This is a genomic window from Pseudoalteromonas sp. NS-SX12, assembly GCF_057367955.1.
Genome location: NZ_CM170634.1, coordinates 2,151,441 through 2,382,126 on the forward strand (window position 1 = coordinate 2,151,441; position 230,686 = coordinate 2,382,126).

201 protein-coding genes, 12 tRNA genes and 1 riboswitch (2 of these 214 only partly in view) are annotated in these 230,686 nt (G+C 40.7%); of the genes, 148 read left to right on the forward strand and 65 right to left on the reverse strand.

Annotated features, from left to right (window positions below; genetic code table 11):
• Nucleotides 1-1,566: the end of an autotransporter assembly complex protein TamB gene (gene tamB / locus AC2IOM_RS09975; protein ID WP_486358258.1), read on the forward strand. Its footprint begins 2,136 nt before the window's first position; the window shows 1,566 of its 3,702 coding nt (coding positions 2,137-3,702); its start codon lies beyond the left edge, outside the window; the stop codon is at nt 1,564-1,566.
• A 2-nt stretch (nt 1,567-1,568) separates the two neighbouring features.
• The gene (locus tag AC2IOM_RS09980; protein ID WP_486358259.1) at nt 1,569-2,459 is read left to right on the forward strand and encodes a peptidylprolyl isomerase; all 891 of its coding nucleotides are present in this window, start codon (nt 1,569-1,571) and stop codon (nt 2,457-2,459) included.
• Between the two features lie 19 nt (nt 2,460-2,478).
• On the opposite strand, the gene queF is transcribed toward AC2IOM_RS09980, so the two are convergent.
• Complete coding sequence (gene queF / locus AC2IOM_RS09985) at nt 2,479-3,327, reverse strand: NADPH-dependent 7-cyano-7-deazaguanine reductase QueF (RefSeq protein WP_486358260.1); 849 nt, start codon at nt 3,325-3,327, stop codon at nt 2,479-2,481.
• Between the two features lie 61 nt (nt 3,328-3,388).
• Between queF and syd the strand changes: the two genes are divergently transcribed.
• On the forward strand, nt 3,389-3,937 hold the full coding sequence (syd, locus tag AC2IOM_RS09990) for a SecY-interacting protein (RefSeq protein ID WP_486358261.1): 549 nt from the start codon (nt 3,389-3,391) through the stop codon (nt 3,935-3,937).
• A gap of 168 nt (nt 3,938-4,105) precedes the next feature.
• Here syd and AC2IOM_RS09995 read toward each other — a convergent pair whose 3' ends face one another.
• From AC2IOM_RS09995 to AC2IOM_RS10005, 3 genes are read right to left on the reverse strand one after another with little or no spacing between them, the layout of a single operon-like run.
• A complete protein-coding gene (locus AC2IOM_RS09995; RefSeq protein ID WP_010559854.1) occupies nt 4,106-4,879 on the reverse strand; it encodes a Zn-ribbon-containing protein in 774 nt (257 codons plus the stop codon).
• Nucleotides 4,880-4,883: 4 nt separating this feature from the next.
• A complete protein-coding gene (locus AC2IOM_RS10000) occupies nt 4,884-5,156 on the reverse strand; it encodes a hypothetical protein (protein ID WP_100913620.1) in 273 nt (90 codons plus the stop codon).
• Between the two features lie 41 nt (nt 5,157-5,197).
• Nucleotides 5,198-5,425, reverse strand: coding sequence for a DUF2789 domain-containing protein (locus AC2IOM_RS10005; protein WP_105171210.1), 228 nt, complete (start codon nt 5,423-5,425; stop codon nt 5,198-5,200).
• A 110-nt stretch (nt 5,426-5,535) separates the two neighbouring features.
• On the opposite strand from AC2IOM_RS10005, the gene AC2IOM_RS10010 reads away from it, so the two are divergent.
• Nucleotides 5,536-6,189, forward strand: coding sequence for a GNAT family N-acetyltransferase (locus tag AC2IOM_RS10010; RefSeq protein WP_486358262.1), 654 nt, complete (start codon nt 5,536-5,538; stop codon nt 6,187-6,189).
• 606 nt (nt 6,190-6,795) lie between these two features.
• On the opposite strand, the gene AC2IOM_RS10015 is transcribed toward AC2IOM_RS10010, so the two are convergent.
• Both AC2IOM_RS10015 and AC2IOM_RS10020 read right to left on the reverse strand, forming a co-directional pair.
• Nucleotides 6,796-7,098: a DUF3301 domain-containing protein gene (locus AC2IOM_RS10015; protein ID WP_010559858.1), complete on the reverse strand. Its 303-nt coding sequence runs from the start codon at nt 7,096-7,098 to the stop codon at nt 6,796-6,798.
• A gap of 15 nt (nt 7,099-7,113) precedes the next feature.
• The gene (locus AC2IOM_RS10020; RefSeq protein WP_486358263.1) at nt 7,114-8,136 is read right to left on the reverse strand and encodes a DUF3549 family protein; all 1,023 of its coding nucleotides are present in this window, start codon (nt 8,134-8,136) and stop codon (nt 7,114-7,116) included.
• Between the two features lie 95 nt (nt 8,137-8,231).
• Between AC2IOM_RS10020 and AC2IOM_RS10025 the strand changes: the two genes are divergently transcribed.
• The 3 genes from AC2IOM_RS10025 to AC2IOM_RS10035 all read left to right on the forward strand — a co-directional run bounded on the left by AC2IOM_RS10025 (nt 8,232) and on the right by AC2IOM_RS10035 (nt 9,860).
• A complete protein-coding gene (locus tag AC2IOM_RS10025) occupies nt 8,232-8,522 on the forward strand; it encodes a YqcC family protein (protein ID WP_010559860.1) in 291 nt (96 codons plus the stop codon).
• Nucleotides 8,522-9,274, forward strand: coding sequence for a tRNA pseudouridine(65) synthase TruC (truC, locus tag AC2IOM_RS10030; protein WP_010559861.1), 753 nt, complete (start codon nt 8,522-8,524; stop codon nt 9,272-9,274). Before AC2IOM_RS10025 ends, truC begins: the two co-directional genes overlap by 1 nt.
• A gap of 136 nt (nt 9,275-9,410) precedes the next feature.
• Nucleotides 9,411-9,860, forward strand: coding sequence for a flavodoxin domain-containing protein (locus AC2IOM_RS10035; RefSeq protein WP_486358264.1), 450 nt, complete (start codon nt 9,411-9,413; stop codon nt 9,858-9,860).
• Between the two features lie 45 nt (nt 9,861-9,905).
• On the opposite strand, the gene AC2IOM_RS10040 is transcribed toward AC2IOM_RS10035, so the two are convergent.
• The 5 genes from AC2IOM_RS10040 to AC2IOM_RS10060 are packed head-to-tail and all read right to left on the reverse strand — an operon-like array spanning nt 9,906 to nt 13,402.
• A complete protein-coding gene (locus tag AC2IOM_RS10040; RefSeq protein WP_105171215.1) occupies nt 9,906-10,340 on the reverse strand; it encodes a DUF2069 domain-containing protein in 435 nt (144 codons plus the stop codon).
• Entirely contained in the window at nt 10,337-10,885 is a 549-nt protein-coding gene (locus tag AC2IOM_RS10045; RefSeq protein ID WP_105171216.1) for an NAD(P)H-dependent oxidoreductase, read from the reverse strand. The genes AC2IOM_RS10040 and AC2IOM_RS10045 overlap by 4 nt, the downstream gene beginning before the upstream one ends.
• Complete coding sequence (gene arsC, locus AC2IOM_RS10050; RefSeq protein ID WP_486358265.1) at nt 10,885-11,232, reverse strand: arsenate reductase (glutaredoxin); 348 nt, start codon at nt 11,230-11,232, stop codon at nt 10,885-10,887. Before arsC ends, AC2IOM_RS10045 begins: the two co-directional genes overlap by 1 nt.
• Nucleotides 11,233-11,283: 51 nt before the next feature.
• Entirely contained in the window at nt 11,284-12,732 is a 1,449-nt protein-coding gene (bepA, locus tag AC2IOM_RS10055; RefSeq protein WP_100913609.1) for a beta-barrel assembly-enhancing protease, read from the reverse strand.
• A gap of 1 nt (nt 12,733) precedes the next feature.
• Entirely contained in the window at nt 12,734-13,402 is a 669-nt protein-coding gene (locus AC2IOM_RS10060) for a hypothetical protein (RefSeq protein ID WP_105171218.1), read from the reverse strand.
• Nucleotides 13,403-13,785: 383 nt separating this feature from the next.
• Here AC2IOM_RS10060 and AC2IOM_RS10065 point away from each other — a divergent pair, with 383 nt between their 5' ends.
• Nucleotides 13,786-14,856 carry an AI-2E family transporter gene (locus AC2IOM_RS10065; RefSeq protein ID WP_486358266.1) on the forward strand — a complete coding sequence of 357 codons (1,071 nt, stop codon included), beginning with the start codon at nt 13,786-13,788 and terminating at the stop codon, nt 14,854-14,856.
• A 52-nt stretch (nt 14,857-14,908) separates the two neighbouring features.
• On the opposite strand, the gene AC2IOM_RS10070 is transcribed toward AC2IOM_RS10065, so the two are convergent.
• A complete protein-coding gene (locus AC2IOM_RS10070; protein ID WP_100913605.1) occupies nt 14,909-15,655 on the reverse strand; it encodes a YciK family oxidoreductase in 747 nt (248 codons plus the stop codon).
• Between the two features lie 206 nt (nt 15,656-15,861).
• Between AC2IOM_RS10070 and AC2IOM_RS10075 the strand changes: the two genes are divergently transcribed.
• Together AC2IOM_RS10075 and sohB are read left to right on the forward strand one after the other, a co-directional pair.
• Nucleotides 15,862-18,312, forward strand: a complete 2,451-nt coding sequence (locus tag AC2IOM_RS10075) for a VolA/Pla-1 family phospholipase (RefSeq protein WP_486358267.1) — start codon at nt 15,862-15,864, stop codon at nt 18,310-18,312.
• Between the two features lie 96 nt (nt 18,313-18,408).
• Nucleotides 18,409-19,419, forward strand: coding sequence for a protease SohB (gene sohB / locus AC2IOM_RS10080; protein WP_486358268.1), 1,011 nt, complete (start codon nt 18,409-18,411; stop codon nt 19,417-19,419).
• A 62-nt stretch (nt 19,420-19,481) separates the two neighbouring features.
• Here the strand turns inward: sohB and AC2IOM_RS10085 are convergent, their stop codons facing one another.
• The gene (locus tag AC2IOM_RS10085; RefSeq protein WP_486358269.1) at nt 19,482-20,813 is read right to left on the reverse strand and encodes a dicarboxylate/amino acid:cation symporter; all 1,332 of its coding nucleotides are present in this window, start codon (nt 20,811-20,813) and stop codon (nt 19,482-19,484) included.
• A gap of 209 nt (nt 20,814-21,022) precedes the next feature.
• On the opposite strand from AC2IOM_RS10085, the gene AC2IOM_RS10090 reads away from it, so the two are divergent.
• Nucleotides 21,023-24,433: an Ig-like domain-containing protein gene (locus tag AC2IOM_RS10090; RefSeq protein WP_486358270.1), complete on the forward strand. Its 3,411-nt coding sequence runs from the start codon at nt 21,023-21,025 to the stop codon at nt 24,431-24,433.
• 503 nt (nt 24,434-24,936) lie between these two features.
• On the forward strand, nt 24,937-27,591 hold the full coding sequence (gene topA / locus AC2IOM_RS10095; protein ID WP_100913601.1) for a type I DNA topoisomerase: 2,655 nt from the start codon (nt 24,937-24,939) through the stop codon (nt 27,589-27,591).
• A gap of 63 nt (nt 27,592-27,654) precedes the next feature.
• On the opposite strand, the gene AC2IOM_RS10100 is transcribed toward topA, so the two are convergent.
• From AC2IOM_RS10100 to AC2IOM_RS10115, 4 genes are all read right to left on the reverse strand, one after another.
• Nucleotides 27,655-28,053 (reverse strand): hypothetical protein, encoded by a 399-nt coding sequence (locus AC2IOM_RS10100; RefSeq protein ID WP_486358271.1) that lies wholly within the window; start codon nt 28,051-28,053, stop codon nt 27,655-27,657.
• Between the two features lies 1 nt (nt 28,054).
• Nucleotides 28,055-28,975 (reverse strand): zinc dependent phospholipase C family protein, encoded by a 921-nt coding sequence (locus AC2IOM_RS10105; protein ID WP_486358272.1) that lies wholly within the window; start codon nt 28,973-28,975, stop codon nt 28,055-28,057.
• Between the two features lie 206 nt (nt 28,976-29,181).
• A tRNA-Pro gene (locus tag AC2IOM_RS10110) sits at nt 29,182-29,258 on the reverse strand.
• A 368-nt stretch (nt 29,259-29,626) separates the two neighbouring features.
• A complete protein-coding gene (locus AC2IOM_RS10115) occupies nt 29,627-30,280 on the reverse strand; it encodes an arylesterase (protein WP_486358273.1) in 654 nt (217 codons plus the stop codon).
• A gap of 10 nt (nt 30,281-30,290) precedes the next feature.
• Between AC2IOM_RS10115 and AC2IOM_RS10120 the strand changes: the two genes are divergently transcribed.
• A complete protein-coding gene (locus AC2IOM_RS10120) occupies nt 30,291-31,004 on the forward strand; it encodes an ABC transporter ATP-binding protein (RefSeq protein WP_486358274.1) in 714 nt (237 codons plus the stop codon).
• Nucleotides 30,994-33,489, forward strand: coding sequence for an ABC transporter permease (locus AC2IOM_RS10125; RefSeq protein ID WP_486358275.1), 2,496 nt, complete (start codon nt 30,994-30,996; stop codon nt 33,487-33,489). Before AC2IOM_RS10120 ends, AC2IOM_RS10125 begins: the two co-directional genes overlap by 11 nt.
• An 11-nt stretch (nt 33,490-33,500) precedes the next feature.
• Here the strand turns inward: AC2IOM_RS10125 and AC2IOM_RS10130 are convergent, their stop codons facing one another.
• Nucleotides 33,501-34,397, reverse strand: coding sequence for a TIGR01777 family oxidoreductase (locus tag AC2IOM_RS10130; protein WP_486358276.1), 897 nt, complete (start codon nt 34,395-34,397; stop codon nt 33,501-33,503).
• 89 nt (nt 34,398-34,486) lie between these two features.
• Here AC2IOM_RS10130 and AC2IOM_RS10135 point away from each other — a divergent pair, with 89 nt between their 5' ends.
• On the forward strand, nt 34,487-35,536 hold the full coding sequence (locus AC2IOM_RS10135; protein ID WP_010559882.1) for an AI-2E family transporter: 1,050 nt from the start codon (nt 34,487-34,489) through the stop codon (nt 35,534-35,536).
• A gap of 34 nt (nt 35,537-35,570) precedes the next feature.
• Here the strand turns inward: AC2IOM_RS10135 and AC2IOM_RS10140 are convergent, their stop codons facing one another.
• On the reverse strand, nt 35,571-36,455 hold the full coding sequence (locus AC2IOM_RS10140) for a LysR family transcriptional regulator (RefSeq protein ID WP_010559883.1): 885 nt from the start codon (nt 36,453-36,455) through the stop codon (nt 35,571-35,573).
• A 304-nt stretch (nt 36,456-36,759) separates the two neighbouring features.
• Here AC2IOM_RS10140 and metE point away from each other — a divergent pair, with 304 nt between their 5' ends.
• On the forward strand, nt 36,760-39,030 hold the full coding sequence (gene metE, locus AC2IOM_RS10145) for a 5-methyltetrahydropteroyltriglutamate--homocysteine S-methyltransferase (RefSeq protein WP_486358277.1): 2,271 nt from the start codon (nt 36,760-36,762) through the stop codon (nt 39,028-39,030).
• Between the two features lie 34 nt (nt 39,031-39,064).
• Here metE and AC2IOM_RS10150 read toward each other — a convergent pair whose 3' ends face one another.
• Nucleotides 39,065-41,437, reverse strand: coding sequence for a GGDEF domain-containing protein (locus AC2IOM_RS10150; protein WP_010559885.1), 2,373 nt, complete (start codon nt 41,435-41,437; stop codon nt 39,065-39,067).
• 87 nt (nt 41,438-41,524) lie between these two features.
• Nucleotides 41,525-43,216 (reverse strand): collagenase, encoded by a 1,692-nt coding sequence (locus AC2IOM_RS10155; protein ID WP_486358278.1) that lies wholly within the window; start codon nt 43,214-43,216, stop codon nt 41,525-41,527.
• A 167-nt stretch (nt 43,217-43,383) separates the two neighbouring features.
• Between AC2IOM_RS10155 and pyrC the strand changes: the two genes are divergently transcribed.
• Nucleotides 43,384-44,421 carry a dihydroorotase gene (gene pyrC / locus AC2IOM_RS10160; protein WP_486358279.1) on the forward strand — a complete coding sequence of 346 codons (1,038 nt, stop codon included), beginning with the start codon at nt 43,384-43,386 and terminating at the stop codon, nt 44,419-44,421.
• An 82-nt stretch (nt 44,422-44,503) separates the two neighbouring features.
• Here pyrC and AC2IOM_RS10165 read toward each other — a convergent pair whose 3' ends face one another.
• Nucleotides 44,504-45,880, reverse strand: coding sequence for an MFS transporter (locus tag AC2IOM_RS10165; RefSeq protein ID WP_486358280.1), 1,377 nt, complete (start codon nt 45,878-45,880; stop codon nt 44,504-44,506).
• Between the two features lie 235 nt (nt 45,881-46,115).
• Here AC2IOM_RS10165 and AC2IOM_RS10170 point away from each other — a divergent pair, with 235 nt between their 5' ends.
• The 5 genes from AC2IOM_RS10170 (at nt 46,116) to AC2IOM_RS10190 (ending at nt 48,934) form a co-directional block, all read left to right on the forward strand.
• Nucleotides 46,116-46,478: a hypothetical protein gene (locus tag AC2IOM_RS10170; protein ID WP_486358281.1), complete on the forward strand. Its 363-nt coding sequence runs from the start codon at nt 46,116-46,118 to the stop codon at nt 46,476-46,478.
• Nucleotides 46,479-47,103: 625 nt separating this feature from the next.
• A complete protein-coding gene (locus AC2IOM_RS10175) occupies nt 47,104-47,382 on the forward strand; it encodes a hypothetical protein (protein ID WP_486358282.1) in 279 nt (92 codons plus the stop codon).
• A gap of 110 nt (nt 47,383-47,492) precedes the next feature.
• On the forward strand, nt 47,493-48,086 hold the full coding sequence (locus AC2IOM_RS10180; protein WP_486358283.1) for a hypothetical protein: 594 nt from the start codon (nt 47,493-47,495) through the stop codon (nt 48,084-48,086).
• 94 nt (nt 48,087-48,180) lie between these two features.
• Nucleotides 48,181-48,606, forward strand: a complete 426-nt coding sequence (locus AC2IOM_RS10185) for a DUF7832 domain-containing protein (RefSeq protein ID WP_486358284.1) — start codon at nt 48,181-48,183, stop codon at nt 48,604-48,606.
• A 37-nt stretch (nt 48,607-48,643) separates the two neighbouring features.
• Complete coding sequence (locus AC2IOM_RS10190) at nt 48,644-48,934, forward strand: putative quinol monooxygenase (protein ID WP_486358285.1); 291 nt, start codon at nt 48,644-48,646, stop codon at nt 48,932-48,934.
• Nucleotides 48,935-49,279: 345 nt separating this feature from the next.
• Here the strand turns inward: AC2IOM_RS10190 and AC2IOM_RS10195 are convergent, their stop codons facing one another.
• From AC2IOM_RS10195 to AC2IOM_RS10215, 5 genes are all read right to left on the reverse strand, one after another.
• A complete protein-coding gene (locus tag AC2IOM_RS10195) occupies nt 49,280-50,314 on the reverse strand; it encodes a phospholipase effector Tle1 domain-containing protein (protein ID WP_486358286.1) in 1,035 nt (344 codons plus the stop codon).
• Between the two features lie 48 nt (nt 50,315-50,362).
• Entirely contained in the window at nt 50,363-50,995 is a 633-nt protein-coding gene (locus AC2IOM_RS10200) for a lysoplasmalogenase (RefSeq protein WP_486358287.1), read from the reverse strand.
• 335 nt (nt 50,996-51,330) lie between these two features.
• Nucleotides 51,331-54,129 carry an ATPase gene (locus AC2IOM_RS10205; protein WP_486358288.1) on the reverse strand — a complete coding sequence of 933 codons (2,799 nt, stop codon included), beginning with the start codon at nt 54,127-54,129 and terminating at the stop codon, nt 51,331-51,333.
• The gene (locus AC2IOM_RS10210; RefSeq protein ID WP_486358289.1) at nt 54,129-54,680 is read right to left on the reverse strand and encodes a condensin complex protein MksE; all 552 of its coding nucleotides are present in this window, start codon (nt 54,678-54,680) and stop codon (nt 54,129-54,131) included. The genes AC2IOM_RS10205 and AC2IOM_RS10210 overlap by 1 nt, the downstream gene beginning before the upstream one ends.
• Nucleotides 54,681-54,685: 5 nt before the next feature.
• The gene (locus tag AC2IOM_RS10215; RefSeq protein WP_486358290.1) at nt 54,686-55,933 is read right to left on the reverse strand and encodes a hypothetical protein; all 1,248 of its coding nucleotides are present in this window, start codon (nt 55,931-55,933) and stop codon (nt 54,686-54,688) included.
• A gap of 194 nt (nt 55,934-56,127) precedes the next feature.
• Here AC2IOM_RS10215 and nhaD point away from each other — a divergent pair, with 194 nt between their 5' ends.
• Together nhaD and lysC are read left to right on the forward strand one after the other, a co-directional pair.
• The gene (gene nhaD, locus AC2IOM_RS10220) at nt 56,128-57,381 is read left to right on the forward strand and encodes a sodium:proton antiporter NhaD (protein WP_100913583.1); all 1,254 of its coding nucleotides are present in this window, start codon (nt 56,128-56,130) and stop codon (nt 57,379-57,381) included.
• A gap of 83 nt (nt 57,382-57,464) precedes the next feature.
• Nucleotides 57,465-57,638: riboswitch (Lysine riboswitch) on the forward strand.
• Nucleotides 57,639-57,768: 130 nt separating this feature from the next.
• Complete coding sequence (gene lysC, locus AC2IOM_RS10225) at nt 57,769-59,055, forward strand: lysine-sensitive aspartokinase 3 (protein WP_249363238.1); 1,287 nt, start codon at nt 57,769-57,771, stop codon at nt 59,053-59,055.
• On the opposite strand, the gene AC2IOM_RS10230 is transcribed toward lysC, so the two are convergent.
• Nucleotides 59,005-59,790: a 4'-phosphopantetheinyl transferase family protein gene (locus AC2IOM_RS10230; RefSeq protein WP_486358291.1), complete on the reverse strand. Its 786-nt coding sequence runs from the start codon at nt 59,788-59,790 to the stop codon at nt 59,005-59,007. The two genes, lysC and AC2IOM_RS10230, sit on opposite strands and share 51 nt — an antisense overlap.
• Before the next feature lie 106 nt (nt 59,791-59,896).
• Here AC2IOM_RS10230 and AC2IOM_RS10235 point away from each other — a divergent pair, with 106 nt between their 5' ends.
• Nucleotides 59,897-61,219 (forward strand): sodium-dependent transporter, encoded by a 1,323-nt coding sequence (locus AC2IOM_RS10235; protein WP_486358292.1) that lies wholly within the window; start codon nt 59,897-59,899, stop codon nt 61,217-61,219.
• Nucleotides 61,220-61,390: 171 nt separating this feature from the next.
• Nucleotides 61,391-61,738, forward strand: coding sequence for a hypothetical protein (locus AC2IOM_RS10240; protein WP_486358293.1), 348 nt, complete (start codon nt 61,391-61,393; stop codon nt 61,736-61,738).
• Between the two features lie 139 nt (nt 61,739-61,877).
• Here AC2IOM_RS10240 and AC2IOM_RS10245 read toward each other — a convergent pair whose 3' ends face one another.
• Together AC2IOM_RS10245 and AC2IOM_RS10250 are read right to left on the reverse strand one after the other, a co-directional pair.
• Nucleotides 61,878-62,486: a MarC family protein gene (locus AC2IOM_RS10245; RefSeq protein ID WP_010559901.1), complete on the reverse strand. Its 609-nt coding sequence runs from the start codon at nt 62,484-62,486 to the stop codon at nt 61,878-61,880.
• Between the two features lie 310 nt (nt 62,487-62,796).
• On the reverse strand, nt 62,797-63,786 hold the full coding sequence (locus tag AC2IOM_RS10250) for a 2-hydroxyacid dehydrogenase (protein ID WP_486358294.1): 990 nt from the start codon (nt 63,784-63,786) through the stop codon (nt 62,797-62,799).
• Between the two features lie 93 nt (nt 63,787-63,879).
• Between AC2IOM_RS10250 and AC2IOM_RS10255 the strand changes: the two genes are divergently transcribed.
• The gene (locus AC2IOM_RS10255; protein WP_486358295.1) at nt 63,880-64,764 is read left to right on the forward strand and encodes an NAD(P)-dependent oxidoreductase; all 885 of its coding nucleotides are present in this window, start codon (nt 63,880-63,882) and stop codon (nt 64,762-64,764) included.
• 59 nt (nt 64,765-64,823) lie between these two features.
• Here the strand turns inward: AC2IOM_RS10255 and AC2IOM_RS10260 are convergent, their stop codons facing one another.
• From AC2IOM_RS10260 to AC2IOM_RS10280, 5 genes are all read right to left on the reverse strand, one after another.
• Complete coding sequence (locus AC2IOM_RS10260; RefSeq protein WP_486358296.1) at nt 64,824-66,791, reverse strand: methyl-accepting chemotaxis protein; 1,968 nt, start codon at nt 66,789-66,791, stop codon at nt 64,824-64,826.
• Nucleotides 66,792-66,930: 139 nt separating this feature from the next.
• Nucleotides 66,931-67,191, reverse strand: a complete 261-nt coding sequence (locus AC2IOM_RS10265) for a Rho-binding antiterminator (protein WP_486358297.1) — start codon at nt 67,189-67,191, stop codon at nt 66,931-66,933.
• 8 nt (nt 67,192-67,199) lie between these two features.
• Nucleotides 67,200-68,648 (reverse strand): exodeoxyribonuclease I, encoded by a 1,449-nt coding sequence (sbcB, locus tag AC2IOM_RS10270; protein WP_486358298.1) that lies wholly within the window; start codon nt 68,646-68,648, stop codon nt 67,200-67,202.
• Between the two features lie 287 nt (nt 68,649-68,935).
• Complete coding sequence (locus tag AC2IOM_RS10275; RefSeq protein WP_486358299.1) at nt 68,936-69,778, reverse strand: HNH endonuclease; 843 nt, start codon at nt 69,776-69,778, stop codon at nt 68,936-68,938.
• A 9-nt stretch (nt 69,779-69,787) separates the two neighbouring features.
• On the reverse strand, nt 69,788-70,828 hold the full coding sequence (locus AC2IOM_RS10280) for a GTP pyrophosphokinase (protein WP_486358300.1): 1,041 nt from the start codon (nt 70,826-70,828) through the stop codon (nt 69,788-69,790).
• A gap of 1,025 nt (nt 70,829-71,853) precedes the next feature.
• On the opposite strand from AC2IOM_RS10280, the gene AC2IOM_RS10285 reads away from it, so the two are divergent.
• Nucleotides 71,854-72,693, forward strand: coding sequence for an isopenicillin N synthase family dioxygenase (locus AC2IOM_RS10285; RefSeq protein WP_010559908.1), 840 nt, complete (start codon nt 71,854-71,856; stop codon nt 72,691-72,693).
• Nucleotides 72,694-72,762: 69 nt separating this feature from the next.
• Here AC2IOM_RS10285 and AC2IOM_RS10290 read toward each other — a convergent pair whose 3' ends face one another.
• From AC2IOM_RS10290 to AC2IOM_RS10300, 3 genes are all read right to left on the reverse strand, one after another.
• Nucleotides 72,763-72,888 (reverse strand): hypothetical protein, encoded by a 126-nt coding sequence (locus tag AC2IOM_RS10290; protein WP_267890898.1) that lies wholly within the window; start codon nt 72,886-72,888, stop codon nt 72,763-72,765.
• Nucleotides 72,889-73,111: 223 nt separating this feature from the next.
• Entirely contained in the window at nt 73,112-73,477 is a 366-nt protein-coding gene (locus AC2IOM_RS10295) for a response regulator (protein ID WP_010559909.1), read from the reverse strand.
• A gap of 165 nt (nt 73,478-73,642) precedes the next feature.
• A complete protein-coding gene (locus AC2IOM_RS10300; protein WP_010559910.1) occupies nt 73,643-74,074 on the reverse strand; it encodes a CBS domain-containing protein in 432 nt (143 codons plus the stop codon).
• 609 nt (nt 74,075-74,683) lie between these two features.
• Between AC2IOM_RS10300 and nagK the strand changes: the two genes are divergently transcribed.
• The 11 genes from nagK (at nt 74,684) to AC2IOM_RS10355 (ending at nt 85,357) form a co-directional block, all read left to right on the forward strand.
• Nucleotides 74,684-75,577 carry an N-acetylglucosamine kinase gene (gene nagK, locus AC2IOM_RS10305; RefSeq protein WP_486358301.1) on the forward strand — a complete coding sequence of 298 codons (894 nt, stop codon included), beginning with the start codon at nt 74,684-74,686 and terminating at the stop codon, nt 75,575-75,577.
• 2 nt (nt 75,578-75,579) lie between these two features.
• Entirely contained in the window at nt 75,580-76,707 is a 1,128-nt protein-coding gene (gene nagA, locus AC2IOM_RS10310) for an N-acetylglucosamine-6-phosphate deacetylase (protein ID WP_138628794.1), read from the forward strand.
• Between the two features lie 335 nt (nt 76,708-77,042).
• On the forward strand, nt 77,043-78,182 hold the full coding sequence (gene nagX, locus AC2IOM_RS10315) for a transmembrane glucosamine N-acetyltransferase NagX (RefSeq protein ID WP_010559913.1): 1,140 nt from the start codon (nt 77,043-77,045) through the stop codon (nt 78,180-78,182).
• A gap of 245 nt (nt 78,183-78,427) precedes the next feature.
• Complete coding sequence (gene nagB / locus AC2IOM_RS10320; protein ID WP_010559914.1) at nt 78,428-79,228, forward strand: glucosamine-6-phosphate deaminase; 801 nt, start codon at nt 78,428-78,430, stop codon at nt 79,226-79,228.
• A 90-nt stretch (nt 79,229-79,318) separates the two neighbouring features.
• The gene (nudC, locus tag AC2IOM_RS10325) at nt 79,319-80,239 is read left to right on the forward strand and encodes an NAD(+) diphosphatase (protein WP_486358302.1); all 921 of its coding nucleotides are present in this window, start codon (nt 79,319-79,321) and stop codon (nt 80,237-80,239) included.
• 71 nt (nt 80,240-80,310) lie between these two features.
• Entirely contained in the window at nt 80,311-81,486 is a 1,176-nt protein-coding gene (locus AC2IOM_RS10330) for a cystathionine beta-lyase (protein ID WP_105171265.1), read from the forward strand.
• Nucleotides 81,487-81,499: 13 nt separating this feature from the next.
• Nucleotides 81,500-82,321: an ABC transporter permease subunit gene (locus AC2IOM_RS10335; protein WP_054980604.1), complete on the forward strand. Its 822-nt coding sequence runs from the start codon at nt 81,500-81,502 to the stop codon at nt 82,319-82,321.
• Nucleotides 82,322-82,323: 2 nt separating this feature from the next.
• Nucleotides 82,324-83,211: an ABC transporter ATP-binding protein gene (locus tag AC2IOM_RS10340; RefSeq protein ID WP_486358303.1), complete on the forward strand. Its 888-nt coding sequence runs from the start codon at nt 82,324-82,326 to the stop codon at nt 83,209-83,211.
• On the forward strand, nt 83,189-84,193 hold the full coding sequence (locus AC2IOM_RS10345) for an aminoglycoside phosphotransferase family protein (RefSeq protein WP_486358304.1): 1,005 nt from the start codon (nt 83,189-83,191) through the stop codon (nt 84,191-84,193). The genes AC2IOM_RS10340 and AC2IOM_RS10345 overlap by 23 nt, the downstream gene beginning before the upstream one ends.
• Nucleotides 84,194-84,210: 17 nt before the next feature.
• On the forward strand, nt 84,211-84,588 hold the full coding sequence (locus AC2IOM_RS10350) for a PH domain-containing protein (RefSeq protein WP_010559920.1): 378 nt from the start codon (nt 84,211-84,213) through the stop codon (nt 84,586-84,588).
• Between the two features lie 13 nt (nt 84,589-84,601).
• A complete protein-coding gene (locus AC2IOM_RS10355) occupies nt 84,602-85,357 on the forward strand; it encodes a putative porin (protein ID WP_486358305.1) in 756 nt (251 codons plus the stop codon).
• Between the two features lie 224 nt (nt 85,358-85,581).
• Here the strand turns inward: AC2IOM_RS10355 and AC2IOM_RS10360 are convergent, their stop codons facing one another.
• Nucleotides 85,582-87,414 carry a M2 family metallopeptidase gene (locus tag AC2IOM_RS10360; RefSeq protein ID WP_198521085.1) on the reverse strand — a complete coding sequence of 611 codons (1,833 nt, stop codon included), beginning with the start codon at nt 87,412-87,414 and terminating at the stop codon, nt 85,582-85,584.
• Nucleotides 87,415-87,557: 143 nt separating this feature from the next.
• On the opposite strand from AC2IOM_RS10360, the gene AC2IOM_RS10365 reads away from it, so the two are divergent.
• A complete protein-coding gene (locus AC2IOM_RS10365; RefSeq protein WP_486358306.1) occupies nt 87,558-89,813 on the forward strand; it encodes an acyl-CoA dehydrogenase in 2,256 nt (751 codons plus the stop codon).
• Between the two features lie 66 nt (nt 89,814-89,879).
• Here AC2IOM_RS10365 and AC2IOM_RS10370 read toward each other — a convergent pair whose 3' ends face one another.
• The 4 genes from AC2IOM_RS10370 to AC2IOM_RS10385 all read right to left on the reverse strand — a co-directional run bounded on the left by AC2IOM_RS10370 (nt 89,880) and on the right by AC2IOM_RS10385 (nt 95,243).
• On the reverse strand, nt 89,880-90,317 hold the full coding sequence (locus AC2IOM_RS10370) for a hypothetical protein (protein ID WP_486358307.1): 438 nt from the start codon (nt 90,315-90,317) through the stop codon (nt 89,880-89,882).
• A gap of 97 nt (nt 90,318-90,414) precedes the next feature.
• The gene (cysK, locus tag AC2IOM_RS10375; RefSeq protein ID WP_010559925.1) at nt 90,415-91,383 is read right to left on the reverse strand and encodes a cysteine synthase A; all 969 of its coding nucleotides are present in this window, start codon (nt 91,381-91,383) and stop codon (nt 90,415-90,417) included.
• 220 nt (nt 91,384-91,603) lie between these two features.
• Entirely contained in the window at nt 91,604-93,949 is a 2,346-nt protein-coding gene (locus tag AC2IOM_RS10380) for a carbohydrate binding family 9 domain-containing protein (RefSeq protein WP_486358308.1), read from the reverse strand.
• A gap of 136 nt (nt 93,950-94,085) precedes the next feature.
• Complete coding sequence (locus AC2IOM_RS10385) at nt 94,086-95,243, reverse strand: Na/Pi symporter (protein WP_100913499.1); 1,158 nt, start codon at nt 95,241-95,243, stop codon at nt 94,086-94,088.
• 355 nt (nt 95,244-95,598) lie between these two features.
• On the opposite strand from AC2IOM_RS10385, the gene uvrY reads away from it, so the two are divergent.
• From uvrY to ihfA, 16 genes are all read left to right on the forward strand, one after another.
• The gene (gene uvrY / locus AC2IOM_RS10390) at nt 95,599-96,246 is read left to right on the forward strand and encodes a UvrY/SirA/GacA family response regulator transcription factor (RefSeq protein ID WP_010559928.1); all 648 of its coding nucleotides are present in this window, start codon (nt 95,599-95,601) and stop codon (nt 96,244-96,246) included.
• 4 nt (nt 96,247-96,250) lie between these two features.
• The gene (gene uvrC / locus AC2IOM_RS10395) at nt 96,251-98,074 is read left to right on the forward strand and encodes an excinuclease ABC subunit UvrC (protein WP_486358309.1); all 1,824 of its coding nucleotides are present in this window, start codon (nt 96,251-96,253) and stop codon (nt 98,072-98,074) included.
• Nucleotides 98,075-98,087: 13 nt separating this feature from the next.
• The gene (gene pgsA / locus AC2IOM_RS10400; RefSeq protein ID WP_010559930.1) at nt 98,088-98,639 is read left to right on the forward strand and encodes a CDP-diacylglycerol--glycerol-3-phosphate 3-phosphatidyltransferase; all 552 of its coding nucleotides are present in this window, start codon (nt 98,088-98,090) and stop codon (nt 98,637-98,639) included.
• 250 nt (nt 98,640-98,889) lie between these two features.
• Nucleotides 98,890-98,965, forward strand: a tRNA-Gly gene (locus AC2IOM_RS10405).
• A 16-nt stretch (nt 98,966-98,981) separates the two neighbouring features.
• Nucleotides 98,982-99,055: transfer RNA gene (locus AC2IOM_RS10410), tRNA-Cys, on the forward strand.
• Nucleotides 99,056-99,088: 33 nt separating this feature from the next.
• Nucleotides 99,089-99,175 (forward strand) — tRNA-Leu (locus AC2IOM_RS10415).
• 22 nt (nt 99,176-99,197) lie between these two features.
• A tRNA-Gly gene (locus AC2IOM_RS10420) sits at nt 99,198-99,273 on the forward strand.
• A 32-nt stretch (nt 99,274-99,305) separates the two neighbouring features.
• Nucleotides 99,306-99,392, forward strand: a tRNA-Leu gene (locus AC2IOM_RS10425).
• A 102-nt stretch (nt 99,393-99,494) separates the two neighbouring features.
• Nucleotides 99,495-99,570 (forward strand) — tRNA-Gly (locus tag AC2IOM_RS10430).
• Between the two features lie 101 nt (nt 99,571-99,671).
• Nucleotides 99,672-99,745 (forward strand) — tRNA-Cys (locus AC2IOM_RS10435).
• Nucleotides 99,746-99,787: 42 nt separating this feature from the next.
• Nucleotides 99,788-99,874, forward strand: a tRNA-Leu gene (locus AC2IOM_RS10440).
• Nucleotides 99,875-99,969: 95 nt separating this feature from the next.
• On the forward strand, nt 99,970-101,025 hold the full coding sequence (locus AC2IOM_RS10445; protein ID WP_486358310.1) for a DUF2066 domain-containing protein: 1,056 nt from the start codon (nt 99,970-99,972) through the stop codon (nt 101,023-101,025).
• Nucleotides 101,025-101,732: a DnaA inactivator Hda gene (hda, locus tag AC2IOM_RS10450; RefSeq protein ID WP_486359559.1), complete on the forward strand. Its 708-nt coding sequence runs from the start codon at nt 101,025-101,027 to the stop codon at nt 101,730-101,732. Before AC2IOM_RS10445 ends, hda begins: the two co-directional genes overlap by 1 nt.
• Before the next feature lie 392 nt (nt 101,733-102,124).
• Nucleotides 102,125-103,105 (forward strand): phenylalanine--tRNA ligase subunit alpha, encoded by a 981-nt coding sequence (pheS, locus tag AC2IOM_RS10455; RefSeq protein ID WP_100913496.1) that lies wholly within the window; start codon nt 102,125-102,127, stop codon nt 103,103-103,105.
• A 13-nt stretch (nt 103,106-103,118) separates the two neighbouring features.
• Entirely contained in the window at nt 103,119-105,506 is a 2,388-nt protein-coding gene (gene pheT, locus AC2IOM_RS10460; protein WP_486358311.1) for a phenylalanine--tRNA ligase subunit beta, read from the forward strand.
• A 3-nt stretch (nt 105,507-105,509) separates the two neighbouring features.
• Nucleotides 105,510-105,806 carry an integration host factor subunit alpha gene (gene ihfA, locus AC2IOM_RS10465; RefSeq protein ID WP_010559935.1) on the forward strand — a complete coding sequence of 99 codons (297 nt, stop codon included), beginning with the start codon at nt 105,510-105,512 and terminating at the stop codon, nt 105,804-105,806.
• 413 nt (nt 105,807-106,219) lie between these two features.
• On the opposite strand, the gene AC2IOM_RS10470 is transcribed toward ihfA, so the two are convergent.
• Complete coding sequence (locus AC2IOM_RS10470) at nt 106,220-107,011, reverse strand: DUF2989 domain-containing protein (protein ID WP_054981054.1); 792 nt, start codon at nt 107,009-107,011, stop codon at nt 106,220-106,222.
• A 248-nt stretch (nt 107,012-107,259) separates the two neighbouring features.
• On the opposite strand from AC2IOM_RS10470, the gene AC2IOM_RS10475 reads away from it, so the two are divergent.
• The 6 genes from AC2IOM_RS10475 to AC2IOM_RS10500 all read left to right on the forward strand — a co-directional run bounded on the left by AC2IOM_RS10475 (nt 107,260) and on the right by AC2IOM_RS10500 (nt 115,140).
• Nucleotides 107,260-108,705 carry a glyceraldehyde-3-phosphate dehydrogenase gene (locus AC2IOM_RS10475; RefSeq protein ID WP_010559937.1) on the forward strand — a complete coding sequence of 482 codons (1,446 nt, stop codon included), beginning with the start codon at nt 107,260-107,262 and terminating at the stop codon, nt 108,703-108,705.
• A 123-nt stretch (nt 108,706-108,828) separates the two neighbouring features.
• Nucleotides 108,829-109,956 (forward strand): M14 family metallopeptidase, encoded by a 1,128-nt coding sequence (locus tag AC2IOM_RS10480; protein WP_100913494.1) that lies wholly within the window; start codon nt 108,829-108,831, stop codon nt 109,954-109,956.
• A gap of 167 nt (nt 109,957-110,123) precedes the next feature.
• The gene (locus tag AC2IOM_RS10485; RefSeq protein ID WP_010559939.1) at nt 110,124-111,800 is read left to right on the forward strand and encodes an alanine/glycine:cation symporter family protein; all 1,677 of its coding nucleotides are present in this window, start codon (nt 110,124-110,126) and stop codon (nt 111,798-111,800) included.
• Nucleotides 111,801-111,850: 50 nt separating this feature from the next.
• Entirely contained in the window at nt 111,851-112,174 is a 324-nt protein-coding gene (locus AC2IOM_RS10490) for a hypothetical protein (RefSeq protein ID WP_010559940.1), read from the forward strand.
• 1 nt (nt 112,175) lies between these two features.
• Nucleotides 112,176-112,457, forward strand: coding sequence for a YeaC family protein (locus AC2IOM_RS10495; protein ID WP_010559941.1), 282 nt, complete (start codon nt 112,176-112,178; stop codon nt 112,455-112,457).
• Nucleotides 112,447-115,140 (forward strand): DUF349 domain-containing protein, encoded by a 2,694-nt coding sequence (locus AC2IOM_RS10500; RefSeq protein WP_486358312.1) that lies wholly within the window; start codon nt 112,447-112,449, stop codon nt 115,138-115,140. The genes AC2IOM_RS10495 and AC2IOM_RS10500 overlap by 11 nt, the downstream gene beginning before the upstream one ends.
• A gap of 184 nt (nt 115,141-115,324) precedes the next feature.
• Here AC2IOM_RS10500 and AC2IOM_RS10505 read toward each other — a convergent pair whose 3' ends face one another.
• The 3 genes from AC2IOM_RS10505 to AC2IOM_RS10515 all read right to left on the reverse strand — a co-directional run bounded on the left by AC2IOM_RS10505 (nt 115,325) and on the right by AC2IOM_RS10515 (nt 117,531).
• Nucleotides 115,325-115,786, reverse strand: a complete 462-nt coding sequence (locus AC2IOM_RS10505) for a DUF4124 domain-containing protein (protein WP_105171279.1) — start codon at nt 115,784-115,786, stop codon at nt 115,325-115,327.
• A 61-nt stretch (nt 115,787-115,847) separates the two neighbouring features.
• Nucleotides 115,848-117,314, reverse strand: a complete 1,467-nt coding sequence (locus AC2IOM_RS10510) for a DUF3413 domain-containing protein (protein ID WP_486358313.1) — start codon at nt 117,312-117,314, stop codon at nt 115,848-115,850.
• Between the two features lie 4 nt (nt 117,315-117,318).
• Nucleotides 117,319-117,531, reverse strand: a complete 213-nt coding sequence (locus AC2IOM_RS10515; protein ID WP_010559945.1) for a YejL family protein — start codon at nt 117,529-117,531, stop codon at nt 117,319-117,321.
• 62 nt (nt 117,532-117,593) lie between these two features.
• Between AC2IOM_RS10515 and yejK the strand changes: the two genes are divergently transcribed.
• Nucleotides 117,594-118,604, forward strand: a complete 1,011-nt coding sequence (gene yejK / locus AC2IOM_RS10520) for a nucleoid-associated protein YejK (RefSeq protein WP_138634896.1) — start codon at nt 117,594-117,596, stop codon at nt 118,602-118,604.
• 223 nt (nt 118,605-118,827) lie between these two features.
• Here yejK and AC2IOM_RS10525 read toward each other — a convergent pair whose 3' ends face one another.
• On the reverse strand, nt 118,828-120,453 hold the full coding sequence (locus AC2IOM_RS10525) for a reverse transcriptase domain-containing protein (RefSeq protein WP_486358314.1): 1,626 nt from the start codon (nt 120,451-120,453) through the stop codon (nt 118,828-118,830).
• A gap of 510 nt (nt 120,454-120,963) precedes the next feature.
• Nucleotides 120,964-123,951, reverse strand: a complete 2,988-nt coding sequence (gene rne, locus AC2IOM_RS10530) for a ribonuclease E (RefSeq protein WP_486358315.1) — start codon at nt 123,949-123,951, stop codon at nt 120,964-120,966.
• Between the two features lie 522 nt (nt 123,952-124,473).
• Here rne and rluC point away from each other — a divergent pair.
• Nucleotides 124,474-125,433: a 23S rRNA pseudouridine(955/2504/2580) synthase RluC gene (rluC, locus tag AC2IOM_RS10535; RefSeq protein WP_010559949.1), complete on the forward strand. Its 960-nt coding sequence runs from the start codon at nt 124,474-124,476 to the stop codon at nt 125,431-125,433.
• Complete coding sequence (locus AC2IOM_RS10540; protein WP_486358316.1) at nt 125,434-126,072, forward strand: HAD-IIIA family hydrolase; 639 nt, start codon at nt 125,434-125,436, stop codon at nt 126,070-126,072. It begins immediately after the preceding gene.
• Here AC2IOM_RS10540 and AC2IOM_RS10545 read toward each other — a convergent pair.
• Nucleotides 126,064-126,669: a Maf family protein gene (locus AC2IOM_RS10545; protein ID WP_486358317.1), complete on the reverse strand. Its 606-nt coding sequence runs from the start codon at nt 126,667-126,669 to the stop codon at nt 126,064-126,066. The genes AC2IOM_RS10540 and AC2IOM_RS10545 overlap by 9 nt on opposite strands.
• A gap of 118 nt (nt 126,670-126,787) precedes the next feature.
• On the opposite strand from AC2IOM_RS10545, the gene yceD reads away from it, so the two are divergent.
• The 14 genes from yceD (at nt 126,788) to AC2IOM_RS10615 (ending at nt 138,472) form a co-directional block, all read left to right on the forward strand.
• A complete protein-coding gene (gene yceD / locus AC2IOM_RS10550; protein WP_040641640.1) occupies nt 126,788-127,312 on the forward strand; it encodes a 23S rRNA accumulation protein YceD in 525 nt (174 codons plus the stop codon).
• An 11-nt stretch (nt 127,313-127,323) separates the two neighbouring features.
• Nucleotides 127,324-127,491, forward strand: coding sequence for a 50S ribosomal protein L32 (gene rpmF, locus AC2IOM_RS10555; RefSeq protein WP_010559953.1), 168 nt, complete (start codon nt 127,324-127,326; stop codon nt 127,489-127,491).
• A gap of 10 nt (nt 127,492-127,501) precedes the next feature.
• Nucleotides 127,502-128,578 (forward strand): phosphate acyltransferase PlsX, encoded by a 1,077-nt coding sequence (gene plsX / locus AC2IOM_RS10560; protein ID WP_486358318.1) that lies wholly within the window; start codon nt 127,502-127,504, stop codon nt 128,576-128,578.
• A gap of 72 nt (nt 128,579-128,650) precedes the next feature.
• Nucleotides 128,651-129,583 (forward strand): ACP S-malonyltransferase, encoded by a 933-nt coding sequence (gene fabD / locus AC2IOM_RS10565; RefSeq protein ID WP_336435103.1) that lies wholly within the window; start codon nt 128,651-128,653, stop codon nt 129,581-129,583.
• 15 nt (nt 129,584-129,598) lie between these two features.
• The gene (gene fabG, locus AC2IOM_RS10570; RefSeq protein ID WP_054981042.1) at nt 129,599-130,345 is read left to right on the forward strand and encodes a 3-oxoacyl-ACP reductase FabG; all 747 of its coding nucleotides are present in this window, start codon (nt 129,599-129,601) and stop codon (nt 130,343-130,345) included.
• A gap of 209 nt (nt 130,346-130,554) precedes the next feature.
• Nucleotides 130,555-130,791 carry an acyl carrier protein gene (gene acpP, locus AC2IOM_RS10575; RefSeq protein ID WP_010559957.1) on the forward strand — a complete coding sequence of 79 codons (237 nt, stop codon included), beginning with the start codon at nt 130,555-130,557 and terminating at the stop codon, nt 130,789-130,791.
• Nucleotides 130,792-130,896: 105 nt separating this feature from the next.
• Nucleotides 130,897-132,135 (forward strand): beta-ketoacyl-ACP synthase II, encoded by a 1,239-nt coding sequence (gene fabF / locus AC2IOM_RS10580; protein WP_054981060.1) that lies wholly within the window; start codon nt 130,897-130,899, stop codon nt 132,133-132,135.
• Between the two features lie 60 nt (nt 132,136-132,195).
• On the forward strand, nt 132,196-132,987 hold the full coding sequence (gene pabC / locus AC2IOM_RS10585) for an aminodeoxychorismate lyase (protein ID WP_486358319.1): 792 nt from the start codon (nt 132,196-132,198) through the stop codon (nt 132,985-132,987).
• Nucleotides 132,984-133,970 carry an endolytic transglycosylase MltG gene (gene mltG, locus AC2IOM_RS10590; protein WP_486358320.1) on the forward strand — a complete coding sequence of 329 codons (987 nt, stop codon included), beginning with the start codon at nt 132,984-132,986 and terminating at the stop codon, nt 133,968-133,970. The genes pabC and mltG overlap by 4 nt, the downstream gene beginning before the upstream one ends.
• On the forward strand, nt 133,967-134,596 hold the full coding sequence (gene tmk / locus AC2IOM_RS10595) for a dTMP kinase (RefSeq protein ID WP_486358321.1): 630 nt from the start codon (nt 133,967-133,969) through the stop codon (nt 134,594-134,596). The genes mltG and tmk overlap by 4 nt, the downstream gene beginning before the upstream one ends.
• The gene (locus tag AC2IOM_RS10600; protein ID WP_486358322.1) at nt 134,593-135,483 is read left to right on the forward strand and encodes a hypothetical protein; all 891 of its coding nucleotides are present in this window, start codon (nt 134,593-134,595) and stop codon (nt 135,481-135,483) included. Before tmk ends, AC2IOM_RS10600 begins: the two co-directional genes overlap by 4 nt.
• A gap of 13 nt (nt 135,484-135,496) precedes the next feature.
• The gene (locus AC2IOM_RS10605; protein ID WP_010559963.1) at nt 135,497-135,823 is read left to right on the forward strand and encodes a PilZ domain-containing protein; all 327 of its coding nucleotides are present in this window, start codon (nt 135,497-135,499) and stop codon (nt 135,821-135,823) included.
• A 14-nt stretch (nt 135,824-135,837) separates the two neighbouring features.
• Nucleotides 135,838-136,611, forward strand: coding sequence for a TatD family hydrolase (locus tag AC2IOM_RS10610; RefSeq protein WP_486358323.1), 774 nt, complete (start codon nt 135,838-135,840; stop codon nt 136,609-136,611).
• A gap of 43 nt (nt 136,612-136,654) precedes the next feature.
• Nucleotides 136,655-138,472 (forward strand): metallophosphoesterase family protein, encoded by a 1,818-nt coding sequence (locus AC2IOM_RS10615; RefSeq protein ID WP_486359560.1) that lies wholly within the window; start codon nt 136,655-136,657, stop codon nt 138,470-138,472.
• Between the two features lie 318 nt (nt 138,473-138,790).
• On the opposite strand, the gene rsmF is transcribed toward AC2IOM_RS10615, so the two are convergent.
• Nucleotides 138,791-140,233 (reverse strand): 16S rRNA (cytosine(1407)-C(5))-methyltransferase RsmF, encoded by a 1,443-nt coding sequence (gene rsmF / locus AC2IOM_RS10620; RefSeq protein ID WP_486358324.1) that lies wholly within the window; start codon nt 140,231-140,233, stop codon nt 138,791-138,793.
• An 87-nt stretch (nt 140,234-140,320) separates the two neighbouring features.
• On the opposite strand from rsmF, the gene AC2IOM_RS10625 reads away from it, so the two are divergent.
• From AC2IOM_RS10625 to AC2IOM_RS10635, 3 genes are all read left to right on the forward strand, one after another.
• Nucleotides 140,321-141,547, forward strand: a complete 1,227-nt coding sequence (locus tag AC2IOM_RS10625) for a nucleoside recognition domain-containing protein (protein WP_486358325.1) — start codon at nt 140,321-140,323, stop codon at nt 141,545-141,547.
• A 103-nt stretch (nt 141,548-141,650) separates the two neighbouring features.
• Complete coding sequence (locus AC2IOM_RS10630) at nt 141,651-142,244, forward strand: Crp/Fnr family transcriptional regulator (protein WP_486358326.1); 594 nt, start codon at nt 141,651-141,653, stop codon at nt 142,242-142,244.
• A gap of 192 nt (nt 142,245-142,436) precedes the next feature.
• Entirely contained in the window at nt 142,437-142,868 is a 432-nt protein-coding gene (locus AC2IOM_RS10635) for a hydrogenase (RefSeq protein ID WP_486358327.1), read from the forward strand.
• A 223-nt stretch (nt 142,869-143,091) separates the two neighbouring features.
• Here the strand turns inward: AC2IOM_RS10635 and AC2IOM_RS10640 are convergent, their stop codons facing one another.
• A complete protein-coding gene (locus tag AC2IOM_RS10640; RefSeq protein ID WP_486358328.1) occupies nt 143,092-144,060 on the reverse strand; it encodes an integron integrase in 969 nt (322 codons plus the stop codon).
• 488 nt (nt 144,061-144,548) lie between these two features.
• On the opposite strand from AC2IOM_RS10640, the gene AC2IOM_RS10645 reads away from it, so the two are divergent.
• The 16 genes from AC2IOM_RS10645 (at nt 144,549) to AC2IOM_RS10720 (ending at nt 161,474) form a co-directional block, all read left to right on the forward strand.
• Nucleotides 144,549-145,259: a hypothetical protein gene (locus tag AC2IOM_RS10645; RefSeq protein WP_486358329.1), complete on the forward strand. Its 711-nt coding sequence runs from the start codon at nt 144,549-144,551 to the stop codon at nt 145,257-145,259.
• A 114-nt stretch (nt 145,260-145,373) separates the two neighbouring features.
• Nucleotides 145,374-146,402 (forward strand): YaaC family protein, encoded by a 1,029-nt coding sequence (locus AC2IOM_RS10650; protein ID WP_486358330.1) that lies wholly within the window; start codon nt 145,374-145,376, stop codon nt 146,400-146,402.
• A 102-nt stretch (nt 146,403-146,504) separates the two neighbouring features.
• Nucleotides 146,505-146,846 (forward strand): hypothetical protein, encoded by a 342-nt coding sequence (locus tag AC2IOM_RS10655; protein WP_486358331.1) that lies wholly within the window; start codon nt 146,505-146,507, stop codon nt 146,844-146,846.
• A 27-nt stretch (nt 146,847-146,873) separates the two neighbouring features.
• The gene (locus tag AC2IOM_RS10660) at nt 146,874-147,347 is read left to right on the forward strand and encodes a PD-(D/E)XK nuclease domain-containing protein (RefSeq protein WP_486358332.1); all 474 of its coding nucleotides are present in this window, start codon (nt 146,874-146,876) and stop codon (nt 147,345-147,347) included.
• A gap of 78 nt (nt 147,348-147,425) precedes the next feature.
• Nucleotides 147,426-147,818 carry a hypothetical protein gene (locus AC2IOM_RS10665; protein WP_486358333.1) on the forward strand — a complete coding sequence of 131 codons (393 nt, stop codon included), beginning with the start codon at nt 147,426-147,428 and terminating at the stop codon, nt 147,816-147,818.
• A 202-nt stretch (nt 147,819-148,020) separates the two neighbouring features.
• Nucleotides 148,021-148,485, forward strand: a complete 465-nt coding sequence (locus AC2IOM_RS10670; protein ID WP_010559975.1) for a hypothetical protein — start codon at nt 148,021-148,023, stop codon at nt 148,483-148,485.
• A 225-nt stretch (nt 148,486-148,710) separates the two neighbouring features.
• Nucleotides 148,711-150,099 (forward strand): serine hydrolase domain-containing protein, encoded by a 1,389-nt coding sequence (locus AC2IOM_RS10675; protein WP_486358334.1) that lies wholly within the window; start codon nt 148,711-148,713, stop codon nt 150,097-150,099.
• 340 nt (nt 150,100-150,439) lie between these two features.
• Entirely contained in the window at nt 150,440-151,093 is a 654-nt protein-coding gene (locus AC2IOM_RS10680; RefSeq protein WP_486358335.1) for a GntR family transcriptional regulator, read from the forward strand.
• Nucleotides 151,094-151,179: 86 nt separating this feature from the next.
• Nucleotides 151,180-152,052 carry a methylisocitrate lyase gene (prpB, locus tag AC2IOM_RS10685; RefSeq protein WP_421971864.1) on the forward strand — a complete coding sequence of 291 codons (873 nt, stop codon included), beginning with the start codon at nt 151,180-151,182 and terminating at the stop codon, nt 152,050-152,052.
• An 11-nt stretch (nt 152,053-152,063) separates the two neighbouring features.
• Nucleotides 152,064-153,188 carry a bifunctional 2-methylcitrate synthase/citrate synthase gene (prpC, locus tag AC2IOM_RS10690; protein WP_486358336.1) on the forward strand — a complete coding sequence of 375 codons (1,125 nt, stop codon included), beginning with the start codon at nt 152,064-152,066 and terminating at the stop codon, nt 153,186-153,188.
• Nucleotides 153,189-153,524: 336 nt separating this feature from the next.
• Nucleotides 153,525-156,119, forward strand: coding sequence for a Fe/S-dependent 2-methylisocitrate dehydratase AcnD (acnD, locus tag AC2IOM_RS10695; protein ID WP_486358337.1), 2,595 nt, complete (start codon nt 153,525-153,527; stop codon nt 156,117-156,119).
• 18 nt (nt 156,120-156,137) lie between these two features.
• The gene (gene prpF, locus AC2IOM_RS10700; protein WP_486358338.1) at nt 156,138-157,301 is read left to right on the forward strand and encodes a 2-methylaconitate cis-trans isomerase PrpF; all 1,164 of its coding nucleotides are present in this window, start codon (nt 156,138-156,140) and stop codon (nt 157,299-157,301) included.
• A 276-nt stretch (nt 157,302-157,577) separates the two neighbouring features.
• Nucleotides 157,578-158,369: a putative porin gene (locus AC2IOM_RS10705; RefSeq protein ID WP_486358339.1), complete on the forward strand. Its 792-nt coding sequence runs from the start codon at nt 157,578-157,580 to the stop codon at nt 158,367-158,369.
• 251 nt (nt 158,370-158,620) lie between these two features.
• Nucleotides 158,621-158,998 (forward strand): Crp/Fnr family transcriptional regulator, encoded by a 378-nt coding sequence (locus tag AC2IOM_RS10710; protein WP_010559983.1) that lies wholly within the window; start codon nt 158,621-158,623, stop codon nt 158,996-158,998.
• Nucleotides 158,999-159,075: 77 nt separating this feature from the next.
• Entirely contained in the window at nt 159,076-161,001 is a 1,926-nt protein-coding gene (locus tag AC2IOM_RS10715) for a CHASE2 domain-containing protein (protein ID WP_486358340.1), read from the forward strand.
• 206 nt (nt 161,002-161,207) lie between these two features.
• Complete coding sequence (locus tag AC2IOM_RS10720; RefSeq protein WP_486358341.1) at nt 161,208-161,474, forward strand: DUF1272 domain-containing protein; 267 nt, start codon at nt 161,208-161,210, stop codon at nt 161,472-161,474.
• Here the strand turns inward: AC2IOM_RS10720 and AC2IOM_RS10725 are convergent.
• Entirely contained in the window at nt 161,471-162,769 is a 1,299-nt protein-coding gene (locus AC2IOM_RS10725) for an anti-phage deoxyguanosine triphosphatase (protein ID WP_486358342.1), read from the reverse strand. The genes AC2IOM_RS10720 and AC2IOM_RS10725 overlap by 4 nt on opposite strands.
• 122 nt (nt 162,770-162,891) lie before the next feature.
• Here AC2IOM_RS10725 and AC2IOM_RS10730 point away from each other — a divergent pair, with 122 nt between their 5' ends.
• Genes AC2IOM_RS10730 through AC2IOM_RS10740 form a run of 3 tightly spaced genes read left to right on the forward strand, consistent with a single transcriptional unit; the run spans nt 162,892 to nt 164,976 of the window.
• Nucleotides 162,892-163,467 (forward strand): hypothetical protein, encoded by a 576-nt coding sequence (locus tag AC2IOM_RS10730; protein ID WP_486358343.1) that lies wholly within the window; start codon nt 162,892-162,894, stop codon nt 163,465-163,467.
• Nucleotides 163,468-163,526: 59 nt separating this feature from the next.
• The gene (locus tag AC2IOM_RS10735; RefSeq protein WP_010559988.1) at nt 163,527-164,330 is read left to right on the forward strand and encodes a glucosaminidase domain-containing protein; all 804 of its coding nucleotides are present in this window, start codon (nt 163,527-163,529) and stop codon (nt 164,328-164,330) included.
• Nucleotides 164,323-164,976: a DUF2987 domain-containing protein gene (locus AC2IOM_RS10740; RefSeq protein WP_486358344.1), complete on the forward strand. Its 654-nt coding sequence runs from the start codon at nt 164,323-164,325 to the stop codon at nt 164,974-164,976. Before AC2IOM_RS10735 ends, AC2IOM_RS10740 begins: the two co-directional genes overlap by 8 nt.
• Nucleotides 164,977-165,208: 232 nt before the next feature.
• On the opposite strand, the gene pyk is transcribed toward AC2IOM_RS10740, so the two are convergent.
• The gene (pyk, locus tag AC2IOM_RS10745; protein WP_010559990.1) at nt 165,209-166,645 is read right to left on the reverse strand and encodes a pyruvate kinase; all 1,437 of its coding nucleotides are present in this window, start codon (nt 166,643-166,645) and stop codon (nt 165,209-165,211) included.
• Nucleotides 166,646-167,112: 467 nt separating this feature from the next.
• Between pyk and gndA the strand changes: the two genes are divergently transcribed.
• Together gndA and msrB are read left to right on the forward strand one after the other, a co-directional pair.
• On the forward strand, nt 167,113-168,486 hold the full coding sequence (gene gndA, locus AC2IOM_RS10750; RefSeq protein WP_486358345.1) for an NADP-dependent phosphogluconate dehydrogenase: 1,374 nt from the start codon (nt 167,113-167,115) through the stop codon (nt 168,484-168,486).
• Nucleotides 168,486-168,857, forward strand: coding sequence for a peptide-methionine (R)-S-oxide reductase MsrB (gene msrB, locus AC2IOM_RS10755; RefSeq protein ID WP_100913455.1), 372 nt, complete (start codon nt 168,486-168,488; stop codon nt 168,855-168,857). The genes gndA and msrB overlap by 1 nt, the downstream gene beginning before the upstream one ends.
• Before the next feature lie 61 nt (nt 168,858-168,918).
• Here the strand turns inward: msrB and ansA are convergent, their stop codons facing one another.
• A complete protein-coding gene (ansA, locus tag AC2IOM_RS10760; protein WP_486358346.1) occupies nt 168,919-169,929 on the reverse strand; it encodes an asparaginase in 1,011 nt (336 codons plus the stop codon).
• A 61-nt stretch (nt 169,930-169,990) separates the two neighbouring features.
• The gene (gene sppA / locus AC2IOM_RS10765) at nt 169,991-171,856 is read right to left on the reverse strand and encodes a signal peptide peptidase SppA (protein WP_486358347.1); all 1,866 of its coding nucleotides are present in this window, start codon (nt 171,854-171,856) and stop codon (nt 169,991-169,993) included.
• Nucleotides 171,857-172,071: 215 nt separating this feature from the next.
• Here sppA and AC2IOM_RS10770 point away from each other — a divergent pair, with 215 nt between their 5' ends.
• The 9 genes from AC2IOM_RS10770 to bamJ all read left to right on the forward strand — a co-directional run bounded on the left by AC2IOM_RS10770 (nt 172,072) and on the right by bamJ (nt 179,537).
• On the forward strand, nt 172,072-174,045 hold the full coding sequence (locus AC2IOM_RS10770) for an FAD-dependent oxidoreductase (RefSeq protein WP_486358348.1): 1,974 nt from the start codon (nt 172,072-172,074) through the stop codon (nt 174,043-174,045).
• Nucleotides 174,046-174,103: 58 nt separating this feature from the next.
• Entirely contained in the window at nt 174,104-174,799 is a 696-nt protein-coding gene (locus AC2IOM_RS10775) for an HvfX family Cu-binding RiPP maturation protein (protein WP_486358349.1), read from the forward strand.
• A 73-nt stretch (nt 174,800-174,872) separates the two neighbouring features.
• The gene (locus tag AC2IOM_RS10780) at nt 174,873-175,421 is read left to right on the forward strand and encodes an NAD(P)H nitroreductase (RefSeq protein ID WP_486358350.1); all 549 of its coding nucleotides are present in this window, start codon (nt 174,873-174,875) and stop codon (nt 175,419-175,421) included.
• Between the two features lie 7 nt (nt 175,422-175,428).
• A complete protein-coding gene (gene nagZ / locus AC2IOM_RS10785) occupies nt 175,429-176,415 on the forward strand; it encodes a beta-N-acetylhexosaminidase (protein WP_486358351.1) in 987 nt (328 codons plus the stop codon).
• A 12-nt stretch (nt 176,416-176,427) separates the two neighbouring features.
• Nucleotides 176,428-177,804, forward strand: a complete 1,377-nt coding sequence (locus AC2IOM_RS10790; RefSeq protein ID WP_486358352.1) for an SLC13 family permease — start codon at nt 176,428-176,430, stop codon at nt 177,802-177,804.
• Nucleotides 177,805-177,897: 93 nt separating this feature from the next.
• Entirely contained in the window at nt 177,898-178,275 is a 378-nt protein-coding gene (locus AC2IOM_RS10795; RefSeq protein ID WP_010560000.1) for a hypothetical protein, read from the forward strand.
• Nucleotides 178,276-178,332: 57 nt separating this feature from the next.
• Nucleotides 178,333-178,423: transfer RNA gene (locus AC2IOM_RS10800), tRNA-Ser, on the forward strand.
• A gap of 52 nt (nt 178,424-178,475) precedes the next feature.
• Nucleotides 178,476-178,850: a hypothetical protein gene (locus AC2IOM_RS10805; RefSeq protein WP_010560001.1), complete on the forward strand. Its 375-nt coding sequence runs from the start codon at nt 178,476-178,478 to the stop codon at nt 178,848-178,850.
• 69 nt (nt 178,851-178,919) lie between these two features.
• Entirely contained in the window at nt 178,920-179,537 is a 618-nt protein-coding gene (gene bamJ / locus AC2IOM_RS10810; RefSeq protein ID WP_010560002.1) for a BamJ family beta-barrel-assembly machinery protein, read from the forward strand.
• Nucleotides 179,538-179,606: 69 nt separating this feature from the next.
• Here the strand turns inward: bamJ and tusE are convergent, their stop codons facing one another.
• The 5 genes from tusE to AC2IOM_RS10835 are packed head-to-tail and all read right to left on the reverse strand — an operon-like array spanning nt 179,607 to nt 181,631.
• Nucleotides 179,607-179,939, reverse strand: a complete 333-nt coding sequence (gene tusE, locus AC2IOM_RS10815; RefSeq protein WP_100913447.1) for a sulfurtransferase TusE — start codon at nt 179,937-179,939, stop codon at nt 179,607-179,609.
• A gap of 5 nt (nt 179,940-179,944) precedes the next feature.
• The gene (locus AC2IOM_RS10820; protein WP_486358353.1) at nt 179,945-180,202 is read right to left on the reverse strand and encodes a DsrH/TusB family sulfur relay protein; all 258 of its coding nucleotides are present in this window, start codon (nt 180,200-180,202) and stop codon (nt 179,945-179,947) included.
• Nucleotides 180,202-180,558, reverse strand: a complete 357-nt coding sequence (gene tusC / locus AC2IOM_RS10825; RefSeq protein ID WP_486358354.1) for a sulfurtransferase complex subunit TusC — start codon at nt 180,556-180,558, stop codon at nt 180,202-180,204. The genes AC2IOM_RS10820 and tusC overlap by 1 nt, the downstream gene beginning before the upstream one ends.
• Nucleotides 180,555-180,908, reverse strand: a complete 354-nt coding sequence (locus AC2IOM_RS10830; protein ID WP_486358355.1) for a DsrE family protein — start codon at nt 180,906-180,908, stop codon at nt 180,555-180,557. The genes tusC and AC2IOM_RS10830 overlap by 4 nt, the downstream gene beginning before the upstream one ends.
• A gap of 57 nt (nt 180,909-180,965) precedes the next feature.
• On the reverse strand, nt 180,966-181,631 hold the full coding sequence (locus tag AC2IOM_RS10835; protein ID WP_486358356.1) for a Bax inhibitor-1/YccA family protein: 666 nt from the start codon (nt 181,629-181,631) through the stop codon (nt 180,966-180,968).
• Nucleotides 181,632-181,875: 244 nt separating this feature from the next.
• Here AC2IOM_RS10835 and AC2IOM_RS10840 point away from each other — a divergent pair.
• From AC2IOM_RS10840 to AC2IOM_RS10955, 24 genes are all read left to right on the forward strand, one after another.
• A tRNA-Ser gene (locus AC2IOM_RS10840) sits at nt 181,876-181,966 on the forward strand.
• Nucleotides 181,967-181,980: 14 nt separating this feature from the next.
• Nucleotides 181,981-182,071: transfer RNA gene (locus AC2IOM_RS10845), tRNA-Ser, on the forward strand.
• Nucleotides 182,072-182,158: 87 nt separating this feature from the next.
• On the forward strand, nt 182,159-182,536 hold the full coding sequence (locus tag AC2IOM_RS10850; protein ID WP_100913444.1) for a hypothetical protein: 378 nt from the start codon (nt 182,159-182,161) through the stop codon (nt 182,534-182,536).
• Nucleotides 182,537-182,677: 141 nt separating this feature from the next.
• Nucleotides 182,678-183,133, forward strand: a complete 456-nt coding sequence (locus AC2IOM_RS10855; protein ID WP_486358357.1) for a GAF domain-containing protein — start codon at nt 182,678-182,680, stop codon at nt 183,131-183,133.
• 1 nt (nt 183,134) lies between these two features.
• Nucleotides 183,135-183,425, forward strand: coding sequence for a hypothetical protein (locus AC2IOM_RS10860; RefSeq protein WP_010560010.1), 291 nt, complete (start codon nt 183,135-183,137; stop codon nt 183,423-183,425).
• Nucleotides 183,426-183,442: 17 nt separating this feature from the next.
• Complete coding sequence (gene proQ / locus AC2IOM_RS10865) at nt 183,443-184,093, forward strand: RNA chaperone ProQ (RefSeq protein WP_010560011.1); 651 nt, start codon at nt 183,443-183,445, stop codon at nt 184,091-184,093.
• Nucleotides 184,094-184,104: 11 nt separating this feature from the next.
• Nucleotides 184,105-186,129, forward strand: coding sequence for a carboxy terminal-processing peptidase (gene prc, locus AC2IOM_RS10870; protein WP_100913442.1), 2,025 nt, complete (start codon nt 184,105-184,107; stop codon nt 186,127-186,129).
• A gap of 137 nt (nt 186,130-186,266) precedes the next feature.
• Nucleotides 186,267-187,727, forward strand: coding sequence for a Na+/H+ antiporter NhaC (gene nhaC, locus AC2IOM_RS10875; protein ID WP_486358358.1), 1,461 nt, complete (start codon nt 186,267-186,269; stop codon nt 187,725-187,727).
• 18 nt (nt 187,728-187,745) lie between these two features.
• On the forward strand, nt 187,746-190,349 hold the full coding sequence (pepN, locus tag AC2IOM_RS10880) for an aminopeptidase N (RefSeq protein ID WP_486358359.1): 2,604 nt from the start codon (nt 187,746-187,748) through the stop codon (nt 190,347-190,349).
• On the forward strand, nt 190,339-190,566 hold the full coding sequence (locus tag AC2IOM_RS10885) for a DUF2835 domain-containing protein (RefSeq protein WP_100913439.1): 228 nt from the start codon (nt 190,339-190,341) through the stop codon (nt 190,564-190,566). The genes pepN and AC2IOM_RS10885 overlap by 11 nt, the downstream gene beginning before the upstream one ends.
• A 277-nt stretch (nt 190,567-190,843) precedes the next feature.
• Nucleotides 190,844-192,937: a DUF1302 domain-containing protein gene (locus AC2IOM_RS10890; RefSeq protein WP_486358360.1), complete on the forward strand. Its 2,094-nt coding sequence runs from the start codon at nt 190,844-190,846 to the stop codon at nt 192,935-192,937.
• Nucleotides 192,938-192,947: 10 nt separating this feature from the next.
• Nucleotides 192,948-194,315: a DUF1329 domain-containing protein gene (locus AC2IOM_RS10895; protein WP_100914523.1), complete on the forward strand. Its 1,368-nt coding sequence runs from the start codon at nt 192,948-192,950 to the stop codon at nt 194,313-194,315.
• A 47-nt stretch (nt 194,316-194,362) separates the two neighbouring features.
• Nucleotides 194,363-195,349: a WD40/YVTN/BNR-like repeat-containing protein gene (locus AC2IOM_RS10900; RefSeq protein WP_486358361.1), complete on the forward strand. Its 987-nt coding sequence runs from the start codon at nt 194,363-194,365 to the stop codon at nt 195,347-195,349.
• A gap of 2 nt (nt 195,350-195,351) precedes the next feature.
• Entirely contained in the window at nt 195,352-197,676 is a 2,325-nt protein-coding gene (locus AC2IOM_RS10905; RefSeq protein WP_486358362.1) for an efflux RND transporter permease subunit, read from the forward strand.
• 203 nt (nt 197,677-197,879) lie between these two features.
• Nucleotides 197,880-202,718 carry an NAD-glutamate dehydrogenase gene (locus AC2IOM_RS10910; RefSeq protein WP_486358363.1) on the forward strand — a complete coding sequence of 1,613 codons (4,839 nt, stop codon included), beginning with the start codon at nt 197,880-197,882 and terminating at the stop codon, nt 202,716-202,718.
• A 66-nt stretch (nt 202,719-202,784) separates the two neighbouring features.
• Nucleotides 202,785-203,795: a quinone-dependent dihydroorotate dehydrogenase gene (gene pyrD, locus AC2IOM_RS10915; protein WP_138632485.1), complete on the forward strand. Its 1,011-nt coding sequence runs from the start codon at nt 202,785-202,787 to the stop codon at nt 203,793-203,795.
• Between the two features lie 114 nt (nt 203,796-203,909).
• Nucleotides 203,910-204,443, forward strand: a complete 534-nt coding sequence (locus tag AC2IOM_RS10920; RefSeq protein WP_486358364.1) for a cell division protein ZapC domain-containing protein — start codon at nt 203,910-203,912, stop codon at nt 204,441-204,443.
• A gap of 66 nt (nt 204,444-204,509) precedes the next feature.
• Complete coding sequence (gene rlmKL, locus AC2IOM_RS10925) at nt 204,510-206,642, forward strand: bifunctional 23S rRNA (guanine(2069)-N(7))-methyltransferase RlmK/23S rRNA (guanine(2445)-N(2))-methyltransferase RlmL (RefSeq protein WP_486358365.1); 2,133 nt, start codon at nt 204,510-204,512, stop codon at nt 206,640-206,642.
• Nucleotides 206,635-206,859, forward strand: a complete 225-nt coding sequence (locus tag AC2IOM_RS10930) for a glutaredoxin family protein (RefSeq protein ID WP_138632494.1) — start codon at nt 206,635-206,637, stop codon at nt 206,857-206,859. Before rlmKL ends, AC2IOM_RS10930 begins: the two co-directional genes overlap by 8 nt.
• A gap of 2 nt (nt 206,860-206,861) precedes the next feature.
• Nucleotides 206,862-208,772 carry an ATP-binding cassette ATPase Uup gene (uup, locus tag AC2IOM_RS10935; protein WP_486358366.1) on the forward strand — a complete coding sequence of 637 codons (1,911 nt, stop codon included), beginning with the start codon at nt 206,862-206,864 and terminating at the stop codon, nt 208,770-208,772.
• An 11-nt stretch (nt 208,773-208,783) separates the two neighbouring features.
• Nucleotides 208,784-210,535, forward strand: coding sequence for a DUF3466 family protein (locus tag AC2IOM_RS10940; protein ID WP_486358367.1), 1,752 nt, complete (start codon nt 208,784-208,786; stop codon nt 210,533-210,535).
• A gap of 195 nt (nt 210,536-210,730) precedes the next feature.
• Nucleotides 210,731-211,417 (forward strand): translesion DNA synthesis-associated protein ImuA, encoded by a 687-nt coding sequence (gene imuA, locus AC2IOM_RS10945; RefSeq protein ID WP_486358368.1) that lies wholly within the window; start codon nt 210,731-210,733, stop codon nt 211,415-211,417.
• Nucleotides 211,417-212,811 carry a Y-family DNA polymerase gene (locus AC2IOM_RS10950; protein WP_486358369.1) on the forward strand — a complete coding sequence of 465 codons (1,395 nt, stop codon included), beginning with the start codon at nt 211,417-211,419 and terminating at the stop codon, nt 212,809-212,811. Before imuA ends, AC2IOM_RS10950 begins: the two co-directional genes overlap by 1 nt.
• The gene (locus tag AC2IOM_RS10955; protein WP_486358370.1) at nt 212,811-215,894 is read left to right on the forward strand and encodes an error-prone DNA polymerase; all 3,084 of its coding nucleotides are present in this window, start codon (nt 212,811-212,813) and stop codon (nt 215,892-215,894) included. The genes AC2IOM_RS10950 and AC2IOM_RS10955 overlap by 1 nt, the downstream gene beginning before the upstream one ends.
• A gap of 53 nt (nt 215,895-215,947) precedes the next feature.
• On the opposite strand, the gene AC2IOM_RS10960 is transcribed toward AC2IOM_RS10955, so the two are convergent.
• Nucleotides 215,948-216,460, reverse strand: a complete 513-nt coding sequence (locus AC2IOM_RS10960) for a DUF2062 domain-containing protein (protein ID WP_010560030.1) — start codon at nt 216,458-216,460, stop codon at nt 215,948-215,950.
• On the opposite strand from AC2IOM_RS10960, the gene AC2IOM_RS10965 reads away from it, so the two are divergent.
• The 7 genes from AC2IOM_RS10965 to tcdA all read left to right on the forward strand — a co-directional run bounded on the left by AC2IOM_RS10965 (nt 216,440) and on the right by tcdA (nt 223,871).
• Nucleotides 216,440-218,683, forward strand: coding sequence for a DNA internalization-related competence protein ComEC/Rec2 (locus AC2IOM_RS10965; protein ID WP_486358371.1), 2,244 nt, complete (start codon nt 216,440-216,442; stop codon nt 218,681-218,683). The two genes, AC2IOM_RS10960 and AC2IOM_RS10965, sit on opposite strands and share 21 nt — an antisense overlap.
• 69 nt (nt 218,684-218,752) lie before the next feature.
• A complete protein-coding gene (gene msbA, locus AC2IOM_RS10970) occupies nt 218,753-220,486 on the forward strand; it encodes a lipid A export permease/ATP-binding protein MsbA (RefSeq protein WP_486358372.1) in 1,734 nt (577 codons plus the stop codon).
• Complete coding sequence (gene lpxK / locus AC2IOM_RS10975; protein WP_486358373.1) at nt 220,486-221,457, forward strand: tetraacyldisaccharide 4'-kinase; 972 nt, start codon at nt 220,486-220,488, stop codon at nt 221,455-221,457. Before msbA ends, lpxK begins: the two co-directional genes overlap by 1 nt.
• The gene (locus tag AC2IOM_RS10980; RefSeq protein WP_010560034.1) at nt 221,447-221,644 is read left to right on the forward strand and encodes a Trm112 family protein; all 198 of its coding nucleotides are present in this window, start codon (nt 221,447-221,449) and stop codon (nt 221,642-221,644) included. The genes lpxK and AC2IOM_RS10980 overlap by 11 nt, the downstream gene beginning before the upstream one ends.
• Nucleotides 221,632-222,387: a 3-deoxy-manno-octulosonate cytidylyltransferase gene (gene kdsB / locus AC2IOM_RS10985; protein WP_486358374.1), complete on the forward strand. Its 756-nt coding sequence runs from the start codon at nt 221,632-221,634 to the stop codon at nt 222,385-222,387. The genes AC2IOM_RS10980 and kdsB overlap by 13 nt, the downstream gene beginning before the upstream one ends.
• Nucleotides 222,388-222,391: 4 nt before the next feature.
• The gene (locus AC2IOM_RS10990) at nt 222,392-223,060 is read left to right on the forward strand and encodes a pseudouridine synthase (RefSeq protein ID WP_486358375.1); all 669 of its coding nucleotides are present in this window, start codon (nt 222,392-222,394) and stop codon (nt 223,058-223,060) included.
• A gap of 13 nt (nt 223,061-223,073) precedes the next feature.
• Nucleotides 223,074-223,871 carry a tRNA cyclic N6-threonylcarbamoyladenosine(37) synthase TcdA gene (tcdA, locus tag AC2IOM_RS10995; protein WP_486358376.1) on the forward strand — a complete coding sequence of 266 codons (798 nt, stop codon included), beginning with the start codon at nt 223,074-223,076 and terminating at the stop codon, nt 223,869-223,871.
• A gap of 68 nt (nt 223,872-223,939) precedes the next feature.
• Here the strand turns inward: tcdA and AC2IOM_RS11000 are convergent, their stop codons facing one another.
• The 3 genes from AC2IOM_RS11000 to AC2IOM_RS11010 form a co-directional block, all read right to left on the reverse strand.
• Nucleotides 223,940-224,356: a SufE family protein gene (locus AC2IOM_RS11000; protein ID WP_100913420.1), complete on the reverse strand. Its 417-nt coding sequence runs from the start codon at nt 224,354-224,356 to the stop codon at nt 223,940-223,942.
• Between the two features lie 2 nt (nt 224,357-224,358).
• Nucleotides 224,359-225,561, reverse strand: coding sequence for an aminotransferase class V-fold PLP-dependent enzyme (locus AC2IOM_RS11005; protein ID WP_486358377.1), 1,203 nt, complete (start codon nt 225,559-225,561; stop codon nt 224,359-224,361).
• Nucleotides 225,562-225,679: 118 nt separating this feature from the next.
• Nucleotides 225,680-226,966 (reverse strand): citrate synthase, encoded by a 1,287-nt coding sequence (locus AC2IOM_RS11010; protein ID WP_486358378.1) that lies wholly within the window; start codon nt 226,964-226,966, stop codon nt 225,680-225,682.
• A gap of 389 nt (nt 226,967-227,355) precedes the next feature.
• Here AC2IOM_RS11010 and sdhC point away from each other — a divergent pair, with 389 nt between their 5' ends.
• From sdhC to AC2IOM_RS11035, 5 genes are all read left to right on the forward strand, one after another.
• Nucleotides 227,356-227,730 (forward strand): succinate dehydrogenase, cytochrome b556 subunit, encoded by a 375-nt coding sequence (sdhC, locus tag AC2IOM_RS11015; RefSeq protein ID WP_138632531.1) that lies wholly within the window; start codon nt 227,356-227,358, stop codon nt 227,728-227,730.
• Nucleotides 227,724-228,071, forward strand: coding sequence for a succinate dehydrogenase, hydrophobic membrane anchor protein (gene sdhD, locus AC2IOM_RS11020; RefSeq protein ID WP_010560042.1), 348 nt, complete (start codon nt 227,724-227,726; stop codon nt 228,069-228,071). The genes sdhC and sdhD overlap by 7 nt, the downstream gene beginning before the upstream one ends.
• A complete protein-coding gene (gene sdhA, locus AC2IOM_RS11025; protein ID WP_010560043.1) occupies nt 228,072-229,844 on the forward strand; it encodes a succinate dehydrogenase flavoprotein subunit in 1,773 nt (590 codons plus the stop codon).
• Nucleotides 229,845-229,855: 11 nt separating this feature from the next.
• Nucleotides 229,856-230,566 carry a succinate dehydrogenase iron-sulfur subunit gene (locus AC2IOM_RS11030; protein WP_486358379.1) on the forward strand — a complete coding sequence of 237 codons (711 nt, stop codon included), beginning with the start codon at nt 229,856-229,858 and terminating at the stop codon, nt 230,564-230,566.
• Nucleotides 230,567-230,657: 91 nt separating this feature from the next.
• Nucleotides 230,658-230,686 carry the beginning of a 2-oxoglutarate dehydrogenase E1 component gene (locus tag AC2IOM_RS11035; protein WP_486358380.1) on the forward strand. It continues 2,785 nt past the right edge of the window, so only the first 29 of its 2,814 coding nucleotides appear in the window; its start codon is at nt 230,658-230,660; its stop codon lies beyond the right edge, outside the window.

A 230,686-nucleotide genomic window follows, 5' to 3' on the forward strand; every position in this document is an offset into this window, starting at 1 on the left:
TCTGTATTAACGTTAGCGCTTCCTAAAACCATAACGCCTACAGGCCAATTAGTCGGTCATTTAGATGCACGCTGGCAAAATGGCAAGTTATTGAGTTTAAATAGTGAGATAAAATCCAGCGATGTTAATTTTGCAATCAACGAAAGCTTTATTAAAACGCAAGTACCAATCGAACAGTTTTATTTGAACGCTAAGGCGGACCAAAAAAGCGTAATGCTAGACGCAAACTTAGCATCGTCCGTGCTCGGCAACATTATTAGTGATATCGATATTACTGATGTGACCGGAAAACGTGCGTTAACCGGCAAAATACAATTACAAGCGCTCTATTTTAGTAATTTAACCGGCTTTAGCCAGCAAATTGATAAGCTCGACGGTGAACTTAATGCCGATGTTACCTTATCAGGTAGCGCGTTTTCGCCACAAATAAACGGAAAACTAGCTCTGCAAGGGCTTGCGTTTCTCGCGCCATGGACACCATTGAGCATTGAACAAGGCAATATGGCTATAAACTTTAATGATCATAGTGCTAATCTCAACGGCGAATTATTTGATAGCAATAAAGGCAGCTTAGCGCTTGATGGCCAAGCAAATTGGCAAGGCGAACCGAGTGCGAGTGCCAATATTAAAGGCAATGGTTTTAAAATCGCCCTTGAGCCTAATTTGTGGTTTGCAATATCACCAAATATTAATATGACCTATGAACAGCAATTCGCCAATATCTCAGGGCAAGTACGTGTCGTTGATGGCCGCATTAAAGTAAAAGAACTACCTGAAGGTGCTGTAAGCGTTTCCGATGATGAAGTTATTGTCGATGCTGCTAAACAAACGAAGAAACCGTTACCAATTCGCTACGGTATCGACCTTTCAGTTGTCATTGATGACAATGTGCGTATTGATTCGTTTGGTTTACGTTCAAAGTTAAAGGGCGATGTGCTGTTTAAACAAGTGGGCGATACGCCGCTGATTGCAACGGGTGAAGTGGCGTTATTAGAAGGTTACTATCGCGGGTTAGGGCAGGAGCTACAAATCGAAAAAGGGCAAATCGCCTTTAATGGTGCGGTTGATAAACCGCTACTGAATGTAAGAGCCATTCGTAATCCTGACCTTACTGAAGACGGTGTTATCGCCGGCATAAAACTTACAGGTGGTGTTGAACAACCACGCCTTGAAGTATTTTCAGATCCCAAAATGGATCAAGCTATGGCGTTGTCTTATTTATTGTCAGGGCGTCCGCTTAGCGATTCTAATTCATCGAGTGATGGCATGTTAACCCAGCTTTTATTATCGCGCGGTCTTGCGCGTGGTGAGGGCAGTATTACAAAAATCGGTGAAGCAATCGGTATTGAAGATGTGTCGTTATCATCACGCGGCAGTGGTGAAGAAACCAAAGTAGAGATTTCAGGTTATGTCGCGCCCGGCATTCAAGTGCGATACAGTATTGGCATATTTGATTCGATGAGCGAAGTTGCAGTGCGTTATCAATTACTACCAAAACTGTATATTGAAGCGATTAGTGGCCTAAATGATTCGCTCGATATTTTATATAAATTTGATTGGGACTAATAATGATAAGAAAAACCCTAATATCGCTGGTTGTAGGCGCGTTGGCTGTTACCAGCACAGCAAGCCAAAGCAATGATAAACCATTATCACCTGCCAAAGTGATAGCACAATCAAGCCAAAGTGAATGGCGTGCGCTCGATTTAGAAAACACGTTAATACTATCGCTAAACACTGGCGATGTAGTAATTGAACTAAACCCGTTGCTCGCTCCTAATCACGTTGCTAACTTTAAAAAGTTAGTACGAGAAGGGTTTTATAAAGACTTAAATATTTATCGTTTTGTCGAGGGCTTTGTTGCGCAAGGTGGTGATATTTCAGAAAAGAAACAACCGAAAACAGCCAGCAAATCCATCGCCGCGGAATTTACAAAAACAACACAAAAGCCAATCGCGATTCAGCTTGTGGATCCACAAGATGGTTATGCTGATAAAACTGGATTTTTAAATGGTTTTGCTGTGGCGCAAAATGCGGCGAGCACCCAAACATGGCAAACCCACTGTATTGGCAATTTTGCCATGGCAAGAGGCAACGAGCTTGATAGTGGTGGTACAGAGTTTTACATGATTTTGGGCAATCACCGTTATTTAGATTTAAATATCACATCGTTTGGACGCGTTGTAACGGGTATTGAGCATATTCAACGACTAGATAGAAAAGCAAAAACGACGATTGAAGATGTTAGCTTTAATCCAATTCGCAATTTTGTTGTGGCAGCAGATTTAAGCGATTCGCCAGCACATAATATTGAAGTGATGAAAACCAATAGTGATAGTTTTAAGCGGTATATTGAATCACGACGCAATCGCCCGGAACCTTGGTTTCACCACCAAGCAAATTACATCGATGTCTGTGGCTTAAACGTGCCTAAACGCGCAAAAACCACAGAAAAATAAAGATAGTTTAAGTAACCGCTTATTGGCGGTTACTTTTTAACTTAAATTGTGTTGTCGTAAAATCGGTAGAGCGATACGGGTTGATATCTAAACCACCACGACGCGTATAGCGTGCAAATACTTCAAGTTGCGTCATCGAAAACTTATTCTGAATATCGCAAAACAAGCGCTCGACACATTGTTCGTGAAATTCGTTATGATTTCTAAATGAAATAAGGTACTTGAGTAAACTCTCATGGCATATTTTTTTGCCGGTATAGCGGATCACCACCGATGCCCAATCTGGCTGTGATGTGATCAAGCAGTTAGACTTTAATAAATGGCTATACAGTGTCTCAGTCACAATCTCATTGCTCGCATCGGCCTTGAGTAGCTCGGTATTGAGATCGTATTCACTTACTTCAATATCTAAATCATCTAAGCACGTGCCAGTAAATGGGGTTGGCATTAAGCAATCGAAATCGTCTGCATTGAAAAGTTTTACAACCACATCGCAATTTGCTGCTTTAGATAAATCGCTGGTTAGAATTTGCTGAACCTGCGCCATAGAATCAAATTTAGTTTGGTTAAAGCTGTTTAAATACAGTTTAAATGACTTTGATTCTATAATATGGCTGCTGGTGGCTGGGAAAATGAACTCAGCAACAGCTACGACTGGCTTACCTTTTTGATTTAACCAAGAAAGCTCATAGCCTGTCCATGTATCTTCGCCTTTAAATGGCAATGCACTTTCATCGATATTTAAATCGTCGCGATTAAGTTTTCGTGCAATGGGAAACAGTAACGATGCATCGTAACTGTCTTTATATTCGGTTTGTTGTCCGAGTAATGCACCTTTTAATTCAGGCGCGTCTTGGTAATGTGACATAATCAGATTAAAATCGGTAAAATAATTAACTATTGTAACGAATAAATTGGGCAAAGGCAGTATGTCAATTAGCGAAAACTTACAACGCGTGTACACGGAAATTACGCAATTAGCACAGCAAAAAACAGGGCAGGCACCACGCGTGTTTCACGATAGCGATTGGCCAAGTCCATGTGAAATACCAAATAGTGTCGAAAATGATTCGGTTGCTTGGCAGCAAGTGGCGCAAAACGGCAATATGCGAGGTTTAGAAAAAGCCCTTGAAACAAAATTTCCGGCGGCACTTCAGGCCTATTTTGGCAGCTTTTACAGCGATAATTTATTTGCCAGCTATCAAGAGCATAATCTTTGTTTATTGCAAGCTTGGAGCGAACAAGACTTTGATCGTTTACAGCAAAATATAACCGGCCATGTGCTTATGAAGCGTCGATTAAAACAAGCTGATACGGTGTTTTTTGCAACCTGTGAAGAAGATGATTTGCTACTTGTAATGAAATTAGAGGATGCAAGTATCTGGCTTGAATACCTTGGCAAAGAACCACATCATAAATTAGCAGACTCAATGGAAGCATTTTTAGCTGACTGCTCTGGTCTCTACTACGCACAATAACGTTTAATATCAAGGTGATTAACTATGTGGTCGTGCTTGCGAGCCAAAGCACCATCACCTACGATGAAAAATTGCCGTGACAGCAACAGCCAAACTTTTCATTCCGTTGCAGAATCGTTTTTTGTTTAAGTAATAAGGCGCGCTTTGCGCCTTATTACTGTTTTGAAGTTACTGAAAGTCCCATGAAATATTAGATACCAGCTCACAGGTATCACAGCGAAAATCGAACAAGCCAAACCATGGCTCCTCTAAGCGCCAATCACCGTCACATTTAGGACATTTACGCGACAACTCTTGCTCTTTTGATAACCCGCCCACTCGGTATAAATAGTAATACACCGGTTTTTTCGTAAGGAAGCGAATGCGCTTTGATAAATCCATACCGCGTCTAAAAAGGTCACTATCAATATCGGCTAATTCTTTAATTGCTGCAAATTCGCAGCGTGTTGCACCATTGATTTGAATTTGGTCGCAGGCTTGCCAATCTTCTTGCCACTTTAGCAGGGCTTTGAAGTCACCATTGGCAACAGCAGGCACTTTATATAGTGGTACGGGCATAAAGTCGTCACCACAGTATAGCGGGCTACAGGTATGCAAATAGGTAGTATATAAAATATAGCTCGATGGCGATGAGCAAGCGTCAGAGCCATTGGAATGAATATCTTGCCCAATTACTTTTACTTTTGGCTGTAATAAGCCAGCTTCATTGAGTTTCTCTAAGCTAAATTTTACAAACGGACTGTGATTTAACGGATGCAGTGCGTCTTCTTCTGGGCACATAACACGGGTAATAAAAAAGCCATCTTTTAGCGTTGTTGGAAATTCTTCCCCGATAATTTGGCCATTAAAGCGCAGTGCATTAACTAAACGCACTATGGCTTGTTCAGCCGCATCGAGTGTGGTGTCTTGATAGCAATCAAAGGTAAGGTCGACAATGTACATGGGATTATTTATTTTCTAGCAGGGATAACAATTTATCGAGCTTAGCTTCGATACGATCGAGTTGCGTTTGCGACGCACTTGAGGTTTGTTCTGGCTGTTGCACTTGCTTTAGTGTTTGACGTTCAAAATCGCTTGGGTTTTGTTTATAACGTGCAAGCACATCAATAATGATAGGCATTGGCACCGGTTGAGGTAAATTTGCTTTTACGAGTGCAACGTTGGGTTGCTTGTTGGCAGCTAACAGCTTACTGATAGTTGCGATGACGATATCTTGCATAAATGTGCCCTTTTTAAACCATTAGGCAATTTTACTGTAATCTAACGGAGCAGGCTATCGAGTTGATCGATAATTTCACACCAATCAGCGTCTTGCTCGATTGATTCTTTAATAAAGCTCGCTTGGCTTTGGCTCCAAAATGGCGCATCGGCAAGTATTAGGCTTGGTGAAATTTTATGGGTAGCGATAAATTGTTCAATCGCTTCATCTGTCGAATCGAGCCCAAGTTGTGAAAACAGATCATTCATTGCATGTGAACCTGATTCCATAATATTGCTCCTATGTTTGCTAAAGAAGGTTGTTTTAACGCTATAACTATAGAATAGCTCAAATAATGTGCTAACTTGAAGTGTGAACAATAATAATAAAGGAAGATATTATGGCCGACGAAACATTAGCAACCCCAGCGTTAGATACCGCATTAAAAGCCAGCTATTTAACCGCAGAAGACTGCAAAATCGCAGCAAGTGTATTGTATCAAGCGTATCACGATGATGAGTTATTTCAGCAAATCTTGGGATACGATAAAGCAAATAAAGGTGCTTACGAGAAAAAACTCCGCTTATTAATACGTGAAGAGCTAGCCAGCTTTTGGCAAAGCCATCAGCATATTATCGGCGTATTTGCCGGTGACAATTTGCTCGCGGTTAGCTGTGTGCAAAAAGCCAATGATGCTTTAGCTGCGGACAGAGTATGGCACTGGCGCTTAAAATTAATGCTTAACACCGGGGTATTATCTACCAATCAGCTTATCGAAAAAGAAAAAGCAATCCACCAAGCCGTCGCAAGCTTCTCTAACTGCTGCTTTATTAGCTTATTTGCAGTCGATCCTCATGTGCAACACCAAGGTATCGGCCGCTACTTATTAAGAGCAATTGATGACGTTGTTAAATCTGATGGGGCGCAAGCAAGTGCGGTGTTCATTACACGGGAACGTTTTCACGATTTATTTATAAGTGAAGGTTACCAAGGTGAAACTGAACTTACATTTACCAAAGTGTCTGGAAAACTGTTTGTTAAGCAAAAGGGCTAAGTCGCTTTCTGACAAATAGTGTGTAAGAAATATCTCACAATGATGTGAGTTTGTGATGCTTTAAGTGCTGTAAATAGCACTTATTTTCATTTAACTCTATGTAATAAAAGAAAAATTATAATATGTATAAAAGATTAATAAATTTAGAATCAATTTACCTCATTACATTAGTCACAAATTCTCACTATTATTAACATCAACAAGGAAGCAAACATACAGGAAGTATGTTTTATGCCAAGGAATGGAATTTAGGCATAGATACAGGGCGTATCAAGGGAGCAAAGGACAAGGATGCAGGGATGGCGGTGCACTAAATGAGTTAGTGTTTTGCAAAGATGCAAAAGGGATAAACGCAGGAGCGTTTAAAGGATGGTTTAGGAAAAACCAAAATACAGGGAAAGGCTAGGAGCAAAGAGGACACCTCAGGATGAGGGTAGGAATTGGGACAAGGATAGCCAGGGAAGCATGGATTGGTTTCCTTCAATGGATGAGAAATGGATGTGCGAAAGCATAAATGGTGATGGATAACCAGGGAAAAATGGATGTTTTTTCGAATTTGAGGCGCGGCATTATGTTGCGCCTTAGCTTTTTCTGACGTACTAAAAATTAGTTTATTTTATGTGGCGGCACATCAACACTAATTACTTTGTCATTTTCTAAATTAACGACGCCATTGTAACTGTCTTCGCCATTGCTCGAAAACTCCCAAACAAAAGTTGATTTAAGCCCTGGTTTTCCATTTTTTAAAATACCAATACGTTTTTTGGTACACGCAATACTAAGAAACTGTACATTCAGTTTTTCGCTATGGCGATTGGCATATTCTCTTGCACTTTCAGCAGCTTGTCGGTCAAGCCAAAATAAGTAGATCAGTGTAGCAACAGCCAGAATAAGCCAGATTGACGCCATAACGTTACCTAATAATTATTGTTGAAATAGTTTTCCAATTGCACGCGAAAGGGCTTCGCTTCTATTTTGCATTCGGATCATTGCTAACATATGAGGGCGTAAACTTGGAATTGCAACAAGATCAGCAAAAATGCCAGCAAAAACATCTTGGTCGTGTTCTGATGCAAGGTAATCCATAAGAGCGACAACATGATTTGCGAGCACATGCCAGCAGCGCCCTGTGAGCGTTAATACGGTATCAAGGTTAAGCAAGGTTGGTGTCGTTACTAACTTTGCGACAGCACGTTCTAAAATACCCGTGGCAGAAGTATTTGACATCATGCGTAAGTAGTTAATGATATTTTCACTGTTTTGTTGTTTAACAGCGTTTTCAAACTGAACGTACAACGCTTCCGTTAAAGCAACCGAAATTGCACTGTGTTCAAGGGTTGCAGCCAATGAATTAACAACGGGCTGTGGTAACTGATCTAATGCTTTTATTAAGTTGTCTTGATTGGTATCTGTTAAGCGCATTGCAAAATCAGCTATGCCTTGCAAGCCAAGTTGCTGCCATTCATTAAAACCAAGCTTACCGCTAAAATAAAGTTCTACATGTTCATAGTAGGCTGATGCGCTTTGTTTTAGTTCTTTTTTAATAATGGCATTAAACGCAGCGAGTTTATTTGCGTTTGGTGTAAATACATACGGGTTATTATCGAGCTGGCTTTGCGCTTCGTCATTGCCTGTAAGTTGATTTCCAAGTGCCTCGAGTACCATTGATGCAAAATGATTGCGGCTTGCTTGAACCAGTTTACTTTGTTCGTCGAGCGGCATTTTCAAAAACCAAATGTAGGGCGTTTCTGTCTCGTGGCTATTCCAAAATTGAATCGCTAAAAACGCATGTTGTTGCAATGGAAATGGATAGGGGATTTGATTATTTTCTATTTGCGAAAATGTTTGCTTATCAATTTTTTGAATGCGGCGACCCATGTCAAAAACGCGCCATGTGGTGCCTGCATTATCAAGAAGTTCGCCAAGGCTTGAGATAGTGTGTTGCATTAATAATTATCCATTCGAGCATTTTGCTCATTATACAATGAAAAGCAGCGAAGTTTTGATAAAATACGTGAATAGCTAAGTAATATAACACCGATATGATCATTCAACTGCTCGACGAATTAAGTGACACGTTAAAAGTACATCAACTGTGGTCAAACACACCACCAAATACTGCAGCATTCGCATCTACTGCGCCATTTTGTTATGACACAATGCGGTTTGAACAATGGTTACAATTTGTATTTATTATCAAAATGAAGCAACTCGTTGCCGCAAATCAACCGTTGCCAAAAGGTGCCAATATCACGCCGATGGCAGAGCAAATGTTAGGCGATTATCCAAAAGTGATTGATGTGATTAAAAAATTAGATAAGGCGCTTAATTAATGTTTGGTGAATTACCGATTTTATATCGTGATGAACACTTTATTGCGATTGATAAACCGTCGGGTTTATTAGTGCATCGCTCTTTTTTAGATAAACGTGAAACTCATTTTGCGATGCAGATGCTACGCGACCAAATTGATCAACATGTGTTTCCGCTTCATCGGTTAGACAGGCCTACTTCTGGCGTGTTGTTATTTGGTTTAAGTAGTGATGTAGCGCGTACCGCAAGTTCACTCTTTTCAGAGCATAAGATCAGCAAGCGGTACTTAGCGCTAACCCGTGGTTTTGCGCCAGAGTCGTTACATGTGGATCATGCACTCAAATACAAACACGATAAGATTGCCGATAAGTTTGCCGATAAAGAAAAACCAGCGCAAGAAGCACAAACCGACTTTAAGTGTTTACACCAAGCTGTGATCAATAAACCACTTGGTAAGTTTCCAACGGTGCGTTATTCACTGGTAGAGTGTTTACCAAAAACTGGCCGCAAGCACCAAATTAGGCGCCATTTAAACCATATTAATCACCCCATTTTGAATGATGCAAATTACGGTGATAACAAGCAGAATCATTTTTTCCAGCAAGAGTTTGGCTTAAATCGCTTGATGTTATTTGCTAAAGAACTCACTTTTGAGCATCCCTTTAGTAAGCAGACAATTCATATTGAGGCCTCAATAGGCGAGCCGGAGCTTGAATTATTTAAGCGCTTAGGCTGGCCAGGTGAAGAGAAAGATTATCGGTTGCTAAAATAACACCTGATTGCCTAAACTGTTTTAGTGCCAGCTTTATTGATTTGGGAGTAAGTTAACTACCTCATTTGCAAGGTTAAAGATGTGGGGCATTACCCATTAATAAAGTTGGTTTAGGGAACTAACACTAGGAGAAAAAATGGCAAATATTAAGTGTTTCATTGGTACCGTTTACGGTGGGGCAGAAGCCCTTGCTGAACAACTAGAGTCAATTGCACAGTCAAAAGGTCATGGATTTGAACTCTATAACCCAGGCAGTATCGCTGACTTTGTTTCAAGTGATGTGATTTTGGTAGTTACATCAACAACTGGGCAGGGGGATATTCCTTTTGAACTTGAATCTTTGTATTTGGCCCTTAAGTCGGAGTTTCCGTTAATTTCTAATAAGCCATTTGCTGTGATTGCAATGGGCGACAGTAGTTATGGAGAAACTTACTGTGGCGCTGGCAGAAAATTTAGAGAGTTACTCATTGAGTTGCAAGGAAATGAAGTGATAGAACTGTTAAAGGTCGATGCGAGTGAACACTTTGATCCTTTGCCTGTGGCGACACCTTGGTTTAACTCACTGCTTGAAACATTAGATAAGTAATTGTTAGTGAGAGATTTAAAAAAAGCGGCATATTTGCCGCTTTTTTTATTCTTTATCTTCAAAGGCTGCTTTTTCTTCAGCAAGCTCTTCTTTTAGCTTTCTAATTTTAAGCCCTAACTCTTGGCCACGATAGCGAGCGTAGTATGTACAACCAATAAACATACAACTGGCAAAAAGCAGCTCAAGCAAAACAAAAATCATCTCATTTTGCGCCACCCACAAGGAGGTAAAGCCATGCAAAAAATAGATAATGACAATAAAGTTAGCCCAAGCGTAGGTGTAGGGTTTATCTTGAATAATACCTTTGAGCGGCAGTAATAAAGGCACAATGTAAAGGCCAATAACGAACCCAGTGCTGTAACCTTCACGTGGTGATAACCCGAGTAACCAGGTTGGCATTAAAATTAATAACCCAATGTAACCGAATAGCGCAATTTTTTGATAGCGCTTTGTAATTGCTTGTTTCTCTATTTTACTCATTGTAATTGCTTAATTAGTTTAGCGAGTCGATTGCCAACACTTTGGCAAATGGCGATTTCGTCCTGACTTAAATTACTTGAATTTGTAAGCCCGGATACATGGCTTGCACCGTACGGGGTGCCACCAGTTTGTGTGGCTGATAACGCAGGCACATCATAGGGTACGCCGCATAACAGCATGCCGTGATGCAACAGAGGCAATGCCATTGACAGTAATGTTGATTCATTACCGCCATGTTGACTGCTTGATGACGTAAATACAGCAGCGGGCTTATCAATCAATTGACCGGCTAACCATAAATCACTAGTAGTTTCCCAAAACTGTTTTGCTGGTGAGGCCATCATGCCAAACCGTGTTGGACTACCAAAGGCAAGGCCCGCACAATTTTTTAATTCGTCAATGGTCACAACTAGGTCGTCAGAATCATCGCTGAAACAGCGAATTTTTACGTCGATGCCAGCGTGTTGTGCTGCGTCGCTGATCTCGTACGCCATATTTTTTACTGAATCGGTACGAGAATGATACAGCACTAATAAATAAGACATTAGATAATTGCAAGCACGCTTTCAGGTGGGCGGCCAATTGCTGCTTTGCCATTATTGATAACGATTGGGCGCTCAATTAATTTAGGATTAGCAACCATTGCATCAATTAATGCGTCTTCGCTTGTTTCATCTTTTAGATTAAGCTCTTTGTAAATTTTTTCTTTAGTGCGCATTAATTGACGCGCAGAATCAAAATTTAATAGGGATAAAAGTTGTTTAATATCTTGCGCGCTTGGCACATCTTTTAAATATTCAACAATCTCAGGAGAAACGGCATTCTTTTCAAGCAATGCAAGGGTTTCACGTGATTTTGAACAGCGAGGATTGTGAAAAATTTTAACAGTCATAGGATTCTCAAATCTATTTTTTGCGTGATTGTAATGTGCTTAAAGATGAAATTAAAGTTTCGCGAGCTCTTTTTGCATTAGGCGATATTCTTTTAATCGCGCTTTTAAGCGTTGCTGCTTAATTTCATCTTCCGTATCCACATGATTCAATGCTTTTTGTACTTCGTTTGAAGCTTGAGCATAGGCACCATAATCAGTGTAAATGCTGGCTCTTAATTCATGGTAAGACGCTTTGTCATCTTGCTCTTTATAAGTTTGTGCTAGCAGTTCTTTACCTAATACATGTTCTGGTTTTTCGAGCAAAAAGTACTTAAGTAATTGGTGTGCTAAATCGAGTTTGCCTGCTGTTATAGCGGCATTGGCATAATTGAGCGTGACCACCTGATTATTAGGTTGGCGCTGATACTCTTTTTTTAGCATGGCGAGTGCTTCGTCGTATTTTTTCTGACCGAGTAATAAATCGGTTTTTGAATCAAGAATAAATAAGCTACCAGGTACTTTTTTCTCTAAATTAGTGAGAAGGTCGTTTGCCTCATCATATTTCTCTTGGTCTATCAGTGTTAAGGCAAGGCCGTACTCTGCTGCTGTGGTAAGTGCAAAACGGTTAATGCGTAAATGTTTACGAAATTCTTGTTCTGCTTTCGCGCTTTCTTGCCCGTAGCGTGCAATTACGCGTGCTTTTGCTAACGAGAAATCTAACGACGAATCGATAAAGCGTTCAGGGTATTGCAGTGCGCGCATACGCACATCTGAAACACGAGAATCGGGTAATGGGTGAGTCAGTAAGAATGCTGGTGGTTTGGGCATATGACGCATTTGATCGGCAAGTTTTGCTAAAAATTCGCTTGATTCTCTTGGATCAAATCCGGCGCTATTTAGTGTTTGCATGCCAACGCGGTCTGCTTCTTGTTCTGCGCCTCGGCTGTGCGTTAACTGACTTAGTTGCGCTTGTGTTTGGCTTGCAGCCAAAATAGCCATACCTGCGTCGGGGGCAATCATGGTTGTTAAAATGCCGGCTATCATCCCTGCAATGGTGAGTCCTTGATTGTCTTTTGCTTGTTGTAAACGTCTTGCTAAGTGACGTTGTGTTACGTGAGCGATTTCGTGTCCAAGTACTGACGCCAGCTGGCTTTCGTTATCGGCGTTCATTATTAACCCTGTATGCACGCCAACATGACCGCCGTAGAAGGCAAACGCATTTATATCTTTGCTATTAATCCAGAAAAACTCAAACGGGAAGCGAATGTCATCAGCATGGGCAACAAGACGATTACCAATATTAGTAAGGTATTCATCGAGTGCGGGGTCTTGCATTACACGTGAGGTGCCACGCACTTGCATCATCATAACATCGCCGATGGCGCGTTCTTTTTCGATTGATAATACTTGTACTGCTGAGGTGCCGAGATCGGGTAACTTAAAATTATTTTGTGCCACAACGGGAAGCGAAAGTGCGAAACAAAAGCACGTTAGCTTTTTTAAAAGGCTGGGTTTTGGCATGTTATTCCTTTTTTTGTAGCATTTCATTTGCCATTAAATGAGCGAGTGCAAGTTCGTCCTGACAAGCGTCGGCTGAGCGTTCAGCTTTTTGGTAGTATTCTTTAATTGACACTCCCGAGACTTTTATAACGTTTAGTTCGCTCTTTAAAAATTCAATGGTCTTATGCACTATTTTATGTGAATGCAGAATTAACGCTTTGTCTGCTTCATCACCGCGTTGAAAATAAAACTGGATGTACTTATGGAGCTGATTAATTCGCAGCACATTGCGCATTGCATGGGGATCCCATACTTTAAATTCCATCAATTTATTTTCTTTTACGTACTGGTCGATTTCTTTGTCTTTGGCATAAGGAAAGGCAAAAAGTTCAAAGCCACGTTCAGTGAATACTTGATAAAGGGCAAGTCTTGGTGGGTTATCGCACTTAATTTCACCGTTTTCGAGTTCTTCGCCACCAAGGAGTGCTAAGTTCCAGTTGCGTTTATCGGTAATACGCTTAATCGCGTTATCAAAGCCATGACTAAATACACCTTCTGCTTCACCAACAGAAGCTGCCACCAAATGATAAAAAGGTGGGAGTTCACCCCAATTTAACTGTTTTTTAAACCAGTTAATGTCTTTTAACGTGGGGTTTTTCGGTAGTTCATTTTTTTTATTTTGTTTTGTCATAAACAGAAAGCTAATATGATCAAATTCGGCTTGTATACTGTGAATTTAGCATAATCATCAAAAACATGCTTGCGCTTTGTAAATTACTGAGTGGTAACTGCTTTATCAAGCTGTTTCACGATGCGTTTTGTGATAACGTTAATTGCGTAAAAGACATGTTTTTTATTCTGTATGAAAGATTTAACAGGGCTTAAATGTCCTCAATTATTTGTTCAATTTAAATATCTATTAAAACAAAACAATACGGCCAATTATGTGGTGTTTAAGTTTGCTCAAGATGCACAGCTCAACGATGTATTTCGCTATCTTGACAACCAACAGCGAACCTATACATTGCAATCTAATGTATTAACTGTAACTAACCCCATTGAGGAAGCGAATTAGTGTTACATATTTTTAAACAGTGGTACTCGCGCAAGTTTTCAGATCCAAATTCAATTACATTATTAATGCTGACGCTGGGTTTAGCTGCGGCATTTTATTTTTTTGGCACGTATATTATTCCGGTTATGGTGGCTTTAGTTATCGCATATCTATTAGATTGGCCGGTACAAAAACTAATGCATACGGGCGTGTCTCGCGTTATTTCTAGCACTCTGGTGATGTTGATATTCAGTGGGTTAGTTGTATCGATTGTGGTGGGTATCATACCGGTGTTATGGCACCAATTATCTAATTTTGTGCAAGATTTACCTTCCATGTTAGAGCAGGGGAAAGGCTACTTAATGACGCTTCCGAGTAGTTATCCTGAGTTGGTTAACCCTGAGCAAGTTAAATCGATATTATCGTCTGTGGAAGGGCACGCAGTGACGATTGGTCAAACGGTGCTATCTACTTCACTTAATTCATTGAAAGATGTGGTGGCTTGGTTAGTTTATTTAATTCTTGTGCCTCTTTTAGTGTTTTTTATGTTGAAAGATAAACATTTGCTACTTGCGGGTTTTGAAAAGTTTATTCCAAAAGAGAGAAAACTAATCAGTCAGGTTTGGCAGGAAATGAACCAGCAAATTATGAACTATATACGTGGCAAAATTTTTGAAATTTTAATTGTTGGGTCAACCACGTTTATTACTTTTACAATATTAGACTTACGCTATGCGGCGTTACTTGGCACGTTAGTTGGTTTCTCGGTGCTTATTCCGTTTGTAGGTGCGGCGCTGGTAACAATCCCCGTAGCGCTTGTGGCGTTATTTCAATTTGGTGTGGGTAGTGAGTTTTTGTATGTGATCATTGCTTATGGTGTTATTCAGGCGTTAGATGGAAACTTATTGGTGCCACTGCTGTTTTCTGAAGCGGTAGACTTACACCCGGTTTACATCATTGTTGCGGTATTGTTTTTTGGTGGCTTGTGGGGGTTTTGGGGCGTTTTCTTTGCAATTCCGTTAGCGTCGCTCGTGAGAGCGCTACTAAATGCGTGGTCAATGTCGAATCAACACGAGACAGTCAAAGCTTAAAGGCAAAAAAATAGCGCAGATTACTGCGCTATTTTTTTATGTGTTTTGCAATTTATACTTTAGGTTGCGCGTCAATCGATTGGCCATTCACACCAATTGAATCATCCGACATTAAGTACAGGTATGTTGGCATTAAATCGGCTGGTGTTTTTAACTTGTCTTTATCTTCACCAGGGAACGCAATTGCACGCATTGCTGTGCGTGTTGCACCTGGATTGATGCAGTTGATACGAATATTCGTTTTACCAACTTCTTTAGACCAAGTTTGCATCATGCCTTCTGTGGCAAACTTTGAAATTGCGTAAGCACCCCAGAACTCTCTTCCTTCGCGGCCAACACCACTTGATGTAAATATTATTGATGCGTTATCAGACTTTCTTAACAGCGGAAAAAGTGACTTAGTTAACACAGCTTGTGCGGTAACGTTCACTTTCATAATGTTTTCGAATGTTGATACGCAGAAATGCTCTAGTGGTCCTAATGAACCAATGATAGATGCGTTATTTAATAATCCGTCAAGGCGACCAAATTCATTTTCAATTGTGGCTGCTAAATCACGATAGTGTTGTTTTGTTGCGCCTTTCATATCGAGCGGTACAATTGCAGGTTGGGGCGCGCCTAATGCGATAATTTCATCGTATACGGCTTCAAGTTTTGCAACTGTTTTACCTAATAAAATTACCGTTGCGCCGTGTTTTGCAAATTCAATTGCGGCAACTTTACCGATGCCATCACCGGCACCCGTTACGAGAATGACTTTGTTGTTAAGCGCGTCATTACTTGCTTGATAATCATGCATATTAGTTTAGGTGTTCAAAATTTTTCGCCATCATACCATAGTCAAGTAAAATAGTTTCGTGATTTATTTAAATTTAGGTGGAGAAATTGCTTTGTTTAAGTTAACTTTAACTGGTCTAATGTCTTAATAATAACCACCGACAAATTAATTTTTGATGTTTAATATCAAATACACACAATAAAAAAGATCGGGTTTGGAGCAATAAAATGAAAAAAGTGCTACTCACAATGGCGATTGCTACAGCGTTATACGGCTGTGGTGAGAGCTTAGAAGATGTTAAAAATGAGTCAGAAGTAATCGCGCCTGCAAGGACTGCAGCTACTGTCGCATTTGATCCGTCAAACGGCGTCGTGTCAGTGCCAAATGATTTACTGTTTTTAGGAACAACTGACGGCACACTAAATATGCCAGGCGAAGCCGCCGAAGAAATTAACTATGCTGACCCACAAACGGCCTTAGGCGCCCTTGATGGTTGGTCAACGCAATCACCTTATCAAATCGCATTAGATGTACCTGCAGGTTTAGTGCTTGACACTAGCACTGTTAATGGTGATTCAGTGCGTTTGTTTGAAGTTGTAATGGGCGCAAGCATTACTGACACAGAATGTGCGCAAGTACAAGCGGGTTTAGCGTGTAAGTACGTTAAAGAGTTAACATTTGGTGTTGATTTTGTTGCACAAGCTAGCGGCAACAATATCGCGATTGTTCCGCTTAAACCATTTAATCAAGGCTCTGCATATATCAACGTTGTGACAAAAGCACTACGTGATACGAGCGGTGAGTCATTTGAACCTTCAGAAACTTACGGCTTAGTTAAACTCGACATTGAATCATTACCACTGGTAACTGATGAGCAAAAAGCGCTGCAAGGCGTAATTAATAGCTATGAAAATATTGTTACTCAATCAGGTTCTTTGACCAAAGACGATATTATCTATACTGGCGCAATGAGCATTCAATCAGCTGGCTCTGTAATGAGTATGGTTAAAAATATGTATGCTATGAGTGCCGCTACAAAACAAAACATGCCACAACTTATGATGGGGCCATCTACTGGTATGACTGTAGGTGACGTATTGTTCCGCTCTCAAGGCGCGCAGCCGCCTTCGCCTGTTTTTGATCAAATCAAGTACGAGCGTGGCTCGGTTGTATTACCGCATTACTTAAGAAAGCCACAAGGCACAGATGATTCTGCGTTAAACGATACATACTGGAAAGCGTTGTGTGATGGCGCGGCAACGCTTGCTGGTTTCGTAGCAAATGGAGGCTATATTCCGGAACAACCTGCAGAAGGTAAAGATACGATTTGCTTTAACGCATCGAACGGAAAACTGCGTGACCGAGGTATAGATGAGCAGCGCCACTTAACTAAATATAATCCACTTCCGTATCCTCAAACACCGGCAAATGTTCCAGTTCAAGTTACAACGCCAGCAGATGACTTAACGGTCATTAACGCGGTACGTGCGCAACTTGGTATGCCAGCACTCGCTATGCCTGCAACCGGTTGGCCGGTTGTTATCTTACAACACGGTATTACCAGTACAAAAGAAAGCATGCTAGCGCTTACTGGTGCGCTTACATTGCAAGGTTTTGTAACGGTTGCAATTGATCACCCATTACACGGTGAACGTGGCATCGACGCTGATAACAATGGCACAATAGACTTTATTGCTTCGGGTGAAAACGGTAACGTACTTCACTACATGAACTTATCGTCAAGCTTAGTGGCGCGAGATAATTTACGTCAATCAATGTCTGATTTACTTGGTTTACGCTTATCACTAGCGGCGACAAACCTACAAGGAATCAATCCGACAGACGTAAGCTTTGTTGGTCACTCTCTTGGTGCTGTGGTTGCGCCAGGTTTCTTAGCTGCTGCAAATGAGTCAGTTGCTTCTATAGTAAAGCCAGAAGATGCGGCTCTTATTGACCCGCTATTCAGGGTGCACACAGCAGCACTTGCAAGTGGTAGCGGCGGTTTAGCGGGCTTTTTACTTGAATCGAACGCGTTTGGTAACGTAATTAAAGGTTCTGTATTAGCGGGAGCGGGTACAGCTGAATCAGCAGAATTTGTTGCATTTATGAGTTCTGATGAGGTTAAGGCTGCATGTGCCGCCTATGAGGACTCACAAAGTGAACTTACGGGTTGTGCATTTGTTGCTTATACAACTATGCTTGCACAGGCTGAAGAAACAGCAAAATTAGCGAATATTTCAGGTACGATTAGTCAATTTGCTTTTGCTATTCAAACCGCAGTTGATGCAGCTGACTCTAATTCTTTAGCAAGTAAAGTTGCGTCACAGGGTACAGCTATCTATCAAAATGTCGTAATTGGTGACGGTGCGGGTAACCCAGCAGATACGGTTATTCCACCATATTCAACAATTAACCCGGTATCAGGCACTGTGCCATCGGGCATGCTAATGGGTCTTACGCCAGTTGCGACGTCACAAATGACTGAAACGCCTAATAGTTACCTAGTTAAGTTTACCAAAGGCCACCATGGCTCAGTACTAACGCCAGCGCCTGCATATGGTGTTACGGCAGCGGATGCTGCAGCTGCCAATGCTGAAATGCAAAGCCAGATCGCGTCATTCTTAGCGAGCAGAGGCTTAATGCTACAAGTTACAAATACAGCTGTTGTAACTGAATAATATTAAACACAATATCAAGCCGCACTCGTTAGTGCGGCTTTTTTTTTGCCTCGATTTTATTTAGAGTACGCAAAACATTAATTACGGAGTTAAAGTTTGGAATTTTTATACGAATATGGATTATTTCTCGCAAAAACAGTCACATTTGTAGTAGCGTTTGCCATTATTGTTGTATTGATTGTGGGGGCTTCAAGTAAACCTAAAGCAAGTAAAGGTGAATTAGCGATTGAAAGCTTAAGCGAAAAGTTAGATCAACAAAAGAAAGCGCTATTAAGCGTAACGCTTGATAAAAATGCCTTTAAAGATTTTGAGAAGAGCGAAAAAAAAGCATCTAAAAACACTGCTAACGAAAACCTAAATAAAGTATTTGTACTGTCTTTTAAGGGCGGCGTTGATGCGAAGGAAGTCGAGTCACTGCGAAATGAAGTGACGGCGATTATTCAGATAGCAAAGCCAAGCGATAAAGTGGTCCTTAAGCTTGAAAGCGGTGGTGGCGTAGTGCATGGTTATGGACTTGCAGCATCGCAATTGGCACGCCTTAAACAGGCAAAACTTGAGCTTATTGTTAGTGTAGACAAAATTGCAGCAAGTGGTGGTTATATGATGGCCTGCGTATCAGATAAATTTGTTTGTGCCCCGTTTGCTATGGTTGGCAGCATAGGTGTTATTGCGCAGTTACCAAATTTCAATAAATTGCTAAAGAAAAATCACGTAGAGTTCGAGCAAATCACTGCCGGTGAGTTTAAACGCACGCTAACAATGTTCGGTGAAAATAATGACATTGGCCGTGAAAAATTTAAGCAAGAACTAGAGCAAATTCACGTATTGTTTCGCGAACATGTTCAATCTGCTAGGCCAAACCTAAATGTAGAAAAAGTGGCGACAGGTGAAACTTGGTTTGGTACAGATGCACACAAGTTAGGATTAGTTGATGAGATCCAGACAAGTGACGATTTATTGCTAGCGTTAAATGAGCAATTCGAGTTGCTTGAGATAACCTATAAAACCAAAAAAGGCTTATCAGATAAACTCGGGTTAGGCGTAACAGGAATCATTGATAATGTAATCGCTAAATTATTATCAAAAAGCAAAGAGCTATATCATTAATAATTAAGCTCTTGCAACAAAAAAGCCGCTAAAATTAGCGGCTTTTTAATATACGCTAACGCTTAGCGTATATTTTCAAACTCTTTACCGGCATCGCTATCGTTAAATACCGCATCATCAAATTCGCCTTCAGACTTAGCAACGATACACGTAACCATGCAATCTCCTGTTACGTTAACAGCAGTGCGAGTCATATCTAACAGGCGATCTACACCTATAATAATGGCGATACCTTCAACTGGTAAGCCTACTTGGTTAAGAACCATTGCAAGCATAATCAATCCAACACCAGGAACGCCCGCAGTGCCAACAGAGGCAAGTGTTGCAGTTAAGATAACCATTAAGTAATCGGTAAAGCTTAAATCGACAGTAAATACCTGTGCGATGAATACAGTGGCAACACCTTGCATAATTGCGGTGCCGTCCATGTTAATGGTTGCACCTAAGGGGACTGTGAAAGAAGCGACTTTGTTATCGGCCCCTAGTTTTTTAGTGGCTGTTTCTAGCGTTACTGGCATAGTTGCGCTTGAGCTTGAAGTGCTAAACGCAAAAATAGACAACTCTTTTACTTTATTTAGAAATGTTTGTGGGTTTAACCCTGTAAATGTTTTAAGTAGTACTGGGTATACAATTAATGCATGAATAAATAGCGCAAGTAAAACAGTGCCGAAGTAAAAGATAAGCTTAACGATTAAGTCGCCTTCAATATAGCTAAATAGCTTCGCCATTAAAAAGAACACACCGTATGGTGCAATATTCATTAGAATAGTTACTAGCTTTAAAATAATTGTATTTAGATCTTCAAACACTGCCGTTAAGCGTTTTCCCGCGTCACCGCTAAGTGCCATTGCAATACCAAATAATAGTGCAAACACAATTACTTGTAGCATATTTCCGCTAGACATTGCGTTAATCGGGTTGGTTGGGAACATGTTAATAATGACATCAACAAGTGTCGGCGCTTGCTTCGCATCAAACGTAGATGAACTTGGCATATTAATGCCTTCACCTGGGGTGATTAGAAGCGCTAGGGTCATTGCAATAGTAATCGCAATGGCAGTCGTAAGAAGGTACAAACCAATTGATTTGCCACCTAAGCGACCTAATTTTTTAGGGTCGCTTAAGCTACACGTACCACACACAAGCGAGATAAATACTAAAGGTACGACTAACATCTTTAAACTGTTAACAAATATTTGACCGCCAATATGAAAAATACCGTCAACAAAAAAGCCTTTAAATGAAAACGTAAACTCACCCGCAGTTAGAGTGAAATCGCCCGATTCGCCCATTAGCGCTTTGAACAAAAAGCCGGTGATAATACCTAAAACCATACCGATGAGGATCTTGCCTGTTAACCCCAAACCTGTAGGTTGTGAAATAGTGGATGTCATAATTTAGTATGTATATTTATTGTGATTTTCTGCATAGCGTACCAGTGAACATAAAAATTTAAAGGAAATACGGTAAGTTTTTTTAAAAATGCTATGATTTTTGTTGGATTATTAGTTTAATATAGACTGAATAACTCTAATTATAATTTTTATGCAAGGGAGAAGTTATGCCTTCGATCCGATTACTCTTCGCTCTGCTGTGTAGCTTTATGCTAACAGCATGTGGTGGTGGTGGTAGCTTAGAGTCACCAGATGGTGGTGGTTCAGCAAACAGCTACGAACTTAAAGTTACTCTTCACTCAACAGATGGTGGGAATGGTATTTCTCAAGTATCTGCTGCTCAACCTGGTTTGTTAAAGGCTGTATTAAAGAAAAATGGTAAAGCTTTTTCAAACCAGTTAATTACGTTTACTTTAGCCGAATTTGATGGTGGTACAGTAGGGTCATTGGATCCAGAAGTTGGTACCGCACAAACAAATGCAGATGGCGTTGCTGAAATAGCACTAAGAGCAGGTTCGATAGCTGGTTCCGGTCAAGTTACAGCAGTTTTCAATCCAATTGATCGCGATGATGATCTAGAAGTTGCATTAGCGTTTTCGAGTACCGGCGATGAAGGCGATACAGGTTCGGTAGGTAATAAGCTTATTACGGTAAATGTATTTGATAAAAACAATAACAGCTTCACTGATGCAAACCCTATTACGAAAGATAACCTAGGTATAGTTACAGCAACGGTTACTCAAGAGGGCGAGCCTGTCACGAATGGCTTAATTATCTTCTCAACGCAATATACTGGTAGGCTTCTTTCTGAAACTGGAACCGCTTCTTTAAATTCTCAAGGTCAGGCTACAGTTCAGCTAAGTGCGGGTGATTTTAAAGGCGCAGGAAAGATTACAGCCACTCTCGATGGAGAGCAGCTGAGTCAATCAGCTTTCTTTTATTCTTCGGGGGATGACTCATCTGTCGAGCAAGCAGAAGCTGTGGTTGATGTAAAGCTTCTTACCGACTGTAATGAAAATTGGACTGAGAATAGAGATTTAGTAAAATTAGATCCGACGGAACCTACTTCAGGGTGTACAGTGGTAACTCGCGATATCTCTTCGGACAAACTAGGTACTGTCTTTGTATCGGCATCTAATGCCAGCACTGGGGACGGGTTCAATGGTATGCTTGTTGATGTTTCTACTACCGTAGGTAAATTATCACCTGAATCGGGCAAAGCGGTAACTGATAGTTTTGGTATAGCATTGTTAACTTTACAGCCAGGTACAAAAAACGAAGCGGGTATAATTACTGCAACAGCAAAATCAGTTGAGGCTAGCAAAGCCTTTAATGTTGGTGTAGCAGAATTTACACTTGATATTGATAACGGCCTTGATTTAAAACCTGGCAGCCAAAGTGAATATCAACCTTTAGCTTCAGGGGCGACAACAGTTATAACTGTAAGCTTAACTGACACCGACGGTTCACCATTGACGTTACCTCTAGATGTTGAGTTCTCGTCAAACTGTACTCAGGCTAGTGGTGCAGAACTAGACCCATCAGTCACAAGCATTGGTGGTAAAGCTCAAGCAACTTACCGCTCGTTGGGATGTAATGGTAATCCTGAAGATACAGTTACTGCTGTGGTAAATGGCAAATCTATCAGTACGTTTATTCCTCTTTCAAGCTCAGCAGTTGCGTCGATTGAATTCGTTGATTCAACTCAAAGCGTAATTGCTTTGAAAGGTACGGGTGGAAAAAACCGCACAGAATCAACTAATGTTTCGTTTAAACTTAAAGACGAATTAGGTCAGCCCGTGGCGAATAATCGTCTTGAATTCAAATTAAACTCTTATAATGGTGGTGTTTATTTAAATCGGAAATCGGTCGATACTAACAGTCAAGGGATAGCTGAGGTAACTGTTACTGCGGGTACTGTACCGATGCCAGTTCGAGTTCAAGCATGCTACGTACCAAACGATCAGATACCCGAAAACTTCCCTGTTGACGATGTTACTTGTTGGAAAGAAATTTATGATCGTTGTAAGGCTAATAAAGATGATTCTGTATGTCCTGACGGTAATTTGTCTTTAGTTTCATTAGATGCTCAGATTTCAGGGGTATCGGATTTATTGACGATTTCTTCGGGTCTACCTGATAACGATAGTTTTACACTATCTGCTGAGTCGTATAATGTTGAAGCATTGAATTACGTTAATGAAATAGTTGACCTTTCGGTTTACCTGGCTGACCATTTTAATAATTTTGTTCCAGACGGAACTACTGTTCATATCCGCTCAGAGGGTGGCGCTGTTGGTACAATTGATGGCGAAAAGTTCACTCCTTTGCAACAGTGTGAAACGGTTGACGGTGCTTGCACGGTTCAGTGGAGAAGTCAAAACCCTCAACCTTATACTGATCCTCTGTGGGGGAATGCGATTAATTCAATTAACCCTAATACAGGTGAAATAAACTGTGACACATATTTTGGTTCTCCTGCTCCTTGCGCTACGGGTTTAAAACGCGCAAATGGCAATACAGCTGATACCCCAGAAGCTGATAGAGGTGTTCCATTAGCTGCAAGGGTTACTGTTTTAGCTACTGCTGTAGGGGAAGAGAGCTATATAGATAGAAATGGAAACGGTGTTTTTGATAATGGAGAGTTTTACAGCCTTTATGATCTGCCCGAAGCGTTTTTAGATAATAATGAAAATGGGCAGTTTGATGGTAATGTTGATTGCAGTACTGGCGAGAAATGCACGCCTAAAACTACTAATGGCGGTGAGCTAGAAGAGTTCTTAGCTAGTTTTGATGATAGCAATGATGACGGTGTTTGGAATGAAGCTGATGGTATTTTTAATGGATTGGTTTGTACTGAGGAAGCTGAAGCTCTGGGAGCTTGTAATCGTAGCTTAATTCATTTACGCCGTAACGTTGAAATTATAATGTCAGGAAGCACAGCTTATGGAAGATTCGCTATTCGTGATGATGCGCTAAATTGGCAGCGTAATTTGAAATCTGAGTCAGGTGATTTGCTTGAAGGTTTTGATGGGATTACAGCACAGTGTGAGGACGTTTACTTACAAGCTCCCTCAGGGGCAGATGCTCAGTGGGTTTTTTATGGCGAAGGGCCAACTCGCCCAATATTATCGTTAGAGCGCTCGGATGATGAATTATCTTCGATCACAGGGTATGACGGAGTGTATTGCGATATTGCATCTGTTGATTTATCTTATTATCGTATCCATGTCGACGATGATAATAACCCTGATACGCCGCATGACTGTGATGGGCGAGGTGCAGTTTGGAATGAGGAAAATCAATTATGTGCTGAGCAAGATGTTACCATAGAAGTAGGTATACCATTAATTTCTCCATTATTTTATTTTACCGATATTTATGGTAATCCGATGCCAGCAGAGACGACCATTGAGCCAAATGCAACTAATGGCGCATATATTGGTTCAAGTCCTTTTTCAATGCCGAGTACAGGAACTGATAAGCCTACGTTTATCAATGTAGGAGTTGGGCGAGAAGGGGCTCCGAATAACAAACGATTTGGTAATTTATCTGTAAAATTCACAACTCCAAAAGGTAATGTAAGTCAAATTAGTATGGATGTGTTTGATGATGGATAATCTAACAACATAATTTTAATCCAATTGTAAAAACGCTCGATATGAATTATCGAGCGTTTTTTAATTATGTTAATTAGGGAAAATAAAATTAATGTAATGAATAACTTTATGAGAATTTAAATACTCAATACAGGATATCAATGTCTCCTTCGTGTTTGTTGAAATTATCAATATTTGACTATATTTAATATATTCTGGGGATTTAGGTGTAGGGCTAAAATTAATTTTGTAACAAACTAATTTGACCGTGTTTATGTTGTTTTTTAAATTTAGATTTTTAACTAAACCTTACTTGTAGTTTGCACCAGATAAATTTCAAAACTTCAATCTCGTCTACTCAAATTTTAATCAAGCCGTGTATTTTTAGCGCTAACACATATAAAAATAGCGAGTTTTTTAAAAATATGCTTGTCAGGCTGGCACTTTGTCGATATACCTTTAATAATAGCGCCCTAAATGGGTTAACAAATTAAATCGCACTGCGTAAGTAAAAATAGGCAAATATGGGTAAGTCGTTAGTTATTGTTGAGTCACCAGCCAAGGCGAAAACAATCAATAAATATTTGGGCAAGGATTTCGTCGTAAAATCCAGTGTTGGCCACATTCGTGATCTGCCAACATCTGGTAAAGCGAACAAAGCCGCTACTAAATCGCCAGCTGAAGTACGCAAAATGTCACCAGAAGAAAAGGCTAAATATCGCAAAGAGAAAGATTATGCGAATTTAGTTGCGCGTATGGGTATTGACCCTAATAAAGGGTGGCAACCACATTATGAAGTGCTTCCTGGTAAAGAAAAGGTTGTTGCTGAATTACAAAAACTCGCAAAAGACGCTGACTACGTTTATCTCGCAACCGATTTGGATAGAGAAGGGGAAGCAATTGCTTGGCACCTTGAGCAGGTTATTGGTGGCGATGAGTCAAAGTATAAACGCGTTGTATTTAATGAAATCACTAAAAACGCGATTCAGAATGCCTTTGCTGAACCAGGTCAATTAAATACCGACATGGTTAACGCGCAGCAAGCGCGTCGTTTTCTCGACCGTGTTGTTGGCTTTATGGTGTCACCGTTACTTTGGGCGAAAGTAGCACGCGGTTTGTCAGCAGGTCGAGTACAATCGGTAGCAGTACGTTTATTAGTTGAACGTGAACGTGAAATTAAAGCGTTCATTCCGGAAGAATTTTGGGATATTCACGCAGAGCTGAAATCTCATGAAGATCAAATTCGTTTTGCGGTAGCAAAATATTTAGGCAAGGCGTTTGAACCAAAGAATAAATCAGATGCAGATGAAGCCGTTGCCAAATTAAAAGCAGCAGAATACAAGGTTGCTGCAACTGAACAAAAACCAAGCAAAAGCAAACCATCAGCGCCATTTATTACCTCAACAATGCAGCAAGCAGCGAGTACGCGCTTAGGCTACGGTGTGAAAAAGACGATGATGCTCGCTCAGAGGCTCTATGAGGCTGGTTTTATTACGTATATGCGTACTGACTCTACAAATTTATCAAATGACGCTGTAGAGGCTTGTAGAGGCTATATCGAAAATGAGTTTGGTGATAAATATTTACCGGCATCGCCAATTCGTTATTCGTCAAAAGATGGTGCGCAAGAGGCGCACGAAGCAATTCGTCCATCTAATGTTGCTATTTTGTCGGGCCATTTAGACGGTGTAGAGGCTGACGCGAAGAAACTGTACGAGCTGATTTGGCGTCAGTTTGTGGCATGCCAAATGACACCAGCAGAGTATGACTTAACAACAATTACCCTTGCGGCTAATGACTATGAATTAAAAGCTAAGGGGCGAGTACTTAAGTTTGATGGTTGGACACGTGTTCAGCCGTCAGTTAAAAAGAAAAACCAAGAAGAACAAGCCTTGCCTGAGGTTAAAACGGGTGATGTATTAAAACTTGTTGAACTAGATCCTAAACAACACTTTACCAAGCCTCCTGCACGTTTTAGTGAAGCAAGCTTGGTACGTGAGCTTGAAAAACGTGGTATTGGTCGTCCATCTACGTATGCATCAATTATCTCTACTATTCAAGACCGTGGTTATGTGCGTGTAGAAAATCGTCGCTTCTTTGCAGAAAAAATGGGTGAAATTGTTAATGAACGCTTGGTTGAAAGCTTTAGCGATTTAATGAATTTCGATTTCACTGCGAAAATGGAAGAGCGTTTAGATGATATCGCTGAAGGCGAGCGTGAGTGGACACACGTTCTTGATAAGTTCTACCAAGAGTTCTCAGCAAACTTAGATAAAGCCAGTTCCGATGAGAATGAAGGTGGCATGCGCACTAACCAAGTGGTTGAAATCGATTTGTCGTGTCCTACATGTAGTCGCAATATGGGCATTCGCACCGCCTCAACAGGTGTTTTCTTAGGGTGTACTGGTTACGCATTGCCACCTAAAGAACGTTGTACGCAAACGATGAATTTGGTACCCGGTGAAGAAGCGGTAGCCGCAGATGTGGAAGACGAAGAAACAGAAGTGCTTCGTCAGATGAAACGCTGTCCTAAATGCGAAACAGCGATGGATTCATACCTCATTGACGAAACGCGAAAATTGCATGTGTGTGGTAATAACCCAGACTGTGACGGCTATTTAATTGAAAGCGGTAGCTTTAAAATTAAAGGGTACGACGGCCCTGTTATCGAATGTGACAAGTGTCAGTCTGAAATGCAATTAAAGTCGGGTCGTTTTGGCAAATACTTTGGTTGTACTAACGAGGAATGTAAAAACACCCGTAAACTGCTTAAAAATGGTGAAGCTGCGCCTCCGAAAGAAGATCCGGTTCACTTACCAGAGTTACCGTGTGAAAAGTCGGAAGCATACTTTGTGCTACGTGACGGCGCATCAGGTATCTTTATGGCTGCGTCAACGTTCCCGAAATCACGTGAAACGCGAGCGCCTAAAGTGTCTGAGTTAAAACGTTTTCGCGATCGTATTTCACCTAAGTTTTATTACTTAGCAGACGCGCCAGAGAAAGATCCAGATGGTAATGACGCGATTATCCGCTATAGCCGCAAAGCTAAATCACAATATGTAATGTCTGAAGTTGAAGGTAAAGCAACAGGTTGGACAGCACAATTTGTTGATGGCAAGTGGGTAGAAGAATCAAAAGCGAAAGCAAAACCAAAATCTAAAGCGAAAGCCAAAAACTAATTCGTAAATTAAAAAAACGCAGCCAATAGGCTGCGTTTTTTATATCTAGTATCTTTAGGGTTTTTAGTTACATATTTGGCTTAACGCTAAAGTTGCTTTGCACTCATTATTAGGCTGGCGCCAATGTTGCACATCTGATTGCGCCGTACAGCCAGCATCTTCAATTAGTAAGGTATTGTTATCACAAAGCAGTAAGGCTGCGTTGTTTTTGTCAATAATAACGTGAAGCTGGTATTGGTTAAACGGTGCTAACCGATTGGCATCATTATTAATTGTGTCTTGGAGCAACTGCTGTCCTTCAGTGTAATGTGTGTCGCTAAACTTCAATGTGCCGTCTAGTGCTGCTGCAATATCTTTTAATTGTGACGCTAGGTCCGCCATTCTTTCAGGCTCATAATCATTTGGCTTGTTGGCACAGGCGATGCAAAAGAGCATACCCATAATTAAAATAAGGTGTTTCATTTTAGTGCTCCCATACAGTTAACTTATTCGTTTCGTCTTTTCCAGTATCTAAATTCCAATTACAAATCGCGTCGCAAGGCATATCTTCAAACACACTGTTGGCGACAACACTAATATAGTGTTTGATATTTTCAATCGCTAAATCAAACACATCGTTGTAATGCATTTTGCCGTGAGGCGTATCAAGTTGTGTAATGAAATCTAAATCGACTTCTTCTAACATTGGATAGGTTAGACCAAGGTCAACACCCACATGTCGGGCCCAAGGAAAAAGCCGGTGGCTCTCTTCAGCATTATTAACCACGAACTGAAAGCCTGAATGCCATGCATCAAAATCAGGTGCTACATTTTTTGTATATTCAGGGTGAGTTTGCTCTAAACAAAAACGCCAAATTTGCTTTATATCGTCATCCAATTCGTTATTTGCATTAGTGCATGAGCCAATATTGAGCTCGACCCGATCAGCATAACCAATTTCGCCAAGATTAAGCCGTTGCCAAATAAAGGCATCTTGATTCATTTCACATACTCTATGTGCTTTTTTGTTTTGCTCGTACGGCCCCACCTTTAATTCAACGACAGGGTGAATAGTAATGTCTGCAGCAACGTGAGCCATATAGCCACACAGCCAAGCAAATGATTTTTCTTGCGCGCTTCCTTCCAGAGTTTTGCAATAGGCAATAGCGGCTTTAATGACGTCTCCTGTGTGCTCGTAATGCATAAGATCAGCCCATTTATTTTGTAGTTTTTTATCTAAACCCACCACCAAATAAGGGTAGTCAGGTGAAACACAGCCTAATTCCAGATATTTTTGTTTGTTACTTAAAATTAATTTGGCTTTTTTGGATATAGCTAATTGGTGTAGCGATTTATTTTCGGTCGCGAAATTAACCGCTGTAATGTGTGCAAACGCACCCGGCATGGTTTAGTCCTTTAAATAATCAACCCCGATAGTATAAATAACTTAAAGTAGTGGGCTAAATAGTCAAGGATTGTTGATTTGAAACAAGCGGTTTATGAAATTTTGTAGTGGTTAAAAGCAGAGCTGTTCAACTAAATTTGAAATAGATAGTTTGATATTCTTACTTATTTAAAAGTTCGAAGTATCTGATTAGGGTGAGAAAAGAATGGTCGGCATAGCAGGATTTGAACCTGCGACCCCTGACACCCCATGACAGTGCGCTACCAAGCTGCGCTATATGCCGACATTGTTGCTAGTGTATTCTCGGATTTATGTAAAAGCAACTAGTTAAAGTTTAACTGCGTGATAAATATACGATTTAATGAAAGTGTGAGTTGTTTTGTTTTGAATATAACTGGTCACGTACGATTGTTACTTTTTACCTAATACATCGAATATAGTAGTGCTTTCTTTTAAACAACGAGAGATATTTTTTCGAGGCTCACTGTTAAGACCTATTAATTTAACAGCTCAAAAAATAAACGTATTTAAAACAATCCAGCTAACTCACCTAAATGAGTATCCTTTTACTCAGCAGCCTGATTAAAATGGAACTTTTATTTTGTCAGTTAACGTTATTGTAAATATAAGCTGATTATTAGTAATTAGTAATTAGTAATTATTTAAAATTATATCTGCAAAATGTTGTTTCATTATCTCTACTAATAAAGGTTGTGCTTTTGCGTTAGGGTGAATGCCATCGGGTAGCATAAGCTCAGGCTTGGTCACCACCGATTCAATAAAAAATGGAATGGTTGGTACAGATTTTTCACTTGCGACTTGCTTATAGGCGTTTTGAAACATTGTTGCGTAGCGCTTACCAAGGTTAGGAGTAATAGCTACTTCCATTAAAATGACGTTTGCGTTCGCAGCTAAGCTTTTATCAATAATTTGACGTAAGTTATTCTTGAGTAATTTTACCGGATAACCGCGCAAACCGTCGTTACCGCCTATTTCTACTAATACCCAGTTTGGCGAATGTTCATCTAATAAAGCGGGAAGACGTTGCAATACACCACCACTGGTTTCACCGCTAATACTTGCATTTATCAATGTGATAGGGGATTTTTCTTGGTTGTACGCATTTTGTAACAACTGAGGCCACGCTTGTTCTTGTTTTAAACCATAGCCTGCGCTTAAGCTGTCACCTAAGATAAGTAATTTAGTTACTTGATTTTTGTCGCTTTTACCATCAGTGTGATCGGTGTTGGCGATTGCCGTGTAACTAATAACAAGTAAGATAACGAATAAACTACGTAACAACATTGAGAGTCCTATGAATAAGCTTTCGCAAATGAATGTGATTCAGGTCAAAGACCTTGAAAAAACTGTCGCAACACTTGATGGCGACCTAACTATCCTCTCTGGCATCAGTTTTAATGTCAAGCCGGGCGAGTCAATTGCGATTGTCGGAGCATCGGGCTCAGGTAAATCTACCTTGCTTGCGTTACTTGCGGGCCTTGATAGTGTCTCTCAAGGTGAAATATTTTTAGATGGCGAGCCATTACATCATTTAGATGAAGAGCAGCGTGCAGCGGTGCGTGCTAAGAGCGTCGGTTTTATTTTCCAATCGTTTATGTTGGTACAAAGCCTTACTGCTCTTGAAAACGTAATGCTACCGGCAGAGCTTGCAGGAGAAACAAACGCTGAAGAAAAAGCCAAAGAACTGCTTGAAAAAGTAGGGCTTTCACACCGTTTACATCATTTTCCATCGCAATTATCGGGCGGTGAGCAGCAACGCGTTGCGATTGCGCGCGCATATATTGGCGAACCTAAGGTACTGTTCGCAGATGAACCATCGGCTAACCTTGACAGCAAAAATGGCCGCATCATTGAAGAACTTTTATTTGATTTAAATAAAGTCGCCGGCACAACCTTAGTATTGGTTACGCACGATGAACACCTTGCTGAAAAGTGCCAACGCACACTTCATATTGATGCAGGCCAATTAATCGATGACCGTATCGGAGTACAGGCTGATGTGGGCTAAATTAGCGTTTAAATTATTTCGCCAAGAATTAAAACGAGGCGAACTCAATATTATTTTATTGGCGATTGCGCTCGCTGTGATGACGGTAATGACATTGTCTTCAATCACTGATCGCATCGGTCTTTCTATCAATCAAAAAAGCAGTGAATTTATTGCCGCTGACCGTGGTTTGCAAAGTAACCACAAACTACCACAAGAATTTCTCACAAAAGCGATTGATGATGGCCTGAAAACGGCCACTTGGTATGGTTTTGATAGCATGCTGTTTGCCAATGATGAAATGCAAATAGCGTACATTAAGGCAACCGACGAAGGCTACCCACTAAAAGGCCAATTAAAACTTAAAGACAGCTTTGAAGGGCCTGAGTATGTTACTGATGCGCACCCAGCGCCTGGCAATATATGGTTATCCGATACGGTTTTTTACAGCTTAAATATTGAAGTAGGGGACGTGGTTGAAATTGGTGAAGCCAATTTCATTGCAGAAAAAATCCTCGCTGAAGAGCCTGATGCACCATTTGCGATTTTTTCAAGTTCGCGTCGGGTACTAATGAATATCGCCGATGTTGAAAAAACACAAGTAATCCAACCGGGTAGCCGCGTTTCTTATCGTTATTTATATGCCGGCACCGAGCAGCAACTTAATGATTATTACGCTTGGCTCAAACCGCAATTGCTTGAAAACCAACGTTGGTATGGCGTAAAAGATCGCCAAGGTCCAGTATCTGATTCAGTAAACCGCGCTGAGCGCTTTTTATTACTGGCAGGCTTGCTCGGTATTATGCTTGCGGCGGTAGCAATTGCCGTTTCTGCAAGGCGCTACTGTGAGCGTCAGTACGACCCCGTTGCAATGATGAAAACACTGGGCGGTTCGCGCACGACTATTCGTAATATCTACATTGTGCATTTACTGTTAGTGACTGTGTTTTCAGTCATTATTGGTTTGTTGCTAGGTTTTATTTTACAAGTTATCGCAATCGATGTGCTGAGTGAAAAAATGGGTAAAGCACTGCCGCCAGCATCACTTTGGCCGCTTGGACTGGCCACCTTTACCGGCTTGATCTGCGCCGTTATGTTCTCTCTTAAACCGTTAATGGACTTATTTGATATTCCACCAATGCGCGTGTTGCGCCGTAATTTAGGGGATACCCTTAAAGTATCAAAACTGCATTTATTACTTGCAACACTTACCGTGTTTGGCTTGATGTGTTTATTTAGTCGCAGTGTTGTGATTGCGGGCATTATGTTTGTGTCGTGTGCGCTTTTAGCGGGTATGTTATTTGGTTTAAGCCGACTACTGTTTACCTCGTCACGTAAATTGGGATTAAAGCCAAGTAATAGCTGGTCTTTGGCAATTGCGTCACTACAAAAACGCGCAAACGCCAATGCGGTGCAAGTGATCAGCTTTGCGCTAGCAATTAAACTTATTTTATTTTTAGTGGTAATGAAGAACGATTTAATTGCCGATTGGCAATCGCAACTACCTGAAAACGCGCCAAATGGCTTTTTGGTAAATATTAGCGAATATGAACGCAGTGATATCGCCGATTTCTTAGCCGAAAACAATATTCAGCAAACCGATTTTTATGCTGTGGTGCGCGGTCGCGTAAATAGCATTAACGGTGAGCAAGTAGCACGTTCTGTATCGGCGCAAGAAAACGAAAAACGCGATGAAGAAGCGCGTTCGGGTGTTGGTCGCGAGCTTAACTTAACATGGCGTGATACGTTGCCGAAACACAATGAAATTGTTGAAGGTGAGTGGTTAAACCCAGATGCCAACGAGCTTTCCATGGAGCAATCTATGGCAGCACGTTTAGGTGTGAAAATTGGCGATGAGCTTGAGTTTTTAATTGGCTCACAGCGTTTTAGTGCCAAAATTACCAGCCTGCGTGAGGTGAACTGGTCTACCATGCAGCCCAACTTCTTTATTATTTTAAGTCCTAAAGTGCTGTCACAATTTCCGGCAACGTATATTTCTGCCATTAGCACACCGACCGAATCTAAACGTGCGTTGCAGCAACTGGTGCGCAATCACCCTAGTGTGAGCATTATTGATGTAGATTCAATGATAAAGCAGGTGCGTTCAACTATCGACCAAGTGGCAACGGCCATTAGTTTTGTACTGATTATTGTGGTGATTTGCGGTGCGTTAGTATTGGTGTCGCAAGTGCAGGCAAGTTTGCACGACCGTATGCAAGAAGTGGTGATATTGCGAACCCTTGGTGCTAAAGCCAAGCTTATTAAAAATGCGGTACTTTACGAATTTGTATTGCTGGGTTTATTTGCTGGCATTGCTGCAGCACTGTTTAGCGATATTGCATTGCTCGTTGTGCAGTACCGTATGTTTGAGCAAATTGGTAATTTGCATCCAACAATGTGGCTTTACGGGCCTGTAGTTGGTGCCTTATTTGTAGCTGTGCTTGGCTATAGTTTAGTGGCAAAAACGCTGCGAAAAAACACCCAAGGGCTTGTAAGGGCGCTATAAAAAAGTGGGCGTTATCGCCCACCTAATATATTTTCAAGGGCAGGTTTTAAATGTGGAAAATGAAATTTAAAATCTGCGTCTTGCAGCGCTTTTGGTTTAACTGCTTGACCAAATACTAGTAAATCAGCCATCTCACCAAATATTAATCGCAATACAAATTCAGGCATTCTAAAAAAGTTAGGTTTTTCTAACGTTTCACTCAGGCTTTCGGAGAATTGATTATTCGAAACCGGATTAGGCGCCGTTGCGTTAAACACACCGTTTAGCGATCTGTTTTCGATTAAAAACAGAATAATGTTTACCATGTCGTTAATGTGGATCCACGACATTTGCTGTGTACCATCTGCAATAGGGCCGCCTAGGCAAAACTGAAACGGCGGTACCATCTTTTTCAGTGCGCCACCGTGTTTTGCCAGCACCACACCGGTGCGCAAAATGCACACGCGGGTTTTATCCGATTGCGCTTTATTGGCAAGCGTTTCCCATTGTTTACAAAGATAATGACTGTATTCATCAAAAGGTTGGTTATGCTGTTCATCAACCGGCTCGGTTTGTCTGCCATAATAGCCTATGGCACTGCCCGAGATAAAAGTATGTGGTGGGTTATCTGCTGCGTTAATTTTGTCGGTGATTTGTTCAGTAATGTGCCAGCGGCTAGATTCAATTTTTTGTTTTTGCGCTTTGCTCCAGCGTTTATCGGCTATCGGTTCGCCGGCAAGATTAATCACAATATCTAGCTGGTTAAAGTCAATATCATCGAGGGTTTCAAACGCATTTACATGGTGTCCCAAAATGGTAAACGCTTTTTCTTTTTTGCGGGTAAGCACCATTAACTTATGATGGTTTGCTAAGTGCTTACACAAGTGTGAGCCAATTAGGCCTGTGGCCCCAGTGATTAAAATATTCATAGATAAATCAAATAGCTTCCTATTTGCCACGCTTATAATGTAGCATAGCGCTAATTAGAACAAAGTGATAATACGAACTAAGGATAGCTATGGTTCAGCCCAATTTTACTGGTGCCAGTAAAAGTTTATTGATTTTTGCGGCCTTAATCGTTGTTTTAGCCGGCTTGAAATTAGCAAGCGCAATTGTCGTTCCGTTTTTACTCTCCGTATTTATTGCCATTATTTGTAGTCCGTTGATTAATTTAATGGGACGTTATCGCGTACCAAAAGGCGCAGCAATTACACTGGTTATTTTACTAATTATGTTAATTGTGGTCAGTCTGGCAGGGCTTGTTGGTCAATCGGTTAATGGCTTTTCACAAAATGTTCCCGTGTATAAAGAGCAATTACAAACCGAGTTCTCAGGCTTATTAACCATGTTGGCTGAGTATAATATTTTGATCGATAAAGATCGCATTATGTCGTTTTTAGATCCCGGCAAACTTATCGACCTTGCTGCGAATACACTCGCGGGTGTTGGTGGCGTAATGGCTGACTTGTTTTTAATTATTTTAACCGTTGTATTTATGCTTGTTGAAGCGCCTTACATCGGTAAGAAAGTGCATTTAGCCCTTGATGATCCCGATATGAAGCAAAAACAAATCGACCTATTTTTAGACTCGGTTAATTCGTATCTCGCTATCAAAACACTGGTTAGTTTAGCGACCGGTGTTTTGGTTACGGTAATGCTTTGGGCATTTGGCATCGACTACTTTATTTTGTGGGGCGTGTTGGCGTTTTTCTTAAATTATATCCCTAATATTGGTTCTATCATTGCGGCAATTCCGGCGGTATTACTGGCTGTTGTACTGCAAGGACCTGGCGTTGCAGGTTTAATTGGCATTGGTTACATGGCAATTAACACCGTAATGGGCAATATGATTGAGCCGCGCTTTATGGGTAAAGGCTTAGGCTTATCACCACTTGTCGTGTTTTTATCATTATTGTTTTGGGGCTGGTTACTTGGCACGGTTGGCATGTTGCTGTCTGTACCGCTTACCATGGTTGTGAAAATTGCCCTTGAAAACAGTGAAGAAGGGCGCTGGCTTGCAATGTTATTAAGTGGCGAAGAGCAAATTAATGAAGAACTAGAAAGCTAATTTGTAGTTAAATGGATAAAAGGGTTAGCATGTGCTAACCCTTTTTTTGTTTACAGGTATTTAAAAAGTGGCGATAAACTGGGTTGTCGCTCATGGTTTTTTTCATTGCTAAATACATAGGGCGTGATAAACCAAGCGCACCTAATGGAATTGACTTAATTAATCCTTGGCTTTCATAAGGGGTTACTAACCAATCTGGTAAAGCGGCAACACCCATACCGGCGCTTACAAGCTGAAAAATAAGCAGGCCTTGATCGACAGTTTTTAAGGTGCCGTCGAAACGCGCATTTTGAATAAAGTGCTTAAAAATATCTTGTCTTTCTCGTGGGATCGGATACGAAATAATCGTTTCGTCTTTTAAATCAAGCGCGGTTACATACGCTTTTTTAGCGAGCGGATGATCTGGGCTGACAATTAGCTTTAACTTAAAATCAAATAAATGTGCGAACTCAAGGCGCTCTGTTTCACGAATATCCGATGTTAAAACTAAATCCAACTCATCGTTTAACAGCTCCGGAATGGCGTCGTAGCTAAAACCTCGCTCGTAATCCACCTTAATATCTGGCCAAAAGTTATTAAATTCTTTAATTGTTGGCAATAACCAATGAAAACATGCATGGCATTCAACGCTTAAACGCAATTGCGAGATAGGTTGGTTTAAGCTTTCTTTTAATCTGCATTTGGTTGCTTCCACTTTTGGCAGTACATCGTTAGCAAGCTCTAACAACAACATACCTTGTGGGGTAAAACGTACGGGGTGTGTTTTACGCTCAAACAACTGGCAATCGAGTTTGTTTTCTAAATCTTTGATTTGGTGAGATAAAGCAGATTGGGTTAGAAAAAGCTCTCGTGCGGTATTAACCAAAGACCCTGTCTCTTTAAGGGTTGCGATGGTTTTAAGGTGTTTTACATCAATCATCTTTAGGAATACTCATATTAAACTTGAACGACCGTGAGAGAGATTTGATACTAGCTGTTTATTTTTCATGTTTCAATGTTGATTTGTACATATCGCCGTCATTTTAATAATAAATTTCTATTTTATATATATGTATAGATTATGATAGCGCTGTCAATCTGTGTTTGGTTTATATGTGAAACTTTACTTTTCTATTTTGTATTAATTTATTTCAAGTTAAATTGGAAAAACTTGCGATTTTGTTGAATTAAATTTACCACTAATATTTAGCCATCTAAACGTCTTAAGTAAAAAGGATATCAAGATGGCAATTACAATTCACAACTTAGGTTTTCCACGTATCGGGAAAAAGCGCGAACTTAAAAAGGCGGTTGAGGCCTATTGGCGAAATGAGAGTTCACTCACAGAACTGCAAGAGCAAGGACAAGCAATTCGCAAAGACAATTGGCAACTACAACAAAGCCAAGGGGTTGAGTTGTTGCCTGTAGGGGATTTTGCATGGTACGACCATGTACTTAGTACCTCTTTGCTGTTCGGCGTGGTACCAACACGTCACCAAAATGAAACACAAACGGTAGATTTAGACACCTTATTTCGTATTGGGCGCGGAAGAGCTCCGTCTGGCTGTGCATGCGCTGCAAGTGAAATGACCAAGTGGTTTAACACCAACTATCACTACATCGTACCTGAACTGACTGAAAATCAAACATTTGAAATTAGCTTTACAGAGCTATTTGATCAGGTAAAAGAAGCGCAAGCGCTCGGTCATCAGGTGAAACCTGTATTGGTTGGTCCGGTAACTTATTTGCATTTGGCAAAAACTGTCGGCGAATTTGATAAGTTGGCCCTGCTGCCACGTCTACTGACAGCGTATCAACATGTATTGAGTAAATTAGCTGATTTAGGTGTTGAATGGGTGCAAATAGATGAGCCTATTTTAGCGTTAGAACTAACGCCAGAATACCTATATGCGCTTACAGCCAGTTTTAATAAACTGCAAGAACAAGGTGTAAAGCTGCTGCTGGCAACGTATTTTGGTTCAGTAGAAAATTACCTAGATGATATTGCAGCGTACCCAGTAGACGGCGTGCATTTTGATTTGGTTGCCGAAGCGCAAGATATAGAGAACATTAATGAGCGCATAGCTAAAGACAAAGTATTGTCTTTAGGTGTTGTCAACGGCCGTAATATTTGGAAAACGGATCTCGAAGCGGTTTACAACCAAATACAATCGCTCGTTTCATCACGTGAGCATGTTTGGTTAGCGCCTTCGTGTTCGTTGTTGCATACGCCTGTTGATTTAGCCTTAGAATCAACGCTTGATAGTGAAATTAAATCCTGGCTTGCATTTGCAAAACAAAAAGGGCACGAATTATGGTTATTGAAACAGGCCTTGCTGTCGGGGGATATAACTTCACTCATTGACTATTCAGCGCCAGTGAAAGCGCGTGCTAAATCGCTGCGTGTAAACGATGCCGCTGTGAAGTTACGCCTTGATAGCCTAACCAAGCAAGATGGTGAGCGTACGAGCCCTTTTGCTAAACGTCAGTTGGTTCAAAAGCAAGCGCTTGGTTTACCTATTTTACCAACGACTACTATCGGCTCTTTCCCACAAACAACGGCTATCCGTGAGGCGCGTCGCGATTTTAAAGCCGGTAATATTAGCGAAGCTGATTACACGGCTCAAATGCAAAATGAAATTTCTTATGCTGTTGCACAGCAAGAAGCTGTGGACCTTGATGTGTTAGTTCACGGCGAAGCAGAGCGTAATGATATGGTGGAGTATTTTGGCGAATTGCTCGAAGGCTTTGCGTTTACACAATTTGGCTGGGTGCAGTCTTATGGCTCACGTTGTGTTAAACCACCGATTATTTGGGGTGACATTAGTCGCAAATACCCAATGACGGTTAACTGGAGCGAATATGCACAATCACTCACTAATAAACAGATGAAAGGCATGTTAACAGGTCCTGTGACGATTTTGTTTTGGTCGTTTATCCGCGATGACCTCGCAAAACCAATCATCGCCAATCAAATAGCGTTGGCGCTGCGCGACGAAGTGGTTGATTTAGAAAAAGCGGGCATAAACATTATTCAAATTGATGAACCTGCATTTCGTGAAGGGTTGCCTTTAAAAGCATCAAAGTGGCAAAACTATTTAAATTGGGCGGCGTATGCGTTTCGCGTATCGGCATCTGGCGTAAGCGACAGCACGCAAATTCACACCCATATGTGTTATGCAGAATTTAACGATATTATTGCGGCGATTGCCGATATGGATGCAGATGTCATTACGATTGAAACGTCGCGTTCAAATATGGAATTACTTAACGCATTTGAAGATTTTGATTATCCAAATGAGATAGGGCCTGGCGTTTACGATATTCACAGCCCGAATATTCCAGAGGTAACGTGGATTAAACAGTTGATGAAAGAGGCAGCGAAAAAAGTACCGGTGGAACGTCTTTGGATAAACCCAGATTGCGGTTTAAAAACCCGTGGCTGGCAAGAAACCCAAGCAGCACTTAAAAACATGGTAACCGCAGCAAAAGAGCTCAGACAAGAACTCGCTTAAGTCACGTGTGATATGTAGGAAAACTGAGTTTGGATTAACTCAGTTTTCCTGTGGTTAAAAAGGTAAAAGCTTGTTTTGCAGGCATAGGTTTAGCTACCAAAAAGCCTTGGCCATATTGGCATTTAGTTTGTTTCAGTACATCGAGCTGGGTTTGTGTTTCAATTCCTTCAGCTACCACGTCAAATTCAAGGGCGCTGGCAAGCGTTAAAATAGCATCAACCAATGGGTGGTTTTCGCCACAGTTAAGGTTATCAATAAAGCTTTTATCAATTTTTAAAATATGAATAGGTAATTGATGCAAATAACCGAGTGCCGAATAACCGGTACCAAAGTCATCTAAACACAGTTTTACGCCACAGGTTTTCAGCTTTTCAATAATTTCTGTCGCAAGGGAAAGGTTTTCAATTAGCCCCGATTCAGTAATTTCAATGCATAAACTACCTAATGGCAATTTGTATTCAAAGTAAAGACGCTGAATAAAATCAGCAAACTCTAACGTTGAAAAATGCTTAGACGATACATTTACGGTTACTTTAAAGTCTTCGGGTAATGTGCCGTGCCAAAGGCGTAATTGTTTTGCCGCAAGTTCTAAAATATGTAAATCAAGGGCGAGGATTTGCCCGGTTTCTTCTGCTAGTGGAATAAAATCAGCAGGTGAAATAAACCCACGCTCAGGGTGATGCCAACGCACTAAGGCTTCAAAACCAATAATTTCGCCCGTTTGAATGGTAAAAATAGGCTGATAGAAAAGCGCAAACTCGTGTTTATTCATACCACTTTGAATATCGCTTTCTAATAGTGCTGCGCCTTTCAGTTTTTGTCGCATAGTGTCGTTAAAAAACTGTACTTTGCCACGGCCAAGTGATTTTGCTTGGTACATTGCGGCATCTGCTCGCTGCAAAATTTTATAGGCTTCGTCGGTGTCTTTGTTGGCAAAGGCAACACCAATGCTGGTTGATGCTTGCAGTAAATGGTCATCAATTAAAATAGGATCTTTCAGCGCTAGCTTTATGCGCTCAATTACAGGTGTAACGTCTTCAGCGCCAAAAATATCACACAGTAAAATAGCAAACTCGTCGCCACCTAAGCGTGCAAAGGTATCGGTTTCGCGAATACATTGACCAATAATGTTGCAGATCTTAACTAAAAATTTATCCCCGACTTGATGGCCTAAAGTATCGTTAATCATTTTAAAACGATCAAAGTCTAAATAGAGCAGGGCATGAATTTTAGGGTTATTACTGCGGCCAAGTGCGTTAATCGCAAGGGTTAAATGGTCAATTAACAACGCACGGTTGGCAATGCCCGTGAGTTCGTCATGCATTACTTTGTGTTGCAATGCTTGCTCTGCAAAAACGCGATTAATTACAAGGCGAATTTGTTGGCTAATATAAGTTAATAAGTCTTTATCATGCTCGGTGTAGCTAACGCTGTGGTTGTAACTTTGCACCACAATAATGCCCGATAGCTCGTCGTTTAATTCAAACGGTACACCAAGCCAAGAATTAGGTTGTGCACCAATTAAATCAAAGTCACCGTTATCAATATGGCGTTGGTATTCATCGCCATTGATCAGCACGGCTTGTTGCTTATTGATAGCATAAACCGATGCGGTTTTTTGTATTTGTGCATTGCTAAAGCGTTTTAACGTAATACGCTCGACGCCATGCTCAATAATGTAAGGAATTTCTAAGCCACGGGTTTGTTTATTGTAATAACCAATAAACAAATTTTCGGCAGGCAGTAAGGTTTTAACAATGTCGTGCAGGCCAGTATAAAAACTGTCCATAGTCTGCGAATCTGAACTTAAGTTAGCAATTTGCAACATGCCTTTTTCAAGCAGCTGTGCGTAGTTAAGTTGATTTATAGTATCGGTAAGATTGGCAACCGTTTTGCATTGATCAATTTTAGCGCTAAGCATGGACGCAACAGTTGTTAAAATACTTAAGTGATCGGCTGTGTAGTAGTCTTTTTCAGGGTGTTCGCAATCAATTACGCCAAGTACTTGGCCGTCGTAAACTAATGGTACACATATTTCAGATAGCACGTTGCCGCTAATATCTAAGTAACGTTTGTCTTGTGATACGTCGCTAATAATTTCGGCGCAGCCGGTTTCAAACACATGGCCACAAATACCTTCTGAAATCGAAATTGCGAGCTGTTCGTTTTCAATATCATTGTGTTTATGAATGGACGAAACTTGGTTGAGTATTTGCTTTTCTAAATCGGCGATAAAAATGGAACACTCATCAAAACCGAGGCGTTTAACTACTTGATGCGTCACATAGTCGTAGAGCTCGTCGAGATCAACAATACGAATGAGCGACGAGGCAAACTCGTTAATAATACTTAACTGATTAGCTCTGGTGGTAATTGCGTCTACATTGTCGCCCGATGAATACTGCATAAAAGCGCTTGCTAGCCGTGTGTTATTAGAAATTAACACAAATGTAACTCAGCAAGCACTTTTGCTCAATAAAAGTTTGTTTTGCCTTTATAAAATATGATTATGCTCGGCGTTAATTTTAAGCGTTTTAGGCATTAAATAATCTCGATATAAATAACGATATAGTCTATTTGGCTTTTCTTTTTGCGCCGCTTCTTGGTGTGGATTGGTTTGCTTATAGCTAGCTAAATAGTCTGCAAACTTATCGCTGTGTTTCGCCACTAAACTGTCAAGTAGTTCACTGTAGCCATCAAAGTAGTCAGTACGTAAAAAGTGCGCTAACTGACGATAATCATCTAAAGCATTTTCTGATAAATAACGGTGCGCTAAATACGACCATTGATAAACACGTTTTGAACCATCTTGGTAGGTAGTGTCAAAGACTTCACGCAAAGTAGGCCATTTTGCTTGCTCTGTTTCGTGCAATAATTTATTTACGCGGTCATTGCTTTTACCCTGTGCAATTAATTCAGCACCACCTTCGCTCCACCATACTAAGTGGCTAGGGAAGTGGCCAAAACCATCGTATTTATTAAAACGGCCATCTAAGTAGTGCACGTATTCGTGGTTTAGGTTCCAAACCGAAAAATCTTCTTTCCAAAATGCTTTAAAAGAATAAAAAGTAGCTTGGTTGCCTGGTTTGCTCGGCTTACCTTCAATGTACATACCGCCATTGTCGGTGCTGATATCAAAAATCATTTGGCCGTGCTGGTTGTAGCCTGTGTAGTTATCAAAAATAACAACACGCAGCGCTTCATTAAAATCGTTAGGCACAGGCTGGCGGTTGGTGGCGTATACGTCATGGAAATGTGATTCTTGCGAAATTAAACGCTCACAACTGATATTAAGCTGCTCGGTAGTCAAAGTTTGTGCGCGAATAAACAGCGAATCTGAACACTTATGGTTAATTGGCAGGGCATCATCCAGTGTTACTTCGCTGCAGCGGCCTTTAAACTCCTCATCACAAGCTGATTTACCGCGGAAGCTATTAACTAAATAACGCTGTGAAAAGATAAACTCTTTATTTGTGTTTGGGTTTTGCTCAAGTGCTGCCCACACTTTTTCATCAAGTGCTTTTTCAGCTGCTTCATCATCTAAAATATAATGGATGTAACCAAGTGCCCAAGCCGCGTGCGCTTGCTGCCAGCTGTTGTCGGTTTGAAGCAAGTCGAGTAATTCTTGCTGCCACTTAGTTTGTGCAAGTACCGCTTGTTTAATCTCATCCTTACTGCGTGCTTCAAATGCTAAAAAGCCGATAGCACGAAGTTGTTCCCACTTAGCATATTGTGCTGCAAGCGAGCTTGAGTTGTTTAGTGTTACATTTGGTAATAAAGGTAAGTGTTTAGCTAATTTATCTTTTAAATCATCAAAGTAGTAATAACGGTAAAGCGTTACCGCGTAGTTTTCGATGGCGCGATAGTCGTCTTTAGCGATGGTTTGCATACGGGCAAACAACGCGCTGTCTAGTGCTGTTAATTGCTCAGCTGTTAAATTCTTCGTATTGCCAAAATAGCTAAAACCGCGCAGGGCATAAAGGGTTTCATTAATGTCGGCGCCAGCGTTTAAATTGGTGACTAGGGCATCAAAGTCACTGCTGGTTAAACCTAATTGCCAATAAGCTTGTGTGTTAATTGTGATAGGGCTTTTTAAAAGCGTGGCTGTTGGCTCGTTGCTTGTCGATGCACAACCCGAAGCAAGTAACCCTGTTAATAACAGAGAAGTAGCGCGTGTTAGTTTCATTTTTGGTCTCTATTTTTATTAATGTGTGCGCTAACTTATCAAAAAGGGATATTGTATACAATTATTATCGATAAACCTCAACGCTAGCGCTTTACAGCAGCATCACAAGTCAATAAGATCAGCACAATCGGACGTTCGTCCGCTCACCGTCAATAAAAGGTAGGATCATGACAGACACAACTGCTAAATTAACCATTACTCGCCCAGACGATTGGCACATTCACTTACGTGATGGCGACCAGTTAAAAGACACCGTACGTGACGTAAGCCGTTACATGGGTCGCGCGATTATTATGCCTAACCTTGTACCACCAGCAACCTGTACTGATTCTGCCCTGAGCTACTTCGAGCGAATTCAAGCGCACAATAACAGCAACTTTGAACCGCTAATGGTGCTATATCTAACAGATAAAACAACGCCAGAAGAAATTAAAAAAGCGAAAGCGAGCGGTAAAATTGTTGCTGCTAAATTATACCCAGCAGGCGCAACTACTAATTCAGATTCAGGCGTAACTTCAATTGAAGGCATGTACCCGGTATTTGAGGCAATGGCTGAAGTAGGTATGTTGTTACTTATTCACGGTGAAGTAACTGATTCAAGCATTGATATTTTTGACCGCGAAAAAGTATTTATTGAAAACATTCTGTGCAAAATTGTGGATGATTTCCCAAATCTTAAGATTGTACTTGAGCACATTACGACGAAAGATGCAGCAGAGTTTGTCGCGGCAGCAGGTGATAATGTTGCAGCGACCATTACGGCGCACCACTTACTGTATAACCGTAACCACATGCTAGCAGGTGGCATTCGTCCACATTATTACTGTTTACCAATTTTAAAGCGCAATATTCACCAAGAAGCGTTAATTAAAGCGGCAACAAGCGGCAGCAAAAAGTTCTTCTTAGGTACGGATTCAGCGCCGCACCTTAAAGATAAAAAAGAAGCGTCATGTGGTTGTGCTGGTTCTTACACTGCGCACGCAGCACTTGAGCTATATGCAGAAGCATTTGAAGAAGTTGGTGCACTTGATAAGTTAGAAGCGTTTGCTAGCTTTAATGGCCCAGATTTCTACGGTTTACCACGCAATACCGACACAGTGACACTTGAAAAAGACACGTGGCAAGTGCCAGAGTCATACCCACTAGGCGATGACGTTGTTGTGCCAATTCGCGCAGGCGATGAAATCACGTGGAAAGTGAAGTAACAAATACATTTTCCAAATGTAAAAAAGCCCGCTAATTGCGGGCTTTTTTGTTTGTGTTATATAAATAAAGTTAGCTTAATGGCTACGTTTTTTCTTCATTCTTTTTTAAGGTTTGTTCTGAACTTGCATCAAAATCTGAGTGTTGCTGCTTAGTAAACTCTTGGTCATCAAATTCTTCATCGTCTAAATCTTCAGAGCTAAGATTTTCTTCTTCAACCACCAGCAATTGCTCGTGCGCAGTGGTTTCTTCAATACGCGGATCCATAGTTGCAGCCAGTGGCGATGCAGTAACATCGGATGTACCTACCACATAATCGCTTGGCTCGGGTTGCTCCGCTTTTTGCTTAGAGTTAATAAAGCTTAAGAGTGCAAACATCACCACAGTGAGCACCGCAGTTGAACCGTACAAAGCTTGGTGACCAAAAAACGCCATGATTTGGGCATTCACTGCCGAACCAAGCGCTGCCCCTGCGCCAAACATAATCAGTAAAGCTGACGATACACCAACGCGATCTTCATCTTCTACACGCGAGTTTGCCAGTGCAGATGACAGCGGATAGAGCGTAAATGCAAATAAGCCAAAGGCAAAAGTTAGGGCATAAGCGACATACTGAGTAAGCGGTAATAAAAACAAGGCCAAACTCACCACACCAATGGCAATCGCGTTACTGCGAATTAAAATACTGCGGCGAATTTTGTCGGAAATAACACCCATCGGCCACTGCGCCAGTAAACCTGCAAAAATGGTGATTGACATAAATAATGCAATTTCTTGGGCGCTAAAGCCCGAAAGGCTTGCAAACGTAGGTGCCAAACCATAAAAACTACCATTAATAATGCCTGCAAAATGCACTGCCGTAAGCGACTGTGGTACTTTTTTAAAATAGCCAAATAAACTCACTTGAATTGGTTTGAGCGGTTTAGGGTGAATACGCCGAGTAATAGAAATTGGAATAATACCAAGCGACAACGCCATACAGACTAAAAAGAGTGGGGCATAACCGAGCTCTGGAAAACGCGATAGCGCTAATTGACCAAGCACCATACCTAGGTATGAAGTGATCATATAAAACGAAAATACCCGGCCACGGGATTCGGGCGCTGCTTGCTCATTAAGCCAGCTTTCTAACACCATGTAATTACACATCATGCTAAGGCCAACAATTAAGCGAAGTGCCAGCCACAGGTAAATATTATCACTCAGCGCATGCGCTGCAACACAAGCGGTTACCGCGGCAGTGCTCGCCACAAAGGTGCGAATATGCCCTACAGATTTAATTAAGTGGTAACCTAATTTAGAGCCAAGTAACAAACCTAAATAATAAAAAGAAGTGAGTAAACCAATCCAGAATGTAGAGACATTATGCTGGCCTAAATAAAGCGCTAGGTAAGTGGTGAGTAAACCCGTTCCACCAATCAAAAATAAGTTTGTGAAATAAAGCGAAGGGAATGATTTCATTGAAATACTTTTTTGCACGGTTAGGAGTAATACTAGAGGATTGAGAGGGGATTTCCAAGGGGGAAGTTGGAGTTTTTGAGGTTGAATTTTGTTAGTAATTGAGAGTAACTTATTTTTATTCGAGTATTGTCTATAACATCTAACTGTGGCGGTCGGTCACATTATTTGATATTAATAAAAAGTCATTGTTTTTAAGGCTCTAGTGACAACTTAAAAATGAAATCAAGGAGGATTTATGAATCATATAATTAAAAACACTTTTGGTGGGATGAATACCCAACTATATGTACGTCATCTATTGTTTGGATCACTATTTGCTATTTTTCCACTTTATGTAATTTTTACTTCTGATCAATCAGTTAGAATTGATCAAATTGCTTATTTTGTTGTGAATACTGTACTGTATCCTTACTCAAGGTTTGCTTACGAAAGCCTGTTAGACGCAATACTTGGAAAAAATGTATTTTTTGTAAATGCATTGCTTATGTTGATAGTTAAGTTTGTCACAATGCTTCTATGCTGGGGCTTAGCAATTTTCATCGCACCTATTGGACTTGCGTATTTATATTATCTAAACACACGTAAACAATCGTTATAAAAATAAACCATATTTGTCGCGCTGGCGACGGCAGCCAAAAGGGGGCTAACGCCAGCCCCCCTTTGGATTCCCCCAGCGCCCCTAAAATCAAACTTAATCTTCAAACGTCTTTTAAATGTGAACATAAACGCCATGAAGCAACGTCCCTGTTGTACATGGCTTGCTCGACCGCTTCGCTCCCTGTCTCGCATTACTCATTTAAAATCCGTTTTCAGGTTTGATTAAAGGGGGAAGTTAATCTCAGCAAAAGACTTCAAGGTCACAAATGAGCGAGGAACGGTCATTGAACAAATTACTCAATGCACATATCAAACTCTTAGTTGTTAGAAGTAAAAATTATGCCTATTCCATTTCTTAATGATTATTTCCCCCTTAATAATATTAACAGGCAATTTGCCTGTTTTTTGCAACTGATAAAATGTCAATTTTCAAATAACTATTTGACTAGTAACAACTAATTATTAGTGTTATAAATTGCTTCAGTATGTAAACAGGCGATGTTGCGGTAGAAAAAGAGGCAACTTGCCTCTTAATAAACTGTTAGGCTTCTTTCATGTTTCCGAGAGTATGGATGCTAAAAAACTATCATTTAGTGCTTTGTTTTACATTCATTGTGATTCTATTCATGGCAATTTGGAATGCAAATGTAGCTGTGTTGCTTCCAAAAGAATACTTTAATTATTTAATTTTATTCGTGGGAACTAATTATGCTTTGCTCGGAGGCTATATTGAGCATAAGCCTCAAGGAAATAAAAGGCTTTATACTTATATTCTGGTAGTTTTGCTAGTTTGTATCGTAGCCGTGTTGGTTAGTTTATATAAAGACATAACAGGTATCATAGGCCTCGCTTTTTTTGTAGTTGGTTTTCTTGATTGCAATAGAAAATATAGGCACTTTAAGTAACAAAGCCTAACAAGCCACTAAAGCGTGACTCGTTACAGTTGGCTCGGTTTCGCTTCGCTGCACATTTTAGCCAACTATTACTCGCACCTTAGTGGGGCGTTAAGGTTGTTATGAGAAAGTTTCGAAATCTTCCCAAAAAAGAAAACAATCAGTTGTCTGAAAAGTTTTCTTTTCTTCTTAAGTACAATGAAGATTGCACAGAAGAAGATTTCTCATGGGCAGCTATAACAATTTTTGATCATTGGCTCTATGAAACCAACTCAATCAATATTATTGACGAAGCGACAAAGGAACAAAAACTAGAATGGGATCAACGTATAAAAACGTTTTTGTTCAAACTTTGCGACATAGAGCAACCTGTTAGATATAAATATGTCGGGCGTAATTCGAAACAGCGCATACAGTTCTCTCGTTATATCGAAAGTTCAAAAGTAGGTGAATATGTCTCAGATTTGTTTAATGACGTGTATTACCCAAACATAGTATTTTCTGACTTAGGTGTAGAGTTGTGGTTTGAAGACAACTGGACAATCCACTTTAAATATAAAAAACAAGAAGATTGTCAAAAAATGTTCAGCTTAGCGGCTGATATGAACTTATTTGTACTTCCGGCTTATTCTGCTGAACATTTAAATAAATACTCTGTTCTTTCAAAGTATTTGAGTGAACAGAACCTTAACAAGTTGCTCAAGCAGGACTCGTAACAGTTGGCTCGGTTCCGCTTCGCTTTACATTTTAGCCAACAATTACTCGCCTTTTAGCAAGGCGTTTTGTGTTCTAAATGGAGTTTGAAAAACTATGAAGTACGATGATGCATCATGGCATTATGGTGGTGACTACCCCGCAGGATTGCCAGAAAAAAATGCTTATACTCATACTGGAGTTTTCCTTGCGTGGGCTCTAATTCATGGCATGGTTGGTGAAGTACATAACTTTGAGCGGCCAGAAGATGTGCAAGCCGTAATAAGCAAACTTAAAACTGGCGGTCAATTTCTTGCTGATAATTGTGATGGTAAATTCACTGATGAAGATCTCAATTATATTGGCAATAAGTTTGCTTCGGAGTTCTACGAAAATGAGTATTTTTCCGTATATGTTGAGGCTGTTGACCCAGAAGAAAAATACGAAACTATTTATCATGTACCAGATACCTGGGAAACATATGATAAAGTGGCGTCAGTAATCTCTAAACATTTTGAAATGTGGTCTCAATCGAACACATAACAAACTGTTTAAAATGGACATTTTAGGGAAATCGAGCGTGTCGAAAATTATCTTACAAGGACATATCTTAGTTCCAGACCAAGAATTAGTGGTTGTTAAAAATGAGCTAGCTACCCACATTGAGTTGACTCGCCAAGAAACTGGTTGCATTAAATTTGAAGTTGTTCAAGATAAATTCCAGTTAAACAAATTCACGGTCTATGAAGAGTTCATGGATCAAAAATCATTCGACAAACACCAACTGAGGGTTAAAAGCTCTGCTTGGGGCAAGGTTAGTCGCAATGTTGAAAGGCATTATCAGATAACTGGCAGTGTCAAAAATGTATAACGAGAGACTATGGTACCGAACGTCCGAGTTTGGCACTGAACAGTCTTTAGAAGCAGGAATTTAGATTCACTCATTCACCCCTTAATCAAACCTGAAAAGAAAAATTGATGAGCAATTGCCAGCAAGGATGCTGGCAAAAGCATACCTGAGATAGGGATATCGATTGTATGCTGTTTGCGTTCATTTCAATTTTTATTTGAAGAATTAGTTTGATTTTGGGTCGGCTTTTTCTTGGTTCGTTCTTTTTGGCCGTTTAAAAAGAATGAACGAGGGCGTCATGGATGGCGCAAGATACCCCGCATGGAAGCAAAGCTGCACTTTAAACTCTGACGCTTGAATCAAAATCTATAAAACCGAATATTCCCTCATACCCTCTATCCCAAAAATCATCCCACTGCGTTCACCATTGGGTAATAGCAACTGAAATGGTTTATTGCGAAGGGCGATTGGGCGGTAATCGGCGATAGCTTGAAAACGTTCTACCACGCTGTAATGTACCAGCGGCATACAGTCTTCCAAGCAATCAACGCGCACTTGCCTTGGGTTTAAGGTTTTTGATGACATAAAACCAGTGCGGGCTTTTTGGTGCAGTGGGCCATCAATTTGCGGGAAAATGGCGATATCGTCAGAGCCGATGGATACCTCATTCTCACTAAGTTTTGAGTAATCGACTTGATGAAGTTCAAGCACTTGTAAACCAAAGTGTTTTGCCTCTTCAAGCATATAGCTTAGGCAAATGTCGGCAAGACCATCGTGCCAAAATCCGCCGCCAATATCTGCGTGCACACCGGCAAACCATACTTCTTTTACATTAGCGCCAGGTGCCATCAGCAAGGGTTGAAAAGCAATACGGCGTTCATCTATAGCAACTAAATGCACTGCCTGTTGAATTAGCGGGCTTACACTGTTGTTTTCAAAAACCACATCGCTCGCAGGCTGAGTGTGTGCGCTTAAATCAGGCATGCCGATAGACGCAACAGTGTCGTATACCCCTAAAAAAGTGATTTTTCGACCTTGCTCAGTGAGTTTGCTGGCAAAGCGCCTTGCAATTGCGGCGCCGCGGCTAAAACCAAAAATAAAAATGTGGTCATCACCGCGAAGGGTGAGGTAGTCATTGTAGGCTTGGTTGTAAATGCTTTCTAAATCAGCGTATTCAGGTGCAAACATGGTATTAAACACTTGGCTTAACCAATTGCCGTAGGTGCCAATACCTGCGTAATAAAAACTTTTTTGCTGCTCAAAGGCGTGGCTTGTATTGATTAAATCACCACCACAAAAAATATGGGTTTTTAAAATATTGCTGATGCTGCTGTTGTAAAATACATCATCCACATCGCTGGGTTCGTTGCAGGTGCCATCGAAGCAAAATACGGCATTCATTTAAAACAGTCCTTGTTAATACTCGTTATTCTATAAACCCATTCAAGGCTAATTGGTTAAGCTAAGCGCAATCATACTTTGCGCGATGTAGTAGGTCGCTAAAATAGCAGGTTGGCTCCACGCATATTCTTTAACAAAACGGCGATACGCTAAAATTGAGTCTGACACCATAAAAAACAGCGCGCCAACAAAAGCGTAAAGGCTCATGTAGTGCCACGATAGCTGGAAGAAGTTGTAGCTTGTAAGCACCATTAACGTCAGTGCCGTTGCATAGGCGTAAACCGGAATACGCAACTTACCTAAATGTTTATTTAAAACGGCAATGAGTATGCCTGCATAAGCTAATAAAAAGAGCAGTAACCACGCATTAAACTCAAAGCCTGTGGTGTCGGTAAAGGCAATCACATAGGCTACGTGAGCGATAAAAAATGCGATAAGTCCTTGCAAAAAGTAGTCTTTTTTCAACATTAAAAAAATGTCGCCAATAAGTGAAAAGACTAATCCGCCAAATACCCAATAGTGTACCGATGTGAAGGTAGTGGTTTGCAAATACGCAAGGCAAATGATCAAAATGGTAGTTAGTGGCTTAAAAATATAACAGAGTGCGTCTTTTTTTAAGCTATCAAAGTAAATGTGACTGTATGCCGAAATAAAAATAAAAGGCAGAAGTGTATTAAACATAATTAACGGTTTTACAACAAAATTGTGACCAAAATACGCAAGAACTGCGAAGAACTCAACAGTTTAAAACAAAAAGCGGCACTTATTTTGTGCCGCTTTTAATTAATTTGCGCTCTGGTTAAATTAGCTTGCAGCTAAATTACTTTCAGTGTCGCTTACTGCAATCCAGTCGTTTTCATCTACCCAGTTTTGTTTACCATCACTTACTGTGCGAATTGGCACGATGTATTCGCAGCTGACTTGCGGTTTAACCGAGGCGAATATAGGTAAAAGAGAACAAAACAAAAAGCGGCACTTATTTTGTGCCGCTTTTAAATAACGTGAGTTCTGGGTAATCAGCTTGCAACTAAATTACTTTCAGTATCGCTTACTTCAATCCAGTCGTTTTCATCCACCCAGTTTTGTTTACCATCGCTTACTGTACGAATAGGTACGATGTATTCGCAGCTGACCTGCGGCTTAACCGAGGCAAACAGCGGCACGAAACCAAAACTGTAAGCTGTTTCAATAATCGCTTGTTGGTTTTGCGGGTCGATATCTGCCGCTTCGTCAATGTAGATAGGAATACGGTATTTGCTTTGTTCTTTATCTGCCAATAAGTAGCGAATAAACAGCATGCCGCACAGTAGCTTAATGGTAATACGGGTACCGTTTGAACCAGCAGAATCGATTTTATCAAAAGTATCTTGCTCGCCCGCACGGTTGACCACGACAAAGCGAATATCAAATAAATCACTTAAGGTTAAACCACCATTACCTGTGGCAAGCTCAATTAAGTGATCCTTCGCGCGATTAATCTCTTTTTCATCAAACGCTTGTTGGCTAAGTAAGTCGAGCGTATCGCCGTTATCGAGCTTATTTGAGGTAGAGATAATGGTATCAATACTTTCAATAAGTTGTTTGCGCGGCAGTACTTCAATTTTAAAGCTCTTTAAGTTTGAAATACGGTGCTGGCTAATGCCGCTATTAAAGCTGTTCATTTCACGGCGCAGGCGATCTAAATCTTCGCGCAGCCCTTTAATGGTGGCAGCGACTTCAGTCAATGCCACACGCGCTTGGCGTTCCACCGCTTGTTGCTCGTTATCAAGGTTATGATATGCATTTATCACTTTTTGATACTTTAAGTATTCGTCCGTTTCGCCATCAAATTTTGTCAGGCCTGCGTTGTAAATATGCAGGTAGGTGTTTGATACATTAACCGCAAAATTTCTTAGCTCATGACAGTCTTTATTAAAGCCATGAATTAAATCGGCTAAGTTATCAAAATCAATGGTGATATCAATTGGATAGGGCGTTGATTTACCTGAGTAAAAATCAAGAGTATGGTCAATACGCTCAGATTTTACTTGCGCTAAACGGGCACTTTGGCGCGCCAGCATATCGCGGTTAGCTTTAATAATTGAACGTCTATCTGCAATGGTGGCAACGGCGTTTTGCACTTCGCCCAGTAGCCCTTCTACTTCGTCTTGCTCGCTTTCAAGTTGTGACAACAGTAACTCTTGCGCCTCAATTGAAGCAAGCATAGTGGTGTATTTAGCAAATTGACTCAGTGCGGCTTCGTGCGCCATTACCGTTTGGTACAGGGTTTCTTTTTCCTGCTTTTTGCCTTCTAAATCAACGGCAACTTCTTTTTGTGCCAGTAATTCTTTTAGCGATGTTTCAAACGCATTAATTTGCGCTTTAATGGTTTCTTTATCATCGCCCGATTGCATTTTAAGCGCGTTTAAACCCTTTAATGGAATATCAATGCCCGGCAATTTTGCGACATTGCCTTCAATTGAGCGGGAAATTAAATCAAGCAGTTCACTAAATGCGGTTTCATCATGAATGGTAATGTCGTTTTTACCCGACGTTGCCATGGTCATAATATCGTGGTTAAGCAGGCACGAAATATCTTCTACTTCTTTCAGTGATAAGTCTTCACGCATGCGAGTAAATAAGTTGTACTCAAGGTTTTTAAGCTGCTGTTTTAAGCTCTTAATTTGCTTGGTGGCATCTTTAATGCGGAAATCTAGGGTAACAAGTGATTGCCCCTCGGCGCTGGCAAGGGTATGCGAGAGCGCATCGTATTCTTTTTTAACTTGCGAAAGCTCTGCTTTTAACTGCGCTTCGTTAACCAGCTCAAATTCATTTTTAAGGGTAGAAAATTCACTAAACCAAGCATCAAGTTGGGTGCGTTTACGTTCTATTTCACGAAGTTGTCCGACATACAGGCTTTGGCGCTGTTCAAACTCGATTTTCTCGCTTTCAATGCCTTCAAGCTGTTCGGTGATTTCAATCAGTTTGTTGTCGTTAAAGTCGCTGTAATCAATTAAGGCTTTATCAATTTTTGGCGCAAAGGCCGCAAGTTTGCCTTTTAGTGCACTTTGATGCTCTAACATGCTTTCAAGCGCAGTGATGGCTTCGCCATTTTGTTCAAGCGCTTTTAACTCAATTTTTGCACGATTTACTTTTTCAAAGGCGCGTTGCCACACATCGTAAAAGTCCACCTTGGCGTTTGACATATGACGCTCAAACACTTTTAACATAAAGCGTTTTACATCTTGCGCGCCAAGCTTATGTAAGTTAAGAATTCGGCGGAAGATCTCTTTATAAATTGGTGCGTCATGGGCATGATTAAGCGGGATCATTTTAAGGTTAAGCACGCTATCAAATGGGGTTGCGCCGCCAGTTAGTAGGGCATTTAGCTCTTGTGCTTTAAGCTCATACGGGGCGTAACCTTTTTCACCTAACTCTTTAAATAGCTGAGTGTATTTTAAAATGCGTTTGTTTTGCGTGTAGTCGGCTAAATCCAATTTGCCGTGGTAGCAAAAATACTGGTAGCCATAACCTGCTACTTTACCAAGGCCAGCTACACCAATTACTACTGGGCCATGGGGGAGTTCTGCTTCAAGTAGAATATACGATTGATCAGACGCGAAATAGAATTTACGGGTTTCGTCAAGGTCGTGTCCGTCCCATTCGGTTAAACGTAAATCGTTAATCAACGGAAACTGTAAAGCGTTGATAACCGAGCTTTTACCTGTGTTATTAGGCGCACAAATAGAACTACTTTTATTGAGCGGGATCACACATTTTGCGTAACCTGCAGTATTTAATAGGGCAAGTTTGGTTAATCCATATAATTCAGTCATTACACTTGCTCCTCGTCCATGTGACTTTGAAAATTGCTAATGTCGTTTAGCGCATCTAAATAGCGGTGCGCTGAGGCAAGAATACGAAAACCCAGTTCAGTTTCGCGGGCAACACCAAGTCTTACCATACGTAAAAACACATCGCGGCGCATATCGCTTCCTGAAAAGATCTCTAGCTGATCAAACAAGTGCTTGTTGTTCTGCACTAAGGTCATCATCAGCTCAAGGTCGATATCGCTATCGAATAGGGCAACCAGCGGATCTTTACCGAGGTTGGCATAGTGCTCAATCAGTACATAAATGGTAAGGGCAAATGAGCGTGAGATTTTACCCATATTTGGGGTGCCCTCATCCGCTTGCAGGTAATAAAAGCCGCGGGCATCGTGAACAAGGGTTTGGCCAAGAGCAGCAAAAAGCGCTTCATAAGCATCAAACTCTTGATCAAGTTGTTGAAATAGTTGGCTGTCTTGCTCGCAAATATGGTAGCCAGACACCAGTTTTTTGTTGATTGCTTTAAGCTCTGAAAGCAATGATAAATCGATTTGAGACATAAAAATTAATCCGATGAAACTGAACGTGCGAGATACGGCTTGAGCGTAAGCTGTTTATTGCCACTTTGAATGGTTACTTGCTCGCCATGCGAAATAGCGAGCGTGTTATCGCTTGCTAGTTTTTGGTAAAGGTATAATAACTCGTCAGTTTCTAGTTCATCATAGGTGGTCGTTAAGAAATCCATAATAGACGCTTTTTTGCTGCGTTTAGCTTGCGTAAAGCGTTGTTTTACGTGATTGTAATCAGGAATATTAGGTGCAATGTATTGATTCACCGCACTCATATCCGGTAATTCGTACTCGTCGTGCTCAAACTCCGCAAGCTCAGCCATATACGCAGTGATTTGGTTGTTAGAACCAAGCGACAATCGCTGCGCCTCTGAGCTAAAGTACGGCATAAATTCGCCAAGGATTTTATCCACCCCTTGTTTACGAATAAGCGCAAGTACCTCTGAAGTTTGTTTGGTTAGCTGGGTATTTCGGCGCAGCTCTTCTCGCAGTGGCAATAATACATCGGCACTTTTGGTAAGAGATTGCTGACCAATTAAATACATATCTAAAATACGGCTACGCAATTGCTCAAGCTGGCGTTTTTCGTGTTTAAATTTGCCAAGGGTCGTGAAGTGAATAATCAAGTCACTCAGAGAGGCTTCAATTTGCTCAAAACAGAGCTTAAATTCGCCGCCAATATCGACCATATTGAGCATTGGTTCAATGTATTCATCAAATGCTTCAATGACTGCTTTATAGCGTTTTGCCAGCGTTAAATTAGAGTCGTTCGATTTAGCTTGTTCAACAAGGTTAAAAATAGCGTTTTGATTATGTTGGAATAATTTAACAATTTTACGCACGCGCTCATCCATAATGCGGGCGTTTCGTTTAATTTCCATTTCATCGTCGTTAAAGCCAGCGTTAGATAAACGTTGGTTTAAGCGCGCCAAATCGTCAACGAGTACGTGAATCTCGCCAACGAGGCCAAGGCTTTCTTCTTGCAATAAAAACTGCGAGAAATCGGCAATAGCACGGTTAATTTCGAGCTGTGACGATTTAGCTAAAGGTATGATGATCTCTAGCTGGATCAACTTGTTAATTTGCTTAAATACCGCCTCGGAAGAGAGTTTTGGTTCTAATTTTTTTAACAAGCTTTGGGCATCTTGGAAACTAAAATCGCCAAAATCAAAGCGTTTAATTAGGGCTTCAATCAGTGACCAATTGTCTACCAAGGTTGCTAGAATTCTTTTAGGTGGGATCATATTTATCCACGTTAACTTGATATCTATCCAAAAAGTAAATTTTTTATAAAAAAAATGTGTAATTAGACTAAAACCGTAGTGGTTTTAGGTAATCTTCAGTGCTACACTTCGCGCCGCTCAACAGGCTTCTTATCGACCGCAGGTTGGGTGTTCGTTCAAATTTTTAACTCAACTCTACAGGTTAAAATAACAAGATGGTGTCAGGTGTTATTCTCGCGCTGATAATAATCGCATTCGTGCTGATTGTTATAGAGGATATTATCCATGTAAACAAAGCCAAAACAACGCTATTTTTTGGAACTTTGTGCTGGATTATTCTCTTTATTTCCCCTTTACATGGGCAAAGTCCAGAATCTGTTCAAAAAGAACTCGATCATAATATTTTAGAAATTGCGACCTTGTGGTTGTTTTTGATGGCAGCGATGACCTTTGTTGCATATTTAAACTCCAAAGGGTTTATTCAAAGCTTGGTGCATAGGGTATTGCCTAATGAAATGAGCGAACGCAATTTGATGTATTTAATCGGTGCGTTTGCATTTTTCTTCTCGTCGATTTCTGACAACATCACGGCAACGCTGATATCGCTGGCGGTTGTGATGTCGTTAAAGCTTGATGCCAAAAAACTCATTAAGTATGCCACGCTTATTGTATTTGCGGTTAACTCGGGTGGGGTATCGCTTATCACCGGTGATGTAACGACTTTAATGATTTTCCTTGCTGATAAAGTCACCATTGCTAACTTATTGTTGCTTGTGGCTCCTGCAGCGTTATCGGTATTTATTTTAGCGGCGATGCTAAGTATGGGCATGAAAGGCACTATTACTTTTGAAAAAGTCGAACTGCGCCGTATTGAAAAAACCGATATCACCATTGCCTGTATCTTTGTTTCAACCATCGTAGCGACACTAATGTTTAGTGTGTGGTATCACATTCCGCCATTATTAACTTTCTTATTTGGTTTATCGCTAATGTTTTTAGTTGCGCAATTCTTAATGCGCAAAAAAGACGTGAATAAAAAGATTATCGATTACGTACGTGAAATTGAGTACGACACCTTATTATTCTTTGTAGGTGTGTTACTACTTGTAGGTGCGATGAAAGAGATTGGTGTGTTGAATCAATTTACCCACCTTTATGAAGTGCTTGCACCTGAATATGCAAACTACTTTATGGGTATTTTGTCAGCAGCGGTTGATAACGTACCGCTTACCGCAGCACTTTTAAAAGCAGATATCGTAATGGATACACGTCAGTGGTTAACCTTTACCTATGCAACCGGTGTAGGCGGTTCAATGCTGATTATCGGTTCAGCTGCGGGTATTATTGCGATGAGCAAAATTAAGGAGCTTACCTTTGTAAGTTACCTACGTATGTTTATGTATTTGATGATTGCCTACACTATTGGTTATTCATCATCGTATTTAGTTGGTTGTTTATTTCTTAATTAGTGATTGACAGCTAGACGGCTAAACGGTAAATTTCAAGAGCCTTCTTTTTAGAAGGCTTTTGTTTGTGTGCTTATTAAGTATTCAAACACAGAAGAGGTGCATTAACCAGGTAGTAGATTCGAGGGCACATTCCCGACGACGGTCTATCAGGGGGTTAACTGCCGAGGAGTGATCTGGATTTGTGGCCAGCTTGCTTCGGTTCTAGAAGTTGAATCTTCGGGACTGTCACCTGTAACAGGTGGAGAGCTTCTGGCAGAGACTATCCTGATGTAATCAATCACGTTCCTTGCCAAGTTCTCCTTATTAAGATTTAAAGGAGAGACCGTGTCTAATTCGAGTATTAATGTAGCAAAATTTGGTGGTACCAGTGTCGCAGACTATGACGCTATGGTGCGCTGCGCCGAAATTGTTATATCAAACCCAAGCACCCGTTTAGTTGCCGTAAGTGCAAGCTCTGGTGTTACCAATCATTTAGTAAGCCTTGCAAATGACGATTTGACGGACGCTGCGCGCCAAGAGCATATTGACGCCGTGGTAGCCATTCAGCACAAAATTACTGAAAAACTCACATTAGATGACGACATTACCGAAGGTTTTTTAGCAACACTTGAAGCGTTTAAAACCTTTGCATTACAAAACGAATTTGATGACAAAGCAAGCGACGAGCTATTAAGTTTTGGTGAGCGTTTATCATCGTATTTATTTACCCAAGTTTTACGCAGCTTAGGTGCACAATCGCTGCGCTTTGACGTACGCGAAGTGCTAGCGACCAATTCACATTTTGGTAAAGCAGAACCGAACGTTGAACGCACTCGTGAATTAGCACAAGCAAATTTATTGCCGTTATTAAGCGAAAACATTGTTGTTACCCAAGGTTTTATTGGTGCAAATAGCCAAGGTGACACAACCACGCTTGGCCGTGGTGGTTCTGATTACAGTGCAGCATTATTGGCTGAAGCGGTTGACGCAAAAGCTGTTTACATTTGGACAGACGTAGTGGGTATTTTTAGTACAGATCCTCGTTTATGTGTAAAAGCGGCACCGATTGCCAAGCTGAGCTTTGATGAGGCAGCAGAAATGGCAACCTTTGGCGCGAAAGTATTGCACCCAGCCACTATTTTACCAGCAAGTCGCAGTGGTATTAGTGTGTTTGTTGGTTCAAGTAAAGCGCCAGAACAAGGTGGTACTTGGATTGAGAAAGAAAAATCAGAACAAGCGGGTATTCGCGCGGTAACCCAGCGTAAAAACCAAATATTATTAACGGTTAAAAGCCCAGAAATGCTACTTGCTAGCGGCTTTTTAGCACGTGTTTTTACCATTTTAGCAAAGTACAATATTTCAGTAGATTTAGTTACTACCTCTGAAATCAGTGTCGCGTTAACGCTAGATAACGCGCCGAATGCATCGCGTCCGGAGTTGGAACAAGCTTGTCTTGACGAGTTAAGCGAGTTTTGTCATGTAACGGTTGAGAATAACTTAACGTTAGTTGCACTGATTGGCTCTGAAATTCAATTACGTCATGGCGAAATTAACTTAATGGGTGTACTCAGTGATTTTAATATTCGTTTAATTTGCCATGGTGCAAGTAAGCACAACCTGTGTTTCTTAGTTGAGCAAACTGAATCAGATAACGTGGTGCAAGCGATTCACAGCCGTTTGCTCGAAGCCTGTTAAATCGGGTTTAAGGGAAACTTCAATAAGCGCTGGTGGCTGTTTAACAGTCATTGGCGTTGCCAAACTAAAATCAAACCCATTAATTTGGCAGCTATAAGCTGCTAAATTATGTTTTGCATATCCATCATATACATTAGGTGAAAGCAGCTGGGCAATTGGCATGGCAACAGCTTTAGCAAGGGCCTCTTTTAATGTCCAAATACGAAAAAAAGTATCGGACATAGGGTTTGCCGCTTCAATTTCTCTAACTTCATCTTGATGATAAAAGTGTTTGGCTAGTTTTAAAAAAGGGCGCTTTTGCGACATAAACTCAAGGTCGATGCCCATACGCTCTGGCTCATGTGCTAAATATACCGCAACCCAGCCTTTGGAATGACTTATCACCAGTGAAAGTGGCAGGGTGTTGTTTTGATATTTAATTACCAAACGTGCAGTGTGTTCATCAAAAAAGGTGGTGAGTTCAGCTGCCTCATACGCCAAAAACTGTTGCGCTAATTGCTTAATTAAATAACGCGAGGCTAAGTATTCGCGTTTAGCGCTTTCTAACTTGCGCCTTTCTAAAATGCTAATTTCATGCGCAGATAATAAACTTGTGATGTTTATTTGGTCGAAATTAAGGGCTTGGCTATTGGCTATAACTAAATTAATTGGTGACTTAGGGCTTAGCACGCTAAAATGCGCGCGCTCAGGCGAGATGCCTGTGATTGGTGGTTTTTTGTTGTTAATCGTTTCCATACCCGATAGATTAGTCTTTTAGCCAAGCGCAGTTTTACAATTTGCTGCAGTATATCTTGCTTGGTTACGTAAGTCGTGGTGTAGATAATAAAAATAAGAGTTCAATATGGCACAAATTAGAGATGGCTTTCAAAGTCGCTTAGGTTTTGTATTAGCGGCGGCAGGCGCCGCGGTTGGCTTAGGTAATATTTGGGGCTTCCCAACACAAGCGGCAAACCACGGTGGTGGTGCATTTTTGTTGGTTTACTTTATTGTAATTTTTTTACTGGCGTTACCTGCGCTTTTTACTGAACTCTATATTGGCCATAGTGCACAAGCGAACCCCGTAAAGGCGTTGGCTGAAGCGTGCCAATCTACCAGCAAGAAAATGGGCGCGGCAGCAGGTTATATTGGCCTTGGCGGCGCCATTGTTATGCTCAGCTTTTACAGCATTGTTGCTGGCTGGATGCTGGCATTTGCACTTGAACCAATCGCCACATTCTTTGGCCTTACCGACATTGCAAACTTCTTAAAATCAGATTCAATATTGCGCAACTTTATTTTTACGCCGCTGATGCTGATATTAACCGCCAGTATTATTTTAAAAGGGGTTAAGTCGGGTATTGAGGTTTGGTCGCGCCGATTAATGCCGGTTTTATTGGTGTTACTGCTTACGTTAATTGCCTATATTGCGACGTTAGATGGCGCAAGCGAAGGGTTTAATGCTTATTTAGTGCCTGATTTTAGTAAAGTCACTGATCCTGATTTAATTATTGCAGCAATGGGGCAAGCGTTCTTCTCGTTATCGCTGGGTGTTGGTTGCATGATGATTTACGGCTCGTATCTAAAACGTGATGCAAACGTGGCAAAAATGTCGATTTCAGTTGCCATGCTTGATACCAGCGTTGCGTTTTTAGCGGGCTTGTTGATTATTCCTGCACTTTATGTAGCACAAGCGCAGGGTGTTGAGATTATGCAAGGTGGCAAGTTGATTGGTGAAGGGCAATTAATTTTCGCTGTGTTACCTCAGTTATTTGCTACCTTAGGTGCCTTTGGTTTAGTGGTGGCGTTTGTCTTTTTTGTATTAATGTCGATTGCATCGCTAACGTCAACAATTTCATCGACAGAAATTCCAGTATCGTTTTTAGTCGAAAACCATGGTTTTGATAGAAAACCAGCAACTTGGCTGGTAACGGTTATTGTGGGTATTTGTTCGAGTGTGATTATCGTTAATTTTGAATGGTTGTTTGGCTTAGTGATCACCGTATTTACCCAATATCAATTACCATTAATGGGGTTATTCTACTTTGTGGTTGTGGGGTGGCTTTGGAAGCGCGGTAACAAACTGCACGAATCAAACAAACTTGGTTATAAAGTGCTAGCAAATTATATTCGCTTTATTTGCCCAATCTTAATGTTAGCGGTGTTTGCTAACGTGGCATTAAAGTAGGAGATTAGGTCGCAGCTTGCGAAACATCTTGACATAACAGCTTCGGCAAGACTTTTATACCTTTAGTGTTATGATTTGTCCTAATTTAAGCGCCGTTAAACACAAAAGTGTTGATATTTTTGTGTTGCTAGATAAGTTATTACTAAGTTTAAGAAAAATAAGTATAAAATAATGAAAAGAACAGTTTTTTATGTGATCGTTGCCTTTTTTTTGACAGGCTGTAATAGTACATCAAATACAGATGATAGTACGCATTCACAAAGCCAAACACTAACAGACAGCGAGCTTCAAGCTTTGGCTAACAAAACTAAGTTTACTGCTGCTGAGTTAAAGGCTGCTGCTGATAAACTTGGATTTAGATGTTCACATAAACCTAAAACAGGTTCTAGAATTAAAAAGAAAGTGTGTACGAGTGAACAGCAGAGACTAGTTCGAGAGGAAGCTAGAAGAGAGTTTTACAATAAGAATAAATTAAAACTTTCAGAAAAAACCCCTTTTACAGTTGCTCCAAGAGGCTAAAGCTACATTTTATTAGTCATAAATATCATATGTTGCTTTTTATTTTATTTGCCCAATCTTAATGTTAGCGGTGTTTGCTAACGTGGCATTTAAGTAATAGGTTATTGGTACAAAAAAGCGCGTTTTAAACGCGCTTTTTTTATAAGTTAAAATAGCTTTTAAAGCCGGTGAGTACGTTAGTGATTGCAACCGCTGTTAAAATTAAACCCATTACTTTACTGATAACGATAGCGCCTGCATTACCAATGAGCTTTTGAATTTTGCCTGCCATTAGCATTAATAAAAATGCTAAGAACACTACAGCTATCATTACACCAGCAACTTGCGCTTGCTGCCACAAATCAACGCGGGCATTTTCGGTTGCAAGTACTGCCGCAAGCATAGCACCAGGGCCTGCAATAGAGGGCACGGCTAACGGGAAGATGGCGGTTTCATGATACTGCTTTACCAAGCGTACTTCTTCTTCAGGTTTACTTTCACCAAAAATCATTGAAAGCGCAAATAAGAACAGCACAATGCCGCCAGCGATTTGAAACGCCGATAAGGGTATTGCCATGGCGCTTAAAATGTACTCTCCGGCAATTACAAAAAATAGCAGGATCAGAGCGGAAACAAGTCCAGAAAGCATCGCAATTTTTCGTTTTGCTTTAGCGTCGAAACCGCGTGTCACAGCTATAAATACAGGTACTGTGCCAATGGGGTCGATAACCGCAAAAAACAAAATAAAGGTTGCTGCAAAGTCAATCATATAAAAATTTACCTATTAAGTTGACGTGTTCGGGATGAAAGCACTTATCTTGTTACATAGTGTGTAACTTAATATAGTGCTTTTTATGTGTGAAAGGCGATTGAAAAATCACACAAAGCTTTATTAATTAAACGACCATTGTCGCGAGCCAAACGTCTTATTAATGGTAGCGTTATTCGACCGTGAACTGTAACCACATTAATGAATGTAATTGGCATTATAAGCACGCAATTATAACGGGTAATAGTATTTAAAATTGTAATTATGTGTACTGCTATTACTCATTACTTTGCGTGTTTATTAACACGATTTAACTTACTTGATTCTCAAGTGGTTGCTGCAAACGAAACGCCGAAATATTGTCAAGTGTGGTCGCCACAATTTCGCTCATAGCTTCTTGTGTGAAAAAGCCTTGGTGGCCAGTGATCAGCACATTGGGAAAGGTGAGAAGACGCTGAAATACATCGTCATCGATAATTTCACAGCTCATATCTTTAAAAAATAGTTCTGATTCTTGCTCATATACATCAAGCGCTAAATAACCTAATTTGCGCGATTTAAGTGCGCGAATACACGCAGCAGTATCAATTAACGCGCCGCGACTAGTGTTGACAAGCATTACGCCCGGTTTCATTTGCTCAAGTGCTTCTTCATTGATGATATGCAGCGTATCGTTGGTAAGCGGGCAGTGCAGGGCAATAATATCTGATTGTTGGTAAAGGGTTTCTAGGCTAACTGGCTTAGCTAGCTCACTTTTGGCAAATGGATCAAAATAAATCACGTTTGCACCAAATCCATTTAAAATTTTAACAAAAGCGCTGCCAATTTTACCAAGGCCAATCACACCAACCGTTTTGTTATGCAGATTAAAACCAAGTAAGCCATTTAAATCAAAGTTGTTTTCTTTAACGCGGTTATAGGCTTTATGAGTTTTACGAGAAAGCGTAAGAATAAGTGCTAAGCAATGCTCAGCAACTGCTTCAGGGCTGTACGCAGGCACCCGTACTACGACCATTTTGCAATGATTTGCGGCTGGAATATCCACGTTATTAAAACCTGCGCAGCGCAGGGCAACGAGTTTTATGCCAATTTCGTTTAAGGCGTTAATCACTGTTTCATTGAGCGTATCATTTACAAAGCAACATACCGCATCAAACCCTTCGGCAAGTTTTACTGAAATTTCGTTAAGTGGCTGCGTAAAATATTCAGCTGTTATATCGTTTGGCAATTGGCTGTCAAATGCGCTGATATCGTACTTTTGCGCGCTAAAAAACGCGATGCGAAATGGTGCTGTAGTCATATAGATATCCTTGGCGAAATGTAGGCCTATAATTCAATGTGTTAAATGATTATACTCAATCGCAGTTTTGTAAAGATTAAAAGTGAGTAAGTTATGTCGTTAAAAGTTGCGTTTATTGGCCTAGGTGTAATGGGTTACCCAATGGCGGGTCATCTTAAAAATGCAGGCTATGAAACATGTGTTTATAACCGCACCACAGCAAAAGCGCAAAAGTGGGCTAATGAATATTTGGGTCGCTTTGCACAAACGCCAAAAGCAGCGTCTGAAAACGCAGACTTTGTGTTTATTTGCGTTGGCAACGACGATGACTTACGACAAGTGGTGAAAGGTGAAAATGGCATACTTGCTGGATTAAAACCGGGCGCTGTTATTGTGGACCACACTACAACCTCGGCTGAAGTTGCAAAGGAGCTAGCCGAACTTGCAAAAGCGCAAGGCAATGATTTTATAGATGCGCCTGTTTCAGGCGGACAAGCTGGCGCAGAAAATGGTGTATTAACCGTAATGTGTGGCGGTGATGATGCGGTGTTTGCAAAAGCGCAGCCGGTTATGGCGGCATTTTCACAGTTTAGCCAATTACTGGGGCCGGTTGGTTCAGGCCAACTTTGCAAAATGGTCAATCAAATTTGTATTGCGGGTGTGGTACAAGGACTTGCTGAAGGCATGCACTTTGCGATGAATGCGGGGCTTGATGGCGAAAAAGTGGTTGAGACCATTGCCAAAGGCGCTGCGGGTTCATGGCAAATGGAAAATCGTCATAAAACTATGCTTAAGGGCGAGTATGAGTTTGGTTTTGCCGTTGATTGGATGCGCAAAGATTTAGGAATTGCGCTAGATGAAGCACGTAAAAATGGTTCACAGTTGCCAGTAACAGCAATTGTTGACCAGTTTTACAGTGAAGTACAAAATCTTGGCGGTGGCCGCTATGATACATCTAGCTTATTAGCGCGTTTAGAAGCAAGTAAAGGTAAACACTAATCGCACATAAAACGCCGCTAATTGTTGCAAAGTAGTGGCGTTTTCAGTTAACTCACGGCTTAGGCTGTTTTATAGTGAGTAATTGAGCTTTTTAGTTGTTGATTTGATTGTGTAAGCCCTTCAATCAATTCATTTAATTGTTCCATATCGCTGGTAATGGAATTAGATTCTTCACTAATAACACTCACTTGTTGGGTAATATGAGATGCGGCTTCCGATTGCTCTTCAGTTGACACTGATACTGATTTTAAGCGTGCCTGAATATTACTGATTTGATTATAAAGTGTGTTTATATTTTCAAGTGAAGAGTTACTGTTAGTTGAGGTGAATTTGCTCGACTCGTGTATATTTTCCATTAAACTTTTTAATTCTTCTGCGTCATTTTTCACCAGTTCCAACACACCACTGATTTCGCTTGTGGCATCTTTAGAGCGAATAGCAAGTTGTCTGACTTCGTCGGCAACGACCGCAAAGCCTCGACCTTGTTCACCAGCGCGGGCTGCTTCAATTGCGGCATTAAGCGCTAATAAGTTAGTTTGCTCAGCAATACTATTAATACTTTCTAATATCGATACGATTGATTGACTTTTATGGTGCAAGCTTTCGGTGGAGTTAAATGCGTTTTCATTTAACTCGATTAGGGTATCGAGCGAGCCTTTTGATTGCTCTGTGATGGAGCGGGTATGCTTTGACACATCGTCAAGCTGTGAGGTGCTATCCATCGACTCGTTCATCTCATTTTTAATACCTAGCGTGGTTTGAAAAAGCTGCTCAGTTGAGCTGGCGATATTCTGCAGTGCGCCATCATTTTTAACAATCTGATCAATAACATGGCGACTGACATCAGATATTTTGTCAATGCTGCCACTCATAATATGCAGAGCGTTTGATAAGTGACCAACCAAATCCTTTTGTGAATTGAGCAACTTATCAATATCTCGACTAATGGAACCGAGTTCGTCATGAGATTGATCGTTTAATCGAATGGTCAAATCGCCAGAATCCGACACATACGATAAGGTTTCTTTAATATGGTTTATTTTTGACGTAAGGCCTTTTATTACGCGAATATTTGCCCATACGATGACACCGGCAATCACTAATAATGCCACAAGTTTGCCAGTTAAACCTTGGTAATAGCTGTTAATCGTTGCATGCTTTTGCGTATTTATCTCAGTGGTAAATTCAGTAGCGCGTTGTTTAATTTGATTAATATATTGGGTCGTTGTGGCAAACCATGCGCTTGCTTCTGGCCATGAACTTGTTGGTTTTTGATTTAAAAAGACATCATTAATGGTGTTATTAATATAGTCGTTATATTTGGCAATACTGGGATCTTTGAAAAAACGCGATTGCTCTGAGCTATCCGACAGCAGCGATTTAAAACGTCGAATATTGGCGATGTAACTTGATACCTCTTGCGCTTGTGTTGAATTGAATTTTTTTGCCGATAAAATTCCGTTGAGTTTGCCCCTTACTTGCCCTAAATGCTCTTTTAGGTGTGAATAAAAGTAAACCTGCATAAACTGCGCACGAGTTTGTGAATCATCAATTGAAACAGTAATGGCTTTTACTAAATCAAGAGCCATTAAATTAACTTCTGAGTAAAAATTAAAGGCCTCTTTACCGTTTCGGTTATCTACTTGTTGGCGAATAGCTGTGCGGTTAGCAATATAGTTTTCAAGCCGTGTTCTCAACAGTATTGCTTCACTAGAGAGGGTGTTCATATCGGCATTTTTTAGCGCTTGCAATGCGTTGTCGGCTTTTTTGCGTTGCGCTGTTACTTTCGTAAACTGACTTGCTGCGCCACCGGCAATAAAGCCCGCTGACAGGCCTCTTTCTACTGCGAAGTTATGCGCAACGTTGTCGGCTTTCAGAGCCAATTCAAGCAGTAATTGATCGCCTTTTGCACTGTCTATGTTGTCTATATCTTCCTGGATAGAAAAACCTATGAGTAAAAAAATAAACAAACATGAAACAACGGATATTGCGATAATGGCTTTTTTGAAAGAAAGGTTGTCTAACATGCGCACTTCCTTGTTGATAAACGATATGCAGGCATATTAAATTTAGAACAAGTTGTCTATTTTTCAAGCAGCTAACGGTTGTTTTTATTAGCAAGTTAAAGGCGTGATCGAAACCAAAAAAATAGCATGAAAGTAGCGACTATATTAATGAAACACTGAAGTTATGGTGTTCTATGGCGTTATTGCAGGCACTCAAGATGGCGACATCGGTGAGATTAATGTTTACTAGGGTTTGGTCGCTTTGCATAAGAGAGAGAAATTCAGTGCCATTTTCATGAATAAGTGCTTTCGCGATGCCACTGAATTGTTGTTTATTTTTTAGCGATATAACTACTTCGCTATTGCGCATACACACAATTTCAAAGTAGTCGTATAAGCTGCATGAAATACGCTTAGCCATTTGTTTTGCTACAAGCTTTGAGCGTAATGGTACAAGGCTTTTAATATTGCCATTTTTTTCTCATCGCTTTCATGTTCGTGCGCTAAATTCTCTAGGCTTAACATAAACTCATTGGCATCAATTGACGGGCTATCTTCGCCATGCATGAGTTTGCCTTGGCAGTATTTTCGCCACTTTTCAAGCTCTTGGTGACTTAAGCTTTCTGGCCAATTGCGGGCGCGATAGCGAAACAGTAATTCGTTGTATTTTGCATCGTCAAATTCCAGTTGCAAACCGGCGAGTTGGCTTGGCTCTGTGGTGCGGATAATATCAAATTTCGATTTGTCGCCACTTGATGCAAAACCCTGGTAAAGTGCGTAGTCCGGATTTGTGATAGGGGTTAAATGACTATCGTCGTTAAATACTTCAACTACTTTTTCACGTAATTCTGGGTGGGCGCGCAGCAACTTAAGGTTTGCCAAACACGCTTCTCTATCTATGCCTAATCGCTCTGCGTTTTCTGGTAACAGGGTTTTTGCCGGGGCGATAAATGGGCATTTATTAACGTGGACATGCTTTAACCCAATAGGAAGTTGCTCATCTGTGAGGTTTTCACGTTTTGTATAAAGACGCTCTCGAATTTCTTCAACACTCAATTCAATTAAGGGCGTTGGATCAAGTGCTAAATTAAAACAGATAACTGCATTTTTGTTTTGGTGATGAAACGCCATTGGTGCAATCCAGGTTGTGCATCCTTGGCTTGCTGGTATTTTTGAAGACACATGTACCAGTGGCGTCATATTAAATACATCTACTAAATCCTGCGCAGCTTTTTTAAAGCGCAAATTAAAATAGTAGTGGTACATTTTTGGCTGTTTGTCTTTGATGAGTTTTGCCAATGCGATGGTAGCAGTGACATCGCTTAATGCATCGTGGGCGTTGCCGTGATCAATACCGTTTGCTGCGGTTAAATCTTCGAGTTTAAAGCTCGGCGTACCATCTTCCTTTTCGGGCCAGTTAATGCCTTCGGGTCTTAGTGCATAGGTTGCTCGCACTAAGTCAATAATGTCCCAGCGGCTATTTCCGTTTTGCCATTCTCTTGCGTATGGGTCGTAAAAATTACGATAAAAAGTATAACGCGATACTTCATCATCAAAACGAATGCTGTTGTAGCCTGCAACACAGGTTTGCTCTTTAGCAAATTCCAAATGAATTTTGCTAATAAACTCTGCTTCACAGAGGCCGTGTTTCATTGCGTGCTGTGGTGTAATACCTGTCACTAGCGCCGCCATCGGGTGGGGCAGATAATCAGCTTGTGGTTTACAGTAAATGACCAGTGGTTCACCAATAATATTAAGATCAAAATCGGTTCGAATACCCGCAAATTGGCTTGGTCTATCTTTTTGTGGTGTTGCCCCCCAAGTTTCATAATCGTGCCAAAATATTGATGGTGTATTAGGTTCGTTTGTATAACTCATCTATAGGTAAGCTCTTGTATTTTATCGAATTTAAACCAATGTCTTTATGAATATATTGTGAGTTTCTTACCCAAAAGATATTTTGGTGTCTCTATTGTGTCGCTAAATTAAGAATATGTGTCGCTGTACGGAATAGTATCTAACAACCAGATTTATTCTAATTTAATTGTGTTTTAGGGTAAAGATATAAGGTAATTTGGCAAATTTAGGTGCTTAATTATTCGCCCGGTGTTTCATAGTCAAATTGATAAACTGCAATAAGAGTAAAAAAATCAATTTAAGTAAGTTTAATTATTACTAATTTCTTGTTGAGTAATGTTTGACTCGATTATTTTTGCTTTGTACATTAATTTACAATTAAATTCTTTTTTATCAATGGCATAATGTGCTCTTCGGTGACATGTCGGACATAAAGCGATAACATTTTCAGGACAATCAGCTCCGCCGTCTGATAAGCGAGTAAGGTGATGGACTTCTAGGTAAGGACCTGACTTTGTCTCGAAAGGAGCTTTATTTCCGCAACCTTCGCAATGACCTTCTGCTCGTTTTTTAGCGTATAGCTTAATTGCATCGCTGCGATATTTAACATGAATTAGTTTTTCTTTTCCGCTTGTTTGGTTAGGTGTAATACTTAATGCAATTTCACGTAATTGTTTTAATGATTTACTTTTAGTTGGCTTTGTAAGGAAAGTCCTTTTTGGTGATTCAACACCATAACTTTTTATTTCAGGAATAATATCTAAATGAAATATATAAGCTGATCTTTGTATCCTATTTTTGTCAGGTCTTTCTTCAACGTGGTGAGTTATATAATTGCATTTACCAACATAACTTACCATTCCCTGAGATACAGCTTCAAAAAGGAGAATCTCTTTATTATTTTTTTGGTGGTCACGAATGGCTAAATTACCTTTAGTCATTAACATATCGCCTTCTTGACCTTCGCCAGTATATCTAAATGTTCCATCGGAACTAAAACCATCCGAATAACCAAACTCTTCACCAGCTTTGCTGGTGAAAATAAATACATATGGGTGTTGTGATGGAGTCGATATACCACCATATTGCTGCCCTTTATAAACTCCATGTATGTCAGTTCTTCGGTTATATATTTTCCCAGCTTCGAACACTTTACTCTCCTAGTCTTCTTCTGCCCAATCATCATCATCATCTTCATATCCAAATGCATTGATAATGTCTTCATACTCCGGTTCGTCAAAAAACTTTCTAAGGAACTCATCAGGAGTCACAATCCAATCGATATCATTTTCTTCTAATAATTGTTTCCAATCATGAATAATTAGCCAATTTCTTATATGGCCCCAAATATTAGTGAAATATTTTGTTTCTTTGCACACTTGAGCATAGTTAGGAGGAATAATCGCATTTAACTCTGAGGCTTTCTTTATACCTAGTGAATTTAATTCTTTAATTAATTGCTTGATATCACCTTTGTGATTTACTGGCTCTAGCTCTAGCTCGTTAACATCAAACCAATTTTCCATAAATTGAGGAAGTGTAAGGGAGTCTAAGCTGTATTCTAGATTTCCATGAGCTGTATCTGTATGTACTTTTTCTATGTAAGAATCAATTTTTTGTGATATCTCGCTAAAGCCTTTATCTGCTATTTCTAACATGCCGGCATAAAGGAAGAGGTTACGTTCTATTTCGGGAGGTAATTTGCCAGAAAATTTGTAATTTCGATCATGAGCTAATTCCGCCCAAGCGTGCTGTAATACTGTACGAACTTGAATTTCAAATTTTAAAGATGATAAGTTGGCAAACTCTGGTAGCGCTGCTCTTGCTTGGCCAATATCACACACAAAATGAACAGATCTATACCCAATTTGATCAACGGAAAGTTTTTCATCTTGATTTAATGAATTATCAACATCTACATTAAATGCATCATTAATTAAATCTGAAATTTTACTGATATCAGACTCAAAATAAGCAACAACACGAATACCAGATAAGTCAGTTAGTTGTTTTGATGGATCTTTATATGACTTTCTATCTATCTTTTCTAAAACACTATCTTTTGTTTTAGTGCGGCCAGTAACAGTTAAATATTCAATTTCACTAGTTTTTAATAAGTTTTCTATTATCGAAATAACAGCATCAGTTAATCTTTCTTGTTTGGGGAGTATTTCATCTACCCATGATTCATATTTACTCATTTCTATCCATGATGGTTAACAGCTTTATTGAACCTTTCAAATTGCTCTACTTCAAAGCTAGGAAGTGAAATTTGTATTGGCAAAGCAAAAAAGCTTTATGAATTTATCGCGGATGATACATTAATAAATATAATCTTATATTTCAACGATATGCTGATTTATAAAAGCCTTGATGTATTTCTAATTTCTAAGGAGTGCCATACTAATTAATAAATGGGTGCCAAGTATTTTACAATTTAAGTTATATGAGACTGCTCGTATTAGATAACATAAAGTTTGTGTAGGTAGCAAACTTGGAGATGGACTAACTGAGTAGATGAAGATTCAGTAGGAATAATGAAATTACTTCTTAACTTAGCAATGGAGTGACCGCGCGTGTCTATTAATAGTGATATTCGTTCGGACTTAACACATTAGAAAACAGGCTTAGGAGTCTTTTCAAAATGTCTAAAAAATTAGAAAAAGAACCAAAGTACTAAAATTTAATGTTTTTTAAGCTTCTGATAATTAGAGATAAAATTTAAAGTCTGAAAAGTCTTTCTGTGTCTCCAGTGTGTCCCCAACCTTATAATTAAGCTTACAGCCCTTTATTTATTTGGGTGTATCTTAGTCGTGCCAGTAAATTGTGGGTTGGTCTTGGTTCTGCATAAATACTTAGTTCATTCTTAATGTATGTGGTGTTTGAGCGAGTAACTCTTAGCCATCTGTGTATTATTGTGCGCTAGCATATCATTTAACTGTATTTTTGTCTTACTCCACGCAGTTTAACGTAGTGGATTAATTTTGGTAATTCGAGACGAATAATCTTGGTAAAGTAACATTTGATGCATGTAACAACTTGATTGTGCCAACAATGTATTTTGATTTAAATCAAAAGATATTCTTGCGGCCTAATAGTGCGGACATTCGTCCTTATAATCTATAATCACTTTAGTAAGAATGTGTGGTGCAAACACATCCCTTGAAATTATTTGATAAGTGTATGAGCCATAACGGCTCTTCACTTTTTTATTTTGGTGAATTTTATGCAATTACCTACGGTTGATTATACCGCTGAAAATGCGGCTGAGCAGTTTGTTGAGTCGTTACGAAATACTGGCTTCGGTGTATTAAAAAACCACCCAATTTCGCAAGAATTAGTCGAATCTATTTATAAAAATTGGCAGGCATTCTTTAATTCGAATGAAAAACACGACTTTTTATTCAGTAAAGAAACGCAAGATGGTTATTTTCCGCCAGAGGTGTCTGAGGTAGCGAAAGGCTTCACTAAAAAAGATATCAAGGAATATTATCACGTTTATCCAAAAGGACGAGTACCTGCGCAGCTAGAAGCTGAGATCCGTGAGTACTATCGTTTAGCAAACGAGTTTGCATCGACATTACTTAGTTGGGTACAAGAATACGCACCAGCAGATGTGAAAGCGAAATTCTCAATCGATTTGAAAGACATGATTTCAAATTCCGAGCAAACATTATTACGTGTGTTACATTACCCGCCGATGACAGGTGATGAAGAACCAGGTGCTATTCGCGCTGCGGCACACGGAGATATTAACTTGCTAACTGTGTTACCGGCTGCAAATGAGCCAGGTTTACAAGTACAAGACAAAGATGGCGGTTGGTTAGACGTGCCGTGCGATTTTGGTAACTTAATCATTAATATTGGTGATATGTTGCAAGAAGCGTCGGGTGGTTATTTCCCATCAACAATTCACCGCGTAATTAACCCAACAGGTAAAGCGTCAGATAAATCACGTATTTCATTGCCGCTGTTCTTACACCCTCGTCCAGATGTCGTGCTTTCAGAGCGTTACACAGCTGATGAGTACTTAAACGAACGTTTAAGAGAATTGGGTGTAAAATAACCTGAGCGAACACAAAACCATATTGTGTTATTTAAGCAAAGAAAAGCCCGCAACTGCGGGCTTTTTTAGTTAGTTATAACCGCGTTCAAAACACTTTTCATCTTGAGTCGGTTGAAACGGCTTACTAGCATGTTTGTTATTAACCGGTTGTTGGCGGTTAGCGGGCGGGCATAAGCTGCCTGTTGAGTTTCCCATATTCTGCATTCCTGTTGTCATTGGTGATTGCGTTAGTGTCACGTTAAGTTATACAAAACTTATAAAAAGTGACCGAAAATTTACACTCAGTAATTTAACAACAGCAAATTGTAATTGTATTTATCTTAAACTGGTTGTACCTGCCTAAGTTGCTGCGTTTAACCAAGTTAGTGTAGTTGTAACAGGAAATTTGTATTTTGTATACACTATAAATTGAAAAAGTTTACTTTTTAAGCAGTTTTTCTACTGCGGTAAGTAAACGCGTGGGGTCAAATGGTTTTGTAAGCCAGCCACTGGCGCCGCTGTTTTTGGCTTTTTCTTTTTTATAACCGCTCGATTCGGTGGTCAGCATAAGAATTGGCACATATTGATGTTCAGGTAGTCGCCTAATTTTTGGGATTAAGCTCAAACCTGTCATATTGGGCATATTAATATCAGTGATCACCATATCAAACTGTTGTGCGCGCAGTTTGTCCATTGCATCAACACCATCAACTGCGGTTACTACGTCATAACCGGCACCGGTTAGTATTGCTTGGATCATTGAACGAATAGTTTGTTGGTCATCCACTGCTAATATATGCGCCATGAGTTTCTCCTTGTAACTCTTATTTCGTACTAAAAAACCTTAGTAAATTGGATGTATTCTTCCGTTATTTTTGTATTGTTTAGCGATTATTTATTAATTTTAAAGCGCAATACATTTTTAATGACTGCGCGATAATTTGTTTCGCTGAAAATTTTGACAGCGCTTTTAGACAAAACGTCTGTGGCCTTGTTCATAAATTGCATGATGGTGCTGATCGATTGCGCGAAGCACATCGCTGCGAGTGATCACCCCGACCAAGCGTTTGCTACTATCCACAACGGGATAGATTTTGGGTTTATTTGTTAACATGGTCTGTGCTAAATCTAGCACTGAGTGTTCTTCATCTATCGCCAGTACATCAGTACGCATAATATCAACCACTTTATAATGGCTTTCATTTTGATAGGTGTCTTCGAGCATACGCTCAAGGCAATCTTGCTCAGATAAAAAACCAACCACATGTTTGTGTTCATCAAGCACTGGTCCGCCAGTTTGATGTGAGATTAACAGTCGCTCAGACGCTTCGCTAACAGTCATATGAACTGAAAAGGATACGGCGCGATGCGTCATGTAATCTTTTACTTTAATTGAATTCATGGCACGGTCTCTTTTGGCTTTGTTTATCTTAAGCTTAGTTTGTAACTTTGTGATTTGCCAAAGAGATAGACGCTCGGTAAAACTAAAATATGACAATTAATTTTTACGAGCCGGAAATTGTAATGTTTGGCTTATTAATTTGACATATTAGGCACAAAGCGCGAATCTGAAATGGCAGCGTTAACCATGCATTACAAGAGTAGTTGGTATCTGCCATTGGGTTGAACCTGCCGAATAAATAGACAGTAAAGGTCAGCACACTCTAGTTCGCTAAGCTAACGATTGTAATTAAAAGTATACGATAGGCTTTTTTGTTGAATACAATCTAGACGACTAAAAGTAATCATTTGATCGTTGATAAGTGCGAAAGTCGGTTCGCTATTAGTCGTATAAGCCTAAATTAAATATTAAATAAAACATATGGTTATGCTGATATTAATTAATGATAAGCAAAAACTATAAAAATTTAATGACAACGCTGTCATTATTTGTGTAACATTAAATCAACACTTGGGTTGAGGAAATGCGTAAAAGTGGATAGTAAACACAATTAACAAATAGATGTGTTTAGTGCTTTTACGGAAAAATTATAAGAATTGAGGTTGTTTAATGGTTGCAAGTAGTGCAAATAAAGAGCAAATCTTTATTGGAATAGACGGTGGCGGTACGAAGTGTCGTGCAACCGTATTTTCGAGCCAAAATGGGGTATTAGGTACGGGCTTGGGCGGTCCTGCTAACCCGTTACATGGCCTAGATCGCACGCTTGAATCCATTATGGTTTCAACTCAGTTAGCAATTCAAGACGCAGGCTTAAACCTCGATAAAGTAAACGATGTGGTTGCAGGTCTTGGTCTTGCTGGCGTCAATCTGCCTGGTTTATATCAACAAATTCAAGATTGGCACCATCCATTTAAAAAGATGTTTCTGACAACTGATCTCCACACTGCATGTATTGGTGCGCACGAAGGGCAGGATGGGGCAGTGATTATTACCGGAACTGGCTCGTGTGGTTTTTCATTTGTGAATGGTCAAAGCACGATATTAGGCGGACATGGCTTTGCACAAGGCGACAAAGGTAGCGGTGCATGGCTTGGCTTAGAAGCAGTAAAATCAGCATTATTAAGCTTAGATGGTCTAGGACCAAAAACATCACTTGCCGATATACTGTTAGCGCATTTTAAAGTAACAGATGCAATGGGCATCGCCGAAGCAATGGCGGGCAAACCATCAAGCAGCTATGCGCAGTTGGCACGTCCAGTACTTGAAGAAGCAAAGAAAGGCGATGAGATTGCACTTGCAATCGTAAAAGATGGTGCACGTTACATCAGCGATTTAGCCAATAAGCTATTACAAAATAACCCACCGCGTTTATCAATGATTGGCGGATTAGCCGAGCCATTGCAAGAATGGTTAGATAAAGACGTGGTGGCAAATGTTAAACCTGCAATGCAGCCGCCAGAAATGGGCGCCGTTTATTTTGCGCAAAACTCAATTAAAGGGTAATTATGTCAGCTACGAAGTATTTTGCGACACGCTTATTTAGCGGTGAACAGTTTGTTCAAAATGTGACGTTTAGTGTTGAAGATGGCGTGATCACAGCGTTTGAGCAAGGTCAAAGTGACAATGCGATTGTACTTGAAGGCACCGTTGTTCCGGGCTTTATCGATGTACAAGTCAATGGCGGTGGTGGTGCATTTTTTAACGCCGAGCAAAGTGTAAATTGCGTTGATGCGATTGCAAAAGCGCATGGCCAATTTGGTACAACTGCATTATTACCAACACTTATCACAGACAGTGTTGAAGTAATGGAACGAGCAGCTGATGCCACAGCTCAGGCAATTAAAGATAAAGTGCCGGGTATTGTGGGCGTACATTTTGAAGGCCCACATTTATCAATGCCGAAAAAGGGCACACATAGCGAAAAGTTTATTCGCCCAATTACTGAAGCGGAATTTGCAGTATTTGAGCGCCAAGATTTAGGCATCAAGGTAGTTACCTTAGCACCAGAAAATGTATCTGCCAGCGACATTAAACGCCTCGTTGCAGCGGGTGTGAAAGTATCAATTGGTCACACTAATGCTGATTATCCAACGGTATTAGCTGCACTTGAAGCCGGTGCTGACGGTTTTACTCATTTATATAACGCGATGAGTGCATTCACTTCACGCGAACCCGGCGTAGTTGGGGCAGCATTAACAGACACCAACGCATGGTGCGGCTTAATTGTTGACGGTCATCATGTTCACCCAGTATCTGCAAAATTTGCTATCGATAGCAAAACCCGTGGCAAAATTATGCTAGTAACAGATGCGATGCCACCTGTGGGTACCGACGATATGGAGTTTGACTTCTTTGATGGTCGCAAAGTGATCCGCACTGGCGATAGATTAAATTCAACCACAGGTGAATTAGCAGGCAGTGTGTTAGACATGGCAGGAGCGGTGCGCAATACCATTAATACTCTTGATGTTAGTTATGCTGAAGCACTGAGAATGGCATCACTTTACCCAGCACAGTACCTAGGTTTAGGTAATCGAAAAGGGCGATTAGTGGTTGGCGCAGATGCTGACTTTGTGGTGATGGACAATGAATTTTATGCACGAGAAACCTATGTTGCTGGTGCAAAGCGATAATTGATTCCTGGGCAAAAACCCTGCTTTGAAGTAACAAGCGGGGCTTTTTTTTATCTAAAAGAAAGTAAAAAAACAGCGTGTATTTTTAGGGGAAGTACACACGTAATTAGACTTAAGTGATACCAACGGATTGTTTCACTCGGTATTATTGTACCAATTCGCTTAACGCGTTAATCACTTTAGCGAGCTAAATTTATTGCTTATTGCGTTCGAATTTATTTATGTAACATGTCTACATAAGAGAAATTCTACTTACTTGGCATATTATTTTTAAGCGCTAGAGCTGAGAGCACACGTAACAGCATTGGTATTACAAGTATAAAAACGAGGTTGTCGTGAGCGATACAAATAAGAAAACGAAGAAACGATTAGCATCACTTGATGCACTGCGTGGCTTTGACATGTTTTGGATTTTAGGCGGTGAGAAAATTTTTGCCGCCTTGTTTGTTTTAACTGGCTGGGCTGGATGGAAAGTTGCAGAGGCGCAAACATTACATAGTCAGTGGCACGGTTTTACCTTTTACGATTTGATTTTCCCTTTATTTATCTTTTTATCAGGCGTTGCGATGGGTTTGTCACCTAAACGTATCGACCATTTACCTTTTGTTGACCGTAAACCTATTTATATAAAAGCATTTAAGCGTTTATTATTGCTGTGCTTTTTTGGTGTACTTTACAACCATGGCTGGGGCACCGGGGTACCACTTAACCCAGAAGAAGTACGTTACGCAAGTGTACTTGGGCGTATTGCCGTCGCTTGGTTTGTTGCGGCGATGCTGGTATGGCATACCAGCTTTAGAACACAAATGTTTACCCTTGCAGGGATCTTGATTGGTTATTGGGTTTGGCTTTGTTTCATACCTGTTCCAGGTGGTGTTGCGGGTGATTTATCTGCGGGCGGTGCGGGTTCTTGGAACGCATGGTTCGACACAAACTTACTACCAGGCATTACTTATCAAAACAAGCCAATGGATCCAGAGGGTATTTTGTCGAGTATTCCTGCTATTGCTAACGCGTTATTTGGTGTTATTGCGGGCCGCTATATTAAACAAGCACAAGAGCGTGGCGAATGGAAAACTGCAGGTATTTTATTTGCTGCAGGTTTAGTTGCACTTGCTGTTGGTTGGCTGTGGAATATGGTATTTCCAGTTAATAAAGACCTATGGACGTCGTCATTTGTTATGGTAACGGTAGGTTGGAGCTTTATTTTACTGGCGGTGTTTTATGCTGTTGTTGATTTACTTAATCAACAACGTGCTGCATATCTATTCGTAATTATTGGCGCTAACTCAATTGTGATTTACCTCGCATCAAGCCTAGTTAACTGGGAATACATTTCACGCAGTGTGTTTGGTGGATTTATTGCTGCGGTACCGGCACCTTGGCAGCCATTAATAGGCGTGTTTGCCTTACTTGGCGTGCAATTGTTAGTGCTGCATTGGCTATATAAACGCAAGATTCTAATCAGCGTTTAACGCTTACTATTTTAAAAAGCAGGCACCGCCTGCTTTTTTATTTTCTTTATATTTTATAACGCTTTTATATTCACTTTTACTTTACAAATATGTAAATAGACGCAATAATGACAGCGTTGTCATAATGGTAAAGCCTAATATCGTTGTATCCCGATTAGGTTTTGTGATCTATGGATTATCTATACTTGCACGGACAGATATCCATAGATCCCATTTTTATTTAACCCCTTACTAGAGCCTTTCCTATGCAAATAGTTATTTTAAAAGATGCAGCTGCAGTGGCCGAATACGGTGCTCAGATTTTTATCGATCAAATTAATAGAAAACAAGATTCTGTATTAGGATTAGCAACGGGTTCGACACCTGTAGCGCTTTATCAAGAACTGATCAAAGCAAATCAAGCAAATAAAGTTAGCTTTAAGCAAGTAACAAGCTTCAACTTAGACGAATACTTAGGTTTAGACGGCGACCACCCGCAAAGCTACCGTTATTTTATGAACGAGCAGTTATTTAATCACGTTGATATCGACAAAAGTAACACGTTTGTTCCGCCGGGCGATGCACAAAACCCGATCACCGCGTGTAAAATGTACGAGAACAAGATCTCACAAAGCGGCGGTGTAGATGTTCAATTATTAGGTATTGGTCGTAACGGTCATATCGGTTTCAATGAGCCATCATCGAGCCTTGCATCGCGAACGCGTGTAAAAACGCTTACCAAAGAAACGGTAGAAGATAACGCCCGTTTTTTTGCAGAAGGTGAATTCCAGCCACACTTATCAATTACCATGGGTATTGGTACGATTTTAGAAGCGAAAAAAGTGGTATTGCTCGCAACTGGCGAAAATAAAGCTGATGCAGTGCGTGATATGTGCGAAGGTGCGGTTTCTGCAGTATGCCCAGCGTCTGCGCTACAATTCCATCAAGATGCAGTGATTGTTATTGACGAAGCAGCGGCAAGTAAACTTGTAAACGCTGAACTATACAAGCACATTGAAGGCGAAAATCAAAAGTTACAACAATATTTAGCTGAGCTAAAGCACTGATCATTTTGTAACATCATTTTTGTTTTAAAAAGCGCCATTGGCGCTTTTTTTATGTTTAAATGTAAGCATATTAAATTCAACAAATTAGCTATGCAAAATCTGCCTTTTAGTCAAATGCCACTGGCGCGTTGCTCGCGCGAACGCAGTAAACCTGAATTTATCACGCAACAACTTAATAGCGACAACGCCAAAGTACTGCTTTTTTATCAAGATATGATGTTATCGACTAGCCACCTTGATGATTTATTGTGGTTAAGTGTAAAGCAAGTCACAACAATTTTAGGGCGTGCGCCGCACCTCTTTTTAGGACTTAAGAATAATACCCCGTACTTTGCTATCGAAATAACCCAGCAAGAATTAGCGCTTGATGAATTAAGTTGTTATCAAACATTGCCATTTCGCAGCCAACTCGCCAGTTTCCCTGCTGCTAGTGTAGCGATCGCAGGCTATGCAAAAACCTTATTGCATTGGCACAAAACACACGTATTTTGTGGGCGCTGCGGCAGCCAAAATACCTCGTATGAAGGGGGATATTCCCGTCGCTGTGATAATAAAAAGTGTGGTCACATTACGTTTCCTCGTCATGATCCGGCGGTTATTATGATTGTTCGTAAAGTATTTGACGATGGTGTTGAGCGCTGCTTGCTTGGACGCCAAGCATCGTGGCCTGTAGGTAACTATTCAGCACTTGCCGGATTTGTGGATGCGGGTGAAACGCTCGAAGAAGCGGTTATTCGTGAAGTAAAAGAAGAGTCGGGCATTGATGTTTCTGAGGTCGAATACATCGCATCGCAGCCTTGGCCGTTCCCAAGTTCAGTGATGATTGGCTTTATTGCAACGGCAAGCAGCACAACAATTGATATTGGTGAAGATGAACTGGAAGACGCTAAGTGGTTTAGCCGAGACGAATTAGCGCAATTTGGTGAGTGGGGTGATGACTCATCAAGTTTTAAAAAGCCGCGTTATAGCTCGATTAGTCGCTTCCTGTTAGAGCATTGGATTAACTCATAACAAATTAGATTTGATTAGACGTCTAAAAGTCTATTTAATGTTTGTTACAGAACCAAGAGTAGAATCGATTTATGAAAGCAAATACCCAAATTATTCACGCAGGTCGCAAGTCAAAATACACCCAAGGGGTGGTTAATCCGGTTGTACAACGCGCATCTACCATTGTTTTTGACTCAGTAGCGCAGATGAAAGAAAACACCGCAAAGCGTGGTGAGCAAGCACTGTTTTATGGTCGCCGTGGTACGCATACCCACTTTGCTTTACAAGACGCAATTACTGAACTTGAGCAAGGTGCAGGTTGTGCCTTGTTTCCAAGTGGTGCGGCAGCGGTTAGTAACGCCATTTTATCGTTTGTAAAAACGGGCGATCATATTTTGATGGTCGATACCGCGTATGAACCGACACGTGATTTTTGTGAAAAAATTCTCGCAAATATGGGTGTGAGCACCACTTATTATGACCCACTTATTGGTGAAGGCATTGCCGATTTGATTCAAGACAACACGGTATTGCTTTTTTTAGAAGCGCCGGGCTCGATTACCATGGAAGTGCAAGACGTACCTTTACTCACTAAAATTGCGAAACAACATGATTTGCTGGTATTTATTGATAATACCTACGGTAATGGTTATTTCTTTAAGCCACTAACCCACGGTGTTGATGTGTCAATTCAAGCAGCGACTAAATACATTGTTGGTCACTCAGATGTGATGATGGGCGTAGCAATTGCAAACGAGGCATGTTGGGAGCAGTTACGTGAAAATGCCTACCTAATGGGGCAATGCACATCAGCAGATGATGCTTACCTTGCCATGCGAGGTTTACGTACATTGCCGGTACGCCTAAAGCAACACGAACAAGCAGCATTAGAAATTGCCAATTGGTTGGCTCAACATCCGTTAGTTGATCATGTACGTCACCCAATGCTCGACACATGCCCAGGTTCAGATGTATTTAAACGTGATTTTAGCGGCAGCACAGGCCTTTTTAGTTTTGTACTAAAAGAGGGTAATCAAGCTGCGATTACTGCACTTTTAGATGGTATGCAACATTTTAAAATGGGTTACTCGTGGGGTGGTTTTGAAAGCTTAATTACTGTAACAACCAGTTTTAATCGCATTCGCACGGTAACAAACTACGATTTTTCAGGGCCTTTGGTGCGCATTCATGTTGGACTTGAAGACGTAGATGATCTTAAACTGGACCTTGCCGAAGGACTTGAACGTTTTCAAGCACAATTAAAATAAATAAAGGATTTGTATGGGTTCAACTAGCTTTCATCGTGTTATTGCATTTGCGCAATTTGAATTTTCACGGTTTCTATTTTCAAAAAGAGGGCTAGTTGCCATTATTAGCTACCTTGCGATTTGGTCACTTATTTTGACCAACGTGGTAGCGAAAGGCGCTGCATTTTTTAAAGATCCCCAGTTTGAACGCTTTATGGCGCAATTACTTGGCGAAGTGGGGCTTGAAAACTTATCTACGTGGGCGGTTCCTGAATTAATCGTATTTTGGTTAGTCGCAGTGCTGACCTTTCCATTTTTTGCCATGTTTTCCGCAGCCGATCAGTTATGCAGTGATAAAGCGCGCGGCACGATTCGATTTTTACTGTTGCGCGCAAAACGTGAAGATTTATTGCTTGGCCGCTTTCTTGGTCAAGTATTGGTAGTTGCCGCGTTTATAGGTATTGCCTTATTGGCAAGTATTATGTTGATTGTTTGGAATGATGCGGGTCAACTTTCAGGGTCACTGCATTTAAGCAGCCAAATATTGGTTGATTTAATGTTTGTTGTATTACCGATGATTGCCTTTATGCTGCTGTTAAATGTTTATTCAACATCATCTAAACAAGCCATTGTTCATTGTTTACTGTTGCTTACATTAGGCAGCATTATTATTGGCTTATTGGCAGAGTATATTTGGCAGGGCTTTTCATTTTTAGGTTACTTACTGCCTAATGCTAGCTTGTTTGACACCTTAGCGTTAAGCGCCAGCGTGTCTGAACAATATTTGCTGCCACTTGCACAAACGCTCATCTACGGTGCGCTGACGTTTACGTTATTTAAGAAGCAAGGGGTGTAACCATGATTGAACTTAAAAATGTAAGCAAACACTTTGCTAGCAATCAAGTATTAACGAACGTTTCAATGACCATTGAAAGTGGCGAGCCTGTTGCGATTATTGGCCCTAATGGTGCGGGTAAAACCACGCTATTTAGTTTAATCTCGGGCTTTATTTCACCGAGTAGTGGTGAAGTACTGTTTGATGGCGACACAATTCCTCATGCAGCGCAGTTTGGTAAACTGGCGGTATTACCGCAAGATGCACAGCTTGATCCGCGCTTTAGTATTGAAAAACAACTTGCTTTTTTTGCTAAATTACAAGGTTTTGCAAAAGCGCCTGCGCTTAGTGAAGTGACACGTGTGTTATCGCAAGTAGGGTTAATTGAACACAAAACAAAAAAGCCACAAGAATTATCACACGGTATGCGAAAACGCGCCTGTATTGCTCAAGCGCTGATAGGCAATCCCTCATTTGTATTACTCGATGAAGCCACGGCAGGGCTCGACCCAATTCATGCCAAAGAGATAAGGGAATTAATTGCGGGTTTGAGCTCTGAGATTACGTTTATTTTGAGCTCACACGATTTAGCAGAGCTTGAGCGCCTGTGCCAGCGTGTATTTGTGTTTGAAGCTGGTAGTTTGAAACAATACTCAGGAGATATCGATACGCAAAACCATGCGTATTTGACCTTGCGATTAAAACAACATAGTGATGATTTTGATAAAACAATTTCAGGGCTCAATGGGCTAACACAAATAAAAACAACGCAATCGCGCGAATACTTAATTGAATATGATGCCAGTGTCACAAACTTTGATATTCAGTTGCTGCAACACTTGCATCAAAAGCAGATTGCATACCAACAAATTTACAACGGAAAAACGCTTGAAAACCAGTTATTTGATTAAAGATTTTGATGCTATGGCGCTGCCTCAAGCGCCAAGCTATGAATATGCTTGCGCTATTTGCGATTTTACCAATGAAACACATTGGCAGCCGCTGATTGAGCAAATATGTGAAAATAATGATTTAGCGCTTAGTGTAGTAGAGCGCGTTAGCTCAGGCGAAAATCCCACATTTCTATTGCACAGTGCTAGCAATCAAGCCTTTTACATTAAATTTATTGCGCCAAATTGGCTATTTCAGTATCACCATGAAAAAGAAGCGCTCAATTTATGCGACGCGGCAACACTACCGATTGCGACACCTAAATTGATTGCGAACGGTGAGCTCAATAACTGGGGTTACTTAATTACAAAAGGGCTTGAAGGGCAACTTCTGTCAGATATTTACAATGAACTGACAGACGATGAACAACAATCGATAGCCGCGCAATTAGGACGTTTTTGCCTGCAAATGCACAGTATTCCCATGCAAAAAACAAGCGTACTGTACAAAGATTGGCAAAAATTTATTGATGAGCAATACCACAATAGCTACGCCAGGAGAAAGCGCCAAGGCTTGCGTGCAGATTTTTTAGCGGATTTTATTCCCTATATTGCGCATACGCCTTATACCGCACCAGACACCACTAATCTGTATTTAGTACACAGTGATTTGCACCCGGGTAATTTATTAGTTAAACGTGGTGATGACGGCATTTCACTTTGTGGTGTGATTGACTTTGGTGATGCGTTAGTGTGCAACGAGCCACTATTTGAAGTCACAACAGTTGGCTTACTTGTAGCAAAAGGTAAAACTAAGGTTTTTCAGCAATTTTTAGAAAGCTACCTTTATCAAGTTGACGATAAACGAACGTTACTAAACAGTTTAATGACACTGACATTGTTACGCCACACGGGTAACTTAAATTATTTAATTGAATATGTACCCGGTGTAAAACAATGCAAAAATTGGCAAGATGCTGAACAGTATCTTTTTCCGATATAACAGCTAAGGAGACAACAATGGGACTTTTATCAGGCTTATTGGGTAATGCAAGTGAAGTAGACAGCGAGGAAGTTGAGCGTTTTATTGATTCAGCGCTGATTGACGGTGAGCAAGTTGAAAAGGCGTATAAAGTTATTCGCGACGTTTTAGTGTTTACCAATAAACGCCTAATTTTGGTTGATCGCCAAGGCGTACGCGGTAATAAAGCCGAAGTACTTTCAATTCCTTACAGCAAAATAACTAAATTTAGCAAAGAGTCAGCAGGCACATTTGATCTCGATGCTGAATTAAAAATCTGGTTAGGCTCTGAGCCAAATCCGCTAACAAAAGAGTTTAAGGCGGGAGACGATATCGATCAGGTTTACAAAATTTTAAGTCAATACACATTAGGATAGTGGCAAGTTTTATATGAAGAAATTTCTTTTATCAGGTTTATTAATGGCGGCGACTGGTGTAAATGCCGCGAGTTATCAGTCGTTTAACGAATTTAATTATGTTAATGCCGATAACTACGATGGTTTTGCGTTTAGCAGCCATTACTTTTTTAAACCGCAAGCAATGATTGGTGTGTTAGATGAGTTTGGCTATCTAAATACCGATACCAACCTGTACGGCTCAATTAATAACTTTTACGATGATAACTTCTACAATATTGGTGGCGAATATTTTTTACCAAATAATGTATTTATCACCGCAGACGTTGCCAAACAAGGTGATTATGATGCCTTTAGCGCTGGTGCTGGCTACCTGATTAACGATGATTTTAAAGTCAGTGCACGCTATAGCGATGCCGATGGTCAAGACGGCGAAGTATTTGCGCGTGCTGAATACAATCATCAAATTAACCGTATTGATTATCTTGCGTTTAGTTTTGATACTGAGGTAGACCTAGATAGCTGGGAACTGGCGTCTCGCTATTTTATGGCGCTAAACAGTGCGCAGCATTTAGCCGTTGATGCATCTGTGACTGAAACCGGGAATGATATCGTTACCCGTGTATTTGGTACTTATTATTTAAACCAAGCAATCTCTGCAGGCCTGGGTGTAAATGATGGCAAGTTTGAAGTAAAAGCGAAATATTATACCGACGCTAATTTTGCCTTTTCAATTGGCTATCAAGATATTGATGAAGCACTTGTTTTTGCCGTGTATGGCCAGTTTTAAACGTATTAAACAATAAAAAACCGCTGAATTTCAGCGGTTTTTTTGTTTAAGCTAAGTTATACCAATTCACTTAAATAGCTGATCATCCTAGCGGGCTAAATATCATGCTAACTGCGTTAAAATTTATCAATGTAGAACAACTACATAAGAAAAATTCCGCCTTGTTACCATTTCATTTATCCAGCGCTATCCCTGATCACATACTCAACAGAATTGGTATTAGATTACCAACCGCACTGGCGGCCTTTGTTTTGCTCATCTAAGTACTTTTGTAATGGTGCAAAGTAATCAAGAATTGCTGTTGCATCCATTTCTGGTTTACCTGTTACGCTTGCAAGCGCTTCTTGCCATGGACGGCTAGAACCCATTTTCAGCATCGCATCTAAACGCTCACCGGCTTCTTTTGAGTTATAAACGCTACAACGGTGAATTGACTCTTTGCTGCCTGCGATTTCACATAATGCGCGGTGGAATTCAAATTGTAGAATATGCGCTAAGAAATAACGTGTATAAGGTGTGTTACCTGGTACATGGTATTTCGCACCCGGATCAAAGTGTTCTTCAGTACGTGCTACTGGTGCTGCTACACCTTGGTACTTTTCACGCAGTTCCCACCATGCTTGGTTGTAGTTCTCAGGTGTTACTTCACCAGAGAATACTTTCCAGCGCCATTGGTCAACAAGTAGGCCAAATGGAATAAATGCAATTTTATCCATTGCCATTTTCATTAGAAGACCGATATCTTTTGATTCATCCGGTACTTCATCAAGTAAACCGATTTCTTTTAAGTAACCAGGTGTTACAGAAAGGGCGATAGTGTCACCAATTGCTTCGTGGAAGCCATCGTTAGCACTTTCTTGATAGTAAATTGGTTGTGTGTTGTAAGCGCGCTGGTAGAAGTTGTGGCCCAGTTCGTGGTGAATTACTGAGAATTCTTCGCCAGTACGTTGGATACACATCTTAATACGTAAATCGTCTTTGCTATCTAAGTTCCAAGCTGAAGCGTGACATTGCACGTCGCGATCTTGTGGTTTAGTAAACAGTGAACGTTCGTAGAATGTCTCAGGTAATGGTGCAAAGCCCATTGACGTAAAGAATTTCTCAGCACCACGCACCATTTTTAGTTCGTCGTAGTTGTGCTTAGCAAGCAATTCAGTTACATCATAACCTGGATCAGCATTCGCAGGTGCAACTACATCGTAGATATTGCCCCACGTTTGTGCCCACATGTTACCCAGTAAGTGTGCTGGAATTGGCTTATCTTGAGGTACTTTGTCTTCACCGTACTTTTCGCCTAGCTTTGCGCGAACGTGACAGTGTAGTGAATTATATAGTGGCTTAACCTGACCCCAAATACGGTCTAACTCTTTGGCAAAGTCATCGGCAGGCATATCATATTTACTGCGCCACATAGCGCCAGTATCTGCGTAGCCAAGCTCGTTTGCGCCTTGGTTTGTTAACTCAACCTGTTGCTCGTAAAGAGGACGCATTGGTTTAGCAACTTCGCGCCAACCAGTCCATATATCAAGTAGTTCGTCGTAATCACGGCTTGTTGCCATGGTTGCAGTCATATCGCCAAGGCTTAAGCACTTACCGTCTTCTTTACAGTATTTACCTTTACCGTAAAGGCCACCAAGTTCAGCAACGATTTTCGAAAGCTCAGCAGTTTTAGCTGGATCTTGTGGAGCAGGCAGGGTGAGTGCAAGCTTCAGTTTATCTAGTTTACGGCGGCTATCTTCGTCTAGGTCTAATTTATCAAACTTAGACGCTTCATTTGCTAAACGAACTACAGCAGCAGTCATCTTTTCGTTTGCTGCAGCAGATAGGCCTGACGTATCGTGCGTAATAAAGTTTGCGTAAATCCACTCAGCACGGCTAACTTCGTTATAAAGCGCCATTAATTCTGTTTCAGTATTTGCTAAAAACGCTTTTGCGTCTTGTGCTGTTACTTGTTGTGCCGATTGTGTTTCTTGTTGTTTGCTAGTTGCATTACAGCCAGTAATCGCGACCGCTGATGCGACGAGTAATGCGGGTAGTGAGAGTTTAAATGATGTCATTATTGTTTCCCTTAAAGTAATGGCCTAAAGCCAACAATGCATATTAGCAAGTCGTGGTTTTTGGGTAAATGCCAGTTAGACTTTTTCAGGGATTAAGTCATACTTGGGTAAGCGTTAAATAAATTCAAGGGATAGTTTTTACAATGTTGATTTTTATAATAATTGTTTTTGTTATTGCCGCGATTTTTGGCATTCGTGCCAATCGCTTAAGATTTGTAACAAAACCTGTTTTTAACTATTTCAAAAAGGCTTTGCCGCCTCTGTCAGATACAGAGCGCCAAGCAATGGAAGCGGGTGATATTTGGTGGGATGGCGAACTGTTTTCTGGCAGGCCAAATTGGCAAACATTTCGCGAATACCCCAACCCAAAACTGAGCACAGAAGAGCAGAGTTTTATTGATAATCAAGTATCCACATTACTGGATATGTTGGACGATCACCAAATTGTGACCGAACGCGATTTACCTAAAGCGGTGTGGAAGTACTTAAAAGAAGAGGGCTTCTTTGCCTTAATCGTACCGAAAAGTCACGGTGGTCACGGTTTTTCCGCGTACGCTAATTCAACCATTGTCAGTAAAATTGCCTGTTCGAGTTTATCAGCCGCGGTCACGGTGATGGTGCCAAACAGTTTAGGGCCTGCAGAATTACTTGCTCATTATGGTACTAAAGAGCAACAAGATTTTTGGCTACCTAAACTGGCAAATGGCGAGGAAGTGCCGTGTTTTGCTTTGACTGCCTTAGATGCGGGTTCTGATGCTGGGGCAATTCAAGACTACGGTGTGGTGTGTAAAAAACGCTATAAAAACAAAATGACACTGGGCATCAAGCTCAATTGGCGTAAGCGTTATATCACACTCGCGCCGATTGCATCGGTTATTGGCTTAGCATTTAAATTATATGACCCAGATGGATTATTGGGCGAACAAGAAGATTTAGGCATTTGCTGTGCACTTATTCCGGCAAAAACAAAAGGGGTTACAACCGGTAAACGTCACGACCCGATGGGCATGGCATTTATGAATGGCCCAACCGAAGGGGAAGATGTCTTTGTGCCACTTGATGCGCTAATTGGCGGTGAAGATTACATTGGTAAAGGCTGGCGCATGTTGGTTGAATGTTTGAGTGCGGGGCGAGGTATTTCGTTGCCTGCACTTGCGACTGCAACAGCTCACTTAACTACGCGCACAACCAGTGCGTATGCATTAATTCGTAAGCAATTTGGTTTGCCAATCGCACAGTTTGAAGGCGTAGGCGAAAGTTTAGCGCACATTGCTGCGATGAGTTACCTTACCGAATCGACACGACGTATGACAACAACGGCACTCGACCTTAATTTAAGCCCTGCGGTGATCACTGCCATTACTAAATACCACCTTACTGAAATTGGCCGAGATATCGTAAATCATGGTTTTGATATTCAAGCGGGTAAAGCGGTGCAAAATGGGCCAAGTAATAGTTTAGCGAGTGCCTACAAAGGCACGCCTGTATCTATTACGGTTGAAGGGGCAAATATTTTAACACGTTGTTTAATGATTTTTGGTCAAGGTGCGACGCGTTGTCATCCATTTATTTTGAAAGAAATGGAAGCGGTGGCAATGGATGACGAACAAAGTGGCTTACATCAATTTGATGAGTATCTTTGCAAACATATCGTACATACATTAGGTAATTTTGGCTTTAGCTTTTTCCATGGGTTAACCGCAAATTGGTTTGTGCCTAAAGCAAGCGCAGGACCTGTTGCACATTATTATCAAACGCTGACAAAACTCAGTGCGTCATTTGCATTTTGCGCCGATTACGCCATGTTACGTTTGGGCGGGGCATTGAAGCGTAAAGAAGCAACATCAGCACGTTTAGGTGATATTTTAAGTCAGCTTTATTTAGCCAGCAGCGTGTTAAAACGCTATGAAGACGACGGTAGGCAAGTCTCCGACTTACCTTTTGTTAATTACGCCATTGACCATTGTTTGTATGAAATAGGCCAAGCCTTTGATGCATTTTTTGCCAATATTTCATTTGGCGGTGTGATTCGTTTTGCGGTTTTCCCGTGGGGAAACCCGTATCACAAACCAAGTGATATGACATTAAATCAAGTGGTTAATAGTTTAAGTAACAACGCAGTAATGCGAGAGCGATTATGCAACTTGTGTCATATCAAAGCAGGTAGTGATATTGATAATATGGAGCGCTTATTAGTGATTTTGTCTGAGCACAAAACCTTAATATCGCGTTTTGAAAAAGCCATTAAACATGCGCGTTTTGATATTAAGTTTGACAGATTGAATGCGATAAACACATTGAGTGATGAGTTTAATCAAGAAGAATTAGCGCAACTCACTGAATATGAAACGCTGCGTCAAGCGGTAATAAAAGTAGATGAGTTTGAATCGTTTGATTAACTGAGGTTAAATTAAACCGCTCTTTGCAATGCACAGATTGCGCTGAGCGGTTTAATAAGCAAAGTATTAGCGCGCGTAAGGGTCGTCGAGTACTTTTTCGATATACCAAGTGCCTTTTACTTTAACAAGTTTAATCTGGCGCATATCGGCGATACGGTTACCGTTATGTTTACCGTGTAAAATAACGTTTAACACGGCTGAATCGCCAAAACGCTTACGCACACTGCGGCTGCCGTGGTCGATTTCAATTTCCACTTCGTCAAAACGCATATTTAGTACATTGCGCGCAAATTGCTTTGTTGAGCCGTATGATTTTATAATGCGGCCATATTTTGGCACCGATGCATTGACTGCTTTATTGATGTCGTCTTCAAGCAATACTGCGTAGAAAAATTCAGATGCTTTATATTCAGGTGAGTCGTTATCTGCTTTTATTTCAGGTGCAGTTTCACCGCACGCAGCAAGCAATATAAACAAAGATGAAAGAAGAATGTTACGTAACATATGCCTAATTGTCGTTATTTTTATTTAGGCTAAGTGTGGAATGATTTTGATAGGATGTAAAGTGCGAAGCGGTGCTTCGCACTTTTAAAGCAGTAAATTACTGCACTAACTCTTGATCTGTAAACTCTTCAGCAAACAGTGGGCTAGTTAGGTAACGCTCTGCAGAGCTTGGTAGAATAACAACAATTTTCTTATCTTTGTTTTCTGGCAGTTCAGCGATACGTTTTGCTGCAACAACCGCAGCACCAGAAGAAATACCCGCAAGAATACCTTCTTCTTTCATTAGGCGGTGCGCCATTGAGATTGCGTCGTCATTTGAAACTTGCTCAACACCGTCGATCATTTCAACGTCTAAGTTACCTGGGATGAAACCTGCACCAATACCTTGGATTTTGTGAGGACCTGGCTTTAATTCTTCGCCTGCAATTTTTTGGCTGATCACAGGTGAATCAACTGGCTCAACTGCGATTGATTTAACGTCTAGGCCTTTTTCTAATTTTAAGAAACGGCTAGTACCTGTGATAGTACCACCTGTACCAACACCGGCTACGAAGAAATCTATATCGCCATTAGTTGCGTCGAAAATCTCAGGGCCCGTTGTTTCGAAGTGAATTTTAGGGTTTGCTGGGTTTTCGAATTGCTGTAGTAAAATGTACTTTTCAGGTTCGCTTTGCTGAATTTCTTGTGCTTTTTCAATCGCACCTTTCATGCCTTTAGCGCCTTCAGTTAATACTAGGTTTGCACCTAACGCTTTTAATAGCTTACGACGCTCAAGGCTCATTGTGTTTGGCATCGTTAGCGTTAGCTTATAACCGCGTGATGCAGCAACAAACGCAAGTGCAATACCTGTGTTACCTGAAGTTGGTTCGATTAACTCTTTGTCTTTGGTTAATTCACCTGACTTTTCAGCTTCCCAAATCATTGATGCACCAATACGGCACTTAACGCTGAAGCTTGGGTTGCGCGCTTCAATTTTCGCGTATACGTTACCTGACGTTACACGGTTAAGTTTAACCAGTGGTGTATTACCAATGCTCAGTGAATTATCTTCAAAAATGTTACTCATTATGTGTATCCCTAAATGTTCGGATTCATTTACGCTAAGCATACTGACTAGTTGCAAAAACGAAAGGAAAGTTTGGCTATAATATATAGCCAAACTGCCTGAAATAGGCGTTTATGGCTAAATTAGCAGTGTTATTGGTAAAGAACGTGAAATAACACGTTAAAAAACGAAATCTCAGAAATAAAAAGGGAAGCCTTAGCTTCCCATAAACGTCTTTAACTTATAGCATCCAAGCGTATGACATTTTCATAAATACTGAACGGTCTGTCTTTTCTATTTTTGATAAGTCATCATCTTGATAACCGTTATCGGAATAGCCAGCAAAAAATACCGTTTGCGGATTCACTTTATAAGAGTAGAGCAGTTGAGTTGAAAACCCTTTGTAGTGCGCTGTTACATCATCAATGTAATTATTTGGATTGCGCTCAATATCACGATAAATTACGGCTAATCGTACAAAACTTCGATTGTTAAACTGATAACTTAATCGCGCATCGGTTAAGTTTGCAGTGAATAGATCGGCACCATCCACGTCCATCGATTCATATGTATGACGCAAGCGCAGTTCTATATGGCGGTTTAAGTTCATATTTAGTACAGGGCGAATACGGGTTTTATCGCCTAAACGATTGTTTGCTAAGTCGATATGATTACCTGTATTAGCGTAAAGTGAGGCAAACATGCCTGAGATTGGTTTAAATTCTAAATACACGCCAACGAGGTTTTCGTTAAACAGCGAGGTGTTACCATCTATATCTAACCGCGCTTTATTATGGCGAAGACCAACGCGGTCGCGCTGGAGCAATTCAATTTTACCGTAGCTTTGCAATGGGCCGTTAAATGATAAGTCTGCTTGAACTTCTTTTTCCAGCAGTTCGCCATTGGCGTTATGGCTAATATCCCAGTCACTGTAAAATTCGATACGATTATACCAATTAACACCTTGCTCACCGTACCAACGATAACGACCACCGCTCACAAACTTATTAAAATCAACTTGGTTCATAAAACCTAAATCGCCGCGGAAATCTTCACCAAGGTTGTCGTAGCGTGCAAATAGACTCCAATACTTTTCGTTGTGCTCATAACTAAGCTTATAGGCAATATCATCAATTGCTTCTTCAGCACTGACACGTAAATATTGTTCGCTTATTTCACAATCTTGCTCATTTTCACATTGAATGCGCGCTTGTTGTTTGCACGTTGAAAGGTTATCGGCGTCGCAAATGCGGTCTCTAAATTCATCGGAATACTTTGTTCGCGACATCGCAAGTTGTGCGATAAAGGTATCGTTTTCAGTTAAACGGTATTTGCTATCAAGTGACGAAACATAATTGTAGTAGTCATCAGCGCTTCGTGCGGTTGTCGTTGCGGCTATAGAGAAGTCATTGGTAAAGTCATAGCGATAACGTGCCGCAACATTGTTACTTTTACTTTCTAACGAGACAACAGTCGAGCCTAGGTTACCGGGAATAATCACATTGCTTTGGTTATCGTTAGCGATAAAGCTACCAAAGGTATGCGAGCCAACGCTTCCCGTAAGTTTTACACCGGCGTCAGGTTCTGCCACATTACGGGTATAAATAAGGTTCCAAGGTGTTGAAAAGTAATCGGTATTCTCTAAGAAAAAGGCACGTTTTTCTGGAAAAAACAAAGTGAAACTGTTGTTGATACCAAGCTGTGCAACATCGGCTTCGACTTGTGAAAAGTCAGGATTAATGGTTGCGGTAAGCGTAACTTCTGGCGTGATCCCCCATTTTAGGTCTAATCCCGGTTCTAAGGTGTTATCTGCTTGCCAATCTTCAATGGGTGCAACACTGACATCGCGGTTTTCGCTGCTGCCAGCTACAATGGTTGGCACTAGCGTTAGGTTATTGCCTTGTTCGGCTTGTTCAAAACCTGACACGGTTTGCATTTGACAAACCCAACAGCTGTTAGCGTGGTCGATTTTTATTGATGAAATACGCAGGCGTTCATTTCGTGGTAAAAAGCGAACAAATTCCATCGCCATTTTTTTACTGTTATTACCCTGTTCGAAATTTAATATACGAAACGGAATTGAAATCTCAACAACATAACCCGCTTCTGTTAATTGCCCCGAGCTATGCCAAATACCATCCCACGCATCGCTTTCTTGGCCTGTTAGCACGTTTTCAATGGAGTCCATTTGCACGCCAAGCGGATTAATAAAAAACTGATACGCCAGCTTTTCGTTATTGTATGAGTCAATTTTCAAACCCACTAAGTCATCGCTCCAGTTTTTATCACGGTCGCGATAAAACGCACGAATTGCATTTGGGTTTGAATCACTTACCACATAAGCAACATTGAGTGATTCACCATCTTCATAAACAAGTGCGTAGGCTTGCTCCTTGGCTGGCATATTTTCATAGGGCCAAGTGATATTGTTGATTTCGATGCGTTTTGCTTGCTGCCACACACTCTCATTTATATTGCCATCAATAACGACTGAATCTGATAAAAATGGGATTTCAAGTGTGGTGTCGGTTTTTGCTATTGCAGAGGTAGAGAGTAGAGCAGCACACAGTGCTAGCGGGTATTTCATTTTAATTGCACGAGTTTTTATTGTTTCGCAGTATTTTAGAGTGTTGCAGTTTTTCGAGCAATTTAGATAAGGTTAAGCAACAAAAAATAACGATAAAGTAACCACTTTATCGTTATTTTTACAAGGTAGGTAGTTTTTAGCGCGCCACTAACATCATTACTCCAGGCACAACGAAAAAGGCACCTAGCACATAACCTAACGCTAAAGACTTATTATTTGAACCCACTTCAGCCAGCTTACTTGCAGCACGAAGCGGTAATTCACGTAGGAATGGTGTGCCGTAAATAAGCGCAACAGCAAATACGTTAAACATTACATGAACAAGGGCAATTGTTAATGCCACTTCGGCAGCTGCGCCTGTAATTGATGTTGCAGCAAGTAGGGCAGTAATGGTGGTACCAATGTTTGCACCTAGCGTAAATGGGTAAATTTGTTTAGTCGAGAATACACCACTACCTGCAAGCGGGATCATTAAGCTTGTTGTTGTTGACGATGATTGCACCATAACCGTAACGACAGCACCCGATGTAATACCTGCAACAGGGCCTTTACCAATCGCACGGTGTAGCATTTCTTTGGCTGTGCCAACAAGCGCTTTTTGCAATAGTTTACCAAGTGTTGTTACTGCAAATAGAATCAGTGCAATACCCACAATTACCATAGCAATACCAAGAGTTTTGCCATCGAAAAATGCAAGGCCATCTTTAATTACGCCTACCGCAGGCTTAACAAGTGGTTTGATAAAGTTATAGCTTTTAAGTGATAGGTCAGCGTCGCCCACAAATAAATGCGCAAGGCTTTGAGATAGTTTTTGTAAAATGCCGAACGCTAATTCAAGCGGTAGGAAAATCGCAACAGCAATTAAGTTAAAGAAATCGTGTACTGTTGACGCTTCAAATGCACGTTTAAATTCTTCTTTTGAACGAATATGACCAATTGATACTAAGGTGTTTGTAATAGTTGTACCAATGTTCGCACCCATGATCATTGGAATTGCAATATGAATAGGTAATCCGCCAGCCACTAAGCCAACAATAACCGAGGTAACGGTTGATGATGATTGTACTAACGCAGTTGCGAGTGCACCGAGCAATAATGCAACAAATGGGTTGGTCGCGAATGCAAAAATTTCTTTCGCACCTTCACTGCCACCTGATGCTAGTTTAAAACCGCCACTTACGGTACTAACGGCAACTAAAACCAAATAAACTAAAAATGCGATAGCAGCCCAGTTTAATAACTTGGCCGTAACACTTTGTTGGCCGTTTATTGGATTTGACGTATTTTGACTCATTTCATTTCTCTTGTTTTCGACGACCTCGTTGGTCGTGTTATGTGACATTTACATGTCATTTTTGTGACGACGCGGATTAAAACAAAGAAATATGAAAGAAATATTACAGTGAGTGTAATATTTCAATGTTAACAACAATCGATGTGTTGTTATCGTCATTAAATTGCTGTTAGAACGTTAAAATTTCGTAATGTAATAGATTGTAAATGATGAAGTTTTTATAAATCGGTGAGTTAGTGAACAATCGGTCAAAATAGCCATGGAAATCCAATTTAAGTTGTTCGACTTTGATAACTAATGTGCTATGGTTAGGCCTCTTAAATCTGTCTTACATTGATAACCGTGAGGTAACTCCTTGATTAACGTATTGTTAGTTGATGACCATGAACTCGTTCGCACAGGTATAAAGCGTATACTTGATGACGTACGTGGCTTTAAAGTGGTTGGTGAAGCGAAAACTGGCGAAGAGGCGGTTCAGTTTTGCCGTCAAAATAACCCAGATATCGTACTCATGGATATGAATATGCCAGGTATTGGTGGGTTAGAAGCAACTAAAAAAATCTGTCGATTCTGCCCAGATGTAAAGGTCATTGTATTGACCATGCAATGTGAAGACCCATTCCCGAGCAAAGTAATGCAAATTGGTGCACACGGTTACCTGACCAAAAGTGCAGGTCCTGAAGAAGTGGTTAATGCTATTCGTGCAGTGAAAACAGGGCAACGTTATATTGCGCCAGAAATTGCGCAGCAGATCGCACTAGCGCAGTTTAGCGGACGCAATGATGAAAACCCGTTTGCAAGCCTATCAGACCGCGAATTACAGATTATGCTGATGATCACTAAAGGTGAGAAAGTACAAACTATTGCAGATCAGCTAAACTTAAGCTCAAAAACGGTCAATTCATACCGTTACCGTATGTTTGAAAAGCTTAATGTGGGTGGCGATGTAGAATTAACACACCTTGCTATCCGCCATAAAATGATTGAGATTGACGCCGAATAACACGATGTCGGCGTTTAACGCAAAAGCCTTTCTAAAAACCGTATCAAATGAACCCGGCGTTTATCGAATGTTAGACGTCAAAGGGCAAGTTATATACGTTGGTAAAGCAAAAAATTTAAAAAAGCGTCTTTCAAGCTATTTTCGCGACAACATTCCCGAAAACAAAACCCGAGCGTTAGTGGCGAATATTTGCGGTGTTGAAGTTACACTGACGAATACCGAAACCGAAGCGCTACTGCTTGAAAATAATTTAATAAAAAAATACATGCCGCGTTACAACATCTTGTTGCGCGACGACAAATCCTATCCTTATATTTTAGTAACTAACCATACGCATCCGCGTTTAGCATTTCACCGTGGCGCTAGAAAAATTAAAGGCGAGTATTTTGGCCCTTATCCAAGTGCCGGCGCCGTGTCTGAAAGTTTGCGCTTAATGCAAAAGATTTTCCCAGTGCGTCAATGTGAAGATGCGTATTATCGGGCACGCAGTCGCCCGTGTTTACAATATCAGTTAAAGCGTTGTTCAGCGCCATGTGTAGGTAAAATTTCCGATACGGATTACCAGCAAGAAGTAGATATGGTGAAAAAATTTCTGGCGGGGCGCTCGTCAGAAGTAATCGCAACATTGGTTGAAAAAATGGAAGCGGCGAGTATCTCGCTCGAATTTGAAAAAGCAGCGCAATTGCGTGACCAAATTTTATTGCTGCGCAAAATGCAAGAACAACAAGCGGTATCGGGCAATGTTGCAGAGCTCGATGTAATTGGTTTCTCGGCTAAAAACGGTTTGGTGGCGGTACATGTATTGATGATCCGCGACCATAAGATTTTGGGATCCAAAACGTATTTTCCAAAAACGCCAAAAGACAGTAGCAATGAAGAAGTCTTAGAATCGTTTTGTGCACAATATTATGTGCAATTATCCAATACCGGACGAATTCCAAAACAATTAGTTGTGCCGTTTGCATTTGCAGGCAGTGATACGTTAGCAGAAGGGTTATCGGCAATTTGCAGTAAGAAAATTGCATTTGTATTAGCGCTGCGTGGTGAAAAGGCTGACTATTTGGCACTTGCTAATAAAAATGCAGCAAATGCCTTAGAAGTAAAACAAAGTGCAAAAGACTCCATTGCGAAACGTTATGCTCAATTAAAAGAAGCGCTAAGTTTAGAAAGCATTAATCGTATGGAGTGTTTTGATATTAGTCATACCATGGGCGAAAACACAGTTGCGTCGTGTGTGGTATTTGACGACCAAGGTCCAGCCAATAAAGAATATCGCCGCTTTAATGTTGAAGGCATTACACCGGGTGATGATTATGCTGCTATGGCATTTGCACTTAGAAAGCGCTACAACAAACTGACTGACGAAAGTAAAATTCCCGACATTATTTTTATTGACGGTGGTAAAGGGCAGTTATCACAAGCTGAACATTATTTTGCTGATTGGTCACACAACAAATTACCGCTATTAATAGGTGTTGCCAAAGGCACATCACGAAAACCGGGTTTAGAGACGTTATTAATTGACGGCGGCAGGCGCACGGTGAATTTATCATCGGATGCGCCAGCGTTACATTTAATTCAACATATTCGTGACGAAAGTCACCGCTTTGCTATTGCAGGGCACCGTAATAAACGTCAAAAGCAGCGCAATACATCTGTGCTTGAAGAGATTTCAGGGGTTGGCGCGAAAAAACGTCAAGCCGTATTAAAATATTTAGGTGGCATTCAAGGGGTAAAAAGCGCTACTATTTCTGAATTGGAGCGAGTGCCGGGCATTAGTCGTAGCATCGCAGAACGAATCTATCATCATCTAAATGATGACAAATAAATAAAATACCAATATGTGGAACATTCCAAATACACTTACAGCTTTTCGCCTGATCTTAATTCCGATTTTTATTGTTTTCTTTTTTATTCCAGCTAAGTGGTCTTTTTTCTGGGCCGCGTTTATTTTTTGGCTTGCCTCAGTCACCGATATGTTAGATGGCTATCTAGCAAGAAAACTTGAACAATCAACACCATTTGGTGCGTTCCTTGACCCTGTTGCTGATAAAGTAATGGTGTCAGTTGCACTTATTGCATTAACCCAACATTACCAATCGCTCTATATTACGATTCCGACCATTATTATTATTGGTCGAGAAATTATCGTATCGGCATTGCGTGAATGGATGGCGGAAGTGGGTGAGCGCGCCAATGTGGCGGTATCGCAATTAGGTAAAATTAAAACCGCAGCACAAATGTTGGCGATTATTGGTTTGATTTGGCAGTACGATAGCCAAATGATCACCTTATCATTTGTATTATTTTATATTGCGACTATCTTAACCTTTATTTCGATGGTGCAATATTTGGTTGCTGGCTGGGGCGCGTTGTCTCAATCAAACAATTAAATTGGTGTTTGTGCATTGAAATAAGTGCATAAACGAGTGTTTTTAAATCATTTTAGATAAAAAATAATCAAACAACTTATTTCCGACATTTTTATGTTGACGCGTTTAATAATCTATGTAGAATGCGTCGGTGTTGAGAGGGGAGTGGTTAACTAACTGCCCAATTGGAAGTGCGAGTATAGCTAAGCTGCTCGAAGCAAGAATACGACAAGGTCGTGTTAGTGCTAAGTTAAAAAACGGTTTATGGAACGCGAGTATAGCTCAGCTGGTAGAGCGCGACCTTGCCAAGGTCGAGGTCACGAGTTCGAACCTCGTTACTCGCTCCAACTTCTTAAAGAAGTCGGCGGAATGGCAGAGTGGCCATGCAGCGGATTGCAAATCCGTCTACCTCGGTTCGACTCCGGGTTCCGCCTCCATTTTCAACACTCCACATGCGAAAGCAGCCCGATGCCCGGGTGGTGGAATTGGTAGACACAAGGGATTTAAAATCCCTCGTCAGTAATGACGTGCCGGTTCAAGTCCGGCCCCGGGCACCATTGATTTTAGAATCAATTTGATGCGAGTATAGCTCAGCTGGTAGAGCGCGACCTTGCCAAGGTCGAGGTCACGAGTTCGAACCTCGTTACTCGCTCCAAATTGGTTTTTGCTGCAACGTAGAAACCCGATGCCCGGGTGGTGGAATTGGTAGACACAAGGGATTTAAAATCCCTCGCTAGTAATAGCGTGCCGGTTCAAGTCCGGCCCCGGGCACCACTTATTTGAGTTAAGCCTCACAAAAAGCCATTGGCAGCGAGTATAGTTCAACTGCTCGAAGTAACGTTTGGTTACTAAGCTAAAAAACGGTTGAAATGGAATGCGAGTATAGCTCAGCTGGTAGAGCGCGACCTTGCCAAGGTCGAGGTCACGAGTTCGAACCTCGTTACTCGCTCCAATTTTTAGGAAAAATAATTAATAACTTGGTTTCACCAAGCCAGAACTTCTAACTTTAATAGTTCGAACCAATTATTTATCCAGCTTCATTATGAAGACATTGGCGGAATGGCAGAGTGGCCATGCAGCGGATTGCAAATCCGTCTACCTCGGTTCGACTCCGGGTTCCGCCTCCATTATCGAAAGATAATACTCTCCACATGCGAAAGCAGCCCGATGCCCGGGTGGTGGAATTGGTAGACACAAGGGATTTAAAATCCCTCGTCAGTAATGACGTGCCGGTTCAAGTCCGGCCCCGGGCACCACTTTATATCAAATTTAATTCCTTATAATTCTAAGCATATTTTTAGCTAAATTTACTTTGCTTTGCATCATCTGATGTTTTAGGATCAGACCCACGATGGAATACAAGTTTAACACTTTGAAAAACGCACTGATTTTTACTTTATTACTGGTTTTCAGTAAGGCTATTCTAGCCGTTGAAGTGACCGACCTTTATCAATATAAAGCGGTAGTTGATGATAAATCCCAAGCGCAACAACGCCGAGCAAACCGTGTTGGTTTTATTGGTGTGCTTGAAAAAGTATCCGGCCGCAGTATTGATAAATCACACCCAGCAATTGGTGATGCGTTTAAAAGCCTGTCTCGCTTTGTACTCAAATACGAGTATGAAGAGTCTTTATACCAAACGTATTTAAAAATTCGTTATCAGCCACAATTAATCGACGGCGTACTTAATGAGATGGAAATCCCGATTTGGGGTAACCGCAGACCGCTGACGTTAATTTGGCTTGCAATTGAAGAAGACGTGCAACGCTCATTAGTCACCAAAGAAGACTACCCACAAATTTTTCATTTACTCGATACCAATAGTAATAATGCGGGCTTACCGATTGTTATGCCGTTACTTGATCTCGAAGATCGCATGAATTTAACGGTTACAGATGTGTGGGCTAACTTTCCGCAGCAAATTTTAAATGCGTCACGTCGTTACGAACCTGAAGTCATTGTGTCGGCAAGGCTGTATCAACGCGAGAATGTATGGCATTTGGATTGGCAGTTTACCAACCAAGGCACATTCCAATTACACCAGCTTAAGGGTGACAAACTCACGATTATCGGAGAGCTTGTTAGTAGTATTTCAACGCAAATCGCCAACCAGTATGCATCACTTAGTGAAACTGAGGTTACCAGCAGTGTGACAGTACGCTTTTTTGGTGTAAAAGGTATTAAACAGCTTGAAGCGTTAAAAACTCGCTTACGTACGCTTACCCAAGTTGATGAATTAGATATAAGTTTCCGTCAAGGGGAACGTGTGGATTTAGTGCTATACCTTAATGCGCACGTAGATAGCTTGAAAAAAGCGCTACAATTGGATTCACAATTTGAGATTATTTTTGATCCATTTAGTCATCAAAGTACACAACAACTTGAGTATCAATGGCTAAGCCAGTAATGAGTGAATATCAACAAATGGCGTTGCCGGTAACATTGCCAGACGACGAAACATTTATGAGCTTCTTTGGCGGTGAAAATTCCCATGTTGTTAAACAACTTGAAGTGGGATTAACACAACTTCAAACAATGCCATTTAATTATGTGTATTTGTGTGGTTTTTCTGACTCAGGTAAATCACATTTACTGTATGCAACGTGTATTCGCGCACAGGAGCTCGGTTTATCGTGTTTTTTGTTATCCTGTAAAGATCTCGCTTGGCTTGACCCACATGTACTAGACGACTTAGAAAAGCTCGATGTTATTTGCATTGATGATATTCAGCAAGTTGCAGGCGACTCACTGTGGGAAAAAGCGCTATTTAATTTTTTCAATCGCTTCAATAGTGAAGGAAAAATGTTAGTAGTAGCAGGGGATTTACTGCCTAATATGCTTAATATTGCATTGCCAGATCTCGAATCGCGACTCAACTGGGGCACCACTTTTCAAATCCGCTCGATGAGTGATGATGATAAAGCCGAAGCGTTAGTAAAACGTGCGAAAATGCGTGGCCTAACACTCACTGAAGAAGCGACGCGTTTTTTATTGTCGCGCGTTAGTCGTGATATGCGTGCATTACTGGATATTTTAGATAAGCTTGATCATGCTTCAATCGTTGAACAGCGCAAGCTTACCATTCCGTTTATCAAGTCTATTTTAGATCTATAAAGCATGAGCACGTTTTGAAAAATCGTGCTTTTGTCTATTTTATTTGTAACACAGGCATCGATGCGAGCGAAATGAAGCAAAGACTGTGTTGAAAGTCAAAATATAAGCCCGCTATCTATTAAATCTTCAGCTTAGTTCTAAATTGTTTTTTATCGCAATATACGACCACTAAATTAGTGCAATCGAAATAAGCCTAAAAAAACCACCTAAAATTAACAATAACGTGCCTTTTTAACCATTATCACTCTAGTAAAAACAATTGTTTTTCGGGTATCATAATGGGCTAATTTTTATTAAAAAATGTTACGTTAATCGATAGTTAAACGTTACGAGAAATCAAGCCAACTCAATGTGATATTGAGCTGGTTGGCAAAAACGAGTGAAAAGCCCTTATGAATTTAGAAGCAATCTTGGCTGAAGCCCTTGAAGCTGTTGAGAAAGCCAGTGAAATCGCTCATTTAGAAGATGTGCGCGTAAATTACTTAGGTAAAAAAGGCGAAATTACTAGCCTATTAAAAAGCCTAGGTAAAATGGACCCAGAAGAACGTAAAACTGCAGGTCAGGTAATTAACCAGGCAAAGCAGCAAGTTCAAGAAAAAATCAATGCGAAGCGCGAAGCGCTACAAGAAAAAGCATTAGCAGAGAAGCTAGCAAAAGAAACTATTGATGTGACGCTACCGGGTCGTACTCAACCGACTGCGGGTCTACATCCTGTAACACGTACTATCGAACGAATTGAAAGCTTTTTTGGTGAGCTAGGTTTTGCTGTTAAATCTGGTCCGGAAGTGGAAGACGATTTCCATAACTTTGACGCGTTGAATATTCCTGAACATCACCCAGCACGTGCTGATCACGATACCTTCTATTTTAACCCTAAGCTGGTATTGCGTACGCAAACAAGTGGTGTACAAATCCGTACTATGGAAGCGGAACAACCACCACTGCGTATCATTTCACCGGGCCGTGTATACCGTAATGATTACGACCAAACGCATACGCCAATGTTCCACCAGGTAGAAGGCTTGATGGTTGATAAAAACGTAAGCTTCACAGAGCTTAAAGGGATTTTGCACGATTTCTTACGTAACTTTTTTGAAGAAGATATGGAAATCCGTTTCCGTCCTTCGTACTTCCCATTCACTGAGCCATCAGCAGAAGTGGACGTGAAAGGTAAAAACGGTAAATGGTTAGAAGTATTAGGCTGTGGCATGGTTCACCCAAATGTACTTCGCTCTGTTGGCATCGATCCTGAAGAATACACAGGTTTCGCATTTGGTATGGGCGTTGAGCGCTTAACCATGTTGCGTTACGGCGTAAATGACTTACGTGCATTTTTCGAAAACGACTTAAAATTCCTAAACCAATTCAAGTAAGAGTGAAGTAACAATGAAATTTAGTGAAAAGTGGCTAAGAGAATGGGTAAACCCAGCAATTGATACTGATGCACTTTCTGAGCAGCTGTCGATGGCAGGCCTTGAAGTGGATGGTTTAGACGCCGTTGCCGGTGATTTTACAGGCGTTGTTATTGGTCAAGTGGTTGAATGTGGCCAACACCCAGATGCAGACAAATTACGCGTAACTAAAGTAGATGTTGGCGAAGATGAACTACTTGATATCGTTTGTGGTGCTGCAAACTGTCGCCAAGGTCTAAAAGTAGCGGTTGCTAAAGTTGGTGCGGTATTACCGGGCGATTTTAAAATTAAGAAAGCAAAATTACGCGGTCAACCTTCTCACGGCATGTTATGTGCGTTCGAAGAGTTAGGCATGGCTGAAAGCTCAGACGGCATTTTAGAGTTACCTGAAGACGCAGTAATTGGCACAGATATTCGCGAATACTTCGGCTTAGATGATGTGACTATTGACGTTGATTTAACGGCAAACCGCAGTGACTGTCTTGGTATTAAAGGTCTTGCACGCGAAGTAGGCGTATTAAACAGCCTTGACGTTACTAACGTTGAAATTACGCCGGTTACACCGACAATTGATGACAAAATTGACATCGAATTAGTTAATCCTGAGTCATGTCCTCGTTATTTAGGTCGTGTAATTAAGGGCATTAACTTAAACGCTGAATCACCACTTTGGATGGTTGAGAAATTACGTCGTAGCGGTATTCGTTCAATTGATCCTGTTGTTGATGTAACAAACTACGTATTACTTGAACTTGGTCACCCAATGCACGCGTTTGACTTAAACGCAATTGAAGGTGGTATTAAAGTACGTAACGCAAATCCAGGTGAAGAGCTTGTATTACTTGACGGCAATACGGCAAAGCTAAAAGAGAACACGCTGTTAATTGCTGATGACCAAAAAGCACTTGCGATGGCTGGTATCTTCGGTGGTGAGAAATCAGGTGTTACCGAAACAACACACGATATCTTATTAGAAAGTGCTTTCTTCAGCCCGCTGGCAATTGCTGGACAAGCGCGTAGCTACGGTTTACATACGGATGCATCGCACCGTTATGAACGCGGCGTTGATTACAAACTTCAGCATGACGCAATGGAGCGTGCAACCCAACTATTACTTGATATTGTTGGCGGTGAAACAGGCCCTGTAGTTGAAGCTGTATCACAAGCACACCTACCAAAAGCAAAATCAGTGACATTACGTCGCGCACGTTTAGACCGTGTTATCGGCTACCACATTGATGATGCAACGGTAACAAATATTCTTACCCGTTTAGGTCTTACAGTTAGCTTTGAAAATGACACATGGCAAGCTGATGTACCAAGTTACCGTTTTGATATTTCAATTGAAGAAGACTTAATTGAAGAAGTAGCACGTGTATTTGGTTATAACAATATTCCAAACGTAGCACCAACAGCGAAATTGGCGATGACAGATCACCAAGAAGCCGTGCTGCCGCTGAAGCGTTTTCGCAATGAATTAGTAAGCCGTGGTTACCAAGAGGCAATCACCTACAGTTTTGTTGACCCTAAAGTACAAAGCTTGCTACACCCAAGTGCTGATGCGCTGGTATTACCGCACCCAATTTCAATTGAAATGTCGGCAATGCGCGTAAGCTTATTACCAGGCTTATTAGGCTCAGTGGTATATAACCAAAACCGTCAGCAATCACGTATTCGCCTATTTGAATCAGGCTTAAAGTTTGTTAAAAACGATGCCGCTGAAAATGGTGTTGAGCAAACGCAAATTATTGGTGGTGTGATTTACGGTAACACGCATAACGAACATTGGGGTGTCGCATCAACACCAGTCGACTTTTTTGATGTAAAAGGCGACGTTGAAGCACTATTAAACCTGACTGGTGATATGGCGAATATTTCGTTTGTTGCTGAGCAAAATGAAGGTTTACACCCAGGTCAATCAGCTTCGATTATAAGAAATGGTAAAAAAATTGGTTACTTAGGCTGTATTCACCCAGAAATACAGTCTAAACTAGGAATTAACAATCAAGTTTTTGCCTTTGAAATCGAGTTGTTAGGTTTAGAAAACCGTGTATTACCTGAAGCGGTTGAGGTTTCTAAGTTCCCATCTAACCGACGCGATATTGCGATTGTTGTTAAAGATTCGGTAAATGCTGGTGATATTTTAGAGTCAATTAAAAAAGTTGGCGGAAATCAACTAGTTGACCTAAACTTATTCGACGTGTATAAGGGCAAAGGAGTTGAGGCTGATCACAAGAGTTTAGCGATTGCATTAACACTGCAAAATTCAGAGCGAACCCTTGAAGAGAAAGACATCAACTCAATTGTAGACTTAGTGGTGGCCGAATTGGCTGAACAATTTAACGCATCGTTGAGGGACTAGATTATGGCGCTTACAAAAGCCGACATAGCTGAACACCTATTTGTAAAACTGGGTATTAACAAAAAAGACGCTAAAGACCTTGTCGAAAGCTTTTTTGAAGAGATTCGTACTGCACTAGAAGCAGGCGAGCAAATTAAGCTTTCTGGCTTTGGTAATTTTGATCTTAGAGATAAGAAAGAGCGTCCGGGGCGCAACCCTAAAACGGGTGAAGATATTCCAATTTCTGCACGCAGAGTTGTTACATTCCGCCCAGGTCAAAAACTGAAGACACGCGTAGAAGTTGGTACCAGTAAAGACTAACCAAGCGTATGTATGAAGCCAATTCGAAAAAGCCTGCTTAATGCAGGCTTTTTTATTTGCTCTTTACTAGGGTCTGTTGACCTTTCAAGTTCGTTTTTGCAGCAGTTTGATTGGGTTTTATACAAGGCAGAGGCTGCGTGACATAGTTATTCTATGTGAGTCAGCCGATAACACAGTAGAAAAGCCAATCAAGCGCTGCCGAATGGTTCTTTTGAGCGCCCTTTTCTCATTGTTGCCTATATGGATGTAGGTAAGGGGCGTGAGCAGGATGCGGAAGCTTTGCTCGATATTTGCTTAGATTACTAGGCCACACATCGAGCGCCGCGATAAAAGCACGCTCAAAAAGAACAAAAATAGAACAGCAAAGTTCAACAGACCCTACAAGCAATCGAATTTTACTTGATGTGAAAACCTTATCGTGGCGACGTGAAATTACCGTCTTCAATACGCGAGAGGGTATCTGCCGCAAGATTTGCGAGCTCACCTAATGATTTACCTTGATTGGTAAGTTCATATTCAAGCGGTGCTAAGTCAATATTTTGCACGCCAGCTTCTTTTGCTACTAATGCCCAAATATAAGAAAGCTTATGCTCTTCCATTTGATAAAACATATTTGTCAGTGCAGTGTAGATTTCTGGCTTGGCTTCGTTACCAGCAGGGTTTAACTCAAGCGCATGGTAAAGCTTATCTATTGCCAAATCGCTATCAAACTTAGTGTAGTAAGTAGCTAATTTGTATTGGAATTCAGACGTTTCTAACTCACGTTTTTCATCCATTGCAATCAGTGATTGAATGGCGCCTTCATCACCATTTCGTGACCAGTGATAGAATAGCAGGTGTGGATATTGTGAATTTCGTGTCTCTTTCGATAAACGGTTTATCTCTTTTAGTGCAGTGAGGTGACCATTTACGCGCGACGTGGTTTTTTCTTTTAGTTTAATGTGTTCAATGCTAGCTGCTAGCTCAACACATTTCGCATAATCGTGAAATGCGCTGAGTAGTTTGTATTTAGTTGCATCATCAGGCGTTTTTGATTCTGCATAACGCCCTAAAATAACGTCGGCACGCTCGGTATTACAATGGCTGTCGGTATTAAGATCGGCGCAAAACTGGCTATTTTCGTCACAAATTTCACGAATACTTTTGGCATTGTCGCAGCCAACGAGAAGAGAAAGCAAACAAAGTGCAGATAGTTTTTTTAACACAATTTAATGACATAACTACAATAGGATGTTCTAAGCTTAGCGAATCCTTTGCTTAAATGTAATAGTGCATTGGTCATAATTCGCATAAATTTGTTTTCGCTCAATGGGATTATCGGTACACGGCAAAAGTCTGATATTGAAATGGTGGAAAAAACAATGTTTTTCAATTAGAATGCACGCGTCTAAAGCACTTCTCACAATTAACGCTTTAGGCTATCCGTTCAAAATTTTACGTTTAGGTAGACAAAATGACCTCATCTCACGAGCAAGATTATCTGAATAGCTGGCAGGAACGCCAAGACTTCGCTGAAAGCATGCAACCAATTATTGGTAAGCTTTACCGTAACCGTGGCATCGAGATTGCCATCTACGGTCGTCCACTAATTAATGCAAGCACAATTGACGTTATTAAAGCACACAAAACTGTTGCACAATTTGAAGACAGCAAACTACGTCTTCGCGAAAGCTTCCCGTTTTTAGAAGCTATCGACAAAATGGAACTGACTTCAGCACGTATCGATTTAGGTAAACTAGCTTATGCTTATATCTATAAAAATGCGGGTGAAGGTCGTTCAATCGAAGAGTACCTAGCAGCAGAATTAGCTGAAATCCACAATAAAGAAGACAAAATTGAACCTCGCGACGTAGTACTTTACGGTTTTGGCCGTATCGGTCGTTTATTAGCACGTCTTCTAATCGAGAAAAGTGGTCCTCACACAGATTTACGTTTACGTGCAATTGTTGTACGTGGCGGTAAAAAAGGCGACCTTGAAAAGCGTGCAAGCTTATTACGCCGCGATTCAATTCATGGTCCTTTCAACGGTTCAATCACTGTTGATAACGAGCGTAATGCAATTAAAGCAAACGGTAGCTACATTCAAGTTATCTACGCTAACTCGCCAAGCGAAGTAGATTACACGCAATACGGCATTGAAAATGCACTTGTAGTTGATAACACAGGTATCTGGAAAGACGAAGATGGCCTTGGTCAGCATTTAGCGGCAAAAGGTGCGTCAAAAGTACTTCTTACAGCACCAGCTAAAGGCAATATCAAAAACGTTGTTTACGGCGTAAATAACAAAGATATCCTGTCTGAAGATACAATTATCTCAGCAGCAAGCTGTACAACAAATGCGATTACGCCAACGCTAAAAGCATTAAATGACAAGTTCGGTATTAAGAACGGTCACGTTGAAACAGTTCACTCGTACACGAACGACCAGAACTTAATTGATAACTATCACAGCGCTGAGCGCCGTGGCCGTGCTGCGGCACTTAACATGGTTATCACGTCAACGGGTGCTGCAAAAGCAGTATCTAAAGCATTACCTGAGCTTGAAGGTAAGCTTACAGGTAACGCTATTCGCGTACCGACACCAAATGTGTCAATGGCAATTCTTAACCTTAACCTTGAAACTGCAACATCAGTTGAAGAGTTAAACGAATTCTTACGTGAAACGGCTCTTTACTCAGATTTACGTGACCAAATCGATTACACAGCATCTACTGAAATCGTATCAACTGACTTAGTTGGTAGCCGTTATGCAGGTGTTGTTGATTCACAAGCAACGATTGTTGATGGTGATCGCGTAGTACTTTACGTTTGGTACGATAACGAGTTTGGTTATAGCTGTCAGGTTGTTCGCTGTATGCAAGATATGGCTGAAGTAACACACCCAAGCTTACCTCGTTAATCTAATTTTTTATCTAAAAGCCGGCCATTGTGCCGGCTTTTTTATTCAATTACTCGCATATTGTTTCAGCCCACTCGTTATTTTGATAGGCTTAAAGATATTGTGCGTTAGGGAACACAGTTTATGAGAATTACAAGCCAATTCGATAGCGGTAATATTGAGGTACTTAGCCTTGAAAACCGTGAAGATATTCAATTAAAAATTAAAAATGACAACCAGTCTGAATTTTTCCAGTGGTTTCACTTTAAATTAGAATCACAAATTGATTTATTACATCGTTTGACGATTGTTGATTTAGATAAATCAGCGTACCCAGAAGGGTGGGTTGATTACCAAGCAGTTGCATCGTATGACCGTCAAACATGGTTCCGAGTACCAACTAAGTTTGAAAATAACCAATTAGTTATCGAGTTTACACCAGAGTGCGAACAAGTATATTTCGCATACTTTGCTCCATACAGTTATGAGCGTCACCAAGACTTACTTTCTTGGGCGCAATCACACGAAAGCTGTACTATCGAAACATTAGGTGAAACACTTGATGGCCGCGATATTAGCGTATTACAAATCGGCGAACCTGCTGACGATAAGAAAACAATTTGGATGATCGCACGTCAGCACCCTGGTGAAACCATGGCAGAGTGGTTCATTGAAGGTGTGCTTCACAAACTATTGGATGACGAAGACGCACATGCCGCTGCACTATTAAATAAAGCGGTTTTCTATATTGTGCCTAATATGAACCCAGACGGTAGTGTACGTGGTCACCTTCGTACTAATGCGGCGGGCGTTAACCTAAACCGTGAATGGCAAACACCATCAATCGAAAAGAGTCCAGAAGTATATTTTGTACGCGAAAAAATGTTCGCTACCGGTGTTGATATGTGTCTTGATGTACACGGCGATGAAGCGATTCCGTTTAACTTCTTTGCGGGCAGTGAAGGCATTCCACGCTACGATGCGCGCTTAAAAGACCTAGAAGATAGCTTTAAAGCGGCGATGTTTGTTACTACACCAGAATTCCAAGATGAACATGGTTATCCAAAAGATGAACCAGGTCAGGCAAATCTTACTGTAGGTTCAAGCTGGGTTGGACAAGAGTTTAACTGCCTTTCATACACGATTGAAATGCCATTTAAAGATAATAATAATTTACCAGATGTTGATTACGGCTGGTCAGATCGCCGTTCGTATTCATTTGGACAAGACACACTTGCGGCAATCGTAAGTGTGGTAGATAAACTACGATAATAAAAATAGCGGAGCTTATACCAATTCACTTAAATTGTTGATCATTTTAGCGGGTTAAATATCATGCTAACTGCGTTTGAATTTCATTTCTCCAGCGCTACTTCTGATCACATACTTAACAGAATTGGTATTGCTCCCCAAAAAAATAATAACAAGAGGAACAAGTTGTGGAAGCATTTGGCAATTTTTTAGATATGCTAGATGGTATGTTAGGGAGTGCCTTTTGGTTTCCTTACGTGCTACTAGGGGTTGGTTTATTTTTTACCATTTACTTAAAATTTCCACAGGTGTTGTATTTTAAACACGCCTGGAAAATTGTAAGTGGTAAATACGATAAAAAAGAACACGAAGGTGATACAACGCACTTCCAAGCGTTAGCAACAGCACTTTCAGGTACCGTGGGTACGGGTAACATCGGTGGTGTTGCACTGGCAATATCAATTGGTGGTCCAGCGGCGCTTTTCTGGATGTGGATGACAGCGTTTTTCGGTATGACAACCAAATTTGTTGAGGTAACGTTATCTCATAAATACCGTGTTAAAACAGAAGACGGCACTATGGCGGGTGGCCCAATGTACTACATGGACCGTCGCTTAAATATGAAATGGCTTGCGGTACTGTTTGCAATCGCAACCGTAATTAGCTCATTTGGTACAGGTTCACTGCCACAAATCAATAATATCGCCCAAGGTATGGAAGCAAGCTTTGGTCTTGAACCGATGCTAACGGGTGGTGTTTTAGCAATTTTATTAGCATTGGTTATTTTAGGTGGTATTAAACGTATTGCGGCAATTACTTCACGCGTTGTGCCATTTATGGCAGCCGTTTATATCATTGGTGCGTTTGGCGTAATTTTTTATAACATCGAAAATATCGGCCCTGCATTTGCCTCTGTATTTACTAATGCCTTTACGGGTTCTGCAGCAGCAGGCGGCTTTATTGGTGCGTCATTTGCCTATGCGTTTAACCGTGGTGTAAACCGTGGTTTATTCTCAAACGAAGCAGGTCAAGGTTCTGCGCCAATTGCCCACGCCTCAGCGAAGGCGGATGAGCCAGTATCTGAAGGTATGGTGTCAATTCTTGAACCGTTTATCGATACAATTATTATTTGTACGTTAACGGGTCTTGTAATTTTATCATCAGGCGCGTGGACAGAAAAATTTGATACACGTTTTGAACGTACCAGCATGGAATTCATCGATGGTACATATCATGAGCGTGTTGATGCACAGCGCAACGAACTTTACGCGTATTTAAATGGCGGTGAGTCAAGCGTTAAGCCGTTTAATGGTACGCTAAATGTTGTTGAAGGTAAGGCTGTAAATCAAAACTTTACAGTGTTACACAATCGCTCAGTGGGTGAGAAAATTCGCTTCTTACTTGATGGCGATCACTTGCATACTGGTACAATTGTTATCAAAAAAGGTAAAATTGTTGATAAAAGCATCGTTGTTAAGGGTAAATCGCTTGTACACTCAGCAGAGCTAACAACGCTTGCATTCCAGCGTGGTTACTTTGGTGAAAACGGTCAATACATTGTATCGATCGGTTTATTACTATTTGCCTTCTCTACGGCAATTGCATGGTCTTACTATGGTGACCGCGCAATGACCTATTTACTAGGAACTCGTTCAGTAATGCCTTATCGCGTATTTTATGTCGCAGCGTTTTTCTGGGCATCATTTGCAGACACCACTTTAGTGTGGAAATTGGCTGCAGTTGCCATTGTTGTAATGACCTTACCTAACTTATTCGGCATTATGTTGCTGCGTAAAGAAATGAAACAGTCAGTAGATGACTATTGGGTGAAGTTTAAAAAAGACAACAGCCAAGAAAAAGAGTAAAATAGAAGGCGCCTTAAGGCGCCTTTTTTATTAGTTTAATGGAGCAGTAAATGGCGAGGATAAGTTGTCCAGCGTGTAGTAAACCGATTTCCGATAAACATAAAGTATGTCCACATTGTGATACTGCTGTAGCAGGGCTTGATGATCATGAAAGAGCTAGGCTCGCCAGTCGTCGTTACGTTAAGCGTAAGCAAGCGCTGCTCAATCAGTCATTTGTTGCATTGATTATTTTCTTAGGCGGCTTTTTGTACCTTTACTCACGAGAGCCAGCTGCAGATAGCATTGAACAAATGACAACCTATGGCGCCATTGCCGTGGGTTTTATCTGGTACCTTATTAACCGTATTCGCATCATTTTATTGAAAAAGTCTTAGCATGAACATTGAACACTTAGTTAACACCTTAACGCCAGAAATTTTCGAACGCCTTGAGTACGGCGCTGCAACTGGAAAGTGGCCAGATGGCACGCCACTGTCTGATGAGCAACGAGAGCAAACTGTTCAGCTAGTGATGTTGTACCAAGCAAAAGTAGCTAAAACCAATGAACAATTCACGATTGGTGAAGATGGCCAGATGGTGCAAAAGTCAAAAGCAGAATTAAAGAAAGAATTCAGTCCTAAAAATGAGATCGCAAGGTTCGCGCAAGATGATATTTAGTAGTTTATTCACGCCGAAATGGAAAAGTAAAAAAGCATCAGATCGTTTATTAGCAATTAGCCAACTTGATGCCAATAAAGTAAAAGATAATACAATCTTAAACCAGTTAGCTAATAATGATGATGACGACAAGGTTAAGATTGCAGCATTAAAACGCATTAATGACATTAGTTTATGGTGGCAAACATATAAACAAGAAAACAGCCAGCCAGTTGTTAGTGCAGCTGAAAAAGAAATTTTTAATCAGCTTGAACAAAAAAAGCCAACTAACGATGAACTTGAGTTACTGGTAAAACGTTGTGATAAAACCCAACAATTAGAAGCGTTACTGCCACTAGTAAACGATTTTAATGTGCAAGTTTCGTTACTAAAGCGAATCGGTAAAAAGCCGTTAATCACAGATTTCTTTGCTCACGCCAGCGATTCGCAACAACTGGAGTTAGTTCCAGTTATGCAACAATATCAATTAGATAAAGCATTGTTAAAGCATGCAAAACCAGCACTTGCTGAACAACTAAAACAACAAGAAGAAACACGCAAACGCGAAGCGCTTAAACCAATCGAGGTGAATAAGGCAAGTACATTAGTATTGGCTAAGCTAAACGCATTGCGCGATAAGTTTGATTTTGTAAAGTGCGATACCGAATACAAACAACTTGAAGCCCAGTGGCAGCAGCTTGAATTAGATTACTTAGACGATAAGCAAAGTGTGATTGCTAAATACCAAGATATTACGGCAAAAGCACAAAAGCATTTAGTTGGTTTAAAAGCTAAGTTTGATGAAGAACAAGCGGCTAAGTTAAGACAAGATAAAATTAAGTCAGTAAAGCAAACAAGCGTAAGCTTGAAAGAACGCGGTGAAAATGCGCTAGATGCGCTATTGCTTGAACCGACGGCTGATAACGTATCAGCACTAGAAACGGCATTATCAGCAATGAATGCGCATCAAGCAGAGCTAGATAGCTTATCACAAAGCGATAGTGACTTTACTAAGTTCACTCAGCGTTTAACAGCGCAATGTGCTGAAATAAAAGATGTTATTGAGTCATTGCCTGCGATTGCTGAGCAAGTTAATTTAGGTAAAGCATTAATTGTTGCAAGTGACTTACAAGGGCTTGATGAAGCGCAAGAAGCTAAGTCTCAGTGGTATAGCACCACGTCAGATATGTTAAAACAGTTACCAAAACCGTTATTGCAAAACTATCAAAAGCAAATGCGCGAAATGGATAAGCACTGGAAAGCGTCGCATCAAGACTTGCTTAAAGAAGTTAAATCGCTTCAGCAGGATGTAACGAAACAGCTTAAAGATATCAAACGTTTAATTGACGCGGGTCGCTACAAGGTGTGTTTTGGTATTTTTAAAGGTGTACAAGAAAATATTGAAAAGTTACCTAAGTCATCACAACAAAAGCTTGAAGCAGAATATCAGCTTGTTGATCAAGAATTAACGAAGGTAAACGAGTGGCAACGTGAAATTAGTTTGCCGAAACGCCATGAGTTAATTGAAGAAGTTAAGCAGAAAATTGCACAAAATGATGCAGATATAGCCGAGTTAAGCCAATGGATTAAGGTAGCACGTAAACGTTGGAACGAGCTTGGCTACATTGCAACGGATGAAGAAAAAACGCTAGATGAAACTTTTAATCAACAGTTAGAAATCGCGTTTACGCCGTGTCGAGAGCACTATGCTGCACTTGAAGCCGCTCGCGAACAAAATGTTGTGACACGTAAAAACCTGATTGTGCAATATCAAGCGTTAGCAGATAGCGTAAGTACGCTAACACTAAAAGAGGTAGAAAAGCAGTATAAGCAGCTTAAGCAAAATTGGCGCAATGCAGGCGAAGTCGATAACAAAAATTATAAACAGCTGCTTGCAGAGCTAAAACCGATTGATAACCAAATATTTGCGTTTATTAAAGCGGCGTATGCGGTTAATGCAGATACAAAAGCGAAACTCGTAAAAGAGGCTGAAGCCTGTTTAACAGACGATAATATTGAAAACGTGATTGAGCAATTAAAGTCATTGCAACAACGTTGGAAAGACATCGGCTTTGCCGGTAAAAAGCTTGAAAACCAGCTGTGGAATGAGTTTAGAGCAGTTAATGATCGTGCGTTTTCATTGCGCGACAGTGAGCGCCAAGCCAAGCGAGAGCAGCAAGACGAGAAACTCGTTTCACTGCAAAGCGAGTTCACGCGCATTACACAAGACGTTGAATTAGATAATGTAGATTCACTAACAAACGCAATTTCAGCGCTAGCGAATTTGCGTGATGAACTGAAGCAGGCCTATTTACTGAAATCTCAGTTATCAAATGAGGTAAGCAGTACATTGACAGAGTATGCAGCAAAGCAAGAAGTACTCAAAAACAGTAAAGATAAAGAAAAGTTAATTTCACTTTTTGAACAGCTTGAACAAGGTGTCATTCCTTCGTCTTGGCAACAAAAAGTACCTAGTGAGTTAACGCGCCAACAAATTACTATTCGTATTGAATTGTTAAACGAAATGGGTTCTCCAGAATCTGATGATGCGGTACGACTGAGTGAACAAGTAACATTGCTTCAAGAAAAAGTGAATGGTGCAGCGTTAGATAATGAAACCTTGTTAAAGCACTGGCTTAGTAAAGGTGAAATTGACAGTGAATCGTTAGCGCTGTTAGCACGCATTAAACCAGCGTTTGTATAATGGACTTTTAACTCTTAAAATTGAGTAAAGTCCGTTTTAAAAAGCCACATTGGTGGCTTTTTTTATTGCCATTCCACTGTAGATAACCATCAGCAGAACGGGGTTAGTACTTAGCTATTTAGACTTCGTTTATTCACATATTAGTTAAATAGTACGCAAGTTAAAAAACGTTAGAAAATGATAGTTATTTTCGACTGTTGCTGAGCTTTTTCTTTAGCCTTTTTAATTCGTCTTGTTGCAAGTCGATCAAATCCCTGTACTCTTCCTTGATTTGCTTGCGTTTGGTTTTAACCTCTCTTTTTAAGGCTGTTTTATCTTCTTTTGACATGTGCTTATCGAGCTGTGTTTTTAATTGTGCCAGCTCATTTAATCGCGCCTTTTTCAGTGCACTTATTTTATGCTCAACCCCTTTTATGTCGGATTTAATTTTCAGCACATGTTGTTTTTGGGTGTAGCGATCGATAGTGTCTTTTTTTGCGAAGGGCTTCGAGCTGGTGTTAACCGCTTTCAATGTCAGTGTTTGTTGTTGCTGTTTCGATTCACATGGAAATTGACTGAAAATAATGCCGTTTTCCGTTGTGCATTTATAGTAATCCAGCGCTGAACATGTGAATGGAATAAAGAGTAGGGTGGTGAGTAGTTTCATTGCGATTCCCTCATAATCTAGTGACATCCTGTCTCGTCACTAGATTATAGAAAGAGAATAGCTATTGCTCAAATTGCTTTAATTTCTTCAGGCTTTGCACTAAAAATGGCACTTCAAGGTGACTATCAATCGCGAAGCCTTGCTGTGCTGATACTGTTTCATGTTTACCGTCAGACGTAAGCAAGGTTAGTTTATCTTTTTTATAGATAAGTAAGGTATTGCCGCTAATATTCACACCTGTGTCGCTACCATTATACAGGTTGTTACCTAACGTCGTATTTTGCACGTTTTGGCAATTAAACGTGTTGGCAAGCACGGTTGTAATCACATCTTGTGGTGTGATAATGCCTGCAGGTGTAATGTGTGCAGCTGTATAAAGTGTTGATTTTGACCATGCATCTTCTTCGCTGTTTGCCAGAGAAAATGCAAAATCTACAACGCTATTTTTAATGGTTGCAAGTTCGTCTTGTGTTTTCACATAGTGAACCGTTAAGCTGGCGTTTTCATCTTCTGCTAAGCGCGGAAGATTAATAAACGATGCATTAACGCTATTGCTCCATGCTGGCAAAATCCCCTGTGCACGAATCACTTTTTGATAGTAACTTGGCAAGCCATAAACTAGGTTGAAAAGTGATTCACGCTTATTTACTGGCTGATAAAAGTTATCTGTGGCATTAAGCGCTTTGTCGCTTAAATACTGAGTTAATAAGGCCTGGTTATCAAAAACTAATATTTCTGCAGAAGCTGAATTTGTATTACAAGTTAGCGGCTGGTTTGGCGCAACATAAGTCACTTTTTCATTGGCAAAGCTAACATTTTGCGCTTCTTTGTATTCGTCTAAATCGACCAGTTGGTAACGTGCTAATAAACTTTTCGCTGTGGTTGGGTAAGAAAGCGGTAAAACATTATCTTGCTTGGTGATATCTAGCTTAACATTAGCATCAGCCCAAATATGAAGCAGGTGACTGGCGACAAAGGCAATAATAAATACCGGAGAGATATAACGGCGAAACGGTTTTTGTCTTAATTCTGTGAGGTGTCGCCACGTAAAGTTACTGGCAATGAGTTCAAAAAACAAAATTACAAAAATAATGCCACCCGCGATAAATAGCGAAAGGCTAGGATTAGTAGAAATAGTGTCACTGATCAAGGACACAATCTGTTCAAATACCTGCGGCGACAAATGATAGCCAAGTTGAAAATAAACATAGGCGTCTAATGCCAGAAGCGACATGGTGAAGGTTGCAATTACCGCAGCCATGCCCCGAATATGCCGCGGGTATGGAAAAATAAGACTGAGCGGAAAAATTGTCAGCACAAAGCATAAAAATGTCAAAAAGCTAATGTGGCCTAGCCAGTTTAACAACAAGAATATTTTGCCGCTAAACGTCATCGGCATTGGATCTGAAACTAAATAGAGGCTACTCACAATCAATGCAAATAAAATATTTGCAAAAGTGAACCAGTGGCCCCAGCTCAACAGTTTTGCCGCTTTAGACGAAAACGCTTGTTGTGATGACAAATTCATAGCGTTACTTTACTGAGTCTTTTAATGCTTGTGTAAAATTATCTATTAGGGCTTGTCGTTGTGCTGCAGGCACTTTTTCATTAATGATATGTGAAAGTGTATTGCCAAGACTCATTAGGCTTAAATCTAATGGCGCTTTGTGAGCTACAAGGGTTTTTAAAAGGTCATCAACAAGATTTTCTACTTGCTGGTCTGAATATTTTGATAAGATAGGCATCAATTAAGTTCTAATTTTATAAAATTACTCATATTTTAACATTTGAGGCGCGAAAAACAAAGATGACAGTGCAAGTAGAAAGACTCGTCGTTCACTATGTCGACAAAAAAGACGAAACAGTTGAAATTCATCTTCGTAATGATGAAATGCCAGTCAACGATAAGGTTAATGTGTTTATCGAGCAGTTACACCATGCCTACAACGGTAAGCCAGGAAAAGGCTTTTGCGGTTTTAGTCCAGAAAAAAACGGCGTGGTAAGTTCGAGTATTCAAAGTTATCGTCAAGGTGAAATGCATTTTTATCATTTAACTGAACAGGCTGCCGAGGTTTTAAAAGAAGAATTAAACAAATACGCGTTTAATGAAACGGGTTACCTTATTTTTTGTCACTACCGCTTTGTTGCCGACGACTATGTGATGATTGCATTAGTGAATGTAAAAGAGCATTACTCAATTAACCAAGAGCTCGATCTTACTTCGTCGCGTCATTTAGATATCGCGAAAATGCAGTTAGCGGCACGTATCGATCTTAACGGTATGGCAACAGCGCTTGAAGACAACCGTTATATTTCATTTATTAAAGGGCGAGCAGGGCGTAAAGTGGCCGATTTCTTCTTAGACTTTTTAGGCTGTGAAGAGGGGATTGATGCGCGTCAGCAATCGCAAGCGATGTTATCTGCGGTTGAAGACTACTTATCGGATAGACAATTTGATAAAACCGAAAAAGATGACTTACGCAAGCAAGTCTTTGATTATTGCTCAGACTGTGTTGCTACCGGCAGCGATGCTGACGTATCACAGTTATCAAGCACCATAAGTAAAGATGATGAAGTAAGCTTTGATAGCTTTTATAAAGAGCAAGCCTACGATTTAGAAGAGTCATTCCCAGTTGATAAAAAGACGGTAACGTCTATGGTGAAATTTTCTGGTCAAGGCAGTGGTGTAAGTGTGAGTTTTGAGCGCAAGCATTTAGGCGAACGTGTTTTATATGATAAGTACAGCGACACCTTAACCATTAAAGGAATTCCACCTAACTTGAAAGACCAATTAGAGCGTTTCTTTGAAGAAAACTAACGTGAATAAGTTTTAACTCGATCTGCCAGATTTGATTTACAGAGCTGAATCAAATCTGGCAGTGAATAGCCGATTTGTGCCAGAAGCTGGCGTTGGGAAAGGGTCAAATCAACGACTTTGACCTGACCCCATTGGTCTTAAGGCACTCTTTGCCCCGAAGGGAATAGCAAAAAGCGCCAAAGTTGTACGAATCCGTGTTGATGCGTTTGTTAACTGGCTTGTATTAGTAATCGTAGTTTAAAGAGTCAGGATTCATCACTTTTTCGATTCCCGATTCCAACAGACCTTTTTTCAATGCTTGATGTACTAGTAAAAAGCTTGGTATTTCAAGTAAATACTTACCGTTAACTTTAGTTTTCGCACACTTTTTTAACAACTGTTCTCGTGATTGGTTAAATGGAAAACTGTGAGAACGATTATATTTCCAACTAACACGGAGTAACCGCTCTCTGAGTTGAACTGCACGATAGATAACAGACAATAGCCATCCATCTAGTTCTGTCAGCTGTTTGGTATCATTAACAAGAGGATAGAAACTCATTACGCCCTTGAAATAGATTCGTTTAGTACGACCTGACAAATAGTCTTTGAGTTGCTTCTTGCTCAAACCACCGTACATGTAACGACGAATTTGCATCATAGCACTAAGAAAGTTCTTATCTCTGTCATTTGCAGGGATCTCTTGACCAGCTAAGGATGCTTGCTTCAACGGCTGTATTAGATTTCGGTATAGAATGTAAGAAATTTGTTTCTTAATTTTTAGTACGGACTTATCTTTAATAGAAACATTATCTACTGACAAGGTATATCCCAAAAAGTCCAAACTACTTTTGGCAGATATTTCTGAGGGAAAATCCTCTTTAGTAAGTAGTGAAATACCCTCAGATTTTGCTGCATTTATTTTTACACCCGCATCGTTTGAAAAACGATTAATCAAGCCAAATGCATTACATATTTTAGAGTAGTCTGGAGTCCATACTATTGTGTCGTCGGCGTATCGAGAAAACTTGACTCCCTCTTTTTCTAAATCAGAGTCATAGTTCCAACAAGTTAAGTTTGCCAAAAACAAGCTTATAGAAGTTCCTTGAGGAATACCTACATTGCGATCTTTTAGAAAAACTTTAATTATGTATCTTTCTTCTGGGCTAATGAAGAATCCATTTTGATCAAACTGTTTAACCAAATAATCGTGTGAGATAGAGCCAAAATAGTCAGAGAAGTCAAACTCGGCTAGAAAAGTACGTTCATTTCTTCGTAAATCAACGGATATGTCTTGAATAGCAAAATGGACATTTCTGTCATTTCTATAAGCATAAGAAAATGAGCTGAACCTGTGTTTATTTTTCGCTAACAAACGATTAAAGAAAAGCTTTGACACTGCCGCATCGGGAATTTGGAAAATAGATACTTTTCGTTCTCCACCCTCTGCCTTAGGAACAATTTTGATATGCGGTTCATTTGGAGCATAAGTACGTTGTTCAATTTTTCTCGCAATAGATTTAGCGATACTTTTATGCTTCTTGCGAACATAGAAAGGGTTAAATTTTTTATCAATAGACCAGTAGTCTGGTTGATGAACAATCTTTGGGGGTGCTGATACACCTAACCTTTTTTGATTTCTTTCATGTTCCAAATGCAAACGATTATGATACTCATGGTAACGCTGTATTAGCTTTTCCGCTTCCTCTTTAATTACGCTAGCTAAATGCTTCTCTAAACTCATATATTCCTCATACAAAAAAGCCCGAGCGTTAGCTCGAGCTTTTCCACGGTATAAACCCAAGTAAAAGTAAGTTACCACTTGGTTGATGAAAGTATGACGTTCCACCCCCGCCAGTGTGAATTTCACATCTGAAGACCAACCATTACTGATTGGTAGAAGGCAACACCGTTGTTTCCATAGGAAACTTATCGCTTAATATACACTAAACACCTGTCAAATCAATAGGTAATGCCCAGGAAGCCAGTTAACAATTTAATATCGACCCAATGGGTCGTTTTTCTACCATTGGTTGGGTCGTTTATCTGATTGAACCAGTTCTACCACATTAACTAACTTGTTGCCACAGATAAACTTTTAATCATTATAGCAATAATGAAAAGGGTAAAAACGACCAAATGGGTCGTTTTCCTGACTATGCAAGCAATATACTTTGACGAAATAGAAAAGTGATTTTGAAAGACCGCTATTCGCTCATGGCGGCTTGTCAGAAGAAGTTCAAACCTATTCATAGAAACTACAAGAACAAATATTAGCTGCTACAATTAACGCTAGCTGAAGAGCTACTATTTCAACTCGCTCTAAATTTCAGACAAAAAAAGAGCCGCATAATGCGGCTCTTTTAGTTACAACTTAAGATTAAACTGTTTTTGCCATTGGTGCGCTTGCTTTACCAACTGGGTTAATGCTACCCGGTTGCATACTGCTTGCACTTGGTACTTGGCGTTCACTATGTGGCATTGCTGATGGCATTTCAAAACCTTCAGTCATTGCGCCACCAGACGCTTTTGTCATTGGCGCACTTGCATGGCGATAAGCTACGCCGTTTGTCGCAGGTGCTGTGTTTGTATCAGCTTGAGTAGCAACCGCTGCAACACTTGGTGTTTCAACTGTTGTCGTTTCTGCTTGTTGCGTTTCAACAACAACGTCTTCAGCAGCTGGAGCGACAGCTTCAAGGTTTTCACCGTTAGCATCTTCAACCACTTCAGCTTGAACTTCAGGCTGCGTTTGTTCAACTTTTGGAGCTTCTTCAGCTTTAGTTGGTTCAACGACAACCTCAGCTGCTTCATTTTCTGCTACCTTTGTTTCAACAATCGGTGCTTCAACAGCTTCGGTTTTAGTCTCTTGCACTTCAGCTGTTGCAACTGAGTCAACTTCCACTTCTGCCATTGCTTGATCAGCAACTGGTACAAAGCCTGGTGACTCTGTTGTCTCAAGTTCAATATCAGACTTAGTTTCGCTTGGCTTTTTACGACGCTGACCGGCTGCACGTAAATGGCGCGGCGAACGGCGAGAGCGAGTACGCGTCTCTTTTTCGTCGTCGTTTTGTGATTCAGCGTTTTCAGTCGCGGCTTTTGGCTCACTAACTTGTTCTACAGGTTCATTGGCTACGTCGTTAGCAACAACCTGTTGCTCGGCAACTTCATGTGTTTTTTGCTCTGTAACCGGCGCGTCAGCGTTTGTTTCTGAAGCAGCTACAAGATCAGCGTTTTCTACTTCTTCAGTCACTTTTGCTGGCTTTTTCGCTTTTACAGGCTTAGAACGCTGTGGCTTTTGCTTTTCAACCGGAGCTGCATTTTCAACTACAGGCGCTTGCGTTTCTGTATTTGTCTCTAACGCTTCATTGGTTTTCTCAATGCGCACTTTTTTACGCATATTGCGACGTTGACGACGCTCTTTTACTTTAACCGGCTGTTGTTGATTTGCTTCCGCCTCAACAGGCTTTTGTTCTTTCTCAACCTTGTTAGCGTTTGAGCGGTTGTTACGGCGGCGGCGATTGTTGTTCTCTTTTGAGTTACGTTTTTCATCGCGCTGTTCGCGTTGCTCTTTTTGCTCACCAGCAGCTTGCTTGTTACGGTTATTCGGTTTGCGCTGATTGCGACGACGATTGTCGTTACCACGTTGGTTATTACGACGACCACCGCGTTTTTGTACTGGCTTTTCTGGCTCTTCAGAAGCAAACAGGCTACCAAACCACTTAGCAATCTTAGTGAATAAGCCTTCTTTTACTTCTTTTTTAACTGGTGCAGGCTCGCTTGGTACAACAACACCTTGGAGTACTGGTTGCTCTTTAACCGCTTTTTCAGCGTGAACAATGGCATCCGTTTTTACTTCTGGTGCTTGAACTTGGTCAAAGCTTACCGTTTCAATCGTTTCATCTTTCTTTAAACGTAATACTTCGTAGTGTGGTGTTTCCAAATGTGGATTTGGAATAATCACTACATGACAGCCGTGGCGTTTTTCAATACGGCGCACGCTCTTGCGTTTTTCGTTTAGTAAGTAAGTTGCTACTGGCACAGGTACTTGTGCATTTACTTGTGACGTATTGTCTTTAATCGCTTCTTCTTCTAGTAGACGAAGAATCGATAATGCAAGTGATTCGTTTGAACGTACAGTACCTTGGCCGTTACAACGAGGGCAGGTGCCTTGGCTTGCTTCACCCAGTGATGGACGAAGACGCTGACGCGACATTTCAAGTAAACCGAAACGTGAAATCTTACCAATTTGTACACGTGCGCGGTCTGGTTTTACTGCTTCTTTTAATTTGTTCTCAACAGCGCGTTGGTGACGAGGCGGTGTCATATCAATAAAGTCGATGACAACTAGGCCACCTAAATCACGTAAGCGAAGTTGGCGCGCAATTTCATCTGCTGCTTCTAAGTTAGTGTTTAGTGCCGTTTCTTCAATATCGCCGCCTTTTGTTGCTTTAGACGAGTTGATATCAATTGATGTTAACGCTTCAGTTGGGTCAATAACGATTGATCCACCTGACGGTAAACGTACTTCACGTTGGAATGCAGATTCAATTTGGCTTTCAATCTGATAATGGGTAAACAGTGGCGCATCACCTGTGTAAAGTTTTACACGGTTAATGAAGTCTGGGCGAAAACGTTCGATATGTGCTTTTGCTTCATCGAATACACGCTGTTTATCAATTAAAATCTCGCCAATATCACGACGTAAATAATCACGAATAGCGCGGAAAATTACATTGCTTTCTTGGTGGATTAAAAATGGTGCAGGGCCGCTTTCTGATGCTTTTTTGATAGCATCCCAATGCACAAGCAGGGCGCGTAAATCGTATTCAAGTTCTTCGAAAGATTTACCAACGCCGGCAGTACGTACAATTAAGCCCATGCCTTTTGGTAATTCTAAACGAGACAGTGCTTCTTTTAGCTCTGTACGCTCATCACCTTCTATACGACGAGAAATACCGCCAGCACGTGGGTTGTTTGGCATTAATACTAGGTAGCTACCAGCAACGCTAATAAAGGTAGTCAGTGCAGCGCCTTTTTGACCGCGCTCTTCTTTATCAACTTGTACAATTACTTCTTGGCCTTCTTTTACAACATCTTTGATGTTTGGGCGACCGTTGAAAGTGTAACCTTCTGGGAAGTAACTGCGGGCAATTTCTTTAAGAGGGAGGAAACCGTGACGCTCAGCGCCGTAGTCGACAAAAGCAGCTTCTAGAGATGGTTCTACGCGGGTAATTTTACCCTTATAGATATTTGCTTTTTTTTGTTCATGGCCAGGGCTTTCGATATCTAGATCATATAAGCGCTGTCCATCAACCAGTGCAACGCGCATTTCTTCTTGTTGCGTTGCATTGATCAGCATACGTTTCATATTGTTAAACTCTGTAATAGTAGTAAGAGATTAACAACCAGTGTTGTTCAGACACCCACGAGTTTGTGCAGTCTCACGACTGGGCTGTCTGGGGGGAGTATAACTCCGATTTTCTGTTAAATTGCCATTCTAGGCAGGTGCTCGGTATTTGTTTCTTACCCAGCACAAAAATTCATTTAATTTTATTCTGAACGACGTTTGGCCGTAAATCTCGTATTTTATCTTTTAAAATACGTTTATTAGCTGAGTTAGATGGGGCTTTTCTGAATTACAATCTAGTACACTCATTGGTTCAGGGGGCCGCTACATGCGCTTTAAGATCGTTAAAAGCTTTAGAAAGCTGTCATAGACCTGTATGATCTGCGTCTTAAAGCGTGTTTCATCGTTAGCTTTGGCTAATAAAACACCAAATTGACACGTGGAGCGTGAATTTTGCCCACAAAAGGTCAATTTCAAGCGCGATTATCCCATTAAATATGGACGCTTCGCAACTAAATTATTACTCAAATCAGTGATTAGGCAATGTCAGAACAGCAAAAAAATCAGGTCCAATTTGTTGACATCGATGAAGGCAACCATGGGCAACGAATTGATAACTTTTTAATTACCGCTTTAAAAGGGGTGCCAAAAAGTGCAATTTACCGAATTTTGCGTAAAGGCGAAGTGCGTGTAAATAAAAAACGCATTAAGCCAGTTTATAAGCTTCAAGCGGGTGATGTGGTACGTATTCCGCCAGTGAAAGTGGCTGAGAAGCAAGAGTTTGTACCTAAAAATTTAGATAAAATTGCAAAGCTTGAAGACGCAATTTTATTTGAAGATAAATACCTTATGGTACTAAATAAGCCATCTGGTATGGCTGTTCATGGTGGCAGTGGCTTAAGTTATGGCTTAATCGAAGCACTGCGCAGCATTCGCCCAGATGAACGTAATCTTGAACTGGTGCATCGACTAGACCGCGATACGTCAGGCTGTTTACTCGTTTCTAAAAAACGTTCGGTATTACGTGGGTTACATGAACAACTGCGTGAAAAAACCATGGAAAAAAATTACTGGGCACTGGTTACAGGTAGCTGGGCAAGCAAAATCAAGAATGTTACTGAGCCACTTCGTAAAAATACCTTGCAGTCGGGTGAGCGAGTAGTACGCGTAGACGAAGCTGAAGGTAAGCCGAGCCAAACACGTTTTCGTGTTTTAGAGCGTTTTGGTCAATTCGCGACGTTAGTGCAAGCGTCACCAGTAACGGGTAGAACCCATCAAATTCGTGTACATACGCAATGTAAAGGTCACCCAATTGCCTGCGATGATAAATATGGTGTCGCTGAGTTTGATAGCGAAATGAAGAAAAAAGGCTTAAATCGCCTATTTTTACACGCACATGACCTTACCTTTATTCACCCTAAAACAGAAGAGTCGATGCGAGTAGAAGCGCCATTGGATAATCAGTTAAAGAACTGCATCAAAACACTGCGTGAAGAAGCATAGATGACAGCGAAAGAACTTATCATTTTTGATTGGGACGGTACCATAATGGATACCGTGCCAAAAATTGTGAATACGGTAAAGCTTGTTGCAGATCGTCACCAGTTAACAAGGCCAAGTGACGATGCTATTCGTCAAATTATTGGTCTTAGCTTAGAGGTGGCAATTGAGAGGCTTTTTAATGAACCAAGTGCAACGTTTGAATTAGCGCAATCATATAAAGAGGTGTATGTGTCAGAAGACGATACGCCATCGACGTTATTTCCCCATGTTTTTGAATGTTTAACAACATTAAAAAACAAAGGTTATACATTGGCTGTAGCGACGGGCAAAAGTCGCAAAGGGCTTGATCGTTTAATGCACGAAACTCAGCTAAGTTCATTTTTTAAAGCGACACGTACCGCTTGTGAGTGCGCCTCTAAACCATCACCAGAAATGATTTTAGAAATTTGTAGCGAACTTAATATAGCTGCTAATAAGGCTGTAATGATAGGCGATACCAGCATGGACTTAGCAATGGCTCAAAATGCCAAGGTAGCCTCTATTGGTGTTAGCTTTGGCGCACATCCGGTTTCTCAATTAGAGCCTTATGCGCCACTTGCGATCATCGATCAGTTCGAGCAGCTAGTCGATTTATTTTAATTCCAGTGGGTCAATACCGATTTGTGCAAGCAGGTTGGTTAGCTTAATTAAAGGCAGACCCACAAGGGAATTGGGATCCTCACTTAAGATCTTATCAAATAACACAATACCTAACCCCTCCGATTTAAAGCTGCCCGCGCAATTCAGTGGCTGTTCTTTATCTATGTATTGTTCAATTTGAGCTTGGCGCAAGGTTTTAAAGTACACATCGGTGGTGTCGTGAGTTACTAAGGTATTGTTAGTTGCAATATCAAGCACGGCAAGTGAGGTGATAAAACGCACTTTATTACCTGAAAATAACGAAAGTTGCTTAATTGCGTTATCGCGCGTATGTGGTTTTCCGAGTATTTGTACTTTGGTATTTGGCGTTTCAAATACGGCAACTTGATCAGAACCAATCACCACACCTTGTTGATAAAATTGAACTGCTGTTTTGGCTTTTTCAAGCGCTAATCGCTCAACCAATTCAATCACACTTTCATTGGCTTTTAGCGATTCATCAATATTAGGTGAAAAGCTCTCAAATACCGGTAAAATTTTTTCTAAAATTGATTTTCGAAACGGCGAACTTGACGCTAAAATAAACGGGGTTTTCATGATAATTTTCATCGAATACTTACTTTTTGCGCAGAATAGGATTCAATTGCGCTAAATGCAAAGGAAAGTTGAATTTTATTTTGACTCTAAGTCTAACAATCTATATGATGCAGCCCCTATGCAAAAGGTGAAGATTCCGATCACGCTTGATCCTATACGAACCGCACAAAAACAGGTCACTTATGACGGTATTGTGTTGTTCGAGCAACTTCCTCGATTACTCGATGTAGTTGTACGGAACGAGGGTGAGGTCGAAGTTAAAATTCATTTCAGAAAAGACGAACAGGGAATTAGTGTTGTTGAAGGCCATGCCAACGCCAACATTACAACTATTTGTCAGCGCTGTAATGAAGAGTTAGGGTTGGATTTGGAACTAGACTTTGCTTATTCGCCAATAGGTATAGGTAAGTCATCTGAGCATCTACCGTCATGTTATGATGTGGTAGAGATGGATGAGGAAGGTGAAATTAATTTACATCAACTTGTTGAAGATGAATTAATGTTAGCCATCCCAATAGTACCGATGCATGAAGAGTCTCATTGCAGATTTTCAGAAAAGCCTTTGAGCTTTGGTGAAATAGAAGCAGAAGATGACAAACCAAATCCATTTGAAATTTTGAAACAACTTAAGAAAGATTCTTAGGAGATAAGGCAATGGCTGTACAAAAAAGCAAGAAGTCTCGCTCTAAGCGTGGTATGCGTCGTTCACACGATGCGATCAATGGTCCAACTCTAACAGTTGATCCAGTATCAGGTGAAACGCACCGTCGTCACCACGTAACTGCAGACGGTTACTACAAAGGCGAAAAAGTAGTTTCTTAATAGAGCTATTTTGATGTCTAATCTAACCATAGCGTTAGATATAATGGGGGGCGATTACGGCCCCCGTTCTTCGTTGCCTGCAGCAATTGAAGCTGTAAACTCGCACGATAATATCACCTTGATATTATGCGGTAACGAAACCCTCATTCGCACAGAGCTTGAAAAGCTCGACGCTTTGCAACACCCTAGATTACAGATTAAACATTGTAGCGAAGTCGTCAATAACGACGATAAACCATCCACTGCGTTACGCTGTAAAAAAGATTCCTCAATGCGAAAAGCCCTTGATTTAGTTAAATCAGGAGAAGCACAAGCATGTGTGTCTGCCGGTAATACTGGTGCACTGTTTGCAATGGCGTATTGCATCTTGAAAATGCTGCCGGGCATTAGTCGACCTGCATTAATCAGTTCGGTTCCAACTGAAAAACCTAAACCAGTTTATTTATTGGATTTAGGGGCTAATGTTACAGCGGATCCAGAAACATTGTTTGACTTTGCCGTAATGGGCAGTGTGGTTGCCGAACAATCGCAAGGCATTGAAAACCCGACTGTAGGGTTACTTAATATCGGCGCAGAAGATATTAAAGGGCATGAAGATATCAAACGCGCGTCGGAGTTGTTTGAACAATCAAATGCACTTAACTACATCGGTTATTGTGAAGGCACCGACATTTTTAAAGGCAAGGCCGATGTTATTGTATGTGACGGCTTTGTTGGCAATATTGCATTAAAAACCTGTGAGGGTATTGCCAAAATGATCATTCATAAACTCAATAAAACCCTCAAAAAAAGCATTTTTTACCGCGCCGCAGCACTTTTAATGTTTCCAGTGCTAAAAAAACTCTATAAAAAGATGAACCCCGACCAGTATAACGGTGCAAGTTTGGTAGGATTACGCGGTATTGTGGTTAAAAGTCACGGTAATGCAAAATCGCCGGCATTTTTGGCGGCGATAAATGAAGCCGTGCGGGAGGTTGAAAAGCAACTTCCTGAGAAAATAGCAGCACGATTTGCTGCGCTGAAAGGGCAACAACTCTCGTTGGACAATGAGGAAAATGATCCACTTTGTTCACCGTGCAATAAATAGCGGCACTTTCACCACCAAAAGAATTTTATAACCAGCAAATGCTGGTTTTGTTTTGTTATAGAAGAAGAAACTATGTCAAATAACACAGCGATTTTATTTCCAGGCCAAGGTTCACAAACTGTGGGCATGCTGGCTGAACTACTTGCAGAATCAGATGTTGTTAAAGCAACCTTTGCCGAGGCAAGTGACGCACTTGGTTACGATTTAGCAGCACTCGTGCTTGATGGTCCAGCAGAATCATTAAATGAAACGCACCGTACTCAACCTGCGTTATTAACGTCAAGTGTGGCTATTTATCGTCACTTTATTGAAGCAGGTGGCGAAAAGCCAAGTGCAATGGCGGGTCACAGCTTAGGTGAATACTCAGCCTTAGTGTGTGCTGGCGTTATTTCACTTTCAGAAGCAGTAAAGCTTGTTGAAAAACGTGGCCTTTATATGCAAGAAGCAGTACCAGCGGGTACTGGCGCAATGTACGCAATTATTGGACTAGCCGATGATGCAATTGCAAAAGCATGTGAAGATGCAGCGCAAGGCGAAGTAGTATCGCCAGTAAACTTTAACTCACCTGGTCAAGTTGTTATTGCGGGTCAAAAAGCAGCAGTAGAGCGTGCAGGGGAACTGTGTAAAGAAGCAGGTGCAAAACGTGCATTGCCGCTAGCTGTTAGCGTACCGTCACACTGTGCATTAATGAAGCCAGCAGCTGATAAGTTAGCGGCTGATTTAGAAGCGATTACATTTAATACACCTGAAATCTCAGTAATTAATAATGTTGACGTGGCTACTGAAACTGCAAGCGAAGCAATTAAAGATGCATTAGTACGTCAACTTTACAGCCCAGTTCGTTGGACTGAAACAGTACAAAAATTAGCGCAAGATGGCTTAACAACGACTTATGAGTTTGGTCCAGGTAAAGTATTAACGGGTCTTGCAAAACGTATTGATAAATCGGTAAGTTGCGCTGCAGTTAACGATTTAAACACTCTTTCTAGCGTTTTAGACGCATAATTTACGGAAAATTTTATGAGTAACTTATTCTCTTTAGAAGGCAAAGTAGTACTAGTAACTGGTGCAAGCCGTGGTATTGGTAAATCAATTGCTGAAACATTGGTATCGCTAGGTGCTAAAGTTGCAGGCACTGCAACAAGCGAAGGTGGTGCAGGTAAAATCAGTGATTACTTAGGTGAAAACGGCAAAGGTTATGCACTTAACGTAACAGACGCTGAGTCAATTGAAGCGACATTAGCGGCTGTAAAAGCTGACTTAGGCGATATTGATGTATTAGTAAATAATGCGGGTATTACTCGTGACAACCTACTTATGCGCATGAAAGACAGCGAGTGGGATGACATTATCGACACTAACTTATCATCAATCTTCCGTTTATCAAAAGCGGTATTACGTCCAATGATGAAAAAGAAAAATGGCCGTATTATCAATATTGGTTCAGTGGTTGGCACTATGGGTAATGCAGGTCAAGCTAACTATGCAGCAGCAAAAGCGGGCGTAATTGGTTTTTCGAAATCTATGGCGCGTGAAGTGGCTTCTCGTGGCATTACGGTTAACGTAGTAGCGCCTGGTTTTATCCAAACAGATATGACTGACGAGCTAACAGATGACCAAAAAGCAGCAACGCTTGCTAACGTGCCTGCGAACCGTTTAGGTCAACCGAACGAAATTGCAGCAGCAGTGGCTTATTTAGCATCTGACGCGGCTGCGTACGTAACCGGCGAAACATTACATGTAAACGGCGGTATGTACATGATCTAAGTCGTCACGCAATCGTAATTTCGGCGAAATAGTGAAATTTAGGGTTGAAATTGCGGTGAAAGTAGGCGATAAAAGGTTAGTTTTAGATTTATGAGGTTCGACCAGATAATAAAAATCGAAATGAATCTTGAATCATAAAATTTTGCAGCGTAAACTACGCCGCAATCTGAAAAATAACGCAAAAGCGTTTTTTAATTAAGGAAACAAGAATGAGCAACATCCAAGAACGTGTTCAAAAAATCATCGTAGAGCAACTAGGTGTTCAAGAAGAAGAAGTAAAAGCAGAAGCATCATTTGTTGATGATTTAGGCGCTGATTCACTAGACACTGTAGAACTAGTAATGGCTCTAGAAGAAGAGTTTGACACTGAGATCCCAGACGAAGAAGCTGAGAAGATCACTACAGTTCAAGCAGCTATCGATTACGTTACTGCTCACGCTGAGTAATTAAAGCATAGACATTAAAGGCAGCATTCCAGCTGCCTTTAGTTTTTCAAAAGCCCTCATTAGGGCTTTTGTATTATCTGCACCTAATATATTTTGGAGATGACTGTGGCTAAACGTCGAGTAGTGGTTACTGGCCTAGGTATGTTAACCCCACTAGGTAATGATGTTGATTCAACATGGCAAGGTTTATTAGCGGGTCAAAGTGGCATTGGTTTAATCGACCATTTTGATACGTCTGATTTTGGTACTAAATTCGCGGGTCTTGTAAAAGATTTTGACCCAACACTTTATATGGCGAAAAAAGATACCAAAAAAATGGATTTATTCATTCAATACGGTATTGCTGCTGGTGTACAAGCATTTAAGGATTCAGGTTTAGAAGTAACTGAAGAAAATGCTGAGCGCATTGGTGTCGCTGTGGGTTCAGGTATTGGTGGTCTAACACTTATCGAAGAAAACCATGTTAAATTACTTAACAGTGGCCCTCGCAAATTATCACCGTTTTACGTGCCTTCAACCATTATCAATATGATTTCAGGTCATTTATCGATTATGCACGGCCTAAAAGGTCCAAATATTTCGATTGTTACGGCATGTACGACAGGTCTTCACAATATTGGTCATGCAGCACGTATGATCGCCTACGGTGATGCAGATGCAATGGTTGCAGGTGGTGCAGAAAAAGCATCAACACCAATCGGTATGGGCGGTTTTAGCTCAGCACGCGCGCTTTCAACACGCAACGATGATCCACAAGCGGCATCGCGTCCGTGGGATAAAGACCGTGACGGTTTCGTACTTGCAGACGGTGCAGGTGTAATCGTACTAGAAGAATACGAACACGCAAAAGCGCGTGGCGCAAAAATTTATGCTGAGCTTGTAGGCTTTGGTATGAGTGGCGATGCGTATCACATGACGTCTCCACCAGAAGACGGCGCAGGCGCGGCGTTAGCGATGAAAAACGCACTAAATGACGCAGGCCTCAATGCTGAGCAAGTGGGTTACATCAACGCACACGGAACATCAACGCCGGCAGGTGATATTGCTGAAACCAACGCGGTTAAGTCTATTTATGGCGCCGCAGCAAGTGATGTGCTAGTTAGCTCAACTAAATCAATGATGGGTCACCTACTTGGTGCTGCAGGTTCTGTTGAATCAATCGTAACGATCTTATCGCTGCGTGATCAAAAAGTAACACCAACAATCAACCTTGATAACCCAAGTGAAGGTTGTGATTTAGATTACGTTGCGCACACTGCGCGCGATGCGAAATTGGATTACGCGCTGTGTAATTCATTTGGCTTCGGTGGAACTAATGGCTCTTTATTATTTAAGAAGATATAATCGTTAGCAGAAATCGAATTGCGAATAAAAGCCTAGGATTTCCTAGGCTTTTTTGTGTGTATGGATATAACAATAATAAAAAATAGCCAAACTCAAACTGTCGCCTCTAACGACCGAGCATTGCAATATGGCGATGGCTTTTTCACTACCATTAAAGTAGAAAATGGCAAACCATGTTTGTTAGAACTGCATTTAGCACGGCTAGCGCGCTGTGTGGCGCGTTTGTATTTTGATAATGTTGATTTATCAGCTATTGAAAACCAAATAAATGCGCTTGCAAGCGGCCATTCTCTGGCCGTTATCAAAGTCATTGTCAGTCGTGGTCAAGGTGGTCGGGGCTATCAACTACCTACCGTGCAAGCGCCGCAGGTTTATATTTACACTGCTGATTTTCCAGAGAATTATTTAACGCTCAAACAACAGGGCATCGCCCTCGATACCTTATCAACGCAATTGGCAATTAACCCCTTACTCGCAGGATTAAAAACCCTTAACCGTTTGGAGCAGGTGTTAGCAAAGCAAGAATTACAACAAAAAGGTGTTAGCGAAGGGCTTTTACTTAACTGTAATCATGAAGTCATTGAAACTACAGTTGCTAATATTTTGCTCTTAAAAAATGGCCAGTTAATTACCCCAAAACTCGACAAATCGGGTGTGTTTGGTGTTTATTTAGCGCATTTAGCGAAGCATATCGATATTAAATTTGATACTGTGTCTTTAAGCGACTGCTACAGCGCAGATAATTTATTTTGTTGTAATAGCTTAATGGGGATCGTACCAATTACACGCCTTGACACACATTACTACAGCCTTGAAAACGCACTTCAATTTTTAAACGAGCAAGCATTATGATACGAGCGTTTGCGTTTTTATTTACGACCTTAATTGCAGCGGTTGCCTTTGTGGGTATTCAGCTTAAGCAGTTACAAGCGACACAAATTAGCATTTCTGAATCAACACTTTATCAAGTAAAGGCAGGTACGGGCGTTAACGCAATGTGCCGCACATTTAAAGCAAATGGTTGGATAAACGACTGCTTTTGGCTCAAGGTATACGCCAAAATAAACCCTCAGTTAGTGGAATTAAAACAAGGCATGTACTTAATTGATTCGCAGCCTTTTCTATCATTAATTTCAAAGATGAATAAAGGGCGCGATCATCAATTTGCGTTTACCATTGTTGAAGGCTCAACCTTTAAACAGGTGTTAGCCAGTTTTAAAGACGCACCGTATTTAGAACTGGTGTCAGAGCAATCGTTGCGAACTACACTAAGCATGTGGGGCATTAATCAAACTAATCCTGAAGGGTGGTTCTACCCAGATACATATCATTATTCTGCTGGCGATAGCCAGTTAGATATTTTAAACCGCGCCTATGAAAAAATGGCTAATACCTTAGATATCGCATGGCAAACTCGTGATACCTCAGTACCACTTAAATCAAAATACGATGCACTTATTCTGGCATCGATCATTGAGAAAGAATCAGGCCACAATGCAGAGCGTGATTTAATTGCCTCGGTATTTGTAAATCGTCTTCATAAAGGCATGCGCTTACAAACCGATCCGACCGTGATTTACGGGTTAGGAGATGAATATCAAGGTGATATCAAAAAAGAGCATTTAAAACGCTACACCGATTATAATACGTATCGTATAAATGGATTGCCGCCAACACCCATTGCCATGCCATCAGAGCAGGCTATTTACGCGACTTTAAATCCACGATACTCTGATTTTTATTATTTTGTTGCATCAGGAGATGGTAAACACCATTTCTCTAAAACATTAGCTGAGCATAATGCAGCAGTTAGGAAATATATTTTAAAAAAATGAACGGTAAATTTGTTGTTATTGAAGGCCTAGAAGGGGCTGGTAAATCGTCTGCAATTGCAGTGTGTCAGCGCGTATTAAATGACGCGCAGGTTAAATTTGTTAATACCCGAGAGCCCGGTGGGACACCGCTTGCTGAATCGCTGCGCAGTTTAGTGAAAGCAACGCACGACGAAAAAGTAAGTGATGCAACTGAATTACTGTTAATGTACGCAGCACGCTCGCAATTGGTTGAAAATGTTATCAATCCTGCGCTTAATCGCGGCGACTGGGTATTAGGCGACAGACATGATTTATCATCGCAAGCATACCAAGGTGGTGGCCGTGAAATCGATAAACACAAACTTGAAGCCTTAGCTGATATTGTTTTGGGCGAGCTTAAGCCAGATTTAACCTTATACCTTGATATCGACCCAAAGATTGGATTAGCGCGCGCTGCGAATCGTGGTGAGTTAGACCGTATTGAACTTGAACAATTAAGCTTTTTTGAACGTACTCGCGAAGTGTATTTAAACGCCGCAAAAAACGATAGTTCAATTGTTACCATTGATGCCAGCTTACCAATGGAAACTGTTCACAAGCACATTGAAAAAGCACTTAAGCAGTTTATTGACGGAGCGAATGCGTGATCCCAAGCTGGCTTCAACATAATTACCAACAGCTTCAGCAATTAGGCGCTACGGGGCAGCTGCACCACGGCCTATTGCTACTTGGAAAAGAGGGCGTTGGTAGTTTCGATTTAGCATATCAGCTGACGTTAGATTTATTGTGTATGTCTAACGGCACTCAGGCATGTGGAGTTTGTAAAGCATGTACCTTAAATAAAAGCCAAACAAACCCAGATTTTATGTTGGTCAGTGCTGAAAAAGATAGCATTAGCGTTGAACAAGTGCGTGCGATCAGCGACTTTTTTGTCAGTACAGCAAGCTTCCAAGGTAATAAAGTGGTTATCGTAAAAGATGCCCATGCTTTAACCTTATCAGCAAGTAATGCACTGTTAAAAACTTTAGAAGAGCCCAACGCTAATCGCTACTTGGTACTGTTAAGTGATCCCAATACGCCACTACCAGCAACAATTTTAAGCCGGTGCTTCAAAATTACGTTAACGGTAGACGCCAATCACGCAAAACAGTTTATTAGTGATTTAGGCATTGATGCCACACAACCTTGGGTTAATGCGTTTTTACATAGGCCGTTATGTTTAAAGCAATGGCAAGAAGACGGGCAACTAAGTGCTGTTGAATCTTTGTATCAGTTATCTCAGCAGCAAACGCTACAATCATGTCATAAGCAATTGCTTGAACTTTTTAACCAAAACACTGATTATATAGATATATTTGCGCAATTTTGCGCACAAAAATTGCAAACTGAGCTACTCAGTAATACGCTTGATGTAAAACGCTATCAAGAAAAAAATCAAGCATTGCTCAGTTTTGCGCATAAGTTTAAAGAAGTTAAAGGACTTAATTTATCGTTGCAGTTAAACCAACTGTTAAAACAATTAAGTTATTTATAAATAGGACATTATTTTGCAAGAATTACTAGTCGATTTTGAAGATACACGTGAATTGTACAAGAGCTACATGCCTTATTTAAAAACAGGTGGCTTATTTGTACGCACCAATATGCAATTTGAAATGTCTCAACCATTAGCATTGCGCATTAGCTTGCCAGATGCACTTGAAGAAGATGTTATTACCGGTGAAGTAGTGTGGATCACACCACAAGGTAGCCAAAACTCAAACCCACCGGGTGTTGGTGTGAGCTTTATTGACGATAAGAGCCAAGTGCGCGATAAAATCGAAAAAATGCTAGGCGGTATGTTAAACTCTAGCGATCCCACTTATACCATGTAGTTTATGGATTTTTTGTGATTGTAGATTCTCACTGTCATTTAGACAGACTTAATTTTGATGAGCTTGGTCTTTCTCTTGACCAAGTATTAGAAAACGCCCGCGCTAAAAGCGTAGAGCACTTTTTATGTGTCTCGGTAACCTTAGATCAATTTCCAAGTATGTTGGAAAAGGTTAAAGCGTATCCCGATGTATCAGTTAGTTGTGGTGTGCACCCGCTAGACCAAAACGATGTACTTGATAAAGCACGTTTAGTTGAGCTTGCAACGCACGATAAAGTAGTGGCGATTGGTGAAACAGGTCTTGATTACTACTACAGTAAAGACACTCACCAAGTACAACAAGATTCATTTGCAGGGCATATTGATGTTGCCAATGAATTAAACAAGCCGTTAATCATTCATACCCGCGATGCAAAGCAAGATACCCTTGATATTATGCGCGCCCACAACGCACAAAACTGTGGTGGCGTATTGCATTGCTTTACTGAAGATTGGGAAATGGCAAAACAAGCGCTAGATTTAGGTTTTTATATTTCTATTTCGGGCATTGTAACCTTTAGAAATGCCGCAGCGCTTCGCGAAGTAGTAGAAAAAATTCCGCTTGACCGTCTGTTAATTGAAACGGACTCGCCTTATTTAGCGCCAGTACCGCATCGTGGTAAAACTAATCAACCTGCATATGTTGAAGATGTTGCGTACTTTATTGCGGATCTTAAAAAGTTATCGTTTAAAGAGCTTGCAAAGGCAACTACAGATAACTTTTACGACCTCTTTAAACTAGCCAAGTAAACAGGATAACTGCGTGACACTGCCTATTCTGTTAACAGGACCTATGATCCGGCGAGCAGAACCGAGACAGGTCACGTTATTTATTGTTAGTTCCCAGCAAGCGCCGTTTAAAGTGAATGCACAGGCGCTTGGTGACTTTGAACAAACTCAACAAATTTTGGCACTTGGCGAACACTGTTTTTGCCACTTTTACTTTCTAAATAGCACATCGACTACAGGGTTTGTAGTTGATACGCTAATTTCATATCAATTAGAGCACAACAATGCGCCCGTTGACTTGTCGGCGTTTTATCTTGATGGCCAATCATCGTGCAGCTTTGTTATTGCTAAACAGCTTAGTAGCATTTTGCATGGCTCGTGTCGTAATCCACATCATGAATCAAAAGATGCGCTTATAACCGCAAGCCATTTCTTGGCAAGTAAACGCAAAAATAATGAGCCAGAACCAAGTTTACTGGTGATGTCGGGCGATCAGATATACGCCGATGATGTTGCGGGTCCTATGTTATTAGCGATTGAACAGTTAATCCACCAGCTAAAGCTGTTAAAAGAGCCTAGTCTGATTGAAGAACTTCAGGCTGATGCTAAACATACGCTTTATACGCGTGATACCGTTTTACCGATAACGAAATGGCATGAGCGCTCTAAACTCGAGTTTGGCTATTGGCTGCGCCAAGATTTAGAGCACTTTACCAGTTTAAAATCGCATAACCACTTGGTACATCTTGAAGAGTTTTTTGCGCTTTATTTATTAACAACGAGTGCAGCGTGTTGGCAGTTGGTTGGGTTAGATGATTTAACATTCGAATCGAATAATCAAAAACACAGCAGTACATTTTTACAAGAAAAACAAAACTTAATCGACTTTGTTGATGGTTTACCGGAAGTTGAAAAGCTATTTGCTAATATTTCTCATATCACCATGTTTGACGATCACGATGTCACCGATGATTGGAATTTAACAGCGGGGTGGGAGCAGGCAGTTTATTCAAATCCGATAAGCAAACGCATTATTGCTAACGGCCTGATAAGTTACTTAGTATTTCAAGGTGTGGGTAACGATGGCGGCGAATATACCAAAGCGCTGTTAAATGCATTAGATGAGCAAATAACCACCCAGTATCGTCATTTAAAGCAATTTGATAATCAAATATTGGCATTTGATAGATGGCATTACACCCTTGATACTCACCCTAAAATTATTGCGCTCGATACCCGGACACACCGCTGGCGTAATGAAACCGATTTTAACGAACCGTCAGGTTTATTAGATTGGGAACAATTGGTCGAGCTTGACGATAATATGACAGGACTTGAGGAGGTTATTTTAATCTCACCAGCGCCGGTGTTTGGTGTTAAATCAATTGAAGCGATTCAAGCGATTTTTAACTTTTGTGGTCAGCCATTATTAGTTGATGTGGAAAACTGGATGGCCCATGAAGGGGCGGCGCGAAAATTAATGCAAATATTCAAACGCGCAGACACGCCAATTGAAACGCTTATTTTGTCAGGTGATGTGCATTATTCGTTTTGTTTTTCGGTGCAAAGCCGTTTTTCAAATCGTGATAACCGTATTTGGCAATTGACTGCCAGCGGCATTAAAAATGAATTTCCCAAATCTTTGCTCAGCAAATTAAACACCTTAGATAGCATTTTGTACCATCCAAGTAGCCCGCTTAATTTCTTTACCAAACGTTGGCAAATGAAGGTGCATAAACACCGCCATAAACAATCAACAAAGCATTTAGTGAGTGATTCGGCAATTAGTTTAGTGTGTTTAGACAACGAACGGCTGACCCACTACCAGCTATTACATGGTGATGGAAACATTACAGAATTTGATCTAAAAGAGAAAAGTTAAATTAAGCCCCGATTTTAACCTTCAATACAGCTCAAAAGTTGCAAAATACGGGGCTTAAGCCAAGTTTGTTGCGCTTTTACAAACGCCCAATAAAAATCGCCCAGGACCAATCCACATTGTCCTGGGCTTAGGGGAATGGCTCATTTAATGAGCCGTGCGCTAACTTACAAACTTGATCATTTCATAGGGAGAAGTGAAAAAGTATTAATAATTGTAGTTAAATTAATCAAAAAAAGGAAATTTTTGCTCAAAAAATAAACTTATAAAAAACAATTGGTTATAAATTGTTTAAGAAATTGTTAACAAGTTTTCATTGAGTTATTCCCAAGTTATCAACCGACTATCCCGAACTAACTCACGTGGTAAGCCATTTTTGATTTTGTTCTTTTGCCATTTGCCTAAGCCAACGCAAGTATCGTTTAACAAAAGTAATACCTCGTCTTTCGCGCTAGTAACTTGTGCTAATTTAATATCTTTTCCTTGAAAGTAGTCACAAGCCTCTGAAACTGACAGTTTATGGGTGTTTTTAAGGCCTTTAGCGCCAAAGCAAGTTGCAAATTCATGATGTAATCGAATGCCATTTTTATGCACCTTACCAAGCAAAATTCCAATGCGACTGTATTTAATTTTGTCTATTACCGAGTCTATATTGCTAGGGAACAACCAAAGCTCTTGCTCGCGTTGCCAAAGCTCGCCTGCAAGCGGTTTCATACCAAATTGCTTTTTGATTATTTGGTTAAATTGCTCGGTTGTTTTTTTATCGGCAGCAGTAAATGGAAAAGCGCCTTTTTTAACTTTAGGCTCAGGCTGAGGTACATGGGACTTTTTAACAAACTTGGCAACAAAAAAACCTTCGGTATCGTAAATTTGCGGCCAAATATGTAAATAACCTTCTTCGGTTGCCGAGTCTTTCGCACTTTCAAATAGGTGAGTTAGCGGCACTACCTCAATATGGTCGGCAAATGTGGTGAGTAAATATTGGCATACCGCTTGGTTTTCAAGTGGCGTTAAGGTGCAGGTGGAATACACCAAAGTACCACCGGTTTTTAACGCATAAAATGCACTTTCAATTAGGCGCTTTTGTACATCAGCAATTTCAATATTAGATTCAATAGACCAATTTTTTAATGCATTCTCGTCTTTACGGATAGTGCCTTCGCCTGAGCATGGTGCATCAAGCAGAATATGGTCAAAGCTCTGTTCCATATATTGACCAAAAATACTGGCGTCAAAATGCGAAAGGGCGCAGTTGCTAATACCTAAACGCTGCATATTGGCACTTAACGACTTAATACGCGAACTCGAATACTCATTGGCAACCAATACACCTTCGCTTGAAAGGGCCTCAGCAATTTGAGTTGATTTACTACCGGGAGCTGCTGCCATATCAAGTACACAACAGCTATTACTTAAGTCGTTACCATCTAATAGGGCGGTAACAGGCATCATGGAGCTTGCTTCTTGCACGTAAATGCAACCAGATAAGTGAATATCGGTATTACCCAGTGAAAGTGATTGTTGGTTTTCAGGGCGTTCTAGCCAAAAGCCATTTTCACACCATGGCACTTGCGTTATTTGCCAGTCGTTTTGTTGCGCGTACTGTTTAAAACTGTCAACTGACATTTTTTTGGTATTTACGCGAACGGCCGTTCTAAGTGGCTTCTTACATGAGGCGAGGTAATCATCTATTGAGAGGTGATTTGGAATATAGCTTTCAACATCATCAATAAACGTTTGTGGAATATAAATATTAGAATGCACTTTTTATCTGCCATGTAAGGGTAATTGCGACAATAATACAGGAAATGTGGCACACTAAGCAGCATTCAAAATAATAATAATCTGATTATGCTTAATAAAATTTGGCTCTCATTTTTCATTATCGCGTTTGTGTCTGCATTAGCTACTTGGATGGGTGGTGACGGCTTAGTATTTGAAAGGTTGGTACAAGCTGTATTTAGTATGGCCAAAGTATCCGTTGAAATTGCTATAGGCTTAATTGGCGCGCTGTGCTTTTGGTTAGGGGTAATGAAAATTGCCGAGCGCGGCGGCATGGTAGATGTGCTTGCCAAAGGCTTATCGCCACTATTTACCCGCTTAATGCCCGGCGTGCCAAAAGGCCACCCAGCGTTTGGCTCAATTACTATGAATTTAAGCGCTAATTTACTTGGTCTTGATAATGCAGCAACGCCAATGGGCATTAAAGCCATGCATGACTTGCAATCACTTAACAAAACGCCCGATACCGCAACCAATGCGCAAATTCTCTTTTTAGTATTAAACACCAGCTCAGTGACGCTATTTCCGATTGCGGTATTTGTTTATCGCGCGCAGCAAGGCGCTGCCAGCCCAACAGATGTATTTATTCCAATCCTATTAGCAACCTTTGCTTCAACCTTTGTTGGTTTGCTTGTTACCTGTGCTATTCAACGAATTAAACTGTTTAATACTGTTGTGCTGCTATACCTCGGTGGGTTAGTAGCGGTTGTAATGGCACTTATTTTGTATTTTATGAACCTCACCACAGAACTGATGCAAACGCACTCCGCGATTTTCAGTAACTTTTTAATATTCGCGTTTATTATTGTGTGTTTATGTTGGGCAAGTATTAAAAAAATAGATGTATACGACAGCTTTATTACTGGTGCTAAACAAGGGTTCGAGCTGTCTATTTCTCTCATCCCATATTTATTGGCTATGTTGTGTGCCATTGGCGTGTTTAGAGCGAGCGGGGCGCTTGATTATGTATTGGATTGGCTACGTACTGTAGTGATTACGCTTGGCGGTGATACACAATTTGTAGATGCCATGCCCACCGCTTTTATGAAGCCACTTTCAGGCTCTGGCGCGCGGGCAATGATGTTAGAAACCATGAATACTCATGGTGCAGACTCATTCGCAGGGCGTTTAGCATCCACCATTCAAGGTTCAACCGAAACTACTTTTTATGTTTTAGCTGTGTATTTCGGCGCGGTAGGCATTAAATATACTCGTCATGCAGTGGGCTGTGGCTTAGCTGCAGATTTTGCCGGTATTCTAACTGCCATTGGCGTGTGCTATTGGTTTTTTGGTTAGATAGCTATCGTTAGGGAAGTCGAAATTGTTCGTTAAGTTCCATAACACACAAATTTAGTAAAATAACTTGGCTTGGCATTATAAAACCGATTACTGTAGCCCTATGAAATATTTTAGAAAAATGATTGAACATTATATTCCTGTCGATGATGCTGAGTGGGCACATGCGTGTGCAATGTTTGATGTAAAACATGTTAAAAAAGGCACAAGGGTACATTGCGCAGGTGAAGTTTTCGGTGAAATCTGGTTTATAAAAAGTGGGTTAGCGAGGTCTTACCTTACTGATGTAAATGGCAAAGATCATACGTGGCAGCTCTATTTTCGAGGCAAGAGCAAACATGGCTTAAATCACTTTATGGATGACAGTGTCAGTTTTTATGAAAAAACAGGTTCAATGCTTAACTTTGAGGTTCTTGAAGATTCGGTTTTTTATGTAACGTCTCTTGAAACCCTTGATAAGTTTATTGCGCAACAAAAAAAGTGGGAGACATTAGCGAGAATCTGGCTACATAACACATATTATTCATCAACATATAAGCGAGTACTATCACTTATGTCAGAAACCGCTGCTGAAAGGTACACTCGCTTACTAGACGAATACCCGTTAATATTAAAACAAGTTAAATCCTATCATATTGCCTCATATCTAGGCGTTGCTCCCCAAACATTAAGCAAGTTAAAAAATGAATCTAGGTGAATGAATTACAGTATTTTGTTGTTTAACATTCCATTTTTATTAATGGACTTAAGCAATGAAGACACAAAAACAATTTAATCTCCATATACAAACAAAAAATTGGCAGTTGTTGTTACGCAAATTTGATCTTGTTTTTTCTCTCTTAAGCCTCCCGGACGACGCAGTTCGCGCTGTTAATACATGGAGGTCTTTATGATTGAACTTACTAAAATCGGGGGGCACCTAATATTTATTGGAATTGTGTTTTTTCTTATTGGTTTAATACAAGGTGCGGTAATACCTAGAGCAAAAAACTCCCGAATGGCGCTTTCAGGTCATTTAACAGCTGTTCAGTGCGGCATGGCTCTGGCAATCTTTGGCGTGATTTGGTCGCTGGTAGAGTTGCCGTTATTTATAGAGGTGGTGGTGGCTTATGGTTCTGCCCTTGGGTTTATACTTATTTGGCTTGGAATAACGATAGCCTCCGTTACAGGTGCAAGTAAAGCGCTTCCAATCGCTGGAGTAGGCTTTTCAGCAACCATTACTTTTGAATTGGTGGTTAAGATTATGGTACGTACAGGCTCATTACTATCATTAATCGCCTCTACAATATTAGCTTTTGCATTAATGCCACTAATTTACTAACTGAAATATATACATGTAAAAACCATCAACCTTTTAGCTTGTTATAAAGATTACGCATAACAATATGTTTAGGAATGGCGGATTCTGACGCCAGGCAGTGATGTTAGAAACTATGAATACTCGTCATGCACTGGGTTGTGGTTTAGCTGCAGATTTTGCTGTTTTTTCACAGCCATTGGCGTGTGCTAATGGTTTTTTGGTTAGTTGCCAAAAAGCAAAATGTTTACAAATGCGACAAGGGACTAATCACACCGTTCGCTCCTTGTTGCAAAACATGCGTATAAATTTGTGTGGTGCGCACATCACTGTGCCCCAATTGTGCTTGAACAGTACGAATATCTGCACCACTTTGCAGTAGGTGAGTCGCGAAGGAGTGCCGTAATGTGTGTGGTGTTACAAGCTTTATAAAGCCAGATTGTTTAGCAGCTTGTTTTATTGCTTTACGAATACAACTTACATCAAAATGATGACGCCTTATTTCGCCTGTTTCTGGGTCAGCACTTAACTTATAAGAAGGAAACAAAAACTGCCACGCGAGTGACTTATTGGCTGTAGGGTATTTTTTAGCAAGGGCAGTTTGCATCCATACCCCTGCAAATAGTTTGTTGTTTAAATCGCGTTTTAAATACTCATTGACTTGAATTATCTGATTCCTTAATAAAGGAATAAGCTCTCTAGCAAGAGTGACTATGCGGTGCTTGTTTCCTTTACCGTTCCAAATACGCACACAGAGATAATCAAAATCAATGTCCTGAATTCTCAAGTTAACCACTTCTCTACTTCTTAAGCCACTGCCATACATTAAACTCGCAACTAAATAATTCCGCTTAGTTAAATTTGAAAGTAACAAGCGAACTTCTTCACGACTTAAAATGGTCGGAAGCTTTTGTAGGCGATTACTCTTAATAAAATTTAATTTTATCGAAAGCGACTGTTTAATAATGTGCCGATACATAAAGACAATAGCATTTAGAGCAAGTGCTTGTGTATTTGCTGCAAGATTTCGCTGTACTGTTAAGTAGTTTAAAAACGTTTCAACTTCGGTATCTCCCATTGAAGCTGGATGACGTTTATTGTGAAAATTAATATAGGCAGCTATCCAATGAATATATGATTCGATTGTTTGTTTTGCATATCTTTTAGAATGCATTTCCTCAATGACTAAATTTAAAAATGGAGAACGTGTTTTCATAAGAACTGACTTTTATTTTACTGTAATTATATACAGCATTGCAGTTTTCCTCCTTAATCAAATCAACAGGCAATTTGCCCCTTTTTACCAATTAACTATGAAGAGTTATTCAGCTAAGTTAATGACTAGTAAATGTTTATAACAAATGTTATAAATTGGCTTGAAGATAAACAGGCGATGTTGCGGTAGAAAGAGAGGCAACTTGCTTCTTATTAAACTGTTATGTGTTTCTGAGGTATTGAGTGTCGAAAAAGTTAGAAGTAATATCAAAATCTGACTTGGAAAAGATGCACACAGGCACTTTGATGAGTCGAAGAAATGCATTGTTAAAATGCGAAGAGTCGTTTGAGATGTCAGATCAATATCAAGCGGACAAAATTCAGTTGGCTGATTTCGCTCCGCTTCATATTATAGCCAACCAAATTTTGCCTTTTAACTGAGGCGTTAGCTAGTTTACATATCAACTTATATCTCAAGGAACTTTAATATTGAGTACAAAATTTAAACATGAGAAGTCAGTTGAAAATATATTCAAAGACAACTTTGAAGAAGCTGCTCGTGAAAAAGGTTATATATACACATCCGCCTCATTAGATGGGCAGGATAGATTGGTCGGAGCTGACTATCTATTCACGAATCACGCTTCATTTTCAATAGTAGAATTCAAGTACAGAGAAGGTGACTTACTGTCAGAAGTTAAGAAGGAAAAGAGGCTTCAACTATGCAAGGCCTTGCACGAGAACACTAAAATACGTCCCTTGCATAATAAATGTCATTTTGCTGCATGGAGCGAAAACAAAGAAGAAATAACGATCGAAGCTAATATTTACTACAACGAAGTGTGTAATAGGAAGTTTTGGGGTAATAGCTTCAGCCATATTGAATCGCCAACTATAAACACTCGCCAAAGTGAAAATGACTTCATAGACTCCTTCCTCGCAGGGAAAGAAGGAGCGAGCTTCAGGGTCTTTAATGAGTATATGCAATGGTTGCTGAATTTAGGCGATGAAACCAATACCAATGGATATCTAGAGCTGTTAGTTTCTAACCCGTTTAACCGAAGAGCCGCAGGAGTGCCATTTACTAGCGTAGAAAAGATGCAAAAATGGGTTGCTGAAAACGCGAAAAAATTAGCGCAAGAAAATACTCGCCGAAGAGGAAGAAGTGGCCCAGGCGGTTCGGGTGGTCGGTTTAGCTAACAAAGCCAGCCAGAGGGATCAAAAAACCGCCGCTTCGCTCTGGTTTTTCGGCCCCTGCTGGCAGCGTTATGCGCCGAAAGCGTTGCACAGCAGTTGTTTTATTGAGACGTATTCATGGTAGAAGTTGAAGAAAAATATGGATTTCCTTTGTTTGCTAGACAGTCATCTGTAGTAAATTTGGGGAAAAATGAGAAGCTGGTAATTTCTGATATCTGGTCTTTTTGGGACTATGTCATCAAAAAAGCATCATCGGATAGAAAGGGAGAAGAATTTCTCAGATCTTTGCTTGAGCAAGCAAAACACTTCTATCAAAGTGCGGAAGGAAGCCCAGCAAAAAGTCAGCCGTTACTCTATTACTACTCGTTTCTAAACCTTTCTAAAATCATGATCAACATTCGAGGCACATTTGGGCCTTCGAAAATGTATATGCATGGAATGAAAGAAGATCATAAACACAAGTTCATAAACTCCGAGATAGTTAAGCAAAAGCAGAAGCAGCAAATAGTGCAGGTAGCACATGAGTTGGTTTCACTTTTTGACCCAGGAATAACCACTGGTGATTTGACTCTTAACACTAAAAACATCCTAAACCATTGTGTCGGCGTTCACCGCGCATATAGTGAGATCTACAATCAGCCAGAAATCTTCGTTCGAATAAAAAAATATACTCTCTATAAGCATGGCAAGACGCTTATTTTTAAAGCTATTCTCCAATGCAGTTCTTCACAATCAACGGAGCTACTTGCTAGAGGATATAATATATCTACAGATGAAGATGGAAATTCCGTATATACGGAGTCAATAACAATGACTAGCTATCAGCCAAAAAGGGCTGATTATGCGGCTTTATCAACACAGATAAAAAGCAAGGGAATCTGGTATTTCATAGGAAACAGTGGCTATACGATGTACCTATCAACCTGTCCGGATAATAGATATAGCCAAGAGTCGATAATTTACATGATGATGTTTTATTTGGGGTCTATCACTCGTTACCATCCATATATGTTCGACAAGATCTTCTCTGATAAAGAGCAGTGGTTAATGAGTGAATTTTTAGGCACTCAACCGAAGCAATTTTTATATTTGGCGACCGCAAACGTACTTGGACAGAGCGTTTTGAAAGCCTATGCCAGTTTCTAAGCGCATAACAAGTCAATCAACTTCGCGGCTACGGCGCCGGACGCAGCAAAGCTGCGCCGGTTATTGAGGCGTTATGCATGCAGTTGAAATAGAGATATACATATGGAACTAGCTATAAAAAACTTATTAGATGATATCGGGGAACAGATATCAGATGGTTGGAAAAGTGTTAATAAGCTTCAGAGTCTTAGTTGGTATTTGACTAGTGAAAGAGACTACTATGATGAAGAACATGACATGGAGAACTTATCTTTTGAGTCTCAGATAGAAAGACTGCATATTTCAATGTGCGCTCTATTAGAGGCACTTCAAATGAAATCATTACTAGAACAATACAACAGTGATTTTCAAAAATTTCAGGGAAAACTTACCGACCTTGATATGCTACCCTATATTGGGGAATTTCATAGTCAGCCGCTCGGATTATTCTGGAAATATCATTAAACGATTTCTTCATTAATTGATCATGATGTGACTGGAGAAAAGGAGTTGGCGCTAAGATCTAAGCTGGAAGGTATTTTTATAAACACTCCAAAAATAGTAAAAGATCGCGGTGTTGAACCTAGTAACGAAGCAGAAGTGAGAAAATGTGTATATGACGTTCTGATTCACGTTTTTCCTGACACGGTTCGAGAAATCCCCATCTCTCAAGAAACAAAGACATATAAGCCCGATCTAGGAGTAAAGTCACTTAAGACAGCAGCAGAGTATAAATTTGCTGACAGTGAAGAAGAAGTAAAGAAGGCTGTAGGAGGTCTTTACGAAGATATGCGTGGATATAGTGGTAGCGAAGACTGGAAGTACTTTTACGCAGTTATCTACATGACCGATGCATTTTTTACTGTCGAGCAAATTATGTCGGAGTTTAATCATACAAATGCAGATGAAAACTGGAAACCGATACTCGTTTATGGAAAAGGCAGCAGAAAAAAGAGAAATGCATAACAAGTTGCTGCACTCGGAAAAATTACTCGCTGCGCTCCAAATTTGCCCGTGCTGCGGGCGTTGGTACAAGGAGTCCCTGTGAGTATTAAACATATCTTTTTAATTTTTGTAGCCTTTACGTGCTCAGCCTGTACAACGTCAGGGCAACTTTATTATGTTGATACTAAGGGTAATAAAAAACTTGGTTGTGATGTTGAGTTTATTGGAATGCCAAGTGTAGATAAATTTGCGGTTGAGTATGCTTTAAGCCTTTGTGCCAAAAGTATTGTAAAAAAAGGTGGCGTTGTTCAAGAACAAGATATCTATCTTCTAAAGGTTGATACCGCTATTCCTGCGGCACCTTGTGGTAAAGCTTGGAATCATGATTTAGCTAAGCAACAGTTTCAATCTAAAGAATTATCTAAAAAAGAGTATGGTTATATTATTGCCAATATTGATTTAGAGTTAGCAGAAATCAACAAGTGTACATAACAAGCCAATTAGATTGATATCCTTATCGCACGCTTGAATTCATTAACCACAATATTTTCACATCTTTTTTTAACTTCAACTCTCACATTTACTACGTCTATAGATTACTTTTAATAACAAAGCGTCATAGCTAACCTGTTGTTTAATAATACGCGATATGTTGAGATGTATTGGTATTTATATCAATGTTGCTGGAGAGTTTATGAGTAATGACCTGTTTCAAAAAGTCCGTTTTGTAATTGCTAAAATCTTTGTGTTTATATTTTTAGGCATGGCGTTAGCCTTGTTATACTCACTTGGAAAATCGACATTAAGCGGCATTTTGGCAGGTGAAGACGTTACCCAAATCTTCTTAAACGGCATTAATACAGGCATTATTGCGTTGGCAGTGTTTGAGCTAGCCTTAGTGATCCATAAAGAATACTCGGTGGCCGAAGAAAGTAACAATGCCATTGAGAGTTTGCGTGGCACAATTCCGCGTTTTATTGGTACTGTGAGTATCGCGCTTTCGTTAGAGGGGCTGATTATGGTTATTAAATACAGCCAACTTGAACTAGCAGGTAACTTGTATTATCCCGTAGCCATTATTATAAGCACCGCGTTTTTACTAGCATCTTTAGGTGTGTTTTTATATTTAACGCGGGATACAACAAATAACAAAACGTAGAAATTTGTGATAGCCCAAACATTTAAATAGTTGGGCTATTTTTTTGCAATAAGCTTATTACTTAGCGATAGAAAGCCAGCGAATTTTGCCTTCAAATTTTGAGCCTAAAGGGTAACACGCACTAATAACCCATTAATATTTTTAAACAATTTTGATTTGCTGAGTGTAATTAAGCAGTAGATACTAAACACCATCTAACGCTATGCAAAAACAGGGAACTTAATTGTGTTCACAGCAAAAATCGCGTCTGCGACCATTGGGCTTGTTTTATCTTTTAGCCTTTGTGCTAAAGAGCAGCCCACAACACAAACAACAAAAAGCGCTATCGAAAGCGTGGTTAATAGTTACTTTTCACATGGTGCATTTGAAGGTGTGTTACTGGTTTCTCAATCGGGCGAAAAAATATTTGAGCGGGCGTATGGCTTTGCCAATTATGACAATCGTACACCACTTAGCGTAAACAGTTCGTTTCAAATTGCATCGCTTAGTAAACCCATTACAGCCACGTTAGTGCTTAAACTTAAAGAGCAAGGTAAACTAAAGCTTGAAAGTACATTAGCCGACTACTTTACTGAATTTGATAATGATATTGGCCGACAAATCACATTACATCATTTATTGAATCATACATCGGGTATACCTAATCACTTTACGCTCAATAACTGGTTTAATCGTGACTTTCACAAAGTAACCACTGAGCAGGCATTTGTTGATGTTATAGCAAATATGCCGTTAAGCGCTGAGCCTGGTGAAGAGCACAATTATTCAAACCCTGCGTATTTTCTGTTAGGTAAAATCATTGAAAAAGTCACAGGGCAATCATTTGCACAGAGTCTAAAAACCAACATTTTAGCACCACTTAATATGACGCATTCTGGTGTTGCCCCTGGTAATACACAAAGTGATCGCGTGATTAAAGCGCACCAATGGCAAGATGCTGGTGGCTATAAACGTGAATCAGACAACAACTACAAATTATTTGGTGCAGGTGCCGCCATTTATAGTAGCGCCGATGATTTATATCGATTTGATTTAGCGCTTTATGGCACAGAACTCATTAATGAACAAAGCAAGCGCCAATTGTTTAACCCTGATTTACCTTACAGTTGGCGAGTAGGCAAATTGCCAATTACAGAGTCACGTAATGTGAATGTCCATATGTATGATGGCAAAATAAAAGGCTACAGCAGCATGGTGCTGCGTCTTATAGATGATAAACACAGCGTTATTCTACTTAGCAATAATGGTATGAGTTATCAGTTGAAACGCCAACTAGTAGGGGATATTGCCAAGGTGCTTTATGGCGAGAAGGCACCTAACCGTGAAAATGATGTTGCGCTTGCATTAACACAAGCGATTACCACTGGCACCTTTGAAAAGGTATTAACCGATATTAAAGCCAACAAATACACATTAGATGAAGGCATGATGACATCGTTTGCCTATGAATTACTTTGGTCAAACCTAGCGAGTAAATCGTTACAGTTATTTGCTGTGATCGGTAACCAATTTAAGCAATCTGAAGATGCGAAACATCATTTTGCAAAGGCGTGTAATCACAGATTAGTTAAGAACTTAGAAGAACGAAACGCTATTTGCGGTGCAACACTTTAAAGGCCTTTATTAGTTTAATGGCAGTATGTGAACAAATTTAAGTGTAGGTGGCGTGTTTAGCGATGGCCTACATTTTTTCGGCGTTGAACGTGAATTATAAGGGCTTTTGAATCAAGCGGTTTAATGAAGTGATTTACTGCACAACGTCTAGTTAATGGTCGTTATACGTTAATAGCGGAACGCTTACAGAAGTGTTTTTTGTTCTCTATTGTCGACAATTTATACCGCTTTAGTCTAATTTAATAAAATTCATTGCTAAAATTGTCGACAATCTGTTGATCTCTTCGTAAATCACTCCTATATTACCCCTAGTTATTGTCGACAATAGTTAGGTTTTAAATTGGAAAATGAAGTAAAAACAGCGTCAGATAAAGTTTTTGTCGACATTCGCCAAGCCATTGTGGAAGGTGAAATAGCGCAAGGCTCAAAAATCTCTGAGCCAGAACTCTCCAAAAAGCATCAAGTTAGTCGCGCAACCTTGCGTGAGGCGCTTAATCGGCTAGAAAGCTGTCATTTAATCGAGCGCAAAGCCAATGTGGGCTGCCGTGTAATTTCGCTTACCCCTGAAAAGTTAGATGAAATTTATCAAGTACGTAGCGCCCTTGAGGGCTTAGCGTGCCGTTTAGCAGCAAGCAATATGACAGACGATGAAATCAATCAGGTAAAAGCGTTACTTGATGAGCATTTGTCGACACAACGGGTGCGCCAAGGGGAGTCTTACTACCAAGAAGAAGGTGACTTAGATTTTCACTACCGCATTATTAAAGGCAGTAAAAACAGCCATTTAATTAATCTATTATGCAACGAATTATACCAATTAGTGCGAATGTACCGAGTGCAAATGGGCATGAATGGCCCACGTGTTAGCAAAGCATTTGATGAGCACTTGGCTATTATTAATGCCATTGCAGCGCGCGATGGCGAACTAGCCGAATTATTAATGAAAAGACATATCGCGGCGTCAGGCAGCAATATTGAACGTAAGTTTCAGTAATGTGTGATGCCAATAAAAGTGTAAACAAATTTAGTTAGTGTAACGCTAGCGTACAAATATAAAAATACCGTTCAAAGGAGACATACATGTCAGCAGGTTTGAAGTTTCGCCAAGCATTAGCAGAGAACCAACCACTTCAAGTGGTCGGCACTATCAATGCCTATACTGCAATGATGGCAGAGAAGGTAGGGCATAAAGCCATTTACTTATCGGGCGCAGGGGTTGCCAATGCAAGTTACGGTTTACCTGATTTGGGCATGACCAGCTTAGATAATGTGCTTGAAGATATTCGCCGTATTACCAGTGCATCTGATTTACCACTACTAGTAGATGCAGATACAGGCTGGGGCGGCGCATTTAATATTGCTCGTACCGTAAAAGAAATGACAAAAGCAGGTGCAGCGGGTTTTCATATTGAAGATCAAGTCGCGCAAAAGCGTTGTGGCCACCGTCCAAACAAAGAAATCGTAAGTCAGCAAGAAATGGTTGACCGCATTAAAGCGGCGGTTGATGCAAAAACGGATGAGCATTTTTATATTATGGCGCGTACTGATGCGTTTCAAAAAGAAGGATTAAATGCCGCAATCGACCGCGCAGCTGCATGTATTGAAGCAGGTGCCGATGCAATCTTTGCAGAAGCCGTGCACGACCTTGCCGACTATAAAGCATTTAGCGATGCGCTTAATGTACCAATTCTTGCCAATATTACTGAATTTGGCCAAACACCAATTTATTCAAAAACCCAATTAGAAGAAGTGGGTGTAGGTATGGTGCTTTACCCGCTAAGTGCGTTTAGAGCTATGAATAAAGCGGCGCTTAATGTGTACAACACTATTTTAAGTGAAGGCTCGCAAGCAAGCGCAATTGATTCAATGCAAACTCGCGCCGAGTTGTATGACTTTTTAGATTACCACTCGTTTGAAAACACACTTGATAAACTTTTTCAGAATAATAAATAAGGGGCAGGAAAATGGTAGATAAAGCATTAGGCGGAGCAGGATTACGTGGTCAAGTTGCTGGTGAAACAGCGTTATGTACAGTAGGTAAATCAGGCAGTGGTTTAACGTATTGTGGTTATGATATTTCAGAACTTGCAGATAAAGTTGAATTTGAAGAAGTATCGTACCTTTTAAGCCGTGGCGAATTACCAAATCAATCACAACTTGATGAGTACAAGGCAAAACTAAAATCACTACGTGGTTTACCTGCGGCACTTAAAACCGTTCTAGAATCGATTCCTAAAACAGCGCACCCAATGGATGTAATGCGTACCGGTTGTTCTATGCTCGGCAACCTTGAAATGGAAACCAACTTTAACGATGTGAATGATCATATCGACCGTATGGTTGCGGTATTCCCAAGTATTATTTGTTATTGGTACCGTTTCTCGCACGACGGTGTACGTGTAGATGTTGAAACTAATGACGATTCAATTGGCGCGCACTTCTTACATTTATTACACGACAAAGCACCAAGCGAGCTATTTGCTAAGGTGATGAATGTATCGCTAATTTTATATGCAGAGCATGAATTTAACGCATCTACCTTCACAGCGCGCGTGTGTGCATCAACACTGTCTGATGTACATTCATGTGTAACCGGTGCAATTGGCTCACTGCGTGGCCCACTGCACGGTGGTGCAAACGAAGCGGCAATGGATATGATTGAGAACTTCACAAGTGCTGATCAAGCCGAAGAAGCACTGATGGGTATGCTTGAGCGTAAAGAAAAAATCATGGGCTTTGGTCACGCAATTTACCGCGAGTCTGACCCGCGTAATGTGATCATTAAAAAGTGGTCTGAATTACTTGCAAAAGAAGTAGGCGATGACGTGCTTTACCCAGTGTCTGTGCGCTGTGAAGAAGTAATGTGGCGTGAGAAAAAGCTATTTTGTAATGCTGATTTCTTCCATGCATCGGCTTATCACTTTATGGGTATTCCAACAGCGTTATTTACGCCAATTTTTGTAATGAGCCGTGTAACAGGCTGGACAGCACACGTGAAAGAGCAACGTGCTAATAACCGTATTATTCGTCCAAGTGCAGATTACACAGGCCCAGAAGCACGCGAAGTACCACCTATTTCAGCGCGTTAATTTCTAGGGTCTGTTGAACTTTTAAGTTCGTTTTTGCAGCAGTTTGATTGGGTTTTATACAAGACAGAGGCTGCGTGGCATAGTTATTCTATGTGAGCCAGCCGATAACACAGTAGAAAACTCGATCAAGCGCTGCCGAACGGTTCTTTTGAGCGCACTTTTCTCATTGTTGCTCGATATTCGCTTAGATTGCTAGGCCACACATCGAGCGCCGCGATAAAAGCACGCTCAAAGAGAACAAAAACAGAACAGTAAAGCTCAACAGACCCTATGTAATTCGCATTATATCAAGGCATGCCTAGCATGCCTTTACTCCGAGTTTGTTGTGGAGCCCATATGAATACCCAATACCGTCAAAAGCTAGGCAATACCGGCCTAGATTATTTTAATGTTGAAGCTGCGGTGAATGCCATTTCACCGGGTAGCTATCAACAATTACCTTATACCTCAAAAGTGCTTGCTGAGAACCTCGTTCGCCGCTGCGAGCCTTCAATGCTATCTGATTCGTTAAAACAATTGATTGAACGCAAGCGTGACCTTGATTTTCCGTGGTTTCCAGCACGTGTTGTTTGTCACGATATTTTAGGCCAAACCGCACTGGTTGATTTAGCAGGCCTTCGTGATGCAATCGCAGAGCAAGGCGGCGACCCATCACTAGTTAACCCTGTTGTACCAACACAGCTGATTGTTGACCACTCTCTAGCGGTAGAGCACGGTGGTTACGATAAAGACGCATTTGAAAAAAATCGTGCGATTGAAGATCGTCGTAATGAAGACCGCTTTCATTTTATTAATTGGACTAAAACGGCATTTAAAAATATTGATGTTATCCCACCAGGTAACGGTATTTTGCACCAAATTAACCTTGAGAAAATGTCGCCAGTAGTTCAAGCGCGTGATGGTGTTGCCTTCCCAGATACGCTAGTAGGCACAGACAGCCATACACCCCATGTAGATGCATTAGGCGTTATCGCCATTGGTGTGGGTGGCCTTGAAGCGGAAAGCGTAATGTTAGGCCGAGCTTCGTATATGCGTTTACCTGACATTGTCGGTGTTGAAATTGTAGGTGAGCGTAAGCCTGGCATTACAGCAACCGATATTGTGTTAGCAATTACCGAGTTTTTACGTAACGAAAAAGTGGTGTCTACTTATCTTGAATTCTTCGGCGAAGGTACGCAGCACTTAAATTTAGGTGATCGTGCAACCATTTCAAATATGACGCCAGAATACGGCGCAACTGCGGCCATGTTCTACATTGATGAAAAGACCATTGATTACTTAAAGCTAACAGGCCGTGAAGACAGTCAAATTAAGCTAGTAGAAGAATACGCAAAAACCACAGGCCTTTGGGCCTCTGAAATGACTGAGGCGAAATACGAGCGCGTATTAACCTTTGATTTAAGTGCCGTTGGCCGTAATATCGCAGGGCCTTCAAACCCGCATCGCCGTGTCGCAACGAGTGAACTTAAAAACACCGACTTACTGGGTGATTACTCGCATACAGATACACAAATGCCAGATGGTGCGGTAATTGTGGCGGCTATCACTAGCTGTACCAATACATCAAACCCACGCAACATGATTGCCGCAGGTTTAATTGCACGTAATGCAAATAAACTCGGTTTAACTCGTAAGCCTTGGGTTAAATCTTCGCTTGCGCCGGGTTCTAAAGTGGTTAAAAGCTACTTGGAAGAAGCAAACTTATTACCAGAGCTTGAAAGCTTAGGTTTTGGTGTGGTGGGTTTTGCCTGTACATCGTGTAATGGTATGAGTGGCGCACTAGACCCAGTTATTCAACAAGAAATTATTGAGCGCGATTTATATACTACAGCAGTACTTTCGGGTAACCGCAACTTTGACGGCCGTATTCACCCACATGCTAATCAAGCGTTTTTAGCGTCGCCACCACTGGTTATTGCCTATGCAATTGCAGGGAGTATTCGTTTTGATATTGAAAACGATGTACTGGGTGTGTCAGCTGAGGGTAAAGAAATTCGCTTAAATGATATTTGGCCAAGCGATGAAGAAATTGATGCGGTAATTGCAAAAAGCGTTAAGCCAGAGCAATTTAATGCGGTTTATACGCCAATGTTCGATTTAACCGTGGATTACGGCGAAGACAATAACCCACTGTATGATTGGCGTGAAATGAGTACCTATATTCGCCGTCCGCCATATTGGGAAGGCGCACTTGCAAAACCTCGTACTATGACAGGCATGCGTCCGCTTGCTGTACTTGGCGATAACATTACGACGGATCATTTATCACCGTCTAATGCTATTCAAGCAAGCAGTGCCGCAGGGGAATACCTTGCCAAAATGGGGTTACCAGAAGAAGACTTTAACTCGTATGCAACGCACCGAGGCGATCACTTAACAGCGCAGCGAGCTACTTTTGCCAACCCTAAACTGTTTAATGAAATGGTGATTGAGAACGGTGAAGTAAAACAAGGATCACTTGCGCGTATTGAGCCAGAAGGCAAAGTAACGCGTATGTGGGAAGCAATTGAAACCTATATGGAACGTAAACAACCGCTAATTATTATTGCCGGTGCTGATTACGGCCAAGGTTCATCTCGTGACTGGGCGGCAAAAGGTGTGCGCTTAGCAGGGGTTGAAGCCATTGTGGCAGAGGGCTTTGAGCGTATTCACCGTACTAACTTAATTGGTATGGGTGTTATGCCACTTGAATTTAAAACTGGCACAACGCGTAAAACGCTTTCAATTGATGGTACAGAAACCTTTGATGTAAAAGGGGAACCTGCGCCAGGGTGTGATTTAACGCTGATTATCAATCGCGCAAATGGTGAAGTAGTAGAGGTGCAGGTAACCTGTCGTTTAGATACAGCGGAAGAAGTCTCTATATACAGTGCCGGTGGTGTTTTACAGCGCTTTGCACAAGACTTTTTAGCGGAGACAGCAGCGAGTTAATCGCTGCTATATCTCACTATGACAACAAAATATAAAGTTCCAGCAACTTATATGCGTGGCGGCACCAGTAAAGGGGTGTTTTTTAAGCTCAGTGATTTACCGCTTGAAGCACAAGCGCCTGGCGAATTTCGCGATAAGTTACTAATGCGTGTGATTGGCAGCCCAGATCCTTACGAGAAGCAAATCGATGGTATGGGCGGTGCAACGTCCAGCACCAGTAAAACAGTGATTGTCGCTAAAAGCGATAAAGCGGACCACGATGTTGATTACTTATTTGGCCAAGTTGCAATCGATAAACCAAGTGTTGATTGGAGTGGGAACTGCGGTAACTTAACGGCAGCTGTTGGCGCATTTGCCATTAACAATGGCTTAGTGGATGCGTCACGTATTCCTCAAAATGGCGATGTTGAAGTACGTATTTGGCAAAAAAACATCGAAAAAACGCTGGTGGTGCAAGTACCCGTCAAAGACGGCGAAGTTAATGAATTTGGTGACTTCAAACTTGATGGTGTCGCATTTGCAAGCAGCGAAATTAAAGTGCAATTCCTTGCGCCATCCCCAGTGGGCGAAAACATGTTCCCAACAGGGAATTTGGTCGATACGTTAACGGTTGAGGGATTAGGGGATATTCCAGCTACTATGATTAATGCGGGTATTCCCACTATTTTTGTTAATAGTCATGATATTAATTACAGTGGTGTGGAGCTGCAAGAAGACATCAATGATGATAGTGACAAGCTGGCCTTTTTTGAGAAGCTAAGAATCGCAGGGGCGCTTAAAATGGGGCTAATTAGCGATGCGAGTGAAGCGAAAACGCGCCAGCACACGCCAAAAATTGCGTTTGTTTCACCTTCGCAAGACTACATCAGCTCAAGCGGTGATATGGTTAAAAGTGCAAACATTGATTTAAATGTGCGAGCGCTTTCTATGGGTAAACTGCATCATGCGATGATGGGTACAGCAGCAGTTGCGATTGCCTGCGCTGCTGTGACAAAAGGCACATTAGTAAATTTAGCTGCTGGTGGCGGTGATATTGCTGATGTGAACTTTGGTCATCCATCAGGCACCATGAAAGTCGGCGCCAAAACAGTTGAAACTGACACTGGCTGGCAAGCAGAATTTGCCAGTATGAGCCGAAGTGCAAGAGTCATAATGGAAGGTGTGTTACACGTACCTTTGTGAATACGCTGTAAATCATTAATTTTAAAGGGAGCTGTGGCTTCCTTTTTTCGTTCTATAAGCGGGTGTTTTGTCTTAAAGTCGTGTAAGAGATCTCTATAGTGCGATATAATAAATAAACGCCATTGTAAACCCGGTGTTAAATCTGATTAAAAAGCATTAAGTCTATGAATAGAAAAGGATATTATTGATTTAATGTAAATGGCGCTATGGTTGTCCGTGATTCAATGCTTTCTATAATACCCACCGTCGAGAAAATCACTACACAAGGAAAGTAGCATGAAAAAAACACTATTAGCGAGTTTAGTTACGCTTACATCATTTGCAGCCTGTGCAAATGAGTATCAATCAATTAGTCACGCCGCTTATGCGGATGTTGAAGAAGACAACCTGTTCCATATCGAAACTTTATATTACTTTGATGCACGTAAAGCACTTGGCCCATACAATGAATTTTCTTACATCAATACCAAGTCGAACATTGGTGCGTTTTATAACGACAATGATGATGTTGATACAATTGGTGTGCACGGTGAATATTTCTTCAATAACTTTGTAGCTGGTGGTAGCTACAGAAATTCAGATTCAAGTTGGGGTGATGTAGATTATTATGAGGCGTCATTTGGTTATTTATTTACACCTGATTTAATTGCACGTATTCACTACCGTGATTCTGATGCGCGAGGTATAGATGGCAGCTTTTATGCAACTGCACAGTATAATTTAAGTTTAAACACAACGGATTATGTTGGCTTTACGGCATCTGTTGACGACGAGTTTGATTACTTAAGCCTAGATACAAAATATTATGCAGAGCTTGGGCAAGGCCGTTATCTAACTGTAAACCTTGATATTAATGCAGGTGATTTCGATCATTGGTTATTAGGCTCAAACTATTATTTCAATGAAGGTTTATCAGTATTTGCATCAGTTAATAAATCTGATGATATTCAAGTTGGTGGGCGTTATTACTTTAATACCAACTGGGCTTTATCGGGTAGTTATGGCACAAATCTAGATAGCGATTATGATTACGATATGTATCAAATTAACCTAACAGCGCAGTTCTAAAAGAACCGTTGATTGTAATCTTATAAAAGGGAAGCATTGGCTTCCTTTTTTAATGTTAAAAGATTTTAGTTAACCTGAATGTGGGTTGAGAAACTAGCTAAGCATCTGAAATATAATAACCATTTTGTTTTATTCCTTCTGGAAAGCAGTTTGTTATCCCTAGCTCAGGTTAATTAGTCATTAAGTCGTAGACATCACCTTGATTAATCGCGATAATTTAGCCTTAAGTCAATTTATAAGTAAGGAATACTATGACCCGCGAATTAACCCTATTAGAAGGTCAAACCTTGTTTCAACAAGGCGACAAAGCAGAGCGTATGTATGTGATCCGCTCAGGTAAAATTAAGCTGGTCAAATCAAAAATGGGACAATCCGTGGTATTAAGTTACTTAGGCGAGGGTGAGTTTTTAGGTGAGATGGCGATTATCACAAATTCATTGCGTAGTTGTTGTGCCATTGCAACAGAAGATACCGTATTGCAAGTATACGAGCGCGAACGCTTTGAAGAAATGTTAGCGAATAACGCGGGTATTGCCGCACGCATAATAGAAGGCTTGGCGGTACGTTTAGAAAAAACCACAGAACGTTTAATGGAGCCTGTCACCTTGTTAGAAGCGGAAGGCGAATAAACGTTCAGTAAAGTCAAACTTTGCGTAAAATAGACTAGCACAACGCGTGAACCCATATTTCAAGGTTAATTACTTGTATGTTTAATCAGGTTAGCAAAAAGTGGTTGTTGTATAGCCTGTTATCGTCGTTAATAAGTGCGTGTTGTGTGTACGTTTTGTCACAAAGTGATGCTTGGCAGCAACTTGAAAACGCGGCATTTGATGCACAATCCAGTATTATTCCCGCCAAAGTCAGTAAAACTGACATTGTAATTGTCGCAATCGACGAGCAAAGTTTTGCCCACTATCAATCTAGTTGGCCTTGGCCTGCAGGTTATTACACTAATTTACTAAAACGGTTAAATCAGGCAGGCGCCCAAGCGGTTGTATTAAACCTAACTATAGATGCTTTACCTAATGCAAATGAGAAAGAAGCTTCTAGTTTTGCACGCAGTATAACAGCTAGCAAATTGCCTGTTTATTTTGCAAAGAGTCAAAGCGGGCAGGACGATTCTTTATTAAATTATTATCGAGATGCGGGTGCAAAAATTAAGTCTTTTGAATTGTCATCTGATCTTGATGGTGTGATAAGACGTTTACCGCGTGGCAGCAATAGTATAAGTTACGCGTTTAGCGCACAAAACCCCACAAATAATACCCAAATTCACTTTATTGGCGATACAAACAGCTTTGTAACGATACCTTTCGTCAAGGCTGCAAGTGCAAATCTGTTACCCGATCATATTTTCAAAGATAAAATTGTATTAGTAGGCATCGATATTCTTGCCAATACCCGCTTTGGTGATACGGCCATTGACCGCTATCGTACGCCGTTTACCTGGTTATTTGGCAATACAATGTCGGGTGTTGAGGTGCATGCTAACGCGATTGTTAATGTACAAAACGGGTTAAGTATTTCAACGTTAACTGTATTGCAAACCGCGTTTTTAGCTTTGTTAGTTGCATTGTTTGCAAGTTATCTATTTACTGCAGCGTCGTTGAAAAAATCACTACTAGGTTTGGCTAAGTTACTTGGTTTCATTGTGATTATTTCAACTTTTACGTTTTATCATAGTGTTTCGCTGCCGCTAGTAAGTTTGTGTGCGATAGCAATTAGTAGTTATTTATTTTACTTTGTCCTTGGCTTTCAAAAACAGCAAAGACAGCAGCAGTTTATTACCAATGCGTTTTCACGCTATGTATCCGATCAGGTATTACATGAGCTTAAAGACAACCCTACAACGTTAGAGCTTGGCGGTGAGCGTAAATTTTTAGCGATTTTATTTGCTGATTTAGCTGGGTTTACCAAGCTCGCTGAGCAAACTCAGGCTGAACAGGTTGCGGATATTTTGCATCAGGTGCTGACAGCGCATAGTCGCATTATCGTAAAACACGGGGGCACGCTTGATAAATATTTAGGCGATGCGGTAATGGCATTTTGGGGTGCACCGGTAGCCTGTGAAAACTCGGTTGAAAAAGCGGTTGCTGCGGCAATTGAAATGAACGCAACTTGCATAAAACTCAATGAAGAATTCAAACGCCAGGGGCTTCCTGAACTGAAACTGCGTATAGGTGTAAATTATGGCGAAGTTATCGTTGGTCATCTTGGCTCAGATATTTTATTCGATTACACCTGCATTGGCGATGCAGTAAACCAAGCGGCGCGCCTGGAAAGCGTCAATAGATTGTACGGCAGTGATGTGTTGATTGGACAAGCTGTTTATGAGCAACTCAACGACAAATCCCATTTTACCTTAATTGACAAAGTGGTATTAAAAGGTAAATCGCAGGCCATCAATATCTATTGTTATTTTGAAAGCTCATTGCACCAACAGACATTAACACAAGCATTTTTAGCGTATTGCGATAGAGATTGGCAAAAAGCGCACACCAACTACCAATCACTTTATTCTCAACCAGAGTTAATGGTTTTATGTAGATTGTTTCTTGAGCGCATCGAGGAATATAAACGCCAAGCACTCCCAGCATCATGGGGTGGTGAGTCATATTTAGATAACAAATGACAGGCTATAATGCATTTATGCTAGCGCACCTGAGTACGAGGAAAGATTAGTGCGCTTCGTCACATTTATGGATTAATAAATATGGCGCTATTGTGACAATTAAAATGCACTAATTAGCACTTTTTACTGGTTTTAGTAATTGTTCATTAAATAAGCTTGTCAAACAGGGTTGCTTTCTTTATGTTCAAACAAAAAGGAGGATCGTAATGTCAAATATGGCAGAACACGCATTGTTCCATTGTCAAAAAAGCGAACAAGCACAAAGTGAAACGGATGTGAGTTGCTTTGAGTGCACCAACTGTTTTCATCTGAGTAGCGAATGTTTAATTGATGTATGTCCCCATTGTGGCGAAGCATTAAAAGAACGTAGTTTACGACCCAGTGAATTACTTGAAACACAAGAAAGTCACTGTAGTCGTAATGTATCAAAAGACGATGGTACAGTATTTTACGACGACTCAAAAATAGCTTAGTACTCAGTAGTAAATAAGCGACCGTGTACTTTTATGGCGTATTCATCGGTCATTGATGAGATGTAATCGCAAAGTTGACGGTAGCCGGTTTCGCCGTTTTCAAGTGCCGCTTGGTAAATTGTTTGACGGGTATGAGGTAACAACCTTAGCGGATCGCTGGCAAACGCGGCAAATAAATCGGAAATAATTTTTTGTCCTTTAAATTCAATTTGCTGCATTTCTGGGTGGCGAATTACGTTACGAAACACAAATTGCTTTAACCCTTCAAGTAAAATAAATAACTCTTTCTCTAAATATACCGAATGATCGAGTAACGGGCTGTCAAATACGCCAAGCTTTTTCACTTTAGCCTGCGTAATAAATAAATTAACTAGTTCGCCAATTACTTCTTTTAAATCGGCTTCATCGCGTGAGAATAGTTGGGCAGAAATACGTGGTAAATTGGTTTTAAGCCAACCGTCTTCTAACTCACTCAAATGATTTGCGACAAATTCATGCCATTGATGCTGATTTACCATGCCTGTGGCAATCGCATCTTCTAAATCATGCACACCGTACGCAATATCATCGGCTAGTTCCATAATGGCACAGTCGAGGGATTTATATTGGGTGCGAGCAATGCCATTTGCATTTTCGGCAAATGATGTAAATATGGTTTTGTCTGTATCTGAAAGCGGTGCTAATACCCAATCAAACACCGTGCTTTCTTCGCAATAAAGCCCTTTTGCGGGAAGCCAACGAGTAGAGTTGATAAATTTATCTGTGCCATCATCATGTGGAATATTCCATAACGATTTGATCAGCTGCGGGTATTTTATAAACCCTAATAAAGTGCGGCGTGTTAGGTTCATACCGTAGCCTTTACTGTAAGGCTCTAGTTTAGCCACAATTCTAAGTGTTTGGGCGTTGCCCTCAAATCCACCGTGCGCACGCATCATGTAATTTAGAGCCGTTTCACCGCCGTGACCAAAAGGCGGGTGACCAATGTCGTGTGCTAGTGATAACGTTTCGATAAGACTGCGACAAGGTAAGCATGCTGAAAATGATGCATTGCTCGGATTTGCTCTTAGTTGACCTAAAATACCACTGGCAATTTGTGCTACTTCGAGTGAATGGGTTAATCGGGTGCGATAAAAGTCATTTACGCCAATGCCCATAATTTGGGTTTTTGCTTGTAAACGCCTAAAAGCGGCTGCGTGAATAATGCGAGAGCGGTCTTTTTGATACGGGGAACGTTTATCGTCGGGACGATGTTTGTTTTCTTGATAACGTCTAGCAAGCCATTCTTCAGTCATAAATCCGATTTAATCTACTTCTATCATAGTGTTATTTTAGACATAAATTGCAACAACTTAAAACACTATTAAGGTATAAGCTGTGCCATAGTTAAAGCTAGGGTGATATTTGGAGTGAGATTATGCCATTACCAATTTTGCTCGGCGTTTCAGCGGCCGCAGTGTTAGCAAATTCGTTTTATCGTAGTGAGATAGAAAAGCAAGATAAACAACGTAAGCTAGGTCTAAAGGCACGCAGTGCGGTCGGTCGCTATCCGTGCGACCATCTACCGAGTGAATTTCAAATAACGCCGGAAATTGGCAGTATAGTGTGCTGTGGTGTGTACAACGGGTTTATCCACACAGGCTTAGTAATTGACGATGATCTTGTGTTAGAGCTACACGGTTCTGGGTTATCGCGCGCCATTAGTTTTAAGCGCTTTTTACAAGACCGCAGTGGTCAGCATATTTTTGTTGCAACAGACACGCTTGCCAAGCCAATCATATTTGATTTTGACCAAGAACACGTTGCTCGTCAGGTGTTTGCTTATCACGATTATCATGTGAGTAAACGCAATTGTTATTCACATTCTTGGTACTGCTTAACGGGTAAAATGACGCCGTTTGCGAGTTTCGAATTATTTAATAAAGCACTTAGTTCATTAGTGGGTCACAGTATTTATTGGGATAGGGCAAAGATTAAAAAGCTTACGTCCTAGTATGCATTAGTGTAGAATTGTTCCTTTTTTTAGACATTTCTAAACTACTTAAATTTTATATGAAGTTATTATTAAAACTAATTATAGTGTGTTTGTTTGGTTACATGTTGGTCGCTCCTTGGCTCACTGACTCTGACAAACAAGCCGAATCTAAAGATAAAACAACACAAGTAAAAAAAGTGGTTGTTGAAAAGCCGTTGCATAATGTCAAATTGCCTGATTTTGCGAAAATTCGTGATGTGAAAGCGCGCAAAAAAGCATTTTTTGATTTGTTGAAGCCACATGTAATCGCGGAAAACAAACGCATACTAAAGCAACGGGAAAAAATTGATTTAGCCTTAACCGAGCTAGAACTCGGCTTTGCCATTCCCGATGCACAAATCAAACCGTTAAAGAAAATTCTTGTTGAATATAAGCTCGACGACACTGTTAACGAAGAAAACTTAACCCGTGCATTACGCCGTGTTGATATGATTCCACGTGCCATGGTGTTAACACAGGCGGCTAACGAATCAGGCTGGGGTACCTCGCGTTTTGCACGTATTGGCTTAAACTTCTTTGGTTTATGGTGCTTTAAAGAAGGCTGCGGCATGGTACCTAATAAGCGTAATGAGGGGCGAAGCCATGAAGTTGCGGCATTTAAAACACTTGAGCAAAGTGTGCGGGCCTATTTCAGAAATATTAATACGCACCCGGCATATCAACAACTTCGTGATCTAAGGCAAAGCAATCGCTACGACGAGCAGATTATACTAGCCGAGAAGTTATTGAATGGTCTTGGCAGCTACTCAGAACGTGGTCAAGCCTATATTGATGAACTAAATCACATGTTAATGACGAATCAAAGGTATTTCGGTGAATAAGATTTTAGTGGCGGCAGGCATTTTTGCATCAACACTTTCGTTAGCAGAAAATGCGTCTGAATTTGTTGTCTCGTATGATGGCTTTTATGACCGTTTAAAAGTGATGTCGAAAGGGGATTACGCAAGCGCAGATGTTGGTTTTTATTTAATTAACCAAAACGCCAATCCCTGTACGATTGAAAGCGGCAGTATTATTACTAAAACCAATGAGTATCCGCTTAATTATACGAAAACCAGCAAATTGCTGTTACCGTTTGACGAAACGCTCGATAAAGACAAAGCCCTTATCGTGGTACAGCCAAAAGCGGGTGAGCAATGTCAGTTAAAATTGCAGATGGAATCAAGCCAAGATTACGGTGACAGTGTGTCGTTAAGACAAATGGCAAAGCTGCAAACTGAGTTTGATGATTTAATTGGCCGTTTGTCTGGCTTTTTAATGCGTACGTTGTTCTCGTTTATGATGCCAGAAGTTAAGGGTGTCACCTTAGTGTTTGACAACACAGTAGCTGCACCAATGGGCGCGGGCGATGAAATTAAGTGTAAAGACAATCGCTGTACAATTGAATCGCTTGATGTGGAAGGGGAAGACAAGCGTTTAACGTTTTCACAACCAATTAAACAAGTGATCCCATATATCGCAAAATAATACCAATTCACTTACGTAGCTGATCATCCTAGCGGACTAAATATCATGTTAACTGCGTTAGAATTTATCAATGTAGAACAACTACATAAGAAAAATTCCGCCTTGTTACCATTTCATTTATCCAGCGCTATTCTTAATCACATACTTAACAGAATTGATATAAGCGATTTATTCATTGTTAAAAACAAAAAAACCAGTTCATTTGAACTGGTTTTTTTATATTAATTTCGGCTTAATCTACCGTAACTAACTTAAGTGTATTTGTTGCACCAACAGTTTCCATCGCATCACCATGGGTCAAAATTACTTTATCACCAGATTGTAAATAGCCTTTGTTTACTAATGTCGCTAATGCTTGTTTTACCAATGAACCTGAATCGTATTCTGTTGAATCGAAATACACCGGATAAACACCACGATAAAGTGCTGTTTGACCAAGAGTGCGGTTATGGCGAGATAGCGAGTAAATTGGTAAACCAGAGCTAATACGCGACATTAATTTTGCCGTGCTACCCGATTCAGTTAATGCAACAAGTGCTTTTACAGAATCTAAGTGGTTTGCTGCGTACATTGCTGATAGTGCGATTGTTTCAGATGTGTTTTCAAACATTGAATCTAAGCGGTGCTTAGAAATAGCAGTTTGTGGCTGAGACTCTGCACCTAAACAAACACGCGCCATAGTTTCAACTGTGATAGCAGGGTAGTCACCCGCTGCAGTTTCTGCTGATAGCATTACCGCATCAGTGCCATCAAGTACGGCGTTTGCAACGTCCATTACTTCTGCACGAGTTGGCATTGGGTTATCAATCATTGATTCCATCATCTGCGTTGCAGTGATAACTGTGCGGTTTAGTGTACGTGCACGGCTGATAATTGCTTTTTGCTTACCAACAAGCGCCGCATCACCAATTTCAACACCTAAGTCACCACGGGCAACCATAACGGCGTCAGATGCTAATACGATATCATCAATGGCTTCTTCCGTTTCAACGGCTTCTGCACGTTCAATTTTTGCAAGTAATTGCGCTTTTGAACCCGCAGCTTCTGCCAGTGAACGTACATAACGCATATCATCGCCAGAACGAGGGAAAGAAACCGCAATGTAGTCAACGTCGATTTCAGTTGCAGTGATTAAATCTTCTTTGTCTTTATCTGTAAACGCTGGCGCGGTTAAACCACCGCCTAAACGGTTGATACCTTTGTTGTTTGATAACACGCCACCAACAGTGACTGTGGTGTGCACTTTTTTACCAACAACTTCATCAACAGTTAATTGAATTAAGCCATCATTTAATAGCAATAAGTCACCCGATGACACATCTTGTGGTAACTCTTTATAATCAATACCTACACCATCGATGTCGCCTTGACCTTTTTCCATTTCAGCATCAAGAATAAACTTTGCGCCTACTGCTAAGTCAACTTTACCTTCTTTAAACGTTGAAACGCGGATTTTAGGGCCTTGTAAATCGGCAAGAATAGCGATGTGTGTATCTAATTTTTTAGCAATTTCACGTACTTTTGCTGCACGATCTTTATGATCTTGTGCGACGCCATGAGAGAAGTTTAGGCGTACTACATTGGCACCTGCTTTTATTACTTTTTCTAAATTATCGTCTCTATCTGTAGCAGGACCGAGTGTGGCAACGATTTTGGTACGTCTTGGCATTTAGTAGCTCCCGTTGGCTATTTCTATATATTCTTTGTATTACACAACAACTAAGCTAAAGAGGCTAGCTTAATATACTTGCTTTTTGTGTGGTTAGTAGATTATGACACCGGTGTCATGTTGGCGTCAACTGATTGCACACTAGATTTAGTATGAATAATATTTATGTAAATTTTATTATACGCCTTTTAAATTATCTTAATAGCCCTCAAAAAGGACATAAGTCCGCTGAAATCGGTCGTTAGACGATTGATATTCGGTAGAGAATTGAACAAATCGAGTAAAATTAAGGCCTAGCAAAGAAATTATATTCTATAATTTTTTTAATAATAAAATTGCATGCTGGTCGAAAAGCCATATAATGCGCGCCATTACCGCTTAACTAATCTAAAAATCCAGTGTAAACATCGCACTGACTAAAATTTAGATTAGCAATGAATTCACACCTAACAGTTAGGAGATTTTATATGCAAGTCGCATTAGTTGGCTTAGGCGTTATGGGTAAGAACCTTGCCTTAAATTTAATTGAGAAAGGTTTAAATCTCGTCGCTTATGACAAAAACCCAGATGCAGGCGAAGATTTACTGAGCTTAGCGAAAAAAGAAGGGTTTGCCGAACGACTGCATATTGTAAGCGACTTATCCGATATGGTTCGTCGTCTTGAAACACCGCGTTCAATTTTACTTTTAGTACCAGCAGGCGAGTTGGTAGATAAAGTGTGTTCAGAATTAATTGAAGCGGGCGTTGATATTAACGATATTATTGTCGATTGCGGTAACAGTAATTATAAAGACGGTATTGCCCGTAAACTGAAATATCAAAATAAGTTTGAATTTGCCACTATGGGTATTTCGGGTGGTGCTGAAGGAGCGCGTCATGGTCCGGCAATGATGGCATCGGGCTCTGAAGGCGGTTGGGAACGCATTATTCCTTTCTTTGAAAAAGTAGCGGCAAGTCATAATGGCGAATCGTGCTTTGCTCGTGTTGGTCAATCGGCATCAGGTCATTTTGTAAAAATGGTTCACAACGGCATTGAATATGCGTTAATGCAGTTAATTGCTGAAGTGTATCATTTACTGCGTTTAGGCTGCGGTAAATCAAATGATGAAATTGCAGCGCTTTTTGATACTTGGTCTGAAGGTGAACTAAACAGTTACCTACTGTCAATTTCAAGCCATATTTTAAAGCTTAATTCGAGCGACAATACACCGATTGTTGATTTAATCGATAACAAAGTTGGTGCAAAAGGCACAGGCCTTTGGACTGCACAAAATGCCCTTGAATTAGGTATTGCGGTACCGTCGTTAGTCGCAGCGGTTCAAGCTCGCCACTTAACCAATACGCAAGATACCCACGCAGCGTTAGAAATGACGTACGCAGCAAAGCAACCTGCGAAAGTAGACATTGATCTAGAAGAATTACGCAAAGCATTCCACTTAGCGAGCCTTTTATGTTACCGCCAAGGTTTAGCCTTGATTAAAGGTGCATCACGCTCACATCAGTGGAAGGTGGATTTAGCTAAAACGTTACAAACATGGCGTGCAGGCTGTATTATTCGTGCAGATTACTTAGATCAAATCGCAGAAGGTAACGGCTTTATTGATGGTTTAAATGATGAAGTGATCGCACTTCGCAACATTGCCGCTGACGCAGTAAGATCAGGCCTTGCGTTCCCAGTACTTGCAGCTACGCAAACTTACTATGCAACGCTTACAACACCAAGCAATGGTCATTTAGTGCAAGCACAACGCGATTACTTTGGTGAGCATGGTATTAAAACGCACGAAGGCGAAACTTGTCATTTAACTGACTTAACTCATATAGAAGCAAAAGTACGATAATGGATAAAAAATGGCAAACACACCTTACCGACGCACAAAAACATGTGTGCGTAGATGGGGGCACTGAATACCCATTTACGGGAGAATATAACGACTTCTTTGAGTCGGGTGATTATTACTGTGTTTGCTGTAATGCTTTGTTGTTTAAATCGGAAGATAAATTTCAATCTGGTTGTGGTTGGCCGGCTTTTAGTTTCAGTGAAAAAGAAAGTATTCGTTACTTACGTGATAGCTCACATGGCATGGAACGCATCGAAGTGCGTTGTAAGCAGTGTGATGCGCATCTTGGCCACGTATTTAATGATGGTCCGCCGCCTACGGGTACACGCTATTGTATTAACTCAGTGTGTTTAGATTTTAAAGCAAAGTAATTACAAGTTAGTTAAAAAAAAGCGCCGTAGGGCGCTTTTTTATTGGCATATTACATCTGCTCTAGCGAGAGAGCTCACCTTTTAGGTTGTCTTGCATTAAATGACGTACCGTTTCAACTTCTAAGTTTTGACTAAGTAAGTAATGTAGTTTTGTAAGACAGGCTTCTAATGTCATATCGTAACCGCTAATTACGCCCGCATTTAATAGTGCGTTACCGGTTGCATAACCACCCATATTAACACTGCCTTGAATACATTGAGTAAGGTTGATAATTACTAACCCTGCTTGTGTTGCGCTACTAAATAATTCAAGCATTTCAGGGTTTTGAGGTGCATTACCTACACCGAAACTCAATAGTACAAGTGCTTTTAAAGAGTCTGTCATCATACTTTTAATCAGGTCGACAGAAATGCCTGGATACAAGTGCAATACGGCAATTTGCTGAGGCGTAATTTTAGTGACGTCCAGTTTATTGTTTAAACTTGGGCTTAATTGACCGGCAACTAACTCAATATTAATGCCTACCTTAGCAAGCGGCGACATGTTAGGTGAACCAAAGGCAGCAAAACCATCGGCATGCATTTTGGTTGCACGGTTACCGCGGTAAAGTTGATTATTGAAATATAAACTTACTTCACCGATAGGGTAATTAGCCGCTAGATACATTGCGTTGAGTAAGTTAACTTGACCGTCTGAGCGCAATTGCGATAGTGGTATTTGCGACCCAGTAACAATCACCGGTTTGGTTAAATTTTCCAACATAAAGGAGAGGGCAGATGCGGTATAGGCCATGGTATCGGTACCGTGTAGTACGACAAAACCGTCGTAATCTGCGTATTTTGCTTTAATATCATCAGCGATTTGCTGCCAATGCATCGGGCTCATATCAGAAGAGTCAATTAACGGGCAATACTCGTGAATATCAAATAATGGCATTTCTTCACGATTAAATTCAGCGCTGGCTTTAACTGTTTGAGTAAGAAATCCTTCAGCTGGAATATAGCCTTTGCTTGATTTCTTCATACCTATGGTACCGCCTGTGTAGGCGATATATATTTTCTTTCTTTTCATAAAAATAGCCCGGTAGTTGTACCGGGCTATTATAGTGTAAAAGTTAGGGTATAAGTAGCGTTTAGTAGCTAACTGTACACACTAAACACTTAGCATAAACGCCATTTGGATCGTTAAACTGCTCTAAGCTTGATACCTGCTGTTTAAGACCATGTGCTGTTTGCATTATGCTGTTTTTAACTGGCGCGTAATCGTCTTTGCTAATGTACGCTTTAACAAATGCAGCCGCTTGAGATTCGCCAAAAATCTTTTGCACTAGCATTTCTTGCTCAGTTAATTGATGCTCAATAGTGATAACATCGTACATCGATAAGCTAGCAAGCTCAGCTGCGCGTTTAATTGCATCTTGCTTATTACCAAGAGCATCTACAAGACCAAGCTCTTTTGCTTTTGTACCAATCCAAACGCGACCTTGTGCTACTTTATCAACTTCCGCTTTATCCATACCGCGCGCTTCAGATACAACCGTTAAGAAGCGGTCATACGCACTTTCTACAGACATTTGAATAACGTCAGCTAGCTTTGGCTCAAGTGGGCGCAGCATAGAAAACGATGCCATATCGGTTGTTGCTACACCATCTGAATAAACACCTAACTTAGCGAGGGTCTTTTCAAATGTCATCATAGTACCGAATACACCGATTGAACCAGTGATAGTACTTGGCGCCGCCCAAATTTCATTAGCGTTTGCTGCAATCCAATAGCCGCCTGATGCAGCAACAGAGCCCATTGAGGCAATAACAGGCTTACCTGCGTCTTTTAACGCTAACACTTCTGCACGAATAATTTCAGATGCGAACATACTACCGCCACCTGAATCAATACGCAGTACAACGGCTTTTACTTTGTCGTTTAAGCGAGCGCGACGCAGTAGTTTAGCTGTTGAATCACCACCGATTTCACCTGCTTTACGTTCGCCATCTACAATGTTCCCTTTTGCAACAACCACAGCAACTTTGTCCGTAATTGGGTTTTCAATTGGGAACGGAGGTTTTAACGTTTTTAAATATTTGTTAAATGAAATCTGTTTAAATGATTTACCTGATTCATTGCTGCCTACTTCTGCAATTAGCTTTTGGCGTAATGCCTCTTTGCTAACTAACTGGTCTACCCACTTATATTGCAATGCGAATTGACCTGAATGACCATTAACCTTGGCAAACTTTTCTTTGTACGTTTCCATATCTTCGTCAAAGTTTGTTATTTCAAAACCACGGTGTGCTGCAACGTCTGTTTTATATTCAAGCCAAAGCGCGTCTAACCATGCTTTGTTTGCTTCTTTTGCAGCTTCTGACATGTTGCTGCGGATCAGTGGCTCCACAGCTGACTTAAACGTACCAACGCGGAAGATATGTTGTGAGATTTCTAACTTATCAATCGCCTCTTTAAAATAAAGCGGGTAAGTTGCATAACCTGAAATATCAACAGCGCCATATGGGTGCATTAAAATTTCATCGGCTTTACTGGCAATGTAATACTGCGCTTGCGAATAATAATCACCGTATGCATATACTTTTTTGCCAGTTTCTTTGAACTTATCAAGCTGTGCTGCAATAGCCTTTAATTTATTAAGATGCGCGCCCTGCATTTTTTGTAGGTCGAGTAATAACAGCTTTATTTTTTTATCTTTTGCTGCGTACTTAATCGTCATCAAAATATCGTCAAGCAATACTTCAGGCGGCTCATCATTTGAACCCATAGAGTCATTAAGTGCTGCTTCTACAGGGTCAATGTATGTTTTCTCTTCAACAATATTGCCAGATAATGACAGTACTAGCGCAGAGTCTTGTTCAACAATAATTTCGTCTTCTGAACTCATAATTGATACAAACAGTGCAATTAGAATAAAGAAGAACAGAATGTTTAATACGAGGCGTCTTGAAAAATTTAAAATATTCCAAAAGCCTACAAATGCCTTTTTAACCAAAATCCTATCCTATATATAGATTTATCATCTATTACCATCTTAACTTACTTTTTAGGCAAACTTAAATGAAAAACGTAACTAAGTGTTTAGCAAAAAAGTTTAGATAAAACATTATAGTTAGTGAGTAAGTTAAGAGATCACTTTGGACAAGCTTGAGTTAACTGGTTAAACCAGTTAAAGTGCTTGAGGTATGACCAGTAGAGTAAGTAGCAAGTATGTTAGAACAAGAATTAAAACTGAAAAACAATTCACTGCGAAATCGCCTTGTAATGGGCTCAATGCACACCGGTTTAGAAGAAGGTGTTTGGAACATAAAGCGCTTAAAAGCGTTTTATGAGGCACGCGCAAAAGGCGGTGTTGGTTTAATTATTACAGGGGGCTTCAGCCCAAACTTGGTTGGTAAATTAACCCCAATCTCGTCGTCATTTAATACGTTCTTTGATGTGTTAAAGCATCGCCCAGTAACCAAAGCGGTGCACGAACACGGTGGTAAAATTTGCTTGCAACTGCTTCATGCAGGGCGATATGCCTATCACCCATTTAATCAAGCGCCAAGCGCAATTAAGGCGCCAATCAACCCATATAAACCAAAAGAAATGTCGCTTAGCAATATTCAAAGCACGGTTAAGTCATTTGCTAAATCGGCTCGACTTGCAGAGCGTGCAGGCTATGATGGCGTCGAAATCATGGGTTCAGAAGGTTATTTAATTAATGAATTTATGGCTCCGCGTACCAACAAACGTACCGATAAATACGGTGGTTCAAACGAAAACCGTATGCGTCTTGCAAAAGAAATTGTTGAAGCTGTACGCCGTGAAGTAAGCGATAAGTTTATTATTGTATTCCGAATTTCGGTAATGGATTTAGTGGAAGAAGGTTCAACCCAAGATGAAGTGATTGAACAAGCAAAAGTGTTAGAACAAGCGGGTGTTGATATTTTTAACACCGGTATTGGCTGGCATGAAGCGCGTGTTCCAACCATTGCCAGTATGGTACCGCAAGGTGCGTTTGTTGAAGCAACCGAAATGCTAAAACAGCATGTATCTATTCCATGTGTTGCGGTAAACCGTATCAACACGCCAGACCTTGCTAATTTAATCTTAACTAATAAATCTGCCGATTTAATCTCAATGGCAAGACCGTTACTGGCAGACCCAGATTTTTTTAATAAATACGTTGAAAACAAAAGCGACAACATTAATGTGTGTATCGCGTGTAACCAAGGTTGTTTAGATAACGTATTTAAAGGTAAACGCGCCACATGTCTTGTCAATCCGCGAGCAGGTTTTGAACTAGATTATTCATTAGAACCAACAACTAATCCTAAAAATGTACTGGTTGTCGGTGGTGGGCCAGCAGGCTTAGCGGCAAGTTGCTATTTAGCTGAGAAAGGGCACAAAGTGACGTTAATTGAGCGCTCAAAGTACTTGGGTGGTCAGTTTAATTTAGCGATGCGTGTGCCGGGTAAAGAAGACTTTAACTATACCCTTGATTACTTTAAATCAGAACTAGCTAAGTTAAAGGTAAATGTTCAGCTTGAAACTGCGTTTGAAGATAGCATGTACGAACAATACGACAATCTGGTATTTGCTACCGGTGTTCGCCCGCGTGAAGCGTCATTTGCGTTAAAAGATGGCAGAACCTTGCTAGCGTATGATGAAGTGATCCGTGGCGAAGTAGAAATTGGCAAAGATGTCGTTATTTTAGGTGCCGGCGGTATTGGTTTTGATATGGTTGCGTTTTTAGCTGAAAAAGCGAATAAGTCAGTTGACGAATTCAAGCAGCAATGGGCAATTAATGTCGAAGGGCATCAACATCACATTCCACACAATATTACTATGTTAAAGCGTAGTCCAGGCCGTTTTGGTAGCGACCTAGGTAAAACGACTGGTTGGATCCATCGTGCGGTAGCGAAGCAACAAAATGTACAACAGATCAGTGGTTGTAATTATGTTGAATTGAATAAAGACGGCCTTGTTATCGAGGTAGATGGTAAACAACAAACCATTCCATGTGATTCGGTGATCACCTGTATTGGCCAAGTGTCTAATACCAATACCTTTGAATCACAACTCGAAAATGGAAAATATGCGTCTAAAATTGATGTGATCGGTGGTGCAAAATTGGCCTCAGCAATCGATGCAAAACGCGCAATTTTCGAAGCGCTGCAAGTTGCTCGAAAAATTTAGTGAATAAATAACTGTGTTTTACCGGTCTTTAATTTAGTTATAAAAATTAGAGGTCGGTATGACACTGCTTAATCACTATCAAACATTAATTCAAAAAAGCCAGATCTTCTCTGGTATTCCATTTTTACTGTTCCGCTTAATTCTCGCACCTGTAATGATCATTGCAGGTTACAGTAAGCTCGGTATGAGCGAAAACCCTGCTAGTTTTTTCGAAGCCATTACAGCGTTACCTAGCGTTGTTTCATGGTTTGGTAATAGCGAATGGGGATTAGGCTTACCAATGCCGGGGTTATTGGCATTTTTAGCTGGGTGGACAGAGTTTCTGGGTGGGTGGTTGATTCTAATTGGCTTATTTACCCGCGCCGTTGCGATTCCATTAGCGTTTACTATGGTTGTCGCGATTACCACGGTGCATTGGCACAACGGTTGGTTTTCAATTACCCCAACAAATAGTGAAACCAGTGCCGCAAAAGTATTGGATTGGCTAGCTATTCCTGGTGCAAAGGCCAGTTTAGAAAATTCAAAAGCAGCACAAGAGCGATTGAACAAGATGCGCGAGATCCTTGATGAACATGGATTTACAGAATACTTGTATGAAACCGGTAAACCCGTTGTGTTAAATAACGGTATTGAGTTTGGTTTTATTTATTTTGCCATGTTGTTGAGCTTATTTTTTAATGGCGGCGGAAGATACGTCAGCCTCGATTATTGGTTTGCGCGCAAGTTTTTGCCAAACACCCAGCAAGATAGCTAGACCATCGTGCGTTAAACTCTTTTCTTTTCAGTGCAGTTTGTTAAGCTTGGCAAAAAACTAACTTGTCAGCTTAATGAACGCATTAGAACTCTTATTAGAACGTCAATCAGACAGTAAACTTACTACACCAGGGCCAACAACTGAGCAGTTGGACATTATTAAACAAGCAGCGCTTCGCGTGCCAGATCATGCAGCGCTTAAGCCATGGCAGTTTATTCTTGTTGAAGGTGATGCCCGTGAGAAACTTGGCGAAATCTATTATCAAGCCGCATTGAACAACAACGCCGATGACACCGTGTTAGCGCGTGCCAAAGAGCTGCCTTTGCGTGCACCGCTTATTATTATTTGTATTGCTAAGTATAAGCCTCATGACAAGGTGCCAAGAATCGAGCAGGTACAATCAGCAGGGTGTGCGGTAATGGCTATGCAACAAGCGGCATTTGCGCAAGGGCTTGCCGGTGTATGGCGCACGGGTAGTTATGCACAAGACGACTATGTAAAACAAGCGCTTAATCTTGCTCCAGAAGATGAATTAGTTGGCTTTTTGTATCTTGGCAGCAAAGTAAACGATTTTAAAAAGTCGCGAAATATCGACGTTAATGATTTTTTCACAAGCTTGTAGGGGCAACATGCTAGGACCGATTACCACAGGCATTGATGATAAAACATTATCTCAAGAAGAGCTTGAACTATTAGCGCACCCATTAGTGGGCGGTGTTATTTTGTTTTCCCGTAACTTTGAAAATATCGAGCAACTGTGTGCGTTAACAAAACACATTAAAACCATCAATCCATCACTTTTAATTTCAGTTGACCATGAAGGCGGTCGAGTACAGCGTTTTCGTGACGGGTTTACTGAATTGCCAAGTATGTCGGATGCATTTATGTTTGCTAATAGCGGCTTAAATGACATTGGCTGGACACTGGCTGCAGAGTTACTTGCCTGTCAAATTGATTTCTCGTACGCCCCTTGTGTTGATGTGAATGGTATTTCACAAGTGATTGGCAATCGTGCTTTTTCGGCTGAACCCACGGATGTAATAAATGGCGCGAAAGCACTGATTGGTGGTTTACACAGTGCGGGTATGAAATCGGTTATTAAGCATTTTCCGGGTCACGGCTCGGTTGGTCCAGATTCGCACATTGCGATGCCGAAAGATGATCGTAGCTTTAGAGAGATAAGTCAGTTTGATTTACTGCCGTTTAAAGCGTTAATTGATTTAGGCATTGCGGATGCAGTGATGCCTGCGCACGTGATCTACTCTGAAGTTGATGAAAATCCAGCGTGTTTTTCGCCATTTTGGTTGCAAAAGGTGTTACGACAGCAGCTTGGTTTCAACGGCCCTGTGATATCTGACGATATGGGAATGCAAGGCGCAGTGCAAGTGGGGGATTATGTCACCCGAGTGACAAAAGCCTTGCAAGCCGGGTGCGATAACGTACTACTGTGCAATGAAAAAGAAGGACTTTACCAAGTACTTGATGGGCTTTCGATAGCTGATTTTCAAGAACATGGTTCACGTATTAAGGTGTTTCATCAAAAGCGTTATCCAAGTTGGGATGATGTGAAACGTGATGCACGATGGCAAAATTGCCAAAAACTGATAAAAAGTTAACCTACAAATAATATGAATAACAATAATAAACATATTTTGATTGGGGTTGTTTTGTGCCTGGTTGCTTATTTAGCATCACGATATTTATGGCTGCAACCCGATACCATTTCCTTTACCTTAGCAATTACCGTTATTACCGCCTATTTTTGGGTGACTGAGGCACTGCCAATACCGCTTACATCTGTGATACCAATTGGTTTGTTTCCATTTGTTGGCGTATTAACGCACCAGCAAGCCGCATCATCGCTAGGCTCACACGTTATTGTATTGTTGATGGGCGCGTTTATGTTAGCAGTGGGAATTGAAAAATCAGGCGTTCATCGACGCATTGCATTTGCCATATTGAAGGTCATTGGCGGCGACAGCGCACTTCGCATTATTTTTGCCATTATGGCAACTAGCAGCATTTTGTCTATGTGGATTTCAAACACCGCGACAGTCGTTGCGTTGCTCCCTGTGGTGCTCGCGATTTGCGCATCAACCGATGATAATCGATTTAAAATCGCCTTATTACTGGGACTTGCATATTCGGCATCGTTGGGTGGGGTAGGAACACTGATTGGTACGCCACCAAATGTGATTTTTGCGTCGGTTTATGAAGAGTTTGCTGGAGAGGAATACGGTTTTATTCGCTGGATGAAAGTAACCGTGCCGATTATTGTGATTTCAATTCCATTAATGGCGCTATGGCTTGCCCGCGGAATTCGTTTGTCGTCGGCTATTCATCTGCCTAAGTGCGATGGTTGGAGCATTGCAGAAAAGCGCGTGTTAATGATTTTTGCTTTGGTTGCGCTACTTTGGGTATTTCGTAAAGAGCCGCTTGGCGGCTGGTCACAGATGCTTGATATTAATACCGTAGGGGATTCGTCGGTTGCCTTACTAGGCGTACTTGCGATGGCAATAACCAGTAATGGCAAAGGGGGTCGTATTCTCGAATGGCAGGATGCGAAAGAAATCCCTTGGGGCATGCTGCTGTTATTTGCCGGTGGTATTTGTATTGCTAAAGCGTTTGTTTCAAGCGGGTTAAGTGAGTTACTTGGTCAGTTTTTTGTGGCACTGGGTACGTTACCTGTACTACTTAGTTTGTTTGCATTGGCGATAGGGGTCTCGTTCTTAACCGAAATTACCTCTAATACGGCAACAGCGACGCTTATGATGCCAATTATCGCAAGTGCTGCCATTGCACTTAATTTACCAATTGAACTTTTAATGATCCCTGTGGTGATTAGTTGCTCGTGCGCATTTTGTTTACCGGTTGCAACGGCACCTAATTCAATTGTTTTTGCCAGTGGCGAAGTGTCAATTAAAGATATGGCAAAACAAGGCGTTGCACTCAATGTTTTAGTTGCGTCAATCGTTGCGTTAGTGAGTTTTTATTTCTTGACATAAAGCCAAAATGGGCTATTTAAAAACTGTTCGTTTTTTGTTAAGGTGATGTATTAACAACCAATTTAATCCATCAAAATAATAAAAGGCGCAGTTATGAATAACTTGTTTTTGCGCGAAAAAGAAAGTTGGTCAATATGGCTTATGTGGGGAGTCGTTTCAGCGATTGCTGTGTATATAACAGCAACGCAAACAAATGATTTTAGTCATATTGTCTTTATTAAGCTTGGCGTTTTTTCGCTACTGACTTGGTATATGACGTATTTGAAACGGTTTTCGTTTTGGCGTGCGATGAAGATTTCGCTTGTGGTGTTTTCGATTGCAATAACACCGGTATTATTTTTTAATTTTGAAGCGGTTAGCTTATTAAAAAATGCAGATATTGCGATAAAAGTGGGGCTTTTATCACTGGTAACGGTTATTTTTAGCTTAGTTTGTTCGTTAATTGCGCGTCAGCCAAAAGAATATTACTAAATATTAAATTTTTACTTTACAACGTGATACGAACTCATTATTATGCGCCCCAACAACGGAGAGATGGCTGAGTGGTTGAAAGCACCGGTCTTGAAAACCGGCATAGGTTAATAGCCTATCTAGGGTTCAAATCCCTATCTCTCCGCCACCTCATTCCCAAAACCGCCTTTAGGCGGTTTTTTTCGTTTTGGAGTTTGATTATGAATAATAAAGCGAAGTCGATTTTTCTGGTGTTAGCATTTGCGGTTATTTATGCAGTAGTGCTGCAACAAGGCATTTTGTTGCTTACCGATTATTTGCAAGTTGGGGCGGACGCCTTGGTTAGCAAGTGGCAAACAGCATTGGGCTTATTTGTATTTAACTTGCTTGTCGCACAAACCACACGTAAGTACTTTAAAACGCATCAGCGTTTACTTTTCTCTTTAACAGTTGGATTTGCATCGGCACTTTTACCGACACTATTTGCTTATCAATTGGCGTTGATTTGGCCTTTGTTACTGGCTAATGTCGTGATTTCAATTTTGGCATTGTTAGCACAAAGTAAGTTAGAGTTGTTACACAGTAAAAGTCAGTAATTGCGGTAACAAGTGGGTGTTATCTATGTTAGACTGGCATTTTTATAACTTAAATAAAGTATAGAGATTATGTCAGATAAATTTAATTCAAATGCTGAAAAAGCAAGCTACGGTATCGGTCTACAAATGGGTGAGCAACTTAAGTCGAACCCATTTGAAGGTTTAAACTTAAACTCAGTATTTGAAGGCATGAAAGATGCTTACACTGGTGCTGACTTCCAAGTTGAGATCCCAGCTATTCAAGCAGCGTTTGAAGAAATTAATGCTGAAATCACAAAGCGTCGTGAAGAAGAAGCAAAAGTACTTGCAGCTGAAGGCGAATCTTTCCTTGCTGAAAACGCTAAGCGTGCTGAAGTAACTGTAACTGCATCAGGTCTACAGTATGAAGTACTAACAACAGGTGAAGGCGACAAGCCAACAGCTGAGTCAACAGTACGTACTCATTACCACGGTACATTAATCAATGGCGACGTGTTCGATAGTAGCTACGATCGCGGCCAGCCAGCTGAGTTCCCAGTAGGCGGTGTTATCAAAGGTTGGACTGAAGCATTACAAATGATGCCAGTTGGTTCAAAATGGCGTTTATACGTACCACACGACCTAGCTTATGGCGAGCGTGGTGCTGGTGCATCAATCGCACCTTTCTCAACACTTATCTTCGATGTTGAGTTATTAGATATCCTATAAGCATTTGCTTATTACTAAAAAAGCCAGCGTTAATGCTGGCTTTTTTATTTGTGTAAATTATCCGACAGGTTAAATGCAGCGCGCTGGTTTCGGTAGCCCTGCAATTTTTGTAGCTTGTTTCGCCGGTCCCTTAGGAAACAATTTATATAAATACTTGCTGTTTCCTTTGTCTTCACCAAGTTTTTTTGCCATGGCTTTTACTAACATACGTATTGCTGGACTGGTATTGAATTCAAGATAAAAATCTCGCACAAAATGCACAACTTCCCAGTGATTATCACTGAGCGAGATGTTTTCCTGCTCAGCAATGATAGGGGCGAGCGCTTCGCTCCACTGGGTAAAATCCTTCAGATAACCCTCTTTATCAGTATCGATAGTTTTATCGTTTATGCAATAGCTCATGTTAATTACCAAGTAATATGTTGTTCGCTGTCAACAATGAGCTCTACCCACTGTTGATCAGAAATTGTGATGATCTTTTCGTTTGAGACAGTGCGTGCCTTCATATCCACATCAAGTGCGTATAGGGTGTTTTGACAAAATGCATCAATATAGCAATTAACGCTGTAGCAGGCGTCGGATAACAGTAAAAGCTTATCGTTGGGGGCAATAATAAGTTGTTGCTTTTGGTAATGCGATAAGGGCTTATTAAATATATGCAGCATTATATTGTTACCACCTGATGCTGTTGTTGAAGTAATGCATGTTTTTCAGAGGTATCGAGCGTAATGATGTCGTATGCAAACTGCGTAATATCTAATCCGCGTTGCTTCATTGAGTGTTCGCACACATAAATGTGCTCAATATCGTAAAGGCTCAGGGTACCAAAGGCTTTCAAGTAATTTTTAATCTCGAGTGACTCAATTGATTGGCCTTGAAGTAGGGCATAAAGTGCATCGCCTTGTAAAAGCAAACTAACTTGCTGATCAATAGCGGCAAAAATTAGCGCCATATCAAGACTTTCTTTGAGACTACCGTCATTAAAAGGAGAAGCATTACATACAATTAGGTAGTTTTTCATTTAATCTGCACCCATTTATCAGCTTTGCTAGCATCCATCGCAAACTCGGCAAGACCAGCAACTTCAAAGGGTTCACAGCGTGTAATATCGAGCCCACGTTTTTCGGCTGCAGTAACGCAAAGTGTCAGTTTAATACCTAAATCGGCCAGCGATTGCCAACTATCAGTTACTTGTAACTCATCTGACGGCAGTGAAAAATGACTACTGGCGTGAAACACCGCATCTTGATAGAGAAAAATCCCAGATACAGTGTTTCCTAGCGCGAGTGCGCTTTTAGTGAAACGTAACAAATGTTGCAAACTGTCGTGTGCGGTAACACTTGCATGATAACTAATAATAATATTGGCCAAAATTTACCCATAAAAAAGCCCCGAAGAACGGGGCTTATTTTATTAAACTTTTAACGTTTAGTCATTATTTGCACCAAGTAGATGCAGGATAGACGTAAATAAGTTGTATACGTTTAAGTATAGGCTAACAGTTGCACGGATATAATTTGTTTCACCGCCGTTAATAATGCGGCTAGTGTCGAACAAAATTAAACCAGACATAATAAACACGATGGCAGCGTTCATCGCCATAAATACGATTGAGCTACCTACGAATAGGTTTACTAGGCTTACTAGTACAACAACAATTAAACCTACGAATAAAAAACCACCTAGGAAAGAGAAGTCTTTCTTAGTAGTCATTGCATAGGCTGATAAACCGAAAAATACCAGTGCTGTAGAACCCAGTGCTTGCATGATAAGCATCGGACCGTTTGGCATTGCAGCATAGTAATTTAACATTGGACCGAGTGCCGCACCCATAAGACCTGTAAAAACAAATACCCATGGTAAGCCAGATGCACTGTCTGCTTTCTTATTAACTACAAATAAGGTGACAAGACCGCCGATACTAAATACAAGACCCATTAAGTAAGGTAATTGCATTGCCATTGAAATGCCGGCTGTAACAGCACTAAATAACAATGTCATACCTAAAAGCATATAGGTGTTGCGTAGTACTTTATTTGTTTCAAGTACCGACTGCGCCGATTTTGGCGAAGAGTACGTGTGATTAAAGCTCATAAATAACTCCTTAAATTGAAACGCATTCCTGTTAGGTTTCAGAACTGCGAACAGCATATCAATTAACATGTTAGGTAGCAATTCTATTCCTTTATTAGAACGGTGAAGTAGGGCGTTTAGTTCAATTTAATTTTAAAACTTGATTGCATAATGTACGGGTTGCATGTTTATTGCGCGGTTGACAAATAAATTGAAAAAAAAGCTTCACAAGTGAAATAGAATCCCCTAATATTCGCCCCGCTGCGGAGAGATGGCTGAGTGGTTGAAAGCACCGGTCTTGAAAACCGGCATAGGTTAATAGCCTATCTAGGGTTCAAATCCCTATCTCTCCGCCACTTTCTTTTTATGCGGAGAGATGGCTGAGTGGTTGAAAGCACCGGTCTTGAAAACCGGCATAGGTTAATAGCCTATCTAGGGTTCAAATCCCTATCTCTCCGCCACTTATTCCTTTCTATATACTTAAGTCTACTGTTAATTATTTATCTATTTGCCATGCTTATCGTGTGTTTAACGCATTTGGCGCGATTATGGATAAAAAAATTGTACTCAAGGGTGTTGCCTACTCGTTGTTTTCTCCCTTTCTGATTGGTTGTTTAATCGGTATTTATTATGTTGCAGTATTAGATGGCGCGACAACTAAACTATTTTTGTCGATTGTATTAAGTGCGGTTGCAAATGCACATATAGTAGGGTTAACCATGGCGATATGTGTTGTACCTGTTTACATGTATTTGCAAAAGCGAAATAAATCAAATAACACTGCAATGATAATGGCAGCGATATTTGGTGGTGCGTTATTTAGTTTTATGTTTAATGTCGCGTCAGGGCAAGTATTTGTTGTAAATACGTTAATGGCAACGCTCGCAGCAGGCATATTTATTTTTACATTAAAACAGCAAAAATAAATTTTAGAGTCGAATAATTAGTAAACAATTAAGTGAATATTTAGCGATATTCACTTTTTTTAGCTTAAAAAGGTTTCATTTGTTGTTATGAAAGAGTACCTTTAAGCTTTGTGAATATTGAATTGTTAACTTTTCTACGTAATGAATAAAGAAAGCTTATATCAAAGTCTGAACAACCAAGTAGTTGCTTTGATTGAAGACGAAACCAACCTGATAGCGAACCTTGCAAATGTAAGTGCTTTGTTAAATCTTTCACTTGAAGATATTAACTGGGTGGGGTTTTATTTACTGGAAAACGACACATTAGTTTTGGGACCGTTTCAAGGTAATCCAGCGTGTGTTCGTATCCCTGTTGGTAAAGGCGTATGTGGTACAGCATTTGCCGAAAAACAAACACAGCGCATTGACAATGTTCACGACTTTGAAGGGCACATTGCATGTGATGCCGCATCAAATTCAGAAATCGTTATTCCACTTATTAAAGACGGCAATTTTATTGGCGTGCTTGATATTGATAGCCCAAGCCTAAGTCGTTTTGATAGTGATGATCAAACTGGCCTAGAGCGAATTATGGCGTCATTGGCAGAGCATCTTTAATATGAAGGACTGGCTTAGCGTACAAGACTATTTGTTTGGTATAGATCAGGTAGGTGATTGGGAAGGACAAGAAGAAACCGTTGCGGAAAACTTGAATGAACTGATTCATGTTGCATGGCAACAATTGCCTGACGAAACAGACGCAGATACGATTGACAAAATTATTGAAGGTATTTGGCAACATTTACGCGGTGATACTGCAATTTTGGAAGCTGAACACGAAGAATTAATCGATTGGGTGTTACATTACGTGACAAACCAATTGGAAAACAACTTAGACGAAGAGATTTAAAACTTAAGGTTAAACACATGGACTCTACTAACAAGCTAAAAGACATCAAAGAGGTATTAAATTACCTTTTCACAGAGTTTCCAGCCTGCTTCAAAGAGAAAGACGGCATCAAGCCGTTGAAGGTTGGTATCTTTAAAGATATTGCTGAGCGCATCGAAAACGATGAGCGCGTAAGCAAAACACAGGTTCGCCAAGCGCTTCGCAAATATACGTCTAACTGGCGTTATTTGGAATCTGTTACAAAACACGAGTTCCGTATTGACCTTGATGGTAACGATGCAGAAAAAGTTGAGCAAGAACACGTTGAGCATGCAAATAAAGCACTAGAAGAAAGCCGTGCTAAACTTGCTAAACGTAAGAAACCTGCACCGCGTAACGCTGGTGAAAAGAAATCTTACAAAAAGAAAGGCAATTTTGCTGATAAAAATGCTGCAAAAGGAACTAAATTTAGTTCTAGCAACACTAATAAAGACAAACCTGCGCGTCGTTCTAATAAAGTAGAAGCGCTACCTTCAGGTGATATTAAAGTGGATGCTGAGGTAAAAGTTAAACTTGGCCAAGCTTTAGTAAAAGGTACCATCACCGAAGTGAACAAGGAAGACATTCATGTAGTGCTTGTAACAGGCATGCAGGTGAAAACGAAAGCAGAGAGTCTATTTATCGTATAAGGAGACAGTGTATGAGTGAGAAGTTTAGGCTTATTCCACTGGCGGCAGCGCTATTTTCAGCAAATTTATTTGCTTCTGCCGATAATATTAGCATCGAAAACTTACCTGAGTTAAAACAGGAAATTCAGCATATTGCTGCAACCAAGCGAATAACCAATTTATTTACTCGCTCGCACTACAAACTTATTCGATTAGACGATGACTTATCGAGCCAAATCTACGACCGATTTATTGAGTCGATTGATAGTAACAAAAGCTTGTTCATGCAATCAGATTTGGCTAAATTCGACCATTTCAAGTATGAAATTGATAATGCATTAATTAAAGGCGATATGTCTTTTGCGTTTGAAATTTTTAACTTGAATATGCGTCGTCGTTTTGAACGCTTTGAATACTCACTTTCTTTACTTGATAAAGAAATGAAATTTGACGTTGAAGACAATTACTTTTTTGATCGCGAAGATGCAAAAATTCCAACCACGATGGCGGAATTGCATGAAATCTGGCGCCAACGCGTCAAGTACGACGCGCTTCGCTTAAAGCTTACAGGCAAAGAATGGCCTGAAATCCAAGAAATTCTGAAAAAGCGTTACCGTTACACGTTAAAACGTATTTCACAAACAAATAGCGAAGATGCATACCAAATTGCAATGAACTCATTTGCAAGAAGCATCGAAGCACACACTTCTTATCTATCGCCACGCCGCGCTGAACAGTTTAAGCAAGACATGCAGCTTGAATTAGAAGGTATTGGCGCAGTGTTAGGTGTTGATGAAGATTACACTGTGATCCGCTCACTTGTCCCAGGTGGTCCAGCATCTAAAACCGAAAAACTAAAATCTGATGATCGCATTATTGCCGTTGCACAAGGTCAAGAAAGCTTTGTTGATGTAATCGGTTGGCGCTTAGATGACGTAGTTGATCTAATCAAAGGACCGAAGGGCACCAAAGTAAGGTTACAGTATCTAAAGGGCTCTGATTCGCACGGTACGCCGCATGAAGTGGAAATTATCCGTGATAAAATTCGCCTTGAAGATAAAGCAGCTAAATCAAGTGTATTTGAACCAGTTTACTCAGAACTTGATACCAAAATCGGTGTCATTGAGATCCCAGGTTTTTATAACAACTTGTCTAAAGACGTTAAAAAAGAGCTAGCTAAATTACAAGAACAGAACGTAGACGGTATTGTTATCGACCTGCGTGGTAATGGTGGTGGTTCGTTATATGAGGCGACACAATTATCTGGTTTGTTCTTCGACAAAGGCCCAGTTGTACAAATACACAACATTAACGGCAAAGTTGAAAAACAAAAAGATCGCGACGGCGTTACCTATTACGACGGTCCGTTAACCGTATTAGTGGACCGTTACAGCGCATCAGCGTCAGAAATTTTTGCTGCGGCAATGCAAGACTATGGTCGCGCGGTTATTATTGGTGAGCAAACCTTTGGTAAAGGTACAGTGCAACAGCACCGTAGCTTAACAAAAGCATTTGATTTATTTGAAAATCCGCTTGGCAGCGTGCAGTACACAATTGCTAAGTTCTACCGTATTAATGGTGGCAGTACGCAGCATAAAGGCGTGATCCCAGATATCACATACCCATCGCCAATCGATCCCGCTGAGTGGGGTGAAAGCCAAGAAGACAACGCATTACCTTGGGATCACATTCGTAAAGCGAATTATTCAAAACTTGACGATCTAACGCCAGCGATTACGTTTTTGACTGATAAACATAAAGAGCGTATTGCAGGCGAGCCTGAGTTTATCTATCTCAATGATGACATTGCCTTGTATCAAAAAGAGAAAGACCGTGCATCAGTGACGCTTGTTAAGGCGAAACGTGAGAAGCAACGTGAAGAAGACAAGCAAAAATCACTGGCTCGAGCGAATGAAAGGTTAAAACGTCTAGGGCTTGACCCAATTGCATCACTTGACGATGCACCAGACGTACTTGATGAAATCGACCCGGGACTTGAAGAAGCGGTTCATATAACATCAGATTTTATTAAGTATGGCCGTTACGCAAAACATTAATTTATAACTAATGTAGTAAGCGCCGATTTTTACAAAGTCGGCGCTTTTTTATGTAAAACTAAAAATAATAAAACTCAACGCTTCGTGCTTAGACAGAAGTCAGTTGATAAATAATGACAACAATTTGAGGTATCTTTGTGAAGCAAGTAAAACAAGCGACCTTTTTAGACGCGTTAATTCCAATTAGCGTTTTAGTGCTACTGCTTGGCACATCCGTTTATCTATACAGCGACGATTCGTCGTATGGCCCAAACCAAATAGCGTTACTATTTTCAGCTGCAATAGCAGTGATCATTGGTCTTAAAAATGGTTTTAAATGGGCCGAACTAGAAGAGGCGATGATTAAAGGTATCACCATTTCTCTTGGCGCGGTATTAATCTTACTTATGGTAGGGGCATTAATAGGTACTTGGTTATTATCGGGCACAGTACCTTCGCTAATTTATTTTGGCTTGCAGCTGATAAACCCGCATTGGTTCTATGCCGCAAGTTGTATATTGTGCGCTATTGTTGCTTTGAGTATTGGTAGCTCATGGACGACAGCTGCAACAATCGGTGTTGCCTTGCTCGGCGTATCAACGGGTCTTGGCCTTGATCAAGTTGTCACTGCGGGCGCGGTTATTTCGGGTGCTTACTTTGGTGATAAATTGAGCCCATTGTCGGAAACGACAAACTTAGCACCGGCGGTGGCTGGCAGTAATTTATTTGACCATATCCATCATATGCTTTGGACTACAGTGCCGAGCTTTGTTATCGCGCTGATTATCTTCTTAGTGATGGGTTTTAATGCTGAAGGCGTACCAAACGAAGGACGCATAGAAGAGATCTCTAATATTCTACTGCAGAATTTCAATATTGGTATTGAGATGTTAGTGCCTTTAGTTGTGTTACTGACATTAGCAATTAAAAAAATGCCCGCATTCCCAGCGGTTGCCATTGGTGCGCTATTTGGTGCGGTTTGGGCGATTATTTTTCAACAAGACTTAATTGCAGGGCAGGTTGAGTCGGGTGTATCTCACTTTGTTGGTACGTTTAAATTGGTATGGGCCGCACTATTTGACGGTTTTAGCATTACAACTGGTGATGCAAAAATGGATAGCTTATTAAGTGGTGGCGGTATGTCGGGCATGCTTAATACGACTTGGTTAATTATATGTGCGTTAATGTTTGGTGCTGTAATGGAAAAAGTGGGCCTACTAAAAGTCTTCGTTTCTAGCATTTTAAAAATCGCAAAAAGTACCGGCTCATTAATTGCGTCGACCATTGCTACTTGTATTGGCACTAACCTAATCGCGGCAGATCAATATATGGCAATCGTAATGCCTGGGCGCATGTATAAAGAAGAGTATGAAAAACGCGGGCTTGCTAACGTTAACTTGTCACGAACATTAGAAGACGGCGGTACTATCACAAGTCCTCTTATCCCATGGAATACCTGTGGTGCGTATATGCAAAGCGTACTACTCATTAACCCGCTTGATTATGCGATGTATGCATTCTTTAATTTAATTAATCCATTATTGGCAATTATTTACGCCTACTTAGGCATTAAAATTTTAAAAATTACGCCAAAGCATTTACAGACAAGCGATGAATAATTTTGTGGAGCAAACGTTATGACAACACAAGAAAAATCAACTAACCAAGCTAAGTTCAGAACTGATTATAAAGCACCGGATTACACGGTTTCGTCACTGTATTTAGAATTTGACTTAAAAGCGACGCAAACCCGTGTATTGCAAAAAGCGCAGTATCAGCGTGTCGGCGCGAATAATGAGTTATGGCTAGATGGCGTTAATCAAACACTATTGTGCATTAACGTAAATGGCTTACCGTTTAGCGATTATGAAATGTCTGAGCTAGGTTTGACGCTGAAAAACTTGCCAGCAGAGTTCGAACTACATATCGAAACTGAAATTGACCCACAAAACAATACATCACTTGAAGGGTTATATTTATCCGATGGTGCTTACTGTACACAATGTGAAGCTGAAGGGTTTCGCAAGATCACTTATTTTCAAGACCGTCCCGACGTATTAACCAAATATACAGTAAAGGTCATTGCAGATCAGGCGTTTACCCATTTATTGTCTAATGGTAACAAAATTGAGTCTGGCGAGTTGGCTGATGGGCGTCACTTTAGCACTTGGCAAGACCCTTACAACAAACCGAGCTATTTGTTTGCATTAGTGGCAGGTGATTTCGATGTATTACATGATAACTTTAAAACACGCTCTGGCCGCGATGTAAAACTCGAGCTATTTGTTGATAAAGGTAATCTTGATAAAGCTGATCACGCAATGGTTTCGTTAAAGCGTGCAATGAAGTGGGATGAAGAGCGTTTTAACCTTGAATACGATCTTGATATATACATGATTGTTGCGGTTGATTTCTTCAATATGGGGGCAATGGAAAACAAAGGGTTAAATGTATTTAACTCAAAATGTGTATTAGCAAACCAAGCTACCGCGACCGACCGAGATTATCACACCATTGAAAGCATTGTGGGTCATGAATATTTTCACAATTGGACAGGTAACCGAGTAACGTGTCAGGATTGGTTCCAATTATCGTTAAAAGAAGGTTTAACGGTATTTCGCGACCAAGAATTTAGCTCAGACATTGGCTCACGTGCATTAAATAGAATTGATGCAGTAAAAGTGATGCGTGGACCGCAGTTTAGTGAAGATGCAGGCCCGATGGCACACCCAATCCGCCCTGAAAAAGTTATCGAAATGAATAACTTTTATACTGTTACTGTATATGACAAGGGTTCAGAAGTGATCCGCATGATGCATACAATTTTGGGCGAAGAAAACTTCCAAAAAGGCATGCAATTGTATATTGAACGCCATGATGGCACAGCGGCGACATGCGATGACTTTGTTAAAAGTATGCAAGACGCATCTAACATTGATCTTTCGCTTTTCTCGAAATGGTATAGTCAGTCAGGTACACCAGAACTTGCGGTAGAGCGAGAATTTAATGAAGCCGACAATACACTAACCCTGACTGTGTCGCAGTTTACACCAGCCACGCAAGATCAAAGCGATAAATCGCCATTGCATATTCCAATCGCACTAGAACTTATTTCACCTGAAGGCAAATCACAACCTTTAGTTATTGACGGCACTAAGGTTGAACGCGTCATCAACCTAACAGATGCACGTCAGCAATTTATATTTGAAAATATTGCAAAAGACACTGCGGTCGTCTTTTTGGAAGATTTCTCATCGCCATGTAAAGTGAAGTTTGAACAATCTCTTGCTGAATTAATCACGATTGTTAAATATGCGCGCAGCGATTTTTCGAAGTGGGATGCGATGCAGCGTATAATGGTTGACGCGCTAAAAGCCGGCATCGATAACGGCACGCAACTTGATGAAGAAATAGTGGCGTTGTTTCGCTATTTACTTACCTCAAACGTTAAGGACCTCGCGTTATTAAGCGAGCTTTTAACACTGCCGAGTTTTGATACGGTTGCAAGTGATTATCACCCAATTCCTGTCGATGCCATTACTGAACAATTGCATGCAGTAAAATCATTTTTAGCGACTACATTGTTAAGTGATATCGCGGCGCGTTATCAAACACTAAGCGAAAACGGTGATTTAGATGCAACTAGTATTGCAACGCGTGCATTAAAAGGTCGCTTACTAGATTATCTTGCAGCGGCAGATTGGCAGGATGTAGAGAGTGAGCTTGAGACGCAGTTTATCAGCGATAACATGACAAATAGCTTAAACGCACTGTCAGCATCATGTGAAAATAAACGAACCAGCCACGAAAGCTTACTCGAACGCTTCAAAGATAAATGGCGTCACGATGTACTGGTATTGGATAAATGGCTTGCGCTGAAAGGTCGATTGAAAGGTGACAATACAACAAATGTGATCCGCGCCATGTTTGAAAGTGGTGAAGTTGATATTACTAACCCAAATCGCGTGCGTGCTTTGCTAATGAGTTATTGTATGTTTAACCCGCAATCATTCCATGCGCGAAATGGTGAAGGGTATCGTTTGCTGACGGATTTATTGATTAAACTCGATAAAATTAATCCACAAAACGCAGCACGTTTAATTACGCCGCTGTTAAGCTTTAAGCGTCATACCGATGAACGTCAATTGCACGTTAAAGCGCAATTACAACGTCTTGCTGATTTACCAGGCCTAAGCCCTGATTTGTTTGAAAAGGTGAGTAACGCGTTAAATGGAGCGTAAAACCTACTACTTTTCAATTAATTTAAACTATCAAGAGTGTATGGCCTACTATAAAGGCCACTACACCAGCATTCAGGTACTAAGTGATTGTGGTAAAACAATTCGCTTCGCCGCAGAAAAATTACGACCTTTTATGTCATCAATTGGCATAAAAGGGCGTTTTCGCATCCATTTAACCACCGAAAATAAATTTATTTCAATAGAAAAAATCAATTAAAATCATGTGTTTGCGTGTTGTTTTTGAGGTGTTCTTAGAACTTTTTCAAGTTCTTTTCATTAAGCACTTTTCATTTCGATTGTTTAACTGGTAAGATGTCTTACCTATGTGATTAGAAAGTAGAATATCAAATAACAAGAGCGAATATGTAATCGAATTAATAGATTACGCTATATCTCATGTTTTACTTGTAATTTTATGAATTGCTTTCTATCGTTACAAGCATACTAAAAACAATAACTTGATAACAAAACAGCCCGCCATAGGGGGAATATATATGATAAAAAGTCCTCTTTTTGTCAAAAATAAACTGGCTTTAGGTGTTACAGCCGCGTGTATGGCACTTGCAAGCCAAAGTGCTTCAGCTGCATCATTTGAAGTTGGTGGTTTTGAAGTACAATTTGACTCTACTTTTTCTTACGGTACGAGCTACCGTGTAGAAGACCGTGATTTCGATTCTCAAATCGGTAAATCTAATCACCCTCAATTTGATTGGACTGGTTATCACCCAGCACTTAACCCAATCTACACATCAGACCAAATCTGGGCAGAACAAGGTATTTACTCAAATAATGGTGATGCCGGTAACCTTAACTTTGATAGCGGTGAAGCATTTTCACAGTTATTAAAAGGCACCCATGAATTAGAAATACGCAAAGACAACTTCGGTTTCTTTACGCGTTTTATGTATTTCTATGATTTTGCTCTTAATGATAAAGACTTAGCATACAAAAACCCGACATCAGGTCAGGGTGTTGATCCATGCGCTAGCAAAGAGTCAGAAGAGCTTGTGTGTAAAGATCTTCGTTTACTTGACGCGTTTGTGTATGCAGATTTTGATCTGAATGATGGCTACAACCCATTATCAGTTCGTTTAGGTCAGCAAGTAATTAACTGGGGTGAAAGTGCTTTAATTTCACATGGTATTAATATTAACCCAGTTGATATTGACCGTTTAAAAGCACCAGGTGCGGAAGTTAAAGAAGCCTTTATTCCTGTAGGTATGCTTTGGGCATCATTAGGTATTACAGAAAATGTTTCTGCGGAAATGTTTTATCAATACCAGTGGCACGAAACACGTCTTCCAGTTGCCGGTACGTACTTATCTACAAATGATTTTGCGGCAGTAAACGGTAACGCGAACAATGTTCAACTAGGTTTTACGTCGAACCCAGACATTGATTTAGCATACTTAACAAACTCGCTAAACAGCATGTATGGTCAGTGGGGCCAAGTTGTTGCTGCGCAAGGTATGGATCCATCAAGCGCTGAAGCGCAATCGCTACTTGCTAGCATGTATTTAGCTCACCCAACTAAAGTTGCGATTAAAGCTAATGGTGAAAAGGCGATGAAAGAGCCTAAAGATTCAGGCCAATATGGTTTGAAACTGGGTTGGTTCGTGCCTGAGCTAAACGAGACGGAATTTGGTTTATACTATGTAAACTATCACAGCCGTCGTCCGCTTATCTCTGGTAAAGCATCAAACTTTACGGCTGCCGCAATTGGTCACGATTTAGGGTATATCGCGAATAACACAATTAACGCTGATAATATCACCGATCTAAAAGCATTCACCGAAGCACAACTTGAATATCCAGAAGATATCAAGATGTATGCATTAAGCTGGAACACCGCTATTGGCGAAACAGCGTTTGCGGGTGAAGTGACGTATCGTCAAGACGAACCGTTACAAATTGATGACGTAGAATTGTTATATGCCGGTATGGCTGAGCAGTTGGCAAACCCAGGTGTACCAGATGCGGTACGTCAGGACATGTTTGCAGGCATCTCACAAGTAGAAACGGTATCGCCTGGTCAAGTTGCACAAGGTTATATCTTACGCGATACAGCACAACTTCAATTTAGCTTAACTCACTTATTTGGCCCGTCTTTAGGTGCCGATAGTTGGGCGGTATTAGGTGAAGTAGGTGGTGTACATGTTCTTGATATGCCAGCGTATGATGAACTTCGTTTGAATGCGCCAGGTACAGGCCGTAGTGGTATTATGCAAGGCCCAGCTGATGATTACACAGCACTTCACTTGCTATTATCTAACGGTCCTGAAACGGAGCAGTTTGCATCAGCAACATCATGGGGTTACCGCCTAGTTGCTAAGGGTGAATACAACAATCTATTCGCAGGTGTGAACTTCTCACCTCGAGTTGTGTTCTCACATGATGTGAATGGTACTACACCGGATCCAATGTTCTTATTTGTTGAAGACCGTATGTCTGCGTCTGTAAACCTTAACTTTAACTATCAAAACCAGTGGTCATTTGACTTTGGTTACAATAGTTTCTGGGGTGGCGGTACAGCCAATGGCTTAGCAGACCGCGATTATGTTTCATTTAATATTAAGTATTCTATTTAAGGGTAACAATATGATTAAAAAACCTACCCTAGTGGCTCTAGCATTGTGTAGCGTATTTAGCGCTTCACAAGCTTTAGCTAAAATTTCACCAGAACAAGTTGCTCGTTTAGGTCAAGATTTAACACCACTTGGTGCTGAAAAAGCGGGTAATGCGGATGGCTCAATTCCATCATGGGAAGGTGGTATTACAAAAGCACCTGACAACTATAAAGTAGGTGATCACCACCCAGATCCATTTGCTGACGATAAAGTATTATTCACTATCGATAAGTCGAATGTTGAACAGTATAAAGAGATGCTTTCTCCGGGTCAGGTAGCGATGTTTGAAGCTTATCCAGATAGCTTCAAAATGAATATTTACCAAACGCGTCGTAGTGCGTCATACCCACAGTTCATCTATGATGCAACGAAAAAGTATGCAACAACAGCAGAGCTTGTTGAAGAGGGTAATGGTATTAAAAATACTGCAATTGGTATTCCGTTCCCAATTCCTGAAACCGGTCTAGAAGCAATTTGGAACCATATTTTACGTTACCGTGGTCTTTCAATTAAGCGTTACGGTGGTCAAGCGGCTCCAACGGCAAGTGGTTCATACAATATTGTTGGCTTTGATGAAAAACTACTGGTTAAGTATTCAGAGCAAGATGCAACGCCTGAGTCTCTGCAAAAGTCGAATATCTTGTTTAAGTTTAAGCAAGAAGTAACTGAACCAGCGCGTTTAGCAGGTACAGCACTACTTGTTCACGAAACAATGGACCAAGTATTAACACCACGTCAGGCTTGGACTTATAACACCGGTCAACGCCGCGTTCGTCGTGCACCAAACGTTGCATATGATGCACCGGGAACGGCGTCGGATAGCTTACGTACAACTGATGACTTCGATATGTTTAACGGTTCACCAAACCGTTACGACTGGAAGTTATTAGGCAAAAAAGAAATGTACATTCCATATAACAGTTACAAGCTACATAGCAATGAGCTGAAATATGATGACATTTTGAAGCCAGGTCATATCAACCCAGAACACGTACGTTATGAAAAGCACCGTGTTTGGGTAGTAGAAGCGAATCTTAAAGATGGTACGCGTCATATTTATAAGAAGCGTGTATTCTTTATTGACGAAGATAGCTGGCAAATTCATGTTGCAGATCTTTATGATAACCGCGACCAGTTATACCGTGTAGCAATGGCTCATGGTGTGAACTACTACGAAGTGCCAACTCATTGGAGTACTTTGGATGTTTATCACGATCTTAACTCACGTCGTTACTTAGCAATTGGCTTAGATAACGAAGAGAAGATGTATGACTTCCAAGAAATGTTCAAAGACACCGAGTTTACTTCAAACGCATTACGTCGCTCTGGTCGACGCTAAATAATAATACGGCCCGCGAGGGCCGTTTTTCTCACAACGCTACCTATATGAAAAAATATCTATTTTTAATCGGCTCTCTATTGACGACTAGCGCAATTGCGCAAGTTACACCACAGGCGGCAATTCCAGCTAAACTTGCGGCTAAAAATCTATTAACCGATATTACCCGTGTCGGCAGCCAAACTTTGGCAGTTGGTAAGTGGGGAAACATTGTTTATAGCAATGACAACCAAGAATGGCTACAAGCAAACTCTCCAGTACAAAGCTTGCTAACGGGTGTTTATTTTATAAATGCAAATGTTGGTTGGGCGGTAGGCCACGACGCAACGATTTTGCATACTAAAGACGGCGGAAAAAATTGGACAATTCAGCAGTTTTTACCCGAATTAGATAAGCCGTTACTTGATATTCTGTTTTTTGATGCCAACCACGGATTAGCAATTGGCGCGTATGGCTTAAGTTATCGCACAACTGATGGTGGTAAAACATGGCAAAAAGAATTTTATGATTCGCTGTTGTATGAAGAAGATCGTGCATATCTGAATGACCTAAAAGAATCCGATCCAGAAGGGTACAAAATAGAAACCCAAGCGATTCTACCGCATTTTAATAAAATATTTTTAGATGGCGAAAAACTGTGGCTAGTGGGTGAGCTAGGTTTAATGGCAACCAGTAGCGATATGGGTAAAACATGGCAACGCTTAGATGAAATCTATGCCGGTTCATTTTTCTCATTCAATAAATTAGATAATCAATACCTAGTCGGTGGCTTGCGCGGTACTGCGTTTTCTAGCACTGATGGTGTTGAGTGGACACAATTAGAAACTGACACCTCTGCATCAATAAATAATATTGAAATTGTCGGTAATAAAGCGGTGCTTTTGGCAAATAGTGGTGTTTGGTTTACCTACAGTGATAACCAGTTAGTTAAATTTGTTACAAAAGACGGCAAATCACTTTTGGCGGGTGCGAAGAATAATAATGAATTAATCGTCGCATCAGAAGCGGGAATACATAAACTTAGCGTGCAGTAATTATGAATTCATTATTAACAAAAATAGAAACAAGTCTTTTTAGACACCGCTTAGCAGTATTGTTTATCTTTATTGCGGCCACTGTATTTTTAGGTTTCCAAGCTACTCAAATTAAACTCGATGCGTCGTTTAATAAGAATATTCCGTTAAACCACGAGTACATGAAAACCTACCTTAAGCACGAAAAGCAATTTGGCGGTGCTAATGGTATTTTAATTTCAGTGTGTGATACGCGTGGTGACATTTTTAATGAAGAGTTCTTTACCCAGCTTAAAAATGTGCACGATCAGTTATTCTTTATTCCAGGTGTTAATCGACCGCTTGTAAGTTCGATATTTGCACCGAGCGCGCGCTTTGTTGAAGTAGTTGAAGACGGCTTCGCCGGTGGACCAATTATTCCAGCAGATTTCAAAGCCGATGCGCGCGGTCTTGCAACTGTTAAATCAAACATTGAAAAAGCAAAAGTTGTTGGCCGTATGGTAGCGAACGATTATTCGTGCGCTATGGTAACAGCTCAGTTAATGGAAACGGATCCAAAGACGCAAGAAAAACTGGATACCTTAGTATTTGCTGAAAAGCTTGAATCGGAAATTCGCAATAAATTTACCACCGATAACGTATCTATTCACATTATTGGGTTCGCTAAAATGGCAGGTGATGTTGCCGATGGCGCAAAAGATGTTGTGTTGTTTTTCTTAATTGCAATTTTAATCACAACTGTGATGGTTTGGCTTTTCTGTAAGAGTATGAAGCTAACCGTGTTACCAATTGTGTGCTCACTTATTGCGGTAATTTGGCAGCTTGGTCTATTAAATCTGGTTGGCTTTGGTCTTGATCCAATGTCAATTTTAGTACCATTTTTGGTATTTGCTATCGGTGTAAGTCATGGCGTGCAGATGATCAACAGTATTGGTCAGAAAGTGGCGAAGGGCTTGTCTAATAAGGTTGCAGCGCAATCTAGTTTTGCTGCATTGCTTGTTCCTGGTGGTATTGCATTATTGTCTGACACTGTTGGTTTTATCACATTATTATCAATCGACATTGGTATTATTCGTGAGCTCGCGATAACTGCGAGCCTTGGTGTAGCGGTAATTATCTTTACCAACCTTGTATTACTACCCGTGATTGCCTCTTACCTTGATTACACCAAAATGAAGCGTGTTGATGATGGTAATGGCGAGACGCACGATGCATTTGCAGGTATTCGTGAAATGCTTGTTAAAGCCACTGAGCCAAAAGCGAGCAAGGTGATTTTATTTATTGCCGCTGCTCTTTTTGTATTTGGATTTATCAAATCAAACGAAATGCAAATTGGTGACTTACATGCAGGTGCGCCGTCGCTTCATGAAGATGCCCGTTATAACCAAGATACTTTCCTTATCACCGACAAATATTCGATCTCGGTTGATATTTTAAAAGTGATTGTTGAGGCAGAGCCTGAAGCGTGTACTTTCCACGACACCATGGAGCGAATTGACCGTTTCCAGTGGAAATTACAAAACGTTGACGGTGTGCAATCGGCTGTTTCTCTTAGCAGTATCGCACAGCAGGTTAACGCTGGTTACAACGAAGGTAATTTAAAGTGGCAAACCCTGCCGCGCAACACGGCGTCACTTGTTCAAGCGTCTAGCCGCGTAGAAACAAGCTCAGGCTTATTAAACAGCGATTGCTCTGTGATGCCAATTGTTGCCTTTATTGAAGACCATAAAGCGAAAACGATTAATCACGTTGTCGATGCGGTTAAGCAATTCGCACAAGAAGAGGGCACAGAGACACTTAAATTTAAGTTAGCGTCGGGTCCAGTTGGTGTTATGGCTGCGACAAACGAGTCAGTAAGTGAAGCGCAATTGCCGATGATGATTTACGTTTACGGTGCGGTAATTTTACTTTGCTTAATCAGTTTCCGTTCGTTACGTGCCACCATTGCTGTAGTGTTACCGCTTTATGTGGTATCAACACTTGCACAAGCACTGATGGTGTCGTTAGAAATTGGTTTAACAGTAAGTACATTACCGGTAATTGCACTGGGTGTTGGTATTGGTGTTGACTATGGTATTTACATTCTGTCGTCAATGAGTGGGTTATTGCGCCAAGGCGTACCATTAACAGAAGCATATCGCCGTGCGTTGATTGAGCGTGGTAGTGCGGTACTGTTTACCGGTATTACCTTAGCTGTTGGTGTAAGCACTTGGGTATTTTCTGCACTTAAGTTCCAAATGGACATGGGAATTCTGCTAACCTTTATGTTTTTGGTCAACATGTTAGGTGCTGTACTCCTCCTACCAGCGCTAGGTACACTACTGTGGCGCAAAAAAACTTCTGAATAAATGTGTACTGAAATGGCCAGAAATGGCCATTTCTATCTATATTTTGTGAATAGTAAGCCAACTGGTTGAAATATGTACTGGTTTGCTACAAAAAATGCTATTTATATCTATGCTAAAAGAGTTAGAATTCACCTGACTCCATTGCAGTTTGTTAGACTGCAAATAGTTACCGTTCACAGGTAGGTATAGATAAGGAACACATAATGACTCAACAAGAAGGCCAAACCTCAGTTTTACTTGAAAACGTATCGTCTTTGATCCGTAGTAAGGTAAAAGCCACAAATGTGTCGCTTGTCGAAAAGTTTGCTAAAACACTCTACAGTAATATGTCGACTGAAGACTTAGCAAGCCGTAATGACAGTGACTTATATGGCGCAGCGCTTAGCTTATGGAATAGCTTGGAAAAACACACTGATGATACAGCGCTTATCCGTGTATTTAATCCAGAACTCGCTAATAATGGTTGGCAATCCTCTCACACAATCGTAGAAATAATCGCAAAAGACATGCCGTTTTTAGTGGACTCTGTTCGCATGGCTTTGGCGCGTGAAAATATTGTTTCACACTTATTACTTCACTCTCCGTTAAAAATTAAGCGCGACAAAGATGGTTTAATCTCTGCATTGTCTGGTATGAAGACAGAGCAAGAGTCTGACTCAAACAAAACCGTGTTCTTTATTGAAATCGACCGTCAGTCTGATAAGTCGGTTATTGCATCTATTAAAAAAGAGTTAGAGTCAGTGTTGGCAGATGTTTCGGTAGCCGTTGAAGACTGGTTAGCGATTAAAGATAAACTTGTGTCTATCAGCAAAGCGCTGCCAAAACGTAAAGGCATTAAAAATAAAACTGAAGTTAAAGAAACAGTTGAGTTCTTAGATTGGTTAGCAAAAGATAACTTCACACTTATGGGTTATCGCCAATACGACTTATCACCGATTAAAGGTGACTATCAGTTAACAGGTGTGGCTGATACAAGCTTAGGTATGATGAAGTTATCAGATGAGACTAAATCTCGTCGCCTTTCTGATTTACCAGAAGTTGCACGTAAAGAAGCACACAGCGATAACTTGCTTATCCTTACCAAAACAAACTCACTTTCACGCGTTCATCGTCCAGCTTATATTGATTACATCGGCATTAAACGTTTCGATGACGAAGGCAATGTAATTGGTGAAGATCGCTTTATTGGTTTGTTCTCTTCAAGCTTCTATAACAACAGTGCAGCAGACGTACCGGTACTAAAAAGTAAGATCAAGCGCGTACTTGATATGACAGACTTTGCGCCGGGCACGCATGCATACAAAGCGGTACTTAATATTTTAGAAACGTACCCACGTGATGAGTTATTACAAGCACGCGAAAAAGAATTATTAGAAGTTGCTCTTGGCGTTCACCATATGCAAGAACGTGATATGTCACGTGTATTTGTACGCCAAGATACCTATGGTCGTTTCTTCTCGTGCATGGTCTATGTACCAAGAGAGCGCTATAACACGGCATTACGTCGTGAAACGCAAAACATTCTTGCGAATGCGTTCGGCTCAAACGAAAAAGTTGAGTTTACCACCTTCTTCTCAGAATCAATGCTAGCACGTACGCATTATACGGTACGTGGTTGCGACCAAAATGTTGAATATACAGTGAAACAAATCGAAAGAAACCTAATTGAAGCGGCCCGTACATGGGAAGATAAACTTCACAGTGCATTACTAGAGCGTGCAGGCGAGTCGCGCGGCAATGAACTTGCTCGTAAGTATTCTAAAGCCTTTGCTAGTGCCTACCGTGAACAAGTACTGCCAAGTGCTGCTGTTGTTGATATTGAAAAGCTAGAAAGCTTGTCAGACGAAAACAAGCTTGCAATGCTGTTTTACCGTCCACAAGAAAGTGCCAATACAAATCAGGTACGTTTAAGTCTATATCACAAAAACGAACCAATTCACTTATCAGATGTAATGCCAATTATTGAGAATTTTGGTCTTCGTGTTATTGGTGAAACACCGTATTCAGTGAAGACCGAAGATGGTCAAGTAAACTGGATTATGGATTTCAGCATGCTAATGAGCAACGATGACCTTGACGATTTCTCGAAGGTGTCGGAGCGTTTCCAACTTGCATTGCTTAATGTATGGAACAACAAGCTTGAAGATGATGGTTTCAACAAACTTGTTCTTGCGGCAAGCCTAAAAGGACGCGAAGCGTCGATCATTCGTGCCTACGCAAAATACATGCGTCAAATTGGTGTGACGTTCTCACAAAGCTACATCGAAAGCACATTTGAGAACTACCCACATATTGCACAGTTACTTGTAAAATTATTCGATAAGAAGTTCTCACCTAAGTCTAAGTTTACTGAAAAAGGCTATGAGAAAATCGTTAACGATATTATTGCTGAACTTGATAACGTTGCGAACTTAGATGATGACCGAATTATTCGACTTTACGTTGATATGATTGGTGCAACACTGCGTACTAACTTCTATCAAAAAGATAAAGACGGCATCAACAAGTCTTACATTTCATTTAAGGTTCAACCAAGCCTAATTCCTGATATGCCATTACCACTGCCTGCGTTTGAGATTTTTGTTTACTCGCCGCGTGTTGAAGGTGTTCACTTACGTGGTGGCAAGGTTGCTCGTGGTGGTTTACGTTGGTCAGACCGCCGTGAAGATTTCCGTACAGAAGTACTAGGTCTTGTTAAAGCGCAGCAAGTTAAAAACACCGTAATTGTACCTGTAGGTTCAAAAGGTGGTTTTGTTTGTAAACAGCTGCCAACTGATCGCGAAGCCTTCTTTAAAGAAGGTCAAGAGTGTTACAAACTATTCATCCGTGGTTTATTAGATATCACAGATAACATTCACCACGGTGAAATTGTACCGCCTGTGGATGTTGTACGTCATGACGAAGACGACCCATACCTAGTAGTTGCAGCCGATAAAGGCACCGCGACTTTCTCGGATATTGCAAATGGCATTTCTGAAGAATACGGTTTCTGGTTAGGTGATGCATTTGCATCAGGCGGTTCAATTGGTTACGACCACAAAGCCATGGGTATCACAGCGAAAGGTGCGTGGGAATCAGTTAAACGTCATTTCCGCGAAATCGGCATTGATTGTCAGACGACTGACTTTACCTGTGTTGCCATTGGTGACATGGCTGGTGACGTATTCGGAAACGGTATGCTGTTATCTAAGCATATTCGTCTGCAAGCTGCATTTAACCACATGCATATCTTCATCGACCCGAATCCAGATGCAGCGTCTTCTTACCTAGAGCGCAAGCGTATGTTTGAATTACCACGCTCATCGTGGGAAGACTATAACAAAGATCTAATTTCTCAAGGCGGTGGTATTTTCTCACGTAGTGCGAAATCAATTACACTGACGCCTGAAATTAAGAAAATGCTAGGTACTAAGAAAGCAACAATGACACCAAATGAGTTGTTACGTGCAATCTTAATGATGCAGGTAGACCTAATTTGGAACGGTGGTATTGGTACTTACATTAAAGCGAAATCTGAAACGCATGCTGATGTGGGCGACCGTGCAAACGACGCGCTACGTGTTAATGGTGAAGAGCTGAACGCGAAGATCTTCGGTGAAGGCGGCAACTTAGGTGCAACGCAATTAGGTCGTATCGAATTCACTGCTAACGGTGGTCGCATGAACACAGACTTCATCGATAACGTGGGTGGTGTTGCGTGTTCAGATAACGAAGTAAACATTAAGATTTTATTAAATGGTCTGGTTTCTGAAGGTGATTTAACTAAGAAACAGCGTGACGAATTACTTTATTCAATGACGGATGAAGTATCAGAGATGGTATTAAAAGACTGTTACCGTCAAACGCACACAATTTCTGTAACACAGTTAAAAGGCCCACAAACGCTAAAAGAGCAAATTCGCTTTATTCACGCGCTTGAAAAAGATGGCAAACTTAACCGTGATATCGAATTCTTACCTTCTGATGAAGAGTTAGCAGAACGTCAAGCAGCAGGTAAGGGCTTAACGCGTCCAGAACTTTCTGTACTTGTTTCATACGCTAAAATGGTGCTTAAAGAGCAGCTTGTAATCGAAGAAATCACTGATAATCCGTATTACCGAAGCTTGTTAGTTGATGCATTCCCAGCACCGCTGCGCGAACGTTTCAACAATGCGATGGATAACCACCCACTGCGCGGTGAAATCATTGCAACTAAACTAGCGAACCAAATCGTTAATGATATGGGTCTGAACTTTATCGTTCGCATGAGCGAAGAGACAGGTGCACCAGTAAGCGAAATTGTACTTTGTTACTCAATGGCTAAAGCGGTATTTGAATTGGGTAATGCATGGCAAGATATCTCTGCACTTGATAACCAGATCCCGTCAATTGTACAAACAGAAATGTTGTATCAATTACGCCGTACTGTACGTCGCGCGACACGTTGGTTCTTACGTCACCGCAACAAAGCACTCAACATTGAACAAACAATCGAGTTCTTTGCACCAGCGTTTAATGACTTAAGTGAAAACATCACGTCGTATATGGTTGACGAAGAAGCTGAAAAACTGAATACAGAAATTAACTTATTGGCAAAAGAAGGTGTACCAAGTGCACTGGCTAAGCGCATTGCACAACTTTCAAGCTTGTTCTCAGTGATGGACTTAGCGCAAGTAGCAGATGCATCAAGTAAACCAATTTCACAAGTTTCTGAAACTTACTTCAAGCTTGGTGCGGGCATGGGTCTACACTGGTTCTTAGATCAAATTACTAAGCAACCGGTTGCCAACCACTGGCAAGCACTTGCACGTGCATCGTACCGTGAAGAGCTAGATTGGCAGCAGCGTTCTCTTTCACAAGTTGTGCTTAATAATTGTGAAACAGCGGGTTGTGATGTTGATACCATCATTGAAAGCTGGATGAACGAGCACCAAGTACTGCTCGAGCGTTGGCAGCATATGTTGGCTGAGTTTAAAACGTCGCAAACACACGACTTTGCAAAATTCTCGGTGGCATTACGCGAATTAATGCTACTAAGCCACAATTGCGATACTGCGCAATAACAAAAATTTAGATACAATACCCCGGAATTTTCCGGGGTATTTTTTTATTAAGAGGTCAACACAATTATGTTTTATGATTTAGCGCGTCGTTTTATGTTTAGTAAAGATGCTGAATGGTCGCATGACTTTGCTTTATCAAACCTAAAGCGATTTGCCAATACACCGTTATCGATGTGCTGGTCTCAATCGGTTGCAAGTAAACCAACCACGTTTTTAGGTTTAGAATTGCCAAATCCAGTTGGTCTTGCTGCGGGTCTTGATAAAAATGCCGAATGCATCGATGCCTTTTCACAAATGGGCTTTGGCTTTATTGAAGTAGGTACGGTGACACCACGCCCACAGGCAGGTAACGACAAACCGCGTATCTTCCGTTTACCTCAGGCTAATGCGGTGATTAACCGTATGGGCTTTAATAATAAAGGTGTTGATTACTTACTAGAGAACGTAAAAAATGCGCAGTACAAAGGCATATTAGGCATTAACATTGGTAAGAACAAAGACACGCCTAATGAGCAAGGTAAAGACGACTACATTCACTGTATGCGTAAAGTATTTACCAGTGCATCTTATATTACGGTGAATATCTCATCACCTAATACCCCTGGACTACGTGACTTACAATATGGTGAGGCGCTAGATGATTTACTTGGTTCACTTAAGAATGAGCAGCTTGATTTAGCAGCAAAACACGGTAAACAAGTACCTATGTTAGTTAAAATTGCACCGGATCTTGATCAAATTCAAGTTCAGCAAGTATCCGAATCATTGATCAATAATAAAATTGACGGCGTGATTGCAACTAACACGACGCTTGATCGCAGTGCAGTAGAAGGCATGCAACATGCGAATGAAGCAGGGGGCTTATCGGGTCATCCAGTTCGTCAGAAATCTACGGAAATAGTTAAAGAAATTAAACGCTTAACTAACGGTGAGTTGCCAATTATCGGTGTTGGTGGTATTGATTCAGCCGAATCAGCGAAAGAAAAATTCGCCGCTGGCGCTGATTTAGTGCAAGTCTACACTGGTTTTATTTACCAAGGACCACCTATGATCAAAAAGATCATAAACGCCTTATAAGGATCAGTTATTTAACATTATGATCCTATTGAAAATATTCTAAAAAATAGTTTATTTTTAGTACCATAGCTCTATAATCCTCAAGATGTCATGTTTTGGGGATTTTTTGATATTATGTTGCAAGCAGGGAAAGATTGGCGTTGGCTAACGTGTAAAGAGCGAAACCGTTTAGTGTTGTATGTCGAATCAACACGCGAAGAGCTTGTTATGCCATATAAAACGCGTCAACTTACGCAAGCAGCAATCGAGGGCAGTTGCTTTAGCCTCGAAGATGCCGCCCTGTACGAGCAGATTTGCCATTATCTTTCAGCTTTTAGCATTTGGAGTGAAGGCGAAATAGCCGTTATTGCACTACATGCGACAGCAGCTAAATTACACCTTAAACCAGTTCTTGCGAAAAGTTGGTTTTTCAAGCCTTATCAAGGTCACACCCCAAGTACCGAAGCGATTATTACCCTGAATTCACAGAAGCAAAGTGGTCAGTTTTTGATTATTGAATGTGGTAATGATGCCAGTGTGTGCATGTGTTTAGAGCACCAAATGCAACTAGACGATAATTTTTCATTAAGTCGTTTTGAAACCATTAAAGTGCTTAACGATCGTGTAAATCCTATCTTAATCAACCAATCACAGCTAAAACGCGCCTAGGCTTTATCGCTACTCGAATTTAAAACTGTTATACTTCAGCCAGATTTTTTAACTGGGTTTTTTGCTTTGAGCAATTCGCTTTCTTTTATTGCACTAACGTCGATTGGTGTTGAAAACTTACTCGCTTCTGAAATTCAAGCGATTGGCGCTGAAATTACTAAACAGAGTATTGGTTCTATTCGTTTTAACGCATCCAATAAACAAGCACAAACACTGTGTTTAGCGAGTCGCTATGCGACACGGGTTATGATGTTGTTGACCGAATCGGATACTGTTAATACCAAAGATGATTTATACGCGCTTGCTAAAGGGTTTGATTGGCAAGAGTACTTTGGACCAACACAAACGTTTGCAATTGATTTTAGCGGTACTAATCGTGAACTGAAAAATACTCAGTTTTCAACACTAGTAGTAAAAGATGCAATTGTCGATTCTTTCTTTGCAAGTCATCAACAACGTCCTAGTATCTCTAAAACGTCACCTAATGTGCGTATTGTTGGTCGTTTAAATAAAGAAAAGTGTGCTTTATATATCGACTTTTCAGGCCCTGGCCTTTCGAAACGTGGTTATCGCCCTCATCAAGGCGATGCACCGATCAAAGAACACTTGGCAGCGGCGTTAGTGAGTCGTTCAGGTTGGCTAAATGATACCTCGCGCCCGTTGTTTGACCCATGTTGTGGTTCAGCAACGCTATTAATTGAAGCGGCGATGATGGCATGGAATATTGCACCGGGTCTATATCGCAAACATTTTGCGTTCGAATCACTTCCGGGGTTTCGCGCGGCAAAATTTAAAGAACTAAAGCAAGAACTTAAAGACCAACAAACTGATCAAAAGCTGTATTTAATTGGTAATGATATTGATGAACGCGTACTACAAAAAGCGCAAAATAATATTGAAAGTTTACCTTTTGCAAAGTTTATTCAGCTAAAAATAGCAGATGCCAATAAACTCACTGCTGTAGCAAAACAACCTGGGGTAGTGCTATCTAACTTACCGTATGGTGAGCGTTTAGGTGAAAAAGCAGAACTTGTTAATTTATATCGTCACTTAGGCGATGCGTTTAAAAAACATTTTAAATTTTGGCATTTGGCGCTATTTGCAACCGACGTTAGTTTGTTAGCCCTCTTAAAACTTGCTAAGAAAAAGCAATACAAACTGAAAAATGGTCCGTTAGATTGTGTGCTTAATCTTTATGATTTAGACGAGAAAAACACTGAGCAATCAAGCCAAACTAAACTTAACTACGATGGCTCGATGGCGTTTGCAAATCGCCTTAAGAAAAACCGTCAAGGTCTTAAATCATGGCTTAAAAAAGAAGGCGTAAGCTGTTACCGTTTATACGATGCGGATATTCCAGAGTACAACGTTGCCGTTGATGTTTATAACGAGTACTTGGTGATTTATGAATATGCGCCACCAAAAACCATTGATGAAGCAACAGCAGAAAAGCGCTTACAAGATATTATTTATTTATCTGCGCAAACCCTTGATATTGCACCAAGCAACATTGTTGTAAAACAGCGTAAGCAGCAAAAGGGCACATCGCAGTATCAAAAAGCACAGCGTACCGACAAGTCAAAAAATAATATGACGGTAGAAGAATACGGTGTGAAGTTTAAAGTTAATCTACACGACTATTTAGACACAGGACTATTTTTAGATCACCGCTTAGCACGTCGTTATATGCAGCAAAATTGCAAAGATTTACGTGTACTTAATTTGTTTGCGTATACCTGTAGCGCATCAACGCACGCAGCGGTAGGTGGTGCAAAATCGGTGACCAGTGTTGATATGAGTAACACGTACTTAAAATGGGGCCGTGAAAACTTTGCGTTAAATAACCTTAACAGCCCACGTTATCATTTTGAACAAGCGGATTGCCTTGCATGGTTAGAGCAAGCAACAGGTCAGTTTGATTTTATCTTTTTAGACCCGCCGACATTTTCAAACTCAAAGCGCATGAAAAAAGAGTTTGATGTTCAGCGTGATCACATTAAGTTGTTTACTTGGGTAAAACGTATTTTGGCACCAAACGGTACCTTGTTGTTTTCAAATAACAAGCGCGGTTTTACGATGAACGAAGAAGGCTTACTAGACCTTGGCTTGATAGCAGAAAATATCAGCGATAAAACACTTTCACCTGATTTTAAACGCAACAAGCAAATTCACAACGCGTGGCTGATCCGCAATGCCTAAGATAACGCTGTATCACACAGAGGGTTGTCACTTATGTGAGCAAGCGCATGCATTATTTGTGCAAGCCGGCTTAGCTGCAGAGCTAGATTTAGTCGACATTGTTGACGATGAAACGTTAATGGTTGAGTACCAGACGACGATTCCGGTAGCTGAGTTTAGCACTGGCACAAAACTATTTTGGCCATTTGATCTTGAAGACATTTTAAAAAATAAATAATCATGGATTTAATTAGAATTACAGGAGCGCAGTTAGCGTTCGGCACACACCCATTGCTTGATAATGCAGAAATGCTGATTGAAAATGGCGAGCGGGTTTGTATTGTAGGTCGTAACGGCGCTGGTAAATCAAGCTTACTTAAAGTGCTTGATAGTCAAATTCAGTTGGATGATGGTGAAATTAACCGTCTGAGTGGATTAAAAGTAGCACGCCTTGAGCAAGACCCACCAAAAGGGGCAAATGGCACTGTATTTGATTATGTTGCCAATGGCTTACCGCACATTGCGACACTGTTGATTGAATATCACGAAGTGAGCGCGAGATTAAGTCAAGATAACAGTGAAAAAACACTTAAACAGTTTGAGCGCTTATCGTCTCAGTTAGAGGCAAACGACGGTTGGCGTTTCGAAACGCAAATAAACCAAGTGTTAAGTCAGTTAGAACTCGATCCAAACAGTGATTTAACCTCACTGTCGGGCGGTTGGCTTAGAAAAGTAGCGCTTGCGAAAGCATTGGTAGGTGAGCCAGATCTGTTATTACTGGATGAACCAACTAACCACTTGGACGTTGCTAGCATTGAGTGGTTGGAAAAATTCTTAAAAGAATTTAATGGTGCGATCGTATTTATTTCTCACGACCGTGCATTTATTCGTTCAATGGCAACACGTATTCTTGATTTAGACCGAGGTAAGCTGGTCTCTTACCCTGGTAATTATGAAAAATATCTAGAGCAAAAAGAGCATGCATTAAAAGTTGAAGAAAGCCAAAATGCCTTGTTTGATAAAAAACTCGCGGAAGAAGAAGCATGGATCCGTCAGGGTATTAAAGCGCGCCGTACGCGCAACGAAGGTCGTGTTCGTGCACTTAAACAACTGCGTGTAGAACGAAAAGCCCGTGTTGAAAAACAAGGCAAGGCCGATTTCAACATAGAAAGTGCTCAGCGTTCTGGCAAGTTAGTATTTGAAGCTAAAGGCATTAGCCAAGGCTTTACAAATAAGCCAATAGTGAAAGATTTCTCTACCTTAGTTATGCGTGGTGATCGTATTGGGTTAGTAGGGCCAAATGGTGTTGGTAAGACAACATTACTGAAAATTCTATTTGGCGAATTAGCGCTGGAATCAGGCAAAGTAAAGCAAGGTGTTAATTTAGAAGTTGCTTATTTTGATCAGTATCGCTCGGTACTCGACGAAGAAGCCAGCGTGCAAGATAATGTTGCTGACGGTAAACAAGAGGTCAACATCGGTGGCCGCAGTCGCCATGTGCTTGGCTATTTACAAGACTTTTTATTCCCACCAGCACGAGCGCGTTCACCTGTTAAGTCGTTATCTGGTGGAGAGAAAAACCGCTTATTACTGGCAAAATTATTTGTTAAACCAAGCAATGTATTGGTACTCGATGAGCCGACCAATGATCTAGATGTTGAAACACTTGAATTACTTGAAGAAATTCTCGCTAATTATCAAGGTACTGTGTTGGTTGTAAGTCACGACCGTGAATTTATCGACAATACCTGTAGTACGGTATGGGGCTTTTTAGGTGATGGCAAAGTAGTGGAAGTGGTTGGTGGATACCAAGATTTCCAAAATTATGCGCAGTCACTTGCTGAAAAAACAGTAATTGAACAAAAACAAAAAGACACAGAAAAGGACAAAAAAGTCGCAGATAAGCCTTTAGCTAAAAAAGCAGGCAAGTTATCATACAAATTAAAACGAGAACTCGAAGATCTACCCGCTTTATTAGAATCGCTTGAACAAGAAGTTGAAGAACTTCAAGAAGTTGTTAACTCCCCCGATTTTTTCAAGCAAGATAGCGAGCAAACTCAGAAAACCTTGAACCAATTACAGCAAGCAGAGTCGAAGCTTGAAACCGCTTTTATGCGCTGGGAAGAATTGGAACAATTACAGGATCAGTAGTAGGAATAAAAATGAAATATAAATTACTTGCAGCGGCAGTTTTTGCTGCAATCACGCCACAGGTTCAAGGCGCTACTCCATATGTTTTAGAAGAGCTTGGCAATCTAGATTACGCTAAACACGCGTATGTAACTGATGCAAACGAAGCGGGTCAAGCCGTTGGTATGGCGCAAGGCGTATTCAATATTGTTATTGATATTGCGGAATTAGATTTTGAAGACACACGTTTGACAAATGCGTATAAAGACCGTGAGCGTTTTTTTGAAAATCGTGATGAAGAAATTACCTTCACACTAGATGATATCGAAAATGGCAATATTAATAGCGATGCGCAACGATTTCTACAAGACTTTTTATTGTCATCTTATGCTGATAGTCGCTATCAGAAAATTTCTTCAAATAGCGGCTCCGAATTTAATGTTGCCATTGAATATAATAACCCAACGCAAGAGCGTGTTATTTATGATGTAGAGCATCCTGATTATGACGGTAGTTTAACACGCTCAGTTGAGAACATTTTAACATCAATTGCAGAAGATGGTGTTAAAGCTGGCTGGGGTTCAGCACCTTATACCAAGATTCAATTTACTGAAGACGGCGAAACTGAATCAGAAACACATTATATTCGTGATTTTACACGCCGTGGTTTTGTAATGACCAACACCGGCGAACGAGTTGATTTAATGCCAACAGAAGTTACTTATGGCGGTATTTCTGGTGCGTATAATATCGTTCAGGTAAGTGATGGTTACTTGGTAGTGGGTGAAACGTCAGTCAGTATTGCTTCTGATTCACAAGAGTCATTGGACGAAAGTTGTGACGGCGATAAACTTCCAGTAGAGGTATGTCATGAGTCGTATGTGAATTCGTCAAGTCGTGCTCTTTATAACCGCCATGCAACAATGTGGCGTTTAGATAATGCATTAAACGTAACTGATACTGTTGATCTTGGGTTAGGTATTGTACCTGATGAAGATGAGCAAAAAAGAGCGTGGCGCAGTACCGCATTAGCGGTTAATGAAAATGAAATTGCAGTTGGTTATTCTGTTGTTAGGTATCGTGATGGTGACGGTATTACGCAATACCCGGTGTACTACAAAGATGGTAATGTAGTAGAGTTTATTAACGAATACGATTACCGCCCGGGTGGTCGAGCAGTTGCTATCAATAACAGTAATGTTATTGCAGGCTATGCAATTAAACGTATTGAAAACACTGAGCGGAGTAAGTTCTTTTATCATAATGTTGCTACCGGTGAGACAGTTTTTCCAACAGACTTTTTTAAAAGTAGTTCTGCGGTTGCGACAGACATAAATGATAATGGCCTTATTATTGGTCAAGGCGAAGTTGAAACAAGCTCGTCAGCAAGCCGTCGTAAAGAAGCGTTTATTTACGATATTAATAAAGACACGTTCACTAATCTAAATGACTTATTACCGTGTTTTGCAAACGATGGTGAATCATCATTCCCATATGTGGTTGCGGAAGCAATCAGCATTTCAAATGATGGTACTGTATATGGCACAGCGACAAAAACTGTAGATAAGCGTGATGCTCAAGGTAATGTTGTGGTTGATGCTAACGGTAAAGTAGAGCAAGAAAGTGTGGTTGTTTCAGTGAAACTGAAATATAACGCTGATGGTGTAGCTGAGAAGTGTCCTGAAAAAGCGCAAGAAACATATGAACGCCAAGGTGCATCGTTTGGTGCATTAGGGCTATTATTATTGCCACTTGTAGCAATTAGACGACGCTTTTTTAAATAGTAAGTGTTTTATACCCTAATGTTTTGATGCGTTTATTAAAAGATAAGCTATAAACTCATATTCATAACATATTGATAAAATTATGATTGAAGGCCAACTGCAGAAACAGTTGGCCTTTTTTATTGCGGATCCATTGATCCTCAACACCAAAGGATTATACTGTATATAAATACAGTACAATCCTTTGGTGTATTCATGAATTCACTGATCAAGCAATTACATCATCGCAACCTGCTTTGGTATGCATCCAATCGTATTCAAACGCAGCAGATAGAAAAGCATCAAACGGGCTTTGCGGTTTTAGATGACAAGCTCGCTGGCGGCATGCCCACTAATGGCGTGATAGAACTATTGAGTACTCCCGGCATTGGTGAACTTCGATTGATTGCACCCAGTTTTAAAATGCGGCAAAGCCGTTTTATTGTGTTTATTTCACCGCCTGCGTTAGTTAATAGTGCTGCTTTGCATCATTTAGGAGTTGATGTTAGTCAAGTGTTAGTACTGTATCCTGAGCAACATAAAGATGCGCTTTGGGCAGTAGAGCAATGTTTACAAAGTGGCAGCTGCAGCGATGTTATTTACTGGCCGCAGCAAGATTTAACGATTTCCCATATCCAGCGCTTTCAGCAAGCAAGTAAATCGGGTAAAAACCGTTTGTTTTACTTAAATAGCTATAAAACCAGTCAAGCGAGTTTGCCTGTTACTTTAAGCCTAACATTACAAGCACATCCACAAGGACTGAAAGTAAAGATAAACCGTCGAAAAGGTGGTTGGCCTAGTGATTATTTTATTGTTGATATGCAAACGACATGGCCTTATTGCACTATTGCATCTTCGCCTATCAGCAATGTTATTGCATTTCCGGTTGATAAGGCTGGTTAATGTTAAATTGGCTTTACCTTTACTTTCCACAGTTACAACTCGATACGCAATTTGCAATGTCGAGCACCGAGGTAATTGCCTTGGCCAATCACCAAGGTAATTTAGTACAACTTTCAACGGCGGCTAAAAAAAAAGGATTAACGCAAGGGCAAGGGTTAGGGCAAGCTAGCTTATTAGTTTCTGATCTGGCTGTTTACCCTTATCAAGAAGAAGTCGAAGTAGCAGAGCTTAAGCGCATAGCTAGTATACTTTATAACTACACTGCAGATATTTGTATTATGCCGCCAAAAGGTTTACTGATAGCGTGTGATGGTATGCAGTCCTTATATAACAATAGTGAACAGTATTGGCATGTGCTTGAAACACAGTTAAAAACAATGGGGGTTCAGTATTATTTCGCAAGCGCATCTTCACCATTGTTGGCAAAAGCATTAGCACAAGCGGGTACTAATGTGATTTTTACAAACCAGCAAAATGCGCGTAATCAGCTTGCGTTATTGTCATTACAATTTGCTGATATCACTACAAAAGAAATTGCTTTGCTAACCCGCGTAGGGATTACGCACTTTAAGCAGTTATTGAGTGTATCGCTTGATGAATTAGCTAAGCGCTACTCACTTGAATTAGTAATGTATGTAGGTAAATTAACAGGCCAATATCCGCATCGAGTAACGTTTTACATACCTGATACGCATTTTGAAAAACAACTAACCTTACATTATGAAGTATCACTTACTAAGCATCTTGAAAAACCACTTTTGCTTGTATTAAAGCAACAACAAGCCTTTTTACTCTCTACTTGTAAGTTAGCAAAGCAAGTGACCCTTATTTTGCATTTTAGAGAAGTAGCCAATTTGGTATTTGAACTATCGTCAGCGCATGCTGAATATCGCGCTGAGCACTGGTTAACGCTTTTTTTATTACGTTTAGAAAATACCGAGTTACCAGCACCAGTTATCGCATTAACTATAAAAAGTGATTACCTTGTATCTAATTTAGGTGAAGAAGGCGATTTGTTCTCACAGCATAAATCAGGCTTAGATACTGCAATGTTAACTGCAGTATTACAGGCAAAACTTGGGCAGGAGCAGGTTAAAACCTTAACTGTTTATAATGATATAAGGCCGGAAATAGCCAGCCAAGAGAATACATTCAACACGTTATCAAGTGCGCCACAAATGAATTTAATCCGGCCAAGCTTTATGCTGCGCTCACCTGTAGAGCTCACTCAGCCAATTACAATATCGCACGGCCCTGAACGTATCGTAACGGGTTGGTGGGATAATAATAATGTTGCTCGTGATTATTTTATTGCACGAGATGAGAGTGGACGGTGGCTGTGGGTTTTTCGTACGCCAAAAAAACAATGGTTTATTCATGGGTTTTTTAGCTAATGAATTATGCAGAATTAGTTTGCCAATCAAATTTTTCTTTTTTACATGGGGCATCACATCCCGAAGAGCTGGTTGCCACTGCCGATAACCTTGGTTACTCCCATATTGCGATTACAGATGAATGCTCTGTTGCTGGAGTTGTACGTGCATACCGGGAGATTAAAAATCACAAACGGGCAATTAAGTTAATTGTTGGTAGCTTATTTACGCTTGAAGATAGTTTAACAGTTGTCTTGTTATGCCCAACAAGAAAGGCTTATGCAGAGTTATGTCGAATAATCACCAATGCACGGCGACGCAGTGTAAAAGGTAACTACCTGCTGACTCGGTGGGATTTAATGTCTATCAAACACTGTCTTTTTATTTGGTTACCAAAGGGCGAAAATATTGATCATCATTGGGCTAATTGGCTTAAAAAACACTATGAAGATCGTTTATGGCTGGGGTTAACACGCTTTTTATTAGCGCACGAGTCAGAGTATATGGAGCACTGCCAACGCTTGATGGCGCAATATGACATAACGCCTGTGGCATGTGGTCATGCGCTGATGCATCAAGCCTATAGGTTACCGTTACAGCACGTATTAAGTGCCATTAAAGCACGTAAAACCGTCGCTCAATTAGGACAACAACTACTTTCCAATGAAGAATATGCATTACGTGAAAAACAAAAGTTGTCACGTTTATTCTCACCTGATGCTCTAGCGCAAACGACGGCTATTGCAAACCGGTGCCATTTCAACCTTGATGAATTGAGGTATGAGTATCCAAGTGAATTAGTGCCAAAAGGCGTTAGTGCAATAGCTTATTTAAGGCAATTAGTGAAACAGGGCATTGCGCATCGTTTTCCAGAAGGGATCACTGCGGATATACAGGCGACCATTGATAAAGAACTCGCATTAATTGAAGAGTTGGATTATCCATTTTATTTTTTAACTATTCATGACATTGTCATGTTTGCTAAAAACAATGGCATTTTGTACCAAGGCCGGGGATCTGCTGCTAACTCAGTAGTATGTTATTGCCTTGAAATTACCGCAGTTGATCCGCGACAAATAGCCGTATTGTTTGAGCGTTTTATTAGCAAAGAGCGAAATGAACCGCCTGATATTGATGTCGATTTTGAACATCAAAGGCGTGAGGAAGTGATCCAATATATTTATCAAAAATATGGTAGAGAACGCACCGCATTAGCCGCAACTGTGGTGAGTTTTCGTTTTAAAAGTGCCATTCGTGAGGTTGGTGAAGCGCTGGATATTGAAAGCAGCAAGCTTGAATACTTTATTAAAAATATCAATCGTCGAGACAAAACAACGCACTGGCAAACGCAGTTACAGCAGCTGGGTTTAGATCCGCAATCAAATAAAGCCCAGCATTTTGTATCGCTTACGGAGCAAATTTTAGGATTTCCAAGGCATTTATCGCAACATGTTGGGGGCTTTGTTATTTCATCAGGCCCGTTATATGAACTGGTTGCTGTTGAAAATGCCGCGATGAAAGAACGTACGGTGATCCAATGGGATAAAGACGATTTAGAAACCCTTGGTTTATTAAAAGTCGATATTTTAGCCTTGGGCATGCTCAATGCGATACGTAAATGTTTTCAAGAAATTAAAATGCGTCATCAAAGGCAGCTGTCTATCGCTGATATTACCCGGGTAAGCGATGATGCAGCGGTTTATCAGATGATCCAAAAAGCCGATACGGTTGGGGTATTTCAAATCGAATCGCGAGCGCAAATGAGCATGTTGCCAAGGCTAAAACCGACAAGTTATTACGACTTAGTTATCCAAATTGCCATAGTGCGGCCAGGGCCTATTCAAGGTGATATGGTGCATCCGTTTTTAAAGCGACGTAATGGCATTGAGGCCATTTCATATCCCTCAAATGAGGTTAAAGAGGTGTTGGCGCGTACGTTAGGCGTGCCTATTTTTCAAGAGCAAGTGATCAAAATAGCCATGGTCGCCGCGGGTTTTACTGGTGGTGAAGCCGATCAATTAAGGCGTGCGATGGCCAGTTGGAAAAAGTCAGGGGAATTACAAAAGTTTAAGCAAAAACTGATAAATGGCATGTTGTCTCGAGGTTACCAAATGCAGTTTGCAGAACGTCTTTATCAACAAATATGCGGCTTTGGCGAGTATGGTTTTCCTGAATCGCATTCGGCGTCGTTTGCCGTACTTGCATATGTATCGGCTTGGCTTAAACATTATTATCCTGTCGAATTTTATACGTCCTTACTAAATAGCATGCCTCTTGGTTTTTATAGTGTGTCGCAGTTACTGCAAGATGCAAAACGACACAATATTGAAATTGCTCCGGTATGTGTTAATCACTCATATTATCAACATACAATTACTAAAGAAGGTGTATTACAAATCGGTTTTTGTATTATTAAAGGTGTTACTGCATCTGATATTGAACAACTTATCAGCCTGCGACCTAAAACAGGCTATGAAAGTATTGAGCAGCTTAAACAACTGGGCATTAAAGCTCGATTCTTAGCGCAACTTGCTAGTGCCAACGCGTTATCTGTGCTTGCAGGAAACCGCTTTGCAACACGTTGGCAGATCATGAACAGTGAAAGTGATTTACCACTTTTTACCGGCTTTAACACTAATCAGGCAACAGAGCAAAAGCCAGTAGTGCCGTTTCATCAAGCACCCAGTGAATTAGATAATGTCGTTGAAGATTATCAATCAACCGGGTTTTCCCTTGGTTTACACCCAATTGACTTATTAGAAGCTGAGGGAGTATTACCATCGTTTTGTAAGGCAAATGAATTAACAGGAAAAACACATAAATCATTAGTGACAGTGATTGGCGTTGTGACAGGAAAACAAGCGCCGGGCACTGCTGCTGGCGTGACGTTTATTACGCTTGAAGATGCGACAGGAAATATCAATGTGGTCGTGTGGCAGGGCACATCACACGCACAGAAAAAAGCATTTCTTGGCGCGAAAATTTTACAAGTTAAAGGAATATTAGAACGAGAAGGCGATGTTATTCATATTATTGCAGGCAAACTTATCGACCTAACTGATAAGTTAGATAAATTAGCCGCGAAATCTCGGGAGTTTCATTAGTGCTTAAATGAGAATATGCAGTTAATGCTTTTCTTATACCAAGTTAAATGGCGTTAGCCTCTGTGTTTACGTGCTTTCCATTGTTTTAGCACTGAATAACGCCATAAATAATCAATACCAAAATAACCAATAGCAGAGGCTGCTGCTGCACACACTAAACTGCCTACCATAAACGCAGGGCCAATGCTTGATAAGCTGTCAACAAACCACTGCCAGCTTGCTTGGAAGGTAAAATCTTGTTTTTGTTGTCCTAACACCAAATAGCCAACAAGGTAGTTAAAATAAAAAATCGGTGCCATAGTTAAAGGGTTGGTGATCCAAACCAATGCTACAGATAGCGGGAGATTTACGCGAAATGGAATCGCGATTGCTGCGCTTAGCAGCATTTGAAAAGGAACTGGAATAAATGCCCAAAATAACCCAACTGCAAATGCACCACGCGCTGAGCGTCGATTTAAATGCCATAAATTTGCATCGTGTAACATATCGCCAAAAATACTAAGCGTTTTGTTTTGCTTAATCTTATTATGATCAGGTAACAGCTTTTGGATCGTCTTTTTTGGCATGGCGGTTTACATCTTCCTTTTTGGCAAAGCATAGTGTGCTTTGTTGTTGGCTGCATATTGTCACTATTTTTCTTCAATACGCTAGTCTTTTTTTCGACAATTATACTGGTTGTACTAGTCATCGTCGCTATTACAACAAAAAACACCGCCAAATTTTATGCGATAATCACGCTACTAGTCGGTGCTAGTTACCCCATTTTATATTATCACTGTGTTTATAGTAGCAACCTAAGCTACGACGAGTTACAACAAAAACAAGTACTGCACGGGGTTATAGAACAAATAGATAACTATCAATTTAATGACCGTCTAATTGTTAAAACAACAAAAATTGCCCATACGAATTTAAAGCCTTATGCGTTAATGCGAGCACAAGTTTATATATCTCGTGCTATCACCAATCAGTATAGCCCCAAAGTAGGCGACACCATATCAATACGTGCCAAGTTCAAACCAATTAAACTCAGGTTAAATGAGGGGTTGTTTGACAGGCGCTTACATAACTTTTATGTGGGATTAAAGTACAAAGGCAGTGTTTCGAAAACTGATGAATTTGCTGTGTTAACACGCGCTACGCCGTCGCACATTACTAATCTGGGGAGTTTATCTCGTTATAGTTGGCTATATCGAGGCGTATTATTTGGTGATACAAGTGCAATGCCTGCAAATATTAAAAGCGCAGTTCGAAACTTAGGAATTGCACATTTATTTGCAGTTTCTGGCCTACATATGGCAATTGTATTTGGCTTTTCATTTTGGTTAGGGAAATTAGCGCTATTACTTGTGAGCAAATTTGCATCTCACAATACACTGAGAATTACACCTTATTTTATTGCCATAGCGGCGTGCGCAACTTATCTTCACGCTGCTGATTATGCCACCTCAGCAATACGTGCATTTATTATGATTGCATTAGTATGTTTATGCTTATTAGTAAATCGTAGCTATACCAGTAAACGGGCATTGTTGTGCGCGCTATTGCTGGTTATATTAGTTAATCCATTTGTATTGTTAAGTGCTGGGTTTTATTTTTCATTTATCGCAGTTGCCAGCATTCTGGTTGCCCTTGATTTGACAAATAAGCGGCGTATCTCCAGTCCTCTGTATCAACTCGCATTTATTCAATTGGTAATTAGCATTACGTTAGCGCCGTTGACTGTGTTGTTTTTTAACGGCACCAGTGTATTTAGTGTTTTTGTAAATCTTATAGCAATTCCGCTGTTTTCGTTCTTTGTAATGCCATTAATGCTTTGTGTGGTGTTAGTTGATTATGCGTTTTCTTTTTCAACTCCGTATCGTTGGCTGGATGCGCTATTGACATTACTTATCAAGTATATCGAGCGTATTGGTGAACATATAACATGGCATTATGTGCCTCAAATTAGTTGGCAGTTAATAATGCTAACAATCGCTGCTGTTTTATTGCTGCTTTATTATTATCGAAGCGCGTTGCTGACATTACCTATTCTAGTATTTTATTATGCCCATGCTCTTAATAAAGAGCCGAACCTGACAATACGTATATTGGATGTAGGTCATGGCTTATCGGTGATCATAAGTAAACAAGGTGAAGCGGTGCTCTATGATTTAGGCGCGCGATATCAAGACTTCAGCTATTTTAATCATCTGGTGTTACCCACCTTAGCGATAAACCGTTTGAACTTAATCAAAACAGTGATAAGTCATGATGATAATGATCACAGTGGTGGGTTAACCGATTTACGACATGCTGGTTATTTTTCCACGATAAGTGGGTTTGAAAAAGCCTGTAATATAAATGCAAATTGGTTAGAAAATGTAAGGTTTAAGTCGTTTTCAGCACCTCATACAGCACACAGCGATAATAACAGTTCCTGTGTTCTACTTATCACAAGTGGCAAATTTAAACTGTTATTAACAGGAGATATTGAAGCTGAGCGGGAGAATATGTTGTTATCAGAGCCGAGCATTCAGAATATCGATGTGCTTATTTCGCCCCACCATGGCAGTAATAGTTCATCAACCGAAGGCTTTATTAATAAAACGCAACCACGTTGGGTGGTTCATTCGGTGAATGCATATAATCGTTGGCGACTACCAAGTTTAGCGGTTGTTACACGTTATGCCGATTATGGCACCAAGCAGCTGGCAACCACACGCGGCGCAGTTAAAATAGTGGTTACATCAAGCGGATATACACTTAGTTATGCAAAACAGCAAAATTACTGGTTTCTCGTTGATTAACACTGCGAAATTCTTGGGTTTTGCATCATAGCGCTATACAATAGGCGCAAATAAATTCAAGTTAGCACCATGACAACCTCATCTGATTACTACAAGCGTTTATTAACCTACGTCAAACCGCATAAACTCGCAGCCACATTCGCCATTATTGGAATGTTAGGCTATGCCGCAATGGACGGATTATTTGTTTATTTAATGGACCCGTTTATTGAGCAAGGTTTGACGGCGAAGAATCAAGAGGTGATGAAGTGGGCACCGGTTGTGGTGATTTTATTGGTGCTATTTCGTGGTGTGTTTAACTTCGTTTCAAGTTACTGTTTAGCTAATGTGGGCTCACATGTTGTGATGGCAATTCGCAAAGAATTGTTTGCTAAGTTACTTCATTTACCAGTGTCATTTCACGATCAGCATTCAACCGGTGAATTAATTTCCAAAATTACCTTTGATGCAGAACAAGTACAAACAGCGATAACAAAAGCCTTGATCACCATAGTGCGAGAAGGGGCGTTTGTTGTTTTCTTAGTGATCAATATGTTGATTGCCAGTTGGCAATTATCATTGTTATTTATTTTAGTCGTGCCCATTGTTGCAGGCATTGTATCAATCGTGTCTAAACGCTTTCGTGTTATTGCAAAACGTATTCAAGATGCCATGGGGGGCGTAACACGTGCGTCAGAACAAATGGTAAAAGGGCATAAAGTAATTCATTCATTTGGTGGTCAAGAGATTGAACAGCAGCGTTTTGCTGATGTGAATAACCGTAATCGCCAACAACGCGTAAAAATGGATGCGACGAAAGCGCTGAGCGTTGCCAGTATTCAAATTATTGCTGCATCTGCCATCGCCATGGTGTTGGCCGCAATTGGTTTTAAACTTGTTGAGCCTATCTCTACAGGTGCATTTGTTAGCTTATTAACTGCAATGATGATGATGCTGCGCCCGTTAAAACAGCTATCAAATGTGAATGTAGAATTGCAGCGTGGTATTGCCGCAGCAAAAAGTATTTTTGATATCTTAGATTTGGAGAATGAAAAAGACACCGGCTCAAAAACGCTGGAAAAATGTCAGGGCCATATCACAATCGAGAGCTTGTCGTTTGCCTACCCAAATACCGAGCGCAATATTTTAAACGAACTAACCATGGATATTAAACCTGGCCAATCGGTAGCCTTAGTTGGCCGTTCAGGCTCTGGCAAATCAACACTCTCTAACCTGTTACCACGTTTTTACGATACCTATACTAATGGCGATATCAAACTCGACGGGCTATCGGTTAATACCTTTGATTTAACTTGGTTACGCGAACAATTTGCCATCGTGTCGCAACAAGTTGTGTTATTCAACGACACTATCGAGAACAATATCACTTACGGTTTTAAAGGTGATATCACCCCTGAAAAGCTGCAAACAATTGTTGAGCAATCGCACGTTTGGGAATTTGTTAAAGATTTACCAGAGGGTTTACAAACCATTGTCGGTGAAGATGGCGTAATGTTATCAGGTGGTCAACGTCAACGCATTGCTATAGCGCGAGCACTTCTTAAAAACGCGCCAATTTTGATTTTAGATGAAGCTACGTCAGCACTCGATACCGAGTCAGAAAAATTAATTCAACATGCGTTAAACGATTTAATGAAAGGGCGCACGTCAATTGTTATTGCGCACCGCTTATCAACGATTGAAAACTCTGATGTCATTTATGTATTAGATAAAGGGCAAATAATCGAGTCAGGTTCGCATGCTGAGCTAATTGAAAAGCAAGGTGCCTATTTAGCACTGCAAAAAATGCAGGCTAATGACTAATGAATGTGATTGAAAAAAGCTGGTATCAAAAATTTGGTATTACTTGGCTTTTATTACCATTAAGTGCGCTGTTTTACCTAATTACGCTATATCGCTTCGTTCGCAAGCGAAGATTACAATTGGCGACTGATAAACCAAAAGTCATTGTTGTTGGTAATATTGCGGTAGGCGGCACAGGCAAAACACCATTTACCTTGTTTCTTGTCGATTATTTGAAGCAAAAAGGCTTATCGGTTGCGGTTATTTCACGTGGCTATGGTGGTCAAACTCAAAGCCAACCTTTATTAGTGACAGATAACATATCGCCAGAGGTCTGTGGTGATGAACCAAAGTTGATAGCCGTTCGCACAGGTGCACCTGTTGTAGTGTGTCCAATCAGAAATTTAAGTATCGATTATTTAAAGAAGCACATTAACCCTGATGTGATTATTGCTGATGATGGGTTGCAACATTACCAAATGGCGCGTGCTATGGAGCTTTGCATTGTTGATGGGAAACGTCAATTTGGCAATGGCTTTGTTATGCCTGCCGGTCCACTTCGCGAAGCGAAAAGCAGATTAAAGCATGTTGATTTAACCATTACTAATGGCACTGCAGAGGATAGCGGGTACCAGCTTGTGGTAGATGGTGTATATCGCATAATTGATGGGCAAAAAGTTTCCAATTTAGACAGCCCTGTTCACTTAGTGAGCGCAATAGGTAATCCCAGCCGCTTTGAGCAAAGTGTAAATGAGCAGAATATTCTGGTGCACGGGCATACTATTTTTAAAGATCATCACACATACAGTGAAAGTGACTTTGCCGCACTAGACGGTGCAATCTTAATGACTGAAAAAGATGCGGTAAAATGCCAGTCATTCGCGAAAGCTAATTGGTATTATTTAAAAGTTACCGCTAAACCGACTAAACAACTGGTCGACAAACTCGACCAGTTATTAATTGAAAAAGGGATCCATAATCATGGCGTTTGACACAAAATTACTCGAAATCATTGCTTGCCCTGTAACAAAAGGTCATCTTAAATTTGACCGCGAGAATTTAGAGCTTATTAGCACTCAAGCAAAACTGGCTTACCCAGTAAGAGATGATATTCCGGTATTGCTTGAAGAAGAGGCACGCGAATTATCACTTGAAGAGGTTGAAAAGTGGAATTCGTAGTCATTATTCCAGCGCGCTATGCGTCGAGCCGTTTACCGGCTAAACCACTGGCTGATATACAAGGCAAGCCAATGGTGCAGCACGTATATGAAAAAGCGCTGGCATCTGGTGCAAAACGGGTAATTGTCGCGACGGATCATATTGAGATAGAAGCGGCTGTTAAACGCTTTAATGGTGAAGTTTTAATGACTCGTGAAGATCATGAGTCGGGCACAGAACGCCTTGCTGAAGTAGTGACAAAACTTAACTTACCAGATGACACAATCGTAGTGAATGTACAAGGTGATGAACCGTTAATTCCACCGCAAAACATCGCGCAAGTAGCGAGCTTATTAGCATCTGATTCGGCACCTATGGCAACGTTAAGCGTGGCAATCGACGATATTGAAGAAGCCCTTAACCCTAACGCGGTAAAAGTTGTGGCTGATAATCACAATAATGCATTGTATTTTTCGCGTGCAACGATTCCTTATGATCGAAACCGCTTTTTAGGCAAAGATGAAATTTCTGAAATTGGCAATTTCTATCAACGCCATATTGGTATTTATGCATATCGTGCGGGTTTTATTAAAGAATATATTACACTCGACGTATCACCGCTTGAGCAAATCGAATCTTTAGAGCAGCTACGTGTGTTGTATCATGGCAAAAAGATAAAAGTACAAACGGCAATCGAAGCGCCGCAGCCAGGTGTTGATACGCCTGAAGATCTCGCTAAGGTGAATGTTTTTTTAAGCAAGTAAGTTGATGAGTTATCCAATAGTATTCGCATGCGATGAGTTTTATGTGGTGAATAAACCCCATGATGTAAGCTTCCATAGCGAAGATGGAGAGGGTTTTTTTGTACTGTTTGAAAAGCAGGTGAATGAAAAGCTCTATCCAGTACATCGCTTAGATAAAATGACATCGGGCTTAGTTATTGTTGCGAGGACCAAACAAGCTGCTGCAGAATTTGGTGATTTGTTTAGTCAAAAGCACAAAAACACACTGGAAAAATACTATTTAGCCGTTGCGCAAGGTAAACCTACAAAAAAGCAGGGTTGGGTGAAAGGCGACTTGGTTAAGGCGCGCCGTGGGTGCTATAAGCTACAAAAAACCATGGAAAACCCCTCTGTAACGCGGTTCCAATCGCAGTTAATTGAGCCCAGTTTACGTCTTTATTTGCTGCAACCCATTACAGGTAAAAAACATCAGCTGCGGGTTGTACTTAAAAGCCTATCTGTGCCTATTTTAGGTGATGAACGCTATGGCGGTAAGCATAGCGAACGTGGTCATTTGCATGCATATGCGATTAAATTCACGTTTGGTAATACACCATATCATTTTAGTGTTAAGCCATGCGGTGGCTTATTTGAGCACGGTGAAACAAGAAAGATTATCGAAGAATGGCACACGCCTTGGCACGAATTTAATTAAGGTTAAAAATTACATGACAGAGTCTTATCAAAATCGTTTTGGCGGCATTGCACGACTTTACGGAATTGAACAACAAAAACTGCTTAATAATGCCCATTTTTGTGTTGTTGGCATTGGCGGTGTGGGTAGTTGGGTCGCTGAAAGTTTAGCCCGTACGGGACTTGGTAACATTACCTTAATTGATTTAGATGATATTTGCGTTACCAACGTTAACCGTCAAATCCACGCGTTGACATCGACTATTGGCAAGGCGAAAGTTGACGCCATGGCAAGTCGAATTAACGAGATAAACCCTGATTGTAATGTGTCAGTTATCGATGATTTTTTAACACTTGAGAATATCAGAGAACATATTGAAAAATTTGATTATGTTATTGATTGTATTGATCAAGTAAAAGTTAAAGCGGCACTTATTGCCCATTGTAAGCGCAACAAATTACCGATTATCACAATAGGTGGCGCAGGCGGGCAAATCGATCCAAGCCAAATCAGAATAGGGGATGTGGCTAAAACCAAGCAAGACCCGTTGCTTGCGAAAGTACGCTATTTACTGCGTAAGCAATACAACTTTTCAAGTAATCCAAAACGTAAATTTGGTGTGGATTGTATTTATTCAGAAGAGCAATTGGTGTACCCATCAAGTGACGGCAGTGTGTGTCATGCGAAAGCCGGTGCTGATGGCAATATGAATATGGACTGTCAAACAGGTTTCGGCTCGTTAACCATGGTGACAGGTAGTTTTGCGTTTTTTGCAGCGGCAAAAAGTGTGAAAAAATACTTAGAAAAATGTGAGCGTAACAATCAAAGTTAGTTACTTTGATTGTTACCTATGAAATTTTGTTATAAAAGATGTATACAATATAATCTTGTAGACTGGTTTTAATCATCACTTTGTATTGCAAATTGTGTAATCGCATCCGCAATCGCTAAAATTCCGTTACCGCGACTTGGACTCAAGTGCTGTAAAAGCCCCAATTCATTGAACTCATGTTGAATATTTATGCGCTTAATTTCATCCACAGTTAAGCCGTTAACCAGTGTAGAAATAATATAAATGAGTCCTTTCACGATGCGTGTATCAGAGTCTGCTGTCACCACGATATGCTTTTCGCTTTCGTCAAAGTCGACATAAAGCCAAACATTGCTTTCGCAGCCATTCACTTTTGCGTGGTCAACTTTGAGTTCAGCTGGTAATTTTGGTAACTGTTTACCAAGCAACATAATTTCACGGTACTTATCTTGCCATGCTTTTTTGGCGATAAAGTGCTGTTTTAATCTTTGATATTGTTCTGTCATAGTTAATCTAGTAATTCTATAGCTTGTTTTAATGCAACAATAAAGCGGTCAATATCATCAAAGCTGTTATAGCAACTTAAACTGACACGAATGGTACCCGCAACACCGAGTAGATTTATCAATGGCTGAGTACAGTGGTTACCTGAACGTACAATAATGCCGGCTTGGTCGAGTAGGGTCGCAACGTCAAGGTTATGCTCATCTTTGTAGTTAAAACTAATTGTGCCGATATTATTGTTTAAATCGCCGTAAATTTTTATTCCATCAATCTGTTTAAGTGCGTTTAGCGTGTATTGATAGAGTTCTTTTTCAACAGCTAGTTGCGTTGCCATCTCGCTTGAGCCCATAAAATCAAGTGCAGCGGCAAAACCAATCACACCGGCGATATTCGGCGTACCTGCTTCGAAACGGGCGTTACCGTGGCGAAAACTTGTTTCATTAAAACTTACGCGTTCTATCATTTCGCCGCCTGTTTGGTAAGTTGACAGTAAAGATAGGCTGTGTGGTTTAGCGATTAATGCGCCAACGCCTGTTGGTCCAAACATTTTGTGTGCAGAAAGCACATAAAAATCACAGTTTAGCGCACTAATATTTGGCCTTAAATGTTGCATCGCTTGCGCACCATCAACCAAAGTGATGGCGTTGATGGCATGTGCGGCATCAAGCAAGTCTTGTATTGGTAAAATATTACCTAAGGTGTTCGATGCATGACTAATCGCCATCAGTTTTGGCTTTAGTGTGTTAATCATGGCTAAACTAACATCTAAATTTAGTACGCCATTTGCATCGACTGGCAGAATGTGAAGCTTTGCACCTGTGCGTTTACACAGCGTTTGCCAAGGCACAATATTAGCGTGGTGTTCAAGCGCCGAAATAATAATAACATCATCTTTTTCGATATGTGCATCAATCGAGCTGGCAACCAGATTTATCGCTTCGGTAGCGCCTTTGGACCAAACAATTTGTTCCGCTGTTACCTGACAATAGTGTGCTAATTTTGTGCGCGCTTGCTCATATAAAGCGGTAGTGTTTGACGCAAATTCACTGACGCCTCGATGCACATTGGCATTGTGGTATGTATAAAAATCGGTGATTGCATCAATCACGTTCTGAGGTTTTTGTGTGGTTGCACCATTATCTAAATAAACAAATTCAGTGTGTTTAAAAAATGGAAAATGAGAACGAATTTTTTGATTATCTAACATAGTGCCACCTGAGAATGCGAGCGGCGATTTTAATTAAATACACTAATTTTCGCAATTATTGACGGGATTTAGACATTAAAAAAGCCGCAAGTAGCGGCTTTTTTAAACTCAAAGAGGATTAACGAGACGTTACGTCTTTATAATCACGCTTTGTTTCACCAGTGTATAACTGACGAGGACGACCGATCTTCTGACCAGGTTGAGATAACATCTCATCCCAGTGAGAGATCCAACCAACGGTACGTGACATTGCAAAGATTACAGTGAACATGCTTGTTGGAATACCAATCGCTTTAAGAATGATACCTGAGTAGAAATCTACGTTAGGGTAAAGTTTCTTCTCGATGAAGTATGGGTCTTCTAGTGCGATTTGCTCTAAACGCATTGCTACGTCTAGTAGTGGATCTTCAATGTTTAATTCTTTAAGTACTTCGTGACACGTTTCACGCATTACTGTTGCACGTGGATCGAAGTTCTTATAAACACGGTGACCAAAGCCCATTAGACGGAACGGGTCGTTCTTATCTTTCGCTTTCGCAACGTATTCATCGATACGGTCTACTGAACCGATTTCTTCTAACATCGTTAGACAAGCTTCGTTAGCACCGCCGTGCGCAGGGCCCCAAAGTGATGCAATACCAGCGGAGATACATGCATACGGGTTAGCGCCAGATGAGCCAGCTAAACGTACAGTCGATGTTGACGCGTTTTGTTCGTGATCCGCGTGAAGCATGAAGATGCGGTCCATTGCTTTTGCAAGAACAGGGCTTACTTCGTATTTTTCAGCAGGTACAGAGAACATCATGTGTAAGAAGTTTTCTGCATAGCTTAAATCGTTGCGTGGGTATACGAACGGCTGACCGATGTTGTACTTGTAACACATCGCCGCAATTGTTGGTAACTTAGCAATTAGACGAACAGCACTACGGTGACGTTGAGCTGGATCTGTGATGTCTAAATCTTTGTGGTAGAAAGAAGAAAGTGCACCAACAACACCACATAGCATTGCCATTGGGTGTGAATCTACACGGAAACCTTGGAAGAAAGCACCAATTTTTTCGTGAAGCATAGTGTTAGTTGTGATTTCGTTTTCAAAACCAGCTAACTGCTCGGCATTTGGTAACTCACCATTTAATAGTAAGTAACATAGTTCGATATAGTTTGATTGTTCAGCTAAATCGTCAATTGCGTAGCCACGGTGTAGTAAAACACCTTTAGCGCCGTCAATGTATGTGATAGCTGATTCACATGAACCAGTAGACATGAAACCCGGGTCGAACGTGAAGTAACCATGGCCGCCTAGGGTACGAACGTCGATAACGTCCTGACCAGCTGTGCCAGAGTAAATAGGAAGTTCGATAGGATCTAGCCCATCAATATGGACCGTGGCTTTTTTGTCTGCCATCTAATTATCTCCTTTAAATATAACAAACCAGTTTGTTATTTTTGATACGGATGTTAAGCAAATTCTATCTATTCTAACTTATAAATAGGGAAGAAAGTCAATTTAAATGCATCAATTGATGATAACTATTCTTCGATCGAATAAATATTATACCAATGGCTACTTCGCAAGCACCTCTTATTAAACAAGAATTGTAATAGGCCATATGGTCTTATATACTGTGGTAGGCATTCTAAAACGTGAATGCCTTTCGTCTGGAGCGAATGCTGTTTTTTCATACTGCGACTCGTCATCGCTGTGTGGCAAATTTCGCTTTGATGGTTCCACCAATATTTTGGTGGGTTATAACAACAATAGTTGGACTCCTTAGAGTCAATGGGCAAGTAACAGTGAAAAAGCAAAGACCTGTAAATCTAGATTTATCTACTATCTCGATGCCAGCAACTGCTAAAGCTTCAATTCTGCACCGTATTTCTGGTGTGGCGTTGTTCTTCGCTTTATCTTTTGTAATTTGGGCATGGTCTGAATCACTTTCTTCTCCTCAAGGTTTTGAATTCGTCAAGAGCCTGTTTACCGGGTTCATTGCCAAATTCATTGCATGGGGTGCGGTAATCGCGCTTCTATATCACTTAGTTGCAGGTGTACGTCACCTTCTAATGGATATGGGTCGTTTTGAAGAATTAGGTTCAGGTAACGCAAGTGCTAAGTTTGTAATGGCACTATGGGTTGTATTAGCCGTGTTAGCAGGAGTATGGATATGGTAGTTAATCAAGCATCTCTAAAACGCGACGGTGTACAAGATTTTGTATCATTACGTGCAACAGCACTTGTATTAGCGTCATATGCTCTGTTTATCTTAGGGTATTTTCTTACTACTCCAACTGTAACGTTTGAAGCGTGGCAGGGATTATTTTCTAACTTAGCAGTAAAAGTGTATACCTTAGCTGCGCTAGTTTGCATGATGGTTCATACCCGTATTGGTTTGTGGCAAGTTCTAACTGACTATGTTAAGAACGCTAAATTGCGCGCAATCCTAGGCTTTTTCCTAAACCTGATGGCTTTTGCATATGTAGCTGTTGGTTTCTTTGTTCTTTGGAGTGTGTAAGTGGCTATTTCAACAAGAGAATTTGACGCTGTAGTAATTGGTGCCGGTGGTGCGGGTATGCGTGCTGCACTGGCTATCAGTGAATCAGGTAAAACTTGTGCACTTATTTCTAAAGTATTCCCAACCCGTTCTCATACGGTGTCTGCACAAGGTGGTATCACAGTTGCTTTAGGTAATTCCCACGAAGATAACTGGGAATGGCACATGTACGATACGGTAAAAGGTTCTGATTACATCGGTGACCAAGACGCGATTGAATACATGACCAAAACAGGTCCTGAAGCAATTACAGAATTAGAAAACATGGGTCTACCATTTTCACGTTTTGAAAATGGCCGTGTTTACCAACGTCCTTTCGGTGGTCAATCGAAAAACTTTGGTGGTGAACAAGCTGCACGTACTGCAGCAGCAGCTGACCGTACTGGTCACGCGCTTCTTCACTGCCTATACCAACAAAACGTTAAAAACAAAACAAATGTGTTCTCTGAATGGTACGCATTAGATCTTGTTAAAAACGACAAGGGTGACGTTGTTGGTTGTACTGCTATTGATATCGAAAGCGGCGAAGTAGTTTACTTCAAATCTAAAGCGGTTGTTTTAGCAACAGGTGGTGCAGGTCGTATCTTCGCATCCACAACAAACGCGCACATTAACACAGGTGACGGTGTTGGTATGGCAACACGTGCTGGCATTTCAATGCAAGACATGGAAATGTGGCAGTTCCACCCAACGGGTATTGCAGGTGCAGGTACACTAGTTACTGAAGGTTGTCGTGGTGAAGGTGGTTACCTTCTAAATAAAGACGGCGAACGCTTCATGGAACGTTACGCACCAAACGCTAAAGACTTAGCGGGTCGTGACGTTGTTGCTCGTGCAATGATGACAGAAATCCGTGAAGGCCGCGGTTGTGAAGGCCCATGGGGTACGCACATCAAACTTAAGTTAGATCACTTAGGTGCTGAGATGCTAAACCTACGTCTTCCAGGTGTTTGTGACCTTTCTAAGACATTCGCACACGTTGACCCTGCAAAAGAGCCAATTCCAGTAATCCCAACATGTCACTACATGATGGGTGGTGTACCAACTAATGTTAATGGTCAAGTTATTAACGTAGATGGTGCAGGTAATGAGAAATTAGTTGAAGGTTTATTCGCAGTAGGTGAAATTGCATGTGTATCTGTACACGGTGCAAACCGCTTAGGTGGTAACTCACTACTTGACCTTGTTGTATTTGGTCGTGCAGCGGGTAACTTCCTTGGTCAATACCTAAAAGATGCTGAAATTTCGAAAGACGCATCTGAATCTGATCTAGAAGCAGCGATGGCTCGTTTCAATCGTTGGGAAACTTCTAAACCAGGCCAAGGTGAAGACCCAGTACAGATCAAGAAAGACCTACAAAAATGCATGCAGCTTAACTTCTCGGTATTCCGTGAAGGTGATGCAATGGCAACAGGTCTTACAGAGCTTAAAGAAATTCGTGAACGTCTACAGCACGCACGTCTTGACGACAAGTCATCTGAGTTCAACACGCAACGTATTGAGTGTTTGGAGCTAGATAACTTAATGGAAACTGCGTACTCAACAGCTGTTGCTGCGAATTTCCGTACAGAAAGCCGTGGTGCACATTCGCGCTTCGATTTCCCAGAGCGTGACGATGAAAACTGGTTATGTCACTCAGTTTATAGCCCAGTGACGGAAGAAATGTCTAAGCGTGAGGTGAACTTCTCACCTAAAACACGTGAAGCCTTCCCACCTAAAGCACGTACTTACTAGGAGCGAAGTCAATGGCACAATTACAATTTTCTGTCTATCGTTACAATCCAGATGTAGACAACGCACCGCGTATGCAAGACTATAGCCTTGAGGTAGAAGAAGGTCGCGATATGATGGTATTGGATGCACTTTTACAATTAAAAGAGCAAGATCCAACACTTTCTTTCCGTCGTTCATGCCGTGAAGGTGTATGTGGTTCTGACGGTGTAAACATGAATGGTAAAAACGGTTTAGCGTGTATTACTCCATTATCTGCACTAGGTAAGGGTAAAATCGTTATTCGTCCATTACCAGGCTTACCAGTTGTTCGTGATTTAGTAATTGATATGTCTCAATTCTATTCACAATACGAGAAAGTTAAGCCATTCTTAATCAACGATAAGCCAACAGGCGGTGAAGAGCGTCTTCAATCAATTGAAGAACGTGACAAGCTTGATGGTTTATATGAGTGTATCTTATGTGCATGTTGTTCAACTTCATGCCCATCATTCTGGTGGAACCCTGACAAGTTCATTGGTCCTGCTGGTTTGCTACACGCTTACCGTTTCTTAGCTGATAGCCGTGACACGGCGACAGAAGAGCGTTTAGCAGATTTAGACGATGCATTCAGCGTATTCCGTTGTCACGGTATCATGAACTGTGTCAACGTGTGTCCTAAGGGCCTTAATCCTACTAAGGCAATTGGTCACATTAAGTCTATGTTACTAAACCGTTCGGTATAAAACGGCAGTAACACAAAACACCGCGGCGATAACTTTGTTATCGCCGTTTAACTAAAACTTAGTATTCTGCGCTAGTAAAAAGGGCTTATAAATGCACGAAGGTGTAATGAAGGCATGGCT

Excerpts from the sequence above, each read along its gene's own strand:
- prpB (WP_421971864.1), top strand. The coding sequence starts at position 151,180 with ATGTCAGCAGGTTTGAAGTTTCGCCAAGCATTAGCAGAGAACCAACCA.
- AC2IOM_RS10045 (WP_105171216.1), bottom strand. The coding sequence starts at position 10,885 with ATGTCTTATTTATTAGTGCTGTATCATTCTCGTACCGATTCAGTAAAA.
- topA (WP_100913601.1), top strand. The coding sequence starts at position 24,937 with ATGGGTAAGTCGTTAGTTATTGTTGAGTCACCAGCCAAGGCGAAAACA.
- AC2IOM_RS10960 (WP_010560030.1), bottom strand. The coding sequence starts at position 216,460 with ATGCCAAAAAAGACGATCCAAAAGCTGTTACCTGATCATAATAAGATT.
- nagA (WP_138628794.1), top strand. The coding sequence starts at position 75,580 with ATGTCAGCTACGAAGTATTTTGCGACACGCTTATTTAGCGGTGAACAG.
- AC2IOM_RS10990 (WP_486358375.1), top strand. The coding sequence starts at position 222,392 with ATGAGTTATCCAATAGTATTCGCATGCGATGAGTTTTATGTGGTGAAT.
- metE (WP_486358277.1), top strand. The coding sequence starts at position 36,760 with ATGGCAATTACAATTCACAACTTAGGTTTTCCACGTATCGGGAAAAAG.
- AC2IOM_RS10820 (WP_486358353.1), bottom strand. The coding sequence starts at position 180,202 with ATGCTGCATATATTTAATAAGCCCTTATCGCATTACCAAAAGCAACAA.
- pheS (WP_100913496.1), top strand. The coding sequence starts at position 102,125 with ATGAATTTAGAAGCAATCTTGGCTGAAGCCCTTGAAGCTGTTGAGAAA.
- AC2IOM_RS10380 (WP_486358308.1), bottom strand. The coding sequence starts at position 93,949 with ATGAAATACCCGCTAGCACTGTGTGCTGCTCTACTCTCTACCTCTGCA.
- AC2IOM_RS10365 (WP_486358306.1), top strand. The coding sequence starts at position 87,558 with ATGTTGATTTTTATAATAATTGTTTTTGTTATTGCCGCGATTTTTGGC.
- AC2IOM_RS10025 (WP_010559860.1), top strand. The coding sequence starts at position 8,232 with ATGATCATTCAACTGCTCGACGAATTAAGTGACACGTTAAAAGTACAT.
- AC2IOM_RS10170 (WP_486358281.1), top strand. The coding sequence starts at position 46,116 with ATGAATCATATAATTAAAAACACTTTTGGTGGGATGAATACCCAACTA.
- AC2IOM_RS10255 (WP_486358295.1), top strand. The coding sequence starts at position 63,880 with ATGTCGTTAAAAGTTGCGTTTATTGGCCTAGGTGTAATGGGTTACCCA.
- AC2IOM_RS10445 (WP_486358310.1), top strand. The coding sequence starts at position 99,970 with ATGGAATACAAGTTTAACACTTTGAAAAACGCACTGATTTTTACTTTA.
- AC2IOM_RS10890 (WP_486358360.1), top strand. The coding sequence starts at position 190,844 with ATGATAAAAAGTCCTCTTTTTGTCAAAAATAAACTGGCTTTAGGTGTT.
- AC2IOM_RS10885 (WP_100913439.1), top strand. The coding sequence starts at position 190,339 with ATGGAGCGTAAAACCTACTACTTTTCAATTAATTTAAACTATCAAGAG.
- lpxK (WP_486358373.1), top strand. The coding sequence starts at position 220,486 with ATGAATGTGATTGAAAAAAGCTGGTATCAAAAATTTGGTATTACTTGG.
- AC2IOM_RS10290 (WP_267890898.1), bottom strand. The coding sequence starts at position 72,888 with ATGGGAAACTCAACAGGCAGCTTATGCCCGCCCGCTAACCGCCAACAA.
- rpmF (WP_010559953.1), top strand. The coding sequence starts at position 127,324 with ATGGCTGTACAAAAAAGCAAGAAGTCTCGCTCTAAGCGTGGTATGCGT.
- AC2IOM_RS10015 (WP_010559858.1), bottom strand. The coding sequence starts at position 7,098 with ATGGCGTCAATCTGGCTTATTCTGGCTGTTGCTACACTGATCTACTTA.
- AC2IOM_RS10895 (WP_100914523.1), top strand. The coding sequence starts at position 192,948 with ATGATTAAAAAACCTACCCTAGTGGCTCTAGCATTGTGTAGCGTATTT.
- AC2IOM_RS10545 (WP_486358317.1), bottom strand. The coding sequence starts at position 126,669 with ATGAAAACCCCGTTTATTTTAGCGTCAAGTTCGCCGTTTCGAAAATCA.
- uvrC (WP_486358309.1), top strand. The coding sequence starts at position 96,251 with ATGTCGGCGTTTAACGCAAAAGCCTTTCTAAAAACCGTATCAAATGAA.
- AC2IOM_RS10280 (WP_486358300.1), bottom strand. The coding sequence starts at position 70,828 with ATGAGTAAATATGAATCATGGGTAGATGAAATACTCCCCAAACAAGAA.
- AC2IOM_RS10125 (WP_486358275.1), top strand. The coding sequence starts at position 30,994 with ATGTGGGCTAAATTAGCGTTTAAATTATTTCGCCAAGAATTAAAACGA.
- pyk (WP_010559990.1), bottom strand. The coding sequence starts at position 166,645 with ATGCCAAGACGTACCAAAATCGTTGCCACACTCGGTCCTGCTACAGAT.
- AC2IOM_RS10715 (WP_486358340.1), top strand. The coding sequence starts at position 159,076 with ATGTTTAATCAGGTTAGCAAAAAGTGGTTGTTGTATAGCCTGTTATCG.
- syd (WP_486358261.1), top strand. The coding sequence starts at position 3,389 with ATGTCAATTAGCGAAAACTTACAACGCGTGTACACGGAAATTACGCAA.
- AC2IOM_RS10100 (WP_486358271.1), bottom strand. The coding sequence starts at position 28,053 with ATGAAACACCTTATTTTAATTATGGGTATGCTCTTTTGCATCGCCTGT.
- pabC (WP_486358319.1), top strand. The coding sequence starts at position 132,196 with ATGGATATAACAATAATAAAAAATAGCCAAACTCAAACTGTCGCCTCT.
- AC2IOM_RS10130 (WP_486358276.1), bottom strand. The coding sequence starts at position 34,397 with ATGAATATTTTAATCACTGGGGCCACAGGCCTAATTGGCTCACACTTG.
- AC2IOM_RS10655 (WP_486358331.1), top strand. The coding sequence starts at position 146,505 with ATGGAACTAGCTATAAAAAACTTATTAGATGATATCGGGGAACAGATA.
- AC2IOM_RS10480 (WP_100913494.1), top strand. The coding sequence starts at position 108,829 with ATGAGAATTACAAGCCAATTCGATAGCGGTAATATTGAGGTACTTAGC.
- proQ (WP_010560011.1), top strand. The coding sequence starts at position 183,443 with ATGGACTCTACTAACAAGCTAAAAGACATCAAAGAGGTATTAAATTAC.
- AC2IOM_RS11010 (WP_486358378.1), bottom strand. The coding sequence starts at position 226,966 with ATGGCAGACAAAAAAGCCACGGTCCATATTGATGGGCTAGATCCTATC.
- AC2IOM_RS10495 (WP_010559941.1), top strand. The coding sequence starts at position 112,176 with ATGAACATTGAACACTTAGTTAACACCTTAACGCCAGAAATTTTCGAA.
- AC2IOM_RS10240 (WP_486358293.1), top strand. The coding sequence starts at position 61,391 with ATGAAAAGAACAGTTTTTTATGTGATCGTTGCCTTTTTTTTGACAGGC.
- tusC (WP_486358354.1), bottom strand. The coding sequence starts at position 180,558 with ATGAAAAACTACCTAATTGTATGTAATGCTTCTCCTTTTAATGACGGT.
- AC2IOM_RS10260 (WP_486358296.1), bottom strand. The coding sequence starts at position 66,791 with ATGTTAGACAACCTTTCTTTCAAAAAAGCCATTATCGCAATATCCGTT.
- nagZ (WP_486358351.1), top strand. The coding sequence starts at position 175,429 with ATGCTAGGACCGATTACCACAGGCATTGATGATAAAACATTATCTCAA.
- msbA (WP_486358372.1), top strand. The coding sequence starts at position 218,753 with ATGACAACCTCATCTGATTACTACAAGCGTTTATTAACCTACGTCAAA.
- yceD (WP_040641640.1), top strand. The coding sequence starts at position 126,788 with ATGCAAAAGGTGAAGATTCCGATCACGCTTGATCCTATACGAACCGCA.
- prpC (WP_486358336.1), top strand. The coding sequence starts at position 152,064 with ATGGTAGATAAAGCATTAGGCGGAGCAGGATTACGTGGTCAAGTTGCT.
- prpF (WP_486358338.1), top strand. The coding sequence starts at position 156,138 with ATGACAACAAAATATAAAGTTCCAGCAACTTATATGCGTGGCGGCACC.
- AC2IOM_RS10155 (WP_486358278.1), bottom strand. The coding sequence starts at position 43,216 with ATGAAACTAACACGCGCTACTTCTCTGTTATTAACAGGGTTACTTGCT.
- truC (WP_010559861.1), top strand. The coding sequence starts at position 8,522 with ATGTTTGGTGAATTACCGATTTTATATCGTGATGAACACTTTATTGCG.
- AC2IOM_RS10060 (WP_105171218.1), bottom strand. The coding sequence starts at position 13,402 with ATGACAAAACAAAATAAAAAAAATGAACTACCGAAAAACCCCACGTTA.
- AC2IOM_RS11000 (WP_100913420.1), bottom strand. The coding sequence starts at position 224,356 with ATGACAGAACAATATCAAAGATTAAAACAGCACTTTATCGCCAAAAAA.
- AC2IOM_RS10195 (WP_486358286.1), bottom strand. The coding sequence starts at position 50,314 with ATGAATGCCGTATTTTGCTTCGATGGCACCTGCAACGAACCCAGCGAT.
- pheT (WP_486358311.1), top strand. The coding sequence starts at position 103,119 with ATGAAATTTAGTGAAAAGTGGCTAAGAGAATGGGTAAACCCAGCAATT.
- AC2IOM_RS10920 (WP_486358364.1), top strand. The coding sequence starts at position 203,910 with ATGTTGCAAGCAGGGAAAGATTGGCGTTGGCTAACGTGTAAAGAGCGA.
- AC2IOM_RS11030 (WP_486358379.1), top strand. The coding sequence starts at position 229,856 with ATGGCACAATTACAATTTTCTGTCTATCGTTACAATCCAGATGTAGAC.
- lysC (WP_249363238.1), top strand. The coding sequence starts at position 57,769 with ATGGTGCGCTGCGCCGAAATTGTTATATCAAACCCAAGCACCCGTTTA.
- AC2IOM_RS10250 (WP_486358294.1), bottom strand. The coding sequence starts at position 63,786 with ATGACTACAGCACCATTTCGCATCGCGTTTTTTAGCGCGCAAAAGTAC.
- AC2IOM_RS10020 (WP_486358263.1), bottom strand. The coding sequence starts at position 8,136 with ATGCAACACACTATCTCAAGCCTTGGCGAACTTCTTGATAATGCAGGC.
- imuA (WP_486358368.1), top strand. The coding sequence starts at position 210,731 with ATGAATTCACTGATCAAGCAATTACATCATCGCAACCTGCTTTGGTAT.
- AC2IOM_RS10385 (WP_100913499.1), bottom strand. The coding sequence starts at position 95,243 with ATGAGTCAAAATACGTCAAATCCAATAAACGGCCAACAAAGTGTTACG.
- rne (WP_486358315.1), bottom strand. The coding sequence starts at position 123,951 with ATGAAACGTATGCTGATCAATGCAACGCAACAAGAAGAAATGCGCGTT.
- AC2IOM_RS10245 (WP_010559901.1), bottom strand. The coding sequence starts at position 62,486 with ATGATTGACTTTGCAGCAACCTTTATTTTGTTTTTTGCGGTTATCGAC.
- AC2IOM_RS09995 (WP_010559854.1), bottom strand. The coding sequence starts at position 4,879 with ATGTACATTGTCGACCTTACCTTTGATTGCTATCAAGACACCACACTC.
- AC2IOM_RS10795 (WP_010560000.1), top strand. The coding sequence starts at position 177,898 with ATGAATAACTTGTTTTTGCGCGAAAAAGAAAGTTGGTCAATATGGCTT.
- AC2IOM_RS10285 (WP_010559908.1), top strand. The coding sequence starts at position 71,854 with ATGCAATTACCTACGGTTGATTATACCGCTGAAAATGCGGCTGAGCAG.
- AC2IOM_RS10500 (WP_486358312.1), top strand. The coding sequence starts at position 112,447 with ATGATATTTAGTAGTTTATTCACGCCGAAATGGAAAAGTAAAAAAGCA.
- pyrD (WP_138632485.1), top strand. The coding sequence starts at position 202,785 with ATGTTTTATGATTTAGCGCGTCGTTTTATGTTTAGTAAAGATGCTGAA.
- AC2IOM_RS10035 (WP_486358264.1), top strand. The coding sequence starts at position 9,411 with ATGGCAAATATTAAGTGTTTCATTGGTACCGTTTACGGTGGGGCAGAA.
- AC2IOM_RS10295 (WP_010559909.1), bottom strand. The coding sequence starts at position 73,477 with ATGGCGCATATATTAGCAGTGGATGACCAACAAACTATTCGTTCAATG.
- AC2IOM_RS10730 (WP_486358343.1), top strand. The coding sequence starts at position 162,892 with ATGCCATTACCAATTTTGCTCGGCGTTTCAGCGGCCGCAGTGTTAGCA.
- AC2IOM_RS10725 (WP_486358342.1), bottom strand. The coding sequence starts at position 162,769 with ATGACTGAAGAATGGCTTGCTAGACGTTATCAAGAAAACAAACATCGT.
- AC2IOM_RS10930 (WP_138632494.1), top strand. The coding sequence starts at position 206,635 with ATGCCTAAGATAACGCTGTATCACACAGAGGGTTGTCACTTATGTGAG.
- nagB (WP_010559914.1), top strand. The coding sequence starts at position 78,428 with ATGCAAATAGTTATTTTAAAAGATGCAGCTGCAGTGGCCGAATACGGT.
- acpP (WP_010559957.1), top strand. The coding sequence starts at position 130,555 with ATGAGCAACATCCAAGAACGTGTTCAAAAAATCATCGTAGAGCAACTA.
- AC2IOM_RS10735 (WP_010559988.1), top strand. The coding sequence starts at position 163,527 with ATGAAGTTATTATTAAAACTAATTATAGTGTGTTTGTTTGGTTACATG.
- AC2IOM_RS10350 (WP_010559920.1), top strand. The coding sequence starts at position 84,211 with ATGGGACTTTTATCAGGCTTATTGGGTAATGCAAGTGAAGTAGACAGC.
- AC2IOM_RS10950 (WP_486358369.1), top strand. The coding sequence starts at position 211,417 with ATGTTAAATTGGCTTTACCTTTACTTTCCACAGTTACAACTCGATACG.
- AC2IOM_RS10090 (WP_486358270.1), top strand. The coding sequence starts at position 21,023 with ATGCTAACAGCATGTGGTGGTGGTGGTAGCTTAGAGTCACCAGATGGT.
- AC2IOM_RS10980 (WP_010560034.1), top strand. The coding sequence starts at position 221,447 with ATGGCGTTTGACACAAAATTACTCGAAATCATTGCTTGCCCTGTAACA.
- AC2IOM_RS10235 (WP_486358292.1), top strand. The coding sequence starts at position 59,897 with ATGGCACAAATTAGAGATGGCTTTCAAAGTCGCTTAGGTTTTGTATTA.
- AC2IOM_RS10355 (WP_486358305.1), top strand. The coding sequence starts at position 84,602 with ATGAAGAAATTTCTTTTATCAGGTTTATTAATGGCGGCGACTGGTGTA.
- AC2IOM_RS10780 (WP_486358350.1), top strand. The coding sequence starts at position 174,873 with ATGAACGCATTAGAACTCTTATTAGAACGTCAATCAGACAGTAAACTT.
- AC2IOM_RS10905 (WP_486358362.1), top strand. The coding sequence starts at position 195,352 with ATGAATTCATTATTAACAAAAATAGAAACAAGTCTTTTTAGACACCGC.
- AC2IOM_RS10635 (WP_486358327.1), top strand. The coding sequence starts at position 142,437 with ATGATTGAACTTACTAAAATCGGGGGGCACCTAATATTTATTGGAATT.
- bamJ (WP_010560002.1), top strand. The coding sequence starts at position 178,920 with ATGTCAGATAAATTTAATTCAAATGCTGAAAAAGCAAGCTACGGTATC.
- AC2IOM_RS10670 (WP_010559975.1), top strand. The coding sequence starts at position 148,021 with ATGAGTAATGACCTGTTTCAAAAAGTCCGTTTTGTAATTGCTAAAATC.
- AC2IOM_RS10205 (WP_486358288.1), bottom strand. The coding sequence starts at position 54,129 with ATGACTGAATTATATGGATTAACCAAACTTGCCCTATTAAATACTGCA.
- AC2IOM_RS10085 (WP_486358269.1), bottom strand. The coding sequence starts at position 20,813 with ATGACATCCACTATTTCACAACCTACAGGTTTGGGGTTAACAGGCAAG.
- AC2IOM_RS10105 (WP_486358272.1), bottom strand. The coding sequence starts at position 28,975 with ATGCCGGGTGCGTTTGCACACATTACAGCGGTTAATTTCGCGACCGAA.
- AC2IOM_RS10710 (WP_010559983.1), top strand. The coding sequence starts at position 158,621 with ATGACCCGCGAATTAACCCTATTAGAAGGTCAAACCTTGTTTCAACAA.
- AC2IOM_RS10475 (WP_010559937.1), top strand. The coding sequence starts at position 107,260 with ATGACCTCATCTCACGAGCAAGATTATCTGAATAGCTGGCAGGAACGC.
- AC2IOM_RS10720 (WP_486358341.1), top strand. The coding sequence starts at position 161,208 with ATGTCAAATATGGCAGAACACGCATTGTTCCATTGTCAAAAAAGCGAA.
- AC2IOM_RS10510 (WP_486358313.1), bottom strand. The coding sequence starts at position 117,314 with ATGAATTTGTCATCACAACAAGCGTTTTCGTCTAAAGCGGCAAAACTG.
- bepA (WP_100913609.1), bottom strand. The coding sequence starts at position 12,732 with ATGCCAAAACCCAGCCTTTTAAAAAAGCTAACGTGCTTTTGTTTCGCA.
- AC2IOM_RS10540 (WP_486358316.1), top strand. The coding sequence starts at position 125,434 with ATGACAGCGAAAGAACTTATCATTTTTGATTGGGACGGTACCATAATG.
- AC2IOM_RS10175 (WP_486358282.1), top strand. The coding sequence starts at position 47,104 with ATGGCAATTTGGAATGCAAATGTAGCTGTGTTGCTTCCAAAAGAATAC.
- msrB (WP_100913455.1), top strand. The coding sequence starts at position 168,486 with ATGGATAAAAAATGGCAAACACACCTTACCGACGCACAAAAACATGTG.
- nagK (WP_486358301.1), top strand. The coding sequence starts at position 74,684 with ATGGTTGCAAGTAGTGCAAATAAAGAGCAAATCTTTATTGGAATAGAC.
- AC2IOM_RS10200 (WP_486358287.1), bottom strand. The coding sequence starts at position 50,995 with ATGTTTAATACACTTCTGCCTTTTATTTTTATTTCGGCATACAGTCAC.
- ansA (WP_486358346.1), bottom strand. The coding sequence starts at position 169,929 with ATGAAAAGAAAGAAAATATATATCGCCTACACAGGCGGTACCATAGGT.
- acnD (WP_486358337.1), top strand. The coding sequence starts at position 153,525 with ATGAATACCCAATACCGTCAAAAGCTAGGCAATACCGGCCTAGATTAT.
- AC2IOM_RS10855 (WP_486358357.1), top strand. The coding sequence starts at position 182,678 with ATGAATAAAGAAAGCTTATATCAAAGTCTGAACAACCAAGTAGTTGCT.
- AC2IOM_RS10705 (WP_486358339.1), top strand. The coding sequence starts at position 157,578 with ATGAAAAAAACACTATTAGCGAGTTTAGTTACGCTTACATCATTTGCA.
- fabD (WP_336435103.1), top strand. The coding sequence starts at position 128,651 with ATGTCAAATAACACAGCGATTTTATTTCCAGGCCAAGGTTCACAAACT.
- pgsA (WP_010559930.1), top strand. The coding sequence starts at position 98,088 with ATGTGGAACATTCCAAATACACTTACAGCTTTTCGCCTGATCTTAATT.
- AC2IOM_RS10330 (WP_105171265.1), top strand. The coding sequence starts at position 80,311 with ATGAAAGCAAATACCCAAATTATTCACGCAGGTCGCAAGTCAAAATAC.
- pyrC (WP_486358279.1), top strand. The coding sequence starts at position 43,384 with ATGACAGACACAACTGCTAAATTAACCATTACTCGCCCAGACGATTGG.
- AC2IOM_RS10615 (WP_486359560.1), top strand. The coding sequence starts at position 136,655 with ATGATCCGGCGAGCAGAACCGAGACAGGTCACGTTATTTATTGTTAGT.
- sbcB (WP_486358298.1), bottom strand. The coding sequence starts at position 68,648 with ATGAGTTATACAAACGAACCTAATACACCATCAATATTTTGGCACGAT.
- AC2IOM_RS10265 (WP_486358297.1), bottom strand. The coding sequence starts at position 67,191 with ATGGCTAAGCGTATTTCATGCAGCTTATACGACTACTTTGAAATTGTG.
- AC2IOM_RS10300 (WP_010559910.1), bottom strand. The coding sequence starts at position 74,074 with ATGAATTCAATTAAAGTAAAAGATTACATGACGCATCGCGCCGTATCC.
- pepN (WP_486358359.1), top strand. The coding sequence starts at position 187,746 with ATGACAACACAAGAAAAATCAACTAACCAAGCTAAGTTCAGAACTGAT.
- AC2IOM_RS10070 (WP_100913605.1), bottom strand. The coding sequence starts at position 15,655 with ATGCATGATTATCAAGCAAGTAATGACGCGCTTAACAACAAAGTCATT.
- rluC (WP_010559949.1), top strand. The coding sequence starts at position 124,474 with ATGTCAGAACAGCAAAAAAATCAGGTCCAATTTGTTGACATCGATGAA.
- nhaD (WP_100913583.1), top strand. The coding sequence starts at position 56,128 with ATGGTGTCAGGTGTTATTCTCGCGCTGATAATAATCGCATTCGTGCTG.
- gndA (WP_486358345.1), top strand. The coding sequence starts at position 167,113 with ATGCAAGTCGCATTAGTTGGCTTAGGCGTTATGGGTAAGAACCTTGCC.
- AC2IOM_RS10150 (WP_010559885.1), bottom strand. The coding sequence starts at position 41,437 with ATGCAGTATTCATCGGGCGACAATGTAGACGCAATTACCACCAGAGCT.
- sdhD (WP_010560042.1), top strand. The coding sequence starts at position 227,724 with ATGGTAGTTAATCAAGCATCTCTAAAACGCGACGGTGTACAAGATTTT.
- AC2IOM_RS10005 (WP_105171210.1), bottom strand. The coding sequence starts at position 5,425 with ATGGAATCAGGTTCACATGCAATGAATGATCTGTTTTCACAACTTGGG.
- uup (WP_486358366.1), top strand. The coding sequence starts at position 206,862 with ATGGATTTAATTAGAATTACAGGAGCGCAGTTAGCGTTCGGCACACAC.
- AC2IOM_RS10770 (WP_486358348.1), top strand. The coding sequence starts at position 172,072 with ATGTTAGAACAAGAATTAAAACTGAAAAACAATTCACTGCGAAATCGC.
- AC2IOM_RS10370 (WP_486358307.1), bottom strand. The coding sequence starts at position 90,317 with ATGTTACGTAACATTCTTCTTTCATCTTTGTTTATATTGCTTGCTGCG.
- AC2IOM_RS10955 (WP_486358370.1), top strand. The coding sequence starts at position 212,811 with ATGAATTATGCAGAATTAGTTTGCCAATCAAATTTTTCTTTTTTACAT.
- hda (WP_486359559.1), top strand. The coding sequence starts at position 101,025 with ATGAGTGAATATCAACAAATGGCGTTGCCGGTAACATTGCCAGACGAC.
- AC2IOM_RS10120 (WP_486358274.1), top strand. The coding sequence starts at position 30,291 with ATGAATAAGCTTTCGCAAATGAATGTGATTCAGGTCAAAGACCTTGAA.
- AC2IOM_RS10640 (WP_486358328.1), bottom strand. The coding sequence starts at position 144,060 with ATGAAAACACGTTCTCCATTTTTAAATTTAGTCATTGAGGAAATGCAT.
- AC2IOM_RS10115 (WP_486358273.1), bottom strand. The coding sequence starts at position 30,280 with ATGTTGTTACGTAGTTTATTCGTTATCTTACTTGTTATTAGTTACACG.
- AC2IOM_RS10210 (WP_486358289.1), bottom strand. The coding sequence starts at position 54,680 with ATGTCTCAAATCGATTTATCATTGCTTTCAGAGCTTAAAGCAATCAAC.
- AC2IOM_RS10135 (WP_010559882.1), top strand. The coding sequence starts at position 34,487 with ATGGTTCAGCCCAATTTTACTGGTGCCAGTAAAAGTTTATTGATTTTT.
- AC2IOM_RS10850 (WP_100913444.1), top strand. The coding sequence starts at position 182,159 with ATGGATAAAAAAATTGTACTCAAGGGTGTTGCCTACTCGTTGTTTTCT.
- AC2IOM_RS10490 (WP_010559940.1), top strand. The coding sequence starts at position 111,851 with ATGGCGAGGATAAGTTGTCCAGCGTGTAGTAAACCGATTTCCGATAAA.
- tmk (WP_486358321.1), top strand. The coding sequence starts at position 133,967 with ATGAACGGTAAATTTGTTGTTATTGAAGGCCTAGAAGGGGCTGGTAAA.
- tcdA (WP_486358376.1), top strand. The coding sequence starts at position 223,074 with ATGACAGAGTCTTATCAAAATCGTTTTGGCGGCATTGCACGACTTTAC.
- cysK (WP_010559925.1), bottom strand. The coding sequence starts at position 91,383 with ATGAGTAACATTTTTGAAGATAATTCACTGAGCATTGGTAATACACCA.
- queF (WP_486358260.1), bottom strand. The coding sequence starts at position 3,327 with ATGTCACATTACCAAGACGCGCCTGAATTAAAAGGTGCATTACTCGGA.
- AC2IOM_RS10040 (WP_105171215.1), bottom strand. The coding sequence starts at position 10,340 with ATGAGTAAAATAGAGAAACAAGCAATTACAAAGCGCTATCAAAAAATT.
- nudC (WP_486358302.1), top strand. The coding sequence starts at position 79,319 with ATGCAAAATCTGCCTTTTAGTCAAATGCCACTGGCGCGTTGCTCGCGC.
- AC2IOM_RS10630 (WP_486358326.1), top strand. The coding sequence starts at position 141,651 with ATGAAATATTTTAGAAAAATGATTGAACATTATATTCCTGTCGATGAT.
- AC2IOM_RS10185 (WP_486358284.1), top strand. The coding sequence starts at position 48,181 with ATGAAGTACGATGATGCATCATGGCATTATGGTGGTGACTACCCCGCA.
- AC2IOM_RS10505 (WP_105171279.1), bottom strand. The coding sequence starts at position 115,786 with ATGAAACTACTCACCACCCTACTCTTTATTCCATTCACATGTTCAGCG.
- AC2IOM_RS10230 (WP_486358291.1), bottom strand. The coding sequence starts at position 59,790 with ATGGAAACGATTAACAACAAAAAACCACCAATCACAGGCATCTCGCCT.
- AC2IOM_RS10215 (WP_486358290.1), bottom strand. The coding sequence starts at position 55,933 with ATGATCCCACCTAAAAGAATTCTAGCAACCTTGGTAGACAATTGGTCA.
- AC2IOM_RS10340 (WP_486358303.1), top strand. The coding sequence starts at position 82,324 with ATGATTGAACTTAAAAATGTAAGCAAACACTTTGCTAGCAATCAAGTA.
- fabG (WP_054981042.1), top strand. The coding sequence starts at position 129,599 with ATGAGTAACTTATTCTCTTTAGAAGGCAAAGTAGTACTAGTAACTGGT.
- AC2IOM_RS10910 (WP_486358363.1), top strand. The coding sequence starts at position 197,880 with ATGACTCAACAAGAAGGCCAAACCTCAGTTTTACTTGAAAACGTATCG.
- ihfA (WP_010559935.1), top strand. The coding sequence starts at position 105,510 with ATGGCGCTTACAAAAGCCGACATAGCTGAACACCTATTTGTAAAACTG.
- AC2IOM_RS10360 (WP_198521085.1), bottom strand. The coding sequence starts at position 87,414 with ATGACATCATTTAAACTCTCACTACCCGCATTACTCGTCGCATCAGCG.
- prc (WP_100913442.1), top strand. The coding sequence starts at position 184,105 with ATGAGTGAGAAGTTTAGGCTTATTCCACTGGCGGCAGCGCTATTTTCA.
- AC2IOM_RS10335 (WP_054980604.1), top strand. The coding sequence starts at position 81,500 with ATGGGTTCAACTAGCTTTCATCGTGTTATTGCATTTGCGCAATTTGAA.
- AC2IOM_RS11005 (WP_486358377.1), bottom strand. The coding sequence starts at position 225,561 with ATGTTAGATAATCAAAAAATTCGTTCTCATTTTCCATTTTTTAAACAC.
- AC2IOM_RS10515 (WP_010559945.1), bottom strand. The coding sequence starts at position 117,531 with ATGCCTATCTTATCAAAATATTCAGACCAGCAAGTAGAAAATCTTGTT.
- tusE (WP_100913447.1), bottom strand. The coding sequence starts at position 179,939 with ATGAGCTATTGCATAAACGATAAAACTATCGATACTGATAAAGAGGGT.
- AC2IOM_RS09980 (WP_486358259.1), top strand. The coding sequence starts at position 1,569 with ATGATAAGAAAAACCCTAATATCGCTGGTTGTAGGCGCGTTGGCTGTT.
- AC2IOM_RS10075 (WP_486358267.1), top strand. The coding sequence starts at position 15,862 with ATGAAAAAAGTGCTACTCACAATGGCGATTGCTACAGCGTTATACGGC.
- arsC (WP_486358265.1), bottom strand. The coding sequence starts at position 11,232 with ATGACTGTTAAAATTTTTCACAATCCTCGCTGTTCAAAATCACGTGAA.
- AC2IOM_RS10625 (WP_486358325.1), top strand. The coding sequence starts at position 140,321 with ATGCTTAATAAAATTTGGCTCTCATTTTTCATTATCGCGTTTGTGTCT.
- AC2IOM_RS10860 (WP_010560010.1), top strand. The coding sequence starts at position 183,135 with ATGAAGGACTGGCTTAGCGTACAAGACTATTTGTTTGGTATAGATCAG.
- AC2IOM_RS10000 (WP_100913620.1), bottom strand. The coding sequence starts at position 5,156 with ATGCAAGATATCGTCATCGCAACTATCAGTAAGCTGTTAGCTGCCAAC.
- AC2IOM_RS10180 (WP_486358283.1), top strand. The coding sequence starts at position 47,493 with ATGAGAAAGTTTCGAAATCTTCCCAAAAAAGAAAACAATCAGTTGTCT.
- mltG (WP_486358320.1), top strand. The coding sequence starts at position 132,984 with ATGATACGAGCGTTTGCGTTTTTATTTACGACCTTAATTGCAGCGGTT.
- AC2IOM_RS10775 (WP_486358349.1), top strand. The coding sequence starts at position 174,104 with ATGACACTGCTTAATCACTATCAAACATTAATTCAAAAAAGCCAGATC.
- yejK (WP_138634896.1), top strand. The coding sequence starts at position 117,594 with ATGACAGTGCAAGTAGAAAGACTCGTCGTTCACTATGTCGACAAAAAA.
- AC2IOM_RS10650 (WP_486358330.1), top strand. The coding sequence starts at position 145,374 with ATGGTAGAAGTTGAAGAAAAATATGGATTTCCTTTGTTTGCTAGACAG.
- AC2IOM_RS10140 (WP_010559883.1), bottom strand. The coding sequence starts at position 36,455 with ATGATTGATGTAAAACACCTTAAAACCATCGCAACCCTTAAAGAGACA.
- AC2IOM_RS10805 (WP_010560001.1), top strand. The coding sequence starts at position 178,476 with ATGAATAATAAAGCGAAGTCGATTTTTCTGGTGTTAGCATTTGCGGTT.
- AC2IOM_RS10790 (WP_486358352.1), top strand. The coding sequence starts at position 176,428 with ATGAATAACAATAATAAACATATTTTGATTGGGGTTGTTTTGTGCCTG.
- AC2IOM_RS10165 (WP_486358280.1), bottom strand. The coding sequence starts at position 45,880 with ATGAAATCATTCCCTTCGCTTTATTTCACAAACTTATTTTTGATTGGT.
- AC2IOM_RS10835 (WP_486358356.1), bottom strand. The coding sequence starts at position 181,631 with ATGAGCTTTAATCACACGTACTCTTCGCCAAAATCGGCGCAGTCGGTA.
- AC2IOM_RS10010 (WP_486358262.1), top strand. The coding sequence starts at position 5,536 with ATGGCCGACGAAACATTAGCAACCCCAGCGTTAGATACCGCATTAAAA.
- AC2IOM_RS10940 (WP_486358367.1), top strand. The coding sequence starts at position 208,784 with ATGAAATATAAATTACTTGCAGCGGCAGTTTTTGCTGCAATCACGCCA.
- AC2IOM_RS10900 (WP_486358361.1), top strand. The coding sequence starts at position 194,363 with ATGAAAAAATATCTATTTTTAATCGGCTCTCTATTGACGACTAGCGCA.